We start from the raw sequence: 223,470 nt of genomic DNA on the forward strand, positions 1-223,470 counted from the left end.
AGAAAGTGATTGATCAAATGCGTAGTGAATTAGCGAAGGTGAGTCATGGATAAATTACAGGCGATCCGCGGCATCGCGTTTGATCTCGACGGCACGCTGGTGGACAGTGCGCCGGGTCTAACCTCGGCGGTTGATAACGCCCTCTACGCCATGGAGTTGCCGGTGGCGGGAGAAGAACGCGTTGTCACCTGGATCGGCAACGGCGCCGATGTCCTGATGGAGCGGGCGCTGACCTGGGCTCGTCAGGAGCGTGCGACGTTACGGGCGGCGATGGGTAAGCCTTCCGTCGACGATCATGATATTCCGCAAGACGAACAGCTGCGCATTTTGCGTAAACTGTTTGACCGCTATTACGCCGAAACGGCGGAAGAGGGTAGCTTCCTGTTCCCGGCGGTGGCCGATACGCTCGGCGCGCTGCATGCCAAAGGCCTGCCGCTGGCGCTGGTCACCAATAAGCCGACGCCGTTTGTCGCCCCGCTGCTGGACGCGCTCGATATCGCGAAATATTTTACCGTGGTGATTGGCGGCGATGACGTGCAGAATAAAAAGCCGCATCCGGAACCGCTGCTGCTGGTAGCGGAAAAGCTCTCTCTGGCTCCTGCCGAGCTGCTGTTCGTCGGCGATTCGCGCAATGATATTCAGGCGGCCAAAGCGGCAGGCTGCTGCTCTGTCGGCCTGACCTACGGTTATAACTATGGCGAACCGCTTGCGCTGAGCGAGCCGGACTATCTCTTCGACCAGTTTAATGAACTCTTACCCGCTCTCGGGTTACCGCACAGTGAAACTCAGGAATTGAAACATGACTAAGCCCATCGTTTTTAGTGGCGCACAGCCCTCAGGTGAACTGACCATTGGCAACTACATGGGTGCGCTGCGTCAGTGGGTAAACATGCAGGACGATTACCACTGCATCTATTGCATCGTGGACCAGCACGCCATTACCGTGCGTCAGGATCCGCAGCAGCTGCGCAAGGCGACGCTGGATACCCTGGCGCTGTATCTGGCCTGCGGCATCGATCCGCAAAAAAGCACCATCTTCGTTCAGTCGCACGTGCCGGAACACGCCCAGTTAGGCTGGGCGCTGAACTGCTACACCTATTTCGGCGAACTGAGCCGCATGACCCAGTTTAAAGACAAGTCCGCACGCTACGCGGAAAACATCAACGCCGGTCTGTTTGATTACCCGGTACTGATGGCCGCTGACATTCTGCTGTATCAGACCAACCAGGTTCCGGTAGGGGAAGATCAGAAACAGCACCTGGAACTGAGCCGCGATATCGCCCAGCGTTTTAACGCCATCTATGGCGATGTCTTTAAAGTGCCGGAGCCGTTTATTCCGAAGTCCGGCGCACGCGTGATGTCGCTGCTGGAGCCGACCAGGAAGATGTCCAAGTCTGACGACAACCGCAACAACGTCATCGGCCTGCTGGAAGATCCGAAATCGGTGGTCAAGAAGATCAAACGCGCGGTGACCGACTCCGACGAGCCGCCGGTGGTACGCTACGACCTGAAAGAAAAAGCGGGTGTCTCCAATCTGCTGGATATCCTCTCCGCGGTCACCGGGAAAACCATTCCTGAGCTGGAGCAGCATTTTGAAGGCAAAATGTATGGCCACCTGAAAGGCGAAGTCGCTGAAGCGGTGTCGGGCATGCTGACTGAGCTGCAGGAGCGCTATCACCGTTTCCGTAACGACGAAGCGTTTCTCAACCAGGTAATGAAAGACGGCGCAGAGAAAGCCAGCGCGCGCGCTTCTCAGACCCTGAAAGCGGTATACGAAGCGATTGGTTTTGTCGCCAGGCCGTAAGCGACGCAACAGCTAAAAAGGCGGAATATTATCCCGCCTTTTTTATGTCTGTCGTCCACGCGGGGGAGGCGAAGATTAGTGGTTCGAGAACCAGTTCAGTTTATCCCGCAGGCCGACCACGCGGCCGACGATGATCAGCGCCGGACTAGCCATCTGCTGCGCCAGGATATCCAGTTGCCCTAAGGTGCCACTGACCACTTTTTGCGACACGGCGGTGCCGTTCTCGACGATGGCGGCGGGCATATCTTCAGCCATGCCGTGAGCAATGAGCTTCTCGCGGATCGCCGGCGCCTGGTTCAGACCCATGTAGAACACCAGGGTTTGCTTCTCCACTGCCAGGTTTGCCCAGTCCAGCTCGCCGCCGGTTTTCAGGTGGCCGGTGACCAGGCGGACGCCCTGGGCGAAATCGCGGTGTGTTAACGGGATCCCCGAGTAGGCGGAGCAGCCGGAGGCGGCGGTGATGCCTGGAACAACGGAGAAGGGGATGCCCGCCTCACAAAGGGTTTCCAGCTCTTCCCCTCCGCGGCCAAAGATAAAGGGATCGCCGCCTTTCAGCCGGACCACGCGTCTGCCTTTTTGCGCTTCACGCAGCAGGATCTGGTTGATCTCCTCCTGCGGGACGCAGTGGTAGCCAGAGCGTTTGCCGACGAACACCCGGTCAGCGTCGCGACGCACCAGATTCATGATGTCGTCGGAAACCAGCCGGTCATAAACCACCACGTCGGCCTGCTGGATCTGCTGCAGACCTTTGAGCGTGAGCAGCCCGGCGTCACCGGGACCGGCGCCAACCAGGACGACCTCGCCGCGATGCTCCAACGGCTCCGTCAGCAGCTGCTCGGTGGTATCCGCCACCGCCTGCCGATCGTCATTGGCCAGCGACTGCGCCAGCCGGTCGTTCACAAACAGCTTCTCCCAAAAGCGGCGGCGTTCGCCCACGCTGGCAAACTGCTGCTTAACGCGCGCGCGCAGATGGCCGGCATAGCGGGCCAGCTGGCCGAGATGCAGGGGTAAGACTGACTCCAGCTTCTCGCGCAGCAGGCGCGCCAGCACCGGCGATGTCCCGCCCGAAGAGACGGCGACCATCAGCGGCGAGCGGTCGATGATGGACGGCATAATAAAGCTGGCCTGGCGCGGGGCATCCACCACGTTACAGAAGATACGCCGCGCTTCGGCTGCGTCGCTGACCTGCTGGTTCACCGTCTCATTATCGGTAGCGGCGATGGCCAGCCAGCAGGTGTCCAGCAGCGAGGGGATAAACTCACCCTGCACCAGGGTTAGCATCTGTGAATCGGCCCACACCTGAAACTGCGGGGTGAAGTCGAGCGCATTGACCGTGACGTTTGCGCCAGCATCCAGTAGCAGACGGGCCTTGCGTTCGGCGACATCCCCGCCGCCAACCAGTAAACAATCCCGCTGGCGCAACTGGCAGAATATGGGTAAGTGATCCACAGAATAACCTCATGAAAATAAGGGGTAGAAAATGCGTGGTCGTAGAATAGCAGCAAAGGTAATACAAAACATGCGACTTATCCCGCACTCATGCGTTGTCGGTCAGAAGTGTTGCTTATGTCTCCCCCCGTAGCCGGGGGGAGGAAGAGGACTTACGCTTTAAGCTGCACCTGGCCGTCTTTCACCCGGGCGTCGAAGCGGGCGATGGAGTGGCTGGCATCTTCCATGCACAGGCCGTCGCTCAGGCGGAAGCGCTGCTTTTTCAGCGGGCTGGCAACCCATAGCGCGCCGTCATGTTCGCCGATAATCCCGCGAGACAGCACGCTGGCGTTGAAGAACGGGTCAATGTTGCTGATGGCGAATACCCTGTCGTCCTGGTAGGGACGGAAGATCGCCACCTGCTGCTGGCCGAGCAGCGCGCAGACGCCGGTGGCCGGCAGGATGTCGTCAATTTTGCAGATGTTTACCCACTGGCTCATACGTTTTCCTCCACCAGCGTGACCGGGATGCGCTCATAGGGCGTGGCCGGGCGGTGCTGGTCACGTTCCGGCACCACCTGTACGTTCGGGTCGTGCTGGTCGCTGTTGATAAAGTGTTTGAAGCGGGTCTGCGCCGCCGGGTTGTTGACGGTTTCGGTCCACTCGCAGGCGAAGGCGGCGCGCAGGCGAGCCAGCTCCTCTTCCAGATGGTCGTTCAGGCCCAGCTTGTCATCGATGATGACGCTGCGCAGATAGTCGATGCCGCCTTCCATGTTGTCCAGCCACGGCGCGGTGCGGGTCAGCTTATCGGCGGTGCGGATGTAGAACATCATAAAGCGGTCGAGATACTTAATCAGCGTCTCGCGATCAAGGTCCGCGGCCAGCAGATCGGCGTGGCGCGGCTTCATCCCGCCATTACCGCACACGTACAGGTTCCAGCCTTTCTCGGTGGCGATGATCCCCACGTCTTTGCCCTGGGCCTCCGCACATTCGCGGGTGCAGCCGGAGACGCCGAACTTCATTTTGTGCGGGGTGCGGATGCCTTTGTAGCGGTTTTCCAGTTCCACGCCGAAGCCGACGCTGTCGCCGACCCCGTAGCGGCACCAGGTGCTACCGACGCAGGTTTTCGCCATCCGCAGCGCTTTGGCGTAGGCGTGGCCGGTTTCGAAGCCCGCTTCAATCAGCTGACGCCAGATCTCCGGCAGGTCGTCTTTCTGCGCGCCAAACAGGCCGATGCGCTGGGAGCCGGTGATTTTGGTGTACAGATTGAATTCACGCGCGATACGGCCCACGGCGACCAGCCCTTCCGGCGTGATTTCGCCGCCAGCGGAGCGCGGGATCACCGAGTAGGTGCCATCTTTCTGAATGTTGGCAAGGAAGTTGTCGTTGGTGTCCTGCAGCGGCGTGTGCTGCGGTTTGAGGATGTACTCATTCCAGCAGGAGGCCAGCAGAGAGCCGACGGTCGGCTTACAGATCTCGCAGCCATAACCCTGACCGTGTTTTTCCAGCAGTTCGTCGAAGGTTTTAATGCCTTCCACGCGGATCAGGTGGAACAGCTCCTGGCGGGAGTAAGCGAAGTGTTCGCACAGGTTGTTGTTGACCTCGATGCCCTGTTTCGCCAGTTCGGCATTGAGCACCTGCGTCACCAGAGGGATACAACCCCCGCAGCCGGTTCCGGCTTTGGTTTCCGCTTTCAGCGCCGCGACGGTGTGGCAGCCTTTGTTGATGGCGGCGATCAGGTCGCCTTTACTGACGTCAAAGCAGGAGCAGATCTGCGCGCTGTCCGGCAGTTTATCGACGCCGATCGACGGCTTGCCGCTGCCGGCGTGGGCCGGAAGGATCAGCGAATCCGGATTTTCCGGCAGCTCGATAGCGTTGAGCACCAGTTGCAGCAGATTGCCATAGTCGCTGGTGTCACCGACCAGCACCGCGCCGAGCAGCGTTTTATTGTCGGCGCTGACGATCAGGCGCTTATAAACTTCTTTGCTTTCGTCGAGATAGACGTAGCTGCGGGCGCCCGGCGTACGGCCGTGGGCATCGCCGATCCCACCCACGTCCACACCCAGCAGCTTCAGCTTGGCGCTGAGGTCGGCGCCGGTGAAGCTGTTTTCACTGCCGAGGAGATGGTCGACGGCCACCTGGGCCATTTTATAACCCGGGGCGACGAGGCCATACACGCGGTTGTTCCAGCTGGCGCATTCCCCGATGGCGTAGATGTCCGGGTCGGAGGTCTGGCAGCTATCGTTGACCATGATGCCGCCGCGCTGGGCGACCGCCAGCCCGCACTGGGTGGCCAGCTTATCGCGCGGGCGGATCCCGGTTGAGAAGACGATGAAATCGACCTGCAGCTCGCTACCGTCGGCGAAGTGCATGGTTTTACGCGCCTCGGTGCCCTGCTGGACGATCTCTTTGGTATTTTTACTGGTGTGAACTTTCACGCCCATGCTTTCAATTTTGCGCCGCAGCTGCTCGCCGCCCATCTGGTCGAGCTGCTCGGCCATCAGCATCGGCGCGAACTCGATCACGTGGGTTTCCACGCCGAGGTTTTTCAGGGCGCCTGCGGCTTCCAGGCCTAGCAGGCCACCGCCGACCACCGCGCCGCGTTTGCTGCGACGGGCGCAGGATTCAATCGCGTTAAGATCTTCAATGGTGCGATAAACGAAGCAATCCTGAGTTTCCGCGCCTTTAATCGGCGGGATCCAGGGGTATGAGCCGGTCGCCATAATCAGCTTGTCGTAGAACACGGTGCGCCCGGCGCTGGAGTGGATCACCTTCTCCTGGCGGTTGATGGTGATCGCCCGTTCGCCGACCAGCACCTTGACGCCGTGTTTCTCATAGAAACCTTCGCGCACCAGCGACAGCTCTTCTGCGGTATGGTGGGAGAAATAAGACGACAGGTGGACACGGTCGTAGGCGATACGCGGTTCTTCACAGAACACGGTAATGTCGAACTGTCCGGCAGGCGCCTTATCGAGAAGCTCTTCGATAAAGCGATGGCCAACCATGCCGTTACCGATGATAGCGATTCTGACTTTGCTCATTTTTGCCTCGATTTCTTTTCTATTACCGCCTACCTTAACGATTCAGCCATCAGGCTTATTGATGCAAATCAATGACAACTTCACCTACCACTTAATGGGTATATAATTGATTTGTCTGTATTTTTCTAAGTTATGGAAAACGCTGGCTTTTCCTTTTTGCTGATTTTGTGTACAAGAATTGGATGGGCCGCGATTGGGGTTGGGCAGAAAACTAGCCATATTGAATGGAGAAGGTGATATGACAGCAGCGCCGCTTTGGTTAATTCAGAACGTACGCCTGGCAGACCGCGACGGCCTGTGGCAAATAGCGATTGATAAGGGCCGCTTTGGCGAGATCACGCCGATGGGCGAGGCGCGCGACGAAAGCTACGAGGTGTTGAACGCTCGCGGCGGGCTGGCGATCCCGCCTTTTATTGAGCCGCATATCCACCTGGATACCACCCAGACGGCCGGCGAGCCGCACTGGAACCAGTCCGGCACCCTGTTCGAGGGGATTGAGCGCTGGGCGGAGCGAAAAGCGCTGCTCAGCCATGAGGACGTCAAAGCCCGGGCGTGGAAAACCCTGAAGTGGCAGATCGCCAATGGCGTGCAGTTTGTCCGCACTCATGTCGACGTCTCCGATCCCACATTAACGGCGCTGAAGGCGATGCTGGAGGTCAAACGGGAGGTCGCGCCATGGGTCGAGTTGCAGATAGTTGCTTTTCCACAGGAGGGGATCCTCTCTTACCCCAATGGCGAAGCGCTGCTGGAGGAGGCCCTCAAGCTGGGGGCGGATGTTGTTGGGGCCATCCCGCATTTTGAGTTCACCCGTGAATATGGGGTGGAGTCGCTGCATATCGCCTTCCGGCTGGCGCAAAAATATGATCGCCCGCTGGATATTCACTGCGATGAAATTGACGATGAACAGTCGCGCTTTGTTGAAACCGTTGCCGCGCTGGCGTTAAAGGCGGGGATAGGGGCGCGGGTGACGGCCAGCCATACCACCGCCATGCACTCCTATAATGGCGCTTATACCTCGCGCCTGTTCCGCCTGCTTAAGCTCTCCGGTATCAACTTTGTCGCCAATCCGCTGGTGAATATTCATCTGCAGGGCCGGTTTGATGACTACCCTAAGCGACGGGGGATTACCCGGGTGAAGGAGCTGATGGCGGCGGGGATCAACGTGTGCTTTGGTCATGATGACGTCTTTGACCCGTGGTACCCGCTGGGGACCGGCAATATGCTGCAGGTCCTGCATATGGGCCTGCACGTCTGCCAGCTGATGGGCTACCAGCAGATCAACGACGGTCTGAAGCTTATCACCGCCAACAGCGCCCGCACGTTTGGCCTGGAGGATTACGGCATTGTCAGCGGCAACCCGGCTAACCTGATCATTCTCCCGGCGGAGAATGGCTTTGAGGCCGTCCGCTGCCAGGTGCCTGTGCGCTGGTCAATTCGTCAGGGAAGGGTGATCGCGACCACCCAGCTGGCGCAAACCTGGATCCAGACCGACCGCGGTGGCGAGGAGCTCTCTTTTATGAGGAACAGCCCCCTTGCGGACGCAAAGGGGCCGAAGGCTTAGTGAGACGCCGCCTGAGCGTTGTTCTGGCGGTGACGGGAGACGAAGCCGAGGATAAAGCACATCACGAATACCACGGCATAGAGGCCGTTAGCGGTGTGCAGCGCGGCCAGTGGACCGCTGGCAGCCACAATCGGGCCGGTGACCACGAAAGTGAGCATGGTGCCGATGGTGCCGCAGGTGAGGATAAAGTTCACCAGCTTCGGCGAAGCGACCCGCGTCTGCTGCGAGCCGAGCGTAATGATCGAGGTGTAGATGGCGCTGGAGAAGAAGCCCAGGGTCAGAATAAACCACGGCATATGCTCCGGGGAACCATTGATAAACAGGTACATCAGCACCGTCGCGAGCCCGGCGAGGACGGTTAAGATACGCTGCAGGTCGAAGAAGCGCAGGATGAAGCTGAATGACCACATGCCGATCATGTAGGACATCCAGAAATCGCTCACCAGTTTACCGGCATCCCCGAGGCTCATGCCCAGGCTCTTCGCATATTCCGGTACCCAGGAGATAAAGCCCAGCTGACCGAGGATGTAGCACAGCGCCGCAACGGAGAGGAACAGCACGCCGATGCCCCACTTCTCTTTCACTACCGGCTGGCTGTTTTCGCTCTGCGCTTTTTTGCCCAACACCGGAAAATCACAGCCGAAAGTCAGGACGAAAATGGCGACATACACCAGACCAATACAGGCGTAGACCCAGTACCACTCGATGCTGCGCGCCAGCAGGACGGCGGCGACCATCGGGAAAATCATTCCCGCCATGCTAAAGAAGGAGTCGGTAAACAGCAGACGCGCTCCGCGCTGACGGCCTTCATACATATGGGTGATCAGGAAGGTCCCGATCGACATGGTGATCCCGCTCACCAGCCCGAGAACGAACATCGACGCGGAAAACAGCGCCAGGCTGTGGCTGAGCATCAGGCCGGCCACCGCCAGCACCATCAGAATAAAGCCAAAGCGCAGCTGAGTTTTCAGCGGCACGATTTCCATCAGCCAGGCATTGAGGAAGATAGAGATCAGAATACCGGCGTTCAGAAAGGTAAAGGTGTTGCTCATACTGGAAACGGGCAGATGGAAATAATCCGCAATGTTACCCATCACCATCCCGGTGACGATCACCAACGCGCCGGTCAGGGCGTAGGAGAAGAAGCTGATCCATGTGAGCTTAATACGGTTGCTGTTAGTCATGACTGGCCTGTGAATAGAAAGGTAAAGCGCGTTGACGCTGCGCCGGGCGGACAGATTTTATTCGTTCAGGTGATGTAATCAAATGTTTATTGTGAAAGTGGTTATCTTTTGCATGGTTTAATGTGACATGCATCACACTTTATTCGCCGCACAGGAGAACGTTTGCGCGGTTACAATTATTACAGCTAAGTAAAATTTGGTAAAAGGCTGGCCCAGGATGCAAAGGCTCTTTAGAATCAAGGCACTCGCTTTTATTCTGCTCCGTTAAGGAATTTCCATGCTCAAATCAACACTGGCGGCGATGGCTGCCGTTTTCGCCATTTCAGCGTTCTCCCCGGCCATGGCGGCAAAGGGCGATCCGCATGTGCTGCTGACCACCTCGGCAGGGAACATTGAGCTTGAGTTAAACAGTCAGAAAGCCCCGATTTCCGTGGATAACTTCCTGAAGTACGTCAACAGCGGCTTCTACAACAACACCACCTTCCACCGCGTGATCCCGGGTTTCATGGTGCAGGGCGGCGGCTTTAACGAGCAGATGCAGCAGAAACAGCCTAACCCGCCGATTAAGAATGAAGCAGACAACGGCCTGCGCAACACCCGCGGTACCATCGCGATGGCGCGTACCGCCGACCAGGATAGCGCCACCAGCCAGTTCTTCATCAACGTGGCGGATAACGCCTTCCTTGACCATGGTCAGCGCGACTTTGGCTATGCGGTGTTTGGCAAGGTAGTGAAAGGTATGGACGTCGCGGATAAGATCTCCCAGGTCCAGACCCATAACGTCGGCCCATACCAGAATGTGCCGACCAAACCGGTTGTTATCCTCTCTGCGAAAGTGCTGCCCTAATCCTTCCACGGCGCGGTGTGCTATCGCCGCGCCCGGTTGCCTCCCGGCATAACCTGAAATTGCTGCTTATACTTGTGGCACACAGGGGACGATAAGGGGGGCGACGATGCGTCCACTCACCGAAAAGCAAAAATCCCGACTCTGGGAACAGACACGCAATACCAATTTTCAGGCCAGTCGTCGCCTTGAAGGCGTGACGGTGCCGCTGGTTACGTTGACTGCCGAAGAGGCGCTGGCGCGTCTGGCGACGCTGCGGAGGGAGTATGAGCGATAAATTCGGCGATGAACGCGATCCTTACCTCTACCCGGCGCTGAATGTCCTGCGCAACCGCCTCGGCATCCGGCAGGCTAAAAATCTGCAACAGGCCGCCTTTGAGATGACGGCGTTGCGGGCGGCAACCTTGCCGCTGGGGCCGCGGGTGCGCGGCTTACCCTATCTGTGCGCGATTCATCATCAGCTGTATCAGGATCTGTTTGACTGGGCCGGCCGGTTACGTGAAGTGAACCTCTACCTGGGCGATACGCCGTTCTGCCACTTTGCCCGGATCGAGGAGGAGGGGAACGCCCTGATGCAGGCCCTTGAGCAGGAGGATTATCTCAATGGCCTGCCGCGCGAGATCTTTATTGAACGCCTGAGCTGGTTCTATGGCGAAATTAATGTGCTGCACCCTTTTCGTCTTGGCAATGGCCTGACCCAGCGCATTTTCTTTGAACAGCTGGCAATACATGCCGGCTACCTGCTTGACTGGCGTGACGTCGACCCCGCCGGCTGGAGCGCGGCCTGCCAGCAGAGCGCGATGGGCGATCCGGCTCCGCTGGTGGCGATCTTTCGCAAAGTGGTAAGCGAAGCGCGGGAATCTGAGTAGAATAGCCCGGTTTTGATTGTTCCGGAGCCGCTATGATCCTGCTTATCGATAACTATGACTCTTTCACCTGGAATCTGTATCAGTACTTCTGCGAACTGGGTGCGGAAGTACTGGTCAGGCGCAATGATGCGTTGACGCTGGAGGAGATAGCGGCGCTGGCGCCGGAGAAAATCGTGATCTCGCCAGGCCCCTGCACGCCGAATGAGGCGGGGATTTCCCTCGCGGTTATCCGCCACTATGCGGGGAAAACGCCGCTACTGGGCGTCTGTCTCGGGCACCAGGCGATAGCCCAGGCGTTTGGCGCGACCATCGTACGGGCGGCACAGGTGATGCATGGTAAAACCTCGCTTATTGAGCATAACGGCGAAGGGGTGTTTCAGGGGCTGAATAATCCCCTGACGGTGACCCGTTATCACTCGCTGGTGATTGACCCGCCGACGCTCCCGCCCGAGTTTATCGTCACCGCCCGCAGCGCCAGCGCTGAGATTATGGGGATCCGCCACCGCGCCTGGGATCTTGAGGGCGTGCAGTTTCATCCGGAAAGCATCCTCAGCGAGCAGGGCCATCAATTGCTGGAAAACTTTCTGAAGCGGTGATTTTCAGTTGCCATTGACTGATTTTTTATGCATATTTTGTGATTATATTTTCATGATTACATCTGCATAACGAAGAGGGATGGGCAAGACATGGCAACTGAACAACCGGCAATCACCCGCGCCACATTCGATGAAGTTATTTTGCCGATTTATGCACCAGCAGAATTCATCCCGGTGAAAGGGAAAGGCAGCCGCGTCTGGGATCAGCAGGGCAAAGAGTATGTTGATTTTGCCGGCGGTATCGCGGTGACGGCGCTCGGCCATTGCCACCCGGCGCTGGTGGCGGCGCTCCACGAGCAGGGCGAAACGCTGTGGCACACCAGCAACGTCTTTACCAATGAGCCAGCGCTGCGTCTGGGACGTAAACTTGTCGAGGCCACCTTCGCCGAGCGCGTGGTGTTTATGAACTCCGGTACGGAAGCCAATGAAACGGCCTTTAAGCTGGCGCGTCACTATGCGGTGACCCGCCATAGCCCGTATAAAACCAAAATCATTGCCTTCCATAATGCCTTCCATGGCCGCTCCCTGTTTACCGTTTCCGTCGGTGGGCAGCCGAAGTACTCCGATGGTTTCGGCCCGAAACCGGCGGATATTGTCCATATTCCCTTCAACGACCTGCAGGCGGTAAAAGCGGTGATGGATGACCACACTTGCGCAGTGGTGGTGGAGCCGATTCAGGGCGAAGGCGGCGTGACGGCAGCGACGCCGGCCTTCCTGCAGGGGCTGCGTGAGCTGTGCGATCAGCACCAGGCGCTGTTAGTCTTTGATGAAGTGCAGTGCGGTATGGGGCGTACCGGATCGCTGTTCGCCTATATGCATTACGGTGTGACGCCGGATATTCTGACCAGCGCCAAAGCGCTCGGCGGCGGCTTCCCGGTCAGCGCCATGCTGACCACCCATGAGATCGCCAGCGCCTTCCATGCGGGTTCCCATGGCTCAACCTACGGCGGCAACCCGCTGGCCTGCGCGGTCGCCAACGCCGCCTTCGATCTAATCAATACCCCGGCGGTGCTGGATGGCGTGAGCGCGAAGCGCGAACTGTTCGTCAAACACCTGCAGCAGCTGGATGCTGAATTTGATCTGTTCAGTGATATTCGCGGGATGGGCCTGCTGATTGGCGCCGAACTCAAGCCGCAGCACAAGGGCCGCGCGCGTGATTTCCTCTATGCCGCTGCGCAAGCCGGCGTCATGGTGCTCAACGCCGGGCCGGACGTGATGCGTTTTGTTCCCTCGCTGATCATCGACGAGCAGGATATTGCCGAGGGGATGGCGCGTTTTGCCCAGGCAGTGGCAAAGGTGATTAACGGCTGATTTTCCGCAGCCAGATGCCATGATGCGGCCGCTGACGCCATGCTACTGACGATATGGTATGCATGGTGTTCAGATGGCCCAGAATGCGTTGCAGGTGCTGCTCCAGGGTACTTAACGGACCGTTCGGCACCTCTGTTTCCGGCGACTCCAGAATATTGGCATCCCCTGCGCTGCCGGGACCATCGCTGTCCAGCCGCTGCTGGCAGCGTTGCAAGGCAATCTCACAAGATTCGAGATAGCGCTGGGCAAGATCCGGGGTGAGCATCGTATGCTCCCGGGCCAGGGTGGTCATAGCGTTGATGTGTTCGACGATAAACTGACTGTGCGTCACCCACAGCTTCATATCTTCCAGGTAGTGGGTATTAAAACCGGGCTCCTGCATCGCCTGATTCAGGGAGTTGTAGAGCGCGTTATGCGCCTGGTTGACGCGCATGCGTTGATAGGCCAGCGCGGGGGCTTTTGGATCGGCGCTGAGGATCAGGCGAATCGCCTGCTGGTCGGCCTCCAGCGCATCGTGGGCGTTTTTTTTCAGCAGGCCGCTCTGCCACTGCGGCCACAGCCAGACCATCCCGCCGAAGGCGATCAGGCAGCCGATAAGCGTGTCGATAAGCCGGGCGACAATAAACTGTTCGCCGTTGAGCGTCAGCAGTTGCAGGGTATACACCGCCGTCACCGTAAAGCCTACCATCGCCCAGCCATAGTGTTTACGGATGATCAGATAGCTGAGCAGGGTAATCAGCAGCATGCCACTCAGGGTATAGCTCTCCGGAACGTGAAAGTGCAAGGTTAGCCCGGCGATGACCAGGCCGGCGAGCGTTCCCGCCGCCCGGTGAACAATTCGCACCCGCGTGGCGCCGTAGCCGTTTTGCGTGACGAAGAGCACCGTCATCAGGATCCAGTAGGGCTTCGGCAAATGCAGGGCGTTGCCCATCAGGCTGGCGACGCTCAGCATGACGCTGATGCGCGCGGCATTGCGCAGTGCGGGTGATTTCAGCGACAGATAGTTCTTTAGCGCGGGAAACAGCGGTAAACGACGCTCTTTGTCGGCCATCAGATCCCGGGCATACAGGGGGCGCTGGGTATGCAGCACCCGGGCGATACGGCTAAAGTGCCAGGCGCAGAACTGACCGACCGGGTTGTCCGGATGCTGGCGGGCGATCTTTTCCAGAGCCTCAATCTGTTTATCCATCTGAAAACGCTGCGGAAAGCGATGATAGAGAATATCATCCGCCAGCACGCGCAGGCGGGCAGCGACGGTTTGCGCATTCCAGCGGATCACCGCTTCGGCATGGCTGCGTTCCACCAGCTTTTGTACCTCTTCTGGCTGATGCAGGCTAACCGAAATATGTTCCTGTAGATCCAGCCCAACCTGGAACGCCCGCAGCAGACGCTTGTGGTCGTTGCGTTGGTTGGCGGCCAGCATATGCATCTGCTGATAGCACTGGGTAATCAGGTCGACTACCTTCTGCTGGCGGGTGAGCAGCGGCGGCAGGGCGGTCGACGGATCGGTATGCTGGGTCAACAGACTGTATTTGGCTTCACAATAGTCAGCCAGTTCCCGGTAAAGCAGGCTGAGCGACTCCCGCAGCGGCTGTTCGCGCCACAGCCAGAACCAGAGCCAGTTAAACACGCCGTACCACAGCGTACCGAAAGCGTAGATCAGCAGTGGTTCCCAGATGGGCATATTGCCCGCCAGGCTCAGGGTAAAGATAGCGGCGATCAGCGACGCGGGCAGCAGGCGCGCGTGCAGCGAACTGATCTCCGCGGTGACGCCGAGCAATAGCGCCAGGCCGCTGAGAATAAGCGGCAGGGGAATGGCCTGAGCGAGCAGCAACTGCACCACCAGACTGCATCCGGCAAACAGACAGCCGCCGATAATCAGACGTTTGAAAAAGCGCTTATGTGGGGTATCAAGACCGGCAATGTTGCAGCAGGCGGGCACTAAGGAAAACAACAGCCCCTGCTGGAGATGGCCGAGCAGAAGACCGATGGCCACAGGCAGACACAGCACCAGCGTTTGCCGCAGTGCATAGTTGACTTCCGGGTGGTAAATCAGCCTGCGCCACATGAGGGAAAAACAAGAACGGCGTACTGCAGGAGCAATACGCCGCTTAGCAACTTAACGGGTGCCGTAGACGACGATAGTTTTACCGTGTGCGGAAATCAGGTTCTGATCTTCCAGCATTTTCAAAATACGGCCAACCGTTTCACGAGAGCAGCCGACGATCTGACCAATTTCCTGACGGGTAATTTTAATTTGCATACCGTCCGGGTGGGTCATGGCATCGGGTTGCTTCGCCAGGTTCAGCAGCGTCTGGGCGATACGGCCCGTCACGTCGAGGAAGGCGAGGTTGCCCACTTTCTCAGACGTGACCTGCAGACGGCGAGCCATTTGCGAAGAGAGGCGCATCAGAATGTCCGGGTTAACCTGGATCAGCTGACGGAATTTCTTATAAGAGATTTCGGCCACTTCACATGCGGTTTTCGCCCGTACCCAGGCGCTACGCTCCTGACCCTCTTCAAACAGGCCTAATTCACCGATGAAATCGCCCTGGTTGAGGTAGGAGAGGATCATCTCTTTACCTTCTTCATCCTTGATGAGTACAGCCACGGAGCCTTTAACGATGTAGTACAGCGTTTCTGCTTTTTCACCCTGGTGGATCAGCGTGCTCTTTGATGGGTACTTATGAATGTGGCAATGAGACAAGAACCATTCAAGGGTAGGGTCTGTTTGCGGTTTGCCAAGCACCATGCGCGGTTATCCTCTGTTATAAGCTATCTCCGGGCGCCGACACTACACGGCGTCCGGGCATGCAATCGTATTGTTTCCCTATACCTGGGAAGCTGGCTGATGATTTTTCGACAGCCCGTAATGTGAACTCCTCTGCATACATGCAGTACATCAATGTAATACTGTAGCATCCAGACTGTTTTAGCATAGCTTTCGCCGCATGTCTCCTGGTGTCTCGCTTCAGCATGACGCAGGTCGCCTTCCGTTGCGAGAATTGTTATGTGCGCGTAATCTGACAGGAAAATTGCGATACTGGAGTTAAATTTTATGCAAGCGCGTGTGAAATGGGTTGAAGGGTTAACCTTTATCGGGGAGTCCGCGTCAGGACACCAGATTCTGATGGATGGCAACTCCGGGGATAAGGCACCCAGCCCGATGGAGATGGTGCTGATGGCGGCGGGCGGTTGCAGTGCGATCGATGTGGTTTCTATTCTGCAAAAAGGTCGCCATGAGGTGACCAACTGCGAAGTGAAGCTGACGTCGGAGCGCCGCGAAGAGGCGCCGCGTCTGTTTACGCATATTAATCTGCACTTTATCGTCACCGGTAAGGCGCTGAAAGATGCCGCGGTCTCCCGGGCGGTGGATCTGTCGGCAGAGAAATACTGCTCGGTGGCGCTGATGCTGGAAAAAGCGGTGAAGATCACCCACTCCTATGAAGTGATCGAGGCGTAGTCTTCGCCTGCCGTTGTGAAGCATCTCAACCCCGGCCTGGCCGGGGTTTTTTCTGTTAGCCGATCTTGCGGCCTTCCATCAGGCGCTCGACCAGCGGCGTCATGATAAGCTCCATCGCCAGCCCCATTTTACCGCCCGGCACCACCAGCGTGTTCATGTGCGAGATAAACGACCCCTGCAGCATCGCCAGCAGCCAGGGGAAGTCGATATTCTGCAGGTTACGGAAATGGATCACCACAAAGCTCTCGTCCAGCGAGGGAATAGTTTTCGCGGCAAACGGGTTGGAAGTGTCTACCGTCGGCACGCGCTGAAAGTTGATATGGGTGCGGGAAAATTGCGGGGTAATGAAGTTGATGTAGTCTTCCATCGAGCGGACGACTGAGTCCATCACCGCCTCCCGGGAGTGGCCGCGCTCGCTGGTGTCGCGAATAAGCTTTTGGATCCACTCGAGGTTAACGATAGGCACTACGCCGACCAGCAGGTCGACATGGCTGGCGACATCATGATGCGGCGTGACAACCCCGCCGTGCAGCCCCTCATAGAACAGTACGTCTGTCGGCTCCGGCAGCGGCTGCCAGGGGGTGAAAGTCCCTGGCACCTGATTCCACGGTACGGCTTCGTCATAGGTATGCAGGTATTTCCGCGACTGGCCTTTTCCGTGGCGGCCATAGTCGATAAAGGTCTGCTCCAGCAGGCCAAAGTCGTTCGCCTCCGGGCCAAAGTAGCTGATATGTTTGCCCTGATCCCGCGCCTTGCGGATCGCCATGTCCATTTCCGGGCGGGTGTAGCGATGAAAGCTATCGCCTTCCACCTCCGCGGCGTGCAGGTTTAGCTGCGCGAAGATTTTGCGAAAGGCAAGGCTGGTGGTGGTAGTGCCCGCGCCGCTGGAGCCCGTGACGGCGATCACCGGATGTTTGGCAGACATAACAACTCCCTGGTTAAACGATGTAGTGGCGTCGCCTTAGCCGTTAAACAGCGCGCGCGGCATAATATTGACCGTCTCATGCAGTTCCGACCACACAAGGACCGCCTCTCCGCGTTTCAACTGCTGTTTTACATCGGCGACTTTATCGGCAAGTGAACGTTCATGTTCACCATAATCGGTGCCTTCACGTAACACAAAGCTTTCAATCAGGTTATCCAGCGTTTCGGGATCCAGATCCTGCCAGGGAATAATCATACGGCGACCTCCAGCCAACGGTTTAACCAGTCCGGGATGCGTCTTTCCAGCCACATCTCCGGCTTACGCAGGGTGCCGCCGACGAAACCAACGTGGCCGCCTTGCTCAGTTAATTGATACTCAACGTTCGCCGGCAGTTGCTCCTGCGGCGGTATGGAGTGGTGATCCATAAATGGATCGTCTTTCGCGTGAATGATGAGCGTTGGCTTAGTGATATCGCTGAGCCGCGGCATGGCGCTGCATTGCCGGTAATAATCCAGCGCATCGGCGAAACCATGGATTTTGGCGGTGATCATATCGTCAAATTCCCGGATGCGGCGCATCCCTTTAAGCTGGCGTAAATCGACAGGCAGTGAGCCAGGATACGCTTTCAGCTTGCGTGAGGCATTGGCTTTTAACAGATTGAGCAGATAGCGCTGATAAACCCGCGAGAAGCCCTTATCCATATGATAGCTGCAGGCTTCCAGCATAAAAGGCGCGGAGACGATCACCGCCGCATCCAGCGGGCAGCGGTCGCCTTCTTCTGCCAGCAGGCAGCCCAGCATATTGCCGCCTAGTGAATAGCCGACGGCCGCAGTCGGCGCGGGACCAAACTCGCGCTGTAGCCAGTGCAGAAACCAGGTGCCATCTTCTGTTTCGCCGGAGTGATAGATGCGGTTATTGCGGTTAGGTTCGCCGCTGCAGCCGCGGAAATGCATAACCACGCCCAGCCAGTCGCGCTGCATCGCCGCGTGGATCAGACCATGGGCGTACGGGCTGTGCAGGCTTCCTTCGAGACCATGAAAGACGACGAGGCGCGGCTTATGGCGCGCCTGATGCGGGTCTTCGCTCCAGGCCAGATCGACAAAATCGCCGTCCGGCAGCTCAAGGCGCTGCCAGTGCGGGGTAAAGCGCAATTTACGGCGGATCAGCCGCGGCAGCATGGTTTGCAGATGACGATTGCCCACGCCGCGCATCGGATGGAACTCACGCGAATCGTTTTCGGGGGGCGTCATGTCTGTGGGGATGATTTCAACCATAGCACCAGAACAATTAATAAACGTGATGATGACTATACCGCGCAGGGCGCACAGGGGTTAGCCAATATGTGGTCTTGTGGCCAGCGACGCCAGGTTACAGCAAAAACAAATCATTGATGTCACTGATGGCAGGCCATGGAGAGGGCAGAAACCCACCCTGCCAGCGGCATCGTACGCGCAGGCAGGATGAGGAAGTCAATATTAGCCTTCCTGAAGCATCTGCTCCAGCTGCTCCTGGGCCTCCAGCCAGGCCATTTCACACTCCTCCAGCCCGGACTTCGCGCTGGCCTGCTGCTGCAGGCATTCGGTTAGTTCGGCTTTACGTGAGGCGTCATAAAGCTCACTGTCGCCAAGTTTTTCTTCCGCACTGGCCAACTGCGCGTTGAGCTTGTCCATCTCTTTTTCCAGACGGGCGATCTCTTTGCGCAGCGGTTGGGTCTGGCTGCGCAGTTCCGCTTCCCGACGCTTCTGGTCCTTGCGCGCCTGCGCGCTGTTGCCGCTCTCTTTTGGCGCGTCGCTGCTCTGTGATTCCTGTTTTTGCGAGTCGCTGAGCCACTGCTGATAATCTTCCAGATCGCCGTCGAACGGCTCGACTTTACCGTCATGAACGAGGTACAGATCGTCGGTGGTGGAACGGATCAGGTGACGATCGTGCGACACGACAACCAGCGCCCCTTCAAAGTCGATCAGCGCTTCGGTTAAGGCCTGACGCATATCGAGGTCAAGGTGGTTGGTCGGTTCATCGAGCAGCAGCAGGTTAGGGCGCTGCCAGACGATCAGGGCCAGTACCAGGCGCGCTTTTTCTCCACCAGAGAAGCGGCGGGTCTCTTCGCTGACCTTATCGCCCTGGAAACCAAAGCCGCCCAGATAATCACGCAGTTTCTGCTCCAGTTCCTGCGGGGCCAGGCGCGCCAGGTGCTGCAGCGGCGACTCATCGGCACGCAGGAACTCCAGTTGATGCTGGGCGAAGTAGCCGAGCTTGATACCTTTTGCGAGACCGATCTCGCCGCTCACCGGCTGGAGTTCACCCGCCAGCAGCTTAATCAGAGTCGACTTCCCGGCGCCGTTGCGGCCCAGCAGGCCGATGCGCGAGCCCGGCACCAGATTGAGCTTGATGGAGTCGAGGATAATACGCTCGCCGTAACCGGCGCTGACTTTCTCCATTTTCAGTAACGGGTTAGGCAGACTCTCCGGCTGGCGGAAGCTGAAGTGGAACGGGTTATCCACGTGCGCCGGGGCGATAAGCTCCATCCGTTCGAGCATTTTGATACGGCTTTGCGCCTGCTTGGCCTTGGTGGCCTTAGCGCGGAAGCGGTCGATATAGCTTTGCAGATGCGCAACGCGCTGCTGCTGGCTTTCGTACATCGCCTGCTGCTGAGAGAGACGGGTAGCGCGCTGCACTTCGAACGAGCTGTAGTTACCGGTGTACTCAAACATCGTCTGCTGTTCGATATGGATAATTTTGTCGACGATAGGATCGAGAAAATCGCGATCGTGGGAGATCAGGATCAGCGTCCCTGTGTAACCCTTAAGCCATTTTTCGAGCCAGATGACGGCATCGAGGTCGAGGTGGTTAGTCGGTTCATCGAGCAGCAGCAGATCGGAGCGGCAAATCAGCGCCTGGGCGAGGTTAAGGCGCATACGCCAGCCGCCGGAAAAATCGCTGACCGGCCGCTCCAGCTGTTCGTTGCTGAATCCCAGACCGTGCAGCAGGCTGGCAGCGCGCGAACGGATGGTCCAGGCGTCGATGGCGTCCAGCTTGCCGTGGACCGTGGCGATGGCATGGCCGTCGTTGCGCTCATTTGCCTGCTGGAGCGCGGCTTCCAGCTGGCGGTATTCACGATCGCCATCAATAACATAATCGATAGCCGGCTGAGGCAGCGCCGGGGTTTCCTGATTCACCCATGCCAGCTGCCAGCTGCCTGGAAAGGTCATACTGCCGCCGTCAGCGCTTATCTCGTTTTTCAAAAGCGATAGCAGCGTCGATTTCCCGCAGCCGTTTTTCCCCACCAGACCGACCTTTTGGCCAGGGTTGATGGTAGCGGTGGCGTTGTCCAGCAGGACGCGTACGCCGCGACGAATTTGTAACGAGGAGAAAACAATCATAAGGCGCCGTATGTTCAGACTATGTTAATTTGTCATTATGATAATGTAGTGTGGAAGCGAATCGCTTCACCGGGCCGCCATGGTAGCCCAAAACGAAGACGATACACAAAGTCATTCTGGCGGTGTCAGAACACCGGGGCTGCGCAGGCCGCCAGAAGACCTACGGGAGGGGAATGATGTCTCAGACAGCGAAAGTGTTGCTGCTGTATGCCCACCCAGAATCTCATGATTCCGTGGCCAACCGGGTTTTATTAGAGCCGGCCTTACAGTTGCCGAACGTCACCGTGCACGATCTTTACGCGCACTATCCGGATTTTTTTATCGATATCGCTCATGAACAGGACCTGCTGCGCCAGCATGAGGTGATTGTTTTCCAGCATCCTTTATATACCTGGAGCTGTCCGGCGCTGCTCAAGGAGTGGTTGGATCGTGTGTTAAGCCGCGGCTTCGCCAGCGGTGCCGGAGGAAACGAACTGGCGGGAAAGTACTGGCGTAGTGTGATCACCACCGGCGAACCTGAGAGCGCCTACCGTCGCGATGCCAATCGCTATCCGATGAACGATATTTTACGTCCTTTTGAACTGACCGCCGGCATGTGCCGTATGCACTGGATGAGCCCCATTATTGTCTACTGGGCACGGCGGCAACAGCCAGAGGAATTGCGTAGCCGCGCTCGGGCCTACCGGGACTGGCTGGCCAATCCCCTTACCGCCGGAGGTATACATGGCGGGATCTGATTTGCTGCTGGCGGGCGTTCTTTTTTTGTTCGCCGCCGTTATTGCCGTACCTCTGGCCTCAAGATTGGGTATTGGCGCGGTGCTGGGCTATCTGCTGGCCGGGATTGCGATTGGCCCGTGGGGACTTGGGTTTATCAGCGATGTGGATGAAATTCTCCATTTCTCTGAGCTCGGCGTAGTGTTTCTGATGTTTATCATCGGCCTGGAGCTTAATCCGGCCAAGCTATGGCGGCTGCGAAGCTCTATCTTCGGCGTTGGCGCGGCGCAGGTGATGCTCAGCGCGGCGATCCTCGGTGGATTGCTGATGACGACCGGGTTTTCATGGCAGGCGGCGGTGGTCGGCGGGATCGGCCTGGCGATGTCTTCCACCGCCATGGCGCTGCAGCTGATGCGTGAGAAGGGAATGAGCCGCAGCGAATCGGGGCAGTTAGGCTTTTCGGTCCTGCTGTTTCAGGATCTGGCGGTGATCCCGGCGCTGGCGCTGGTTCCCCTGCTGGCCGGTTCCGCGGATGAGCATGTTAACTGGCTGACGGTCGGTATGAAGGTCCTGGCCTTTGCCGGGATGCTGATTGGCGGACGCTATCTGCTGCGGCCGGTGTTCCGTTTCATCGCCAGCTCAGGGGTCAGGGAAGTGTTTACTGCCGCCACGCTACTGCTGGTCCTTGGGTCGGCGCTGTTTATGGAGGCGCTGGGGTTGTCGATGGCGCTTGGTACCTTTATCGCCGGCGTGCTGCTGGCGGAAAGCGAGTATCGCCACGAACTGGAAATCGCTATCGATCCGTTCAAGGGGCTGCTGCTTGGGCTGTTCTTTATCTCCGTCGGCATGGCGCTGAACCTTGGCGTGCTGTATACCCATCTGCTGTGGGTGGCGGTGAGTGTGGCGGTGCTGGTGGCGGTAAAAATGCTGGTGCTCTATCTGCTGGCCCGTCTCTATGGCCTGCGAAGTTCAGAGCGGATGCAGTTTGCGGGCGTATTAAGCCAGGGCGGTGAGTTCGCGTTTGTCCTCTTTTCGCTGCCCGCCTCTCAGCGGTTGTTCCAGCATGACCAGATGGCGCTGCTGCTGGTGGCGGTGACGTTGTCGATGATGACGACGCCGCTGCTGATGAAGGGGATAGATAAGCTATTGTCGCGACGGCTGAATCCGGCAGATGATACCGATGAGGCGCCGTGGGTGGAGGATGACAAGCCGCAGGTGATTATTGTCGGGTTTGGTCGCTTTGGTCAGGTTATCGGTCGCCTGCTGATGGCCAATAAGATGCGTATTACAGTGCTGGAGCGGGACATCAGCGCGGTGAATCTGATGCGAAACTATGGCTACAAAGTCTATTTTGGCGACGCTACCCAGCTGGAGCTGCTGCGCTCGGCGGGAGCGGAAGAGGCGCAGTCGATCGTCATCACCTGTAATGAGCCGGAAGACACCATGCGGCTGGTGGAAATGTGTCAACAACACTTTCCACATCTGCATATTCTGGCCCGCGCACGCGGTCGCGTTGAGGCGCATGAGCTGCTGCAGGCCGGTGTGACGCAGTTTTCTCGTGAAACCTTCTCCAGTGCACTGGAACTGGGGCGCAAAGCGCTCATCACCCTGGGGATGCATCCTCACCAGGCCCAGCGCGCGCAACTGCACTTCCGACGGCTCGATATGCGAATGCTGCGCGAGTTAATGCCAGTGCATACTGATACGGTACAGGTATCTCGCGTGCGGGAAGCCCGACGCGAACTGGAAGAGATTTTTCAGCGTGAAATGCAGAAAGAAAGTCGGCAGCTGGACGGCTGGGACGAGTTTGAATAAAGGTAAATCATATGGCAGTGCGTAAACGTTTTATTGCCGGGGCGAAATGTCCGGCGTGCCAGGCGCAGGATTCGCTGGCGATGTGGCGTGAGAATAATGTCGATGTCGTTGAATGCGTTAAGTGTGGTCACCAAATGCGTGAGGCGGATAAAGAGGCCCGCGAGCATGTACGCAAAGAGGAGCAGGTGATTGGCATTTTTCATCCCGACTAGCGTTATCCGTCGGCTTTTTTTAAGCTAGAGGGTACACGGCTGCAGAATTCCGCTACAATCTGCGCCACTATTCTTCCCATCTCAGGAGATATCATGAAAGTAGCAAAAGACCTGGTGGTCAGCCTGGCCTATCAGGTACGTACAGAAGACGGTGTGTTGGTTGATGAGTCTCCGGTAAGCGCGCCGCTGGATTACCTGCACGGTCACGGCTCCCTGATTTCCGGCCTGGAAAACGCGCTGGATGGCCACGAAGTGGGCGACAAATTTGACGTAGCTGTCGGCGCTAACGACGCTTACGGCCAGTATGACGAAAACCTGGTGCAGCGTGTACCGAAAGACGTCTTTATGGGCGTTGATGAACTGCAGGTTGGTATGCGCTTCCTGGCGGAAACCGATCAGGGTCCAGTACCGGTAGAAATCACTGAAGTTGAAGACGACCACGTTGTGGTTGATGGCAACCACATGCTGGCTGGCCAGAACCTGAAGTTCAATGTGGAAGTTGTCGCTATTCGTGAAGCAACGGCTGAAGAGCTGGAGCATGGTCACGTGCATGGCGCTCATGGCCACGATCACGATCATGACCATGGTCATGACGGTTGCTGCGGCGGCCACGGCCACGATCATGGTCACGACCATGAACACGGCAAAGGTGGTTGCGGTAACGGCGGTTGCGGTTGCCACTAATGGCGTCGCGTTCGCGCGGATAGCCAAAAAAAGCGGGGAAACCCGCTTTTTTTACGTCTCAATAATGGGGAGGCGGCGTCTCTTCTGCCTGAGAGGCGATATGGGACGGTTGGGTCGCCTTCAGTTTCTCGATCATCAGACGCATATGCTCCCGCATCTTCGCCATCTCTATCTCGTGGGCGGTCACGGTTTTATTGAGGTCTTCGATGGTGATTTCCTGAAACGCCAGCCGGCTTTCCAGCTCTGCAAGGCGCGTTTCTAATGTGCTATCGTGCATGGGTAACCTCTTTAGTCTGATCCTGCGAGCGGATTCTACTTAAGTTTCTCTTTTCGCGCAGCATCGCTGCGTCTGACAGGAAACTTATTCATACAAAAATAGTCCTAAAAGAGGCGATATTCAGGAACGTCCGTATGTAGATTTTAACGGCAACGTTCTATAGTACGTTTTTTGCTTTTTACGATAACCCTGGGGTGAGAGGCCCCGGCCCTGGAGAAATGGATGAAATCACTGTTTAAAGTAACGCTGCTGGCGACCACAATGGCCGTCGCCCTGAATGCACCGCTGACCTTTGCTGCAGATGCGGCGGCGAAGGCAGCCCCAGCGGCTGAGAGTAAATCGGCATTTAAAAATGACGATCAGAAATCCGCCTATGCACTGGGCGCGTCTCTCGGGCGTTACATGGAAAACTCCCTGAAAGAACAAGAAAAGCTGGGCATTAAGCTGGACAAAGCCCAGTTGATCGCCGGCGTACAGGACGCGTTTGCCGATAAGAGCAAGCTGTCCGACCAGGAGATCGAACAGACTCTGCAGGCCTTTGAAACGCGCGTGAAGACCGCGGCTCAGCAGAAAATGGAAAAAGACGCGACTGAGAACGAAGCCAAAGGCAAAACCTTCCGCGATAGCTTTGCTAAAGAGAAGGGCGTGAAAACCTCGAAAACTGGCCTGCTGTATAAAGTCGAGAAAGAAGGCACTGGTGATGCGCCGAAAGACAGCGACACCGTGGTGGTTAACTACAAAGGCACCCTGATCGACGGTAAAGAGTTTGATAACTCTTATACCCGCGGTGAGCCGCTCTCTTTCCGCCTGGACGGCGTGATCCCGGGCTGGACGGAAGGCCTGAAGAACATCAAGAAAGGCGGTAAAATCAAGCTGGTCATTCCACCGGATCTGGCTTACGGCAAAACCGGCGTTCCGGGGATCCCGGCCAACTCTACGCTGGTCTTTGACGTAGAACTGCTGGATATCAAACCGGCGCCTAAGGCGGATGCACAGCCGGAAGCCGCTGGCGACGCGAAAGCCGCAGACGCGAATGCTGACGCTAAGAAGTAATCGGGTTCAGGCCGCCGTCTCGTCAGAGGCGGCGGCTTTTTTATTGAGCGCAGATATAATTAAAACTGGAAAGATCCTCAGGCGCTGTATTACTTTAGATAGCTTAATAATGATGATGAGCCTGCCCTGACAATAACGACAGGCTCCTGAAAAGGAGTGCTTTTTTTCATGTCCAGGTCGCTTTTAACCAACGAAACCAGCGAGCTTGACCTGCTGGATCAACGTCCCTTTGACCAGACCGATTTCGATATTCTTAAATCTTATGAAGCGGTGGTGGACGGGTTGGCGATGCTCATCGGTTCGCACTGTGAAATCGTGCTGCATTCTTTGCAGGATCTTAAATGCTCTGCCATCCGTATCGCCAATGGTGAACATACCGGCCGCCAAATCGGTTCACCGATTACCGATCTTGCGCTGCGCATGCTGCACGATATGACGGGCGCCGATAGCAGCGTTTCCAAATGCTACTTCACCCGCGCCAAAAGCGGCGTACTGATGAAGTCGGTGACGATAGCCATTCGCAATCGCGATCATCGGGTGATCGGTCTGCTGTGCATCAACATGAATCTGGATGTGCCTTTTTCACAGATCATGAGCACCTTTATTCCGCCAGAAACGCCGGAGGTCAACTCACCGGTGAACTTTGCTTCCTCGGTTGACGATCTGGTCGCGCAGACGCTGGAATTCACCATTGAAGAGGTGAACGCCGATCGCAGCGTGTCTAATAATGCGAAAAACCGCCAAATCGTGCTGAATCTCTACGAAAAAGGGATCTTCGATATCAAAGACGCCATTAACCAGGTGGCCGATCGTCTGAATATCTCCAAGCATACCGTCTACCTCTATATCCGCCAGTTCAAGAGCGGCGATTTCCAGGGGCTGGATAAGTAATGCGTTTTGCCCTCACGGTGACTGGCCCTGCCTATGGGACCCAGCAGGCGAGCAGCGCCTGGCAGTTTGCCCAGGCCGTATTGCAGGAAGGTCATGAACTGGCATGCGTTTTTTTCTATCGCGAAGGCGTGCTCAACGCTAACCAACTGACGGCGCCCGCCAGCGATGAGTTCGATCTGGTGCGCGCGTGGCAATCATTGCACGATGAACAAGGTGTGGCACTACACATCTGCGTGGCGGCTGCCTTGCGTCGAGGCGTAACGGACGAGCGTGAGGCGCAACAGCTCGCGCTGGCCAGCCACAATTTGCAACCCGGCTTCACGCTGAGCGGGCTCGGCGCGCTGGCGGAAGCCGCGCTCACTTGCGATCGGATGGTGCAGTTCTGATGAAACGTGTGGCTTTTATTTTTTCCTCCGCGCCGCACGGCAGCGCCGCCGGCAGGGAAGGGCTCGATGCCTTATTAGCAACCTCCGCGCTCACCGACGAGATTGGCGTGTTCTTTGTAGGCGACGGCGTTTTTCAACTGCTGCCCGATCAACGGCCGGGTGCAGTGCTGGCTCGCGACTACATAGCCACCTTTAAACTGCTGTCACTGTATGATATCGATCAGTGCTGGCTGTGTGCCGACTCCGCGCGGGAGCGCGGTCTGGACCCCGCTACTCCGTGGGTGGTGGATGTCGAATGCCTGGCGCCGGATGCCCTGCGCGCCCGTCTGCATGAATTTGATGTGATTTTGCGTTTCTGAGGTCCCCATGCTCCATACGCTCAGTGTTTCTCCCTGGCATGCCGATATCGCAGCAATGCTTCGCGTGATGGATCACGGTGACGATCTGTTATTGCTGTCTGATGGCGTCACGGCGGCCATCGCCGGTGGTCGCTTCCTTGAGATCCTGCAATCCGCCCCCATAACCCTCTATGTGCTGCAAGACGACGTTGACGCCCGCGGGCTGGCTGGTCAAATTGCGGACAGTGTCGGTAGGGTTAGCTATACTGATTTCGTCAGACTCACGGTAAAACATGCCGGTCAGCTGGCCTGGTGATGGCGGGATCGTTGTATATTTCTTGACACCTTTTCGGCACCGCCCTAAAATTCTGCGTCCTCATATTATATGAGGCGATTTATTACGTGTTTACGAAGCAAAAGCTAAAACCAGGAGCTATTTAATGGCAACAATTAACCAGCTGGTACGCAAACCACGCGCACGCAAAGTTGCAAAGAGCAACGTGCCTGCGCTGGAAGCCTGCCCGCAGAAACGTGGCGTATGTACTCGCGTATATACCACCACTCCTAAGAAACCGAACTCCGCACTGCGTAAAGTTTGCCGTGTGCGTCTGACTAACGGTTTCGAAGTCACCTCCTACATCGGTGGTGAAGGTCACAACCTGCAGGAGCACTCCGTGATCCTGATCCGTGGCGGTCGTGTTAAAGACCTTCCGGGTGTTCGTTACCACACCGTTCGTGGTGCGCTTGACTGCTCCGGCGTTAAAGACCGTAAGCAGGCTCGCTCCAAGTACGGCGTGAAGCGTCCTAAGGCTTAATGGTTCTCCGTTAAGTAAGGCCAAACTGATTTACCTTAATGTCATACTAAACTCTTAGAGTTTTGGACAATCCTGAATTAACAACGGAGTATTTCCATGCCACGTCGTCGCGTCATTGGTCAGCGTAAAATTCTGCCGGATCCGAAGTTCGGATCAGAACTGCTGGCTAAATTTGTCAATATCCTGATGGTAGATGGTAAAAAATCTACTGCAGAAGCAATCGTATACAGCGCGCTGGAGACCCTGGCTCAGCGCTCTGGTAAAAATGAACTGGAAGCTTTCGAAGTCGCTCTCGACAACGTGCGCCCGACTGTAGAAGTTAAGTCTCGCCGCGTTGGTGGTTCTACTTATCAGGTTCCAGTTGAAGTTCGTCCGGTTCGTCGTAATGCTCTGGCAATGCGTTGGATCGTTGAAGCTGCTCGTAAACGCGGTGATAAATCCATGGCTCTGCGCTTGGCGAACGAACTCACTGATGCTGCAGACAACAAAGGTACTGCAGTTAAGAAACGTGAAGACGTTCACCGTATGGCCGAAGCCAACAAGGCGTTCGCACACTACCGTTGGTAATCCCTTCGGAGTCATAGTCACCAGGCGGGCGCTTCAGATGAGTCGCCCGCTCTGGATAACTTAACTGAACGCCTAAAGAAATAAACGAGGAATCAAATGGCTCGTACAACACCCATCGCACGCTACCGTAACATCGGTATCAGTGCGCACATCGACGCCGGTAAAACCACTACTACCGAACGTATTCTGTTCTACACCGGTGTAAACCACAAAATCGGTGAAGTTCATGACGGCGCCGCTACCATGGACTGGATGGAGCAGGAGCAGGAACGTGGTATCACCATCACTTCCGCTGCGACTACTGCATTCTGGTCTGGTATGGCTAAGCAGTATGAACCGCACCGTGTAAACATCATCGACACCCCGGGGCACGTTGACTTCACTATCGAAGTAGAACGTTCCATGCGTGTTCTTGATGGTGCGGTAATGGTTTACTGCGCAGTTGGTGGTGTTCAGCCACAGTCTGAAACCGTATGGCGTCAGGCAAACAAATATAAAGTTCCGCGCATTGCGTTCGTTAACAAAATGGACCGCATGGGTGCGAACTTCCTGAAAGTTGTTGGTCAGATCAAAACCCGTCTGGGCGCGAACCCGGTTCCGCTGCAGCTGGCGATTGGTGCTGAAGAAGGTTTCACCGGTGTTGTTGACCTGGTGAAAATGAAAGCCATCAACTGGAACGATGCAGACCAGGGCGTTACCTTCGAATACGAAGATATCCCGGCTGACATGCAGGACCTGGCTGACGAATGGCACCAGAACCTGATCGAGTCCGCTGCGGAAGCTTCCGAAGAGCTGATGGAGAAATACCTGGGTGGTGAAGAACTGACTGAAGAAGAGATCAAAAAAGCTCTGCGTCAGCGTGTTCTGAACAACGAAATCATCCTGGTAACCTGCGGTTCTGCGTTCAAGAACAAAGGTGTTCAGGCGATGCTGGATGCGGTAATTGATTACCTGCCATCCCCGGTTGATGTTCCGGCAATCAACGGTATTCTGGACGACGGTAAAGATACCCCGGCTGAGCGTCACGCAAGCGACGAAGAGCCGTTCTCTGCACTGGCGTTCAAAATCGCTACCGACCCGTTTGTTGGTAACCTGACCTTCTTCCGTGTGTACTCCGGTGTGGTTAACTCTGGTGATACCGTACTGAACTCCGTGAAAGCTGCACGTGAGCGTTTCGGTCGTATCGTACAGATGCACGCTAACAAACGTGAAGAGATCAAAGAAGTTCGCGCGGGCGACATCGCTGCTGCTATCGGTCTGAAAGACGTAACCACTGGTGACACCCTGTGTGACCCGGATGCGCCGATCATTCTGGAGCGTATGGAATTCCCTGAGCCGGTAATCTCCATCGCCGTTGAGCCGAAAACCAAAGCTGACCAGGAAAAAATGGGTCTGGCTCTGGGTCGTCTGGCTAAAGAAGACCCGTCATTCCGCGTATGGACTGACGAAGAGTCTAACCAGACCATCATCGCCGGTATGGGTGAGCTGCACCTCGACATCATCGTTGACCGTATGAAGCGTGAATTCAACGTTGAAGCGAACGTCGGTAAACCTCAGGTTGCTTACCGTGAAGCGATTCGCGCGAAAGTTACCGATATCGAAGGTAAACACGCCAAGCAGTCTGGTGGTCGTGGTCAGTACGGTCACGTTGTGATCGACATGTACCCGCTGGAGCCGGGCTCTAACCCGAAAGGTTACGAGTTCATCAACGACATCAAAGGTGGTGTAATTCCTGGCGAATACATCCCGGCCGTTGATAAAGGCATCCAGGAACAGCTGAAAGCTGGTCCGCTGGCAGGTTACCCGGTAGTTGATATGGGTATCCGTCTGCACTTCGGTTCTTACCACGACGTTGACTCCTCTGAGCTGGCGTTTAAACTGGCTGCGTCTATTGCCTTTAAAGAAGGCTTTAAGAAAGCAAAACCAGTTCTGCTTGAGCCGATCATGAAGGTTGAAGTAGAAACTCCGGAAGAGAACACGGGTGATGTTATCGGTGACTTGAGCCGTCGTCGCGGTATGCTGCGCGGTCAGGAATCCGAAGTAACCGGCGTTAAGATCCACGCTGAAGTACCGCTGTCCGAAATGTTCGGTTATGCAACTCAGCTGCGTTCTCTGACCAAAGGTCGTGCATCATACACCATGGAATTCCTGAAGTATGATGATGCGCCGAACAACGTTGCTCAGGCCGTTATTGAAGCCCGTGGTAAATAATCCACAGGATTAAAACCTAAGTCCCGTGCTCTCTCCGAAGGGGAGAGCACTATAGTAAGGAATATAGCCGTGTCTAAAGAAAAATTTGAACGTACAAAACCGCACGTCAACGTTGGTACTATCGGCCACGTTGACCATGGTAAAACTACCCTGACTGCTGCCATCACTACCGTTCTGGCTAAAACCTACGGTGGTTCTGCTCGTGCATTCGACCAGATCGATAACGCACCGGAAGAAAAAGCTCGTGGTATCACCATCAACACCTCTCACGTTGAATATGACACCCCGACTCGCCACTACGCGCACGTAGACTGCCCGGGCCACGCCGACTATGTTAAAAACATGATCACCGGTGCTGCGCAGATGGACGGCGCGATCCTGGTTGTTGCTGCGACTGACGGCCCGATGCCGCAGACTCGTGAGCACATCCTGCTGGGTCGTCAGGTAGGCGTTCCGTACATCATCGTGTTCCTGAACAAATGCGACATGGTTGATGACGAAGAGCTGCTGGAACTGGTTGAGATGGAAGTTCGTGAACTGCTGTCTCAGTACGATTTCCCGGGCGACGACACTCCGATCGTTCGTGGTTCTGCTCTGAAAGCGCTGGAAGGCGACGCAGAGTGGGAAGCGAAAATCATCGAACTGGCTGGCCACCTGGATACCTATATCCCGGAACCAGAGCGTGCGATTGACAAGCCGTTCCTGCTGCCGATCGAAGACGTATTCTCCATCTCCGGTCGTGGTACCGTTGTTACCGGTCGTGTAGAGCGCGGTATCATCAAAGTCGGTGAAGAAGTTGAAATCGTTGGTATCAAAGACACCGCGAAAACCACCTGTACTGGCGTTGAAATGTTCCGCAAACTGCTGGACGAAGGCCGTGCTGGTGAGAACGTTGGTGTTCTGCTGCGTGGTATCAAACGTGAAGAAATCGAACGTGGTCAGGTACTGGCTAAGCCGGGCAGCATCAAGCCGCACACCAAGTTCGAATCTGAAGTGTACATCCTGTCCAAAGACGAAGGCGGCCGTCATACTCCGTTCTTCAAAGGCTACCGTCCGCAGTTCTACTTCCGTACTACTGACGTGACTGGCACCATCGAACTGCCGGAAGGCGTAGAGATGGTTATGCCGGGCGACAACATCAAAATGGTTGTTACCCTGATCCACCCGATCGCGATGGACGACGGTCTGCGTTTCGCAATCCGTGAAGGCGGCCGTACCGTTGGCGCGGGCGTTGTAGCTAAAGTTCTGGGCTAATTCGTTAGCTTCGAATAAAAAGGGCGCTTCGGCGCCCTTTTTGCTGCGCGCAGTTCCGCGAAATAACGTGTACAACACACCATTCATAACGTGCGCTGCGGCGGATAATGCGCAAATGGTCTATTGTAATCATAACTATTCTCATTTAATATTTGTGCATAAATTGAACGGGAGTTTATATGTACGTTTGTTTGTGCAATGGCGTTAGCGATAAAAAAATTCGCCAGGTTGTTCGCCAGTTTCAACCGCAATCTTTTCAGCAATTACGTAAGTTTGTTCCCGTTGGAAATCAATGCGGTAAGTGTGTTCGAGCTGCACGTGAAGTGATGGAAGATGAATTAACCACCATGCCGGAATTCAAAGAAATCGCCTGAAGTCCGCGCTTCTCTTTTGACATCCCTATAGGCCGGACTACGCTTCAATAAGTGGAAGCGGAGGGACTATATAATGAAAGGTGATGTCAAAATCATAAGTTATCTCAATAAATTATTGGGAAATGAGCTGGTCGCAATCAATCAGTACTTTCTCCATGCGAGAATGTTCAAAAACTGGGGTCTGATGCGCCTCAACGATATTGAGTACCACGAATCAATTGATGAAATGAAGCACGCCGATAAGTACATCGAGCGTATTCTTTTCCTCGAAGGCATTCCTAATCTGCAGGATCTCGGCAAACTTGGCATCGGTGAAGATGTGGAAGAGATGCTGCAGTCAGATTTACGCCTGGAGCTGGAAGGCGCGCAAAACCTGCGTGAAGCGATCGCCTATGCCGACAGCGTACATGACTATGTCAGCCGCGATATGATGATTGAGATCCTGGCGGATGAAGAAGGCCATATCGACTGGCTGGAAACCGAACTCGATCTCATTGGCAAAATTGGCCTGCAAAATTACCTGCAGTCGCAGATCAAAGTGTCAGATTAGCCAGCGTTTGCCACCCGCACCAGAAACCTGCTGCCGCCAGAAATGGCCCAAATGGCAGCGGGTTATTCTTTTCCCATTTTCTGTTGCCGCCGCACCTGGCGGACAGTCCCAATATCACCCACGTCATGCCAGCGAGCAATGACGCTACCAGCACCAGCTGCGGCAGCATTCGCCAGCCATGCCAGGCCCCAAGGGCGGCGAGATATTTTATATCGCCATAGCCTAATCCTTCATGCCCACGGACCCTGCGGTATAGCCAATAAAGGGCGGCAAACGAGAGATAGCCGGCTAGTGCTCCCCAGACAGCCTCGTTGAGCTGATGCGGCGCCAGACAGAGATAAAAAAGCAAGCCGCTCCATAGCAGGGGACAGGTGAAACGGTCTGGCAGCAAGCCGTAACGCAGGTCCTGCTGACATAATGCTAGCGTCAATCCGCTATAGCACAGTAAGAAGGGGAGGGCGGCGAGCATAGGTTACCCCGTGATGAGCAATGAACATGGCCTCACTATGCTTATCGGCTCGGCGCAGGGCAAAATGCAATTTTCGAGAGTGGATGGCGCTTTGCGGATTTATTGGCAGCGTTACGGCGCTTGCACAGCGCACTATCGCGAAGACGCGCAAATCCCGGTGATGATTTTCTAAACAGCGCTTGCGTCGTGCCAGAATTTGCGTATAATGCGCGGGCCTGTCAAAGTTGACAGCCGGTTCGATATGAACCCTGATAGTGCTTTTTGCTATCAAACAATGTCCCCAATCGGGGGACTATGTAAGAACGGTTACACTCTCCCATCAATCGTAATGGGTATGAGGAGTAATCATTTCGTCTATAAAATAATTGGAGCTCTGGTCTCATGCAGAACCAAAGAATCCGTATCCGCCTTAAAGCGTTTGATCATCGTCTGATCGATCAATCAACCGCGGAAATCGTCGAGACTGCTAAGCGCACTGGTGCGCAAGTCCGTGGTCCGATCCCGCTGCCGACCCGCAAAGAGCGCTTTACCGTTCTGATCTCCCCGCACGTCAACAAAGACGCGCGTGATCAGTACGAGATTCGCACTCACAAGCGTCTGGTTGACATCGTTGAGCCAACTGAAAAAACCGTTGATGCTCTGATGCGTCTGGATCTGGCTGCCGGTGTAGACGTGCAGATCAGCCTGGGTTAATCAGGTCATCGAGCGATTGAGAGGTTGAAACAATGATTGGTTTAGTCGGTAAAAAAGTGGGCATGACCCGCATCTTCACTGAAGATGGCGTATCTATCCCAGTAACCGTAATCGAAGTTGAAGCAAACCGCGTTACTCAGGTTAAAGACCTGGCTAACGATGGCTACCGCGCAATCCAGGTTACCACCGGTGCTAAAAAAGCTAACCGTGTAACCAAGCCGGAAGCGGGTCACTTCGCTAAAGCTGGCGTTGAAGCTGGCCGTGGTCTGTGGGAATTCCGTCTTGCTGACGGCGAAGAATTCACCGTAGGTCAGAACATTAGCGTTGAACTGTTTGCTGACGTTAAAAAAGTTGACGTAACCGGTACCTCTAAAGGTAAAGGTTTTGCTGGTACCGTTAAGCGCTGGAACTTCCGTACCCAGGACGCTACTCACGGTAACTCCTTGTCTCACCGCGTTCCGGGTTCTATCGGTCAGAACCAGACTCCGGGCAAAGTGTTCAAAGGCAAGAAAATGGCAGGTCAGCTGGGTAATGAGCGTGTAACCGTTCAGAGCCTGGACGTAGTACGTGTTGACGCTGAGCGCAACCTGCTGCTGGTTAAAGGTGCTGTCCCGGGTGCTACCGGTAGCGACCTGATCGTTAAACCAGCTGTGAAGGCGTGAGGAGATAGCAATGGAATTAGTATTGAAAGACGCGCAGAGCGCGCTGACTGTTTCCGAAACTACCTTCGGTCGTGATTTCAACGAAGCGCTGGTTCACCAGGTTGTTGTTGCTTATGCAGCTGGTGCGCGTCAGGGCACTCGTGCTCAGAAGACTCGTGCTGAAATCACTGGCTCCGGTAAAAAACCGTGGCGCCAGAAAGGTACCGGCCGTGCGCGTTCTGGTTCTATCAAGAGCCCGATCTGGCGTTCCGGTGGCGTGACCTTCGCTGCTCGTCCGCAGGACCACAGTCAAAAAGTTAACAAGAAGATGTACCGCGGCGCGCTGAAAAGCATTCTGTCCGAACTGGTACGTCAGGATCGTCTGATCGTTGTCGAGAAGTTCTCTGTTGAAGCGCCGAAAACTAAGCTGCTGGCACAGAAACTGAAAGACATGGCTCTGGAAGATGTGCTGATCATCACCGGTGAGCTGGACGAGAACCTGTTCCTGGCCGCACGTAACCTGCACAAGGTTGACGTACGTGATGCGAACGGTATCGACCCGGTTAGCCTGATCGCCTTCGACAAAGTCGTAATGACTGCTGATGCTGTTAAGCAAGTTGAGGAGATGCTGGCATGATTCGTGAAGAACGTCTGCTGAAGGTGCTGCGCGCACCGCACGTTTCTGAAAAAGCGTCTACTGCGATGGAAAAAACAAACACCATCGTTCTCAAAGTTGCTAAAGACGCGACCAAAGCAGAAATCAAAGCTGCTGTGCAGAAACTGTTTGAAGTCGAAGTCGAAGTCGTTAACACCCTGGTTGTTAAAGGGAAAGTTAAACGTCACGGACAGCGTATCGGTCGTCGTAGCGACTGGAAAAAAGCTTACGTCACCCTGAAGGAAGGCCAGAATCTGGACTTCGTTGGCGGCGCTGAGTAAGTCGGAGGAGTAATACAATGGCAGTTGTTAAATGTAAACCGACATCTCCGGGTCGTCGCCACGTCGTTAAAGTGGTTAACCCAGAGCTGCACAAGGGCAAACCTTTTGCTCCGTTGCTGGAAAAAAACAGCAAATCCGGTGGTCGTAACAACAATGGCCGTATCACCACCCGTCATATCGGTGGTGGCCACAAGCAGGCTTACCGTATTGTTGACTTCAAACGCAACAAAGATGGTATCCCGGCAGTTGTTGAACGTCTTGAGTACGATCCGAACCGCTCCGCGAACATCGCGCTGGTTCTGTACAAAGACGGCGAGCGCCGTTACATCCTGGCCCCGAAAGGCCTGAAAGCTGGTGACCAGATTCAGTCTGGCGTTGATGCTGCAATCAAAGCAGGCAACACCCTGCCGATGCGCAATATCCCGGTTGGTTCTACCGTTCATAACGTAGAAATGAAACCAGGTAAAGGCGGTCAGCTGGCACGTTCCGCTGGTACTTACGTTCAGATCGTTGCTCGTGATGGTGCTTATGTCACCCTGCGTCTGCGTTCTGGTGAAATGCGTAAAGTCGAAGCAGACTGCCGCGCTACTCTGGGCGAAGTTGGCAATGCTGAGCATATGCTGCGCGTTCTGGGTAAAGCAGGTGCTGCACGCTGGCGTGGTGTTCGTCCTACCGTTCGCGGTACTGCGATGAACCCAGTAGACCACCCACATGGTGGTGGTGAAGGTCGTAACTTTGGTAAGCACCCGGTATCCCCGTGGGGCCTGCAGACCAAAGGTAAGAAGACCCGCAGCAACAAGCGTACTGATAAATTCATCGTACGTCGCCGTAGCAAATAATTTTAGAGGATAAGCCATGCCACGTTCTCTCAAGAAAGGTCCTTTTATTGACCTGCACTTGCTGAAGAAGGTAGAGAAAGCGGTGGAAAGCGGAGACAAGAAGCCCCTGCGCACTTGGTCCCGTCGTTCAACGATCTTTCCTAACATGATCGGTTTGACCATCGCTGTCCATAATGGTCGTCAGCACGTTCCAGTCTTTGTTTCCGACGAAATGGTTGGTCACAAACTGGGTGAATTCGCACCGACTCGTACTTATCGCGGCCACGCTGCTGATAAAAAAGCGAAGAAGAAATAAGGTAGGAGGAAGAGATGGAAACTTTAGCTCAACATCGCCATGCTCGTTCTTCTGCTCAGAAGGTTCGCCTCGTAGCTGACCTGATTCGCGGTAAGAAAGTGTCGCAGGCCCTGGATATTCTGACCTACACCAACAAAAAAGCTGCTGTACTGGTCAAGAAGGTACTGGAATCTGCCATTGCTAACGCTGAACACAACGATGGCGCTGACATTGATGATCTGAAAGTTGCGAAAATTTTCGTAGACGAAGGCCCGAGCATGAAGCGCATTATGCCGCGTGCTAAAGGTCGTGCAGATCGCATCCTGAAGCGCACCAGCCACATCACTGTGGTTGTGTCCGATCGCTGAGACTCTGGAGACTAGCAATGGGTCAGAAAGTACATCCTAATGGTATTCGCCTGGGTATTGTCAAACCATGGAACTCTACCTGGTTCGCGAACACCAAAGAATTCGCTGACAACCTGGACAGCGATTTTAAAGTACGTCAGTTCCTGACAAAAGAACTGGCTAAAGCGTCTGTATCTCGAATCGTTATCGAGCGTCCGGCTAAGAGCATCCGTGTGACCATTCACACTGCTCGCCCGGGTATCGTTATCGGTAAGAAAGGCGAAGACGTAGAAAAACTGCGCAAGGTCGTAGCGGATATCGCTGGCGTACCTGCACAGATCAATATTGCCGAAGTTCGTAAGCCTGAACTGGACGCTAAATTGGTTGCTGACAGCATCACTTCTCAGCTGGAACGTCGCGTTATGTTCCGTCGTGCGATGAAGCGTGCTGTACAGAACGCAATGCGTCTGGGCGCTAAAGGTATCAAAGTTGAAGTTAGCGGCCGTCTGGGCGGCGCGGAAATCGCACGTACCGAATGGTACCGTGAAGGTCGCGTACCGCTGCACACTCTGCGTGCTGACATCGACTACAACACCTCTGAAGCGCACACCACTTACGGTGTAATCGGCGTTAAGGTATGGATCTTCAAAGGTGAGATCCTGGGTGGTATGGCTGCTGTTGAACAACCGGAACCGGCTGCTCAACCTAAAAAGCAGCAGCGTAAAGGCCGTAAATAAGGAGCGTCGCTGATGTTACAACCAAAGCGTACAAAATTCCGTAAAGTGCACAAAGGCCGCAACCGTGGTCTGGCGCAGGGTACGGATGTTAGCTTCGGCACTTTCGGTCTGAAAGCTGTTGGCCGTGGTCGTCTGACTGCCCGTCAGATCGAAGCAGCACGTCGTGCTATGACCCGTGCAGTTAAGCGTCAAGGTAAGATCTGGATCCGTGTATTCCCGGACAAACCGATCACCGAGAAGCCGCTGGAAGTTCGTATGGGTAAAGGTAAAGGTAACGTGGAGTACTGGGTTGCCTTGATTCAGCCGGGTAAAGTCCTGTATGAAATGGACGGTGTACCGGAAGAGCTGGCCCGTGAAGCATTCGGCCTGGCAGCAGCGAAACTGCCGATCAAAACCACCTTTGTAACTAAGACGGTGATGTAATGAAAGCAAAAGAGCTGCGTGAAAAAAGCGTTGAAGAGCTGAACGCTGAGCTGCTGAACCTGCTGCGTGAGCAGTTCAACCTGCGTATGCAGGCTGCAAGTGGCCAGCTGCAACAGACTCATCTGCTGAAGCAAGTGCGTCGTGATGTTGCACGCGTTAAGACTTTACTGACTCAGAAGGCGGGTGCGTAATGACCGATAAAATCCGTACTCTGCAAGGTCGCGTAGTTAGCGACAAAATGGAGAAATCCATTGTTGTTGCTATCGAACGTATGGTGAAACACCCGGTATACGGCAAATTCATCAAACGTACGACCAAACTGCACGTACATGACGAGAACAACGAATGCGGTATCGGTGACGTGGTTGAAATCCGCGAATGCCGTCCGCTGTCCAAGACTAAGTCCTGGACGCTGGTTCGCGTTGTAGAGAAAGCGGTTCTGTAATAGAGTACGCATTCTCGATACGGATAAACGGCTCAGCGATGAGCCGTTTATTTTTTCTACCCATATCTGGTTTGTGGTGTTATAATGCCGCGCCCTCGATATGGGGCTTTTTAACGACCCTAATTTTCGGGTCTCAGTAGTAGTTGACATTAGCGGAGCACTAAAATGATCCAAGAACAGACTATGCTGAACGTCGCCGACAACTCCGGTGCACGTCGCGTAATGTGTATCAAGGTTCTGGGTGGCTCGCACCGTCGCTACGCAGGCGTAGGCGACATCATCAAGATCACCATCAAGGAAGCAATTCCGCGTGGTAAGGTCAAAAAAGGTGATGTGCTGAAGGCGGTAGTGGTGCGCACCAAGAAGGGTGTTCGTCGCCCGGACGGTTCTGTCATTCGCTTCGATGGTAATGCATGCGTTATTCTGAACAATAACAGCGAGCAGCCTATCGGTACGCGTATTTTTGGGCCGGTAACTCGTGAACTTCGTACCGAGAAGTTCATGAAAATTATCTCTCTGGCACCAGAAGTACTCTAAGGAGCGAATCATGGCAGCTAAAATCCGTCGTGATGACGAAGTTATCGTGTTAACCGGTAAAGATAAAGGTAAACGCGGTAAAGTAAAAAATGTCCTGTCTTCCGGCAAGGTCATTGTTGAAGGTATCAACCTGGTTAAGAAACATCAGAAGCCGGTTCCGGCCCTGAACCAACCAGGCGGCATCGTAGAGAAAGAAGCAGCTATTCAGATCTCTAACCTTGCTATCTTCAACGCGGCAACCGGCAAGGCTGACCGTGTAGGCTTTAGATTCGAAGACGGCAAAAAAGTCCGTTTCTTCAAGTCTAACAGCGAAACTATCAAGTAATTTGGAGTAGTACGATGGCGAAACTGCATGATTACTACAAAGACGAAGTAGTCGCTAAACTCATGACTGAGTTTAACTACAATTCTGTCATGCAAGTCCCTCGGGTCGAGAAGATCACCCTGAACATGGGTGTTGGTGAAGCGATCGCTGACAAGAAACTGCTGGATAACGCAGCAGCTGACCTGACAGCAATCTCCGGTCAAAAACCGCTGATCACCAAAGCACGCAAATCAGTTGCAGGCTTCAAAATCCGTCAGGGCTATCCGATCGGCTGTAAAGTAACTCTGCGCGGCGAGCGCATGTGGGAGTTCTTTGAGCGCCTGATCACTATTGCTGTACCGCGTATCCGTGACTTCCGTGGCTTGTCCGCTAAGTCTTTCGACGGCCGTGGTAACTACAGCATGGGTGTCCGTGAGCAGATCATCTTCCCAGAAATCGACTACGATAAAGTCGACCGCGTTCGTGGTTTGGATATTACCATTACCACTACTGCGAAATCTGATGAAGAAGGCCGCGCTCTGCTGGCTGCCTTTGACTTCCCGTTCCGCAAGTAAGGTAGGGTTACTTAATGGCTAAGCAATCAATGAAAGCACGCGAAGTAAAGCGCGTGGCTTTAGCTGATAAATTCTTCGCTAAACGCGCTGAACTGAAAGCTATCATCTCTGATGTGAACGCAACCGACGAAGATCGTTGGAACGCTGTTCTCAAGCTGCAGACTCTGCCGCGTGATTCCAGCCCGTCTCGTCAGCGTAATCGCTGCCGTCAAACAGGTCGTCCGCATGGTTTCCTGCGGAAGTTCGGGTTGAGCCGTATTAAGGTCCGTGAAGCCGCTATGCGCGGTGAAATCCCGGGTCTGAAAAAGGCTAGCTGGTAATTGTCACCAATTGAATCACGGGAGTAAAGACAGATGAGCATGCAAGATCCGATCGCGGATATGCTGACCCGTATCCGTAACGGTCAGGCCGCGAATAAAGCTGCGGTCACCATGCCTTCCTCCAAGCTGAAAGTGGCAATTGCCAACGTGCTGAAGGAAGAAGGCTTTATTGAAGATTTTAAAGTTGAAGGCGACATCAAGCCGGAACTGGAACTGACTCTTAAGTATTTCCAGGGTAAAGCTGTTGTAGAAAGCATTCAGCGTGTCAGCCGCCCAGGTCTGCGCATCTACAAACGTAAAGATGAGCTGCCGAAAGTTATGGCGGGTCTGGGTATCGCAGTTGTTTCTACCTCTAAAGGTGTTATGACTGATCGTGCAGCGCGCCAGGCTGGTCTTGGTGGCGAAATTATCTGCTACGTAGCCTAATCGGAGGAAAAAATGTCTCGTGTTGCTAAAGCACCGGTCGTTGTTCCTGCCGGCGTTGATGTTAAAGTCAACGGTCAGGTTATTACGATCAAAGGTAAAAATGGCGAGCTGACTCGTACTCTCAACGATGCTGTTGAAGTTAAACATGCAGATAATGCTCTGACCTTCGGTCCGCGTGATGGTTACGTAGACGGATGGGCTCAGGCTGGTACCGCGCGTGCCCTGCTGAACTCAATGGTTATCGGTGTTACCGAAGGCTTCACTAAAAAGCTTCAGCTGGTTGGTGTAGGCTATCGTGCAGCGGTTAAAGGGGATGTAGTAAACCTGGCTTTAGGTTTCTCTCATCCTGTTGAACATAAGCTGCCGGCCGGTATCACTGCAGAATGTCCGACTCAAACTGAAATCGTGCTGAAAGGCGCTGATAAGCAGGTGATCGGCCAGGTTGCAGCAGATCTGCGCGCCTACCGTCGTCCTGAGCCTTATAAAGGCAAGGGTGTTCGTTACGCCGACGAAGTCGTGCGTACCAAAGAGGCTAAGAAGAAGTAAGGTAACACTATGGATAAGAAATCTGCTCGTATCCGTCGTGCGACCCGCGCACGCCGCAAGCTCCAGGAGCTGGGTGCAACTCGCCTGGTGGTACATCGTACCCCGCGTCATATTTACGCACAGGTAATTGCTCCGAATGGTTCTGAAGTTCTGGTAGCTGCTTCTACTGTAGAAAAAGCTATCTCTGAACAACTGAAGTACACCGGTAACAAAGACGCGGCTGCAGCTGTGGGTAAAGCTGTTGCTGAACGCGCTCTGGAAAAAGGCATCAAAGATGTTTCCTTTGACCGTTCCGGGTTCCAATATCATGGTCGTGTCCAGGCACTGGCAGATGCTGCCCGTGAAGCTGGCCTTCAGTTCTAAGGTAGAGGTGTAAGATGGCTCACATCGAAAAACAAGCTGGCGAACTGCAGGAAAAGCTGATCGCGGTAAACCGCGTATCTAAAACCGTTAAAGGTGGTCGTATTTTCTCCTTCACAGCTCTGACTGTAGTTGGTGATGGTAACGGTCGCGTTGGTTTTGGTTACGGTAAAGCGCGTGAAGTTCCAGCAGCGATCCAGAAAGCGATGGAAAAAGCCCGTCGCAACATGATTAACGTCGCGCTGAACAACGGCACCCTGCAACACCCGGTTAAAGGTGTTCACACGGGTTCTCGTGTATTCATGCAGCCAGCTTCCGAAGGTACCGGTATCATCGCCGGTGGTGCAATGCGCGCCGTTCTGGAAGTTGCTGGGGTTCATAACGTTCTGGCTAAAGCATACGGTTCCACCAACCCGATCAACGTGGTTCGTGCAACTATTGATGGCCTGGAAAATATGAATTCTCCAGAAATGGTCGCTGCCAAGCGTGGTAAATCCGTTGAAGAAATTCTGGGGAAATAAACCATGGCAAAGACTATTAAAATTACTCAAACCCGCAGTGCAATCGGTCGTCTGCCGAAACACAAGGCAACACTGCTTGGCCTGGGTCTGCGTCGTATTGGTCACACCGTAGAGCGCGAGGATACTCCTGCTGTTCGTGGTATGGTCAACGCGGTTTCCTTCATGGTTAAAGTTGAGGAGTAAGAGATGCGTTTAAATACTCTGTCTCCGGCCGAAGGCTCCAAAAAGGCGGGTAAACGCCTGGGTCGTGGTATCGGTTCTGGCCTCGGTAAAACCGGTGGTCGTGGTCACAAAGGTCAGAAGTCTCGTTCTGGCGGTGGCGTACGTCGCGGTTTCGAGGGTGGTCAGATGCCTCTGTACCGTCGTCTGCCGAAATTCGGCTTCACTTCTCGTAAAGCGATGATCACCGCAGAGATCCGTCTCTCCGATCTGGCTCACGTAGAAGGCGATGTAGTAGACCTGAACGCGCTGAAAGCGGCAAACATTATCGGTGTCCAGATCGAGTTCGCGAAAGTGATCCTGTCTGGTGAGGTAACTCGTCCGGTAACTGTTCGTGGCCTGCGTGTGACTAAAGGTGCTCGTGCTGCTATCGAAGCTGCTGGCGGTAAAATTGAGGAATAAGTAGCAGATGGCTAAACAACCGGGATTAGATTTTCAAAGTGCCAAAGGTGGCCTTGGCGAACTGAAACGCAGACTTCTGTTTGTGGTCGGTGCGCTGATAGTGTTCCGTATTGGCTCTTTTATTCCGATCCCTGGTATTGATGCCGCTGTACTTGCCAAACTGCTTGAGCAACAGCGAGGCACCATCATTGAAATGTTCAACATGTTCTCTGGTGGTGCTCTCAGCCGTGCTTCTATCTTTGCACTGGGGATTATGCCGTATATCTCGGCATCTATCATCGTGCAGCTGCTGACGGTGGTTTACCAACCGCTGGCAGAGCTGAAGAAAGAAGGGGAGTCTGGTCGTCGTAAGATCAGCCAGTACACCCGCTACGGTACTCTGGTGCTGGCGATATTCCAGTCGATCGGTATTGCTACCGGTCTGCCGAATATGCCTGGTATGCAGGGCCTGGTGATTAATCCAGGCTTTGCGTTCTATTTCACCGCTGTTGTAAGTCTGGTCACAGGGACTATGTTCCTGATGTGGCTCGGCGAACAGATCACTGAACGCGGTATCGGTAACGGTATCTCGATCCTGATCTTCGCCGGGATCGTTGCGGGACTCCCGCCGGCCATCGCCCATACTATCGAGCAAGCGCGTCAAGGCGACCTGCACTTCCTCCTGTTGCTGTTGGTTGCAGTATTAGTATTTGCAGTGACCTTCTTTGTTGTATTCGTTGAACGTGGTCAACGCCGCATTGTGGTAAACTACGCGAAACGGCAGCAGGGTCGTCGTGTCTATGCTGCACAGAGCACACATTTACCGCTGAAAGTGAATATGGCGGGGGTAATCCCGGCAATCTTCGCTTCCAGTATTATACTGTTCCCGGCAACCATCACGTCATGGTTCGGGGGTGGTACTGGTTGGAACTGGCTGACAACAATTTCGCTGTATTTGCAGCCTGGGCAACCGCTTTATGTGTTACTCTATGCGTCTGCAATCATCTTCTTCTGTTTCTTCTACACGGCGTTGGTTTTCAACCCGCGTGAAACAGCAGATAACCTGAAGAAGTCCGGTGCATTTGTACCAGGAATTCGTCCGGGAGAGCAAACGGCGAAGTATATCGATAAAGTGATGACTCGCCTGACTCTGGTTGGTGCGTTGTATATTACTTTTATCTGCCTGATCCCGGAGTTCATGCGTGACGCGATGAAAGTGCCGTTCTACTTCGGTGGGACATCGCTGCTTATCGTTGTTGTCGTGATTATGGACTTTATGGCTCAAGTGCAAACTCTGATGATGTCCAGTCAGTATGAGTCTGCATTGAAGAAGGCGAACCTGAAAGGCTACGGCCGTTAAAACTGGTCGCCCGAGAAGTTACGGAGAGTAAAAATGAAAGTTCGTGCTTCCGTCAAGAAATTATGCCGTAACTGCAAAATCGTTAAGCGTGATGGCGTCATCCGTGTGATTTGCAGTGCCGAGCCGAAGCATAAACAGCGCCAAGGCTGATTTATTCGCATATTTTTCTTGCAAAGTTGGATTGAGCTGGCTAGATTAGCCAGCCAATCTTTTGTATGTCTGTACGTTTCCATTTGAGTATCCTGAAAACGGGCTTTTCAGCATGGTACGTACATATTAAATAGTAGGAGTGCATAGTGGCCCGTATAGCAGGCATTAACATTCCTGATCACAAACATACCGTAATCGCTTTAACCGCTATTTTCGGTATCGGCAAAACCCGTTCTAAAGCTATCTGCGCTGAAACGGGCATCGCTGAAAATGTTAAGATCAGTGAGCTGTCTGAAGAACAAATTGATATTCTGCGTGAAGCAGTAGGTAAATTTGTCGTTGAAGGTGATCTGCGCCGTGAAATCACCCTGAGCATCAAGCGTCTGATGGACCTTGGTTGCTACCGTGGTTTACGCCATCGTCGTGGTCTTCCGGTTCGCGGTCAGCGTACCAAGACCAACGCACGTACCCGTAAGGGTCCGCGTAAACCGATCAAGAAATAATCGGGGTGATTGAATAATGGCAAAGGCACCAGTTCGTGCACGTAAGCGTGTAAGAAAACAAGTCTCTGATGGCGTGGCTCATATCCATGCTTCTTTTAACAACACCATCGTTACTATCACTGATCGTCAGGGTAACGCACTGGGTTGGGCAACAGCCGGTGGTTCCGGTTTCCGTGGTTCTCGCAAATCCACTCCGTTTGCAGCTCAGGTTGCAGCAGAGCGTTGCGCAGAAGCCGTAAAAGAATACGGCATCAAGAATCTGGAAGTTATGGTCAAAGGTCCGGGTCCGGGTCGCGAATCTACCATTCGTGCACTGAACGCCGCTGGTTTCCGCATCACTAATATTACTGATGTGACTCCGATCCCTCATAACGGTTGTCGTCCGCCGAAAAAACGTCGCGTATAACGCTACGTTTTCCAGGTTAGTTGGAGAAAGAAAATGGCAAGATATTTGGGTCCTAAGCTCAAGCTGAGCCGTCGTGAGGGCACCGACTTATTCCTTAAGTCTGGCGTTCGCGCGATCGATACCAAGTGTAAAATTGAACAAGCTCCTGGCCAGCACGGTGCGCGTAAACCGCGTCTGTCTGACTATGGTGTGCAGTTGCGTGAAAAGCAAAAAGTTCGCCGTATGTACGGTGTGCTGGAGCGTCAGTTCCGTAACTACTATAAAGAAGCAGCACGTCTGAAAGGCAACACCGGTGAAAACCTGTTGGCTCTGCTGGAAGGTCGTCTGGACAACGTTGTATACCGTATGGGCTTCGGCGCCACTCGTGCTGAAGCACGCCAGCTGGTTAGCCACAAAGCGATTATGGTAAACGGTCGTGTTGTTAACATCGCTTCTTATCAGGTTAAAGCGAATGACGTTGTCAGCATTCGTGAGAAAGCGAAAAAGCAATCTCGCGTGAAAGCCGCTCTGGAGCTGGCTGAGCAGCGTGAAAAGCCAACCTGGCTGGAAGTTGATGCTGGCAAGATGGAAGGTACGTTCAAGCGTCAGCCGGAGCGTTCTGATCTGTCTGCGGACATTAACGAACACCTGATCGTCGAGCTTTACTCCAAGTAAAGCTTAGTACCAAAGAGAGGACACAATGCAGGGTTCTGTGACAGAGTTTCTAAAACCGCGCCTGGTCGATATCGAGCAAGTGAGTTCGACGCACGCCAAGGTGACCCTTGAGCCTTTAGAGCGTGGCTTCGGCCATACTCTGGGTAACGCACTGCGCCGTATTCTGCTCTCATCGATGCCGGGTTGCGCGGTGACCGAGGTTGAGATTGATGGTGTACTGCACGAGTACAGCACCAAAGAAGGCGTTCAGGAAGACATCCTTGAAATCCTGCTCAACCTGAAAGGGCTGGCGGTGAGAGTTCAGGGTAAAGATGAAGTCATCCTTACTTTGAATAAATCTGGCATTGGCCCTGTGACTGCAGCCGACATTACCCACGACGGTGATGTCGAAATCGTCAAGCCGCAGCACGTGATTTGCCACCTGACTGATGAGAACGCTGCTATTAGCATGCGTATCAAAGTTCAGCGCGGTCGCGGTTATGTGCCGGCTTCTGCCCGAATTCATTCGGAAGAAGATGAGCGCCCAATCGGCCGTCTGCTGGTCGACGCCTGCTACAGCCCTGTAGAGCGTATTGCCTACAATGTTGAAGCTGCGCGTGTAGAACAGCGTACCGACCTGGACAAGCTGGTCATCGAAATGGAAACCAACGGCACAATCGATCCTGAAGAGGCGATTCGTCGTGCGGCAACCATTCTGGCTGAACAACTGGAAGCTTTTGTTGACTTACGTGATGTACGTCAGCCAGAAGTGAAAGAAGAGAAACCAGAGTTCGATCCGATCCTGCTGCGCCCTGTTGACGATCTGGAATTGACTGTCCGCTCTGCTAACTGCCTCAAGGCAGAAGCTATCCACTATATCGGTGATCTGGTACAGCGTACCGAGGTTGAGTTGCTGAAAACGCCGAACCTGGGTAAAAAATCTCTTACTGAGATTAAAGACGTGCTGGCTTCCCGTGGACTGTCTCTGGGCATGCGCCTGGAAAACTGGCCACCAGCAAGCATTGCTGACGAGTAACCGGATCACAGGTTAAGGTTTTACTGAGAAGGATAAGGTCATGCGCCATCGTAAGAGTGGTCGTCAACTGAACCGCAACAGCAGCCATCGCCAGGCTATGTTCCGTAACATGGCAGGTTCGCTGGTTCGTCATGAAATCATCAAGACGACCCTGCCGAAAGCGAAAGAACTGCGTCGCGTAGTTGAGCCGCTGATTACTCTTGCCAAGACTGATAGCGTTGCTAATCGTCGTCTGGCATTCGCCCGCACTCGTGATAACGAGATCGTGGCAAAACTGTTTAACGAGCTGGGCCCGCGTTTCGCGAGCCGCGCCGGTGGTTACACTCGCATTCTGAAGTGTGGCTTCCGTGCAGGCGACAACGCGCCGATGGCATACATCGAGCTGGTTGATCGTGCTGAGCCGAAAGCAGAAGCTGCTGCAGAGTAATCTGTAGTAACGTAAAAAAACCCGCCCCGGCGGGTTTTTTTATATCTACCGCATCCCCACTTCACTACACTATCTGTACTCTTTTTGTTCATCCCCCGGAGCCGTAGAATGTGGTTACTGGATCAGTGGGCGGAACGCCATATCCTCGATGCCCAAACTAAAGGTGAGTTCGATAACTTACCCGGCAGCGGCGAACCGCTGACTCTCGATGACGATTCGCATGTGCCGGCGGAGCTGCGGGCAGGTTATCGCCTTCTGAAGAATGCTGGATGCCTTCCCCCGGAGCTGGAGCAGCGAAGAGAAGCGGTGGCACTGGCTGATTTACTGAAGGGCGTCCGCCAGGACGATCCTCGTCATGCTGAACTGAGCAAACGGCTTGCCTTGCTCGAACTGAAGCTTCGTCAGGCTGGTCTGAGTACCGACTTTTTACGCGGTGAGTATGCCGAGGCTTTGCTACAAAGAATGAACCAGGAGTAAATATGTATCGTATTGGTGAGCTGGCTAAGCTGGCTGACGTCACGCCAGATACCATCCGTTATTATGAGAAACAGCAAATGATGGATCATGACGTGCGCACCGAGGGAGGATTTCGTCTTTACTCGGATAACGATCTTCAGCGGCTACGCTTTATTCGCTATGCCCGTCAGCTGGGCTTCACTCTGGAAGCGATCCGCGAATTATTGTCGATCCGTATCGATCCGGAGCACCATACCTGCCAGGAATCGAAAGGGATCGTTCAGGCGCGATTAAGCGAAGTCGAGGCGCGGATCAAAGAGTTGCAGACGATGCGTCGCTCTCTGCAGCGGCTTAATGATGCCTGCTGTGGGACTGCGCACAGTAGTGTTTATTGTTCGATCCTTGAGGCCCTTGAACAAGGCGCCAGCAATGGCGGTACGGGACGTTGATTTTTTCATCGCGCGGATCTACACTCGCGCGGAATTCACACATGCACTGGAGTTTATATGAGTCGCTATCAGCATACTAAAGGGCAAATTAAAGATAACGCCATTGAGGCACTTCTCCACGATCCGTTATTCAGGCAGCGTGTAGAGAAAAACAAGAAAGGGAAAGGAAGCTATCAACGTAAAGATAAACATGCAGGAAGGATTGACCGGGAGGCCAGTGGCAAGCAAGCGAATCGCTTTTTTACCACTGGCCTTCTGCTTTCGGTGCTGATTAAGAACGGTTGTTTTGCTCTTTCAGCAGATCGCGAATTTCGCTCAGCAGGACTTCTTCTTTAGAAGGAGCTGGCGGCGCCGCCGGAGCCTCTTCTTTCTTACGATTTAACTTATTCATCAGTTTAATCGCCATGAAGATGGCAAACGCGACGATGATGAAATCGAAAACGTTCTGAATGAATACCCCATAATGCATCACGACAGCCGGGACATCGCCCTGGGCATCACGTAGCGTGACGGCAAACTGTTTAAAATCGATCCCGCCAATCAACAGGCCGAGTGGTGGCATAATAATATCTGCGACCAGCGATGAAACAATTTTACCGAATGCTGCACCGATGATCACACCCACTGCCAAATCGACAACGTTCCCGCGCATCGCGAATTCGCGAAACTCTTTTAAAAAACTCATTTTATTCTCCTTGTGCCAGCTGACGTTGTAAGTTTAACAAATGTATTTTCATTTGCCATTCCCAGTAGATAGTTACCGCAAAATATTAACCTTTGAATAATAAGGGATAATAAAAAGGCGCCTGTTCGGCGCCCTGGGAATTACAGGAAGAAAGGACTTGGCTGGAACAGCCTTTCTACATCGGAAATAAACTTCTTATCGGTCAAAAACATGATCACATGATCGCCCTGCTCGATCCGCAGATTATTATTCGCGATCATTACGTCGTTGCCCCGCACAACGGCGCCGATGATCGTACCTGGCGGCAGCTTGATCTCATCGATCGAACGCCCGACCACCCGGGAGGTGCTCTCATCACCGTGCGCCACGGCCTCAATCGCTTCGGCAACACCGCGGCGAAGGGAGGAGACGCCGACAATATCGGCTTTACGAACATGGCTGAGGAGTGCGGAAATTGTGGCCTGTTGAGGTGATATCGCGATATCAATGACACTGCCCTGGACCAGATCCACGTAGGCTCTGCGCTGGATCAGCACCATCACTTTTTTCGCGCCCATTCGCTTTGCCAGCATCGCCGACATAATGTTTGCTTCATCGTCGTTAGTGACGGCAATAAACAGGTCCACCTGGTCAATATGCTCTTCAGCCAGCAGCTCCTGGTCCGATGCATCACCGTAGAAGACGATTGTATGCTGCAGCTTTTCCGCAAGCTCAGCGGCTCGCTGCTGATTACGTTCGATAAGCTTGACGCTGTAATCTTTTTCCAGCTTATGGGCCAGACCCGCGCCAATATTGCCCCCGCCGACCAGCATAATACGCTTATACGGCTTTTCCAGTCGCTGCAGTTCGCTCATGACCGCGCGAATATGCTGCGAGGCGGCAATAAAGAATACTTCATCGCCGGCTTCCACAATCGTCGAACCCTGTGGGCGAATAGGACGATCGTGGCGGAAAATAGCGGCCACACGCGTATCGATATGCGGCATATGCTCCCGCATGGTGGACAACGCATTCCCTACCAGCGGACCACCGTAATAGGCTTTTACTACGGCGAGGCTGACTTTCCCTTCGGCGAAGTTCACGACCTGCAGCGCGCCGGGATATTCGATCAGCCGGTGAATATTGTCGATGACCAGCTGTTCCGGAGCGATTAAGTGATCGATAGGCACCGCTTCAGAATTGAAGAGCTTATCCGCATCACGAACGTAATCTGGCGCACGAATACGCGCAATACGGTTTGGGGTATTGAATAATGAGTAGGCGACCTGACAGGCCACCATATTGGTTTCATCCGAACTGGTGACCGCTACCAGCATATCGGCATCATCGGCCCCCGCCTCGCGCAGTACGCGAGGGTGAGAGCCATGTCCCTGGACGACACGCAGGTCGAACTTATCCTGCAGGCTGCGCAGACGGTCGCCATTGGTATCAACCAGCGTAATATCATTGTTCTCGCCGACAAGGTTTTCCGCCAGCGTGCCGCCGACCTGGCCGGCGCCCAGAATAATAATCTTCATCTGCAGTGACCCATTAATTCCGACGTTTGATTAGCTTAGCGTAAAAGAAGCCATCACCTTCTTCCGGGCCCGGCAGATTTTGCTGCCCGGGGCTCGCCGGCGTACCGGTTGCATGAAGTTCAGCATCCGGGGTTCGTGCGAGGAAGGCGGAAATTTGCTGACTATTCTCTTCCGGCAGAATAGAACAGGTAGCGTAAACCAGCGTACCGCCTGGTTTCAGGTGCTCCCAGGTGGCATTCAGGATCTCGGCCTGCAGCTGGGTTAACTCGGCGATATCCCGATCCCGGCGCAGCCATTTGATATCCGGATGGCGGCGAATGACGCCGGTGGCGGAGCAGGGGGCATCCAGCAGAATACGATCGAACTGTTCGTTGCCACACCACTGCTCAGGGAAGCGACCATCGCCCTGTTTGACTTCGGCTTTCATGCCCAGCCGTTTCAGGTTGTCATAGACGCGTGACAGACGCTGTTCATCAATATCCACCGCCATGACCTGAGCCTGCGGGGCAACCTCCAGAATATGCGTCGTCTTGCCGCCCGGTGCGGCGCAAAGATCGAGAATGCGTTCGCCATTTTCCGGCAGCAGGTAGCGCATACAGCCCTGGGCCGAGGCATCCTGGACGGTGACCCAGCCTTCGGCAAAACCTGGCAACGCATGGACTGGGGCAGGGGTGGCCAGACGCACGGCGTCGGGATAGTCAGGATGGGTGAAGCCCTCTAAGCCGGCCTCTTTAAGCAGAGCAAGCCATTCATCCCGGGAATGATGGTTGCGGTTAACGCGCAGCCACATCGGCGGGCGCTGGTTGTTCGCATCGACGATCTCCTGCCACTGCTGCGGCCAGGCCTGCTGCAGGCGTTTCAGCAGCCATTTGGGATGAAGATAGCGGTTTTCATGCTCAGCAAATTCGACTAATAACGCTTCCTGCTGGCGCTGGAACTGGCGTAGCACGCCGTTGATCAGCCCTTTAAGCTGCGGGCGTTTAATGGCCACCGCGCCTTCTACCGTTTCCGCCAGTGCGGCATGCGGAGGAATACGGGTATAGAGCAACTGATAAAGCCCAACCATGATCAGAAAATGCACGGTGCGCTGTTTGCCGGTCATCGGACGCGCCATCAGCTTGTTGATAAGCCACTCAAGCTGACTGAGCGTACGCAATACGCCAAAGCACAGCTCCTGCAACAGCGCTTTGTCTTTATCGCTGACTTTCTGCTGCAGAGGGGGCAGAACGTTGCTCAAAGACTGACCTTGTTCTACCACTTGCTCGATAGCCTGGGCGGCCAGACTGCGTAAGTTTATTTTGTTTTTCATAAGCGCAAAAATAAAAATGCCCGGCTAACCCGGGCTTTTAAAGAGACAACCGTCAGGCGAGACGGGTACCAGGGATGAACCACTCCCGGCGGGAATTGAGTAAGTCCTGCGAGCTCATCGCTTTTTTACCCGCTGGCTGTAGTGATTCCAGACTGAGGATCCCATCACCCGTGGCGACCTGAATACCCTGCTTGGTTGCTGCCACTATTGTTCCCGGCTCGGCGTGCGTGGCTTCGGCAATAACCGATGCCCGCCAGACTTTGACTGGCTGCCCGTCAATCTCCAGCCAGCTCATTGGCCAAGGATTAAACGCCCGGATGCAACGTTCCAGCTGTGCAGCGGAAAGCGACCAGTCGATGCGGGCCTCTTCTTTACTCAGCTTCTCGGCATAACTGACGAGTGACTCGTCCTGGACTTCAGGCTGTGCCGTTCCGTTTGCCAGTTGCGCTAAGGTTGTCAGCAGTCCCTGTGGGCCGAGGCCGGCCAGCTTATCGTACAGGCTGCCGCTGGTATCCTCAGCGGTAATGGGGCAGGAAAGCTTATACAGCATGTCACCCGTATCAAGGCCGACGTCCATCTGCATGATGGTCACGCCGGTTTCGCTATCGCCCGCCCACAGCGAACGCTGGATCGGCGCGGCGCCACGCCAGCGCGGCAGCAGGGAGCCATGAACGTTGATGCAGCCCAGACGCGGCATCTCAAGCACCGCTTTTGGCAGGATCAGACCATACGCCACCACCACCATGATATCGGCGCCTAAATCGGCGACGAGCTGTTGGTTCTCCTGCGGACGAAGAGACGATGGCTGGAATACGGGGACGTCATGGGCTTCAGCCAGCACTTTTACCGGGCTCGGCATCAATTTTTTGCCGCGTCCCGCGGGACGGTCTGGCTGAGTAAACACGCCAACGATCTGATGTTCAGACGACAACAACGCGTCAAGATGACGCGCTGCAAAATCGGGGGTGCCGGCGAAAATGATACGTAGTGAATGTGACACGGTATTCCTTGTTATCAGGCACGGGAACGTAAACGATCCAGTTTCTCAACCTTCTGACGAATGCGCTGTTGTTTGAGCGGTGACAGATAGTCAATAAACAGTTTGCCAACCAGGTGATCCATTTCATGCTGGATACAGATCGCCAGCAGGCCATCGGCCTCCAGCTCAAACGGCTTACCGTCGCGATCCAGCGCACGGATCTTCACTTTTTCCGCACGGGGTACCAGAGCACGCTGTTCCGGAATGGACAAGCAGCCTTCTTCAATACCGGTTTCGCCGTCTTTTTCCAGCAGCTCCGGGTTGATTAACACCAGCCGCTCTTCACGATTTTCCGACACATCGATCACGATGATGCGCTGATGGATATCGACCTGGGTTGCGGCCAGACCGATGCCTTCCTCGGCGTACATGGTGTCGAACATATCATCGACGATACGCTGAATTTCCGCATTCACTTCTTTGACCGGCTCGGCGACTTTGCGAAGGCGCTCGTCCGGAATATGTAACACTTGCAAAACTGCCATAAAGTTCCAGAGTCGTATTCAGGAGTTGATAAGATTATTAGCTCTATTCTAGACAAAACCCCCTGCAATTGACAGTCTCACTGTCCAATCGCAAAGATTGTCAATGCCGCTTATGGCAGGGGGTAAGGATGACGCCCGACGAGATTTGGCTGCGGCTGATGAAGGTCAGTAATTTGTATGGCGACAGGATGCTGGATATTGCGCAGCGGTTATGCGCAGCCGCTTTCGTGGATAGTGAAGTGCTATATGCCGTTGGGATGACCGCGGCGCAGGTGAAGCCATTTTTACGGTTTGACGAGCGGGAGCTTGACGAGACGCAGCGCTGGCTGGAACACCCGGATCATCATCTGTTACGGGCTGACGATCCGCGCTATCCCTTGCGGCTAAGGGCTATCGCTGATTACCCCGGCGCGTTGCTGGTCAGTGGCGACCCCGCCCTGCTTCACAGCGCGCAGCTTGCCGTTATTGGCAGCCGTTTGCACTCCTGGTATGGCGCCCGCTGGGGAAAACTGTTCAGCGAAACGCTGGCGCGTAGAGGGATCACCATCACCAGTGGGCTGGCGTTAGGCATTGATGGCGTTGCGCACCGCGGCGCGCTGGCCGCGGAGGGGAAAACCATCGCGGTGCTGGGCAACGGGCTGGAACAGGTTTATCCGCGGCGCCATGCAAACCTCGCCCAACAGATCATCGACAATGGCGGTACGCTGGTCTCTGAATTTCCACTCATTACGCCGCCGCTTCCCGCTCATTTTCCCCGACGTAACCGTATTATCAGCGGCTTAAGTTTGGGCGTGCTGGTGATTGAGGCGGCGTTGCGAAGCGGATCGCTGGTCACCGTCCGTTGCGCCCTGGAGCAGGGAAGAGATGTGTTCGCCCTGCCAGGCCCGATTGGTAATCCGGGATCTGAAGGTCCGCACTGGTTAATCAAGCAAGGCGCGGTACCGGTGACCTCGCCAGAGGATATCGTGGAGTACTGGCAAAACGAGCTGGCCTGGCTTACTGATACGTCTGATTCGATAAATAATTGCGCCGATCAGCCGTCTGTAGCATTGCCATTTCCGGAGCTCCTGGCTAACGTAGGAGATGAGGTAACACCTGTTGACGTTGTCGCTGAACGTGCCGGCCAATCTGTGCCAGTAACCGTAGCTCAGCTACTTGAACTGGAGTTAGCAGGCTGGATCGCAGCTGTACCCGGCGGCTATGTCCGATTAAGGAGGGCAAGCCATGTTCGACGTACTCATGTATTTGTTTGAAACTTACATCCATAACGAAGCAGAAATGCGCGTGGATCAGGACAAACTGACGCGGGATCTTACCGATGCGGGTTTTGAGCGGGAAGATATCTATAACGCGTTAATGTGGCTCGAGAAACTGGCTGATTATCAGGAAGGTCTCGTTGAACCCATGCAGCTCGCTTCCGACCCGCTGTCGCTTCGGGTGTATACCGAAGAGGAGTGCCAGCGTCTGGATGCCAGTTGCCGGGGATTTTTACTCTTCCTCGAGCAGATTCAGGTGTTGAACCTCGAAACGCGAGAAATGGTGATAGAGCGCGTCCTGGCGCTGGATACAGCAGAATTTGAACTGGAAGACCTGAAATGGGTCATTCTGATGGTACTGTTCAACATTCCGGGCTGTGAAAACGCCTATCAGCAAATGGAAGAATTACTCTTCGAAGTAAATGAAGGTATGCTGCATTAATCTTTTTGCAGCAACATCGAGTTGTTATGACCAAATCAGCACTGTTTTCGGTGCGTAAAAATGAGCCCTGCCCGCAGTGCGGGGCTGAACTGGTGATCCGTTCCGGGAAACATGGCCCGTTTCTCGGCTGTTCGCATTATCCGGACTGTGACTATATCCGTCCCCTGAAAAGTCAGGCGGACGGTCATATCGTTAAGGTGCTGGAGGGACAGGAGTGCCCATTTTGCGGCGCTGTCATGGTGTTACGCCAGGGGCGCTTTGGTATGTTTATCGGCTGCAGTCGCTATCCTGAATGCGAGCATACCGAGCTGATTGATAAACCCGATGAGACCGCTATCGCCTGTCCGCAATGCGGACAGGGGCATCTGGTCCAGCGTCGCTCTCGTTTCGGTAAAACCTTTCATTCCTGCGATCGCTACCCTGATTGCCAGTTCGTTATCAATTTTAAACCGGTAGCGGGCGAATGCCCTGAATGCCATTACCCGCTGTTAATTGAAAAGAAGACGGCGCAGGGGCTCAGACGCTTCTGTGCCAGTAAACAATGTGGAAAGCCGATCCCGGCGGAATAAATCAGTGAACAATAACCTGCCCTCAGAAACCGTCGCCCATGCCGTGGCGGTACTGAAAAATGAACATGTCATCGCCTACCCCACAGAAGCCGTTTTTGGCGTTGGCTGCGATCCAGACAGCGAAACGGCCGTCATGCGTCTGCTGGAGCTGAAGCAGCGTCCTGTTGACAAGGGATTGATCCTTATCGCCGCCAGCTTTGAGCAGTTGAAGCCTTATGTTGATGATTCACGGTTAAGTGACTCGCAGCGGGACGCTATCTTTTCCTGCTGGCCGGGACCGGTGACGTTTGTATTCCCGGCGCGTCCTGAAACGCCGCGCTGGCTGACGGGGCGTTTTGATTCGCTGGCCGTACGCGTGACCAACCATCCGCTGGTGATTGAATTGTGCGAAGCTTACGGGAAACCGCTGGTCTCGACGAGCGCCAATCTCACCGGGCAACCACCGTGTCGTACCACCGCAGAGGTTCATGCTCAGTTTGGTGACAGCTTCCCGGTTGTGGATGGCGCCACGGGTGGACGGCAAAATCCATCTGAAATCCGTGATGCCCTGACGGGTAAACTGTTCCGCCAGGGGTGAACCATGGAAACCTATGCCGTTTTTGGTAATCCGATCGCGCACAGCAAGTCGCCTTCTATTCATCAGCTGTTTGCCCGCCAGTTAGGGATTACTCATCCTTATGGACGTGTGCTGGCGCCACTGGACGATTTTGTCTCTTCTCTGAATCAGTTCTTTGCAGAAGGAGGAAAGGGGGCCAACGTCACCGTTCCTTTTAAAGAGGAAGCTTTTGCGCGCGCGGACGAGCTGACAGAACGCGCTGCGCTGGCGGGAGCAGTAAACACCCTGAAACGCCTGGAAGATGGCCGTTTACTGGGGGACAACACCGACGGTATTGGCCTCCTGAGCGATCTGGAACGCCTGGGGTTCATTAAGCCGCGCCAGCGGATCCTGCTGGTAGGTGCTGGTGGCGCATCACGCGGGGTTCTTTTGCCGCTTCTGTCGCTGGGATGTGCCGTCACGATCGTGAATCGAACCTATTCTCGTGCCCATGAGTTAGCCACTCTCTTCGCCCATACCGGTAGCGTCAGCGCAAGAGAGATGGATACCTTATCCGGGGAAACATTCGATCTGATCATCAATGCGACGTCCAGTGGAATAGACGGTGATGTACCGGCTATCCCGGCATCTGTTGTCCACGCTGACGTGTATTGCTATGACATGTTTTACCAGAAAGGGCCAACACCGTTTCTTCACTGGTGCCAGCAGTATGGCGCAGTCCACTGTGCTGATGGGCTGGGAATGCTGGTGGCGCAAGCCGCCCATGCTGTTCTGCTATGGCACGGCGTCCTGCCGGCTATCGCTCCGGTCATCGAAACGCTGCAGCAGGAACTGAATGCATGAATCAGGCGATTCAGTTTCCTGACCGGGAATCATGGGATGCCGAACGGCAGGGTGTGGTTTTTCCTGTGCTGGTCAATGGGATGCAATTAACCTGCGCAATTTCAGGACAGAGCCTGCAGCAGCGTTTTGGTGCAGAGGGGCCAGCGCAGTGGCTGGCCGCCTTCCAGGAACATCGTTGGGATCTAGAGGAAGAGGTGGAAGCATTGATCCGCGATGGTCAGGAAGATGCTCAGGGCTGGATCTGGTTATCCTGATCCAGGTATTCATTTTTCCATTTCACATAGTTATTTGCTGAATACTTCAGTCCTTCCCGTTCCGTCTCCGTCAGGGGGCGGATCTGTTTGACCGGATTGCCAAAGTAAAGGTAGCCGCTTTCCAGTTGTTTGTTCTGCGGTACCAAACTGCCTGCACCAATCATGACGTCATCGCCAACGACGACACCATCTAATAAGATCGAACCCATACCAACCAGCACGCGGTTGCCGATAGTGCAGCCGTGCAGCATCACTTTATGACCAACAGTTACATCCTCACCAATGATCAGCGGATTTCCCTCCGGCTTATAAGAGGACTTATGGGTCACATGGAGAACGCTACCGTCCTGAATATTGCTGCGTTGACCTATCGATACATAGTTGACGTCGCCGCGAATGGCCACCAGAGGCCAGACGCTGACATCATCGGCAATTCTGACATCACCGATGACAACGCTGGATGCGTCAATCATGACGCGAAGACCGATTTGTGGGAAAAATGCTTTATAGGGGCGCAGCTGAGCAGACATATAGACCTCAAAATACCGGAATGTAAGAAGACTTTGGTGGCTTTTATCTCCCTGTGCAACCCCTGAAAACGGTGAAAATTGAGCAAATCGTGCAATTACGCGACGAAAAGGGTGAAAAATCACCATTCAGAAAAAAAGATCGAAAAAAGGCTTGTGCAAAAAAATGGGATCCCTATAATGCGCTCCCACTGACACGGCAGATGTGAATCACTTCACACAAACAGCCGGTTCGGTTGAAGAGAAAAATCCTGAAATTCAGGGTTGACTCTGAAAGAGGAAAGCGTAATATACGCCACCTCGCGACAGAGCGCTAAAGCGCGTCGCAACTGCTCTTTAACAATTTATCAGACAATCTGTGTGGGCACTCAAAGTGACATGGATTCTTAACGTCCTCGGACGAAAAATGAATACCAAGTCTCTGAGTGAACATACGTAATTCATTACGAAGTTTAATTCACGAGCATCAAACTTAAATTGAAGAGTTTGATCATGGCTCAGATTGAACGCTGGCGGCAGGCCTAACACATGCAAGTCGAGCGGTAGCACAGAGAGCTTGCTCTCGGGTGACGAGCGGCGGACGGGTGAGTAATGTCTGGGAAACTGCCTGATGGAGGGGGATAACTACTGGAAACGGTAGCTAATACCGCATAACGTCGCAAGACCAAAGTGGGGGACCTTCGGGCCTCATGCCATCAGATGTGCCCAGATGGGATTAGCTGGTAGGTGGGGTAACGGCTCACCTAGGCGACGATCCCTAGCTGGTCTGAGAGGATGACCAGCCACACTGGAACTGAGACACGGTCCAGACTCCTACGGGAGGCAGCAGTGGGGAATATTGCACAATGGGCGCAAGCCTGATGCAGCCATGCCGCGTGTGTGAAGAAGGCCTTCGGGTTGTAAAGCACTTTCAGCGGGGAGGAAGGCGGTGAGGTTAATAACCTCACCGATTGACGTTACCCGCAGAAGAAGCACCGGCTAACTCCGTGCCAGCAGCCGCGGTAATACGGAGGGTGCAAGCGTTAATCGGAATTACTGGGCGTAAAGCGCACGCAGGCGGTCTGTCAAGTCGGATGTGAAATCCCCGGGCTCAACCTGGGAACTGCATTCGAAACTGGCAGGCTAGAGTCTTGTAGAGGGGGGTAGAATTCCAGGTGTAGCGGTGAAATGCGTAGAGATCTGGAGGAATACCGGTGGCGAAGGCGGCCCCCTGGACAAAGACTGACGCTCAGGTGCGAAAGCGTGGGGAGCAAACAGGATTAGATACCCTGGTAGTCCACGCTGTAAACGATGTCGATTTGGAGGTTGTGCCCTTGAGGCGTGGCTTCCGGAGCTAACGCGTTAAATCGACCGCCTGGGGAGTACGGCCGCAAGGTTAAAACTCAAATGAATTGACGGGGGCCCGCACAAGCGGTGGAGCATGTGGTTTAATTCGATGCAACGCGAAGAACCTTACCTGGTCTTGACATCCACAGAACTTTCCAGAGATGGATTGGTGCCTTCGGGAACTGTGAGACAGGTGCTGCATGGCTGTCGTCAGCTCGTGTTGTGAAATGTTGGGTTAAGTCCCGCAACGAGCGCAACCCTTATCCTTTGTTGCCAGCGGTCCGGCCGGGAACTCAAAGGAGACTGCCAGTGATAAACTGGAGGAAGGTGGGGATGACGTCAAGTCATCATGGCCCTTACGACCAGGGCTACACACGTGCTACAATGGCATATACAAAGAGAAGCGACCTCGCGAGAGCAAGCGGACCTCATAAAGTATGTCGTAGTCCGGATTGGAGTCTGCAACTCGACTCCATGAAGTCGGAATCGCTAGTAATCGTAGATCAGAATGCTACGGTGAATACGTTCCCGGGCCTTGTACACACCGCCCGTCACACCATGGGAGTGGGTTGCAAAAGAAGTAGGTAGCTTAACCTTCGGGAGGGCGCTTACCACTTTGTGATTCATGACTGGGGTGAAGTCGTAACAAGGTAACCGTAGGGGAACCTGCGGTTGGATCACCTCCTTACCTTAAAGAACCTGCCTTTGTAGTGTCCACACAGATTGTTTGATAAATGATAAATTTCAAAATGTACTGCGAAGTGCATTGTGAAATTTTGCTCTTTAAAAATCTGGATCAAGCTGAAAATTGAAACGACACACAGCTAATGTGTGTTCGAGTCTCTCAAATTTTCGCGACACGATGATGTTTTACGAAACATCTTCGGGTTGTGAGGTTAAGCGACTAAGCGTACACGGTGGATGCCCTGGCAGTCAGAGGCGATGAAGGACGTGCTAATCTGCGAAAAGCGTCGGTAAGGTGATATGAACCGTTATAGCCGGCGATGTCCGAATGGGGAAACCCAGTGCAATTCGTTGCACTATCGTTAACTGAATACATAGGTTAACGAGGCGAACCGGGGGAACTGAAACATCTAAGTACCCCGAGGAAAAGAAATCAACCGAGATTCCCCCAGTAGCGGCGAGCGAACGGGGAGCAGCCCAGAGTCTGAATCAGCTTGTGTGTTAGTGGAACGGTCTGGAAAGTCCGACGGTACAGGGTGATAGTCCCGTACACCAAAATGCACAGGTTGTGAACTCGAAGAGTAGGGCGGGACACGTGGTATCCTGTCTGAATATGGGGGGACCATCCTCCAAGGCTAAATACTCCTGACTGACCGATAGTGAACCAGTACCGTGAGGGAAAGGCGAAAAGAACCCCGGCGAGGGGAGTGAAAAAGAACCTGAAACCGTGTACGTACAAGCAGTGGGAGCACCTTCGGGTGTGACTGCGTACCTTTTGTATAATGGGTCAGCGACTTATATTCTGTAGCAAGGTTAACCGTATAGGGGAGCCGCAGGGAAACCGAGTCTTAACTGGGCGTTAAGTTGCAGGGTATAGACCCGAAACCCGGTGATCTAGCCATGGGCAGGTTGAAGGTTGGGTAACACTAACTGGAGGACCGAACCGACTAATGTTGAAAAATTAGCGGATGACTTGTGGCTGGGGGTGAAAGGCCAATCAAACCGGGAGATAGCTGGTTCTCCCCGAAAGCTATTTAGGTAGCGCCTCGTGAATTCATCTTCGGGGGTAGAGCACTGTTTCGGCTAGGGGGTCATCCCGACTTACCAACCCGATGCAAACTACGAATACCGAAGAATGTTATCACGGGAGACACACGGCGGGTGCTAACGTCCGTCGTGAAGAGGGAAACAACCCAGACCGCCAGCTAAGGTCCCAAAGTCATGGTTAAGTGGGAAACGATGTGGGAAGGCACAGACAGCCAGGATGTTGGCTTAGAAGCAGCCATCATTTAAAGAAAGCGTAATAGCTCACTGGTCGAGTCGGCCTGCGCGGAAGATGTAACGGGGCTAAACCATGCACCGAAGCTGCGGCAGCGACGCTTATGCGTTGTTGGGTAGGGGAGCGTTCTGTAAGCCTGCGAAGGTGGCCTGTGAGGGCTGCTGGAGGTATCAGAAGTGCGAATGCTGACATAAGTAACGATAAAGCGGGTGAAAAGCCCGCTCGCCGGAAGACCAAGGGTTCCTGTCCAACGTTAATCGGGGCAGGGTGAGTCGACCCCTAAGGCGAGGCCGAAAGGCGTAGTCGATGGGAAACAGGTTAATATTCCTGTACTTGGTGTTACTGCGAAGGGGGGACGGAGAAGGCTATGTTAGCCGGGCGACGGTTGTCCCGGTTTAAGCATGTAGGCGGAGGTTCCAGGTAAATCCGGTACCTTTTAACGCTGAGATGTGATGACGAGGCACTACGGTGCTGAAGTAACAAATGCCCTGCTTCCAGGAAAAGCCTCTAAGCATCAGGTAACATCAAATCGTACCCCAAACCGACACAGGTGGTCAGGTAGAGAATACCAAGGCGCTTGAGAGAACTCGGGTGAAGGAACTAGGCAAAATGGTGCCGTAACTTCGGGAGAAGGCACGCTGGTGTGTAGGTGAAGTCCCTGCGGATGGAGCTGAGACCAGTCGAAGATACCAGCTGGCTGCAACTGTTTATTAAAAACACAGCACTGTGCAAACACGAAAGTGGACGTATACGGTGTGACGCCTGCCCGGTGCCGGAAGGTTAATTGATGGGGTTATCCGTAAGGAGAAGCTCTTGATCGAAGCCCCGGTAAACGGCGGCCGTAACTATAACGGTCCTAAGGTAGCGAAATTCCTTGTCGGGTAAGTTCCGACCTGCACGAATGGCGTAATGATGGCCAGGCTGTCTCCACCCGAGACTCAGTGAAATTGAACTCGCTGTGAAGATGCAGTGTACCCGCGGCAAGACGGAAAGACCCCGTGAACCTTTACTATAGCTTGACACTGAACATTGAGCCTTGATGTGTAGGATAGGTGGGAGGCTTTGAAGCGTGGACGCCAGTCTGCGTGGAGCCAACCTTGAAATACCACCCTTTAATGTTTGATGTTCTAACGTAGGCCCCTAATCGGGGTTGCGGACAGTGTCTGGTGGGTAGTTTGACTGGGGCGGTCTCCTCCCAAAGAGTAACGGAGGAGCACGAAGGTTAGCTAATCCTGGTCGGACATCAGGAGGTTAGTGCAATGGCATAAGCTAGCTTGACTGCGAGCGTGACGGCGCGAGCAGGTGCGAAAGCAGGTCATAGTGATCCGGTGGTTCTGAATGGAAGGGCCATCGCTCAACGGATAAAAGGTACTCCGGGGATAACAGGCTGATACCGCCCAAGAGTTCATATCGACGGCGGTGTTTGGCACCTCGATGTCGGCTCATCACATCCTGGGGCTGAAGTAGGTCCCAAGGGTATGGCTGTTCGCCATTTAAAGTGGTACGCGAGCTGGGTTTAGAACGTCGTGAGACAGTTCGGTCCCTATCTGCCGTGGGCGCTGGAGAATTGAGGGGGGCTGCTCCTAGTACGAGAGGACCGGAGTGGACGCATCACTGGTGTTCGGGTTGTCATGCCAATGGCACTGCCCGGTAGCTAAATGCGGAAGAGATAAGTGCTGAAAGCATCTAAGCACGAAACTTGCCCCGAGATGAGTTCTCCCTGAGACTTTAAGTCTCCTGAAGGAACGTTGAAGACGACGACGTTGATAGGCCGGGTGTGTAAGCGCAGCGATGCGTTGAGCTAACCGGTACTAATGAACCGTGAGGCTTAACCTTACAACGCCGAAGCTGTTTTGGCGGATTTGAGAGAAGATTTTTAGCGTGATACAGATTAATCGATGCGTCCGCAGGACGTGTTGAAAACAGAATTTGCCTGGCGGCACTAGCGCGGTGGTCCCACCTGACCCCATGCCGAACTCAGAAGTGAAACGCCGTAGCGCCGATGGTAGTGTGGGGTCTCCCCATGTGAGAGTAGGGAACTGCCAGGCATCAAATTTAGCGTGCTGATATGGCTCAGTTGGTAGAGCGCACCCTTGGTAAGGGTGAGGTCCCCAGTTCGACTCTGGGTATCAGCACCACTTTTTAGGTTAAAGTTCGGCACGTTGTAAAGAATTTGCCTGGCGACAATAGCGCGGCGGTCCCACCTGACCCCATGCCGAACTCAGAAGTGAAACGTCGTAGCGCCGATGGTAGTGTGGGGTCTCCCCATGTGAGAGTAGGGAATCGCCAGGCATCAAATAAAGCAAAAGGCCCAGTCGAAAGACTGGGCCTTTTGCTTTTGTTATATCTGTTGTTTGCCGATGAGCGCTCTCCGGAGCAGGACAAATCCGCCGGGAGCGGATTTGAACGTTGCGCAGCAACGGCCGGAGGGTAGCGGGCAGGACGCCCGCCATCATTCCCAGGCATCAAATAAAACGAAAGGCTCAGTCGGAAGACCGGGCTTTATTGTTTTTTGCGGCCAGACGCGCCGCCAGCTCCCCCGGTGGCGCTGCGCTTACCGGGGCTACAGACCCCGTAGCCCGGAAAAGGTGCGCAGCACCGCCTCTGGGGAAAGCAGCGGTCATATCAACGTAAATGAAAGGCCCAGTCGTGTGACTGGGCCTTTTGTCTTTCTGGCGACTGAGCCGAAGAGAACGCCTCCAGGCTGAGCATTTGTGGAGCGGAGTTGCTAACGAGTCAGCGCGACGATCCCTAACGTGAGGCCGGCTACCGCGGCGGCCCCCCGGCGATCGCACCTGCGGTGTCCCAGTTGTCTTCTGTTGTGCCTTTCATACAGGTATTGGTGTGGACTAAGCGGCCTTGCGAGTCATAAACCGGCACGCAAGGAGAGTCATGGGCACAGCCTGCCAGCAGAGAGGCCAGCAGCGCCACGATTAAATACTTTTTCATGATATTACCTCTGGATAATCCGCAGGGTTGTACTGAGAGCCAGTGCAGAACGGAATGGCTTATTTTATCACCGCGGATTGTCCGGCCCGGATGCCGAAATCATCTCAATTTATGAGCCGCGTAAATATCGTGAAGATAAGCCCGGGAATATGCAGAAAAGATGGAGAGAAAGATTGTGATTCAGCGATGCTGCGTGCGATGGCGGTTGCCAGACTGCGGGGGAGTTTAGTTTAGCTGGCGACCAATATTCCATGCAAAAAAAAGCGCCCGGAGGGGGCGCCTTCAAGACATAGCCGAATTATTCAGCGTGCCGGGTAAAGCGTCGCCTAACGACCACGAAGAACACCGGAACAAAGAAGATCGCCAGCAGTGTCGCGGTAAGCATCCCGCCCATCACGCCGGTGCCCACTGCATTCTGAGCCCCGCTACCGGCACCATGGCTAATCACCAGCGGCATAACCCCGAGGATAAAAGCCAGAGATGTCATAAGAATAGGGCGCAGGCGCATCCGCGATGCCTCCAGCGTAGCCTCAATGATCCCTTTCCCTTCTTTCTCCATCAGATCCTTGGCGAACTCAACGATCAGGATCGCATTCTTTGCCGACAAACCGATCGTAGTCAAAAGACCGACCTGGAAGTAAACGTCATTATTCAGCCCACGCAGCGTGGCCGCTAACAGCGCGCCAATGACCCCCAGCGGAACCACTAACATGACTGAGAAGGGGATCGACCAGCTCTCATACAGCGCTGCCAGGCACAGGAAGACGACGATCAATGAGATGGCATAAAGTGCAGGCGCCTGGTTGCCGGAGAGCCGTTCCTGGTAAGACATCCCGGTCCAGTCGTAACCGATGCCGCTCGGCAGTTTACTGGCCAGTTGTTCCATCAGGGCCATGGCTTCCCCGGTACTTTTTCCTGGCGAGGCTTCACCGAGGATCTCCATGGACGGCAAGCCGTTGTAGCGCTCCAGACGCGGCGAGCCATAGATCCAGCGTGAAGTGACAAAGGCGGAGAACGGAACCATTTCGCCGTTGGCGCTACGAACGTACATGTTGTTAATGTCGCTCGGCAGCATACGGAAATGGGCATCAGCCTGGACGTACACTTTTTTCACGCGGCCGCGGTCGATAAAGTCATTGACATAGTACCCCCCCAGCGCCGCAGATATCGTTTCATTGATATCGGAGAGGGATACGCCCAGCGCCTGCGCTTTTTCCTGATCGACATCCAGTTTGAACTGCGGCGTATCTTCCAGCCCATTGGGCCGTACCCGGACCAGCTGATCCGGATGCTGTTTCACCATACCGAGCAGTTGGTTTCGCGCCTGGGTCAGGGCGGTATGGCCAAGTCCACCCTGGTCGATCAGCTCAAAGTCGAAGCCGGTGGCGGTACCCAGCTCAATAATGGCCGGCATGTTGAACGGGAAAACCATGGCGTCTTTTATCTGGCTGAAGGCCACGGTGGCTCGTTTAATAATCGACTCCACGTTGTTTTCATCACCGCTACGCGCTTCCCAGGGTTTCAGGCTGACAAACGCCATGCCGGAGTTTTGCCCCTGGCCGCTGAAGCTGAAGCCGTTAACGGTAAAGACGCTTTCAACATTGGCCTTCTCGTTATGCAGATAGTAGTCGGTTACGGTATCCAGCACCTTCTGCGTGCGCTCCTGGGTCGCGCCGGAAGGCAGCTGGATCATGGTCAGGAAGACGCCTTGATCCTCGTCGGGCAGAAAGGACGTGGGCAAACGCATGAACAACACGGCCATCCCCACGACTATCACCAGGTAGATCACCAGATAACGGCCTGTTCCACGCAGAATGCCGCTAACGCTGTTGGTATAGTGATTGACGCTCTGGTCAAAGCGGGCGTTAAACCAGCCGAAAAATCCTTTTTTCTCATGGTGTTCGGCTGAGGCTGGCTTCAACAACGTGGCGCAGAGCGCCGGCGTCAGTACCAGCGCAACCAGCACGGAGAGCGCCATGGCGGAGACGATAGTGATCGAAAACTGACGATAAATCGCGCCAGTCGAGCCGCCGAAAAAGGCCATCGGGACGAATACCGCAGAGAGCACCATGGCGATACCCACCAGCGCCCCCTGGATCTGCGACATCGACTTTTCTGTCGCTTCTTTTGGCGAGAGCTTCTCCTCAACCATTACACGTTCGACGTTTTCCACCACCACGATGGCGTCATCGACCAACAGGCCTATCGCCAGCACCATGCCAAACATCGTCAGGGTGTTGATGGAGTAGCCAAACATCGACAGTACCGCAAAGGTACCCAACAGCACGACAGGAACGGCAATCGTCGGAATGAGCGTTGCGCGCATGTTCTGCAGAAACAGATACATGACAAGAAAGACGAGGATAATTGCCTCAAAGAGCGTTTTAACCACTTCGTGGATGGAGATTTTGACGAAAGGGGTCGTATCGTACGGATAGACAACCTTCATCCCCTGAGGGAAGTAGGGCTGTAGCTCGGCCAGCTTCGCTTTAATCGCGGTGGCAGTATCCAGCGCGTTGGCGCCGGTCGCAAGCTTAATACCCAGACCAGAGGCGGGTTTACCGTTAATTCTCGCGACGACGTTGTAGTTTTCTCCCCCCAGCTCAATGCGGGCGACGTCTTTCAGATGGACGACCGAACCATCGGCATTGACCCGGAGTGTAACCTTGCCAAACTCCTGCGGATCTTTAAGCCGCGTCTGAGCGATGATCGACGCGTTCAGTTGCTGACCTTTCAGCGCCGGCGTACCGCCCAACTGACCCGCGGCGATCTGATCGTTCTGAACCTTCAGCGCATTGATGACGTCGACCGGCGTGAGGTTGTATTTATTCAGCAAATTGCCGTCCAGCCAGACGCGCATGGCGTACTGCGCGCCGAACAGCTGCACATCGCCCACGCCGTTGAGGCGGCTGATAGGGTCTTTCACGTTGGAGGCGACATAGTCAGAGATATCGTCCTGGGTGGTGGCCGGATTATCAGAGATAAAGCCAGCAACCAGCAGGAAGCTGCTGCTGGATTTTTCGACGCTAATCCCTTGCTGCTGTACTTCCTGAGGCAGCAGCGGCGTAGCCAACTGCAGTTTGTTTTGCACCTGCACCTGGGCGATATCCGGATCGGTGCCGGACTTAAAGGTGAGCGTAATGGTTACCGAGCCAGCGGAGTCGCTGGTTGACGACATATACATCAGGTTGTCGATACCGTTCATATTCTGTTCGATAACCTGAGTGACCGTATCCTGCACGGTTTGGGCATCCGCACCCGGGTAGGTGGCGGAGATCGCCACCGCAGGGGGCGCAATCGTCGGATACTGCGCTATCGGTAGCTGCAGGATGGCCAGGCCGCCGGCAATCATCATAATGATGGCCAGCACCCAGGCGAAGACCGGTCGATGGATAAAAAACTTAGACATGGCTGAGTATCCTTATTGTGCGGCCGGTGCCGCACGCTCCGCTTCCGCTTTGACGGTGACGCCTGGACGGACTTTCTGTAAGCCGCTGACAATCACTTTATCGCCCGGCTTCAGCCCGCTGGTGATGAGCCATTTATCGCCAACGGCCTGAGTCGCGACCACTTCCCGGGTTTCAACCTGGTTTTTGTCATTCACCAACATCACGGAGGCATCGCCCCGCGGCGTGCGGGTCACTCCCTGCTGCGGCACCAGGATGGCCTGCGGATCGACACCTTCGTCTATGCGAGCGCGGACGAACATCCCCGGCAGCAGGGCATGCTGCGGGTTAGGGAAGATAGCGCGTAGCGTGATAGAGCCCGTGCTTTCATCGACAGTGACGTCAGAGAACTGCAGCGACCCTTTAAGCGGATAGGCCTGGCCGTTCTCCATCACCAGCTCAACGCTTTTTGTATCACCGCCGCGCTGCAGGCTTTCCTGCTTAAGGCGCATAAAGTCATTGCTGGACTCCGTCACGTCGACATAGATGGGGTCGAGCTGCTGGACGGTGGCCAGGGCATCCGACTGACCGTTGGTGACCAGCGCGCCCTCGGTGACGCTCGATTTGCCGATGCGCCCGCTTATGGGGGAGGTCACTTTGGTGTAGGCCAGGTTGATACGGGCGGTGTCTACGGCGGCTTTGGTGGCGATGACGTCGGCGTCGGCCTGGCGTGCAGTGGCCACCGCCTGATCGTATTCCTGCTGGCTGATATATTTGGTACCCAGCAGTGGAACGTAGCGTTTCACCGTCAAATGGGCGATGGCGGCTGCGGCTTCGGCCTTGGCCTCATCGCCTTTCGCGCTGTTCCAGGCGGCTTGATAGGTTGCCGGATCGATCTGATAAAGCGACTGACCTGCTTCGACATCACTTCCTTCAACAAAGTTACGCTTCAGGATGATACCGCTCACCTGGGGGCGGACTTCCGCCACGCGAAAAGCAGAAGTGCGGCCTGGCAGTTCGGTGGTGACCGACAACGGTGCACTGTTCACGACATGGACCGTCACCTGCGGCGCCTGTGCATGGGGTTGCGGATTGCCCGAATTATCGCAGCCGGTAAGCAACAAGGCAGAGATAATTAAACCGGATAAAAGTGTCACTCTGGCGTGAGTTGTCATTGCGGTTCCTTATAGATTACGTGCCAAATTCGGCGGCGAATCTGTGAAAGAAAGAGGGAATCAAAAAGCAGTTTGCCATCCTACAAATAAACGCCATTGGATGTAAGAGATACTTATTTTTAAGCAATCAGCAAGGCACGCAAAAACAAAAAAATGGCCGATCTGTTTTTACTATTTATCTTAATTGTAAAACATAATAAACAGACATTGTTTTAATGAATGAGTTGGCTATTAATATTCATTAGGGTGATTCGTTGGTTTTCTACATCAGAATTAGCTTGTCTGCATTTTTGCTAAATAATATTGTGCACCGAATGTTAGATTAAGGGATCTTCAGAAAAATCTATATTGCCTGTTAATCGGGAACTGAGATCTTATATGGCGAGAAAAACCAAAGAGGAGGCGCTGCGCACGCGGCAGCTCCTGATTGAGTCCGCGATCCAGCAGTTCGCCCTGCGGGGGGTGACCAATACGACCCTGACGGATATCGCTGATGCGGCGGGGGTGACTCGCGGTGCCGTATACTGGCATTTTGCCAGTAAGACCGAGTTGTTTAATGAGATGTGGCAGCAGCAGCCGCCGCTCAGGGATTTGATTCAGCAAAACCTGGCGACAAGGAATGAGCAGGAGCCCTTAAAAGATTTGCGCCAGCGATTTATTGCCGGCCTGCGCTATATTGCTGAGAATCCTCGCCAGCGTGCCCTGATGCAAATCCTTTATCAACGCTGTGAGTTTGCCAGCGATATGTTATCGGAGAGCGAAATTCGCCAACGCATTGGATTTAACTATTCCGTTATTGGCGGCATTCTGCAGCGCTGTGTGCGTAACAATATATTGCCAGCCGAAACAAATATCGACGTGATATTAATTGTTTTACATAGCGCCTTTTCCGGCTTGATTAAAAACTGGCTGCTTGAACCGCAACGCTTCGATCTGTATCAGCAGGCACCTGCGCTGGTGGATAATATTATGGCGGTGGTCTGTGCTGCTCGTTTATCGCAGGAGCCTGTACTGCGGGTAGTGAATCAGTAATGTGTTCTGTCGGCGCAGATAATAAAAAAGGCGCTTCCCCATGCCGAAGAGCGCCTTTTATATCAAGCAAGCAACTGACTAGTATCAGTTCATGCCGTATTTTTTCAGTTTTTTACGCAGTGTACCGCGGTTGATACCCATCATCAGGGCTGCGCGGGTCTGGTTACCACGGGTGTATTGCATCACCATGTCCAACAGGGGCTGTTCAACTTCAGCCAGTACCAGCTCATACAGGTCATTCACATCCTGACCGTTCAGTTGAGCAAAATAGTTCTTCAGTGCCTGTTTAACCGAGTCACGCAGGGGTTTTTGAGTTACCTGATCCTGAGAGTTAACGGTAGAAACGGTCAGTACGTCAGAATTTACGCGTTGTTCGAACATAGTTCTGTCAGCTCTTTATTTCTATTACGCAAAATTTTCGAAGTATGCCTCCAACGCCTCCAGCTGTTCGCTGGCATCCTCAATGGCGTTGAATGTGCGCCGAAACTGGTCATCTGGAGCATGTTCCTGAAGATACCAGGAGACGTGTTTACGCGCGATTCGGTACCCTTTTGCCTGACCGTAAAAGTCATGCAATTCCCGAACGTGCGCACAAAGCAAGCGCTTAACCTCTGCCAGTGGCAGCGGGGGCAGCAGCTCTCCAGTGTCCAGATAATGCTGGATTTCCCGAAAGATCCAGGGTCTTCCCTGAGCTGCACGGCCTATCATCAGGGCATCAGCCCCTGTATAGTCGAGCACAGCTCTGGCTTTAAGCGGGTCAGTAATGTCACCATTCGCGATAATCGGAATGGAAACTTTCTGCTTAACTGCCCGAATACTGTCGTACTCAGCGTCTCCGTTAAACAAGCAGGCGCGGGTGCGTCCGTGAATAGTCAGAGCCTGAATGCCACACTCTTCGGCCAGTTGGGCAATCTCTACGCAGTTACGGTGTTCCGGTTCCCAACCGGTGCGAATCTTGAGAGTCACAGGAACGTCCACCGCGTTGACGACCGCCGTCAGGATTGACTTCACCTGCTCGGGGTACTGCAAGAGGGCTGAACCTGCAAGCTTGCGATTCACCTTTTTCGCCGGGCATCCCATATTGATATCTATAATCTGGGCGCCACTTTCCACGTTAATCCGCGCGGCTGCAGCCATCTCTTCCGGTACGCTACCGGCGATTTGCACGGTACGAATACCGGGCTCATCAATATGCACCATCCGTAAACGGGACTTGTCGCTCTCCCACACCTGTGGATTAGAGGACATCATCTCGGAAACGGTTAAACCCGCTCCCATCTCATAGCACAGCGTCCGGAATGGTCTGTCAGTAATGCCAGCCATGGGCGCTGCGATCAGGCGATTTCTGAGCTGGTGGTGTCCGATGCGCATGAGTTAAGAAATGACCATACTGTGACTGCAAGGCGGCGTATATTACGCATTTTTTGCACGAGATGAAAGGCCAAACTTTGAGCAATCCTCTGTTGCAGATCAATGAATCCGGGACTAGCGTAAAAGCGATGAATAAATACTTATATTAATCATTACTTTAATTGATGATGGGTAATTTGTGTCCATTTATAAAATCGTAAAACTTCTCGATTTTTCTTAGATAAACTCGCTGCCTGACGGCATAAAACGCTGTTTTTGTAGCCAAAAAAGTACTCTGTAGTGCGATCTGCCTCTCATTTCCAGGCATTATTTGGTGGCTACTGGAAACAAAAATGCGGCCCGCAGGCCGCATTGTGCTTAGTTTTTCCGGCCGGTGATCCGGCACCACTCCTCTTTCTCCACCACCGGGTCGAGGGTGAAGAGCGGGGCGTAGGCTTCGCAGACGCTTTCCGCCTGGCTTGCCAGAATGCCGGAAAGGCCCAGCAGGCCGCCTGTAACCGGCAGGACGCTGATTAATGGGGCCAGCTCACGTAACGGGCCCGCGAGGATGTTTGCGACCACGACATCGGCTTTCATGGCTTCTGGCTGATCCTGCGGCAGATACAGTTCAAGACGCTCGGAGACGCCGTTACGCTGGGCGTTATCACGGCTGGCCTGGATGGCCTGTGGGTCGATATCAATCCCGATCGCTTTAGCGGCACCCAGTTTCAGGGCGGCGATCGCAAGGATGCCGGAACCGCAGCCAAAATCGATAACGGTTTTGCCCTGCAGGTCGAGGCCGTCGAGCCACTGCAGACACATGGCGGTAGTGGGATGAGTGCCGGTACCAAAAGCCAGTCCCGGATCAAGCATCACGTTGACCGCGTTCTCATCGGGGACATCGCGCCAGCTCGGACAAATCCACAGGCGCTCACCGAAACGCATCGGGTGGAAGTTATCCATCCACTCGCGCTCCCAGTCTTTATCTTCCAGCTGTTCAATTTTATGCGCAAAGCCGGCGCCGAGCAGCGGATGCTGCTCCAGTTGGGCAACGACCGCTTTCATATCGGTTTCGGCATCGAACAGGCCGATCACGTCGGTATCGCCCCACAGCCGGGTTTCCCCGGGCAACGGCTCAAATACCGGCGTATCGTGCGTATCCTGGAAGGTGATGGAGACCGATCCGGCCTCCATCAGCGCATCGCTAAGATCTTCTGCGTTCGCGCCGGTAGTATTTAGTTTCAGTTGGATCCATGGCATAGCAAAACTCTTTATTTATCAGTAGTCATCACAGGGGCTGGCGGGACGGGTTGGCCGAAACGGTTCCCGACGACAAAAGCCAACAAACTTAGCAGTAGCGAGGGCACGATAGGATGGAAGCCCAGGAACTGAATATGAAACGTCGCGAGCACGGCATACAGCACGCCGCCCACCAACATCGCGCTGAGCGCCCCGGCAGCGTTTGCCCGCTCCCAGTAAAGGCCCAGCACCAACGGCCATAAAAACACCGCTTCCAGGCCGCCGAAGGCCAGCAGATTGAGCCAGATAATCATTTCCGGCGGCCGCCAGGCGGCCAGCATCATTAATATACCCAGCACTAAGGTGGCGATCGTTGAGATCCGCTTGAGCTTCTGCTCATTGCGTTTTTTTGTTGGCTGCGCGCTGAGCCACAGATCTTTAATGATCGTAGCCGATGCCTGCAGTAAATGGGCGTTCACGTTCGACATAATCGCGGCCATCGGCGCGGCTAAAAACAGTCCTGCAGCCCACGGCGGCAGCACCTGGACCATCAACGTGGGGATCACCAGATCGGGCACGGTGAGGCCCGGCAGGACGGCGCGGCCAAGAGCGCCGGCGAGATGCATGCCGAACATCAGAATCGCCACGACGATCGTGCCAATGACAATCCCGCGGTGCACGGCTTTGCTGTCTTTATAGGAGATACAGCGTACGGCGGTATGCGGCAGGCCGATAACGCCGAAGCAAACCAGCACCCAGAACGAGGTCATAAAGGTGGGGGACAGGATATCATCCGCACCGTGCGGCGACACCAGCTGTGGGTCGATCCGCTGCAGTGTGTCCACCGCCTGATGCAGGCCGCCGGCAGCATGGACGACACCAACCAGCAGGACGATCGTCCCGATCAACATCACCATTCCCTGCATCGTATCGTTGAGTACGCTGGCGCGGAAGCCGCCGAAAGCGGTATACAGCGCGATGGTGATCCCAAAGATCAGCAGACCGGTTTCGTACTTGATCCCGGCAGCGGTTTCCAGCAGGCGCGCGCCGCCAATAAACTGCACCGCGATGGCCCCGACAAAGGCCACCAACAGGCTGACGCTGGCAATCCATACCACTGCGCGGCTTTGGTAGCGCGCCTGCAGCATATCGTTAAGGGTAATAGCATTGTAGCGTCGCGCCAGGATCGCGAACTTCTTGCCGAGGATCCCGAGAGAGAGCCAGATCGTCGGTACCTGGATCATCGCCAGCAGTACCCAACCCAGCCCATATTTATAGGCGGCGCCGGGGCCGCCGATAAACGAGCTGGCGCTAATATAGGTGGCGGTGAGGGTCATGGCTAATACAAACCCCCCCATCGATCGACTGCCGAGGAAATACTCGCTAAGGAAGTTCCCGGTACTGCGTTTACGCATCGCGTAAATCGACAGCCCGAAGACCACAAACAGGTAAGCGATCAGCACCACGATAATCTCAAGCTGCATCGTTATCCTCCAGGGAGATATCACGGAAGATAAAGCGCACCATCGCCCAGCACAGCAGTATAAACAGCAGCGGCACCAGCAGGCAGGCCATTTCAAACCAGTGCGGCAGGCCGGTAAAACCGATACTGACGCCCGGCAGATAGGCCGCCGCCAGCCAGGCGGCAAGATAGAGAAGGGTCAGCCACAGCGCCCAGCGCGCTTCTTTATGGGCCTGAACAAAGCGTTTGTCCATTTTTTGTCCCTTGAGGATGAAGAAAGCGGGGATTGTACCGCATGGAAAAGTCGAGGGGAGAGAAAAAGAAAAAAGGCCGGATTAACCGGCCTTTTGCAGCAAATACAGGATTATTTTTCCTGCAGTCCGAGCTTTTTCTCCAGGTAGTGGATGTTAGTGCCACCATGCTGGAAGTTCTCGTCGCTCATAATGCGCATCTGCAGATCGACGTTGGTTTTGATGCCATCGATGATCAGCTCCTGCAGCGCATTCTTCATGCGGGCAATCGCCACGTCACGGCTTTCGCCGTAGCAGATCAGTTTACCGATCATGGAGTCATAGTACGGCGGTACGGTGTAACCGGCGTAAATATGAGACTCCCAGCGCACGCCAAAACCGCCCGGCGCGTGGAAGCGGGTAATTTTACCCGGGCTCGGCAGGAAGGTGTTCGGGTCTTCGGCGTTGATACGGCATTCCACCGCATGGCCTCTGACGACCACTTCATCCTGCTTGATGGACAGCGGCTGGCCAGCTGCAATACGCAGCTGCTCTTTGATCAGGTCAACGCCGGTGATCATTTCGGTAACCGGGTGTTCTACCTGAATACGGGTGTTCATTTCAATGAAGTAGAACTCGCCGTTTTCGAACAGGAACTCGAAGGTGCCCGCTCCGCGGTAGCCGATATCCACACAGGCTTTCGCGCAACGTTCGCCGATGTAGCGACGCAGTTCCGGGGTGATGCCCGGCGCCGGCGCTTCCTCGACCACTTTCTGGTGGCGACGCTGCATGGAGCAGTCACGCTCTGCCAGATAGATAGCGTTACCCTGACCGTCCGCCAGTACCTGGATCTCGATGTGGCGAGGATTTTCCAGGTATTTCTCCATGTAGACCATGTCGTTATTGAAAGCCGCTTTCGCTTCCGCTTTGGTCATGGAGATAGACTGCGCCAGTTCGGCGTCGCTACGCACAACGCGCATACCGCGACCGCCGCCGCCGCCGGAGGCCTTGATGATCACCGGATAGCCAATGCGTTTGGCATGGGCGCGGTTAGCGTCCATATCGTCGGTCAGCGGGCCGTCAGAACCTGGAACGGTCGGGACGCCGGCTTTCTTCATCGCGGTGATTGCGGACACTTTGTCGCCCATCAGGCGGATAGTGTCGGCTTTCGGACCGATGAAGATAAAGCCGGAGCGCTCAACCTGCTCGGCAAAGTTGGCGTTCTCGGAGAGGAAACCATAACCCGGGTGAATCGCTATCGCGCCGGTGATTTCCGCCGCACTGATGATAGCCGGGATGTTGAGATAGCTTTTTACGGACGGAGCCGGGCCAATACAGACCGTCTCATCCGCTAACAATACGTGTTTTAGATCGCGATCCGCGGTGGAGTGCACAGCGACGGTCTTGATGCCCAGTTCTTTACAGGCACGCAGGATGCGCAATGCGATCTCGCCACGGTTAGCGATGACAATTTTATCCAGCATGTTCGCCTCGTTACTCGATAACTACCAGCGGCTCGTCGAATTCTACCGGTTGGCCGCTTTCGATCAGAATGGCTTTCACCACGCCGGCTTTGTCGGCTTCGATCTGGTTCATCATTTTCATCGCTTCGACGATGCACAGGGTGTCGCCCACGTTAACTTTCTGGCCAACTTCCACAAACGCTTTCGCGTCCGGGCTTGGCGTACGATAGAAAGTACCAACCATCGGGGAACGTACGATGTGACCACTGATTTCCGCTTTTGCCGGCGCTTCAGCTGCAGCAGCTGGTGCGGCAGCCGCGGCGGCAGGCGCCTGAGGCTGCATCATCGGCGCAGCATAAGCCTGCTGCATAACCGGATAGCTTGCGACCGGTGCAGAGCGGCTGATGCGAACAGACTCTTCGCCTTCAGAAATTTCCAGTTCGGAGATACCTGATTCTTCAACCAGCTCGATCAGTTTTTTAATCTTACGAATATCCATGAGTGGGTTCCGTACTCTTTGTTTAGTGTGATTGTGACAGGCGTTTTACCGCCGTCTGTAAAGCGTATGAATAGCCGTCCGCCCCCAGTCCGCAAATGACGCCAGCGGCGACATCTGACAGGTATGAGTGCTGGCGGAAGGGTTCGCGTGCATGCACGTTGCTCAAGTGAATCTCGATAAACGGGATGTTCACGGCAAGCAACGCGTCACGGATTGCTACGCTGGTATGCGCGAACGCGGCCGGATTAATCAGGATATAGTCCACGTTGTCTTTAGCCTGATGAATTCGGTCGATTAACGCATACTCCGCGTTGGACTGCAGGTGATCCAGGCTCACATTCAGCGCCGCCGCCTCAGATGTCAAACGGTTAACAATTTCAGCCAGCGAGAGGGTGCCATACTTATCAGGCTCTCGGGTACCGAGCATGTTAATGTTTGGACCATTCAAAAGCAAAATGTGAAACTTGTCAGCCATCGTGTGGCGATCTCCTGCCATCTTCGGGTAAAAAACAACATATACCTTCAATGCGCCCTTGTCACCTTTTCAGGGTCAGAAAACCCCGTCAGGAAAACCAAAGTCGCACATTATAACGATTTCGTAGCAATTGGCAGCTAAATACTGGTCTTATCAGGGAAGATTATCAACCGCTATCGTAAAAAGAGTCGCGGTTGATAAAAGATCTGCGGGAAACTGCACATTACCGGATTCAGCGCCACCACTGGCGGAACTTCTTATAACGGCATGCCAAAAGCACCACCGCCAGCAGGGCATAAATGATGGGCTGCGGCGAGACGATCTTCACTGACCACAGGTAGTGAATCGGCGCGAGGATCGCCACCAGATAGACGAAATTGTGCAAAAGTTGCCAACGACGGCCCAGTTTTCGCTGCATCGCCTGCGTCGAAGTCGCCGCCAGCGCCAGCAGGATCACCCAGCAGATCATGCCTAACGTCAGATAGGGGCGATTGATAATCTCCGAGCCCAGCAGCGCCAGATTGTTAATGCCCAGCTCCAGCAAGGTGTAGCTGGTCAGGTGCAGCGTCGCCCAGGCAAAACACCATAAACCTAACAGGCGGCGAATGCGAATCAATAATGGCTGCTTCGCATAGCGCGCCAGCGGGGCGACCAGCAGAGTCGCCAGCAGAAATTTAAGCGCCATCCTGCCGGTAAAGTGCTGGATATCCTTGGCCGGATCGGCGCTAAAGTAGCCCTGATGCCCGGCCCAGAACAACCAGACCAGCGGTAAAAACCCCGCCAGGTGGAGGAAGACTTTCAACCACGCGATCTGTTTGACGGTGAAACGCACTAGAAGTTCTCCCGCAAGTTCATGCCACGATACAGTGAGGCCACCTCGTCGGCATAGCCGTTAAACAGCAACGTCGGCTGACGTTTCACATCGAGCACACCGCCTGAGCCGATGAACCGCTCGCTGGCCTGCGACCAGCGGGGATGATCGACATGGGGATTAACGTTGGCAAAGAAGCCGTATTCGTCCGGCGCCGCCAGATTCCAGGTGGTCGGCGGCTGCTCGCGCGTCAGCTCAATGCTGACGATGGATTTAATGCCTTTAAAACCGTACTTCCACGGCACGGTCAGGCGGATCGGCGCGCCGTTCTGCGGCGGCAGCGCTTTGCCATACACGCCGACGGTAAGCAGCGTCAAGGGGTGCATGGCTTCGTCAAGTCGCAACCCTTCCACGTAAGGATAAGCAAGTCCCCCGCCGATAAAACGATCTTTCTGCCCGGGCATTTGATCCGGGGCGTAAAGGGTTTTGAAGGCGACATAGCGTGCGTTGCTGGTGGGTTCCACCAGCGCCAACAGTTTATGCAGCGGGAAACCGACCCAGGGAACGACCATCGACCAGGCCTCCACGCAGCGCATACGGTAAATGCGCTCCTCCAGCGGAAAGCGTTTGGTCAGATCGTCATGGTCAAGGGTCAGCGGCTTCGCCACTTCACCGCCGATGGTCAGTGTCCAGGGATCGGTGCGCAGGCTACCTGCGTTCGCCGCCGGGTCGGCTTTATCGAGGCCGAATTCATAAAAGTTATTGTAACCGGCGACCTTATCTTCCGGGGTGAGCGTCAGATTAGCCTGCCACTCGGCGGGTTTAGCAAAGTCCAGGGCCTTGCCCGCCGGGGCCGGCGGGCGGTCATTTCCTTTAAACCAGTCCAGCAGATCGGCCTGCGCGGCGGCGGGAAGCGAAAGCGCCGTCGCGCTGATACCCAGCATTTTCAGCACCTGGCGCCGCTTGAGCATAAAAACGGATTCGGCCGTGACGTCGGCTTCCGTCAGTTTTTTTCTTTTCATGGTGTCCTCCGTCATGCGTTTCCCTAAGCATGACGGAGACGACGATTTATCGCGAATATGTCACGAAAAATTGCAGATTAGGATGAGGAGCCGCCGCCGAAGCAGAGGCGCGGTCGTCCAGGAATCATCGGAAAGTGGCGCAAGACGTTTCCTTTACCGCGCATGACCCGGCATCTTTAGCAGGGAAAAGAGGGCGGCAAGCAGGCCAAACGGTAAACCGGTAATAATTTGCGTCGCTGGCGCGGGTTTGCCATCCTGCGTCTAAAATTAAAGCGCTTCTGGCGCAGGCCGCAGGCGGGCAATGATTGGCAAATTTTTTCTGCCGACTATACTCGCTATCGGCATACTTTCGCCGATAATACGCATTCCATTGCCAGACTCGCCATCTTTGATAGTATGCGTCGCGCTTTAAAAGGTTAATGCTAGCGGCAAGGCGCGCGCCAGCACGGGAGCCTGATGGTTCATCGGGCAGTCATTCACTCGCGGAGTTAACACAGGGATGCGATTAACGACGAAGTTCTCAGCCTTTATCACGCTGCTAACTAGCCTGACCATCTTTGTCACGCTGATTGGCGCTTCGCTGAGTTTTTATAACGGCATTGAGAACAAGGTCGAAAACCGGGTTCAGGCGGTGGCGACCATGCTGGATAACCGGCTCATCACCACCTCTTTTGATCAGCTTGAGCCGCAGCTGGATGAGCTGATGACGCCGATCGAGATCGTGCATATCGATTTCATGCTTAACGGCAAACCACTCTACAGCCACTCCCGAACCGACAGCTACCGCCCGCTTGGCAGCCATGAGCAATTCCGTGAGATCACGGTCCCGTCGCTTAAACACCCCGGTATCACTCTGCATCTGGTCTACGTTGACCCAATGGTGAACTATTTCCGCTCGCTGTCGATCACGGCCCCGCTGTCGATCTCCATCGGCTTTATGGTGGTGATTATTTTCTTCGCCGTCCGCTGGATCCGCCGCCAGCTGGCTGGTCAGGAGCTGCTTGAGCTGCGTTCCACGCGCATCCTGAGCGGCGAGCGCGGGCCGCAGGTGCGCGGATCGGTCTATGAATGGCCAGCCAGCACCAGCAGCGCGCTGGATATGCTGCTGTCGGAGCTGCAATTCGCCAGCGATCAGCGCAGCCGTATGGATACGCTGATTCGCTCCTATGCGGCACAGGATTCTAAAACGGGCCTGAATAACCGCCTGTTCTTTGATAATCAGCTGGCCACGCTGCTGGAAGACCAGGAGAAAGTGGGCGCCTACGGCATCGTCATGATGATCCGTCTGCCGGAGTTCGATCTGCTACGGGACAACTGGGGACGGGCGGCCGCCGAAGAGCATTACTTCACGCTTATCAACCTGCTCTCTACCTTTATTATGCGTTATCCCGGCGCGCTACTGGCGCGCTATCACCGTAGCGACTTCGCCGTGCTGCTGCCGCACCGCACGTTAAAAGAGGCAGATAGTATCGCCGGGCTGTTGCTGAAGGCCATGGACGCACTGCCGCCGACGCGCATTCTCGATCGCGACGATATGATGCATATCGGGATCTGTGCTTTCCGCAGCGGGCAATCGACAGCGCAGGTGATGGAGCACGCGGAAGCGGCAACGCGCAACGCGGTGCTGCAGGGTAGCAATAGTTGGTCGGTTTACGATGACACCCTTCCTGAGAAAGGCCGCGGCAACGTTCGCTGGCGGACGCTGATCGAACAGATGCTGAGCCGCGGGGGACCGCGGTTGTACCAAAAACCTGCCGTTACCCGCGATGGCCGGGTGCATCACCGTGAACTGATGTCGCGGATGTACGACGGTAAAGAAGAGGTGATCGCCGCCGAGTACATGCCGATGGTGCTGCAGTTTGGTCTGGCGGAGGAGTATGACCGCCTGCAGGTGACGCGCCTGCTGCCATTTTTAGGCTTCTGGCCTGAGGAAAACCTGGCGTTACAGCTGTCGGTGGAGTCGCTGATCCGTCCCCGTTTTCAGCGCTGGCTGCGCGATGCCTTAATGCAGTGTGAAAAATCGCAGCGTCAGCGGATTATTTTTGAACTTGCGGAGGCAGATGTTTGTCAATATATCGGCCGTCTGCAGCCGGTTATGCGGTTGGTTAACGCCCTGGGCGTTCGGGTGGCGGTCGTTCAGGCGGGACTAACCCTGGTGGGAACCAGCTGGATCAAGCAGCTGGATGCGGAGTTGATCAAACTGCATCCTGGGCTGGCGCGCAACATTGAAAAGCGCAGTGAGAACCAGCTGCTGGTGCAAAGTCTGGTGGAAGCCTGCAAAGGCATGCCTATGCAAGTTTTTGCGACGGGCGTACGCAGCCGCAGCGAGTGGTTAGTGCTGTCCCAATGCGGTGTCACAGGCGGTCAGGGGGAATTTTTTGCGGCCTCACAGCCACTTGACACAAATGTGAAAAAATATTCGCAAAGATACTCGGTTTGATCTGCCGTTTAGCGTGATTTCACGTAGAATAACGCGCGCCATGGTGAAGGGGGTGTGCTTGTCTACTCGCCGGATCATCGCAATGTAAATGCCAGTGACCCTCCTTTGACAGGTTACAAATTCAGGCGTGGAGCGCTGCTGAAGATTTCAGCAATGAACGGAGTCGGAAAAATTTGTAACAAAGGAAATGAACTGCACTAATTTTCACCGCAGCAGGTGATTTTTGCGCCTTGTCGCTGCTGCGTGTGGTTGGTAAAGTAAGCGGATTTTGTTTTCCGCCCCAGCTTTCAGGATTATCCCTTAGTATGTTAAAAAAATTTCGTGGCATGTTTTCCAATGACCTGTCCATTGACCTGGGTACCGCGAATACCCTTATTTACGTAAAAGGACAAGGCATCGTATTGAATGAGCCTTCCGTGGTGGCCATTCGTCAGGATCGTGCCGGATCGCCGAAAAGCGTCGCCGCCGTAGGTCATGAAGCGAAGCAGATGCTCGGCCGTACCCCGGGTAATATCGCGGCGATTCGCCCGATGAAGGACGGCGTCATCGCTGACTTCTTCGTGACGGAAAAGATGCTGCAGCACTTTATCAAACAAGTGCACAGCAACAGCTTTATGCGCCCGAGCCCGCGCGTGCTGGTGTGCGTACCGGTTGGCGCCACCCAGGTTGAGCGTCGTGCGATCCGTGAATCCGCGCAGGGCGCTGGCGCTCGTGAAGTCTTCCTGATCGAAGAGCCGATGGCGGCAGCGATTGGCGCAGGCTTACCGGTTTCTGAAGCGACCGGTTCTATGGTTGTCGATATCGGCGGCGGTACTACCGAAGTCGCGGTTATTTCCCTGAACGGCGTGGTCTACTCTTCTTCCGTGCGTATCGGCGGCGACCGTTTCGACGAAGCCGTGATTAATTACGTGCGTCGTAACTACGGCTCCCTGATCGGTGAAGCGACCGCTGAGCGTATCAAACACGAAATCGGTTCGGCTTACCCGGGCGATGAAGTGCGTGAAATCGAAGTTCGCGGCCGTAACCTGGCGGAAGGCGTACCACGCGGCTTTACCCTGAATTCCAACGAAATTCTTGAAGCGCTGCAGGAGCCGCTGACCGGCATCGTGAGTGCGGTCATGGTTGCTCTGGAGCAGTGCCCGCCGGAACTGGCTTCTGATATCTCCGAGCGCGGGATGGTTCTTACCGGCGGTGGTGCGCTGCTGCGCAACCTGGACCGTCTGTTAATGGAAGAAACCGGTATTCCAGTCGTGGTTGCTGAAGATCCGCTGACCTGCGTAGCGCGTGGCGGCGGCAAGGCGCTGGAAATGATCGACATGCACGGCGGCGACCTGTTTAGCGAAGAGTAGTCAGCCTGAAGGTCTGGGGTGGCTTAGCGGCTGCCCCTGGTCTTTACTGACACGAGAATACGCATAGCCTATGAAGCCAATTTTTAGCCGTGGCCCCTCGCTACAGATTCGCCTTATTCTGGCGGTGCTGGTGGCGCTTGGCGTCATTATCGCCGACAGCCGCCTGGGTACGTTCAGTCAAATCAGAACGTACATGGATACAGCCGTCAGCCCTTTCTACTTTGTCTCTAATGGTCCCCGGGAACTCCTCGACAGCGTATCGCAAACGCTGGCGACCCGCGATCAGCTCGAACTGGAAAACCGCGCGCTGCGTCAGGAACTGTTGCTGAAAAACAGCGATCTGCTGATGCTGGGCCAGTACAAGCAAGAGAACGCGCGTCTGCGTGAACTGCTTGGCTCGCCGCTGCGCCAGGACGAACAAAAAATGGTGACGCAGGTCATCTCAACGGTCAACGACCCCTACAGCGATCAGGTGGTTATTGATAAGGGCAGCGTGAACGGTGTTTACGAAGGCCAGCCGGTTATCAGCGATAAAGGCGTAGTGGGGCAGGTCGTGGCCGTGGCGAAAATGACCAGCCGGGTGCTGCTGATCTGCGATGCCACCCATGCGCTGCCGATCCAGGTCCTGCGTAACGACATTCGCGTGATTGCCGCCGGTAACGGCTGTACTGACGATCTCCAGCTTGAGCATCTGCCGGCGAATACCGATATTCGCGTCGGCGATGTGCTGGTGACCTCTGGTCTCGGTGGCCGCTTCCCGGAAGGGTATCCGGTCGGGGTGGTCTCCTCGGTGAAGCTGGACACTCAGCGCGCCTACACCGTGATTCAGGCGCGTCCGACGGCCGGGCTGCAGCGCTTGCGCTATCTGCTGCTGCTGTGGGGCGCCGATCGCAATGGCGCCAACCCGATGACCCCGGAAGAGGTCCATCGCGTGGCTAACGAGCGCCTGATGCAGATGATGCCGCAGGTGCTGCCTGCGCCGGATGCCATGGGGCCGCAGATGCCGGCGCCAGCCACCGGGCTGACGCCATCGCAGCCGTCTCTGCCTGCAGGGGGGCAATAGTGGCAAGTTATCGTAGCCAGGGACGCTGGGTTATCTGGCTCTCGTTTCTTATCGCGCTATTGCTGCAAATTATGCCCTGGCCGGCGGACATCAGCGTTTTCCGGCCCAACTGGGTATTATTGATCCTGCTGTACTGGATCCTCGCCCTGCCGCACCGGGTGAACGTGGGGACGGGCTTCGTGATGGGGGCTATTCTTGATCTCATTAGCGGCTCGACGCTGGGCGTTCGCGCCCTGTCCTTAAGCATTATCGCCTATCTGGTCGCGCTGAAATATCAGCTGTTCCGTAACCTGGCGCTGTGGCAACAAGCGCTGGTGGTCATGCTGTTATCCCTGGCCGTGGATATCATTGTTTTCTGGGCAGAGTTTTTAGTGATCAACGTCTCTTTCCGTCCGGAAGTATTCTGGAGTAGTGTAGTAAACGGTGTCCTCTGGCCATGGCTCTTCCTGCTGATGCGCAAAGTGCGTCAGCAATTTGCAGTGCAATAAGGTTGATATGACAACTCTGTATCTTGCTTCAGGTTCCCCGCGTCGGCAGGAACTGCTGACTCAGCTTGGTCTCACTTTCGAGCGTCTGGTTCCCGGTATTGAGGAACAGCGCCAGCCGCAGGAGAGCGCCGAGCACTATGTTGTCCGCCTGGCGCGCGAAAAAGCGCAGGCCGGGGTGGCGATGGCATCGCGCGATTTGCCGGTGCTGGGGGCGGATACGATTGTCATTCTTAACGGCGAAGTGCTGGAGAAACCGCGCGACGCTGAACACGCTGCAGCAATGCTGCGTCTGCTTTCCGGCCAAACGCATCAGGTCATGACGGCGGTGGCGCTGGCAGATACGCAGCAGACGCTGGACTGTCTGGTGGTCACGGACGTGACCTTCCGGCTGCTTAGCGAGCAGGATATCGCCGAATATGTGGCCAGCGGCGAGCCTTTAGATAAAGCAGGTGCATACGGTATTCAAGGGTTGGGTGGTTGCTTCGTCAGGAAGATTAATGGCAGCTATCACGCCGTAGTCGGCTTACCGCTGGTGGAAACGTATGAGTTGCTCAGTAACTTTAACTCACTGCGTAAAGAAAAGGGATAAAGATGACGGCTGAATTATTAGTTAACGTAACGCCATCCGAAACGCGCGTCGCGTATATCGATGGCGGTATTCTGCAGGAAATCCATATTGAGCGTGAAGCGCGACGCGGAATAGTAGGCAATATCTACAAAGGTCGTGTTAGCCGAGTGCTGCCGGGAATGCAGGCGGCTTTTGTAGATATTGGTCTCGATAAGGCGGCGTTCCTCCACGCCTCCGATATCATGCCGCATACCGAATGTGTCGCTGGTGAGGAGCAAAAGCAGTTTACCGTACGCGATATTTCGGAGCTGGTGCGCCAGGGCCAGGACCTGATGGTCCAGGTGGTCAAAGATCCGCTGGGCACCAAAGGCGCGCGTCTGACCACGGATATCACCCTGCCTTCCCGTTATCTGGTGTTTATGCCAGGCGCCTCCCATGTGGGAGTATCCCAACGCATTGAAAGCGAAGCCGAGCGTGAGCGGTTGAAGAAGGTTGTCGCAGATTACTGCGACGAGCAGGGCGGATTTATCATTCGCACCGCTGCGGAAGGGGTTCACGAGCAGGAAATGGCCGCCGATGCCGCCTATCTGAAGCGCGTCTGGACCAAGGTGATGGAGCGCAAAAAGCGCAATCAGACCCGTTATCAGCTGTACGGCGAGCTGGCTCTGGCTCAGCGCGTGCTGCGTGATTTTGCCGATGCGCATCTCGACCGTATTCGCGTCGACTCTCGCCTGACCTACGAGGCGTTACTTGAGTTCACCGCTGAATATATCCCGGAAATGACCAGCAAGCTGGAACACTACAGCGGCCGCCAGCCGATTTTCGATCTCTTTGATGTGGAGAACGAAATTCAGCGCGCGCTGGAGCGTAAGGTTGAGCTGAAGTCCGGGGGCTACCTGATCATCGACCAGACCGAGGCGATGACTACCATTGATATCAATACCGGGGCGTTTGTCGGGCACCGGAATCTTGACGATACTATCTTCAATACCAATATCGAAGCCACCCAGGCGATAGCCCGCCAGCTACGTTTGCGTAACCTCGGCGGCATTATCATCATTGATTTCATTGACATGAACAATGAAGACCATCGGCGACGGGTACTGCACTCCTTAGAGCAGGCGCTGAGTAAAGATCGGGTGAAAACCAGCATCAACGGTTTCTCTCAACTGGGGCTGGTGGAGATGACCCGCAAGCGGACGCGTGAAAGCGTGGAGCATGTGCTGTGCAACGAGTGCCCGACCTGCCACGGACGCGGAACGGTAAAGTCGGTTGAAACGGTATGCTATGAGATTATGCGTGAGATCGTCCGCGTGCATCATGCTTATGATTCCGATCGCTTCCTGGTCTATGCTTCCCCTGCGGTGGCGGAAACCCTGAAAGGGGAAGAGTCGCACGCGCTGGCGGAAGTGGAAATCTTTGTCGGCAAGCAGGTCAAGGTACAAATTGAGCCGCTCTATAATCAAGAGCAGTTCGATGTGGTTATGATGTAAGACACCGCGTCATTGTGCGGCTGACAAGGAGAGAGGCGTGAGGCGACTGCCCGGGATTTTATTGCTCACCGTGGCAACATTGATTGTTATCGTCGCGCTGCTGGTGAGTGGCTTGCGTCTCGTGTTGCCGCAGCTTGACGCCTGGCGTCCGCAGCTGCTGGAGAAGATTTCCACACTTACCGGCACGCCGGTGGATGCCTCGCAGATCACCGCCAGCTGGCAAAATTTTGGTCCGACGTTAGATGTCCGTGATATTCAGGTCGGGCTGAAAGACGGCGGCAAAATGGCGGTGAAGCGCGTGACCCTGGCGCTGGACGTCTGGCAGAGTTTGCTGCATATGCGCTGGCAGTTCCGCGATCTTACCTTCTGGCAGCTGCAGGTTCATACCAACACCCCTATTCAGACCAATGACGGCGGCGAAAGCCTGAAAACCGACCGCATCAGCGATCTCTTTTTACGTCAGTTCGACCACTTTACCCTGCGCGACAGCCATCTGAGCTTCCTGACCATTTCCGGTCAGCGGGCGGAGCTGGCAGTCCCGCAGCTGACCTGGCTTAACGGCAGGAACCGTCACCGCGCCGAGGGGCAGCTTAGCCTCTCCAGTCTCACCGGCCAGCATGGCGTGATGCAGGTGCGGATGGATCTCCGCGATGAGGATGGCCTGCTGAATAAAGGGCGAGTCTGGCTACAGGCTGACGATATTGACGTCAAACCGTGGCTCGGCCGCTGGATGCAGGACAATATCGCTCTGAAGAGCGCCCGCTTCAGCCTTGAAGGTTGGATGACCATTGAAAAAGGCGATGTGGCCAGCGGTGACGTATGGCTGAAAAAAGGGGGCGCCAGCTGGCAGGGGGATGACGAGGTGCATCACCTGTCAGTGGATAACCTGACGGCGCATCTCTCCCATGACAAGCAGAGCTGGGGCTTCTACATTCCCGATACGCGGATCGCTATCGACGATAAACCCTGGCCAAGCGGCGCGCTGGCGATGGCCTGGATCCCGGCGCAGGACGTCGGTGGCGACGACCATCAGCGTAGCGATGAATTACGCATTCGTGCCAGCAACTTAACCCTCAGCGGCCTCAGCGGATTACAGCCCTTCGCCGATAAGCTGGCGCCTTCCCTGGGCGAGCTCTGGCGCACCACGCAGCCCAGCGGCAAAATCAACCTGCTGGCGCTCGATATTCCCCTGCAGGCGACGGAGAAAACGCGCTTTCAGGCGCAGTGGAGCGATCTGGCATGGAAGCAGTGGAAACTCCTGCCGGGAGCGGAACACTTTTCCGGCAGTCTGAATGGCAGCGTTGAGCACGGGGAACTGCGCGCCCGCATGACGCAGGCGCTGATGCCTTATACCGGTGTTTTCCGCGCCCCGCTGGAGATCGCCGCTGGCGAAGCCACCCTCAGCTGGGTGAAAAACGACAAAGGGTTTATGCTTGATGGCCGCGATATTGACGTGCAGGCGACGGGTGTCCGCGCCCGCGGCGGCTTCCGCTATCTGCAACCGCAGGGAGATGATCCCTGGCTGGGCATTCTGGCGGGCATCAGCACCAATGATGGTGGCCAGGCATGGCGTTACTTCCCGGAAAACCTGATGGGCAAGGCGCTGGTGGACTATCTCAGCGGCGCGATTAAAGCCGGACAGGCTCGCGATGCGACGCTGGTGTATGGCGGCAATCCGCATCTTTTCCCTTACCCGCATAATGAAGGGCAGTTCCAGGTTTATGTCCCGCTGAAGAACGCCACTTTTGCCTTCCAGCCGGACTGGCCGGCGCTGACCGGGCTGAACATCGACCTCAACTTCATCAATAACGGGTTGTGGATGCGGGCGGATAAAGCGATGCTCGGCAATGTCACCGCCAGCAATCTCGATGCCGCGATCCCGGACTATACCGCTGAAAAGCTGTTGATTGATGCCGATATCAAAGGCCCGGGCAAAGAGGTGGGACCTTATTTCAACACCACGCCGCTGAAAGAGACCCTGGGAGCGGCGCTGGATTCCCTGCAGCTGGACGGGGATGTGAGCGCTCGCTTACATCTTAACATCCCTTTAGATGGCGAAATGACCACCGCGAAAGGCGATGTGCGTCTGCAGAATAACAGTCTGTTTATCAAGCCGTTAGACACCACTCTGCAAAACCTGAGCGGGAATTTCAGCTTCGTGAATGGCGATCTCAATAGCGAAACGTTGAGCGCGACCTGGTTTCATCAGCCGCTGAATCTCAATTTTTCCACCCGGGAGGGCGAAAAAGCGTTTCTGGTGGACGTCGGGATGAACGCCAACTGGCAGCCATCGCATACCGGGTTGCTGCCAAAAGCCGTCAACGAGTCGCTGAGCGGCAGCGTGCCGTGGGAGGGCAAGGTCGCTATCGAACTGCCGTACCATGGTAACGCCAGCTATAAGGTTGATATCAACGGCGACCTCAAGAATGTGAGCAGTCACTTACCTTCGCCGGTCAATAAGCCCGCTGGAGAGCCGATGCCGATCAAAATTAACGTCGCCGGCGGTTTGAGCAGCTTCGACCTGACCGGCTCCGTCGGCGCGAAGAATCATATCAACAGCCGCTGGTTGCTGAACCATAAGCTGACGTTGGATCGGGCAATCCTTACTTCGGACAGCAAGGGGCTCTCTCCGCTGCCTGACCAGCCTGGGGTTGAACTCAATTTGCCACCGATGGATGGCGCTCAATGGCTGGCGCTCTTTCAAAACGGGGCGGCGAATGAAGTCAGCAGCACCATACTCTTTCCCCAGCGCATTGTGCTGCGTACGCCGTCGCTGGCGCTTGCCGGTCAACAGTGGAACAACGTCAGTCTGATGTCGCAGCCGGTCGCCGGCGGCTCGCAGGTCGAGGCGCAGGGGCGTGAAATCAACGCTACCCTGACGATGCGCGACAATGCGCCCTGGCTGGCGAATGTGCGTTATCTCTATTTCAACCCGACCAGCGCCAATGGCCAGACCGGTGAGAAGAACGCTGCCCCGCAGGCAGAGACGCGGCTGGATTTCCACGGCTGGCCCGATCTGCAGCTGCGCTGTGCGGAATGCTGGCTGTGGGGGCAAAAATATGGCCGTATCGACGGCGATGTGGCGATTAAGGGCGATACCTTAACGCTCTCCAATGGTCTGGTGGATACCGGGTTTGGCCGACTGACGACCGATGGCGTCTGGGTCAGCGCGCCGGCTGGTGTACGCACGTCGCTGAAAGGCAAACTGCATGGCAATAAAACGGATGAGTTTGCCAGTTTCTTCGGCGTTTCCACGCCGGTGAAGGATTCGCCGTTTGACATCGACTATGATCTGCACTGGCGCGCGCCGCCCTGGTCGCCCGATGTCGCATCGCTCAATGGGATCATTAAAAGCCACCTCGGCAAGGGACAGTTTACCGACCTGAGTACCGGACACGCTGGCCAACTGCTGCGTTTGCTGAGCGTTGATGCCCTGCTGCGTAAGCTGCGCTTCGACTTTAGCGATACCTTCAGCGAGGGCTTTTACTTCGACTCGATTAACAGTACGGCATGGATCAAGGATGGCGTGCTGCATACCGACGATACGCTGGTGGATGGCCTGGAAGCGGATATTGCCATGAAAGGTTCGGTCGATTTGGTGCGTCGCCGGCTGGATCTGCAGGCGGTGGTGGCGCCGGAGATCTCTGCGACCGTCGGCGTGGCGGCGGCTTTTGCCGTCAACCCTATCGTCGGCGCGGCGGTGTTTGCCGCCAGCAAGGTGCTGGGCCCGCTGTGGAACAAAGTCTCGATTCTGCGCTATCGCATTACTGGTCCGATTGACCAGCCGCAGATCAATGAGGTGCTGCGCCAGGCGCGTAGCAACAAAAAGCAATGATTTGACGATTGCCGGGAATTGCCGCAATCTCAATAGATCGCCTTCTGTATTTCCGCCTGTCAGGCGGCAACAAACGAGTAGCATAACGATGAGTCTGAACCTGGTAAGTGAACAATTACTGTCGGCAAATGGCCTGAATCATCAGGATCTGTTTGCCATTCTTGGTCAACTGACCGAGCGCCGCCTCGATTACGGCGATCTCTATTTTCAGTCGAGCTATCACGAATCCTGGGTTCTGGAAGACAGCATCATTAAAGATGGGTCGTACAACATTGACCAGGGCGTAGGCGTGCGCGCCGTCAGCGGCGAAAAAACGGGCTTTGCCTATGCGGACCAGATTAGCAAGCTGGCGCTGGAGCAGAGCGCCCAGGCGGCGCGGACGATTGTGCGTGATACCGGTAATGGCAAAGTGCAGACCCTGGGAGCCGTTGAGTACAGCCCTTTGTACACCAGCATCGACCCGCTGCAGAGCATGAGTCGGGAAGAGAAGCTGGATATTCTGCGCCGGGTGGACAAAGTCGCCCGGGCGGCGGACAAGCGCGTGCAGGAAGTTTCGGCCAGCCTGAGCGGCGTTTATGAGCTGATTCTGGTGGCCGCCACCGACGGCACCCTCGCCGCGGACGTTCGCCCGCTGGTGCGCCTTTCGGTCAGCGTGCTGGTGGAAGAGGATGGCAAGCGTGAGCGCGGCAGCAGCGGCGGCGGTGGACGCTTTGGCTATGACTATTTCCTCGCCTCCCAGGAGGGCGACGTGCGGGCTGATGCCTGGGCGAAAGAAGCCGTGCGCATGGCGCTGGTGAACCTTTCGGCAGTCGCCGCCCCGGCGGGGATGCTGCCGGTGGTGCTCGGCGCCGGCTGGCCTGGCGTCCTGCTGCACGAAGCGGTCGGCCATGGGCTGGAAGGTGATTTCAACCGTCGCGGCACCTCGGTCTTTAGCGGCCATATGGGGGAATTAGTTGCCTCTGAGCTGTGTACTGTGGTGGATGACGGCACCATCGTCGATCGTCGCGGGTCGGTCGCCATCGATGACGAAGGCACGCCGGGGCAATACAACGTGCTGATCGAAAACGGCATCCTGAAAGGCTATATGCAGGATAAGCTCAATGCGCGTCTGATGGGCGTCGCGCCGACCGGTAACGGCCGTCGCGAGTCGTATGCTCATCTGCCGATGCCGCGTATGACCAATACCTATATGCTGGCGGGCCAGTCGACGCCGCAGGAGATTATCGAGTCGGTCGATTACGGTATCTTCGCGCCTAACTTTGGCGGCGGGCAGGTGGATATCACCTCTGGTAAGTTTGTCTTCTCTACCTCCGAAGCCTATCTGATCGAAAAAGGGAAGGTCACGAAGGCGGTGAAAGGGGCCACGCTGATCGGCTCCGGGATTGAAACCATGCAGCAGATTTCGATGGTAGGGAATGACCTGCGGCTGGATAACGGCGTTGGCGTTTGTGGCAAAGAGGGCCAGAGCGTGCCGGTGGGCGTCGGCCAGCCGACCCTGAAGGTCGATAATCTTACCGTCGGCGGTACCGCCTGATCCTGACCAGGTTCCCGGCGCTGCCGGGAACCGCTTCACCGGGCGATCCCGCGCCCGTGCATGCCTTGATAGATCTTCGCCACGTCGACAAAATACTCTGTCAGATAGTTGATACAGACCTGCACTTTCAGCGGCAGTTTATCCTTTTCCGTATACAGCGCGTAGACCGGCCGTGGATCGGACTGATAGCTGGGCAGCAGGATCTCAAGCTCGCCGCGGTTGATCTCTTCGATCGCCCACATCAATGGTACATAAGCGATACCCACCCCGGCTGTCAGCCAGCGTATCAGCGTCATGGGATCGTTGGTCACAAAGCGCCCCTGCGGGATCAGGCGGGTTGAGATCCCTTCCGGGGCGATAATTTCAAATTCGTTATCCGGACGTACGCTATATTCGAGCCATGAATGGCTGGCGAGGTCGGCCGGTTTCTCCGGATTGCCTGCCTGCGCCAGATAGCTTTTGGCGGCGCATAATACCATCGGCATTGAGCCCAGGCGGCGGGAAAAAAGGCTGGAATCCTGCAGGGCCCCCACGCGGATCACCACGTCAAGGCCGTCGGCGATCAGGTCAGGGGCTGGTATGCCAGTGACCAGATTGACGGAGAGTCCGGGGTATTCTTTCAGCATTTCCGCCGTTATGCGCGCCAGAACATTTTGTGCCATAGTTGAAGAGCAACCGATGCGCAGCGTCCCGATGGGGGTGTTATTAAATGCGTATAATTGCTCATGGACATCCTGCGCTTCAAACAGCATCCTACGGCAGCCCTGGTAATAGATTTTACCTGCTTCAGTTAAGCCAAGGCTGCGGGTGCTGCGGTTGAGCAGCTTTACCTGCAGCTCATCTTCCAGTTTGGCGACGGTCTGACTGATCGAAGAAACGCTCATCTGAAGCTGGCGGGCCGCCGCGGTGAATGAACCTAATTCGACCACTTTGGCGAAAACGGACATGCGTTTTAATCGTTCCATTATTCACTCTGGCTTAAAAGTGATTTAGATCACACATTGTAGATAATGCGGCAATCGTTACGTTAATATATTGTTAGCTACATAATAAACGCATCTGCTCACTACCTGTACGCTTCTTATTCAAGGTCATCATGAGTCTGTTTCCTGTCATCGTGATTTTCGGCTTATCGTTTCCGCCGATCTTCTTCGAGTTGCTTTTGTCGCTGGCCATCTTTTGGCTGGTGCATCGACTGCTGGTTCCGACCGGCATTTACGATTTTGTCTGGCACCCTGCACTGTTTAATACGGCGCTATATTGCTGCCTTTTTTATTTGATATCGCGCTTGTTCGTTTGAGGTTGATGTGAAAACACTAACAAGAAATATCCTCCGTACCGCTATTACCGTGATACTGGTCATTTTGGCTTTCGTGGCGATTTTCCGCGCCTGGGTCTATTACACCGCTTCGCCGTGGACGCGGGATGCGCGCTTTAGCGCTGACATTGTGGCGATTGCCCCTGACGTCTCCGGGCTGATTTCCCAGGTAAACGTCAAGGATAACCAACTGGTTAAGAAAGACCAGGTATTGTTCGTTATTGACCAACCTCGTTACCAAAAAGCGCTGGCGGAGGCGGAAGCCGATGTCGCTTACTACCAGACCTTAGCGCAGGAGAAGCGCGTTGAAGCGGGTCGGCGTAATAAGCTGGGCATACAGGCGATGTCGCGGGAAGAGATAGACCAGGCGAACAACGTGCTGCAAACCGTTGAGCATCAGTTGGCGAAAGCGGTAGCCAGCCGCGATCTGGCCAGGCTGGACCTCGAGCGCACAGAAATTCGCGCCCCCGCGGATGGCTGGGTGACCAACCTTAACGTCTATACCGGGGAGTTTATTACCCGTGGCTCCACGGCGGTGGCGCTAGTGAAAGAGAATACGTTTTACGTCATGGCTTATCTGGAAGAGACCAAGCTGGAAGGCGTCCGCCCTGGCTACCGGGCGGAGATTACCCCACTTGGCAGCAGCAAAACCATTAAAGGGACAGTGGACAGTATCGCTGCAGGGGTGACCAACGCCAGCAGCAGCAGCGACTCGAAAGGGATGGCCTCGGTCGACTCCAACCTTGAGTGGGTGCGTCTGGCGCAGCGTGTGCCGGTGCGTATTCGCCTCGACCAGCAGCAGGGCAATCTGTGGCCATCGGGCACCACGGCGACGGTGGTGATCACCGGTAAAGAAGACCGCGATACCAGCCGGGCCAACTTCTTCCAGAAACTGGCTATGCGCCTGCGCGAATTCGGTTAATCGCTATGGGGACATATACCATTGCTCCCCGGCATCTCCGCTTTGCCATTAAGCTTGCATGCGCGGTGGTGCTGGCGCTGTTCGTCGGTTTCCATTTTCAGCTCGAAACACCGCGCTGGGCAGTACTGACGGCAGCGATCGTCGCCGCCGGGCCGGCCTTTGCTGCCGGCGGCGAACCTTACTCGGGCGCAATCCGCTATCGTGGGATGTTGCGAATTGCCGGGACCTTTATTGGCTGTATTGCGGCGCTGATTATCATCATCCTGATGATCCGTGCGCCTCTGCTGATGATGCTGGTTTGCTGCCTGTGGGCCGGGTTTTGTACCTGGATTTCGTCGCTGGTTAAGGTCGAGAACTCCTATGCCTGGGGACTGGCCGGGTACACTGCGCTGATTATCATTATCACCATCCATACCAATCCGATGCTGGCGCCGCAGTTTGCTGTCGAACGCTGTAGCGAAATTGTCATCGGTATTGTCAGCGCTATCGTCGCCGACCTGCTGTTCTCTCCACGTTCGATTAAAAAAGAGATCGACCTTGAGCTGGATAACCTGCTGATTGCGCAATATAAGCTGATGCAGTTATGCGTCGCCCACGGTGAAAAAGAGGAAGTGGATCAGGCGTGGGGCGCGCTGGTGCGTCGCACCACGGCGCTGGAAGGTATGCGCAGTAATCTGATCATGGAATCCTCTCGCTGGGCGAAGGCGAATCAGCGCCTGAAGGCGATCAATACCCTTTCATTAACGCTTATCACCCAGGCTTGCGAGACCTACCTGATTCAGAACTCGCGCCCGGAAATGGTGACGGATGACTACCGTGAGCTGTTCGCCGAGCCGGTGGAGACAGTGCAGGACGTCCACCAGCAGCTGAAGCGTATGCGCCGTTTTCTGACCTGGAAAGGCGAGCATAATACGCCCGTCACCATCTACAGCTGGGTGGGTGCCGCTACGCGCTACTTATTGCTTAAGCGTGGCGTGGTGGGTAACACCAAAATCAGTCGCATTGAAGATAGTGTGCTGCGCGGCGAAGCGGTGGTCAAAGTGGAATCTGCTGAGCGCCACCATGCGATGGTGAACTTCTGGCGTACCTCCGTCTCCTGTATCCTCGGGACGCTGTTCTGGTTGTGGACAGGCTGGACCTCAGGCAGCGGCGCGATGGTGATGATTGCCGTCGTTACCGCGCTGGCGATGCGCCTGCCTAACCCCCGAATGGTGGCGATGGACTTCCTTTATGGCACCCTGGCGGCGTTACCGCTGGGTACCCTGTACTTCCTGGTGATCATGCCGGCGACGCAGCAGAGCATGCTGCTGCTTTGCATCAGCCTGGCGGCGATGGCGTTCTTTATCGGTATCGAAGTGCAGAAAAGGCGTCTCGGATCGCTGGGAGCGCTGGCGAGCACCATTAACATTCTGGTGCTGGATAACCCGATGCAGTTTCAGTTCAGTCAGTTCCTTGACAGTGCGCTGGGGCAGATCGTCGGCTGTTTCCTTGCCCTGATGGTCATTCTCATTGTCAGGGATAATTCTCGGGCCAGAACCGGTCGGGTGCTGTTGAATCAGTTTGTCTCTGCGGCGGTCTCTTCGCTGACAACGAACTCGGCGCGTCGTAAAGAGAACCATCTGCCCGCGCTCTATCAGCAGTTGTTTTTATTGCTCAATAAGTTCCCCGGCGATGTCGCCCGCTTCCGTCTGGCATTGACGTTGATTATTGCCCATCAGCGCCTGCGTGATGCGCCCGTGCCGGTGAACGACGATCTGTCGGCCTTCCATCGACAGCTGCGACGTACCGCAGATCATGTGATCTCCGCCGGGAGTGATGATAAGCGTCGGCGCTACTTTACCCAGCTGCTGGCTGAGCTTGATGTCTATCAGGAGAAGTTGCGGGTCTGGGAGGCTTCGCCGCAGGTGACCGAGCCCGTGCGGCGGCTGGTTGAGATGTTGCACAAGTACCAGCATGTGCTGACCAGCAGTTAACCCCTAAACCGACGCCCAGGCGTCGGTTTTTTTATCGCTATACTTAACGGCGACAGGAAGAGAAGCGGGAGGGGCTGCCATGACCACCTATACGTTTGATTTTGACGAAATCGCCGAACAACAGGATTTCTACCGGGAGTTTTCCCGAACCTTTGAGCTGGCTCAGGATAAGGTCAACAACCTGGATTCACTGTGGGACGCGGTGACTGGTGGGCTGCTGCCATTGCCGCTGGATATTGAGTTTATTCATTTAAACGACAAGCAGCGTCGGCGCTTCGGCGCGCTGATTTTATTATTTGATGAAGCAGAAGAGGAGCTGGAGGGGGAGTTGCGCTTTAACGCCCGGCATGGCTAAACGTTCATTTCTAATCTGTTGAATATTGGTGAAGGCTTCCCTCCAGAGGTTGCGCGCCTCGCCGACCGTGACGGACGTGTTTCTGAACCAGGGGAGCGCATTGAGACATCGCTGTTCCGGACGGGGCCGGCGATGAAGCAAAAAAAAGCCCCGGCAGGCGGGGGCAAGTCGTCGAAATAAGACGACGAGGGTTTATTTGTACAGCTCAGCGGTGGCGTGCCAGCTATCGCCGGTACGTGCTTCAATAATACGGTAGCTGCTGGCGCCTTCTTTCTCGGCTTTAGCGGCCAGCTCCTGACGCATGTCCATTGGCGCACTACCTACCTGGGATACGGAGATGGTGCCCATGGACTGCAGGTTTTGTGCTTGTTCAGCGTTAACTTGCTGAACGGCCGCGCTTGCGCCGAAAGAGAGAACGGAAGCCAGGCCAAGGGATGCGATGATCATTGCGCGTTTCATAATCTTTACTCCAGTCTTTGTTTTGCCGCGGCGGGGGATGTATGCGCCCAGGCCGCGGTAGAGAATCTGTGTCGGGTTAGTCGTTGACGAACTACAACTTATTTATAAAGCTCAGCGGTGGCATGCCAGTGGTCGCCAGTGCGGGCTTCGATAATGCGATAAGAAGAAGCCCCTTCTTCCTGCGCTTTCTTGTTCAGCATTTCATGCATATCCATCGGGGAAGAGGCTACCGCGCCGACGGAAACTGTGCCAATGGCCTCGCGGCCCTGGGCTTGCTCGCTGTTGATAACGTCAGCGGCAAAAGCGCCAAACGACACGACGGACAGGATGCTGAGTGCTGCTACAGTGGTTTTGATTTTCATGATGTTCACCTCGTCGAATCTTTTTGTTGAGGTCTTTGTTTCGTGACCCTCATCACAAAACCAAGTATACACTAATCACAAAAAATATTAATACCATGCTAATTGTTTTGCGCGTTAATAGTTACAATGAATTGCGCTTTTTATAACCTATAAGAATTAAAAATGACAACTTATCCGCAGTGATAAGATTTATTTCTAATAAAATCATAAAGGTATGCGAATTTGATCTTTTGTGCGTTTTAGGCGTTTCCCTTAAGTAAAAGAACGTATAGACGCGTTAAATCACACAAAATGTTAAATAATTGTTGGATTGAGGGGCGTGAGAGAGAAAGAAAGGGGAGTCGCCCTCTGACGATTGCCAGAGGGGAATACTCAGAGTTCCTGTTCGAACAGGACCAGGATGGCGTCGTGCAGATCTTTCACCGTAAAGCCGCGCGCAGGGGTGGTGAAGATGGTGTCATCCCCGGCGATGCTGCCGAGAATACCTTCCGCCTTGCCCAGCGAGTCGAGAAGACGGGCAATCAGCTGCGCCGCGCCGGGGCTGGTGTGAATCACCACGACGGCATCGTTATAGTCGATATCCAGCACCAGATTTTTCAGCGGGCTGGAGGTGGTCGGCACGCCAAGCTCAGCAGGCAGGCAATAGACCATTTCCATTTTGGCGTTACGGGTACGAACCGCGCCAAATTTGGTGAGCATGCGGGAGACCTTCGATTGGTTGATATTCTCGAAGCCTTCTTCCTGCAGCGCCTGGACGATCTCTCCCTGCGAGCTGAATTTCTCTTCTTTAAGCAGCGCTTTAAACGCTTTAACCAGTTCTTCTTGTTTTGCCGAACTTCGCATAAGTCACCCAGATTATGGTGGTAAAAACAACATCATTATGCATAACCGTGAATTTTTATGCAAATAATCCGCAACGGGATAGGTCAATAATGTTATGAAGGGGGCATATTTTAGCAAAAAAACCATATAAGGAACATGTTCACATCACAACGCTTAAAGCCATGTAAAAGTAAATGAAATGTTATTGAGTTGGTGTTGTTTTGCGCAACTGGCTGGGTGTATTGTAACCAACAGTCGATCCGGTACTTCGCTTTGCTGGATGGTCAGTCAGGAAGCATAAAGTGCGCCGCTGTTCTATTGCTACGCACAATAATGCATTCTTCAGCCATAATCATTGTAATTGTTCATCTTGTGAATTAAGGTCCAGGCGACGGAATAACGAAAGACTAAATTAACCATAATAAGGAGTTTAGGATGAAAGTTGCAGTCCTTGGCGCCGCCGGTGGTATCGGCCAGGCGCTTGCCCTACTACTTAAGACCCAACTGCCTTCAGGTTCAGAGCTCTCGTTGTACGACATCGCTCCGGTTACGCCGGGCGTGGCGGTAGATCTAAGTCATATCCCCACAGATGTAAAAATTAAAGGATTTTCCGGTGAAGATGCTACCCCGGCGCTGGAAGGCGCTGATGTGGTGCTGATCTCCGCGGGCGTAGCGCGTAAGCCCGGCATGGATCGTTCCGACCTGTTTAATGTGAATGCCGGCATCGTTAAGAACCTGGTGCAGCAGATTGCCAAAACCTGCCCACAGGCCTGCATCGGTGTTATCACCAACCCGGTGAATACCACCGTGGCTATCGCCGCCGAAGTGCTGAAAAAAGCCGGCGTGTACGATAAAAACAAGCTGTTCGGCGTCACCACGCTGGACATTATCCGCTCCAATACCTTTGTCGCTGAGCTGAAAGGTAAATCGGCAACCGAGGTGGAAGTCCCGGTCATTGGTGGTCACTCCGGCGTCACCATTCTGCCATTATTGTCGCAGATCCCGGGCGTCAGCTTCAGCGATCAGGAAGTGGCCGATCTGACTAAACGCATTCAAAATGCCGGTACCGAAGTCGTGGAAGCGAAAGCGGGCGGTGGGTCGGCGACGTTGTCGATGGGTCAGGCGGCTGCGCGCTTTGGTCTCTCTCTGGTTCGCGCGATGCAGGGAGAGAAAGGTGTGGTGGAGTGCGCCTACGTGGAAGGCGACGGCCACTATGCGCGTTTCTTCTCCCAGCCGCTGCTGCTGGGAAAAAACGGCGTGGAAGAGCGACAGTCTATCGGCAAACTCAGCGCCTTTGAGCAGCAGGCGCTGGAAGGCATGCTGGACACCCTGAAGAAAGATATCGCGCTCGGCGAAGACTTCGTCAACAAGTAACCTCGCACGTGCAAAAAAGCCGGAACCGTTGTTCCGGCTTTTTATTGCCTCACTTTTCGCCTCCATGCGCCAGCGGTCGGGCAAATCTGCTAAAATCCCCCGCGTTTTAAGCCACCAGCCATGAGGACAGCGTGAAAAAGATCGAAAGAAAACAGACCCGGGACCAAATCGCGCAGATGATTCGTTATCAGATCCTCTCCGGCGCCATGAAACCCGGGGAGGAACTGACTCAGGAGAACATCGCGGAACAATTGGGACTTTCACGTATGCCGGTTAGGGAAGCGCTACAGTCCCTTGAACAGGAAGGATTTCTGGTGCGCTTGCCTAACCGACATATGCAGGTCTCCACGCTGGCCGTCGAGGATGTGAGCCATATTTTTCGCGTTATCGCGGTGATGGCTGCTGAACTGTTTGCCCTCGTGCCGGCAAATCAGGGGGAATTACTTCGCGCGCGCGCGCAGGAGCTGGCGCGTGCTGGCGATAATGCCGGTGAACTGGCGTTTCATCAGTTGCTGATTTCCTATCTTGATAACCGCTATCTGGCAAAGGCGTATCAGCAATTTTTGGACGGTTATATTTCCTATGTCATTCTGTACCTGAAAGAGGATGGCCAGGAGTCGGCGCAGATCCTGAACGAACTGGCGAGCGCCATTGGCCATGGCGAAGGCGAAAAAATTGCTCAGGCAACACAGCGTTATTTCCTTATGCTTGCGGAGATAATGCGTCAACATATGAAGGATTGGGAAAGTGCAGAAGCCTAAATTAGGGAAAATTAAGCTTCTTTCCGCGAAGGAGCAGGTGGCGGCGGTTTTGCGTAAAGCGATCCTTTCGCGGGATTTAGTGGAAGGGCAGGAAATTACCCTTGAAGGGATTGCCAAAATGGTTGGCGTTTCCAGCATGCCGGTACGTGAAGCGTTTCAGATTTTAGCCGCCGATGGTCTGATTCAAGTGCGGCCGAATAAAGGTGCGGTGGTGCTGGGGATTAATGAGCAGACTATCCGCGAGCATTACGAAATTCGCGCTGTACTGGAAAGTGAAGCGGTGGCGAAAGCTTCTCGTCCAGGGACCGATATTTCACGCATCGCTCAGGTTCACTATGCCGCAGAGAAGGCGCTGGCAGACAATAATTCTGCTGAATATTCCGACCTGAACCAGGCCTTCCACATGGAGATCTGGAACGCGGCGGGAAATGAAAAAATGAAGATGCTGCTCTGCAACATGTGGAACGGACTGTCGATGGGGCACAAGGTGACCGAAGAAGAGTACGCCGTCATTTCCCTCCGTGAACATAAAGCGATCTTACAAGCGCTTGAGCAGCATAACGAAGCGCTGGCCCGTCAGCGAATGCATGAGCATATCATCCGCTCGATGGAGAATATGCTCACGCGTTACCTGCCCGATCCTGCTCCCTGACCGGATCGATCGCCAGCGAATAGCTGGCGTTTGTTATATTTATCAACGTTATTAATTCCTCAACGTGACGATCTGCGCAGGATCTTGATGTAGATCTCATTGCGCGATCATTCCACAAAAACGCATTGACTTACTTTTTGCATGGGAATAATTTCTCCCTCGTCAATATTGGATACAATATCATATATCATTGATAGGAAGAATTATAAGTATGGAACCGATTACCATCACCCTATGTTTGCTGGTGTTCGCTATCGTCATGTTCGTCTGGGAGAAAGTGCCGCTGGCAGTGACTTCCATGGTGGTTTGTGTGGCGTTAGTGGTCACTGGCGTATTGGATCTGAAGCAGGCCTTTGCCGGTTTTATCGACAGCAATGTCATTCTTTTTGTCGCCATGTTCGTCGTCGGCGGGGCGTTATTTGAAACCGGGATGGCCAATAAAGTCGGCGGGGTGATCACTCACTTCGCCAAAACCGAAAAACAGCTGATTTTCACCATCATGGTGGTGGTCGGCGTGATGTCGGGCTTTCTTTCCAACACCGGTACGGCGGCGGTGCTGATCCCGGTCGTCATTGGCGTGGCCGCCAAATCGGGGTTTTCCCGCTCGCGTCTGCTGATGCCGCTGGTGTTTGCTGCCGCGTTGGGCGGCAACCTGTCGCTGATTGGCGCCCCGGGCAACCTGATCGCGCAATCGGCCTTACAGAACATCGGCAGCGGCTTCGGTTTCTTTGAGTATGCGAAAGTGGGTCTACCGATGCTGGTCTGCGGCATCCTCTATTTCCTGACCATCGGCTATAAGTTTTTGCCCAATAATCCAAACAGCGGGGAAGTGGGCAGCGTCGGCGAACAGCGGGATTACAGCCACGTTCCACGCTGGAAGCAGATCCTGTCCCTGGTGGTGTTGATCGCCACGATCCTCGGCATGATTTTCGAAAAACAGACCGGCATTAGCCTGGCGGTGGCCGGCTGTATCGGTGCCCTGGTGCTGGTGGTTACCGGGGTGCTGACGGAAAAGCAAGCTTACAAAGCTATTGATTCACAGACTATTTTTATTTTCGGCGGCACCCTGGCGCTGGCAAAGGCGCTGGAAATGACCGGGGCGGGCAAGCTGGTGGCTGACCAGGTTATCGGTCTGCTGGGCAACAACTCCTCGCCGTTCATGCTGCTGGTGGTGGTCTTTGCCCTCTCCGTGGTGATGACCAACTTTATGTCCAATACCGCCACCGTCGCGCTGTTGGTGCCGGTGAGCCTGTCGATTGCCGCCGGTATGGGCGCCGATCCGCGTGCGGTGCTGATGGCGACGGTGATTGGAAGCTCCTGCGCCTATGCGACGCCGATCGGGATGCCCGCCAATATGATGGTGCTGTCGGCCGGGGGCTATAAGTTCGTCGATTACGCCAAATCCGGCATCCCTCTGATTATCGTTTCCACCATTGTCAGCCTGATCCTGCTGCCAATCCTTTTCCCTTTTCATCCGTAACTTACGGACGCTGTTCTGACTAAGGAGCCTTTATGAGCAAAAGCGAACAGATATCCCGCATGACCGACATCATGGCCAGATTTGTGGGATATACCGGCAAAGTATTGCCTGATGACGTCACGGCAAAACTAAAAGAGTTGCATAAGAAAGAGACCAGCCAGCTGGCGGACGTCATCTTTACCACCATGATTGAAAACCAGCGTCTGGCGAAAGAGCTGGATCGTCCCTCCTGCCAGGATACCGGCGTGATCCAGTTTCTGGTGGAGTGCGGCGCCAACTTTCCGCTGATCGGCGAACTGGAAGCGCTGCTGCGCGAATCGGTGATCAAAGCCACCGTCGACTCCCCGCTGCGTCATAACAGCGTCGAGACCTTTGATGAATACAACACCGGCAAAAACGTTGGCAAAGGGACACCCACCGTTTTCTGGGAGATCGTCCCGGATTCCGATCAGTGCAGCATCTACACCTATATGGCTGGCGGCGGCTGCTCGCTGCCGGGTAAAGCGATGGTGTTAATGCCTGGCGCTGGCTATGAAGGGGTGACCCGCTTTGTGCTGGATGTGATGACCAGCTATGGCCTGAACGCCTGTCCACCATTGCTGGTTGGCGTTGGGGTGGCAACGTCGGTGGAAACCGCGGCGCTGCTGTCGAAGAAAGCGCTGATGCGCCCGATTGGCTCGCACAATGATAACGAACGGGCGGCATCGCTGGAAAAAATGCTCGAAGACGGCATCAACAAAATCGGTCTGGGCCCGCAGGGGATGTCCGGCAATACCTCCGTGATGGGCGTCAATATCGAAAATACCGCACGCCATCCTTCCACCATTGGCGTGGCGGTCAACGTCGGCTGCTGGTCGCACCGCAAAGGACATATCGTTTTCGATAAAGACCTGAACTACACCATTACGTCTCACACAGGAGTGGCATTCTGATGGCTAAAAAAATACTCACTACGCCCATTAAAGATGAAGATTTAGCTGATATTAAAGCGGGCGATATCATTTATCTCAACGGCCATATTGTGACCTGTCGCGATGTGGCTCATCGTCGCTTAATTGAGGGCGGGCGTGAATTACCGGTCAATGTTGCCGGTGGCGCGATATTGCATGCCGGGCCGATTGTGCGACCGATTAAAGGTTCGGAAGATAAATTTGAAATGGTCTCCGTTGGGCCGACCACCAGTATGCGCATGGAGAAATTTGAAAAAGAGTTTATTGCCAGGACTGGCGTGAAATTAATCGTTGGTAAAGGCGGTATGGGGAAGGGAACTGAAGAGGGTTGCGCCGAGCATAAAGCCTTGCACTGCGTGTTCCCGGCCGGCTGCGCGGTCGTCGCCGCGGTCTGCGTGGAAGAAATCGAAGATGCGCAGTGGCGTGATTTAGGGATGCCGGAAACCTTATGGGTATGTCGGGTGAAAGAGTTCGGGCCGTTAATTGTCTCAATCGATACCCACGGCAATAACCTGTTTGAGCAGAATAAAGTGATCTTTAATCAGCGCAAAGACATTGTCGCCGATGAAATCTGCAAACATGTGAGCTTCATTAAATAACCCCGATTGAATATATAGCGCAGTAATGGCAGCGGCAGCTGACTGCTAAACAGAGGCTTCTGACCAGGCGGTCCGGGGAAATCCACTCGGCTAACGCGGTCTGCTGTTAGCCATTATTGCGCCCCCTCCCAAAGGCTATTTTATGACTAACAATGCCGTCCTGTTAGGCGAAGGCTTCACCCTGATGTTTCTCGGCATGGGCTTTGTGCTGGTGTTCCTGCTGCTGCTCATCTTTGCCATCCGGGGAATGTCCCTCGCCGTCAACCGCCTGTTTCCCGAGCCGCCTGCCGCCCCCAAACCGGCCCCGGCCGCGCCCGCCGACGACTTCGCCCGCTTAAAGCCGGCGATTGTCGCCGCCATTCACCACCATCGCCGTCTTCACCCTTAATTCACGGAGGAATTTATGACCGTTGCCATTACCGATGTCGTCCTGCGCGACGCCCACCAGTCCCTGTTCGCCACCCGTCTGCGTCTCGACGATATGCTCCCCATCGCCGCTCAGTTGGATGACGTCGGCTACCGCTCGCTGGAGTGCTGGGGCGGCGCCACCTTTGACGCCTGCATCCGCTTCCTCGGCGAGGACCCGTGGGTCCGCCTGCGCGAGCTGAAAAAGGCGATGCCGAAGACCCCGCTGCAGATGCTGCTCCGCGGCCAGAACCTGCTCGGCTACCGCCACTACGCCGATGACGTGGTGGAGCGCTTCGTGGAGCGCGCCGTCAAAAACGGCATGGACGTCTTCCGCGTCTTCGACGCCATGAACGACCCGCGCAACATGCAGGCCGCCCTGCAGGCGGTCCGCCGCCACGGCGCCCACGCCCAGGGTACGCTTTCGTACACCACCAGCCCGGCGCACACCCTGCAGACCTGGCTCGACCTCACCGAACAGCTGCTGGAGACCGGCGTTGACTCCGTCGCCATCAAGGACATGTCCGGCATTCTGACGCCGGGGGCCGCCTTTGAGCTGGTCAGCGAAATCAAGAAGCGCTACGACGTCACCCTGCACCTGCACTGCCATGCCACCACCGGGATGGCGGAGATGGCGCTGCTGAAGGCCATTGAAGCCGGGGTCGACGGCGTGGATACGGCGATTTCGTCCATGAGCGCCACCTACGGCCACCCGGCCACCGAGGCGCTGGTCGCCACCCTCGCCGGCACGCAATATGACACCGGGCTGGATATCCACAAGCTGGAGAGCATCGCCGCGTACTTCCGCGAGGTGCGTAAGAAGTACCACGCCTTCGAAGGCCAGCTGAAGGGCACCGACAGCCGTATCCTCGTCGCCCAGGTCCCGGGCGGGATGCTCACCAACCTCGAAAGCCAGCTGAAGCAGCAGAATGCCGCGGACAAACTCGACCTGGTGCTGGCGGAAATCCCCCGCGTGCGCGAGGACCTCGGCTTCATCCCGCTGGTCACCCCGACCTCGCAGATTGTCGGCACCCAGGCGGTGCTCAACGTCCTGACCGGCGAGCGCTACAAAACCATCGCGAAGGAGACCGCCGGTATCCTGAAGGGTGAGTACGGCCGCACCCCGGCGCCGGTGAACGCCGCCCTGCAGGCGCGGGTGCTTGACGGCGCTGACCCGGTGACCTGCCGCCCGGCCGACCTGCTGAAGCCGGAGCTGGCGCAGCTGGAAGCCGACGTCAGACGCCAGGCGCAGGAGAAAGGCATCACCCTTGCCGAAAACGCCATCGACGACGTGCTCACCGTGGCCCTGTTCCCGCAGCCCGGCCTGAAGTTCCTCGAAAACCGCCACAACCCGGCGGCCTTTGAGCCCGTGCCGCAGGTGGAAGCCGCGCAGCCGCTGGCAAAAGCAGAAAAACCAGCCGCCTCCGGCGTCTACACCGTCGAAGTGGAAGGCAAAGCCTTTGTGGTCAAAGTCAGCGACGGCGGCGACGTCAGCCAGCTCAGCGCCGCGCCGGTGGCCGCTGCGCCTGCTGCCGCCCCGGCCCCGGCTGGCGCCGGCACCCCGGTGACCGCCCCGCTGGCGGGCACTATCTGGAAGGTGCTGGCCGCGGAAGGCCAGACGGTGGCCGAAGGCGAGGTGCTGCTGATTCTGGAAGCCATGAAGATGGAGACCGAAATCCGCGCCGCGCAGGCCGGGACCGTGCGCGGTATCGCGGTGAAAGCCGGCGACGCGGTGGCGGTCGGCGACACTCTGCTGCAGCTGGCGTAAGGACGAGGAGCGGAAATGGAAAGTCTGAACGCCCTGATTCAGGGCATGGGGCTGATGCACCTGGGGGCCGGCCAGGCGGTGATGCTGCTGGTCAGCCTGCTGCTGCTGTGGCTGGCGATTGCGAAGAAGTTCGAGCCGTTACTGCTGCTGCCGATTGGCTTCGGCGGCCTGCTCTCCAATATCCCGGAGGCCGGGCTGGCGCTCACCGCCCTGGAGAGCCTGCTGGCCCACCACGACCCGGCGCAGCTGGCGGTGATTGCCGCGAAGCTCCACTGCACGCCGGACGTCCACGCCATTAAGGAGGCGCTGGCGCTGGCCCTGCCGTCGGTGCAGGGGCAGATGGAGAGCCTCGCGGTGGACATGGGCTACTCCGCCGGGGTGCTGGCCATCTTCTATAAGGTGGCGATTGGCTCAGGCATTGCGCCGCTGGTCATCTTTATGGGCGTTGGGGCAATGACCGATTTCGGCCCGCTGCTGGCCAACCCGCGCACCCTGCTGCTGGGGGCGGCGGCGCAGTTCGGGATCTTCGCCACCGTCCTCGGGGCGCTGACGCTGAACTACTTCGGCATCATCAGCTTCACCCTGCCGCAGGCGGCGGCCATCGGCATCATCGGCGGCGCCGACGGCCCGACGGCGATTTACCTGTCGGGCAAGCTGGCGCCGGAGCTGCTGGGGGCCATCGCGGTGGCGGCGTACTCCTATATGGCGCTGGTGCCGCTGATCCAGCCGCCGATCATGAAGGCGCTGACCACGGATAAGGAGCGGAAGATCCGCATGGTGCAGCTGCGCACGGTGAGTAAGCGGGAGAAGATCCTGTTCCCGGCGGTGCTGTTACTGCTGGTGGCGCTCCTGCTGCCGGACGCCGCGCCGCTGCTGGGGATGTTCTGCTTCGGCAACCTGATGCGCGAGAGCGGCGTGGTGGAGCGGCTGAGCGATACGGTGCAGAACGCGCTGATCAACATCGTGACCATCTTCCTCGGACTGTCGGTGGGGGCCAAGCTGGTGGCGGACAAGTTCCTGCAGCCGCAGACGCTGGGGATCCTGGTGCTGGGGGTGATCGCCTTCTGCGTGGGCACCGCGGCCGGGGTGCTGATGGCGAAGCTGATGAACGTGTTCAGCCGGCACAAAATCAACCCGCTGATCGGCTCGGCGGGGGTGTCGGCGGTGCCGATGGCGGCGCGGGTGTCGAACAAAGTGGGTCTGGAAGCGGACGGGCAGAACTTCCTGCTGATGCACGCCATGGGCCCGAATGTGGCCGGGGTGATCGGCTCGGCGATCGCCGCCGGGGTGATGCTCAAGTACGTGCTGGCGATGTAGGCCAGCCTGTTCCCGCGGCTGGCATACCGGCCGCGGAGATTTCTCATAAGGAGACGGTGATGAATGAAGCCATAGCATGCTGTCCGGAAAACCGGACATCAACACGGGAGGCGGTGGTTGACGCCATGCTGGCGTCAGGCGATGAACTTGCACAACTGCAGCCGGCGCTGAACCTGCTTTCGCCCCCGCTGAACGCCACGCCTGGTGAAGCGCTGCTGGCCAGCTGTTATGAGGCCGGCGCTGACCATAACGCTGACGAGGCGACACGGGCGGTGATCGCCTTACCGGCGGCGGTCGTGCGCTCTGCGACGCCCTCGCTGCAGCGCAGCGGTCTGCTGTGCATGGCGGCCGGGGCGCTCAGCGCCCGGCAACTTCCGCTGACGCACAACCGGCTGTGCGACGTGGCGGGGCAGTTCGCCCGCGCTATTCCTGAAGGCGATGAAGAGGCGGGCAGTGGATTTTATACTGTGCGCAGCGTGTCCCTGCCCGTTTACCGGCGGCTGCGGCGGGATAACCATTCTCACAGCGTCTGTCTGCAGCAGGCGCTGCTGCATTTGCTGGCCTGGAAGAGTGAGTCGCCCTGGGCGCGGCAGCAGGCGCAGCGCCTGCTCTGGCAGGGTGGCGTGCTGGGTGAGAAGGGGGAATTTGCGCTACTGACGCTGGATGATGAGCTTCGCGAGCGACAGATAGTCTGGCCCGGGCTGAGATCGCTGCTGGCGGTGACCGGGTTTCTGGTCAGATTCCCGGCCGGTCCGGTATTTAGCGATTAACGTGGCTCCCCAAACGGGGAGCCGTTTAGTTGGTGGCCGGGTATTCCTGAACGGCGATATGGAGCGTAATTTTCTTATCATCACGCATGATGACTACCGGAATTTCCGATCCCGGGCGGATCTCGGCCACCTGATCCATCGTCTCCAGTGCAGAAACTGCAGGTTTGTCATTCACGGAGATGATCACGTCGTTGGCGCGGATCCCGGCTTGTGCTGCGGGGCCATCAGGCGCCACATCGTTAACCACGATCCCCTGGATCTGATCGATCCCGCCGCCCTGCGCGTGCAGCGGGGCGATCTCCCGGCCGCTAATGCCGATATAGCCGCGGATCACCCGGCCATCCCGGATCAGCTTATCCATAATTTTGGTCGCTAACTGGAACGGGATCGCAAAGCCAATGCCTTCCGGCGTTTCGCCGTCATTGCTTTTGTCAAAGGAGAGGGTGTTAATCCCCATCAGCTCGCCGAGGGAGTTCACCAGGGCCCCACCCGAGTTACCGTGGTTAATCGAGGCGTCAGTTTGCAGGAAGTTCTGGCGGCCGGTCGGGTTGAGGCCAATGCGCCCTGTGGCGCTGATGATCCCCTGAGTGATGGTCTGCCCCAGGTTATAGGGGTTGCCAATCGCCAGGACGACATCGCCAATATGCGGCGTGCGTTTCGGGTTGATCGGGATCACCGGCAGCCCGCCGGTGGCGTTGATCTTCAGCACGGCGAGGTCAGTCAGGGTGTCGGATCCGACCAGCAGCGCTTCGAAGACGCGGCCGTCCTGCAGTGCGACAATGATCTGATCGGCATCATTGATAACATGCTTGTTGGTCAGGATATAGCCGCGCTGATCCATGATCACCCCGGAGCCAAGCGTCAGCTGATTATGGCTGGTGCTGTTCAGGGCGCGGTTATAGACGTTCACCACGGCGGGCGCCGCGCGGCGTACGGCGGCGTTATAGCTCACAGGGGAGTCGTCTGCCGTATCGTTTTGGGTGGTCGGCGTCAGCTGCCACTGGCGCAGCGATGGCATCAGGGCCAGCAGCAGTCCCCCGACAATCAAACCGATGAGTATCGAACGTAATAACTTTCCAGGCATGATGCAAATATCGTTAATGAATGGTCAGACGCAGCATAGCATGAGTTGTCCGGACATCGCACATGGCGGCGATGTCCGGGAAGACAATCAGCGTAGCAGCAGATAGATGCTTTCGTTGCCGCGGATCACATTCAGGGCGATGACCGGCGGTTTGCCTTCAAGCACTTTGCGCAGTTCGGCAATCGAATGAATACGTTCCCGGTTAAGGCCAATGATAATGTCATCCTTATGCAGGCCGACCTGGGCGGCGGCGCTGCCTTTATCGACATTATCGATCACCACGCCTTTGGTACCGTCCTTCATCTGACCATCGCTGAACGAGGCTCCCTGCAGGGCAGGGATAATCAGCTCGGCGCTGGCGGTGGAGGAGGTGCTCTTATCCAGCGTCACTTCGACATCGACCGGTTTTCCGTCGCGCAGCAGGCCAAGTTTGACCTTGGTCCCCGGTTCGGTGGTGGCGATGCGCGAGCGCAGTTCGGCAAAACTGTTCAGCGGCTTGCCGTTCAGACTGACAATGACGTCGCCGGATTTGATCCCTGCTTTGGCGGAACCGGAGTTTGGTAACACTTCACTGACGAAGGCGCCGCGCTGAACGTCGAGATTCATCGCCTTGGCGATATCGGCGCTCATTTCCATGCCTTTAATGCCCAGCAGGCCGCGCTTGATTTCGCCAAACTGAATGAGCTGGTCGGCGAGGGTTTTCGCCATGTTGCTTGGAATGGCGAAGCCGATACCGATGCTACCGCCGCCCGGCGCCAGGATCGCGGTGTTGATCCCGATAAGCTCGCCGTTGAGGTTCAACAGCGCGCCGCCGGAGTTACCGCGGTTAATCGAGGCATCGGTCTGGATGAAATTCTCCAGCCCTTCCAAGTTCAGGCCGCTGCGGCCAAGGGCAGAGATAATGCCGGAGGTGGCGGTCTGGCCAAGGCCGAACGGGTTGCCGACGGCGACGGCGAAGTCGCCGACGCGGAGTTTATCGGAGTCAGCAATGGCGATTTGCGTCAGGTTCGCCGGCTTGATCAGCTGCAGCAGAGCGATATCGCTCTGTTCATCGCTGCCGACCAGTTTGGCATCAAATTCACGGCCATCGTTCAGCTGGACGCTGATCTTCTGCGCCTGATTGATGACGTGATTATTGGTTAGCACGTAGCCTTTCGCTGCGTCGATGATGACGCCGGAGCCGAGCCCTTCAAACGGCTGCGCCTGCTCCTGCGGGGCGTTATCACCAAAATATTTCTTCAGCTCTTCCGGCATATTGAGCGTCGGCGAGGCGGTGCCTTCCACCTGCACGCTGACCACCGCTGGCAGGACCTTTTCCAGCATCGGCGCCAGGCTCGGTAACGCGCCCTGGCCGGGCACCTGAGTCGGTAAGGATGCTGCTGCCGGAGGCAGGGCCGACAACGATAACCCAATGCTTAACGCTAACGCACTCAACAGCAAAGTCTGTTTCTTCATTAGATGCTGGCTCTCGTAACCTGAGGTGTATGGAAAAACGTCCTGAATAACCTGATGTTATTGAATTTTTGCACAGGTAACAATGTGGGTACTGGTTTAAATTGTAGCCGGGAAGTGGGGGAAGGAGCGGGCGCGGTGGGCGCGCCCGGAGATATTTTATCAGACGCGATCAGTTAATCGCGTTTTGCGCCACCGCGCAGTAAACCGGATGCGCCTTCAGAGTAGTCGCGCGGCATCTGGACCGGCGCCTGATCGTTGCTGGCTTCAGACTCTTCCAGACGGTTGCGGAACGGGTTGGCGTCTGCCATAGAGTCCGGCAGCAGGTTGTTAGAGCTTTTCGCCATATGCTGATACAGCTGACGATAGTCATGCGCCATGTTATCCAGCAACTCGGCGCTGCGCGCGAAGTGGCTGACCAGCTCTTCACGGTATTCTTCAAGCTCGGCTTTATTCTTTTCCAGTTCGAACTGCAGCGCCTGCTGCTGGCGCAGTTTGCGGTTGCCGAAACGCATGGCGACGGCACCAATAATGATACCGACGACTAACCCAATTAGCGCGTATTCCCAGGTCATGAACATCTCCCGTTGTTTTGTGGTTCCGTAGGGTGGCTCTTAGGCTCTCCGCCTGCGCCCGATAGTGCCACTATAACCGCTAATTCCACAGAAGTGGAATCCTGGCGTATCATCGCGTAGTGTAGAACGGCCTTTTTTTCGTCAATCGTGAGCTTCGGCATTACGGTTTTCAAGGAATAACAATTAGATCATGCAAAGCCTGTCTCCAACATCGCGTTACCTTTTAGCCCTGAAAGAGGGCAGCCATCAACCCGACGACGTCCAGCAAGAAGCGGTGAGCCGCCTTGATACCATTTACCAGGAACTGCAGACTCAGCCCGCGCCCGTCGCGTCAGGCGGCGGTTTGCGCGCGAAATTCGGCAAACTGCTGGGTAAGCGCGAACCGGCTGCCGAGGCGGCGCCTGTCCGCGGCCTGTATATGTGGGGCGGCGTGGGGCGGGGAAAAACCTGGCTGATGGACCTGTTTTACCAGAGCCTGCCGGGCGAGCGTAAGCAGCGCCTGCATTTCCATCGCTTCATGCTGCGCGTGCACGAAGAGCTGACCACCCTGCAGGGACATAGCGACCCGCTGGAGATTGTCGCCGACCGTTTCAAGGCGGAAACGGATGTGCTCTGTTTTGACGAGTTTTTCGTCTCTGATATTACCGATGCCATGCTGTTAGGCGGGTTGATGAAAGCCCTGTTTGCCCGCGGCATCACCCTGGTCGCCACTTCCAATATTCCGCCGGATGAGCTCTATCGCAATGGCCTGCAACGGGCCCGTTTTCTGCCGGCGATCGACGCCATCAAGCAGCATTGCGATATTATGAACGTCGATGCCGGCATCGATTATCGTCTGCGTACGCTGACGCAGGCGCACCTGTGGCTGTCGCCACTGAACAGCGAAACCCGCGAACAGATGGATAAACTGTGGCTGGCGCTGGCCGGGGCGCCGCGCGCTGCTGCCGGGCCGACGCTGGAGATCAATCACCGTGAGCTGCCCACGCTTGGCGTCGAAAACCAGACGCTGGCGGCGTCGTTCGCCACGCTGTGTGTGGATGCCCGTAGCCAGCATGACTATATTGCCCTCTCCCGTCTGTTCCACACCGTGATGCTGCTCGATGTGCCGGTGATGACCGCGCAGCTGGAGAGCGAAGCGCGGCGCTTTATCGCCCTGGTGGATGAGTTCTATGAGCGCCACGTGAAGCTGGTGGTCAGCGCCGCGGTGCCGCTGTACGACATTTATCAGGGAGAGCGGCTGAAGTTTGAGTTCCAGCGCTGTCTGTCGCGTCTGCAGGAGATGCAGAGCGAAGAGTATCTCAAGCGTCCGCATATGCCCTGACAGGGCGCTTTTTCCCGACGGATTGAGAGCCGGAAGGCCACCCCGGGGCCTGCCTGAAAAATCTCATAAAGGGGTCGATCTTTGACCCCGACTTCTCTATAATCTTGCGACCCCACGTTACGAGAAGGTTTTTTTCCCGAAACTTTCTATGCGCCGGCATAGGCTATTCGAAGGGGTAGGTTTGCTGGACAATGTCGTGTGAACCTCAACTGACTAAACGTTTGGGTGTTCACCAACGTGTAACTTATTATTTGGGTAAGCTTTTAATGAAAACTTTTACAGCTAAACCAGAAACCGTAAAACGCGACTGGTATGTTGTTGACGCGACCGGTAAAACTCTGGGCCGTCTGGCTACTGAACTGGCTCGTCGCCTGCGCGGTAAGCATAAAGCGGAATACACTCCGCACGTTGATACCGGTGATTACATCATCGTTCTGAACGCAGAAAAAGTTGCTGTAACCGGCAACAAGCGCGAAGACAAAATGTACTACCACCACACCGGCCACATCGGTGGTATCAAAGAAGCGACCTTTGAAGAGATGATTGCCCGCCGTCCTGAGCGTGTGATTGAAATCGCGGTTAAAGGCATGCTGCCAAAAGGCCCGCTGGGTCGTGCTATGTACCGTAAACTGAAAGTTTACGCGGGTAACGAGCACAACCACGCGGCACAGCAACCGCAAGTTCTTGACATCTAATCGGGATTATAGGCAATGGCTGAAAATCAATACTACGGCACTGGTCGCCGCAAAAGTTCCGCAGCTCGCGTATTCATCAAACCGGGCAACGGTAAAATCGTTATCAACCAGCGTTCTCTGGAACAGTACTTCGGTCGCGAAACTGCCCGCATGGTAGTTCGTCAGCCGCTGGAACTGGTCGACATGGTTGAGAAACTGGATCTGTACATCACTGTTAAAGGTGGTGGTATCTCTGGTCAGGCTGGTGCGATCCGTCACGGTATCACCCGCGCTCTGATGGAGTACGATGAGTCCCTGCGTGGCGAACTGCGTAAAGCAGGCTTCGTTACTCGTGACGCTCGTCAGGTTGAACGTAAGAAAGTCGGTCTGCGTAAAGCACGTCGTCGTCCGCAGTTCTCCAAACGTTAATTGTCTTCTGCTCACGCAGAACAATTTGCGAAAAAACCCGCTCCGGCGGGTTTTTTTATGGATAAAACGGCTGTTATCCACAATCATGCCGCCGGTTTTCGCCACTTTTTCAGCATTTCCAGAATCCCCTCACCACAACGTCTTCAAAATCTGGTAAACTATCATCCAATTTTCTGCCCAAATGCTGGTGATTGTTCATTTTTTGTTTTATTCGTGAACGAAGGTGACATCGCGCTACTGGGGTTTTTACATCTGGCCGGTCATGAGTGACTGGCAGCAGTACAAAATTCTGAATATACCTGGAGGTTTTCATGGCTGTCGCTGCCAACAAACGTTCGGTAATGACGCTGTTTTCTGGTCCTACTGACATCTATAGCCATCAGGTCCGCATTGTGCTGGCTGAGAAGGGTGTCAGTTTTGAGATAGAGCACGTGGAGAAGGACAACCCACCTCAGGATCTGATTGACCTCAACCCGAATCAAAGCGTACCGACGCTGGTGGATCGTGAGCTCACTCTGTGGGAATCTCGCATCATTATGGAGTATCTGGATGAGCGTTTCCCGCATCCGCCGTTAATGCCGGTTTATCCGGTGGCGCGTGGAGAAAGCCGCCTGTATATGCAACGTATCGAGAAGGACTGGTATTCGCTGATGAACACCATCCAGAGCGGTACCGCAGCGCAAGCTGATGCTGCGCGTAAGCAGCTGCGTGAAGAACTGCTGGCCATCGCGCCGGTCTTCACCCAGAAACCTTACTTCCTGAGCGACGAGTTCAGCCTGGTGGATTGCTACCTGGCGCCGCTGCTGTGGCGTTTGCCGGTTCTCGGTGTGGAACTGGTTGGCGCAGGCGCGAAAGAGCTCAAAGGCTACATGACTCGCGTATTTGAGCGTGATTCCTTCCTCGCTTCTTTAACTGAAGCCGAGCGTGAAATGCGCCTCGGTCGGGGCTAAATAATGGATGTATCACAGCTGACGCCGCGTCGCCCGTATCTGTTACGGGCGTTTTATGAGTGGCTGCTGGATAACCAGCTGACGCCGCACCTGGTGGTGGATGTCACTCTGCCGGGCGTGCTCGTACCGATGGAGTACGCGCGCGACGGACAAATCGTTCTCAATATTGCCCCGCGTGCGGTCGGCAATCTGGAGCTGGCGAATGACGAGGTGCGTTTTAACGCGCGCTTTGGCGGCGTGCCGCGTAACGTGTCTGTTCCGCTGGCTGCGGTACTCGCCATCTATGCCCGTGAGAACGGCGCCGGCACGATGTTTGAACCGGAAGCGGCCTATGACGAAGATGTCAGCAGCCTCAACGATGATGACGTCGCGCCTGAGAGTGAAAGCGAAACGGTGATGTCGGTGATCGATGGCGATAAGCCGGATAATCACGACGACGATCCTGACGACACGCCGCCGCCGCGCGGTGGTCGCCCGGCGCTCCGCGTTGTGAAGTAACGCCTGACAGGCCCTCCGGGGCCTGTTTTTTTTCCTGCCTGCTTTGTTAACCCCGCCACACACGACGCGCCCCTGCGGCTGGTACTGTTATTGCCACACTTATCTTTCAGGGAGCAGTCATGTCTTTACTTGCACAACTGGATCGGCGTATTCGCTATTACGGTGGGTTAATTGTCTCCTGTCAGCCGGTGCCGGGCAGCCCGCTGGATAACCCCGCCATCGTCGCGGCGATGGCGCTGGCGGCGGAACAGGCGGGGGCGGTGGCGCTGCGCATAGAAGGTCTGGCCAACCTGCAGGCCGTTCGTCCGTTAGTGACGGTGCCTGTTATCGCGCTGATTAAGCGCGATCTGCATGATAGCCCGGTGCGTATTACGCCGTGGCTTGAGGATGTGAATGCCCTGGCGCAGGCGGGGGCCGATATCATTGCGGTTGACGGCACGCGGCGCCAGCGTCCGGCCTCTGTCGCATCGTTGTTGGCGGCAATTCACCGCCAGGGGAAAAACGCGATGGCAGATTGTTCCTCTCTCGACGATGCCCTGGAATGCTGGCAGTTGGGCTTCGATATGGTTGGCACTACTCTCTCCGGCTATACCGCAGAGGAGACACCGGACGAACCGGACCTGGCGCTGGTGAAAAGCCTGAGCGCCGCGGGCTGCCGAGTGGTCGCAGAGGGGCGCTACAATACGCCTGCGCAGGCGGCTGAAGCGATGCGCTGCGGCGCGTGGGCGGTGACCGTCGGCTCGGCGATCACCCGCTTAGAGCATATCTGCGGCTGGTATAATACGGCGCTGAAAGCGGCGGTTTGCCCGGCGAATGAGCAATAAAAAAACCCGATGGCGTTAACCATCGGGCTTTTATGCGCTGAGGCTCAGAGTCTAATCAGACTTCAAGGTAGTTGAGGATCCCGTCCGCCGCTTTACGGCCTTCGGCAATCGCGGTGACCACCAGGTCAGAACCGCGAACGATATCGCCACCGGCGAAGATTTTCGGGTTGCTGGTCTGGAACGCGTTGTCGCTGCCTTCCGGCGCGATGATGCGGCCCTGAGAGTCCAGCTCGACGCTGTGCTTCGCCAGCCACTCCATGCTGTGCGGACGGAAGCCAAAGGCCATTACCACCGCATCAGCCGGCACCACGTGTTCAGAACCAGCGACGATCTCCGCGCGACGGCGGCCTTTCGCGTCCGGCTGGCCCATCTCGGTGCGCGCCATCTTCACGCCGCACACTTTGCCATTGGCATTCACTTCCACGCCCAGCGGCTGGACGTTGAACTGGAACTCAACGCCTTCTTCACGCGCGTTTTTCACTTCGCGTTTTGAACCGGGCATGTTCTCTTCGTCACGACGATAGGCACAGATCACGTGCGCCGCATTCTGACGAATGGAGGTTCGCACGCAGTCCATCGCGGTGTCGCCACCGCCGAGCACGACCACGCGTTTGCCTTCCATGCTGACGTAGGGCTCATCAGCTGTTTCGCCAAAGCCCATGATCTGCTTGGTGTTAGCGATCAGGAACGGCAGCGCGTCGTAGACGCCCGGGGCGTCTTCGTTGTCCAGTCCACCGCGCATCGACTGATAGGTCCCGACGCCGAGGAACACGGCATCGTACTCTTTTAGCAGGTCGTCGAGCTGTACGTCGCGACCCACTTCGGTATTGAGTTTGAACTCAATGCCCATGCCGGTGAAGATTTCACGGCGGCGGGTCATCACCTCTTTTTCCAGCTTGAACGCCGGGATACCGAAGGTCAGCAGGCCGCCGATTTCCGGATGGCGGTCAAACACCACCGCCTTGACGCCGTTGCGGGTCAGCACGTCGGCACAAGCGAGGCCCGCCGGGCCAGCGCCGATAATAGCGACGGTTTTACCGGTCGGCTTCACGCCGGAGAGATCCGGACGCCAGCCCATTTCGAACGCTTTGTCATTGATATAGCGTTCGATGTTGCCGATGGTCACCGCGCCGAACTCATCGTTCAGCGTACAGGAGCCTTCACACAGGCGGTCCTGCGGGCAAACGCGCCCGCAGACTTCTGGCAGGGTGTTGGTCTGATGCGACAGCTCAGCCGCCTCAAAAATACGCCCCTCGTTGGCCAGCTTCAGCCAGTTCGGGATGTAGTTATGCACCGGGCATTTCCATTCACAGTACGGGTTGCCGCAGGAGAGGCAGCGATCTGCCTGCGCCTTGGCCTGGCCTTCTGAAAACGGCTCGTAAATTTCCACAAACTCAATTTTACGGATCTTCAGCGGTTTCTTTGGCGGATCAACGCGCTGCAGGTCGATAAATTGATAAACGTTCTGACTCATCTTAACCCCTTACTGCGCCTGCACCCGCAGCTCAGCTGCGGAACGACTACGGTGACCCAACAGTGCTTTAACATCGCTGGACTTCGGTTTAACCAGCGCAAACTTCGCGGAGAAGGCCGGCCAGTTGGCGAGGATCTCTTCGCCACGTTGCGAACCGGTAAGCTGCACATGTTCGGTGATTAAACCGCGCAGGTGCTCTTCATGGATAGCCAGAGAATCAACGTCCAGCACTTCCACCAGTTCCGGGTTCACGCGTTTACGGAAGTCGCCATCTTCATCCAGGACATAAGCAAAGCCGCCGGTCATCCCTGCGCCAAAGTTGACGCCGGTTTTACCGAGCACGCAGACGATGCCGCCGGTCATATATTCACAGCCGTTGTCACCGATGCCTTCCACCACGGTAATGGCGCCGGAGTTACGCACGGCGAAACGCTCGCCTGCGCGGCCTGCGGCGTACAGACGACCACCGGTCGCGCCGTACAGGCAGGTGTTGCCGATAATGCTGGCTTCATGGCTGCGGAACGCAGAGCCGACCGGAGGACGAATGGCCAGCAGACCGCCCGCCATGCCTTTCCCGACATAGTCGTTGGCATCGCCGGTCAGATGCAGCTCTACGCCACCGGCGTTCCACACGCCGAAGCTCTGGCCTGCGGTGCCGCTAAAGTGGGCGACGATCGGATCCCCGGCCAGTCCCTGGTCACCATGGGTCTGGGCAATATACCCGGACAGCGAGGCCCCCACGGAGCGGTCGGTATTGCGGATATCGAACCAGAACGTTTTGCTCTGCTTTTCATCCACGTACGGTTTCGCCTGCTGCAGCAGCTGCGCGTTGAGTACACCGTTATCGAACGGTGGGTTGTTCTCGGTGCAGTACAGCGCTTTCCCCGGATGCGGCTCTGCGGTCTCCAGCAGTTTACCCAGATCCAGTTTCTGCTGTTTGGCAGTAAACCCATCCAGCTCTTTGAGCAGATCGGTGCGGCCAATCAGATCCACCAGACGCTTGACGCCCAGCTGGGCCATCAGCTCGCGGGTCTCACGGGCGATAAATTCAAAGTAGTTGGTCACTTTGAACGGCAGACCGTGATAGTGGTTCTTACGCAGTTTGTCATCCTGAGTCGCCACGCCGGTCGCGCAGTTATTCAGGTGGCAAATACGCAGGTATTTACAGCCCAGCGCGACCATCGGGCCGGTTCCGAAACCGAAGCTCTCTGCGCCAAGGATCGCCGCTTTGATGATATCGAGGCCGGTTTTCAGGCCACCGTCCACCTGCAGACGGATCTTGTGACGCAGACCGTTAGCGACCAGCGCCTGCTGGGTTTCCACCAGGCCAAGCTCCCACGGACAGCCGGCATATTTCACCGACGAGAGCGGGCTCGCCCCGGTACCGCCGTCGTAGCCGGCGATGGTGATCAGGTCGGCATAGGCTTTGGCCACGCCGGTGGCGATGGTGCCAACGCCCGGTTCAGAAACCAGTTTGACCGAAATCATCGCTTTCGGGTTGACCTGCTTGAGGTCGAAAATCAGCTGCGCCAAATCCTCGATAGAGTAGATATCGTGGTGCGGCGGCGGGGAAATCAGCGTCACGCCCGGTACGGAATAGCGCAGTTTGGCGATATATGGGGTGACTTTATCACCCGGCAACTGACCGCCTTCACCCGGTTTCGCCCCCTGGGCGACTTTGATCTGGATGACGTCGGCATTGACCAGATAGGCTGGCGTGACGCCGAAGCGGCCGGACGCGACCTGCTTGATGCGCGACACTTTATTGGTGCCGTAGCGCGCCGGGTCTTCACCGCCTTCACCGGAGTTAGAGAAACCGCCGATGCTGTTCATCGCTTCCGCCAGCGATTCGTGTGCTTCCGGGCTCAGCGCGCCGATCGACATCGCCGCGGTATCGAAGCGTTTGAACAGCTCTTTCGCCGGTTCTACGTCGTCGATACTGATTGCGTCTTCGCCTGGATTGAGCGCCAGCAGATCGCGCAGCGTGGCCGCCGGACGTTCGTTAACCAGTTTCGCGTATTGTTGATAGTCGCTGTATTCGCCGCTCTGCACGGCCTTCTGCAGGGTCTGAACCACGTCCGGGTTGTAGGCGTGATATTCACCGCCGTGCACGAACTTCAGCAGGCCGCCCTGAGCCAGTGGCTTACGTGCCAGCCAGGCGCGTTTCGACAGATTCAGCAGATCCTGCTGGAAATCATCGAAGCCGGCGCCGCCGATGCGGCTGACCACGCCCTGGAAGCAGAGATCGGAAACCTCGCGATGCAGACCGACGGCTTCGAACAGCTTCGAGCAGCGGTAGGACGCGATGGTGGAGATCCCCATCTTCGACATGATTTTGTACAGACCTTTGTTGATACCGTTGCGATAGTTCAGCATCACCGCACGGTAGGCTTTATCGATAGCTTTGCTGTCGACCAGCTTCGCCAGCGTTTCATAGGCGAGGTACGGATAAATAGCGGTCGCGCCGAAGCCGAGCAGGACCGCAAAGTGATGCGGATCGCGGGCACTGGCGGTTTCAACGATGATGTTGGCATCGCAGCGCAGACTTTTATCGACCAGACGGGTCTGGATCGCGCCAACGGCCATCGGCGCCGGTACCGGCAGACGGTCTTTGGCGATGTTGCGGTCGGACAGCACCAGCAGCACGGTACCCTCGCGCACCATTTGCTCTGCTTTGTCACACAGGGCTTTCACCGTCTCGCTGAGCGAGGCCTCTGCCGGGTTAAACGTGATGTCGAGGACGTCGGCACGATAGTGCTCTTCTTCCATCGTCGTCAGCTGTTTGAAATCGGAGTACAGCAGGATCGGCGATTTGAAGCTCAGGCGATGGGCCTGGCCTTCCGCTTCGCAGAAGACGTTCATTTCGCGACCGATGCTGGTGGCCAGCGACATGACGTGCGCTTCACGCAGCGGATCGATAGGCGGGTTAGTCACCTGGGCGAACTGCTGACGGAAGTAATCGTAGATAATGCGCGGCTGGCTGGAGAGCACGGCGAAAGGCGTGTCATCGCCCATCGAACCGACTGCTTCCTGGCCATTTTCGCCGAGCACGCGCAGGACGGAGTCCAGCTCTTCCGCGCTGTAGTTAAACTGTTTCTGGTAGCTGGCGAGCGTGTCGTCATCCAGTTGGCGGCTGCCGACTTCTTCTTCCGGCAGATCTTCGAACGGCACCAGGCGACGAACGTTTTTCTCCATCCACTCTTTGTACGGGTGGCGGCTCTTCAGATCGTCATCGGTTTCCGCCGAGTGCAGAATGCGTCCGGCGCGGGTATCGATAACCATCAGCTCGCCTGGGCCCACGCGGCCTTTCTCGACCACTTCGTCCGGCTGGTAGTCCCAGATACCGACTTCAGAGGCGCAGGTGATGAGCTTATCTTTGGTAATGACGTAGCGCGCCGGGCGCAGGCCATTACGATCGAGGTTACAGGCAGCGTAGCGGCCATCGGACATGACGATGCCCGCCGGGCCGTCCCACGGCTCCATATGCATGGAGTTAAAGTCGAAGAACGAACGCAGCTCCGGATCCATATCCGGGTTGTTCTGCCAGGCTGGCGGCACCAGCAGGCGCATGGCGCGCACGATATCCATCCCGCCGGCCAGCAGCAGCTCCAGCATGTTGTCCATTGAACTGGAGTCAGAGCCGGTTTCGTTAACGAACGGCGCGGCGTCATGCAGATCCGGGATCAGCGGGGTCTGGAACTTATAGGTACGGGCGCGGGCCCACTGGCGGTTGCCGGTGATGGTGTTGATTTCACCGTTGTGCGCCAGGTAACGGAACGGCTGCGCCAGCGGCCAGCGCGGCACGGTGTTGGTGGAGAAGCGCTGGTGGAACAGGCAGATAGCCGACTCCAGGCGCAGGTCCGCGAGGTCCAGGTAGAAGCGCGGCAAATCCGCCGGCATACACAGACCTTTATAGATGTTGACCAGGTTGGACAGGCTACAAACGTAGAAATCTTTGTCTTCCTGCAGGCGTTTTTCAATGCGACGACGCGCAATAAACAGACGGCGCTCCATATCGCGCGGGCGCCAGCCAGCCGGGGCGTTCACAAAGATTTGCTCAATACGGGGCAGCGAGGAGAGGGCGATTTCACCGAGGACGCCTTCGTTGGTCGGCACATCGCGCCAGCCGACAATCGACAGGGTCTCAAGCTGAAGTTCTTCTTCAACGATGCGGCGCGCCGCTTTAGCCAGCTCAGGATCTTTATTCAGGAACAGCATCCCAACGGCGTAGTTTTTGGCTAAACGCCAGCCGCGCTCTTCAGCAACGATGCGGAAGAAACGATCGGGTTTTTGCAGCAGCAGACCGCAACCGTCGCCGGTTTTACCATCGGCAAGGATTGCGCCACGGTGCTGCATGCGGGCCAGTGCGTGTATCGCGGTTCGCACTACCTTGTGGCTAGGTTCGCCTTCTATGTGGGCGATCAGGCCGAAACCACAGTTATCCCTCTCAAGGGATTTGTCGTACAACATATCAGTGAACCTCCCCAGGCTCTGCGGACACCCTCCGATACCGATTGCGCACAGGCACAGAAAGAGTATGGCGACGGGGTTTGCACCTCGCATTCGCCCTCTTTAAATCCTTTTCGCATCGGTACACAAGTTTGAGGACTTGCTGTTAAGAGGGAATCTCAATTACTGCATAAATATGATGAGCAGAGTGCTCATCCAGAAAGCTTCCAGCGGATTCCCAACTTATCGGGAATCCACACTTACGTCAAATGGCAATCTTATTAATACAAAAATGTGCTATACAGGTGTTAACTTGTTGTTTTAAAAATAAATAGTGCCATTTTTCGTGCTATGAATACGCCTCAGGAAGGTCAGGCTAGTGTGATCTGTCTCACTGTGCACGCGGCTTTGCATTACCGTTATGCGCTGAAATGCATGTCATCATTAGCATATTTGACTGCCATATATTTTCTAAATGGATATTAATACTGTTTTTTACCGTGAAGAAGATTAGGGCTATCCGCAGGTGAAATATAAGGAAAACTCATCACCGCAGAGGTGAATGAAATTGCAGTAATCATGATTGTTTATGCAATGAGGGTAGCCGCCGCGCTGACGATTGATCCAGGTCATCGCCGTCGGTGACAAAAAGTGGCAGGCTTGGCCCCCTTTGTTGAGGCCGGTCTATCAGATTATGCAGTTACAGAAATTAGTCAATATGTTTGGTGGGGATCTTATGCGCCGCTATGGCGAAAAGGTCCATAAGCTGACGCTGCACGGCGGTTTTAGCTGCCCGAACCGCGACGGCACGCTGGGCCGCGGCGGTTGCACTTTCTGTAATGTGGCTTCCTTTGCCGATGAGGCGCAGCAGCATCGCTCCATCGCCGAACAGCTCGCTCATCAGGCGCAGCTCGTCAACCGGGCAAAGCGCTATCTGGCCTATTTCCAGGCCTATACCAGCACCTTCGCTGAAGTGCAGGTGCTCCGCTCGATGTATCGTCAGGCCATCAGCCAGGCGAATATTGTCGGCCTCTGCGTCGGCACCCGCCCGGACTGCGTGCCGGAGGCAGTCCTCGATCTGCTGAGTGAATATCATGAGCAAGGATATGAGGTATGGCTGGAGCTGGGACTGCAAACCGCGCACGATAAAACCCTGCATCGGATTAACCGTGGGCATGATTTCGCTTGCTACCAGCGTACTGCGCGTCTGGCGCGAGCGCGAGGGCTGAAGGTCTGCGTACATCTGATCGTCGGCCTGCCCGGAGAGACCCAGGGCCATTGCCTGGAGACGCTGGAGCGGGTGGTGGCGACCGGCGTGGACGGCATCAAGCTGCACCCGCTGCACATTGTCAAAGGCAGTATTATGGCCAAAGCGTGGCAGGCCGGGCGTCTCAATGGCATTGAGCTGGAGGCGTATACCGTGACCGCCGGGGAGATGATTCGCCATACGCCGCCGGAGGTGATCTATCACCGGATATCGGCCAGCGCCCGTCGACCCACGCTATTGGCGCCGCTGTGGTGCGAAAATCGCTGGACCGGAATGGTTGAACTGGATCGCTATCTGAATGAGCAGGGCGCTCAGGGCTCGGCGCTAGGCCGCAGCTGGGCTGTGCCCCTGGCGGAGAAGTAGAAGCAGACGATGTCCGGGCCAAGGCCGGACATCGCTCTTCAGCCATTTATGCCTGACTGGCTTTCATCGTCATCCGCGGGGTTTTAATCACCAGCAGCACCAGCACGGCGCCAAGCGCGGCGATAGTGCCGGCGAGAATAAAGGCGCTGTCGAATTTGCCGGTGGACTGCACGATATAGCCCGTGACAATCGGCCCCACGATGCCGGAGACGCTGCCGATAAGATGGATAAAGCCGCTGGCGCCGCCGACGCGGGATTTATGCACCACGTCCTGAATAATCGCCCAGTAGATCGCCCCGGTCACATAGAGGAAAAAGATGGAGACCGACATCAGCAGAACGGCAGGAACGACGCTGCTAACGGTACCGGCGAGCCCCACGCAGAGCGCGGCCATTAGCAGGCATACCACCAGCACGATTTTGCGCGACAGCAGCAGCCTTCCGGTAAGGTTAAATATTTTATCGGATATATAACCCCCCAGCGCCAGACCGACAAAACCGACGATCCACGGGATCATGGTGGTGAGACTCATCTGTTTAATATCCAGATGGTGCTGCTGGACCAGATAGGACGGAAACCAGCTGAGAAAGAAAAACAGAATATAGTTGTAGCAGAAGAAGGCAAATGCCGTCACCAGAATAATAGGCTGCTTGAGATAATAACCCAGTGAGTGGGCCGTTTGATTTTCTACGGTTTCCAGGGCGTCCTCCTCTTGCTTCATTTTATTAATGAGCATGAGCTCTTCCTGACTGACATGCTTATGTTTGTCAGGCGAGTTGGCGGCAATAAAAAACCACACGACCATCCACACAATACCGATGGCGAAAATAATCATAAACGCGGGACGCCAGCCGAAAGCCAGGGCCAGATAACCGACGATAGGTCCGGCGACCGCGCCGCCCAGCGGAGAGCCGGCGCTGAGGAACCCCACTGCGGTTGCTGCTTGCTTTTTAGGAAACCAGCCGTTAATCATCTTGTTCGCTGAGGCGCAAATCGGGCCCTCTGCCATCCCGAAGAGCACGCGGAGCACCAGCATGGAATAAAAGCCGGTGGCAACCGCGGTTAAGCCGCAAAACAGCGACCATAACCCAACCGCCAGGCCCATCACCAATGTGGCGCCAAATTTATCGACGGCGAGGCCGCCAATAAAATTAAAGACCGCGTAGCCGAAGAAAAAGCTGCCGAAAATCATACCAAATTGTTCAGCGTTAAGTGCAAGGTCCTTTTCAATCATCGGCACCGTAATGGATAACGCCACCCGGTCCAGATAATTTATCATATACACTAAAAATAATAACAGGACGATAATCCAGCGAATATTTTTTCCCATGATAACACCATGCTCATTATATGATTTATATCAGGCGCGGCGGATCTACAGATATCCGTCGGCCGTTATTTAAAAATAATGTCGGCTTAGCCTAATTGCAGCAGCACTTTGCAGCAGGTCTTCCGATCGTTGGCGAAAATCTCCATGGCTTCTTTCACCTGCTCCAGCGGCATACAGTGGGTGATTAACGCCTCAGGATGGATAAGGCCTTTTTCCATCCAGTCGATGACCAGCGGAAAGCGCCCGCTGTTCAGCCGCGAGGAGAAAATGGAGATCTCTTTACTGGTGATGCTTTGCTGGGTCAGCGTGGACGCCTCGCCGGAGAAACCGAGTATGCCGATGCGGGCTGCAGGGGAGGCGAGGAGGATTGCCTCCTGCAGAATGGCTGGGTGGCAGGCGGCATCAATGACCAGCGTGGGGGCTATCTGCCGCTGCGCCAGCTGATCCGCCAGCGGCTGATGGGTGTTATCGAGCGTCAGATCGGCGCCGTTGTCCCGTGCCATCTGTAGACGTTCGGCAATGCGGTCCACGACGATCACCTGCTTAACGCCATACACCCCCTTCAGCGCCTGGATCACCGTCAGGCCCATTGGGCCAGCGCCGTAAACCAGGGCGATATCCTGCGGCGTGGGCTGCAGCTGGGCGGTAATATTTGCCGCAATAGTAAAAGGCTCAACCATTGTCGCCTGACGATCGCTGATAGCCTCCGGAATGCGCCAGGCATTTTTGGCCGGCACGCAGGCATAGTCGCTGAATCCCCCATCGCGGTGCACCCCGATGACCTGGAGCTGCGCGCAAACATTCGGCCGACCAACCGAGCAGGGATAACAATGGCCGCAGCTGACCACCGGATCGACCGCGACGCGTTCGCCAATACGCGCCGGAGAGACCTGCTCGCCGACGGCATCGACAATGCCGAAGAATTCATGACCAATAACGCGGGGATATTTCGCGAAGGGGTTGTGGCCCTGATAGATGTGTACATCGGAACCGCAGATCCCGGCAAAGGCGATTTTCACCCGTACTTCATGGCTGCCCGGAACGGGAACCGGACGTGATGCAATGTTCAGTTGGCCTGGCTCTTTGACGATGACGCTTCTCATTTCTGTTCCTTCCATTGTCTGTTTCGCGAACGAATTTCGCCTGTTTTTATTACCATACAAGTATGCATTTGATCATAAATAGCTCTGGATCACATTTGGAAGAGGTCGTCAGAAAAAGCCAGACTATTATTAATCTATTGAAATAAATTGAAAAAAAATATGAATGCGCCGGGATGGGCTTGCCCGGTGCAGGAATGTGATCGTTATCACGACAGGAAAGGGCAATTCGATTATGATTACTGGTATGGTAGTAGGGTAAAAACACAAATTATGAAGCAGGTGATAACGATGCAGATGACAATGCGCTGGTTTGGGCCAGAGGAAGACAAGGTTTCATTAGAGCATATACGACAGGTGCCCGGCGTGGAGGGGGTCGTCGGCGCGCTCTATGACGTCGCGGTGGGTGAGGTATGGCCAGTCGATAAAATTGAGCGTCTGGTCAGCCAGGCCCATGCCGCGGGCCTGAAAATGGAGGTGATAGAGAGCGTCAACATTCATGATGACATTAAAATCGGCCTTCCTTCCCGTGACCGCTATATTGCCAACTATCAGCAGACCATTCGCCACCTTGCCCGCTTCGGCGTCAAAGTTATCTGTTATAACTTCATGCCGGTTTTTGACTGGATGAAGACGGATATGAACTACGTCCTGCCGGATGGTTCGTTGACGATGGCTTTTGAGAAGAAAGATATCGATAAACGGCTGGAAGACGTAGTGAAAGAGGTACTGGAGAACTCAAACGGCTTCGCCTTGCCGGGCTGGGAGCCAGAAAGGCTGGCGGAGGTGCAGACCCTGTTTGCCAAATATAGCGCGGTGGATGACCACAAGCTGCGGGAGAACCTGGTCTATTTTCTGCGGGCGGTGATCCCGGTCTGTGAAGAGGTCGGGGTGAAAATGGCGATCCATCCGGACGATCCGCCGTACTCCATTTTTGGCCTGCCGCGGGTGGTCAAAAACCGCGACGATCTGGACTGGATCTGCCGGGCCGTCGATTCGCCCGCCAACGGCATCACGCTCTGCACCGGCTCGATTGCCGAAGATCCGGATAACGATGTGTACGCCATCCTGGCCGAGTTTACCCGGCGCAAACGGATCCACTTTGCCCACGTCCGCAATATTAAGCTGATACGGGATAAAGATTTTTACGAGTGCGCCCATCCGTCAGAGTACGGTTCCCTGGATATGTACAAGGTGATGCAAGCGCTGTATGACAACGGGTTCGACGGCTATATTCGCCCGGATCATGGCCGTTTTATCTGGGGAGAGACCGGACGGCCAGGCTATGGCTTGTACGACCGCGCTCTCGGCGTGACCTACCTGAAGGGGCTCTGGGAGGCGTTAAGCAAGCGCTAACCGTTCTCCTGACCTTGCCTCTTTTTAGCGGCTGGTTCGCCTTGGCGACCAGCCGTCATATCAGCGCCTTCCCGCATTTTTTGCACAACTTACAGCGCATTGCTCAGAATTGAGTATTATTGTGCGGAGTTGTCGTGAAGGAATCCTCTATGAAGCAAATTCGTATGCTGGCGCAGTATTATGTCGACCTGATGATGAAGCTGGGTCTGGTCCGCTTTTCGATGCTGTTGGCTCTTGCGCTGGTGGTGCTGGCCATTGTGGTACAGATGGCGGTCACCATGGTGCTGCATGGCCAGGTAGAAAGTATCGACGTTATCCGCTCTATCTTCTTTGGTCTGTTGATTACCCCCTGGGCGGTCTACTTTCTCTCGGTGGTGGTGGAGCAACTCGAAGAATCTCGCCAGCGTCTTTCGCGGCTGGTGGACAAGCTGGAGGAGATGCGCGAGCGCGATCTGAAGCTGAACGTGCAGCTGAAAGATAACATCGCGCAGTTGAATCAGGAGATAGGCGAACGTGAAAAAGCAGAAGCCGAGCGCGAGACCACTCTCGAGCAGTTGAAGATCGAGATGAAAGAGCGTGAAGAGACGCAGATCCAACTCGAACAGCAATCCTCCTTTCTGCGCTCTTTCCTTGATGCTTCCCCGGACCTGGTCTTCTATCGCAATGAAGATAAGGAGTTTTCAGGCTGTAACCGGGCGATGGAGCTGTTGACCGGCAAAAGTGAGAAACAGCTGATCCATCTCAAACCGCAGGACGTCTATAGCGAAGAGGCCGCAGAAAAGGTGCTGGAAACCGACGAGAAGGTGTTCCGCCACAATGTATCGCTGACCTATGAGCAGTGGCTGGACTATCCCGATGGCCGCAAAGCGTGCTTCGAAATCCGCAAGGTCCCGTACTACGATCGCGTCGGTAAGCGTCGCGGCCTGATGGGCTTCGGGCGCGATATCACCGAACGAAAACGCTATCAGGATGCCCTCGAGCGCGCCAGCCGGGATAAAACTACCTTTATCTCGACCATCAGCCATGAGCTGCGTACCCCGCTAAACGGGATCGTCGGGCTGAGCCGTATTTTGCTGGATACCGAACTGACCAGCGAGCAGGAGAAATACCTGAAAACCATCCATGTCTCGGCGGTGACGCTGGGGAATATCTTCAATGATATTATCGACATGGATAAAATGGAGCGCCGTAAGGTACAGCTCGATAACCAGCCGGTGGACTTCACCAGCTTCCTTGCCGACCTTGAAAACCTCTCCGGTCTGCAGGCCCAGCAGAAGGGCCTGCGCTTTGTGCTGGAGCCGAGCCTGCCGCTACCGCATAAAGTGATCACCGACGGTACGCGTTTGCGCCAGATCCTGTGGAACCTTATCAGCAACGCCGTGAAGTTTACCCCCCAGGGCGGCGGGGTGAATGTCCGCGTGCGCTATGACGAAGGCGATATCCTGCACTTCGAAGTGGAAGACTCCGGAATTGGTATTCCTGAAGCGGAACAGGACAAAATTTTCGCCATGTATTACCAGGTCAAAGACAGCCACGGCGGCAAACCAGCCACCGGAACCGGCATTGGTCTCGCCGTCTCGCGTCGCCTGGCGCGCAATATGGGCGGCGATATCAGCGTAACCAGCCAGCCGGGTAAAGGGGCGACCTTTACGCTCACCGTCCATGCGCCTGCCATTGCGGAAGAAGTGGAAGATACGTTGGCGGAAGACGACATGCCATTACCCGCGCTTAACGTGCTGCTGGTGGAAGACATTGAGCTCAACGTCATTGTGGCCCGTTCGGTGCTGGAAAAGCTGGGCAACAGCGTGGATGTCGCCATGACCGGGAAAGCCGCGCTGGAGATGTTTGAGCCAGGCGAGTACGACCTGGTGTTGCTGGATATTCAATTGCCGGATATGACGGGGCTGGATATCTCTCGCCAGCTAAAACAGAACTTTGCCGCGGATGAGCTGCCGCCGCTGGTGGCCCTGACCGCCAACGTACTGAAGAATAAGAAAGAGTATCTCGACGCCGGGATGGACGATGTGCTGAGCAAGCCGTTGTCGGTGCCAGCGCTCACGGCCATGATCAAGAAATTCTGGGATGCGCCGGAAGAGGAAGCGCAGGAAGCGCCGGCGGCCGATCTGCATAAAGCCGACGCGGTGCTGGATACCGATATGCTGGAGCAATATATCGAACTGGTGGGACCGAAGCTTATCAACGATGGCCTCGCGGTGTTTGAGAAGATGATGCCGGGCTATATGTCTGTCCTCGAGTCCAATCTCACCGCCCGCGATCAAAAAGGGATTGTCGAAGAGGGGCATAAGATCAAAGGGGCGGCGGGTTCTATTGGTCTGCGCCACATCCAGCAGCTGGGGCAGCAGATCCAGACGCCGGATCTGCCAGCCTGGTCTGATAATGTCGCTGAATGGGTTGAAGAGATGAAATCTGAGTGGCAAAACGACGTGGCGGTACTGAAGGCGTGGGTGGCGAAGGCCGGGAAAAAATGACCCCGGACAGACCGGGGTGCGCGAATACTGCGCCAACACCAGGGAACTGGTGGTTGAGCCAGTGTTATTTGAGTGATGTTGTTACGTGGCGCAACCTGAGAAGTGGATTGCTCGCTCATTAAGATAGCAAAGCTTAACTAATTTGTTACATGAATCAGTAAAATATGTGAAGCATAGCGAGTAAATCGACATTTTTGACTGGTTTCAGCGAGTTGCATGGAGGAGCGAAAGCGATGAAAAAAATTGGTGTGGTACTGAGCGGCTGCGGCGTGTACGACGGCAGTGAAATTCATGAAGCGGTGATTACCCTGCTGGCGATCGCGCGCAACGGCGCGCAGGCGGTGTGCTTTGCACCCGATAAACCGCAGCGCGACGTCATCAACCATCTGACGGGGGAACCGCTGACGGAGCAACGCAATGTGCTGGTGGAAGCGGCGCGAATTGCCCGCGGCGACATCTTACCGCTGACGCAGGCGCGTGCGGAGACGCTGGACGCGCTGATCGTCCCCGGCGGCTTCGGCGCGGCGAAAAATTTAAGCAGCTTCGCCGCCGAGGGCAGCGAATGTCAGGTGGACCGCGATCTGCAGGCTCTGGCACTGGCGATGCATCAGGCCGGCAAACCGCTGGGTTTCATGTGCATTGCCCCGGCGCTGCTGCCGAAGATTTTTGCGTTTCCGCTGCGCATAACCATCGGGACCGATCTCGATACTGCCGATGTGGTCGAAGAGATGGGGGCGGAGCACGTGCCTTGTCCGGTCGACGACATCGTGGTGGATGAAGAGAACAAAGTGGTCACCACCCCGGCGTATATGCTGGCAGAGAATATTGCTCAAGCCGCCACCGGGATCGAAAAGCTGGTCGCCCGCGTGCTGGCGCTGAGCGCATGAGGCTCCGCGTTGCGCCCTTTGCGCTGCTAAAACGACTGGCGCTGCGTCTGCTGCTGATCGCCGCCGTCTTATGGGGCGGGGGGATCGCGCTGTTTAGCGTGCTGCCGGTGCCGTTTTCGGCGGTGATGCTTGAGCGGCAGGTGAGCGCCTGGCTCTCCGGAGATGTCCACTATCTGGCGCACTCTGATTGGGTCGGCATGGATGAGATCTCTCCGTGGATGGGGCTGGCGGTGATTGCCGCCGAAGATCAAAAGTTCCCGGAACATTGGGGGTTCGACGTATCGGCGATAGAAAAAGCGCTGGCGCACAATGAGCGTCATGATACCCGCATCCGCGGCGCGTCAACGCTGTCGCAGCAGACGGCGAAAAACCTGTTTTTATGGGATGGCCGCAGCTGGTTGCGTAAGGGGCTGGAAGCCGGGCTGACGGTCGGTATAGAAACCGTCTGGAGTAAAAAGCGGATCCTGACCGTCTACCTGAATATTGCCGAGTTTGGCGATGGGATATTTGGTGTGGAAGCGGCCGCGCAGCGCTATTTTCATAAGCCTGCCAGCCAGCTGACGCCGGGGGAAGCGGCTCTGCTGGCCGCGGTGCTGCCAAATCCGATCCGCTATCGCGCTGACGCGCCTTCGGGCTATGTGCGCAGCCGCCAGGCTTGGATCTTACGCCAGATGCGACAGCTGGGCGGGGAAGGGTTTATGCGCGAGCATAAGCTGTATTAGCGCGTGAATCCGGCGCCGGGGCTGGCACTGTCGCCAGTCGGCCGTCGCCGGGAAGCGTGACGCTTAGTCTTCATCAAATCCGGCATTAAAAAGAGCAATCACCGCGGCGAGCGCCTCAACTTCCTGCGGACCGCTGGCTTCCACCTCTATCTGCCGCCCTTTCGCGGAGTCCAGCATCAGCAGGGCAATCACGCTGTTTGCTTCCGCCTCCGTGCCTTCATCGTTGCGCAGCAGTACTTCGGCATCGAAATTCTGCATCAGCTCAAACAGTTTCATCGCCGGGCGGGCGTGCATGCCCAGCTTATTGGTGATTTCAACGGTCTGCTTTACGGTCATGATTTACGTTTTTCCAGCGTCCGATGACGAGACTGTACGTTCTTGCCGCGGGAGCGGAAGTAGTCAGCCAGTTGTTCAGCAATATAAACCGAACGATGTTTACCGCCGGTGCAGCCAATGGCCACCGTCAGATAGCTGCGATTGTTGGTCTCCAGCATCGGTAACCATAGCTCAAGATAGCTCCGGGTCTGGTAAATAAAGTTGTGCACTTCAGTGTGCCGGTCAAGGAAGGCGGCCACCGGTTTATCCAGACCGGTCATTGGACGCAGTTTCGGATCCCAGTGCGGGTTTGGCAGAAAGCGCACGTCAAAGACGTAATCAGCATCGATCGGAATACCGTGCTTGAAGCCGAAGGATTCGAAGACCATCGTCAGTTCGCGCTCGCGTTTGCCTAACAAGCGAGTACGCAGCATTTCCGCCAGCTCATGCACCGACATTTCGGACGTATCGACGATCAGATCCGCACGGGAGCGCAGTGGCTCCAGCAAGTCGCTCTCTTCGTCGATGGCGCTTTCGAGCGACAGGTTCTTGCTGGAGAGCGGGTGTAAGCGACGAGTATCGCTGTAACGGCGGATCAGGGTATTACGATCGGCATCAAGGAACAGCAATTGCGGAGAAAAGCATTCCGGCAGGTTCTGCATCGCCTGTTCAAAGATTTCCGGTGATTCCGGCATGTTACGCACGTCGATGCTGACGGCCGCGGAGATATTGCGGTCAGCCAGCGACCGCGCCAGATCGGGCAGCAGCACGACCGGCAGGTTATCCACGCAGTAAAAGCCCATATCTTCCAGCGCTCGCAGAGCGACGGATTTCCCCGAGCCCGAGCGGCCGCTGACGATCATCAGTACCATGTACCGTTTCTCCTCAGTACGATAAAGGATAAGGTGCGACTGCCGTTATGCGTCATCGCTGCTTCCTGCTTCGGTGATGATCTCATACAACTCTTCATCGCTCTGCGCCGCGCGCAGGCGACGGCAAATCGCTTTGTCCGCCAGCCGTTTGGCCACCAGGGAGAGCGTATGCAGGTGAGTCTTTGTCTGGTCGGCTGGCACCAGCAGCGCGAACAGCAGGTCGACAGGCTGATTGTCGATCGCGTCGAAGGCGATGGGGGTTTCCAGCTGGACAAAAACGCCGACAGCGCGCAGCGTATCCTCTTCCAGTTTACCGTGAGGAATGGCGATACCATTGCCAATCCCGGTACTGCCCATTTTTTCGCGGGTGAGGATCGCTTCGAACACCACCTGCGGCGGCAAACTTAACTGTTTGGCGGCCAGTTCGCTAATGATTTCCAGAGCACGCTTCTTGCTCTGACAGTGAACCTGGCTACGGGTACATTCCTGGTTCAGGACGTTGCTCAGTTGTAGAGCCGAATCGTTGTTCATCATAATTTCACCTGAGCGCCCCCGCGCCCGCCGCCGATGTTAAACCACGACGGACGCAGGGGGGCCCGGACAATTAGTGTTGTTTTAGTTTATCTTTGTGCTTCGTTAACTGCCTTGCCAGCTTGTCGATAAGACCATCGACAGCTGCATACATATCCTGCCCTTCCGCACTGGCATGGATTTCGCCACCGTTGACATGCAGATTCGCGTCCGCAATTTGCGTCACTTTCTCTACTTTTAACACAATATAGACCTGATTGATCCGGTCGAAAAATTGCTCCAGTTTGCTGAACTTCGCCGTGACGAAGTCGCGCATCGCGGGGGTGATCTCGACGTTGTGTCCTGTAATGTTGAGCTGCATAGTGTCTTCCTTATCGGTTGTGTCAGACCAGTTGTTTACGCTGGTTTGACGGCGGAATGGATAAAGACTCTCTGTACTTCGCGACAGTGCGGCGCGCGACCATGATACCCTGCTCGGACAGCATGGAGGTGAGCTTACTGTCGCTCAACGGCTTCGCGGGGTTTTCCGCGGCGATTAACTTCTTCACCAACGCGCGAATGGCCGTCGACGAGGCTTCGCCGCCGCCTTCGGTATTCACATGGCTGGAGAAGAAATACTTCAGTTCAAAAATACCGCGCGGACTGTGCAGATATTTTTGCGTGGTGACACGGGAAATGGTGGATTCATGCATCTCGACAGCCTGGGCGATATCGGCCAGCACCATCGGCTTCATATACTCTTCACCCTGTTCGAAAAAAGCCTGCTGCTGTTCAACGATGCAGCGGCTGACGCGCAGCAGCGTATCGTTGCGGCTTTCGAGACTTTTGATTAGCCAGCGGGCTTCCTGCAGATTGCTGCGAATGAACTGGCCGTCGGCGTCATTGCGGGCGCTGTTGCCCATTGCCGCATATTGCTGATTAATCTTCAGCCGGGGAATGCTGTCGGCGTTGAGCTCCACGGTCCAGCGGCCGCTGACTTTGCGGACCAGTACGTCGGGAATGACATATTCCGGTTCACTGGTATGAATGGACTGGCCAGGGCGGGGATCCAGCGACTGGATCAGATTCACCGCCTCTTTCAGCACCTCTTCTTTCAGGCGCGTTACTCGCATCAGGGTGCGGAAATCGTGGTTAGCCAGCAGATCGAGATGGTCGCTGATAATCAACCGGGCCTCTTCCAGCCACGGCGTCTCTTTAGCGAATTGCGACAGCTGGATCAGCAGGCAGTCGCGCAGATCTTTCGCCGCGACGCCAACCGGATCAAAACGCTGGATGCGCTTCAGAACGGCCTCCACCTCTTCCAGGCCGATTTCGTCATCGCCAATGCTGTCGACGATGTCTTCAATCTGAATGGTGAGATAGCCCGTATCGTCGACGGCGTCGACGATGGAGGTGGCAATGGCGCGGTCGGTGTCGGTGAAGGGCGTCAGCTCGACCTGCCACATCAGATAATCCTGCAGCGTCTGAGTGGTTTCGCCTTGATAGACGGGCAGCTCGTCGTCCTGATAATCCACGCCGTTGCCTGACGGCGTACCGGCGGTATAGATTTCATCCCAGCTGGCATCGAGAGGGAGCTCGTCCGGCATCTCTTTTTGCTCAAGCGCATCGACGGTATCGAGGGACTCGCGGTCCTCCACTTCTTTCGCCTCTACCTCGTCGTGAAGATCGGTTTGCTCAAGCAATGGGTTACTTTCCAGCGCTTGCTGGAGCTCTTGCTGGAGTTCTAACGTGGACAACTGCAGCAAACGAATAGCCTGCTGCAGTTGCGGCGTCATGGCAAGCTGTTGGCTAAGCCTTAATTGCAAACCTTGCTTCATGTTCAGGGTAAATATCTCCGGCTAAAACGTCTGTAACCTCTACCCTATCAGAGTCTGAAGTCTTCCCCAAGATACACGCGCTTAACCTGCTCATCTTCGAGGATCTGCTGCGGCGTACCATGAGCAATAAGGTGTCCCTGACTGACAATATACGCCCGTTCGCAGACGGCGAGGGTCTCTCTGACGTTATGGTCGGTGATCAGTACGCCGAGGCCGCTGTCGCGCAGGTGCTCAATGATGCGTTTGATATCGATAACGGAGATGGGGTCAACACCGGCAAAGGGTTCATCCAGAAGGATAAATTTCGGGTTCGCCGCCAGCGCGCGCGCGATTTCGACACGGCGGCGTTCACCACCGGAGAGCGCCTGACCGAGGCTGTCGCGCAGGTGCTCAATATGAAACTCTTCCATCAGCTCTTTAGCGCGATCTTCCCGCTGTTCGCTGGTTAAATCGTCACGGATCTGCAGGACCGCCATCAGGTTGTCATAGACGCTCAGACGACGAAAAATAGAGGCTTCCTGCGGCAGATAGCCGATGCCCCGGCGCGCGCGCGCGTGCAGCGGTAGCAGACTGATGTCTTCGTCATCGATAATAATATTGCCCGCGTCGCGCGGCACAATGCCGACCACCATGTAGAAGGTGGTGGTTTTACCGGCGCCGTTCGGGCCGAGCAAGCCGACAATCTCTCCGGAGTTAACGGTGAGACTGACATCTTCCACCACGCGGCGGCCTTTATAAGCTTTGGCGAGATTCTTCGCAGTTAAGGTTGCCATAACGAATTAGTTACTCTTCTTTTGCTGATTGCCGCTTTTATCCTGCAGCTCAGACGGCACCAGAACGGTGGTGACGCGTCGACCTTTGTCGCTGAAGGCCTGCATTTTTTGCTCTTTCACCAGATAGGTGATCTTATCGCCCTTGATATTGCTGTCGAGCTGCTCAAGGTAAGCATTGCCGGTCAGCACGACGTAATCATTCTGCAGCTCGTAGCGCATTTTCGACGCCCGGCCTTTTACCGGCTTGCCGTTATCCTGCATCTGGTAGAAGGTGGCCGGGTTACCGAAGCCTTCGATCACCTCTTTACCTTTCTCATTGCCCGGACGGGTGACCACCACTTTATCAGCGTTAATTTTGATCGTCCCCTGGGTGACGACCACGTTACCGGTGAAAGTGACGACGTTGCCCTGCATATCCAGTGACTGCTGATCGGACTCGATATGGATCGGCTGATCGGTATCTCCCGTCTTGGCCAGGGCCGGCAGGCTGGCGGCCAGTAAAGCGCCGGCGAGCGCAATCTTAAGGCTGAGTTTGTTTGTTCTGAATTTCATAAGAGGTTCTCACCTTTTCAATCAGCTCGGCATTTTTGCTGCGAAGGTTTCCACGCATTTTCAGGCCGCTGGAATTAAATGTGGTGCCGTATAACGTCACCATGTCATCGGAGGTAACGTCCTGTGTGACCAGATTTATCTGGGCGTTATCCGTCGTAATTTTGCGCAGTTGAGAGTCAGGCGCGAGCGCATTCACCTCAACGTGCCCGTAAAGATAGAGCATACGGTCATTCGTCAGCTTCGCTTTATCTGCCCTGATTGACCAGGTTGGCACCTTATTGGTATCAAAGGTGGTCATCACCGGCTTGGTAAACCAGGAAACCTCCTGATCGGAAAAGTATTCCACATGCTCGGCAATCAGCCGATAGCTCAGGGCGCCTTCCGGGCTGTACACGACGGTGTCGGTATGTTCGCTTTTATACGTCGGGTCGTTGGGATTGACCTCCGGCTGGGCCGTGTCGTCCGTATTCGCCAGATTCAGGCCGATGAGGATCAGCGCGAGCAGCGACAGTAAAATGATAACCCAACGTCTGGTTTTACTCATATTGATTGCCCTTTGGCCTCATCCAACTTGCCCTGCGCCAATAGTAACAAATCGCAGACTTCGCGTACCGCGCCGCGTCCGCCGTTAATGCGCGTGACATAATTCGCCCGCGGCAGCAGCAGCGGATGCGCATCGGCGACGGCGACGCTTAAACCCACTTCCGCCATCACCGGCCAGTCGATCAGATCGTCGCCGATATACGCCACTTCATCCGGACGAACCGCCAGTTTGCTGACTAATTCGCGAAACGCCAACAGCTTATCCGACTGACCTTGATAGAGATGCGTAATGCCCAGCGTCTGGCAGCGGTCTTCTACCAGTTTAGCTTTTCTCCCGGTAATAATCGCCACTTCGATGCCGGAGGTCAGCGCGCAGCGGATACCATAGCCATCGCGGACGTTGAACGCTTTCAGCTCCTCGCCGTGATTACCCATATAGATAAGTCCGTCGGATAATACACCGTCAACATCGAGGATCAGTAGACGGATCTTAGCCGCGCGATCGAGAAACGCCTGGCTTACCGGCCCATAGCATGTCGCTAACTGAGCATCAGCATTATTCATTATTTTTTCCTTACTTACACTACGCCCGCGCGCAGGAGATCGTGCATATGTACCACACCTAGCAGGTGGTCGCCATCGGCAACCAGCACGCAGGTGATATGACGGGATTGCATCAGGTTTAGCGCATCTACCGCCAGGGTGCCGGGACGGATGCGGATCCCTCCCCGGGTCATGACATCGGCAATGCTGGCATTACGCATATCGACGCCGGTATCAAAGACCCGGCGCAGGTCACCATCGGTGAAGATCCCGATGATGTTCATATCGTCATCGCAAACGGCGGTCATGCCTAAATTTTTACGCGTGATTTCCAGCAGCGCATCGCGCAGGGTGGCCTGCAGGCCGACGTGCGGGATTTCATCACCGGTATGCATAATATCATTGACGCGCAGCAACAGCTTACGACCGAGTGCGCCGCCAGGATGAGACAGGGCGAAATCTTCGGCGGTAAAGCCACGGGCTTCCAGCAGAGCGACGGCGAGGGCATCACCCATCACCAGCGCCGCGGTGGTGCTGGAGGTGGGCGCCAGCCCTAACGGGCAGGCCTCTTTGGGCACTTTCACGCACAGATGGATATCCGCTGCGCGCGCCATGCTGCTCTCAGGCCGGCTGGTGATGCAGATAAGCTTCACCTGCTGGCGCTTCAGGACCGGGATCAGCGCCAGAATTTCATTCGATTCGCCGGAATTCGACAGCGCAATCACCACATCCTGTGGAGTGACCATTCCTAAATCGCCGTGCGCCGCTTCGCCGGGGTGGACAAAAAAAGCCGAGGTGCCGGTACTGGCGAACGTCGCCGCCATTTTGCGGCCGATGTGGCCGGATTTGCCCATCCCCATCACCACGACTTTGCCGCCGCAGCGGAAAATCGTTTCGCAAGCATGGGTAAAGTCTTCATTTATATATTGATCGAGCTGGGCCAGACCTTCGCGTTCAATTTCCAGCACCTGACGGCCTGCCTGTTGAAAGTCAAAATCCGTGGGCAAATCTATTTGCGACATGATGTTATCCCGAGTCATTCAACGAAGAGCGGCGCTGTCCAGAACAGCATCGCCAACCAAACCACAAAGCCGCCGACCAGCAGTGCGCCAACCAGCCGTCCCGGCTGCTGCTGGCGGCGCCAGCACAGCACCGCGAAGATCAGGCTGACCAGCAGCATCACGCCATAATCGCGAGTGAAGGCTTCGCTCGCAAAGCTCCCCGGCGCGATCAGCGCCGGTAAACCCAGCACCAGCGCAATATTGAGGATATTGGCGCCGATGATATTGCCGATAGCAATGTCATCTTCCCCTTTCCGCGCCCCGGCGATAGCGGTGGCCAGCTCTGGCAGGCTGGTACCTATCGCCACCACCGTCAGACCGACGGTCAGCTCGCTAATGGCAAAAAAGTTTGCCAATACCGTGGTGTTATCCACCACCATACGGGTAGCCATGGGCATGACAATCATCGCGACCCCTAACCAGAGCAGAGCGACCGGCAGCGATCCTTCACGCGGCAGCTCCGCCAGCTGTTCGCGAGTCAGGCTATCGCTGCCCTGGCGCTCCGCCAGACGGGCGATTTTGATGGTAAACAGCAGCCACAGAAGCGCTAACGCCAGTAAAAACAGCCCGTCGAGACGGGACAGCTGTCCATCGTAGAGCACCAGCCCGGCCAGCACACTGACCAGCAACATTAGCGGTAATTCGCGGCGCAGAATATCAGAATGCACGGTAAATGGCCTGAGTAAGGCGGCGAGTCCGAGGATCAGAAGAATATTGGTAATGTTGGAGCCGAGCGCGGTGCCGACCGCCAGATCGATCTGCCCATGCAGCGAGGCCGTGGTGGAAACCATGATCTCGGGCAGGCTGGTGCCGATACTCACCACCGTCATACCGATGATCAGCGGCGGGATCCCCAACATACGACACAGGATGGAAGCGGCATAGACCAGACGATCGGCGCTGTAGACAACCAGCAGTAAACCAATAATTAACAGAGCCGTCGCTAAGAGCATCTAAAGTCCTTTCTTCAGGTATAATCGTCGCCTCGCTGGGTTATCCCTACGCAGCGTAACGAATTCTTAATTTTGACTTTATGTGTGCCAAAAGTAAAACAAATGCCAGCTTTCGCTAACCTGTGCAGGTAAGATTCTGTAAAAATGTTGTGATTGTGGCGCAAGAAAGGGCCATGCTTGCCCGTCAGGTGTTTAGTAAGGATGATTTTATGAGCCAAACTCAGGCGAATTTAGTTGAAGTACGCGGTATCCGCTTTTCACGCGGCGATCGTGTGATCTTCGACGACATCTCGCTGTCGGTGCCGCGCGGTAAAATTACTGCGATCATGGGACCTTCGGGGATCGGCAAGACTACCCTGTTACGCCTGATCGGCGGGCAGATCCCGCCGGACAGGGGAGAGATCCTGTTTGATGGCGAGAACGTGCCGCAGATGACGCGATCGCGTCTTTATACGGTGCGTAAGCGGATGAGCATGCTGTTCCAGTCTGGCGCGCTGTTCACCGATCTCAATGTCTTTGATAACGTTGCCTATCCGCTGCGCGAGCATACGCAGCTGCCGCCTGCGCTGCTGCATACGACGGTGATGATGAAGCTGGAAGCGGTGGGGTTGCGTGGGGCGGCGAAGTTAATGCCCTCCGAGCTTTCCGGCGGGATGGCGCGCCGCGCCGCCCTGGCGAGAGCGATTGCCCTTGAGCCGGATCTGATTATGTTCGACGAACCGTTTGTCGGGCAGGATCCCATCACCATGGGCGTGCTGGTGAAGCTGATTTCTGAACTCAACAACACGTTGGGTGTCACTTGCATCGTGGTTTCGCACGATGTGCCTGAGGTGCTTAGCATTGCGGACTACGCGTATATCGTGGCGGATAAAAAGATTGTCGCCCACGGTAGCGCCCAGTCGCTGCGGGAGAATACCGATCCTCGGGTTCGTCAGTTTATTGATGGTATTGCCGACGGCCCGGTGCCGTTCCGTTATCCGGCTGGCGACTATCACCATGATTTATTAGGCATAGGGAGTTGAGCGACTCATGCTGTTTAATGCGCTGGCCGCGCTAGGACATCGCGGGATTAAAACCACCGCGACGTTTGGACGCGCCGGATTAATGCTTTTCAACGCCGTTGTGGGCAAACCAGAGTTTCGCAAGCACGCGCCGCTGCTGGTTCGTCAGCTCTATAACGTTGGCGTTCTGTCGATGCTGATTATCATTGTATCGGGCTTGTTTATCGGTATGGTGCTCGGGCTGCAGGGGTATCTGGTCTTAACCACCTACAGCGCAGAGACCAGTCTTGGCATGCTGGTGGCGCTGTCGCTGCTGCGCGAGCTGGGGCCGGTGGTCGCTGCGCTGCTGTTTGCCGGGCGCGCCGGATCGGCGCTGACCGCCGAGATTGGCCTGATGCGGGCCACGGAGCAGCTCTCGAGTATGGAGATGATGGCGGTGGACCCGCTGCGTCGCGTGATTTCTCCACGCTTCTGGGCTGGCGTCATTTCGCTGCCGCTGTTGACGATTATCTTTGTCGCGGTAGGGATCTGGGGTGGTGCGCTGGTAGGCGTAAGCTGGAAAGGCATTGACGGTGGTTTTTTCTGGACCGCGATGCAAAATGCCGTCGACTGGCGAATGGACCTGGTGAACTGCCTGATTAAGAGTCTGGTATTCGCCATTACGGTAACCTGGATTGCGTTATTTAACGGTTATGACGCTATCCCCACTTCCGCCGGGATTAGCCGGGCGACAACACGCACCGTGGTGCATGCGTCGCTGGCGGTTCTGGGGCTGGATTTTGTGCTGACTGCGCTGATGTTTGGGAATTGAGTTCATGCAAACGAAAAAAAATGAAATCTGGGTAGGGGTGTTCTTACTGGTGGCGCTGCTGGCGGCGCTGTTTGTCTGCCTGAAGGCGGCGAACGTCACCTCGCTACGTACTGAGCCGACTTACCGCCTTTACGCGACCTTCGATAACATCGGCGGCCTGAAGGCGCGTTCGCCGGTACGCATCGGCGGTGTGGTTGTGGGACGGGTAGCGGACATCACTCTCGACCCGAAAACCTATCTGCCACGCGTGGAGCTCGATATCGATGAGCGCTACAACCATATCCCGGATACCAGTTCGTTGGCGATCCGCACCTCGGGTCTGCTGGGCGAACAGTATCTGGCGCTGAACGTCGGTTTTGAAGACCCGGACCTTGGGACGACTATCCTTAAAGACGGCGGTACTATCCAGGACACCAAGTCCGCCATGGTGCTGGAAGATCTGATTGGTCAGTTCCTTTATAACAGCAAGGGCGGCGACAATCAGAATTCTGGCAATGATAAGGCCGAGGCAGAAGGTCATACTGACGCGACGCCGGCAGCCGGCACGACGCATTAATTTCAGGAGAAACACGATATGTTTAAACGCTTACTCATGGTCGCCATGCTGGTGATTGCCCCGCTGACCGCTGTCCAGGCGGCAGACCAGTCCAACCCGTATAAGCTGATGAATGAAGCGGCGCAGAAAACCTTCGATCGCCTGAAGAATGAACAGCCGAAGATCAAAGCCAACCCTAACTATCTGCGCGACATCGTCGACCAGGAGCTGTTGCCGTATGTGCAGGTGAAATATGCTGGCGCGCTGGTGCTGGGCCGCTATTACAAAGAAGCGACCCCCGCGCAGCGTGAGGCCTACTTTGCCGCCTTCCGTGAATATCTGAAGCAGGCCTACGGCCAGGCGCTGGCGATGTACCACGGGCAGACTTACCAGATTGCGCCGGAGCAGCCGCTGGGCAGCGCAACCATCGTTCCGATCCGCGTCACTATCATCGACCCGAACGGTCGTCCGCCGGTGCGTCTGGACTTCCAGTGGCGTAAAAATACCCAGACCGGTAACTGGCAGGCCTACGATATGATCGCCGAAGGCGTCAGTATGATCACTACCAAACAGAATGAGTGGAGCGATCTGCTGCGCACCAAGGGCGTTGACGGCCTGACCGCGCAGCTGAAAGCGATCTCCGCTCAGCCGATCACGCTGGAACAGAAAAAATAATGACCGGGCAGCTGAGCTGGACTCGCGAGGGCGAGACGCTGGCGCTGCACGGAGAGCTGGACCAGGATCTGCTGGTCCCGCTCTGGGAAGCACGCGCCAGGGCGACGGAGGGGGCGACGATCATCGATCTCAGCCAGACTACGCGCGTGGACACGGCGGGCCTGGCGCTGTTAGTGCATTTTGTGGCACTGATCCGCCGTCAGGGGCGGGAAGCGCAGCTGATCGCGAAGAGCGAAAATCTGCAAACGCTGATCGGTCTTTACAACCTGCCTGTCGATATGATCCCATAATCTTTTCAGTGCCTTAGCGTTGAAGCTATTCCGAAAGCCCCGGCAATCTTTTCGTCGGGGCTTTTTGCTTGTTTAAGACCGCGCCACTTTCCTCTAAGATGTTGGGCTGTTTTCACTATCAGATAAATTTGAGCCCATGGAAAATCATGAAATTCAGACCGTGCTGATGAACGCACTCCCCCTCCAGGAAGTCCACGTCTCTGGCGATGGCAGCCACTTTCAGGTTATTGCTGTGGGTGAGATGTTCGATGGCATGAGTCGGGTTAAAAAGCAGCAGAGCGTCTACGCGCCGCTGATGGAATATATTGCTGACAACCGTATCCATGCGCTGTCGATCAAGGCCTTCACTCCGCAGGAGTGGGCGCGAGACCGCAAACTAAATGGCTTCTAAGCTGTGGGGGGTCCCCTGCAGCGTATGTGAATTTTTAATAGAGAACAGAATCAATGGATAAATTCCGTGTTCAGGGGCCGACTCGCCTTCAGGGCGAAGTCACCATTTCTGGTGCAAAGAACGCCGCCCTGCCAATCCTCTTTTCCGCGCTGCTTGCCGAAGAGCCGGTAGAGATCCAGAACGTACCTAAGCTGAAAGATATCGATACCACCATGAAGCTGCTGAGCCAGCTGGGCGCGAAGGTTGAGCGCAATGGTTCAGTATGGATTGACGCCGGTCCGGTTGATGTATTCTGTGCTCCGTACGACCTGGTGAAAACCATGCGTGCCTCCATCTGGGCGCTGGGCCCGCTGGTGGCGCGTTTTGGTCAGGGACAAGTTTCTCTGCCAGGCGGCTGCGCCATCGGCGCGCGTCCGGTCGACCTGCACATTAGCGGTCTGGAACAGCTGGGCGCCGAGATCAAACTGGAAGAAGGTTATGTCAAAGCCTCGGTCAACGGTCGCCTGAAAGGCGCGCATATCGTGATGGATAAGGTGAGCGTCGGCGCTACCGTAACTATCATGAGCGCAGCGACCCTCGCGGAGGGGACGACGATTATCGAAAACGCCGCGCGCGAGCCGGAAATTGTCGATACCGCCAACTTCCTTAACGCGCTGGGCGCGAAAATCAAAGGCCAGGGCACCGATCGCATTACCATCGAAGGCGTGCAGCGTCTGGGTGGCGGCGTATACCGTGTACTGCCGGACCGTATCGAAACTGGCACCTTCCTGGTGGCCGCGGCGATTTCCGGCGGCAAGATCCTCTGCCGTAACGCGCAGCCGGATACTCTGGATGCCGTTCTGGCGAAACTGCGTGACGCCGGGGCTGACATCGAAACGGGAGAAGACTGGATTAGCCTCGATATGCACGGCAACCGTCCGAAAGCGGTCAACGTGCGTACCGCGCCGCACCCGGGCTTCCCGACCGATATGCAGGCCCAGTTCACGCTGCTTAACCTGGTGGCGGAAGGGACCGGCGTGATCACCGAAACGATCTTTGAAAACCGCTTCATGCACATTCCGGAACTGATCCGTATGGGCGCGCACGCGGAGATCGAGAGCAATACCGCTATCTGTCACGGCGTGAAGCAGCTTTCGGGCGCGCAGGTGATGGCGACCGATTTGCGTGCGTCGGCGAGCCTCGTGCTGGCAGGCTGCATCGCTGAAGGGACCACCATCGTTGATCGCATCTACCACATCGATCGTGGCTATGAGCGTATCGAGGATAAACTGCAGGCGTTGGGTGCCAATATTCAGCGCGTGAAGGGCGAGTAACCGTGTCCTGACAGGGCCCCGGGGCGTTGGTTCGGGACCCTGTCGATTATCACATCACCTGTCTGTCTTCTTTTGACGCATCATCTGCGTTCTGTCGATAAACTCATGAGTCACCGGGTCGTGGTAGCGTGACGGCCAGATGACCCACGGCTGCGTTTCCAGCGCCGTGGCGATAATCAACTCGCCTTTCGGCCAGGGGCGGGTCAGGGCGTTCGCCAGCGTTGAAGAACTCAGGCCGTGCCGTCGCGACTCTGCCGCCAGCGATGTTCCCCGTTTACGTAACCCAGCAACAATATCGGCGGGATGCCAGTCGATGAACTTATCCATAAATTCTCCTGGTGTTAAAGGTCCAGATCGTCCACATGGGCGATGGGGACACTATACCCGCGTACTATGTAGGGTTCTAACAAGTTCTGTTAAGGCGCCAGAATATTCAGAATCTATCAAGATATTCGGAAGTTTAGGGAAAGAAGTGGCATTTTACTGGAACTTTCCCGCGCATCGCGCGGGAAAGGAGGGGGGATTAATGATCGCGCTGGACCGCAATATGTGCCAGTCCAATCAAAGCTTCGCGCCACGGTGTGTCCGGGAGGATCTGCAGGGCTGCAATCGCTTTATCGGCTTCTTCTTCAGCACGCTTCTGCGTCCACTCCAGCGAACCGCAGGTGGCCATGGTTTCCAGAACAGCATCCAGCAGATGGCGACCATTGCCCTGCTCGATCGCCCCGCGGATCATCGCCGCCTGATCGGGGGTGCCATGATGCATAGCATGCAGCAGCGGTAGCGTCGGTTTGCCTTCGTTCAGGTCATCACCGACGTTTTTACCGAGTCGTTCTCCGTCGGAGCTGTAGTCGAGTAAATCGTCGATCAGCTGGAAAGCGGTGCCGAGATAGCGACCATAATCCTGCAATGCGCGCTCTTCTTCCGCGGAGCAGTCGGCCAGCATTCCCGCACACTGCGAGGCCGCCTCAAACAGGCGCGCCGTCTTGCTGTAGATGACGCGCATATAGTTCTCTTCCGTGATATCCGGATCGTTGACGTTCATCAACTGCAGCACTTCGCCTTCGGCAATGACGTTCACCGCCTCCGACATGACCTCGAGGATCTTCAGTGAGCCTAGCTGGGTCATCATCTGGAAGGCGCGGGTATAGATGAAATCGCCAACCAGCACGCTGGCGGCATTGCCGAACGCCGCATTGGCCGTGGCTTTGCCGCGACGCATGTCAGACTCATCGACGACGTCGTCATGCAGTAGCGTGGCGGTATGAATAAATTCAATCAGCGCAGCAATAGTGACATGCGCGCTCCCTTGATAGCCCACCGCGCGCGCGGCAAGCACAGCAATCATCGGGCGAATGCGTTTGCCGCCGCCGCTGACGATGTAATAGCCTAACTGATTGATAAGCTGAACATCGGAGTTGAGTTGCTCAAGAATCGTCGCATTGACACCCGCCATATCTTGCGCGGTTAACTCATTGATTTTTTCTAAATTCATCGCAAAAGCCGGGCCAAATGTCCTGTTACCATGAATCCAGGTGGGATCACAGAAGGATTAAGACAGAATTAAAAGAAGATATGATTGTACTGAAAAATTGCCGTAGATAAACGTTGTCGTGAAAGTTGTGTTTTTTTTCTGCATTGATCGCTAATCGCTCTTGTCAAAGGCTCGCGTTTTGCGTAATATTCGCGCCCTATTGTGAATATTTATAGCGCACTCTGAATCACATAAAGAGGTGCGCGGAAGCGGAGTTTTATATGTACGCGGTTTTCCAAAGTGGTGGTAAACAACACCGAGTAAGCGAAGGTCAGACCGTTCGCCTGGAAAAGCTGGACATCGCAACTGGCGAAGCTGTTGAATTCGCTGAAGTGCTGATGATCGCAAACGGTGAAGAAATCAAGATCGGCGTTCCTTTCGTTGAGGGCGGCGTAATCAAAGCTGAAGTTGTTGCTCACGGTCGTGGCGAGAAAGTTAAAATCGTTAAGTTTCGTCGTCGTAAACACTATCGTAAGCAGCAGGGCCATCGTCAGTGGTTCACTGATGTGAAAATCACTGGCATCAGCGCCTAAGACCTGAGGAGTAGATTTAAATGGCACATAAAAAGGCTGGCGGCTCGACTCGTAACGGTCGCGATTCAGAAGCTAAACGTCTGGGCGTAAAACGTTTCGGCGGTGAAGCAGTTCTGGCAGGTAGCATCATCGTTCGTCAACGTGGTACCAAATTCCACGCTGGCACCAACGTTGGTTGCGGCCGTGACCACACTCTGTTCGCTTTGACTGACGGTAAAGTCAAGTTCGAAGTTAAAGGCCCGAAAAACCGTAAATTCATCAGCATCGTTGCTGAATAAGTTTTTCGCGTCCCGGTAACGGATGAAAGCCCCGCAACACGTTGCGGGGCTTTTTACATTCGTCTACTGGAAAATTTTGCAGGGAAACAGGCATGAAGCAGCAGGCTGGGATTGGCATTATTCTGGCGCTTACCACCGCGATGTGTTGGGGAGCGTTGCCGATTGCGATGAAACAGGTTCTTGAGGTGATGGAGCCGCCTACGGTGGTGTTTTATCGCTTCCTGATGGCCAGCATTGGGCTTGGCGCGATCCTCGCGATCAAAGGCAAACTGCCGCCGCTGCGAATTTTTCGCAAGCCGCGCTGGCTGGTTTTGTTAGCCATTGCCACCGGTGGCCTGTTCGGTAACTTCATTCTGTTCAGTTCTTCCCTGCAATATCTCAGCCCCACTGCTTCTCAGGTCATCGGCCAGCTATCGCCGGTGGGCATGATGGTGGCAAGCGTCGTGATTCTGAAAGAGCGCATGCGCGGTACCCAGGTGGTGGGCGCGTTGATGTTGCTCAGCGGGCTGGTGATGTTTTTCAACACCAGCCTGATTGAAATCTTTACCCGCCTGACGGATTACACATGGGGGGTAATTTTCGGCGTTGCTGCTGCAACGGTGTGGGTAAGCTATGGCGTCGCGCAAAAGGTGTTATTGCGCCGTCTGGCATCACAGCAGATACTATTTTTGCTGTACACTTTATGTACGATTGCATTACTGCCGCTCGCTAAGCCCGGGGTGATATCCCAGCTAAGCGACTGGCAACTGGCATGCCTGATTTTTTGCGGGCTAAATACCCTGGTCGGCTACGGGGCGCTGGCGGAAGCCATGGCGCGCTGGCAGGCGGCGCAGGTCAGCGCGTTAATCACCTTGACGCCACTGTTTACGCTACTGTTTTCTGATTTATTATCAATGGCCTGGCCCGATGTTTTCGCCAGACCGATGTTAAACCTGATTGGTTATCTCGGTGCGTTTGTCGTGGTTGCGGGCGCGATGTATTCCGCCATCGGCCATCGTCTTTGGGGGCGTTGGCGTAAGCGAGAGGCGGTAGTACCGCTGCCCCGCTCAGGCGAATGATTTACGGAGAGTAAAATGAAGTTTGTAGATGAAGCAACGATCCTGGTCGTAGCAGGTGACGGCGGCAATGGTTGCGTAAGCTTCCGCCGCGAAAAGTATATTCCGAAAGGCGGTCCGGACGGCGGCGATGGCGGTGACGGCGGCGATGTCTGGCTGGAAGCGGACGAGAACCTGAACACCCTGATCGACTACCGTTTTGAAAAATCGTTCCGCGCCGAACGCGGGCAGAATGGCCAGAGCCGCGACTGTACCGGTAAGCGTGGTAAAGACGTGACGGTGAAAGTGCCGGTCGGGACTCGGGTTATCGACCAGGGAACCGGCGAGACCATGGGCGACATGACCAAACACGGTCAGCGTCTGATGGTGGCGAAAGGTGGCTGGCACGGTCTGGGCAACACCCGTTTCAAATCATCCGTTAACCGCACTCCGCGTCAGAAGACCATGGGTACCCCGGGTGATAAACGCGACCTGCAGCTGGAGCTGATGCTGCTGGCCGATGTCGGGATGCTGGGGATGCCGAACGCCGGCAAATCCACCTTCATCCGCGCGGTCTCCGCCGCCAAGCCGAAAGTGGCTGACTATCCGTTTACCACCCTGGTGCCGAGCCTGGGCGTGGTGCGTATGGACAACGAGAAGAGCTTCGTGGTCGCCGATATCCCGGGGCTGATTGAAGGCGCAGCGGAAGGTGCAGGCCTTGGTATCCGCTTCCTCAAGCACCTTGAGCGCTGCCGTGTGCTGCTGCATCTCATCGACATCGAGCCTATCGATGGTTCCGATCCGGTTGAGAATGCCCGCATTATCATTGGCGAGCTGGAGAAATACAGCGAGAAGCTGGCCTCCAAGCCACGCTGGTTAGTCTTTAACAAGATTGACCTGATGGACAAAGCGGAAGCCGAAGCCAAAGCGAAGGCGATTGCCGAAGCGCTGGGTTGGGAAGATAAATTCTACCTGATCTCAGCGGCCAGCCAGCAGGGCGTGAAAGAGCTGTGCTGGGACGTGATGACCTTTATCATCGAAAACCCGATCGTGCATGTGGAAGAAGAGCAGAAGCCGGAGAAAGTCGAGTTCATGTGGGACGACTATCACCGTCAGCAGCTTGAAGAAGCCGAAGTCGAAGTGGAAGATGACGAAGACTGGGATGACGACTGGGACGAAGACGACGAAGAAGGCGTCGAATTCATCTACAAACGCTAATCCTGACTTCGCTGGATCAAAAAGGGCCGCATCTGATGCGGCCCTTTTGTTTTAGTTGTTCTGGTACAAATCTTTATACAAGCGGCTTTCAAAGCGGACCAGCGGGATGCGGCGATTACGCTGGTCGGCGGGTTCCACGGCGTAACCGGAGAGATATTGCACGAAGGCCACCTTTTGTCCGCTGGCGGTAGTGATAAAGCCTGCAAGGTTATAAACCCCCTGCAACGAACCTGTTTTCGCCGAGACTTTGCCATCCACGCCCGCCTGGTGGAGACCGGCGCGGTATTGCAGCGACCCGTCGTGGCCCGCCAGCGGCAGCATGGAGATGAAGTTGAGCTCGGTATCGTGCTGGGCGATATACTGCAGCACCTGCATCATGGTCGCCGGGGCGATCAGGTTGTGGCGCGACAAGCCAGAGCCGTCGGCGATGATCGTATTGCCGAGATCGACCCCAGCCTGTTGACGCAGGATCTGGCGTACGGCATCGGATCCTGCCCGCCAGGTGCCTGGTACGCCGAAGCGGGCGTGGCCGATGGTACGAAAGACGGTGTCGGCAATCATGTTATCTGACTTCTTCAGCATGATCCGCAGCAGATCGTGCAGTGGAGCCGACTGGGTGGTGGCTAATACCGTTCCGGGGTCATTGGCCAGCGTCTGGCGCAGCAGCGTGCCGCTATAGGTGATCCCCGCCTGGGTCAGCTCCGCTTTGAGGATCGCCCCGGCGTAGCTGGCGCCATCCTGAATGGCGAAGGCCAGCGGCAGCGGCTCGCTACGCTGCGGCAGGCAGCCAGTGAGGGTATAGCGATTGAGATCGCCTGGCACTACGTCGAGCTCGCAGTACTGTGCTTCTGCTGAGCCGCGCGCCAGCGTTCGCACCTGGCTGAACATGGTGACCGGATAATAGGACGCAACGCGAATGAAGGCGAGATCGCCCGGTTTCTGCGCGCTATACAGCGAGACAGAGAAGCAGTTACGGTCGACAATTGCGGCCGCCGGCGGGGCGCTGAAGCACTGCGTCAGGTCGTTCCACGGCCAGCCCGGCGCTTTGTCATGGCTGGCGAAGACCGAGGTATCGATGAGCACATTGCCTTCGATACGCTGCACGCCAGCTTTTTTCAGCGTCGCCACCATATTGCGAATATCCTGCCGTTTGAGCGTCGGATCGCCGCCGAAGCGCGCAATCAGATCGCCTTTCAGCACGCCGCCGTCAAGTGAGCCTTTGGTTTCCAGCGTGGTGGTAAAGCGGAAATCGGGCCCCAGCTGCAGCAGAGCCGCCAGCGCGGTGATAACCTTTTGCGTACTGGCCGGGAGCGCCATTTGCTGGCTGTGATAGTCGATTTCCGGCGTCGATGCGCCGACCTTTTGCGCCATAAAGGCAAGGTTCGCACCGGCGGGAAGCTGGTTGATGTACTCGTCAATATTCGCCGCCTGAGCGCTAAGCGCTATACCGGCAGTCAATCCGATGATAAATCTGGGAAATCGCATAATCTCGCGCTAACAACCTGAAGCCAGGCCGTCATACTACGGTGCAACGCCCAGTAAAGTAAACGATGACCCATAATGAACTTCGGGGTAAAATACCTATCAAATGAAAAATTGCTGCTGACCTGGGGAGTGTTTCCCGGGTCGGTTTCTTTTTGCTCGTGTCCTGCCTGTGGGCAGGGCAGGTGGCGGGGCGGAGCTCTCCGTTCCCTGAAGGAATGATAAAGAGGTATAACTAATGCAAGCGATTCCGATGACCTTACGTGGCGCTGAGAAACTGCGCGAAGAACTGGATTATCTGAAGTCTGTGCGTCGTCCTGAAATCATTGCCGCTATTGCTGACGCTCGTGAACACGGCGATCTGAAAGAGAATGCTGAGTATCATGCTGCGCGTGAGCAGCAGGGCTTCTGCGAAGGGCGTATCAAAGATATTGAAGCGAAGCTGTCCAATGCCCAGGTGATCGATATCACCAAAATGCCGAACAATGGCCGGGTAATTTTTGGCTCAACCGTCAGCGTGCTCAACCTCGATACCGATGAGGAACAGACCTACCGCATCGTGGGTGATGATGAAGCTGATTTTAAGCAGAATCTGATCTCCGTGAACTCGCCGATCGCCCGTGGTCTGATCGGCAAAGAGCAGGATGACGTCGTGACTATCCGTACCCCGGGTGGTGAAGTGGAATACGAAATTACTAAGGTTGAATACCTGTAAGGCGTATTTCCCGCTACGATGTTTATAGATTGTAAAGAAAGGAAAAAGGCCGCATAGCGGCCTTTTATCAACGTCAGGAGCATGGCATTTTGCTCGCCTGGCCGCAGAAATCCCTCGTTTTACACAAAGTTGTGTCGAGATTCAGGATATTCTTAGCGTGGCAGCGAGATCTTACGCTCTGGCGTTGGGCGGTACAGAACCAGCGTTTTACCGATGACCTGTACGTTACAGGCGCCGGTTTCACGTACGATGGCTTCCACGATCAAGGCTTTAGTTTCGCGATCTTCTGAGGCGATCTTCACCTTGATGAGCTCATGGTGCCCTAACGCTTGTTCGATCTCGGCCAGTACCCCTTCGGTCAAACCATTATTGCCAAGCATAACTACCGGCTTGAGCGGATGTGCCAGACCTTTCAGGTGCTGTTTTTGTTTAGTACTCAGATTCATCGTGTTTTTTTGCTTACGTTGGGATTGAAAACGGGTCATTCTACCGCCATCTCCCATATATCGCCAAACTACCGCGTCGATTTTTACGCAGTAAAGTACGATGAACCCGAACGGGAATGTTAAATGACAGGTAAAAAGCGTTCTGCCAGCTCAAGCCGCTGGCTTCAGGAACACTTTAGCGATAAATATGTTCAACAGGCACAGAAAAAGGGGTTACGTTCCCGTGCCTGGTTTAAACTTGATGAAATACAGCAAAGTGACAAAATTTTTAAGCCGGGGATGACGATAGTCGATCTCGGTGCTGCTCCCGGTGGCTGGTCGCAGTATGCGGTCACGCAGATCGGCAACAGCGGCCGCATCATCGCTTGCGATCTTTTACCAATGGATCCAATCGTTGGTGTGGACTTCCTTCAGGGCGATTTTCGTGATGAATTAGTCCTGAAAGCGTTACTTGAGCGAGTGGGCGACAGTAAAGTCCAAGTTGTCATGTCCGATATGGCGCCGAATATGTGCGGAACACCGGCGGTGGATATTCCCCGGGCTATGTATCTGGTAGAACTGGCGCTTGAAATGTCTCGTGATGTATTAGCGCCAGGTGGTAGTTTTGTAGTGAAGGTGTTCCAGGGCGAAGGCTTCGATGAGTATCTTCGAGAAATTCGCTCCCTGTTTACGAAGGTCAAAGTTCGTAAACCGGACTCTTCCCGCGCTCGTTCGCGTGAAGTGTATATTGTAGCGACCGGGCGTAAACCATAACCGGCAGATTTCAAACGAAAGTTTGAAAGAAACTGGATATAGAGTATCCTGACGCTGTTTTTAACACAGTTGTAATAAGAGGTTAATCCCTTGAGTGACATGGCGAAAAACCTAATACTCTGGCTGGTCATTGCCGTTGTGCTGATGTCAGTATTCCAGAGCTTTGGGCCCAGCGAGTCGAATGGCCGCAAGGTGGATTATTCTACCTTCCTGCAAGAGGTCAATCAGGACCAGGTTCGCGAAGCGCGTATCAACGGACGTGAGATCAACGTTACCAAGAAAGATAGTAACCGTTACACGACTTACATTCCGGTTAACGATCCGAAGCTGCTCGATAACCTGTTGACTAAAAACGTCAAAGTTATTGGCGAACCACCAGAAGAGCCAAGCCTGCTGGCTTCCATCTTCATCTCCTGGTTCCCAATGCTGCTGTTGATCGGCGTCTGGATCTTCTTTATGCGGCAAATGCAGGGCGGTGGCGGGAAGGGCGCGATGTCCTTCGGCAAAAGCAAAGCCCGTATGCTGACGGAAGACCAGATCAAAACCACTTTTGCCGACGTTGCCGGGTGTGACGAAGCGAAAGAGGAAGTCGGTGAGCTGGTGGAATACCTGCGTGAGCCGAGCCGCTTCCAGAAACTGGGCGGTAAGATCCCGAAAGGCGTCCTGATGGTCGGCCCTCCGGGTACCGGTAAAACGCTGCTGGCGAAAGCGATCGCTGGCGAAGCAAAAGTACCGTTCTTCACAATTTCCGGTTCTGATTTCGTCGAAATGTTCGTCGGTGTCGGTGCATCTCGTGTGCGTGACATGTTCGAGCAGGCTAAGAAAGCAGCGCCTTGCATCATCTTCATCGATGAAATCGACGCCGTCGGCCGCCAGCGTGGCGCGGGTCTTGGCGGTGGTCACGATGAACGTGAGCAGACCCTGAACCAGATGCTGGTTGAAATGGACGGCTTCGAAGGTAACGAAGGTATTATCGTTATCGCGGCGACTAACCGTCCGGACGTTCTGGACCCCGCGCTGCTGCGTCCAGGCCGCTTCGACCGTCAGGTTGTCGTTGGTCTGCCGGATGTTCGCGGTCGTGAACAGATCCTGAAAGTGCATATGCGTCGCGTACCGCTGGCGCCGGATATCGACGCGGCGATCATTGCGCGCGGTACCCCTGGCTTCTCTGGTGCGGACCTGGCGAACCTGGTCAACGAAGCGGCGCTGTTTGCTGCTCGCGGCAACAAACGTGTTGTTTCGATGGTTGAGTTCGAAAAAGCGAAAGACAAAATCATGATGGGTGCGGAACGTCGCTCCATGGTGATGACGGAAGCGCAGAAAGAATCGACCGCTTACCACGAAGCAGGCCACGCCATTATCGGCCGTCTGGTTCCGGAACACGATCCAGTCCATAAAGTGACGATTATCCCGCGCGGTCGTGCGCTGGGTGTGACCTTCTTCCTGCCGGAAGGCGATGCGATCAGCGCCAGCCGTCAGAAACTGGAAAGTCAGATCTCCACCCTGTACGGCGGTCGTCTGGCGGAAGAGATTATCTACGGTCCGGAACATGTTTCTACCGGCGCGTCCAACGACATTAAAGTGGCGACGAACCTGGCGCGTAACATGGTGACCCAGTGGGGCTTCTCCGACAAACTCGGTCCGCTGCTGTATGCGGAAGAAGAAGGCGAAGTCTTCCTCGGCCGTAGCGTAGCGAAAGCGAAGCATATGTCCGATGAAACCGCGCGTATCATCGACCAGGAAGTGAAATCGCTGATCGAGCGTAACTACGGTCGTGCTCGCCAACTGCTGAACGACAACATGGATATCCTGCACGCGATGAAAGATGCGCTCATGAAATATGAGACTATCGATGCGCCGCAGATTGACGACCTGATGGCTCGTCGCGATGTTCGTCCGCCGGCGGGTTGGGAAGAACCGGGTTCTTCGAATAACTCTGACAACAATGGCACGCCTCGTGCGCCGCGTCCGGTTGATGAACCGCGTACGCCGAACCCGGGCAACACCATGTCAGAGCAGCTGGGCGACAAGTAAGCTACCGCTGTTGATGTCTTGTTTTAACCTTAAAAACCCCGGGGCGCCCGCTCCGGGGTTTTTCTTTTTTTAACCTCTTCAGTCTCAGGGATTTTGTGATGAAACTTGTAGCCCAGGGCTCAACCCTCGATCTCTCTCATCCGCATGTGATGGGCATTCTTAATGTGACGCCCGACTCTTTCTCCGATGGCGGCGCTCACAACTCGCTGGTTGAGGCGGTGAAGCATGCCAATCTGATGATTAACGCAGGGGCGACCATCATTGATATCGGCGGTGAATCCACGCGGCCAGGGGCGGCTGAGGTGAGCGTAGAAGAGGAACTCGCGCGGGTGATCCCGGTTGTCGAAGCGATCGCTCAGCGCTTTGAAGTGTGGATCTCGGTGGATACGTCCAAACCGGAGGTTATCCGCGAATCGGCCCGGGCCGGGGCGCATATCATTAACGATATTCGTTCGCTGACCGAACCTGGCGCGCTGCAGGCCGCTGCGGAAACCGGGCTGCCGGTGTGTCTGATGCATATGCAGGGTCAGCCGAAAACCATGCAGGAGGCGCCGAAATATGAGGATGTCTTCGCCGATGTCGAGCGCTTTTTTGCAGAACATATTGTGCGCTGCGAGCAGGCGGGGATCGCAAAAGAAAAATTGCTGCTCGACCCGGGATTCGGTTTCGGTAAAAATCTCTCCCATAATTATCAACTGCTGGCCAGGCTGGGTGAATTTCACCACTTTGGGCTGCCTCTGCTGGTCGGTATGTCGCGTAAGTCGATGGTAGGTCAGTTGCTGAACGTCGGGCCGTCGGAACGGCTGAACGGCAGCCTGGCGTGTGCCGTCATTGCAGCAATGCAGGGCGCGCAGATAATCCGCGTCCATGATGTCAAAGAAACGGTAGAAGCGCTGCGCGTGGTGGAAGCCACCCTCGCCGCTAAGGGAAAAAAACGTTATGAGTAACCGCAAGTATTTTGGCACCGATGGTATTCGTGGCCGCGTCGGCGATGCGCCGATCACTCCGGAATTTGTGCTTAAGCTGGGCTGGGCGGCGGGGAAAGTGTTAGCGCGCCACGGCTCGCGTAAAATTATCATCGGCAAGGATACCCGTATTTCGGGCTATATGCTGGAGTCCGCGCTGGAAGCTGGGCTGGCGGCCGCGGGGCTCTCTGCGTCGTTCACCGGGCCAATGCCGACACCGGCCATCGCCTACCTGACGCGCGCATTCCGCGCCGAGGCGGGGATCGTTATTTCAGCTTCACATAACCCTTTCTACGACAACGGTATTAAATTCTTCTCCATTGAGGGCACCAAGCTGCCGGATGATGTGGAAGAGGCGATTGAAGCCGAAATGGAGAAAGAACTCACCTGCGTGGATTCGGCAGAGCTGGGCAAAGCCAGCCGTATCGTTGATGCCGCCGGGCGCTACATTGAATTTTGTAAAGGCACCTTTCCCAACGAACTGAGCCTCGGCACGCTGAAAGTGGTGGTGGATTGCGCGCACGGTGCGACCTATCACATTGCCCCCAATGTCTTCCGCGAGCTGGGCGCTCAGGTTATCGCGATGGGCTGCGAGCCTGATGGCCTCAACATCAACGAAGAGGTCGGCGCCACCGACGTGCGTGCGCTGCAGGCGCGCGTGCTGGCGGAGAAAGCCGATCTGGGTATTGCCTACGACGGCGATGGCGATCGGGTGATCATGGTTGACCATGAAGGCAATAAAGTCGATGGCGACCAGATCCTCTACATCATCGCCCGGGAAGGGCTGCGTCAGGGGCAGCTGCGCGGCGGCGCCGTGGGCACGCTGATGAGTAATATGGGACTGGAGCTGGCGCTCAAGCAGTTAGGCATCCCGTTTGCCCGCGCGAAGGTCGGTGACCGTTATGTACTGGAGATGCTGCAGGAAAAAGGCTGGCGCATTGGTGCGGAAAACTCAGGCCATGTGATCCTGCTGGATAAAACCACCACCGGCGATGGCATCGTCGCCAGTCTGCAGGTGGTCGCGGCGATGGTACGTAACCATATGAGTCTGCATGACCTTTGCAGTGGCATGAAGATGTTCCCTCAGTTACTGGTGAATGTGCGTTTTACTGAAGGCAGCGGTAACCCACTGGAGAACGAGCATGTCAAAGCGGTGACCGCAGAAGTGGAAGCAGCGTTAGGGAAACGCGGCCGTGTCCTGCTGCGTAAATCCGGAACGGAGCCGCTGATCCGCGTCATGGTGGAAGGCGAGCATGAAGATCAGGTGCACGAGTTTGCGCATCGCATCGCCGAAGCGGTAAAAAGCGTCTAAGCTTGCCGGCTAAGTGGTTAAAAAGGCGGCGCTTGCCGCCTTTTTTATGATCGAATACCGGCTTTTTGCTGTTTTTTTCTGCAGTTGATACAATGTGTCGAAATTGCCCTTGCGAAGGTCATTCGCTTTGGTTAGTATTCACACCCGCTTCAGTGGGAAACGTTAAAACGTCCCGCTTTATTGGTCGAAGCACTTGGTATGCGGCAAATCCGCAAGGAACAGGTTGATTATGTACGAAGCTCTTTTGGTTGTTTTCCTTATTGTAGCGATTGGCCTTGTTGGTCTGGTTATGCTGCAGCAAGGTAAAGGCGCTGATATGGGAGCCTCCTTCGGTGCAGGCGCTTCCGGCACACTGTTTGGGTCCAGCGGTTCTGGCAACTTCATGACCCGTATGACCGGTATCCTGGCTGCGCTGTTCTTCATCATCAGTCTGGCGCTGGGTAACATCAACAGCAACAAGACCAGTAAAGGAAGTGAGTGGGATAACCTGAGTGCACCGAAAACGGAGCAAACTCAGCCAACTGCGCCGGCTCAGCCGACCAGCGACATCCCGCACTAAGTATTCTGTACCGAGGTGGTGGAATTGGTAGACACGCTACCTTGAGGTGGTAGTGCCCTAACGGGCTTGTGGGTTCGAGTCCCATCCTCGGTACCAATATTCCAGAAAAAAGACGCTGAAAAGCGTCTTTTTTTGTTTTTGTCCCCTCCGGCCATTTAATTATAAACATCTCTTTGCTGGTTCCCTTCTTTTACTGTCGTTAAAGTCGCCTCGTCAAATTAACAGAGGTGAAGTGACATAATGAACAAGATCGGGTTGCTTATCGTCGCCGGTGTGCTCGGTTTAGCAGGGTGCAGTTCAACATCGCCCTCCCAAACGGTGGAGACGATTAATGCGCTAACGGTACCGGTATCGCACAGTGAGCCTGGGGCGACAGCGAATAATGCCCAGGCGGTGACGCGCTATTTCCAGGACAATACGGCGCTGATTGGTCGCCTTAACCATTCGTTGAAAAATCATTATTTGCAGGATGTGGAGCGCCGCGATGTGTTTGACAGACATAGTGAGGCGTACCAGGTGTATGGCGCCCTGACCCGTCTGGAGCAGATGGCGTCCATGAATGATGTTTACCGTAAAGAGAATAATGTTGCCGGTCTGCAGGAGATCAACCGCGTGCTGAAAAGCGTGCCGTTGGCCAGCTGAGAGAAGACAGGGACTGCCGGACAGCAATCCCTGTGTAAGGATTAAAAGCGGAAGTTAACCCCGGCATAGACCCCGTCGGCAAGGGTGTTGTCACGATTGCCATCTTTCCCCGCCATATCGATATAACGATAGCCTGCTTCGATATTCAGAGACGGGAGTACGTTAATACGTAATCCGGCATTGGCCTCCACATAATCATCGACGCCGCTGGACATTGAGTCCGGCGAATAATACCCCTCACCGAAGAGCGTGAAGTACTGGCCGAGGGGCAGCTCCGCGCCGCCGCCAGCGGCGATGGCGTAGCCTTCATCACCATCTTTGGGATTCAGATAGACGCCTTTACCGCCCAGCGTCATCAGAAAAGGTCCAAGGTTAAAGTTGTAGCCCATTCCCAGCCCTACGCTGTCCCCGTCATTGTCGCTGTGAGCCCACTGGGTATTGAACGTCATACCCGGTTCCCCGGCGCCAAAGCTGGCGGACAGATTGGTGAACTCGGCACCGGCTTCACCATGCAGGTTAACGGATGCGCAGACGGCGCTGCTGGCCCCCAGGGCGATCATCACGGCAAACAATTTTGGAGCAATCGACTTCATTGTTGAATTCCTTCAGATAAAAAAAAGCCCGATACGGGCGTTCGGGCAAAATTAACGGGTTCTTGGATCTCATCGTTATGGTCGCTGCAGACGGCAGGCGAGGGGGTCAACTCCCGCTACCGCTGCTCACGCCTGGCCGATTTCCGGGGCATATCCTGAGCCGGTGCAGGCCCGGCGGTTAACGCCGTGAGTGGTTGCCTGCTGGTCGAGCCCAGGGACATGTTGTCCGCCGGTAAATTCAGGTGCTCAGCATAAAATTTTTCTTTTTTTACCGTTAGCGTTTATTAATTTAAATTTAAACATTTTCAACATTGAGGCGAGTAACAACAAATAAAGGTGACTGACGCGGTCAAAATTTTTCAGGAAGTGAGGTGATGCTTTGCAAATAACCGCCGCGGGCGAAAGCAATATAACCGCCTTTCTTTAATGCTGACAAGACATTGAGAATACTGCTGCGCGACAGGTGGGTCCTGTCCTGAATATATTCAAGAATAGACACGCGCAGTCGGGTCTCTGCGGTTAATAGCATCATTTCCAGCAGATGGTTACGGATCACTGAATAGGTTCGCTGTTGCAGGACCAGATCGTCACGATATACCAGGTAAGAAGTATGATAGGCCAGCAGGCTGGTCACCTCCTCCCACAGGTTATGCTGACGAAAGAGCGCGGAAGCCAGGTCATAGTCGATGCGTAGCAGTTCGGAAGAGACTTCCGCTCGCAGGCTATGGCTGCGGCTGGGCTGTAGCATTTCCGCCACGCCGAAAAGGTGGGGCTCATAGACGGTCACCATCAATAGCTTGTCGGAATTCCGAATAATCGATAGCTCGCCTTTTTTAAAAATAAAGAGCTGGGTTTTGCCTTTATATTCCCAGGTGAGTCTTTTTCTGGCGATCGCGTTAACGGGCGTCGCGTGTGGCTCAAGCACATCGATCAGTCGGTCAATGGCCTTTTGCGGCCTGATCGGCGGTTTAATATTCATGATGTTTATCACCAGATATGAATTAATCAATTGAGGCTATTATAATCAACAATTTTGCTGACCGGGCGATAAGGAAAAAATGCCTCTTTTCAATTTTTCTGGCGCTGACAGGGAACAAAAAATAAAAAGCCGGCGGAGGGCCGCCGGCGGGGAGCAAACATCGTCAGGCGATTATTTGCCTTTGTTTTCCAGATTCTCAACCTGCGGTAAACCGGTTGCCGAGGAGGCGCTCAGCAGGCCTGACTGGGCATAGCCGAACAGCTTCTCGCGGGTATCGGTAATATCCAGATTACGCATGGTCAGCTGACCGATACGGTCTTCGGCGGTAAACATGGAATCGCCTTTTTCCATGGTCAGACGCTCTGCTTTATAGGTCAGGTTGTCTGAAACGGTATTGAGGATCGAGTAGTCGTTACCGCGACGCAGCTCAAGGGTAACTTCGCCGGTGATCTGGCTCGCGACCCAGCGCTGCAGAGAATCACGCAGCATCAGCGCCTGGGAATCGAACCAGCGTCCCTGATACAGCAGGCGGCCCAGCTGACGACCGTGGGCATGGTATTGCTCGATTGTGTCTTCGTTATGGATACCGGTCAGCAGACGCTCGTAGGCGATATGCAGCAGCGCCATCCCGGGGGCTTCATAAATACCGCGGCTTTTCGCTTCGATAATGCGGTTTTCAATCTGATCGCTCATCCCCAGACCGTGGCGGCCGCCGATGCGGTTGGCTTCCAGCATCATCTCGACGTCATCAGCGAAGGTTTTGCCATTCAGCGCCACCGGATGGCCTTGCTCAAAGCGTACGGTTACCTCTTCCGCAGGGATCTTCACGTTTTCGTCCCAGAACTTCACGCCCATAATCGGGTTGACGATTTTCACGCTGGAATTGAGGAATTCGAGGTCTTTCGCTTCGTGGGTGGCACCGAGCATGTTGGAGTCGGTGGAATAGGCTTTTTCAACCGACATCTTGTAGTCAAAGCCGCAGGCGATCATAAATTCGGACATTTCGTGACGGCCGCCGAGCTCATCGATGAAATCACTGTCCAGCCACGGCTTGTAAATCTGCAGTTCAGCATTGGTCAGCAGGCCGTAACGATAGAAACGTTCGATATCGTTGCCTTTATAGGTGCTGCCATCGCCCCAGATGTTGACGCCATCTTCTTTCATTGCCGCCACCAGCATGGTGCCGGTGACCGCGCGGCCCAGCGGCGTGGTGTTGAAGTAGGTCAACCCACCGGTGGTGTTATGGAAAGCGCCACACTGAATCGCCGCGATCCCTTCTGCGACCAGCTGTTTGCGGCAGTCGATCAGACGGGCACCTTCAGCGCCATACTCTTTCGCGCGGCGCGGAATAGCATCGTAGTCGTCTTCGTCCGGTTGACCCAGGTTAGCGGTATATGCATAAGGCACGGCGCCTTTTTTGCGCATCCATAACAGCGCGGCGCTGGTATCCAGTCCACCAGAGAAAGCGATACCAATACGTTGACCAACCGGGAGATGCTTGAGAATCGTCGTCATAAAATAAAACCCTGCTCGATAGACTGTGGTGAGTTCGACTCAACAACCTTAACTGCATTTTTATGCATTAATTGTGAGTATTCATTTAACCATCTTTTACTGGCGACAGGAAGGGCTTCATCATCTTTTTGCTAAAAAAGCCTGAAATACCAGCATAAACGGCAATCGGGGGCGATAAAAAGCATGTTGACAAAATATACTAATTGCCGATACAATTCACCCCGATTTTATGTCCCGTCTTCGGTACCAAATCCCAGCAGTATTTGCGTCTTTTGCTCAATAAGAGTAAAATATGCCACGTTTCAGGCGCGGGGTGGAGCAGCCTGGTAGCTCGTCGGGCTCATAACCCGAAGGTCGTCGGTTCAAATCCGGCCCCCGCAACCACTTTCCCATTAAGTACTTTTTCAAATATACTGTGAGGACTAAGTGTCCTTCGTAGCCGAATTTGAAAGAATTCTTGCGGAAGGTGTTCCAGATCGCCATGGCGATCTCAGGGTTCAGTTATCTAAAGCCCCGATTTATCGGGGTTTTTTGTTATCTGACTTCAGAATAACTGGGCTATACGCCCTTTTTTTATGTCTTGGGGGTGGGTTTGTCCACATTAGAGCAAAAATTGACAGAGATGCTCACAGCGCCGGTTGAAGCGCTTGGCTTTGAGCTGGTCGGCATCGAATTTATTCGCGGTCGCACATCCACACTGCGCATCTATATTGATAGTGAAGATGGCATCAACGTTGATGATTGTGCTGATGTGAGCCACCAGGTAAGCGCCGTCATGGATGTTGAAGACCCGATCACTGTCGCTTACAACCTGGAAGTCTCTTCGCCTGGTCTCGACCGTCCGATGTTCACCGCCGAACACTACCAACGTTTCACTGGCGAAGAAGTTGCGCTGGTGCTGCGCATGGCGGTTCAGAACCGTCGCAAATGGCAGGGCATTATCAAAGCGGTAGACGGTGAAATGATCACGGTAACCGTCGAAGGCAAAGATGAAGTGTTCGCGCTGAGTAACATCCAGAAGGCGAACCTGGTTCCCCACTTTTAACAGTCTGGATTGAGGTGAAAGGCCCCGATGAACAAAGAAATTTTGGCTGTTGTTGAAGCCGTTTCCAACGAAAAAGCGCTGCCGCGCGAGAAAATTTTCGAAGCGCTGGAAAGCGCGCTGGCAACGGCCACCAAGAAAAAATACGAACAAGAGATCGACGTTCGCGTAGAAATCGACCGTAAGAGCGGCGATTTCGACACCTTCCGTCGCTGGCTGGTTGTTGAAGAGGTGACTCAGCCGACGCGCGAGATCACGCTGGAAGCAGCGCGTTACGAAGATGAAAGCATGAACGTCGGCGACTATGTCGAAGATCAGATTGAATCTGTTACCTTCGACCGTATCACCACGCAGACCGCTAAACAGGTTATCGTGCAGAAAGTCCGCGAAGCCGAGCGCGCGATGGTGGTCGATCAGTTCCGCGAGCACGAAGGTGAGATCATCACCGGCGTGGTGAAAAAAGTGAACCGCGACAACATCACCCTGGATCTGGGCAACAACGCTGAAGCCGTGATCCTGCGTGAAGATATGCTGCCGCGTGAAAACTTCCGTCCGGGCGACCGCATCCGCGGCGTACTGTACGCTGTCCGTCCGGAAGCGCGTGGCGCCCAGCTGTTCGTGACCCGTTCCAAACCTGAGATGCTGATCGAATTGTTCCGCATTGAAGTGCCGGAAATCGGTGAAGAAGTGCTGGAGATCAAAGCGGCGGCTCGCGATCCGGGCTCTCGTGCCAAAATCGCGGTGAAAACCAACGACAAGCGCATCGACCCGGTTGGCGCTTGCGTCGGTATGCGCGGTGCGCGCGTGCAGGCCGTCTCTACTGAGCTGGGCGGCGAACGCATCGATATCGTCCTGTGGGATGATAACCCGGCGCAGTTCGTGATCAACGCCATGGCGCCGGCAGACGTCGCGTCTATCGTGGTGGATGAAGATAAACACACCATGGATATCGCGGTAGAAGCGGGCAACCTGGCGCAGGCGATTGGCCGTAACGGTCAGAACGTTCGTCTGGCTTCGCAGCTCAGCGGCTGGGAACTCAACGTGATGACCGTTGACGACCTGCAGGCTAAGCACCAGGCGGAAGCGCATGCCGCTATCGATACCTTCACCAAATATCTCGATATTGATGAAGATTTCGCGACAGTGCTGGTTGAAGAAGGCTTCTCCTCGCTGGAAGAGCTGGCCTATGTGCCGATGAAAGAACTGCTGGAAATCGACGGTCTGGATGAAGCCACCGTTGAAGCACTTCGTGAGCGTGCGAAAAACGCACTGACTACGCTGGCGCTGGCTCAGGAAGAAAGCCTGGGAGATAACAAACCTGCCGATGATCTGTTGAATCTGGAAGGTCTGGATCGTGCCCTGGCATTCAAACTGGCTGCCCGTGGTGTTTGTACGCTGGAAGATCTCGCCGAGCAGGGCGTTGATGACCTGGCTGATATCGAAGGGATGACCGACGAGAAAGCTGGCGAGCTCATCATGGCCGCTCGCAACATTTGTTGGTTCGGCGACGAAGCGTAATAAACTGTAGCAGGAAGGAACAGCATGACAGATGTGACTATTAAAGCGCTGGCCTCAGAGATTCAGACCTCTGTGGATCGCCTGATACAGCAATTTGCTGACGCAGGCATCCGCAAATCGGCTGATGATTCTGTGACCGCGCAAGAGAAACAAACTTTGTTGACGCACCTGAACCGTGAACACGGCTCGGCGCCCGACAAGCTGACGTTGCAGCGTAAAACACGCAGCACGTTGAATATTCCAGGTACCGGTGGAAAGAGTAAATCGGTACAAATCGAAGTCCGCAAGAAACGCACCTTTGTGAAACGCGATCCGCAAGAGGCTGAACGTCTGGCCGCGGAAGAGCAGGCGCAGCGTGAAGCGGAAGAGCAGGCCCGTCGTGAAGCTGAAGAAGCAGCGAAACGCGAGGCGCAATTAAAAGCTGAACGTGAGGCCGCAGAACAAGCTAAACGTGAAGTCGCTGATAAAGCGAAACGTGAAGCTGCGGAAAAAGACAAAGTGAGCAATCAACATACCGACGAAATGACCAAAACCGCCCAGGCTGAAAAGATCCGCCGTGAGAACGAAGCCGCGGAACTGAAGCGCAAATCGGAAGAAGAAGCACGCCGCAAACTTGAAGAAGAAGCGCGCCGTGTAGCGGAAGAAGCACGCCGTATGGCAGAAGAAAACGAAAAAAATTGGTCTGAAACCTCAGACAGCCCGGAAGATAGCAGCGACTATCACGTCACTACTTCACAGCATGCTCGTCAGGCTGAAGATGATAACGATCGTGAAGTTGAAGGCGGTCGCGGCCGTAGCCGTAGCAGCAAAGCGGCGCGTCCGGCGAAGAAAGGCAACAAACACGCTGAATCTAAAGCTGATCGTGAAGAAGCCCGTGCGGCCGTTCGCGGCGGTAAAGGCGGTAAGCACCGTAAAGGTTCCGCTCTGCAGCAGGGCTTCCAGAAGCCGGTGCAGGCCGTTAACCGTGACGTTATCATCGGCGAAACCATCACCGTTGGTGAACTGGCTAACAAGATGGCGGTGAAAGGTTCTCAGGTCATCAAAGCGATGATGAAACTGGGCGCCATGGCGACCATTAACCAGGTCATCGACCAGGAAACCGCGCAGCTGGTTGCCGAAGAGATGGGCCACAAAGTTATCCTGCGTCGTGAAAACGAACTGGAAGAAGCGGTAATGAGCGACCGTGACACCGGCGCTGCGGCTGAACCGCGCGCACCGGTCGTGACCATCATGGGTCACGTTGACCACGGTAAAACCTCGCTGCTGGACTATATTCGTTCTACTAAGGTTGCCTCCGGCGAAGCGGGTGGTATTACCCAGCACATCGGTGCTTACCACGTAGAAACCGACAACGGCATGATCACCTTCCTGGACACCCCGGGCCACGCCGCGTTTACCTCCATGCGTGCTCGTGGCGCGCAGGCGACGGATATCGTGGTTCTGGTGGTGGCGGCAGACGACGGCGTGATGCCGCAGACCATCGAAGCTATCCAGCACGCTAAAGCGGCGCAGGTACCGGTGGTGGTTGCGGTGAACAAAATCGATAAGCCAGAAGCTGATCCGGATCGCGTGAAGAATGAACTGTCCCAGTACGGCATCCTGCCGGAAGAGTGGGGCGGCGAGAGCCAGTTCGTCCACGTTTCCGCGAAAGCCGGTACCGGCATCGACGACCTGCTGGACGCGATTCTGCTGCAGGCTGAAGTTCTCGAACTGAAAGCTGTACGTAACGGTATGGCGAGCGGCGCGGTCATCGAGTCCTTCCTCGATAAAGGTCGTGGCCCGGTGGCTACCGTTCTGGTTCGCGAAGGTACTCTGCATAAGGGCGATATTGTCCTGTGTGGCTTTGAATATGGCCGCGTGCGTGCGATGCGTGACGAACTGGGTCGCGAAGTGCTGGAAGCGGGTCCGTCCATTCCGGTGGAAATCCTCGGTCTGTCCGGTGTGCCGGCTGCGGGTGATGAAGTGACTGTGGTTCGTGACGAGAAAAAAGCGCGTGAAGTGGCACTGTATCGTCAGGGCAAATTCCGTGAAGTTAAGCTCGCGCGTCAGCAGAAATCTAAGCTGGAAAACATGTTCGCTAACATGACCGAAGGCGAAGTTCACGAAGTGAACATCGTGCTGAAAGCGGACGTACAGGGTTCTGTCGAAGCGATTTCCGATTCCTTACTGAAACTGTCTACCGACGAAGTGAAAGTGAAGATCATCGGTTCCGGCGTAGGTGGTATCACCGAAACCGACGCGACCCTGGCAGCAGCATCCAACGCGATTCTGGTTGGCTTCAACGTTCGTGCCGATGCCTCTGCGCGTAAAGTTATCGAAGCGGAAAGCCTGGATCTGCGTTATTACTCCGTCATCTATAACCTGATCGACGAAGTGAAAGCGGCGATGAGCGGCATGCTGTCTCCGGAACTGAAACAGCAGATCATCGGTCTGGCTGAAGTGCGTGATGTGTTCAAATCGCCGAAATTCGGCGCCATCGCGGGCTGTATGGTTACCGAAGGGACGATCAAACGTCACAACCCAATCCGCGTCCTGCGCGACAACGTGGTTATCTATGAAGGCGAGCTGGAATCCCTGCGCCGCTTCAAAGATGACGTTAACGAAGTCCGTAACGGCATGGAATGTGGTATCGGTGTGAAGAACTACAACGACGTTCGCGTTGGCGATATGATCGAAGTGTTCGAAATCATCGAAATCCAGCGTAGCATCGATTAATCATTTGATGGCTAAGCAGCCGGGGAAGCGAAGCGCCACCCGGCAATCATTTTAAAAAGGGGCTTTTGGCCCCTTTTTTGTCTTTATTCTGGAGAACTTATTATGGCGAAAGAATTTGGTCGCCCGCAGCGTGTGGCCCAGGAGATGCAAAAAGAGATTGCCATCATCCTGCAACGTGAAATCAAAGATCCGCGTCTGGGTATGATGACCACCGTTTCCGGTGTGGAAATGTCCCGTGACCTGGCCTATGCCAAGGTGTATGTCACCTTCCTCAACGACAAAGATGAAGCCGCGGTGAAAGCGGGCATCAAAGCGCTGCAGGAAGCTTCTGGTTTTATCCGCTCCCTGCTGGGTAAAGCGATGCGTCTGCGTATCGTGCCGGAACTGACTTTCTTCTACGACAACTCGCTGGTGGAAGGGATGCGTATGTCCAACCTGGTCACCAGCGTGGTGAAACACGACGATGAACGTCGTGTGAACCCGGACGACAGCAAGGAGGACTGATGAGTCGTCCTCGTCGTCGCGGCCGCGACGTGCACGGCGTATTGTTGCTGGACAAGCCTCAGGGCGCTTCCAGCAACGATGTGCTGCAGAAAGTAAAGCGTATTTATAACGCCAACCGCGCTGGCCACACCGGCGCGCTGGATCCGCTGGCGACCGGTATGCTGCCAGTGTGTCTTGGCGAAGCGACCAAGTTTTCCCAGTATCTGCTGGACTCCGATAAGCGTTATCGCGTGATCGCCAAACTGGGCCAGCGCACGGATACCTCCGATGCCGACGGTCAGGTGGTGGAAGAGCGTCCGCTAACCTTTAGCGACGAGCAGCTGGCGGCGGCGCTGGATAGTTTCCGCGGCGAGACGCAGCAGGTACCGTCGATGTACTCGGCGCTGAAGTATCAGGGCAAGAAGCTGTACGAGTATGCTCGTCAGGGCATTGAGGTCCCGCGTGAAGCCCGGCCGATTACGGTCTATGAGCTGCTGTTTATTCGCCATGAAGGCGATGAACTGGAGCTGGAGATCCACTGCTCGAAAGGCACCTACATCCGGACGATTATCGATGATTTAGGTGAAAAGCTCGGCTGCGGCGCGCACGTGATTTTCCTGCGTCGCCTGGCGGTGAGCAAATACCCGGTTGAGCGGATGGTGACCCTCGAGCAGCTGCAGGCGCTGGTCGATCAGGCGGCAGCGCAGGATATTCCTGCCGCGCAGCTGCTTGATCCGCTGCTGATGCCGATGGACAGCCCGGCATCGGACTATCCGCTGGTGGCGATTCCGGAGACCTCCGCGGTTTACTTTAAAAACGGTAACCCGGTTCGTCAGTCAGGCGCGCCGCTTAACGGGCTGGTGCGGGTGATGGAAAACGAATCCGGCAAGTTTCTCGGCATGGGCGAAATTGACGATGAAGGCCGCGTGGCGCCGCGTCGTCTGGTGGTGGAATACCCGGCGTAAGCGCTTTTCTTGCGATAAAAGCCTGCTACGAGTAGAATATCGCCGCTTAACGTCCGCTAAAGTGTTTTAACATTTTCGGGCGTTGCATCAGGGGTCGCTGAATTAGAGATCGGCACCCTTTCTTTCTTTTAATTTTTGGAGTTCTAAAATGTCTCTAAGCGTTGAAGCTAAAGCAAAAATCGTTTCTGAGTTTGGTCGTGGCGAAAACGACAGCGGTTCTACCGAAGTTCAGGTTGCACTGCTGACTGCACAGATCAACCACCTGCAGGGCCACTTTGCAGAGCACAAAAAAGATCACCACAGCCGTCGTGGTCTGCTGCGCATGGTTTCTCAGCGTCGTAAACTGCTCGACTACCTGAAACGTAAAGATGTTGCACGTTACGCTGCGCTGATCGAGCGTCTGGGTCTGCGTCGCTAATTCTGCGAGTTTCAGAAAAAGGGGCCTGACGGCCCCTTTTTTCGACCGGGCGGCAGCAATTCATTCAAAACTCATGTATTGTTGCTAGTAATGATCTTCATGCAGAGGTTCGCGCGGCTAATGAGAGGCTTCATCCGCAGGGGCGGGTAAAGGTTGTCATTAGTCGCGAGGATGCAGAGGATCGGGTCAATAGACGCTATATCTTTGATATGGCGTGATTTATAGATAAAAAGGATAGAATTTTGCTTAATCCGATCGTTCGTAAATTCCAGTACGGCCAGCATACCGTAACCCTGGAAACCGGCATGATGGCGCGCCAGGCAACGGCCGCTGTGATGGTTAGCATGGATGACACCGCGGTATTCGTGACCGTTGTGGGTCAGAAAAAAGCGAAGCCAGGCCAGGACTTTTTCCCGCTGACTGTTAACTACCAGGAGCGTACTTACGCTGCCGGTAAAATCCCGGGTGGTTTCTTCCGTCGTGAAGGCCGTCCAAGCGAAGGCGAAACCCTGATCGCGCGTCTGATTGACCGCCCGGTTCGCCCGCTGTTCCCGGAAGGCTTCGTTAACGAAGTTCAGGTTATCGCCACCGTCGTTTCCGTTAACCCGCAGGTTAACCCGGATATCGTCGCGATGATCGGCGCTTCCGCTGCGCTGTCCCTGTCTGGTATTCCGTTCAATGGCCCAATCGGCGCCGCGCGCGTGGGTTACATCAACGACCAGTACGTACTGAACCCAACCCAGGAAGAACTGAAGTCCAGCAAACTGGATCTGGTGGTTGCCGGTACTGAAGCGGCCGTGCTGATGGTTGAATCCGAGGCTGAACTGCTGAGCGAAGACCAGATGCTGGGCGCGGTGGTCTTCGGCCACGAGCAGCAGCAGATTGTTATTCAGAACATCAACGACCTGGTGAAAGAAGCCGGTAAACCGCGTTGGGACTGGCAGCCGGAAGCCGTCAACGAAGCGCTGAACGCGCGCGTGGCTGCGCTGGCTGAATCCCGCCTGAGCGATGCTTACCGTATCACCGACAAACAAGAGCGTTACGCTCAGGTTGACGTGATCAAATCTGAAACCATCGCCACGCTGGTAGCAGAAGATGAAACCCTGGACGCTAACGAGCTGGGTGAAATCCTGCACGCCATCGAGAAAAACGTGGTTCGTAGCCGCGTACTGGCAGGCGAGCCGCGTATCGATGGCCGCGAAAAAGACATGATCCGTGGTCTGGACGTTCGTACCGGCGTACTGCCGCGTACTCATGGTTCCGCACTGTTCACCCGTGGCGAAACGCAGGCGCTGGTTACCGCGACTCTGGGTACCGCACGCGACGCGCAGAACATCGACGAACTGATGGGCGAGCGCACCGACTCCTTCCTGTTCCACTACAACTTCCCTCCGTACTCCGTAGGCGAAACTGGCATGGTGGGTTCTCCGAAGCGTCGTGAAATCGGTCACGGTCGTCTGGCTAAGCGCGGCGTATTGGCCGTGATGCCGACTATCGACGAATTCCCGTACACCGTTCGCGTGGTGTCTGAAATCACCGAATCCAACGGTTCTTCTTCCATGGCCTCCGTCTGTGGCGCCTCTCTGGCGCTGATGGATGCGGGTGTGCCGGTGAAAGCCGCCGTTGCGGGTATCGCAATGGGTCTGGTGAAAGAAGGCGACAACTTCGTCGTTCTGTCTGACATCCTGGGTGACGAAGACCACCTTGGCGATATGGACTTCAAAGTTGCGGGTTCCCGCGACGGTATCTCTGCGCTGCAGATGGATATCAAAATTGAAGGTATCACCAAAGAAATCATGCAGGTTGCTCTGAACCAGGCTAAAGGTGCGCGTCTGCACATCCTGGGCGTGATGGAGCAGGCGATTAACGCGCCGCGCGGCGATATCTCTGAATTCGCACCGCGTATCCACACCATCAAGATCAACCCGGACAAGATCAAAGACGTTATCGGTAAAGGCGGTTCTGTTATCCGTGCCCTGACCGAAGAAACCGGCACCACCATCGAAATCGAAGATGACGGTACCGTGAAGATCGCAGCGACCGACGGCGATAAAGCACAGCATGCTATCCGTCGTATCGAAGAGATCACCGCTGAGATCGAAGTTGGCCGCATCTACAATGGTAAAGTGACCCGTATCGTTGACTTTGGCGCGTTCGTTGCCATCGGCGGCGGTAAAGAAGGTCTGGTTCACATCTCGCAGATCGCTGATAAGCGCGTTGAGAAAGTGACTGACTACCTGCAGATGGGTCAGGAAGTGCCGGTTAAGGTTCTGGAAGTTGACCGCCAGGGCCGTGTTCGTCTGAGCATCAAAGAAGCAACTGAACAGACTCCGTCTGCCGCAGCGCCGGAAGCTCCGGTCGCCGAGCAGGGCGAGTAAGGTTGCCGTTAGCCCTCCGCTTTTGCGGAGGGCGTTTTACGGGCAGGACGCCTCGTTTGCAGCCGGGGAACAGGACGTTCATCCAATCGTTGTCTTCGGGAGTGGGAAATGAAGCCTTTTTTGCGCTGGTGTTTCGTGGCGACAGCTCTCACGCTGGCAGGATGCAGTAGCACCGCCTGGCGTAAGGACGCCGTCCTCGCAGTACCATTGCAACCGACTTTACAGCAAGAAGTGATTCTGGCACGCATGGAACAAATTCTTGCCAGTCGGGCTTTATCCGATGACGAACGCGCACAGCTTTTATATGAGCGCGGAGTGTTGTATGATAGTCTCGGTTTGAGGGCATTAGCGCGAAATGATTTTTCACAAGCGCTGGCAATCCGACCCGATATGCCTGAAGTATTCAATTACTTAGGCATTTACTTAACGCAGGCAGGCAATTTTGATGCTGCCTATGAAGCGTTTGATTCTGTACTTGAGCTTGATCCAACTTACAACTACGCGCACTTGAACCGCGGTATCGCCCTGTATTACGGCGGCCGGGCTAAGTTAGCGCAAGATGATCTGCTGGCGTTTTATCAAGACGATCCCAATGATCCTTTCCGTAGCCTGTGGCTTTATATCGCCGAGCGTAAACTCGACGAGAAGCGGGCGCTTGAAGCACTCAGAGAGCGCTTAAACAAGTCGGACAAAGAGCAATGGGGATGGAACATTGTCGAGTTCTACCTTGGCGACATTAGCGAAAAAGAGCTGATGACTCGTCTGAAGGCAGACGCAACGGATAACACCTCGCTCGCTGAGCATCTCAGTGAAACCAACTTCTATTTAGGTAAGTACTACCTAAGTCTGGGGGACAAGGACAGCGCTACGGCACTGTTCAAACTGGCGGTCGCTAACAACGTACATAACTACGTTGAGCACCGATACGCATTGTTGGAATTATCGCTCTTGGGCCAGGAGCAAGATGACCTGGCAGAATCGGACCAGCAATAGCTGACGAACACATCAGCCCATAGTTTTTTGCTTGCCATCACCTTTGCGGGTGAGGGCGTTGTTGTTCGTTAATACACCTACTTTGAGCCGGTTCACACTTTTCAATGAAAATTACCGTAAATTTTCACGATGAGTTATGTAGACTGGCCGCCATTAATTTTGAGGCACACGTACTACATGGCTGAATTCGAAACCACTTTTGCAGATCTGGGCCTGAAGGCTCCCATCCTTGAAGCGCTTAACGATCTGGGTTACGAAAAACCATCTCCGATCCAGGCTGAGTGCATTCCGCATCTGCTGGACGGCCGCGATGTTCTGGGTATGGCCCAGACCGGTAGCGGTAAAACCGCAGCGTTCTCTTTACCGCTGCTGAACAACATTGATCCTGAGCTGAGAGCACCACAGATTCTGGTGCTGGCGCCGACCCGCGAACTGGCGGTACAGGTTGCTGAAGCAATGACGGAATTCTCTAAACATATGCGCGGCGTAAACGTGGTTGCCCTGTACGGCGGCCAGCGTTATGACGTGCAGCTGCGCGCTCTGCGTCAGGGTCCGCAGATCGTTGTCGGTACCCCAGGTCGTCTGCTGGACCACCTGAAGCGCGGCACGCTGGATCTCTCTAAACTGAGCGGTCTGGTACTGGACGAAGCCGATGAAATGCTGCGCATGGGCTTTATCGAAGACGTAGAAACCATTATGGCGCAGATCCCGGAAGGTCATCAGACCGCGCTGTTCTCTGCCACCATGCCGGAAGCGATTCGTCGCATTACCCGCCGCTTTATGAAAGAGCCGCAGGAAGTGCGCATTCAGTCCAGCGTCACCACGCGCCCGGACATCAGCCAGAGCTACTGGACGGCCTACGGCATGCGTAAAAACGAAGCGCTGGTGCGCTTCCTGGAAGCGGAAGACTTTGATGCGGCGATTATCTTCGTGCGTACCAAAAACGCGACCCTGGAAGTGGCTGAAGCGCTGGAGCGTAGCGGCTATAACAGCGCCGCGCTGAACGGCGATATGAACCAGGCGCTGCGTGAGCAGACGCTGGAGCGTCTGAAAGACGGTCGTCTGGACATTCTGATCGCTACCGACGTTGCGGCCCGTGGTCTGGACGTTGAGCGTATCAGCCTGGTTGTTAACTATGACATCCCGATGGATTCCGAGTCTTACGTTCACCGTATCGGCCGTACCGGTCGTGCGGGTCGTGCTGGCCGCGCCCTGCTGTTCGTTGAGAACCGCGAGCGTCGCCTGCTGCGTAACATCGAACGTACGATGAAACTGACGATCCCTGAAGTAGAACTGCCAAACGCAGAACTGCTGGGCAAACGTCGCCTGGAAAAATTCGCGGCTAAAGTTCAGCAGCAGCTGGAAAGCAGCGATCTGGACCAGTACCGTGCGCTGCTGGCGAAAATCCAGCCGACGGCGGAAGGCGAAGAGCTGGACGTGGAAACGCTGGCCGCCGCGCTGCTGAAAATGGCCCAGGGCGAACGTTCTCTGATCGTCCCGCCGGATGCGCCGATGCGTCCTAAGCGTGAGTTCCGCGATCGTGATGACCGTTTCGAGCGTCGTGGCGACCGTAATGACCGCGGCCCGCGTGGCGATCGTGAAGATCGTCCGAAGCGTGAGCGTCGTGATGTTGGCGAGATGGAACTGTACCGCATTGAAGTAGGCCGTGATGACGGCGTTGAAGTTCGTCATATCGTTGGCGCGATCGCTAACGAAGGCGATATCAGCAGCCGTTACATCGGTAACATCAAGCTGTTCGGTTCTCACTCCACCATCGAACTGCCGAAAGGTATGCCGGGCGAAGTACTGCAGCACTTTACTCGCACCCGCATCCTGAACAAACCGATGAACATGCAGCTGATGGGCGATGCGCAGCCGCGCACTGAACGTCGTGGCGGCGGTGAACGTCGTGAAGGCGGTCGTGGTTTCGGCGGTGAGCGTCGTGAAGGCGGCCGTAGCTTCGGTGGCGAACGTCGTGAAGGCGGTCGTGGTGATGGTCGTCGTTTCAGCGGCGAACGTCGTGAAGGCCGTGCGCCGCGTCGTGACGATGCAGCTGCGCCGCGCCGTGATGACTCCGCTGGTCGTCGTCGTTTCGGTGGCGATGCGTAATTAGCGCAACACGCTAGCGTAAAGTAAATAATACAGCCCCGATCGCCATGATTGGGGCTTTTTTTATTCCTTTTGTACTCGTGTACTGGTACAGTGCGTCGCACCCACTGTGGGAAAGTTCTTTTGACTGGAGATTTCGGTAAATGGCGACACTAACCACTACAACCACCCGGCCGTCCCTGTTTGGCGGCGTGGTGATTATCGGCGGCACGATTATTGGCGCGGGCATGTTCTCGCTGCCGGTGGTGATGTCCGGCGCGTGGTTCTTCTGGTCGCTGGCGGCGCTGGTTTTTACCTGGTTCTGCATGTTGCACTCCGGTCTGATGATCCTGGAAGCCAACCTCAACTACCGGATTGGCTCCAGTTTCGACACCATCACCAAAGACCTGCTCGGCAAGGGCTGGAACCTGGTGAACGGCGTGTCGATCGCCTTTGTGCTGTATATCCTGACTTACGCCTATATTTCGGCGAGCGGTTCGATCCTGCACCATACCTTCAGTGAAATGTCGCTGAACGTACCGGCGCGCGCGGCGGGCTTCGGCTTTGCGCTTCTGGTGGCATTTATTGTCTGGATGAGCACCAAAGCGGTGAGCCGCATGACGGCTATCGTGCTCGGCGCCAAGGTCATCACCTTCTTCCTGACCTTCGGCAGCCTGCTGGGACACGTCGAACCGACGACGCTGTTTAACGTCGCGGAGAAGAATGCCTCCTATGCGCCCTACCTGCTGATGACGCTGCCGTTCTGCCTGGCCTCGTTTGGCTATCACGGTAACGTGCCGAGCCTGATGAAATATTATGGTAAGGATCCGCGCACCATTACCCGCTGTCTGATTTACGGTACGCTGCTGGCGCTGGGTCTGTACGTGGTCTGGCTGCTGGTGACGATGGGCAATATCCCGCGTCCGCAGTTTATCGATATTGCGCAGAAGGGCGGTAACATTGATGTACTGGTACAGGCCCTGAGCGGCGTACTGAATAACCGCGGCCTGGATCTGCTGCTGGTAGTGTTCTCCAACTTTGCTGTCGCGAGTTCGTTCCTCGGCGTGACGCTGGGTCTGTTCGACTATCTGGCGGATCTGTTTGGCTTTGACGATAGCGCGATGGGGCGCTTTAAAACCGCGCTGTTGACCTTTATCCCGCCGATGCTCGGTGGGCTGGTGAAACCAGATGGTTTCCTTTACGCCATCGGCTATGCCGGCCTGGCGGCGACGGTATGGGCGGCCATTGTGCCGGCGCTGCTGGCCCGCGCTTCGCGTAAACGCTTCGGCAGCCCACAGTTCCGCGTGTGGGGCGGAAAAGCGATGATTGTGCTGATCCTGCTCTTTGGTCTCGGCAACGCGGTGGTGCACTTCCTGTCGAGCTTTAATCTGCTGCCGGTTTATCAGTAAGGTTAATGCCCGGTGGCATAACATCCACCGGGCTGACGTTTGTGTTACCCCAACAGCTCCTCTTTCACCTGCATCGCCAAATCAAACGAATGCAGGCGAGCCTGATGGTCGAAGATCTGGCCGTTGACCATGATTTCATCCGCCTCGGTTTCGCGCAGAATGGACTCTAAGCCGTGGCGGACTTTCGTTTTATCGCCGACCAGCGACATGCTTAACGCCTGCTGCACGCCATACTGCTCGGACGCTGACCACAGCTGATGCATATTTTCCACCGGCGGCGGCAGCTGTCCGGTTTCGCCGCGCCGCAGCTTAACGAACGCCTGCTGCATAGAGGTAAAGAGGAACTCCGCATCGCGGTTGCTGTCGGCGGCGATAATATTGATACACACCATCGCGTACGGTTTTTCCAGCCGCGCCGAAGGTTTGAAATTGCTGCGATACAGATGCAGCGCCTGGAACAGCATATCCGGCGCGAAATGCGAGGCGAAAGCAAACGGCAGGCCGAGCTGCGCCGCCAGCTGGGCGCTGTACAGGCTTGAGCCCAGCAGCCACACCGGAATTCGTTCGCCATAGCCGGGAACCGGACGCACGTGCGGGTTCGGATCGCGGGCGTCAAACCAGTCCACCAGTTCCGCCACGTCGCGCGGGAAGTTATCGACATCGCCGCTCATATGGCGGCGCAGGGCGCGCATGGTCGGCTGATCGCTGCCTGGCGCGCGGCCAAGGCCGAGATCGATACGCCCGGGATAAAGGGTATTCAGGGTGCCGAACTGCTCGGCGATCACCAGCGGTGAGTGGTTGGGCAGCATCACCCCGCCGGAACCGAGATGCAGAGTGGTGGTATTGGCGGCGAGATAGCCTATCAGCACTGAGGTCGCCGCGCTGGCAATGCCGACCATATTATGGTGCTCCGCCAGCCAGTAGCGGTGATAGCCGCGCGATTCGGCCAGCCTGGCGAGATCCAGAGAGTGGGTAAAGGCTTCTTTGGCAGAAGATCCTTGCGGGATCGGCGCCAGGTCGAGCACCGAGAACGGAACAGATTTGTCAGTCATAAAGGCTCACTTTGCTACAGCATCGTCATCAGATTGAAGGTCTTCTTCCAGCCTGGCGCATCCTGGACGCGCCAGCCAGAAAAGCTGCATCTTTAATAATGCATTAAAATCTGAGCACTGTTGTTAACAAAGTGAGCGGTTTATCAGGCTTGCAGCACCAGACCGGGCAGCCGTTTCCAGTAGCCGTTGCAATCACTATTGCTGGTAAGATCCAGTGGCGCAGCACCGTTTTCGTTGGCGCGGAAGGCCTCTAGCATAGCGAAGGTTTCGTTGCCCATCGGCGACAGGCGCACCATATCCACCAGGCCGTGCATCGAGGTTAACTCGTTGCCAAGGTTATAGACGTAGCCGCTCATCGTCTGGATACCGTTGAGCACGAACACCTGCTGGTTCTCCTGCGACAGCATGCTGCGTCCGGTCGGGTACTTGATGCAGCAGGTTTCGCATTCGTCCTTTGGCCGGTCTTCCGAGCGGGCGGTAAAGCAGCGCGCGGAATAGGCCAGCGGCAGATGGCCGTAGCTCAGCACTTCCACTTCAAACTGGTTGCGAATACCCAGCTCTTCGCACTGGGTCAGTAAATTTGCCAGCCAGTCGCGGGAAAGCTCTACCGGCATGCACCAACGCATCATGCCTTGTTTGAGCAGCAGGCGCAGAGTGACGGCGTTATAGCAGTTCAGCGCATGCCCGGCAACGAACGGCAGCTTGCGTTCGGCGCAGAGGTTCACCACGCCAAGGTCGCTGGCCTCAATCAGGAACTCGCCGTTAGCGACATAGCGCTTCAGTTCGCCCAGTTCGGAAGAGGCCTGCACCAGCGCGAGGGTAGACAGCACCACCTGTTTGCCGCTACCGGCCAGCGCTTTTGCCATCTCGATCCAGTCGCCAACTTTGGTGGCGCGGCGTTTGCTGCACACGGCTTCGCCGAGATAAATGGTGTCGGCGCTGCTGTTTGCCGCCTGCTGGTAAAAATCTTCCAGCGTCTCTTTTGGCCAGTAGTACAGCACCGGCCCTAATGAATATTTCATGTTTCTCACTGCCATTTACGGTGATAGGCGCCAAGGGTGGTTTGCGTCCCTTCGGACATCGAACCAAGGGTTTCCATCCAGGCGGATTGCGGCACAAAATTCTGCGGATCGGCTTTGCAGCGGTCGATCGCCTGGCGCCAGACTTTCGCCACCTGGGTGACGTACGCCGGGCTGCGCTGACGGCCTTCGATTTTCACCGAGGCGATATTGGCGGCCATCAGCTCCGGCAACAGCTCCAGGGTGTTTAGGCTGGTGGGTTCTTCCAGTGCGTGATAGCGCTCGCCATCGACCAGATAGCGGCCTTTGCACAGCGTCGGATAGCCTGCGTTTTCGCCATCCTGATAGCGGTCGATCAGCACCTCATTAAGGCGAGATTCCAGCCCCTGCGGCGTTTGCTGCCAACGCACGAAGCGGGCAGGTGAACAGGCGCCGACGGTATTCGGCGATTCGCCGGTCAGGTAGGAAGAGAGATAGCAGCGGCCTTCCGCCATGATGCACAGGCTACCGAAGGCGAAGACTTCCAGCGGCACCGGCGTGGCACGGGCCAACTGCTTCACCTGGTGAATAGATAACACTCGTGGTAGTACGACGCGTGCCACGTCAAAGTTGCGATGATAGAAGCGAATGGCCTCTTCATTGGTGGCGGAAGCCTGCACCGAAACGTGACGCTCAATGTGTGGATAACGCTCCGCGGCATACTCCAGCATGGCGATATCGGCCAGGATCAGCGCATCGGCGCCCAGCTGGGCGGCCATGTCCACCGCGCGCTGCCAGCGGGCGTAGCCGTCGGGATGGGCGAAGGTGTTGATCGCAATATGTAGCTTACGACGGTGCTGATGCACAAAGCTGACGGCTTCCTGCAGTTTCTTTTCGGTGAAATTAAGGCCGGCAAAGTGGCGGGCGTTGGTGTCATCTTTCAGCCCGATATAGACGGCATCGGCGCCGTTTTCGATGGCCGCCTTAAGCGCCGGAAGGTTACCGGCTGGGCAGAGCAGCTCCATAATTTTTCCTGAAAAATGCGGCCCGTCAGGGACGCTGAATGGTTAACGAGCAGGGATTTTAGTTAACCTTCTGGTGACAATTTTTGATTTGAGGCAGTTAAAAGTGTATTGGTGGCGCCAATAACTGGCGGCCGTCATCGCGTTTTTGTTGATTTACGCCGCTATGTTGTTTATGTGATATGGCACAATAGCGGAACAATTGCATTCATGGAGTAAAGCTTGTGTTGGATAAACTGCGTTCCCGGCTGGTCCACTTTGGCCCGTCTTTACTGAGCGTGCCGGTTAAGCTGGCGCCTTTTGCCCTCAAGCGCCAGGTGCTGGAGCAGGTGCTAAGCTGGCAGTTCCGTCAGGCGCTGGCAGAGGGAGAACTGGCGTTTCTCGAGGGGCGCTGGTTAAGTATTCATGTGCGTGACATCGGTCTGCTGTGGTATACCTCGGTAGTCGATGGTCGCCTGGTGGTCAGCCAGCAGGCCGACGCCGACGTCAGCTTCAGCGCCGACGCCAGCGATCTGTTAATGATTGCCGCGCGCAAGCAGGATCCGGATACGCTATTCTTCCAGCGTCGTCTGGTGATTGAAGGCGATACGGAGCTGGGGCTGTACGTAAAAAATTTGATGGACGCCATTGAGCTCGAGCAGATGCCAAAAGCGCTGCGCGTGATGTTGCTGCAACTGGCGGATTTTGTCGAAGCTGGACTGAAGAGCCCGCAGAAACCTGAACAGACATCGGTAGGTGAGGCATGCTGATTCGAGTGGAGATTGGGATTGATGCACCGGGAATCGACGCGCTGCTGCGTCGTACCTTCGGCCGCGATGCCGAAGCGCAGCTGGTGCACGATCTGCGTGAAGATGGACTGATCACGCTGGGGGTGGTGGCAACGGATGATGAAGGCCAGGTGATCGGCTACGTTGCCTTCAGCCCGGTTGCAGTGGAAGGTGAAGAGCTGCAGTGGGTCGGTCTGGCGCCGTTGGCGGTGGATGAACACTATCGTGGACAGGGCATTGGCCGGCAACTGGTCTATGAAGGGCTGGATTCGCTGAATGAGTTCGGCTATGCCGCGGTGGTGACGCTGGGCGACCCGGATTTATACCGTCGCTTCGGCTTTGAGCCGGCCGCGCGCTTCGATCTCCGCTGCCGCTGGCCGGACAGCGCGGAGGCGTTCCAGGTTCACCGTCTGGCGGATGACGCTCTCGAAGGCGTCCACGGCCAGGTAGAATACAGCGACCATTTTAATCGCCTTTGAGCCTCGCCAGCAGGGTATCGAAGGCATCCTCTCCGGCAACGAGGCGCTCTTTTTCGCGCTTCGTTAGCTGCTTAACGCGGTATTCCAGTCGCAACGCAAGTGAGTGTTCACCAACCTCGTGGCTAAAGGCCAGCAGCAGGTCGCCTTTACCGCGCAACGCCTTCGCGCCTTTTCCCGCCTGATGCTGGCGAAAGCGGCGCGGCACATCGGTGGTGATGCCGGTATAAAGGCGATTGTCCGCGGTTCGAATGAGATACAGAAACCAGCACACGGTCACAAAGTCACTATGGTAAGGTGTGTGCACCATAGCATAATGGAGAAGAAAGATGGAAACCCTTGCTGCCATTGGTCGCTGGCTGAGTAAGCAGCACGTCGTCACCTGGTGCGTCTCCCGCGACGACGAGCTGTGGTGTGCGAATGCCTTTTACGTCTATGACCCGGATACCGTGGCCTTTTATCTGCTCAGCGATGAGCACACCCGCCACGGTCAGATGACCGGCGAACGGGCGAAAGTGGCCGGTACGGTTAATGGCCAGCCAAAAACCGTGGCCCTGATCCGCGGCGTGCAGTTCAAAGGCGAGATCCGTCGTCTGAGCGGTGACGAAGAGGCGCGGATGCGCCAGCGCTACGTCAAGCGCTTTCCAGTGGCCCGCATGCTGTCGGCGCCGGTATGGGAGATTCGTCCGGACGAAATCAAGTTTACCGATAACACGCTGGGCTTCGGGAAAAAGTTACACTGGCGGCGTGATGCCGGCGCCGAGCAGGCGTAGCGCTTCGCGATTGAAGGCCGGCAGATCGTCCGGCGTTCTGCTGGTGACCAGCTGTTCGTTATCGACCACCACCTCCTGGTCGTAAAACTCGCCCCCGGCGTTTTTCATATCCACCACGATAGGCTTCACCGCCGTGAGCTTACGCCCGCGGATCACATCGGCGCTGATCAGCAGCTGTGGGCCATGGCAGATGGCAAACACCGGCTTCCCGCCGTTGACGAAATCGCGGGTAAAGGTGACGAAGCGTTCATCCCCGCGCAGCTGATCAGGGGAATAGCCCCCGGGCAGCAGCAAGGCATCAAATTCGCCCGGTGTGACGTCATCAATGGCTCTGTCGATGGCCACCTCCGCTTCTCCCTGTTTACCCTTCACCGTCTTGCCAGCCTGCTTTTCGATCGTGACGACCTGATGCCCGGCGAGCTTGAACGCGTCGGCGGGAGAGGTAAATTCAGAATCTTCAAAGTCGTCGGTAATGAGCACGGCTATCTTTTTACTCATGCTTCCTCCGCTATCTGGATGGTCAATGAGGTAATTCCATGATGATGGTGGATACTTACCTTGTAAGGTATTAAGCCTGGAACATGAGCCCGAAAGTGCAAGGCGGAGAATTCTGTAAAGGAGAATCAATGAGTCAGGTATTATTAACCGGTGCGACCGGGTTAGTTGGCGGTCACTTACTCCGGCTGCTGCAGAATGAGCCGAGCATCAGCACCATCGCCGCGCCGACGCGTCGCCCTCTGGCGCCGGCGGAAGGTGTCTTTAATCCCCACGATCCCCAGCTGACCGATGCCCTGGCGCAGGTAGTCGACCCGGTCGATATCGTCTTCTGTTGCCTGGGGACGACGCGTCGGGAAGCGGGAAGCAAAGAGGCCTTTGTCCATGCTGACTACACGCTGGTGGTTGATACCGCGCTGACCGGCAAACGACTTGGTGCGCAACATATGCTGGTGGTTAGCGCGATGGGCGCCAATGCCCACTCGCCGTTTTTCTACAATCGGGTGAAGGGGGAAATGGAGGCGGCGTTGATTGAACAGGCCTGGCCGCGGCTGACCATCGCCCGGCCGTCGATGCTGTCAGGCGAGCGGGAAAAAAAACGGGCCAATGAGACTTTCCTCGAACCGCTGTTCCGGCTGCTGCCAGGAAACTGGAAAGCGATTCCGGCCCGTGACGTGGCGATTGCCCTGCTGGCGGAGGCGCTGTCGCCCTCCCAGGAAGGCGTGCAAATTCTGACGTCATCCCAGCTGCGGGAGCGCGCCGCGCAGCAGGCTGAATAGCGTTTTGCAAACGCAAATATCCGGCGTACTATTCACGGCTTCAATTCATATCCACATTTCTTGCTGGGGAATGCTATGACTGGTCAGTCTTCATCTCAGGCGGCGTCACCGTTTCAATGGTGGAAACCCGCGCTTTTCTTTCTCGTCGTGATTGTCGGCCTGTGGTTCGTCAAATGGCAGCCCTATTACGGGAAAGCCTTCACCGCCGCGGAAACCCACAGTATCGGTAAATCCATTCTCGCCCAGGCCGACGCCAATCCGCTGAAAGCCGCGTGGGACTATGCGATGGTTTACTTCCTCGCCGTCTGGAAAGCGGCAGTGCTCGGCGTGCTGCTCGGGTCTCTGATTCAGGTGCTCATCCCGCGCGATTGGCTGCTGCGCACCCTGGGACAATCGCGTTTTCAGGGCACGCTGCTGGGGGCGATTTTTTCACTGCCTGGCATGATGTGCACCTGCTGCGCCGCGCCGGTCGCGGCCGGCATGCGTAAACAACAGGTGTCGATGGGCGGGGCGCTGGCGTTCTGGATGGGTAACCCGCTGCTCAACCCGGCGACACTGGTGTTTATGGGCTTTGTCCTGGGCTGGCAGTTTGCGCTGGTTCGCCTGGTCGCTGGCCTGGCGACGGTGCTGATTGTTGCGACCCTGGTGCAGAAATGGGTGAAAGAGGCGGCGACGCAGCCGGTAGCGGTGCCTGCTGCACCGTCTGAAGCGGCCAGAGACAGCTTCTTTAGCCGCTGGCTGCGGGCGCTGTGGACCCTGTTCTGGAACACGATCCCGGTTTATATCCTCGCGGTACTGGTGCTGGGAGCGGCGCGGGTCTGGCTGTTCCCGCACGCCGATGGCGCGGTGGATAACACGTTGTTCTGGGTCATCGCGATGGCGATCGCCGGCTGCCTGTTTGTGATCCCTACCGCGGCGGAAATTCCGATTGTGCAGACGATGATGCTGGCTGGCATGGGGACAGCGCCCGCGCTGGCGCTGCTCATCACTCTGCCGGCGGTGAGCGTGCCGTCGCTGATTATGCTGCGCAAAGCCTTCCCCGCCAAAGCGCTGTGGCTGACGGGCGGACTGGTGGCGCTGTGCGGGGCGATTGTCGGTGCGCTGGCGCTGGTGTAGTTTGCCGTAAACGTATGGATAGCCGGATTGGCTGCCGGGCGGCGGCTACGCCTTACCCGGCACACAACGGACAGGGGACGGTAGCCCGGCTAAGCGCAGCGCCAGCCGGGAGACTGCAGGTTTATTTGATGTAGGTAAAGGCGGTAGTCACCCGGGACACGCCGCTCACCCGGCTGGCAATATCCGCGGCAGCCCGGCCTTCGCGCTCGGTCACCAGCCCCATCAGGAAGACTTCGCTGTTTTCCGTGGTCACCTTCACGTTCGAGGATTTGACCTGATCGGTGCTCAGCAGCTGCGAACGCACCTTGGTGGTAATCCAGGTATCAGACGAGGCGGTCCCTAAACCAATCGGCTGGCCCTGGCGCACTTCATTAAACACTTCCGTGGTCCCTTCCACGCCCATGGCGATTTGCTTGGCGCGGGCGGAGAGGTCCGGCGTCGGCGACTGGCCGGTCAGCAGGACTTTGCCCTGATAAGCCGTGACGTTGATGCGGGCCTGTTTCTTAATCTGTTCATCTTTCGACAAGGCGCTATTGACGCGCAGTTCCAGGGTGCTGTCATCGACCTGGGTTCCCACCGTACGCGGGTCCGTTGCGGCTTTAGTGCCGACAGCTGCCGTTCCGACTACCGCGGCGGCAACGCAGCCCTGCAGCAATAGTGCAGAAAGCAGGATGGCGAGGGGCGAGAGAGCCTTCATGTGTTCTCCTTAATCGTCCTGGTGTGGAAAAAGGGTGTTATCTATCAAATCGCACAGACAGTTGACGGTTAGCATATGCATCTCCTGAATACGCGCGCTGCGATGCGAGGGGATGCGGATTTCGACATCCTGCTGACCTAAGAGGCCAGCCAGCTCACCGCCGTCATAGCCGGTTAACGCGACGATAGTCATGTCGCGAGTCACGGCGGCTTCCACCGCTTTGACGATATCCCGGCTGTTACCGCGCGTAGAGATCGCCAGCAGCACATCGCCGGCGTGTCCCAGAGCGCGCACCTGCTTGGCGTAGATCTCGTCATGCAGGCGATCGTTGGCGATGGCGGTTAAGACCACATTATCGGTATTAAGTGCAATGGCGGGTAAACCAGGGCGTTCCGTTTCAAAACGATTAATCATGCTGGCAGCAAAATGCTGTGCGTTGGCGGCGGAGGTGCCATTACCACAACAGAGGATTTTGTTGCCGTTGAGCAGGGACTGCACGAGCGTCATCGCCGCCCGGGAGATGGCGTCCGGGAGTGCTTCCGCTGCGGCAATTTGGGTTTGAATGCTTTCGGTAAAGCAGGCTTTGATTCTGTCGAGCACGGGATCCCTTACTTCTGGTATTACGCTATTCGCCAAAGGCGTTTTTTAGCCATTGGATGTCGTTTCCGGTGAAGGCTACCACATCGAAACGGCAATCCACAGTCTCAAAGCTCCCATTCTGTCGGCAGAGCCACAAACGGGCGGCTTTAAGCAGTCGTTGTTGTTTTTGCGGGGTGACGCTGGCCGCCGCGTCACCGTACCGGGCGCTACGGCGGTAGCGCACCTCGACAAAAACGGTGACGGCGCCGTCGCGCATGATGAGGTCAATTTCGCCGCCACGCTCGCGGGCATTGGCGGCGATAAAACGCAGGCCCTGGCCTTCCAGCCAGCGGCGAGCCTGGTTTTCCCAGGCATCGCCAGTCTGTTTGCTTAGCTGGCCGGAACGATTTTTCCCTGCTGGTACTTGAGCCATGACAGTTTCCTGTTAATCACGCAGTCCTGGGTGGCCGTCAGATCGCCGGTATTGCCGTTCAGCTCGAAGCCCGGCGTTTGGCGCATTTGCGTGAAGTGGTTCGCCAGTGACCAGGCGTCAGCTCCCATGGCATACAGGCGCGCCAGCGAGTAGTCATTACGTACAGCGGACAGCGCCTGCTGCATCAGCGCCGGGTTGCTGCCGGCCAGCATCGGGATCTCACTATACTGCAGCCCTTCCATCTCCAGACGGAAATCCGGCCCTGCGGTGCCCTGGGCGCTGCGCGAGCTGGCGTACAGGGTGACATTGTTTTGACTGCCGTTGCGCATGGCGATCATTGGTTTGATATAGGCAATCTGTTCCGGGGTGGCGAGGATATAGGCGGCGTCCACGCTACCGCCGCTGCTCACCGGCATCTCATCCGCACTGCCGAGGGAACTGTTCTGGGCCGAAGGCAGGGTGGAGACCGGGGTGCCGGTCAGCGCAATGCCCCCTCCGCCGTTGACGCCGGCGCGCAGCTCGGCCGTGGATCCAAAACGCTGCTGCAGGACGCTGGCGCCGCCCAGCTTCAGCCATTCGTCGGCAAACGCGCTAACCACGCGATCGCCCAGCGCACCGCGCGGAACCAGCAGCAGTGGCGTCTGCTTGCCCTGTTGGTGGATATGTCGGGCCGCGTCACGCGCTTCGTCTTCCGGGGAAAGCGCGAAATAGCAGAGGTTAGCGCGGCTTTCGACTTTCTCCGGCTGGTTGAGGGCCAGTACATTGAGCGGCGTGTTGCTCTTAATCACATCATCTACGTTCTCTTTCAGCAGCGGCCCGACGACTAAAGTGGCGCCATCCTGCTGAGCCTGGGCAAGCAACTGACTGATGGGCTGGCTGGTGGTGTCGTAAATTTTCAGTTCCGCAGAGGGATTGGCGGCGCTGGCGACTGCGGGCTGAGGCTGTGCGGTCGGGGCGGTGACCGGCTGAGTGACCGGGGAAGCGGTGGTCTGCGGCGTGGCGGACGCTGCCGGCGCCTGGGCTGTAGGTTCCGCGGCAGGCGCCGCCTGGTCTTGTGCCGGGGCTTGCACCGGTTCAGCGCGGCTTCCGGTGGCGGTTAGATCGCTGACTTCTGCCTGCGACGGACTCACTACATCATCATTACCGGAGACATTCGCCGCCTGGGCAACCTGCGCGGGAACCGCGCTACCCGTCACCGACGGCGCACCATTTTTGGCGGCTTCAAAGCCCTGCTGGATAGTGCGGCCGAAGATCGACGCCTGACCGTTCAGCGGCAGAAAAAGCGCAATCTTGTTGGTGGACGCGGGCTTATAGTTTTGCATGTTCACCAGCGCCGTTGGCAGCATTTTGGCGCCCGGATTTTGCGGATAGCGCGTCTGCCAGTCTTTAACGCCTGCTTTCAGCAGCGTCGGATCGTTGCGGTTGTCAAACCACATCCGCTGCAGATCCAGCCAGCCCTGGAGGGTATTTTCATCGGCGTTGATCACCAGCGCATTGGCCTGGTCCTGGGGCATCGAGGTGAGCGCTTGCCACGTCGCATCAATATTTTTCTGACGCTGTTTCGCGTCGCTCAGCAGCGGCTGCTGGGCGATTAAGGCGCGCAGCAGGGTCAGCGATGGTTTGCCCTGGCTGGCATCGATTTGCGCCTGCCAGTAGCGCGCCTGCTGGGGTTGATCCAGGCTTGTCGGGTCGAGCTTTGCCAGCAGAGTACGAGCGCCCTGATAGTCGTTTTGCGCCAGCTTCATTTCCACCGCCAGCAGCGACTGTTCACGGGCCTGGGTGCTGTTCAGGTTCGACGGCAGCTGGTTGTACAGGTCGATGGCCTGCTGCTTCTTCCCTTCCTGCAGCAGTGCACGAATGGCGAGTAATTGCCAGTTGGTCTTGCTATCATTCGTGCTTTGCTGCATCTGCTGTAGGTAGAAACTGGAGTTGGCCTGCGATGTACCCTGCATAAACGCCGTGCTTTGATCCTGCGTGTGGGTGCCGCAGCCAGCAAAAAGAAGCGTCGCCAGCAATACGGGCAGACAGCGCGCGGGCTTAGAACGAAGAAATGTTGACGGTACCATAAGTGTCCAGTGATATTTTTTTGGCTCAATGCTCAATATTAAATCGGCAATACGGACGAGACAATGAAACAACACGAATCAGCGGATAATTCTCAGGGGCAGCTCTATATTGTGCCCACTCCGATAGGGAATCTGTCTGATATCACGCAGCGCGCACTGGAAGTGTTGCAAGCTGTTGATTTAATTGCTGCGGAAGATACCCGCCACACCGGTTTGCTGCTGCAACATTTTGCGATTAACGCCCGCTTATTTGCGCTTCACGACCATAACGAGCAGCAAAAGGCGGAAACACTTCTCGCTAAACTGAAAGAAGGGCAAAACATCGCGCTGGTCTCCGATGCCGGCACGCCGCTGATTAACGACCCTGGCTATCATCTGGTGCGCACCTGCCGCGAAGCGAATATTCGCGTGGTGCCGCTGCCGGGTCCCTGTGCGGCCATCGCCGCCCTGAGCGCCGCCGGTCTGCCTTCCGACCGTTTCTGCTATGAAGGCTTCCTGCCGGCGAAATCGAAATGCCGTCGCGATACCCTGAAGGCGCTGGAAGAAGAACCGCGCACTCTCATCTTCTATGAGTCAACGCACCGTCTGGTGGAGAGTCTGGAAGATATCTGCGCGGTACTGGGAGAATCCCGCTACGTGGTGCTGGCCCGCGAGCTGACCAAAACCTGGGAATCGATCCACGGCGCGCCGATCGGCGAGCTGGTGGCGTGGGTGAAGGAAGACGAAAACCGCCGCAAAGGCGAGATGGTGTTGATTGTCGAAGGCTTTAAGGCCCAGGAAGAGGCGCTGCCGGCGGCCGCGCTGCGTACCCTGGCGCTGCTGCAAGCGGAGCTGCCGCTGAAGAAAGCCGCCGCGCTGGCCGCGGAGATCCACGGCGTGAAGAAAAATGCGTTGTATAAGTACGCCCTGGAGCAGCAGGGGGAGTAAGCGATGAGCCGTTACCAACCGCCGTTTAGCATCACACCCACGGTCCTCAACCTTGTCGTTGAGATTGGGGAATTGCTTGGGCATTGGTCGGCGAAACGTGGACAAACATCGCCGTTGCTGCGTAAAGAAAACCGCATTCGTACTATTCAGGCGTCACTCGCGATTGAACATAATAGCCTGAGCATGGAACAGGTAACGGCGCTGCTGGAAGGCAAACGGGTTCTCGCGCCGGCTAAGGATATTCAGGAAGTGAGAAATGCCATTCGTGCTTATGAATTAATGCCCGGATGGCATGCGGCAAATATTAGGGATCTTCTGACGGCGCATAAAACGCTGATGACAGGGCTGGTTGATCGTCCTGGCGCTTTACGTGGCGGAAACGTCGGCATTTATCGCGGTACGCAGGTGGTACATATGGCTCCACCTGCTGCTCAAGTCCCAAGATTGATCGCTGATTTACTCAGCTGGCTGGAACACACCGAGCTTCATCCTTTGATTGCCAGTTCAGTTTTCCACTATGAGTTTGAGTTCATTCACCCTTTCGCTGATGGCAATGGTCGGATGGGGCGTTTATGGCAGACGTTGATTCTAAGCCAGTGGCGTCAGGAATTGGCCTGGCTGCCCGTTGAAACGCTGATCCACCATCAGCAAGAACGTTATTACGACATTTTAGGTGTTTGTGACAAAACCAGTGATTGCACGCTATTCGTGACCTGGATGTTGCAAAATATCCTGGCGGCGCTGAAAGAAGGTCTGGAGACTTCATTCGTCGTGTCGGAAGAAATGTCGGAAGAAATGTCGGAAGAAATGTCGGAAGAAATGTCGGAAGAAATCGACGTTAAAGTAGTTCCACCGGAAAACGCAATTTTGCGTTTGCTAACCGGAAACCCGGAATTGACGGCGAGAGCGCTGGCGGAGATCTTGGGGATATCAGCACGTACGGTTGAGCGCCATCTGCAAGGGCTACAGGCGAAAGGGAGATTGATTCGCATAGGCGCTAAAAAAGGTGGAAGCTGGCTGGTTAAGTAGAACCAGCCGCCATGGTGTTCCACTCAGCGTGCAATCACACTATCTTCAGTTCCACCTTCTTGCTGCTTAACGCTGCGCGGTCATTTTCACTGATACCGTCATCGGTGATTACGCAGTCTATCTTTTCCATCGGCAGTACCTGGTTAAAGCCCCGGCGATTAAATTTACTGGCGTCGAGCACGGCGATAACCTGATGTGCGGCGGCGGCCATCACGCTGCTGATGGAGTAGCCTTCATTAAAGGTGGTGATGCCGTTGGTGGCGTCGATACCGTCGGCGCCGACAAACATCAAATCGGCGCAGATTCCCTGCAGAGAACGTTCGGCAATCGTCCCGTGCATGGAGTGCGTTTTATGCCGCACGGTGCCGCCGCAAACCACCAGGGTGATATCTTTATTTTCCGCCAGGGTAAACGCGGCGGGCAGGCTGTTGGTGATAACGGTGATATTGGTCATCCGCACCAGTGCCTCGGCAATCAGCAGGGTGGTGCTGCCGCTATCGAGGATCACCGTCATACCTTCACGGATCATGGCTACCGCGGCCTGGGCGATGCGCTTTTTGGGATCGCTGGCAAGCTGATAGCGGTCTTCCAGCACCACTTCCTGATTCTCTGCGTCGGTCAGGTCGCTGCCCGCGCGGGCGGCGCCGCCGTGAAAGCGGGTTAACAGCCCTTTTTCTTCCAGTAAGCGAAGATCGGCACGGATCGTTACCTCAGAGATGCCAAAGAGATTCGAAAGGTCTAGAACCAATACGCTGCCCTGCGTATTCACCATATCGACAATTTTGTTCCTTCTTTCAAATGAGTTCATCTTGATTTGCCTGATAATTAACTCATCTCAGTGTAATCGAAGGATAACGAAAGTTGAACGATAATTTTCGAAAGGTTACATGAGCCAGCCCTCAGGGCTGGCTCATGCAGTCAGGAGAGTTTGAGCAGGATTTTACCCTGCATCGGTGCGCCGTTTAGCGCCTGAACTTCACGCGCAAAGCTCTCCGCGTCACCGCGGTGGGCTATTAGCGGTGCCAGCTGCAGGCGTTTTTCTGTCAGCAGGCGGGTGGCCGTTTGCCACTCTTCTCCTGGCCACGGACCAGAGTAATTCATCCAGCTACCGACAATATTCAACTCTTTACGCAGGATCTGCCCGAAGGTGGCGGCCGGGAGGGTTAAATCGTGATGAAGCGTGCCGACCAGCGCCAACTGCGCCCGCGGACCGGCGGCCTCAATCGCCAGCGTGACGGTCTGCGGCGTGCCGGCGGTCTCAAGGACTAACTGGTCGAACTGAATGGCTTCCAGCGCCTGCTGAATCGCCTGGCCGCTCATTTCGCGGCTGTTGAACACTCGGGTCGCGCCAAGGGCTTTGGCCAGCTCCAGTTTCTGCGGATTGATATCGATCGCCGTGACGCTGTTGGCGCCCAGTTCGCGGGCGCACTGTAATGCCAGCAGGCCAATGGTGCCCGCACCGATAATAATCACGTTTTTACCTTCGCAACCCTGTGCCAGGTGGAAGGCGTGGAGGCCAACGGTTATCGGCTCGATAAACGCGCCGTCATCAATCGGCATCTGATCCGGCAGGCGGAACAGGTTGGCGCGCTTCACCACCACATATTCGGCGTTGCCACCTTCGCTGCGTGAGCCGACAAACTGATATTGTTTACATAAAGAGAAATACTCGCGCTGGCACTGCGGACACTGAAAGCAGGGCAGCAGTGGCACGCAGGCGACGGCATCGCCGGGCTGCAGATCAGTTACCGCCGCGCCGTAGGATTCCACATAGCCGCTGAATTCGTGCCCCAGCGTAATAGGGTAGTAATGCGCGCCTTTGGCGAAAATGCGCGGGATGTCGGAGCCGCATAATCCGGAACTGACCACTTTGACCAGGACATCGTGTTCCGTTTGCAGCGTAGGGATAGGGCGTTCTTCAACGCCGACGTTCCCCTCAGCATGGATTACCACTGATTTCATAACATTCTCCAGCTATAAGATTCAGGGGAGCGACCGCTCCCCTTTTAGATCAAGACATGCCCGTACTTTGTTGTGGGGCAGCGCTTTTTTCTGCTTTTTCCACCGCGATGAAGCGACGGGCACGACGCCAGGTCAGCAGAACGCCAGTCAGATAGATAATGCCGATGACCGCGAAGCCCACCACGTTCTGCCAGGTAAAGAGCTGGATCAGCAGCCAGGTAATCGGTGAACCGCCCTGGTCCATTGAGGCCACCATACCGCCGGCTTTCAGGGCCCCGGCGTTTGCCGCCAGCTGGGTGTGCAGGCCTATGGTCTGGGTGGCGATCCATAGGGTGATACCCATAATGATGATCCCGGAAATCAATGTGCGGAACAGGTTCCCTTGATGTACCGCGACTGCCATCGCCACGAAGAAGCCGATGGTGGCCAGGTCGCCAAACGGCAGGACCTGGTTGCCAGGAACCACGACGGCGATAAGAATGGTCAGCGGGATGAAGATCAGGCTGGCGGAGACCACCGAGGTATGACCGAGCAGCAGCGCCGGGTCGAGACCAATCAGAAATTCCTGGCCGCCGAATTTGGCCTGCAGACGTTTACGCGCCTGTTTGGCTATCGGTGTGAGGCCATCCATAATCGGTTTGATCACCCGTGGCATCAGCAGCATCACCGCTGCGGTTTTCACCGCAAGCTGGAGAATGCTCTTCAGGTCGTAACCCGCCAGCGCGCCAATCACAAGGCCCATGACGAAGCCAACGGTAACCGGTTCACCGAAGGGACCGAAGCGTTTCTGGATATCATCGGCGCTAAAGTGAATACGGTTAAGACCGGGGATCTTGTCGATGATGGTATCGACAAGCACGGCAACCGGCCCTAAATACGCCGAACTGCCGTGCGGGATCGCAATACCCTCGAGGCCAAAGAAATCGCGGGTATCTTTGGCAAACCAGTCGCCCAGCTTATACACAAAGGCGGCATGCACTACCACGCCGAGAATACCTATCCAGTACGATCCGGTAGCGATATGCAGCATCGCGCCGGTAAAGGTCATATGCCAGATGTTCCAGATATCGACATTCACTACGCGGGTCATACGGGTAACCAGCATCACGATATTAACCACGATGGCCACCGGGATCGCCACCAGGGCGATTTGCGACGCCCAGGTCATCGGTGATGAACCCGGCCAACCGATATCGATCACGTGAAGATTAATCTGGAAATGCTCCGCCATCGCCTTTGCCGCCGGGCCGATGGAGTCGAGCATCAGGCCAATGACCAGGCCGATACCGACGAAACCGATCCCGATATGCAGACCAGATTTGAAACAATCCCCGAGCTTCATCCCCAGTAACTTGGAGAAAATAATGATCACGATCGGCAGCATCACCGTCGGACCGAGATCGAGGATATAACGCATGATTTCGCTAAACATGGCGTTTACTCCGCGAGGATGCCGAGGATTTTCTGTTGTAAGGCTTCAATGCCGACGCCCGAAACGAATGGCATGCCGTGTACCACCGGAATGTCGCCAAAGGTCCGCTCCACGCGCGCGGTGGTGCAGATCAGGTCCGCCCCGTCCATGTAGGTTTCGATTTCATTGACCCGGCACTGCACCAAATCCAGTTCAATATTGTGGTCTGCACACAGCTCTTTAATCTCTTCAGCCGCCATCGTGGAGGTGGCGACGGCACCGCCGCAGGCGACGATAACTTTACGTTTCATAGGGTACCCCTTTTATTATCAGTATCTTATGAAGCCACGGCGTTAAGCTCAGGCTCAAGGATAAATTGCTGGAACCGCACCGGCAGCTGATCGTCGGAAGCGGCGAGCAGTGCCTCCAGCGTGTGCGGATTTTGTAGCTCACTAAATAACCGGCGCAGTAGCTTCAGCTGTGCCGCCGGGTTTTCAACAATCAGCGCGATGATGAGCGAAACGTCGATTTCGCCGTCGTCATCAGCCCGCTGAAAAGGAACCGGCGCATCCGGACGAATCAGGTAAATGGCCGGCGATTTGGCGTGGACGGCTTCACAGTGCGGGATAGCGACAGCATGCTGCTCCAGGGCGATGCCGGTGGGAAAAGTCGCTTCGCGTTCGAGCAGGGCGGCGGGATAGCTGTCGTGTACGACGCCTCGCGCCAGCATCTCTGCGCCAATGTGTTCCAGCGCCTGCTGGCTGGAACTGAAATGAATGCCGGTACGAACAAACAGTTGACTCATATATCCTCTTAACTTCAGGCGATTTCAGAAGAACAGCCGTAGCGGTAGGCACGCAGAACATCCTGGATTTTGTCGAGGATCAGCGCGTGCGGCTCGGCGTTCAGTGCATTCAGCGACAGTCGTTCAAACTGCACCGGCATATACTGGCTGATAAGCCCCAGCGGCAGCTTAGCGTCGGTCAGATTAGCGATAAGTTTCTCAACGCTCTGGCGAATACGCGGATGCGGCCAGTAATAACGGATACGGTCGGAAAGACTGAAGTGGATATCGACCATCGCCTGGCTCCAGGTGGGGCGATAGTATTTTTTCCAGTAGCCGGGTTCGTTAAGCATCACTTCGTCGATCACCTCCATCACGCGACTGCGAGACTCCGGGGCGATCAGCTCATTTTCCATTTGGGCGAGGGCAAAGATGGCTTCACGCAGGGCAAAGGTGAGCGCCGGGCCGACTTTCAGGATGGCGAAGTGGTCGCGAACCAGCGCGCGATAAGCCTGGCGAGTTTGGTAGTCGGTGGAGTGCGCTTCGTAGACCATCGGGGTACTTTCGATCCAGGCGGAAAGCGCTTTCGCTTCCTGCGGCTGGTAATGAATGATTTGCGTATGGTCGAACTCCACCCCAGGCTGCACGACGATAGCGATAACTCGCTCCAGCGCAGCCTCGAGTCCCAGCTTACGGAAAGCAGCCTCATGGGTTTCGAGTGTCGCCGCGGCATCCTGCGCCCGGGTGACATGTACGCTGCCGATGGTGCAGGCCTCGCCGCCGGGCACCGGAACTTCGGTCCCGATGACGTAGGTCAGGTGGCGCTTTTGCTCAGCGCTGGCGGTCTCTTCGGCAGCCTGACACAGGCGAGCGGCGCGCTCAGCAACCACACCAGGATCCAAAGGCACCGGATCGTCAGCACAGGACATTGACGCATCGAGATGGATTTTGCTAAAGCCGGCCGCGACGTAGGCCTTGATGAGGTCGACAGATTTTTCCATCGCCACGGCGGCCGGTTCGTCTTGCCAACAGTTCGGGCCCAGATGATCGCCGCCAAGAATAATACGTTCAGCCGGGAAACCGACGGTACGGGCGATGTTGTAGACGAAGTCACGGAAATCGGCCGGCTGCATGCCGGTGTAGCCGCCAAACTGATTCACCTGGTTGGATGTCGCTTCGATCAGCACCTTGTTGTTAGTCGACAGATCGAAACGTAACGCCGCTTCGATAACCAGCGGATGCGCTGAACAAACTGAACAGATGCCGATGTGTTCGCCGGACTTATGGCGAGAGATAATGTCTTTCATTTACAACCTCCGTTTTCTTTCGAATATATTCGTTATGTTTTGTTTTGGTCGCAAATGGCTTTGTTTTGAATTGTGGTCTGCATCGATAAATAGTCGTGTAACGCAGTGAAAGGTATCGTCTTTCAAGACAAAAACGCCCTGGTCAGAAAGACAGGGCGTTTTTAATTTGTTGAAAATTAACTAAATAGTCGGGAAAGCCAACTACGTTTCGTTTTGACGGCTTCCTGAGTGGCCTGCTGCGGCTGGGCGGCGATTTCGCCGAGACCGGCGTTAAAAGCGTCGCCAATGGCTTTTAACGCCTGCTGCGCATCGTTGCCGCTGGCCATAAAGTGCAGACGATGACCCTGTTTGGCGCCCAGTGATACGACGCGCATCAGATTTTTGGCATCAACAATGGCGGAGCGCGTATCAAGGTTTTCGACCTGGATTTGCGATCGCCACTGCTTGACGGCTTTCACCAGCACCGCACTGGGGCGGGCATGAAGACCGTGCGGATTGCGCAGGGTAAAGGTGGCCTCTTCGTCAAAGTGCGGCGCGGGTTGTGGTTCTTCGCCTGCTGGCAGAGGGATATCACCAGCGAGAATTTCCAGCACCGCCTGGGGGGTATCGGCGCGCGTAAGCGCGTCAGGCACCCGATCATCGCCCAGGGCATGGGTGAGTTGGCGCAAAATATCGAGATGCTCGTTGTCCTGAGCCGCGATACCGACAATCAGATAGGCGGTTTGCTCCTCACCCCAGTCAACCCCCTGCGGACAAGCCAGCACCTTAACACCCGTTTTGAGCACTGCGTCGCGACTGTGCGGCGTGCCGTGGGGAATAGCGATGCCGTTGCCCAGATAGGTGCTGATTTGCCCCTCGCGCTCGCGCATGCCTTGTAGATAGGCTGCTTGCGTATGTCCGGCCTCAGTCAGGGCTGCAACGACACGTTGTAGCGCCTCGTCTTTCGTTTTGACCTGACGATCGAAACCAATATCGGCAGAAGTCAGTTGCATAGCTTGCTCCTTATTTCATGGCGCCAGCAAGGGCTGTCGCTTTGTCAGTGCGTTTCTGCCATAGCCGCCAGCATCCCAGCATAAGTGCCCCGCAGGCGGAACCGGCGAGAATGCACAGCACCCACATCAACGGTTTACTGACCAGCGGCAGGATTAAGAAGCCGCCGTGCGGTGCCGGAACCTGAATATGCAGGCTGTAGCTGAGTACCGCAGAAATTGATGAGGCGATCATCATCATCGGGATCACCCGCAGCGGATCCTTGGCGGCAAAGGGAATCGCACCTTCGGTAATGTGTGTGCAGCCGAGGATATAGTTGACCATCCCGGCGGCGCGTTCCTCCTCGCTAAAGCCTTTCGGAAAGAACGTGGTCGCCAGAGCGATGACCAGCGGCGGCGTGATGCAGGCGGCAGACACACCGGCCATAAAGAAATAGTTACCTTGCCCCAGCAGCAGCGTACCGGTGACATAGGCCGCTTTGTTGACCGGCCCGCCGAAGTCGAAGGAGCACATTGCGCCGACCACGATCCCCAGCAGGATGGGGTTGGCTTCCTGCAGAGAGCTGAGCCAGTTCATCATGCCATTGTTGATCGCTGCCACTGGCTGGCCGAGCAGGACCATCATCACGCCAATCACCAGGACGCCGATCAGCGGCATAATGAAGATCGACTTCAGCCCTTCGTACTGGCGCGGCAGACCGTCGAGCAGATGACGGATCAGCAGCATAAAATACCCGGCGGCAAAACCGGCGATGATCCCACCGAGGAACCCGGCGCCGGTGGCGTTCGCCAGCAGGCCGCCGACAAAACCGGCGACCATGCCCGGGCGGCCAGATATCGACCAGGCAATGTAGGCGGTAAACACCGGCACCATGATCGAGAACGCCTGCTGACCGACTTTCATCAGGGTGGCGGCAACCACGTTATACTGCGGTGAATTCGGATCGGCGGAGTAGATGCCCCACAGAAAAGAAACGGCGATTAAGATCCCGCCGGCGACAACGAACGGCAGCATGTTGGAAACACCGCTCATCAGATGTTTGTAAATCTGTCGGCCGAACGATTCTCGCTCATATTTCTCGGCGAGATCCGTCGTCGCGGAGTGTCCCTGGCGACGCTGCGCCTGACCGTTAACAACTTTATTAATTAATTCCGCCGGATGGTGAATGGCTTCTTTAACCGGCACCTCAATAACCGGTAAGCCATTAAAACGTTCGGCATTAACATCTTTATCGGCAGCGATAATCACACCATAAATATCCGTCAGGTCTTCCGGCGTAATGGCATTTTCTACGCCGGAAGCGCCATTGGTTTCGACTTTTATTTCAACGTTTAATTTTTTCGCTGCGGTTTTTAAGGCCTCTTCAGCCATAAATGTATGAGCAATACCTGTAGGGCAGCCGGTAACGGCAATAATTTTTTTCATAATCGGACCTTTATAATTGGACGATCTGAAGTTGTTGTAATAATTCTTGCGTACGGTTTAATTTGCCAAGCCCGGCGGAGGCGGCAACATCGGCGCCGGTGGCGCTGGCCAGCGCCAGCGCCTGAGGAATATCGCCTGCGTTAAGCCATCGGCTGAGGAACGCGCCCAGCGCGGCATCGCCGGCGCAGGCCGAGCTGACCAGTTCGATTTTCGGTGCCGAGCAGAACCACAGTTGCTCGCCGTTCGAAAAATAGAGCCCTTGTGCGCCAAGGGTCAGCAGAACATTGCGAGCCCCAAGCTGGTGGAGCGTTTGCATTGCTTCGCGTACCCGCTGGGGGCTGCTGACATCCAGACCAAAGATCTCGTTCAGCTCGTCGTCATTGGGTTTAATCAATAGCGGATGCCACTCCAAAAGCTGGCGCAGCACCGGGTGGCTGATATCTAAGATGACTTCACACCCTTTTTGCTGACATAGCACCAGAATCTCGCTATAGAACCGGCTCTCTATTCCCGGTGGCAGACTGCCGCTGATAACTAAATAATCACCAGGCGTGACGCACTGTAAATGATGAAGAATTTGTTCTTTCCCTTCATCGTTAATCCGCGCGCCGGGATTTACCAGTTTATATTCATCTCTGCCGTCGTTAATAAAGATATTAATACGGGTGGGTTCAGCGACCCATGCCGGCGTGACGTTAATATGTTGTTTGCGTAGTTCCTCAACGATATAGCGGCCGGTAAAACCGCCGAATATGCCCATAACATGGGTTGGCTGCTGGTAATGATGTAATACCAGCGAGACGTTAACCCCTTTACCATTCGGGCAATATTCCGTCTGCCGGGTGCGGTTGACTGCCGCCGGCTGGAGCGGATCGCAAAAGATATTCATATCAATCGCGGTGTTCAGTGTCAGGGTGTGGATCACGACAAGGCTCCTTCGATCCGCTGATTACAGTTGTCCTTCGCAGCCACAGACGTGAATGACTTTGCGAACGACCTCTTTCATTGCCGCTTTCGCCGGTTTCATATAGTGACGAGGATCGTTGGCGCCCGGATTTTCCAGGAAGTAGGCTTTCAGTGCATCCGAGAAGGCGATTTTAAGTTCGGTGGCGACGTTGACTTTGCATACGCCCAGAGAAATGGCGTGGCGAATATCACTATCCGGCAGGCCGGAAGCGCCGTGCAGAACCAGTGGAACATCAACGCAGTCGCGAATAGCCGCCAGGCGCTCAAAATCAAGCTTCGGTTCGGCGGTGTAAAGACCGTGAGCGGTACCGATGGCGACGGCCAGCGAATCAATACCGGTACGAGCGACAAATTCACGGGCCTGTTCGGGGTTGGTATAGAGCGCATCTTTAGCATCGACCACCAGATCGTCTTCGACTCCGCCCAGACGGCCCAGCTCGGCTTCTACGCTGGCATCATAGCGGTGGCTCAACTCCACCACGCTTTTTACCAGTGCCACATTTTCCTCGAACGGTGAGTGAGAGCCATCGATCATGACCGAGCGGATCCCTGCCTGGACTTTGCGCGTGATATCAGCCAGATCCTCGTGATGATCGAGGTGCAGGGCGAGCGGGAGATCCCACTTTTTCGCCAGATCGCGGGCGATCGCCACCACGTTGCCGGTGCCGGCATAGCTGTAGGTACCGGGCGTGCCGGCAAGGATCAAGGGAGAGCGTAATTCAGCCGCCGTTTCAACGACGACCTGCATGGTTTCGAGGTTATGGATATTGAAAGCCGGCACGGCATAACCCTGTCGTTGAGCTTTTAACAGCATGTTTTTACTGGAAATGATGTACATTTTAGTCCTCTTTTCAATTTGTAAGTTATTTACATTAAATAACCTTCAATTTGAAAGTAATGTAACGATCGTCTCGACTTTTAGGTGTGATCCACCGCACACAATGATGAATTGATTTTTAAAATGAAAGTTAATAATATTTTTAATGTTTCTTTTTTAAAGTTTTAGCAGGGAAGTGCTTTCTTTGTAACTATATGATTAATATTAATTAATTTATTTATGGCAAGATGGAAGTTCAGCCGCAGTTTGACATTACGATAGGGAAATTTAAAAATGAAAGTTATTCTAGGAGAAAATAATAAGGCATAAACCGTGGCAAAACCGTCAACCAGCCTGCTGAAAAGGCGCTTGGACATCGCAGAGATCGTTCGTAAGAACGGCGAGATCAAAGTCGACGATCTGGCCGAAATGCTGGCTGTTTCCGGAGTGACAATCCGTAACGATCTCAACTACCTCGAGCAGCAGGGCTACTTAAAACGCTCCTTCGGCGGGGCGATTTATACCGCCCAGGCTGGCGCGCCGGTTGCGGTGATGCGGGAAGCACCAGCCGTCAGGGATAAAGCGCTGGAGACGGAAATGGCTCGCCAGGTGGCGGCGCAGATAGAAGATGGCGAAACGCTATTTTTAGGCCAAGGTTCCATTTTGCGTAAAGTGATCCCCTTTCTGGCCAACAGAGAAGAACTTTGCCTGCTGTTAAACGATCTGGGCCATGTCGCGCTGGCGCAGGAGTTTTTAAATGGGGAAACCGTTCTGCTTGGTGGGGTGCTGTCCGGGCAGGGGCGGATTGTGGAGGGCGATCTGGCGCTGAAAGCGTTAGGTCATTACCGGCCATCACATGCGCTGATTGCGGTGGATCATATTGCCGAAGACGGTACGCTGAGCGTGCGTAACGAGGCCACAGCACATCTACTGAATGAGGCTGTGGCGCAGAGCGAAAGAGTTATCGCGATTGTTGCGTCCAGACCGGTCTACGGTGAGAAACGTTATGCTGTCGGTGAATTGCAACAGATCAGCAGCGTGGTGACCCCGCAGGTCGTCGCGGCAGAGTACCATGCCTGCTTCCTCGCTGCGGGTTTGACCAACAGCTATACCAACAATGAATGCCTGACATGGCTCAACACGGCTTTGCATAAGACAAACCAGGAGCGGTGATGAACGTAACCATTTGCACCATCGGCGAACTGCTGGTGGAGTTTCTCGCCAAGGAAGAGAATCAGGGTTTTTCCCGCCCCGGTGAATTTTGGGGGCCCTATCCCAGCGGGGCGCCGGCAATCTTTGCCGATCAGGTGGCAAAGCTGGGTTTTGGCTCTGTGTTGTTTAGCTGCGTGGGCAACGACGCATTTGGCGAGATGAATATTGCGCGTCTGGAGAAAGATGGCGTTAACGTCAACGGTATCGCCATGCTGCAGAAAGCGACCACCGGTAGCGCCTTCGTCAGCTATCGTAGCCAGGCGCAGCGCGATTTTATTTTTAATATGCCTAACAGCGCCTGCGGTTTGCTGACTGCCGACCACATTGATGAGGCGCTGCTAAATCAGTGTCAGCATTTTCATATTATGGGATCGTCGCTGTTCTCGTTCCGTATTATCGATGCGATGCGTAAAGCGATTGAAAACATTAAAGGCCGCAACGGTACGGTGTCGTTCGACCCAAACATTCGCAAAGAGATGCTGAACATTCCCGAGATGTCGCAGGCGTTTGAATACATTCTCGATTACACCGATATTTTCCTGCCGAGCGACGGTGAGCTGGATTATTTTGGCCTCAATCCGGAGCGCAATGAGCAGATCCTGGTTGATAAGCTATTGAAACGCGGCGTGAAGCATGTGGTGATTAAACGTGGGCCGCGTGGCGCCAGCTACTTTAGCGCCAACGAGACACACCATGTCGCCGGCTTCAACGTGCCGGTGGTGGATCCGACTGGTGCCGGGGATTGCTTTGGCGCCACCTTTGTCAGCCTGTTCCTCAATGGCGCCACGCCGCAGGAGGCGCTGAGATGGGCAAACGCCAGCGGCTCGTTGGCGATTAGCCAACGCGGCCCCATGGAAGGCACCTCGACGCAGGCGCAGATCCGCGCTTTCCTTGCCGCACAGCATCCGTAACCAACAAGCCCGGATAAATCCGGGCTAAAAGTAGTTAAATTCTCACGCTCTCGATCAGGTCACCGGCGCCGGGTTAAACACCGCCAGCTGGTTGTGCAGGCCCCATTGATCGGAGAAAGTTTTCTTGCGTCCGCTGGCGACGTCGAGAATAAATTCGAACAGCTTCCGCCCGACATCCTCAATCGTCTCTTCGCCAGTGGCGATGGTCCCGGCGTTAATGTCCATTAAATCATACCAGCGGTTGGCCAGCTCGGTACGGGTCGCCATTTTTATTACGGGTACCGCCATCAGGCCATACGGCGTGCCGCGACCGGTGGTGAACACCTGCACGGTAATGCCAGAGGCGACCTGCTGGGTGCCGCAGACAAAATCGCTGGCGGGGGTAGCGGCATAAATCAGGCCGCGTTTGGTCGGGCGCTGGCCTGGAGAGAGCACCTCGACGATGGCGCTTTTCCCTGATTTAGCAATAGAACCCAGCGCTTTTTCCACCACGTTAGCCAGGCCGCCTTTTTTGTTGCCGGGGGAGGGGTTGGCGCTGCGGTCGGTTTTGCCCATGTCGAGATAGTTATCGTACCAGGCCATCTCTTCCAGCAGGCGTTTGCCCACCTCTTCGTTAATCGCCCGCGGGGTTAACAGATGGATGGCGTCGCGGACTTCGGTCACTTCCGAGAACATCACCGTCGCGCCGCAGCGCACCAGCAGGTCGGATGCATAACCCACCGCCGGGTTGGCGGTCACACCGGAGAAGGCGTCGCTGCCGCCGCACTGCATGCCGACCACCAGCTCTGAAGCCGGACAGGTTTCCCGCTGGCGCTGGTTCAGTTTCGCCAGGTGGCACTCGGCGACCTGCAGAATGTCATCGACCATCGATTTAAAACCAACATGCTTTTCATCCTGCAGGCTGACGATGCTGGCGCTGTCCACCGGGATACTTTTGACGTCTTCCGTGCCCTGCAGCAGGCGTTCCGGCTGCAGCTTTTCACAGCCGAGGCCAATGACCATCACCTCACCGCCGAAATTCGGGTTGAGGGCGATATTGTGGATAGTGCGAATTGGCACTACCGCCGCCGGTGCATTAATCGCCACGCCGCAACCGTAGAGGTGGTTCAGGCCTACCACGCCGTCGACGTTGGGGTATTTCGGCAGCAGGTCGCGTTCAATGATTTTCACCACATAATCAACCACGCCCGCAACACAGTGCACGCTGGTGGTGATGCCCAGCAGGTTCTTGGTGCCCACGCAGCCATCGGCATTGCGGTACCCTTCAAAGGTATAGCCTTCCAGCGGCGGTAGGGGTTCAGGCACTTTGGTCGCCAGCGGCAGGCTGTTCAACGGCGGGGCGGTGGGCAGTTCCACCAGCGATTCGTCAATCCAGCTTCCCTGTGGGATGTCGCGCACGGCGAAGCCAATTACTTCTCCGTAGCGGATGATTTCACCGCGGGCAGGGATATCCACCAGGGCTACTTTATGACCCTGTGGGATGTGTTCGACGAGCGTCAGGCCGTCCGGGAAACGTGTTCCGGCGGTCAATCCCCGATCGTTAACAATAATCGCCACGTTATCTGTCGGGTCAACTTTAATATAAAACGCGGTTGGCGATTGTTGTCGAATTGCAATGTCAGCCATTGTCCAGTCATCTCCAAACAGGTGCTAAAAAAAGAATGAAATGGTCATTCTGGTGCTGTAGAAAAGAATAATGAAATAAAGAATGTCAGGAGTAATGGCTTTAAAATGTGATCTGTGTCACCCCTCTTGGCGACAACGCTCACGCACCGACAGGCAATCATGAGAACTGTGGATTAGCGCCCATGACTTGTGGCATTTGCCTAACTAAAGCGTCAGATAAGACATTTATATTGTGATTATGCATGGTGTCTGGCGATGGCAGGCTGATTATACTGTGTCATGTTTTTGAGGTAGCCGATAGGCAATAAGAGAGCGTTGATATCGTCTATTTAACAAATAAAGAACCCGATTAAAAAAATAATAAAAGGTGTTCTGTGTTTGATGAATATCTTCATGATCCTGGATGGGATGAGAAACAAGGAATACCAACTCGCTATTTTATTCTGCTGATTATATTTATGGTTCGCGAGATTAAACGCCTGGAATTGCAGAAGTAAGCAACGATTAACGCAAGGTAAACATCATGGATAACGCAATTTTCCCGAACAAATTTAAGGCCGCGCTGGCGGCTCATCAGGTGCAGATTGGCTGCTGGTGCGCGCTGGCTAACCCGATCAGCACTGAGGTGCTGGGTCTGGCCGGTTTCGACTGGCTGGTGCTGGATGCGGAACACGCGCCGAACGACGTGACCACGCTTATCCCACAGCTGATGGCGCTGAAGGGCAGCTCCAGCGCGCAGGTAGTCCGTGTGCCGACCAATGAGCCGATCATCATCAAGCGCATGCTGGACATCGGCTTCTATAACTTCCTGGTGCCGTTTGTCGAGACGGCTGAACAGGCGGCGCAGGCGGTGTCTTCGACCCGTTATCCGCCGGAAGGGATCCGCGGGGTTTCCGTTTCCCACCGCGGCAATATGTTTGGCACCGTGGCGGACTACTTCGCCCAGTCCAACAAGAACATTTCCATTCTGGTGCAGATTGAGAGCCAGACCGGGGTGGACAACGTCGAGGCGATTGCCGCGACCGACGGCGTCGACGGCCTGTTCGTCGGCCCGAGCGACCTGGCCGCGGCCTTAGGTCATCTGGGCAATGCCGCCCATCCTGAGGTACAGCGCGCCATCCAGCATATCTTCGCCAGCGCGAAGAAACACGGTAAGCCAAGTGGCATTCTGGCGCCGGTTGAAGCCGATGCGCGCCGCTATCTGGAATGGGGCGCGACTTTCGTCGCCGTCGGCAGCGATCTGGGCGTCTTCCGCTCAGCAACGCAGAAACTTGCTGATGCGTTTAAAAAATAATCACCAGGATGAAGAGAGAGAACATTATGACAATCAAAGTGGGTTTTATCGGTCTTGGCATTATGGGTAAACCGATGAGCAAAAATTTGCTGAAAGCAGGTTATTCGCTGGTGGTGTCCGACCGTAACCCGGAAGCGATTGCCGACGTGATTGCCGCGGGTGCTGAGACCGCGACGACGCCGAAGGCGATTGCCGAACAGTGCGACGTCATTATCACCATGCTGCCAAACTCTCCGCATGTGAAAGAGGTGGCGCTGGGTGAAAACGGCATTATCGAAGGGGCAAAGCCGGGCACCGTGGTGATTGATATGAGCTCTATCGCGCCGCTGGCGAGCCGGGAAATCAGCGAAGCGCTGAAAGCCAAGGGTATTGATATGCTGGATGCGCCGGTGAGCGGCGGCGAACCAAAAGCCATCGACGGCACCCTGTCGGTGATGGTCGGCGGCGATAAGGCGATCTTTGATAAATACTACGATCTGATGAAAGCGATGGCGGGCTCCGTGGTGCATACCGGCGACATCGGCGCGGGCAACGTCACCAAACTGGCTAACCAGGTGATTGTCGCCCTGAACATCGCGGCGATGTCTGAAGCGCTGACTCTGGCGACCAAAGCTGGCGTCAATCCGGATCTGGTATATCAGGCGATCCGTGGCGGCCTGGCGGGCAGTACCGTGCTGGATGCCAAAGCGCCGATGGTGATGGATCGTAACTTCAAGCCGGGATTCCGTATCGACCTGCATATTAAAGATCTGGCGAACGCCCTGGATACGTCCCATGGCGTGGGCGCTCAGCTACCGCTGACGGCGGCGGTAATGGAGATGATGCAGGCGCTGCGTGCGGACGGTCTGGGCACCGCGGACCATAGCGCGCTGGCGTGCTATTACGAAAAACTGGCGAAAGTGGAAGTCACTCGCTAACAAGAAGGGCGCACCACGCGCCCTGTTATTCTTGCCTTGCGCGGCACGGTCAGGCTACAAACTTATGAAAATCGTCATTGCCCCAGACTCTTACAAAGAAAGCCTGTCTGCCGCCGAGGTAGCTCAGGCGATAGAAAAAGGATTCCGTGAAATTTTCCCCGACGCGCAGTATGTTTCCATGCCCGTCGCCGACGGCGGCGAGGGAACGGTGGAGGCGATGATTGCCGCGACGCAGGGAACGGAACATTCCGCATGGGTGACTGGCCCGCTGGGCGAGAAAGTGGAGGCCTGCTGGGGCATGTCCGGCGATGGCGTCACTGCGTTTATTGAGATGGCGGCGGCCAGCGGCCTGGGACTCGTTCCGCCCGAAAAACGCAACCCTCTCATCACCACTTCACGCGGTACCGGCGAGCTGATATTACAGGCGCTGGAACATGGCGCGAAACGGATCATTATCGGTATCGGCGGCAGTGCGACCAACGACGGTGGAGCGGGCATGATGCAGGCGCTAGGCGCCCGCCTTTGTGACGCCGAGGGGCAGGAGATCGGCCATGGCGGCGGTAGCCTGAGCCGTCTGAGCCGGATCGATCTTTCCGCCATCGATCCACGCTTACGTGACAGGATGATCCACGTGGCCTGTGACGTCACTAACCCGCTGGTGGGCGAGCGCGGCGCGTCGCGGATCTTTGGCCCGCAGAAAGGGGCGACCGAGGCGATGATCGTTGAGCTGGATCGTAATCTGGCGCACTTCGCCGACGTCATTAAGGCGTCGCTGCAGGTGGACGTTAAGCCGATCCCCGGGGCGGGGGCGGCCGGCGGCATGGGCGCGGCGCTGATGGCTTTTCTTAATGCGGAACTGCGTAGCGGGATTGAGATCGTTACCGAGGCGCTGAAGCTGGAAGAGCAGATCCATGACTGCTCGCTGGTGGTCACCGGAGAAGGGCGGATCGATAGCCAGTCTATTCACGGTAAGGTGCCGGTGGGGATAGCCCGGGTGGCGAAAAAATACCGTAAGCCGGTGATCGGTATTGCTGGCAGCCTGACCCACGACGTTGGCGTGGTTCACCAGCACGGTATCGATGCGGTTTTCAGCGTGTTAACCACAGTTTCGACGCTGGAAGAGGCATTTCGCGGGGCGTTTGATAACATTTACCGAGCGTCGCGCAATATCGCCGCCACCCTGCAGGTTGGGATGACGACAGAAGGATGACAACGGGCGGTAAACCCTCTATACTGCGCGCCGAAGCTGACCAGACAGTCGCCGCTTCGTCGTCGTCCTCCTTCGGGGGGAGACGGGCGGAGGGGAGGAAAGTCCGGGCTCCATAGGGCAAGGTGCCAGGTAACGCCTGGGGGGTGTCACAGCCCACGACCAGTGCAACAGAGAGCAAACCGCCGATGGCCCGCGTAAGCGGGATCAGGTAAGGGTGAAAGGGTGCGGTAAGAGCGCACCGCGCGGCTGGTAACAGTCCGCGGCACGGTAAACTCCACCCGGAGCAAGGCCAAATAGGGGTTCATAAGGTACGGCCCGTACTGAACCCGGGTAGGCTGCTTGAGCCAGTGAGCGATTGCTGGCCTAGATGAATGACTGTCCACGACAGAACCCGGCTTATCGGTCAGTTTCACCTCTTTATGCAAAAACCCCGCTCCGGCGGGGTTTTTGCTATTCGAATACCGGAAGCAGGATGAATGACTGTCCACGACGCTATACCAAAAGAACGCGGCTTATCGGTCAGTTTCACCTTTTTTATGTCAAAACCCCGCTCCGGCGGGGTTTTTGCTATCTGAATCCGTGACTCGGATGAATAACTGTCCACGACGCTATACCAAAAGAACGCGGCTTATCGGTCAGTTTCACCTTTTTATGCAAAAACCCCGCTCCGGCGGGGTTTTTGCTATTCGAATAGCGGGGACAGGATGAATGACTGTCCACGACGCTATACCAAAAGAACGCGGCTTATCGGTCAGTTTCACCTTTTTATGTCAAAACCCCGCTCCGGCGGGGTTTTTGCTATCTGAATCCGTGACTCGGATGAATAACTGTCCACGACGCTATACCAGAAGAACGCGGCTTATCGGTCAGTTTCACCTCTTTATGCAAAAACCCCGCTCCGGCGGGGTTTTTGCTATTCGAATAGCGGGGACAGGATGAATGACTGTCCACGACGCTATACCAAAAGAACGCGGCTTATCGGTCAGTTTCACCTTTTTATGTCAAAACCCCGCTCCGGCGGGGTTTTTGCTATCTGAATCCGTGACTCGGATGAATAACTGTCCACGACGCTATACCAAAAGAACGCGGCTTATCGGTCAGTTTCACCTTTTACGCTAAAACCCTGCTCCGGCGGGGTTTTGACTATTCGGATAGCGGGAACAGGATGAATGACTGTCCACGACGCTATACCAAAAGAACGCGGCTTATCGGTCAGTTACCGTTATTTAACCACCTTAGGATTCTGTAGCGTCGGGATCGTGGAATCTTGCACCTGATGAACCTGACCGACGATCGTGGCGATGCTGCCGTTGCTTAACGCCTCAACGTCTGCGCTGTTATGTGAGCCAAAATTGAAGGTCAGACGCTTATCCGTTTTATTCTGCTCATCTCGCATGGTCACGGTAAAATAGTAGCTGCCGGCGATACCGCTCATTCGGCGAATGTCGACAATCACGCCGCGTACCTTGACCCATTTGCCCAGATAATCGCTGCTGGCCTTCGCCGGGTTGAGGGTAAACGGCTGCAGGAACTGGGCGACTGAATACGTCTGCATCGAAGCGACGGCGTCATCTCCCGGTTGAAATAATTTGTCTCCCGCGGAATAAAAGGCTTTAGAAGCCAGGCCGCAGCCGCTTAACAGCGAGATGACAAAAACCAGCGGTAATACGCGAGTGCGTAATAACATAATTATCTCCTTATATATTTTAAAAATGATATCCCTGCTTTTATGTATGACATCTTTCTCGCTAATTAAATAAAGCAACCGTGGCTGCTGTCAATTAATTTCCGTGATAAGCGCTAAAGTCATTTTTTACAAATGTGGTATTCTTCATGTGAATTTATTTGGTGATAATGTTTGAATTTCTTATGTATTGAATAGTTTGTGATCAGGTGCACGCTGTGAATAATCTTTAGGTATTATTTTTTACATTTATTCACTACCAACTGTAAAATAATAAACCGCTATTTCAGACACTTTCACTTCAGGATAAAACAATGAAATTAATGACCCGTATTGCGTTTGCAGCCCTTCTGACTACCGGTTTCTCTCTGTCTGCGCAAGCCGCGGACGTGCAGGCGGCGCCAGCGCCGGCGCAGGACCCTATTGTCCAGCACTTAAAACTCACCAGCGATCAGGTTGCGAAAATTAAAAGCCTGCATCAGCAACTGGAAAATAATGTTCAACAGATTTCGCAGCAAGACATTAAAGATGGCGCCCTGATTAACGTGATTGATTCCGGAAAATGGGATGAAAAGGCGGTCAAGGATCAGCTGGCTGCCTTCAGTAAGATCGATCAGCAGGTGCGTTATTACCGCGTGAAGTATTATTTCGATGTGAATCAGGTCCTGACGCCGGAGCAGCGTACCCAGGTGAAAAAAGATCTTGCCGACGCGCTGAGCGAATAATGCCATCGGCCCCTTTCGGGGCCGATATTATCTTCAGGCTATAAACGAAAATCGAATCATTGATATTGCCTTTTCAGGCGAGACTTTCTTCATCCCGCAGACGAATCTCCGCTTCGACAACAATGGCTTCCAGTTCGCTCAGCATCTCATCATAACCAAAGCTGACGACGCCGGCGGTTTCCGGCTGCGTCGGGGCTGATGGCGTCGGGGACGCCTTTTTTCTGTTTTTCTTTTTACTCACTGACAGACTCCATCCCTTCCGTTGTTACACCGGTAAATCTATCAGCAAAGCGCGCAGCGGCGTATCGGCGACGAGGGTAATGTTAGCTTCGTCACGAATAAATGCGCCGTCACCACAGGTGAGAGCCTGTTTTTGTTGTTCCTGCGCGACGGCATGGACGGTGCCGTGAATCGACTGTAGATAAGCCCGTGGACCATGTAGCTGCACGCTAATCTGCTCTCCTTTCTCCAGTGCGATATGGTAGACCCAGGCCTGCTGGCGAAGCTGGAGACTGCCGTTCTCTCCCTCCGGCGAGGCCAGCAGCTGCAGCGGTGCGCTCACCACTTCGGTTTTCTGCTGTAGCGGGTTTTCCCGCTGCGGGCAAGCGTCGAGCCACAGCTGCATTCGCGTTAACGACTGCTCTTTGCTCAGATTATGCTCGCTATAGCTCACGCCAGGCTGGGTGGCGATAAGCAGCGCTTCACCGGCTTTGGCCTGCACGTGGTTGCCGTCGCTGTCGCGATATTCCGCTTCGCCTTCCAGAATCAGGTTCAGGATATCGACTTTTGGGTACGTCCTGGCCTGGAAGGAAGCGCCGGGCGCCAGCACTTCCTGGTTGAGGACGCGCAAGGACGCGAAGCCCAGTAATTTCGGGTCGAAGTAGTGGCCAAAGGAGAAGGTGTAGCGGGCCTGCAGCCAGCCGAAGTCTGCTTGTCCGCATTGTTTGGCTGTTCGGGTAGTAATCATGTTCTTGACCTCTCTTTACACTAAATCAATGGTAAAGGTATGGACGCTGTATTGTTAGCCAGATATTCTGCCCGGTATGTTCAAATTTCCTGAATGAGAAAGCGATGGCCAAAGAGAGAGCATTAACGCTGGAAGCGTTGCGCGTGATGGATGCGATCGACCGTCGTGGGAGCTTTGCTGCCGCGGCTGATGAGCTGGGACGCGTGCCTTCCGCCCTGAGCTATACCATGCAAAAACTGGAAGAGGAGCTGGACGTGGTGCTGTTTGACCGCTCAGGTCATCGCACGAAGTTCACCAACGTTGGACGGATGCTCCTGGAACGCGGGCGCGTGCTGCTCGAAGCGGCGGATAAACTCACCACCGATGCGGAAGCGTTGTCGCGCGGTTGGGAAACCCACCTGACGATCGTCACCGAAGCGCTGGTGCCCACCCCGGATCTGTTTCCGCTAATTGAAAAACTGGCGACCAAATCTAATACGCAGTTGTCGATTATCACCGAGGTGCTGGCCGGCGCCTGGGAGCGGCTGGAGCAGGGGCGGGCGGATATTGTTGTCGCGCCGGATATGCATTTTCGTTCCTCCTCGGAGATTAACTCGCGCAAACTCTATTCGGTGCTCAGTGTGTACGTCGCGGCGCCGGATCACCCGATCCACCACGAGCCGGAACCGCTCTCGGAAGTGACCCGCGTGAAATACCGCGGCGTCGCAGTAGCGGATACCGCACGCGAGCGGCCCGTCCTTACCGTTCAGCTGCTGGATAAACAGCCGCGCTTAACGGTGAGCACCATTGAAGATAAGCGCCAGGCCCTGTTGGCCGGGCTAGGCGTGGCGACCATGCCCTATCCGCTGGTGGAGAAGGATATTGCCGAAGGACGCTTGCGGGTTGTCAGCCCGGAATACACCAATGAAATTGACATAATCATGGCCTGGCGACGGGACAGTATGGGCGAAGCGAAGTCCTGGTGTCTGCGCGAAATCCCTAAGCTGTTTGCGGGACGCTAGTCGAGAAGACGCTCCTCCCGCTAGCGGGAGGAGCGGGAAGATTAATAGGAGAAGGGTTTCGGATCGGGTCCGAAGCGATTGTTGCCTTCGGTGCCGCGCTGGCAGTTAAAGATCAGGATCACCAGCCAGCCGATGACCGGGATCAACAGCAGCAGCAGCCACCAGGCTGAGCGGTCGGTGTCATGCAGACGCCGAAACTGCACCGCCCACCACGGTAAAAAGACCAGTACGCCATAGATGGTCGTCAGAATGCCTTCGCCGCCCGCCCGCTGCCAGCCCAGCATTTTATCGATGATGCTCAATACGCCGGTCAGGATGAGGTTGACCAGAATAAACATCCAGTACTCTTTGCGCCGCGCACGGCCGCCAAATCCTATATAGTTTTTTAATGCCTTGAGATACCAGTCCATTTCTACGCCTCAATTAACCGTCAATCACTTGTTTTTTAAGCGATCGCAATAAGAATAGACGTGAATGAATGGTGGGTAAATATCTGTTTTCTGAATTATTGGGCGCCATCACTGGCGCCCGAAAGATCAACGGAAGCGCTGATCGCGGCCGTGGGGTTCGTTGAGATCCTGTTGCGGTCCAATGGAGATAATGCCGGTTGGATTAATGGTTTTATGGCTGCGGTAATAGTGGTGGCGGATATGCGGAATACTCACCGTCTCCGCGATGCCGGGCATCTGGTAGATGTCGCGCAGAAAACCGTACAGGTTGAGATAATCGCTAATGCGCCGTTTGTCGCATTTAAAATGCGTCACATATACCGGGTCGAACCGTACCAGCGTCGTCCACAGGCGAATATCGGCTTCCGTCAGCTGATTTCCCGTCAGGTAACGATGCTGACCGAGGATCTGCTCCAGCCGCTCCAGTGAAGTAAAGACCGCCTCGACCGCTTCGTCGTAAGCCTGCTGGCTGGTGGCAAAGCCGGCCTTATACACGCCGTTGTTGACGTTGTCGTAGATCCAGCCGTTCAGTTCATCGATTTTTTCCCGCAGCGCCGGCGGATAGTAATCCCCGGCTCTGGCGCCCAGACCATCGAAGGCGGTATTAAACATGCGGATGATTTCTGCCGACTCATTGCTGACGATGGTCTGCTGTTTTTTGTCCCACAATACCGGGACCGTGACGCGACCGGTATAGTGCGGGTCAGCCTGCAGATAGAGCTGATAGAGGAACTGATGATGATAGAGCTGGTCGCCGGTAGCACCAGGGAAATCATCGGCGAAGGTCCAGCCGTTTTCCAGCATCAGCGGATTGACCACGGAGACGGATATAAAGGGTTCCAGTCCTTTCAGCTTGCGCAGAATTAACGTGCGGTGCGCCCACGGGCAGGCTAAAGAAACATACAGATGATAACGGTCTTTTTCCGCGGCAAAGCCACCTTCGCCCGCAGGCCCCGGCGCGCCATCGGCCGTGAGCCAGTTACGGAAGGCCGAAACGGAACGCTTGAATCGTCCTCCGGTGGATTTGGTGTCATACCAGGTATCTTGCCAGACGCCGTCGACTAATTGTCCCATTACTTCCTCCTGCAGATAGCAAAAGCGAGGAGATATCCCCTCGCTTTTTTTAGATTTTTACTCAGTATAGTGCGCTTACCACTTTTTATTCAGTACGCGGTCGATGCTGAATGCGCCCGGTCCGGTAATGGCCAGCAGCAGATAACCGCCAGCAATGGTCAGGTTTTTCATGAACATCAGCGAGTTCACGCCTTCCGCAAAGTTGCTGTGGAACAGGAACGCGGTCAGCAGCGTAAAGCCTGCGGTGAACAACGCGGTGGTACGGGTCAGGAAACCGAACAGAATCGCCAGACCGCCGCCGAATTCAAGGAGAATGGTCAACGGCAGCAGTGCTCCCGGCACGCCCATGGCTTCCATATACTGCTGGGTTCCGGCGTAACCAGTGATTTTGCCCCATCCTGCAGTGATAAACAGAATCGGCATCAGAATACGCGCTACCAGTACACCAACATCTTCTAATTTTTTCATTTCTTACTCCAGAAAACCCAAAGGGCGGCAGTTTTGTTTTTTAGCGCAATCCCGCGTGGTTACACGGTGTTGCTGTCGATGGAGAGGATAGTAACGAGGCGGAGAGGGAATTGTTAGCAAGGAAAACTGTAGATCTTCTTCAAAGTTTCTGAGCAATAAGTGCGGTGAGGAGAAATTTTCTGGCGACGAGGGGAACTACCCGTCCCGATATCGGGTGGCTGAGCGGAATGAATTGAGATCTGAGGGGGGCTAACCGCGGGTTGCGGCGAAGGCCCCGGCTGCCGCGAACGGCGTATTGTATCGGACGGGGAAATGGCAGAGCGGGGCGCCGGGATAAGCGCCCGCGCTCCGGGCTGCTAGTGTGTTGACGACTGGCGCAGGATCCCGCGGACCATCCGCCAGGTGCTCCACAGTCCGAGACCGCGTTTGGTCCAGCGCATCAAAAAGTGCGGGTGTCGTATGGACCAGACGGCCATCAAACCGCTGCCAACCATCAGCCACGAACGTAAACTCAGCAGCGTATGCCAGCCGCGATCGAGGGGCGCTGTCGCCTCCAGCCAGTGGCGACGACAGGCGCTAAGCTCCAGTCGTTGCTGCTGGATCTGGCGCAGCAGCAGCGCCTTTTGCCGTTCACGCTCCTGTCGGCCATTCACGGTTTATCGTCCTCCAGAAGGGCACGGTCGTTCTCCAGCTCTTTACGCGTCAGGCGCAGCAGCGTGGAGCGGCGCGCCTTACGTAGGGTAAGGATACCCACGATCGCGGCGGCGAGGAGCAGAACGACGGTGGTGGCGATCATGACGTGCAGGCGGTACTGGGCGTCAACGGCCCAGATAACCAGCACCAGCAGACTCATGAGGCCAAACGCGGCAAACAGCAGCGTCAGTCCGGTCATGATCAGCAGCTGGAAGAGGTTGGCTTTCTCCTCCTCCAGCTCCACGACGACCAGGCGCAGCCGTGTTTCCACCATTTCGGCCAGCAGCGTGACGATACGCTGGCCAATGGAGAACACGCGCTGGCCTGGCCCCTGCGTGTGTTGAGTATTCGCCATAATCAGCGACGCGACAGCAGGACACCCAGCACCAGCCCGACGGCGGCACCAATCCCGACTCCTGTCCACGGATTTTCGCGAACATAATCATCCGCCCGCGCGGCGGTCTCGCGCGTTTGACGCAAAATCGCATCGCTGGTTTCACCCAGGCGGGCACGACTCTCTTTTAGCGCGCTCTCTGCTTTACTACGCAGTTTACCAATCTCTTCTTTCGACTTGTCCGCTGAGGAATTCAGAACTTCCTCCAGGGTATCCGCCAGCGTTTTCAGTTCTGCACGAAGGTCGTCAGTCACATTCTCTTTAGCCATGTCGTTCTCCTGTAGCGTGGTCCGTGTTGCGAAAGTTAACTGTTATTAGTAGTCCCGAGACTCCAGCGTTTTTAACTCCTGTTGCGCTTCATTGAGTTTATGCTGGCGTTTGTTGATTTTGTCCGCATCGCCTTTCTTCCGGGCTTCCTGCAGATCGCGCTGACGTTCAGCGATCTCTTCCCGCTGTTTGGCAATTTTTTGCTGATGATCGGCTTTGAGTTTACTGTCGCTGCAGTTTTCCCGTACCTGACGTAGCGCGGTATTTAGCCCATCAATGCGACTTTGATTATGATGCTTTTCGGCATAGCTGATCTCTCGTTGAATATCCTGCTCTTTTTCCTGGCAGGGAGAGGCTGCTATGGCGCTGGCGCTAAGTGAAGTCAGGGCCAGAAGCAGAGCGATGCGGTGTTTCATGGATAGTACCTTCCATTGTCTGAGGGTATACCCGGAGGATATACCCGTTCCCGATGGTGAACGGGAATGCGTTGATTCCCGCAGGTTTAAGCATAGTAACAAATGCAGGAAACCACCAGACTGCGTAAAAAACGCAGTACGGCGGTAGTTTACCCGAGCCGGTGAGGCGCGTCGCGCAGACGGGATAACCAGGCGGTGGCCGAGTTATCGTCCTCCAGCAGGGCAATAATATAACCATGTGGCAGAGCGCGACCGAGAACCTCTTTCGCCGCCGCGCCCTGGGCGGTGGAGTCGAACTTAATCAGCAGGCCATCTTTTTGCGGCGTAATGCTCTTAAAGCGGATACCGTTGGCGTCGAGATGATGCCAGACGGAGAAGCCGTCCGGCATGCTGACGCCCTGGCCAACCGGACGGATCGCCAGCGTGGCCTCCTGCTGCTGCACTGCCAGCCAGAGCCAGAACAGCGCGCAGAGCACAAGAGAGCCACCCAGCAGCCAGCTCAGCTGGCGCAGGGAGGGGCGTTTAATGACCATCATTAGCCCCGGCTTCTGTATTTTTTCTTCCACAGCACCACCAGCGAGCCGATCAGTCCGAAGACCAGCAGCGCGACCGGAAGGAGCATCAGGCAGGACATCAGCTGATCTTCATACTTGAGGAATACCGGGGTTTTGCCCAGCAGATAGCCCAGCGAGGTCAGGATGAGCACCCACAGCAGGCCGCTCATCCAGTTAAAGAACTGAAAGCGAGCGTTATTGAGGCCTGAAAGGCCGGCAATCGTCGGCAACAGCGTACGCACGAAGGCGATAAAGCGGCCGATCAGCAGCGCGGAGAGCCCATGCTTATGAAACAGGTGATGCGCGCGTTGATGATAGTGAGAGGGCAGATGCGACAGCCAGTTTTGCACGATCCGCGTATTGCCCAGCCAGCGCCCCTGAATGTAGCTCAGCCAGCAGCCGAGGCTGGCGGCGGCGGTAAGCAGCAGCAAGGTTTCCGGAAAGCCCATCGCCCCTTTGGCGATCAGCACGCCCACGAGCACAAGCAGACTATCCCCCGGTAAAAACGCGGCAGGCAGTAACCCGTTCTCAAGGAACAAAATCATAAACAAGACAAAATACAGCATGCCAATCATGGAGGGATTCGCGAGCGTTTCGTAATCCTGAGCCCACAAGGCATTCAATAACTGGGTTAAAAGTTCCATTCACGATTCCTGGTACATCGGTTAACGGCACGTCTGAGCGCGTGGCATGTTGGGCGACAAGATTTTTATGAGATTTTGGTCGCTGCTTAGGCGCTCTGAACGCTTCCCTGTATAAGACTGAAGTAAGTAAACACTTACCCCCAGAACGGCAAAATGCATCTAATTGTAACAAATCAGCTGACTTTACGTCAGAGAAATTGCAAGGTGTTGCTCGTTGATTTTGCTGATTGCGGCGGTGGGAGGCGAGAGGATTTACACAGGCTGACACTATATATGTTTTACTTACTCCAGCCGGCCTGGGGGGCAGGCGCGCAGGGGCCGCGCGCCGTCAGGATAAGCGCTTATTTCGCGCTGTTGGCCGCCGTATCGAGATGAACTACCGGATTATCGGCAAATAAGTAGCGATCGGCATTAAATTCAAAGTCATCGCTGGTTTCGTTAAACAGCATTTGCTTGGTATTTTCCAGATGCTGCCACATCGCCAGCTTGGCGGCGTTGGGATCTTTACGCAGCAGGGCTTTCAGGATCTGATCGTGATCGTCGCACCAGTTATCGACCGTGCGCAGGTCGATATGCTCATGCAGCTTTTTCCAGTACGGGTTATGCACGCGCTGGGTCCACATTTTTTCCACGATCGCCGCCAGCGCACTGTTCTGCGTGGCCAGCGCCACCTGGACGTGGAACTGGAGATCCCACTCGGAGTCGCGGAAACACTTCTCGTTGCGCGCTTTCTCCTGAATCTCCATCAGCTTCATGATGTCCTGTTTGGTCACCTGAGTCGCCGCGAATTCAGCAATATTGCTTTCAATTAGCTGCCGCGCCTGCAGGAGTTCAAAAGGGCCATAGTTGGCGAATTCAAGGCTTTCATCGGCCACCTGCTGGTACTTGGGATGGTTGGAGATGACATGAATACCCGACCCTTTGCGGACTTCGACATACCCTTCCACTTCCAGCATGATAATGGCTTCACGAACCACGGTGCGGCTGACGTTTTTTTCATCGGCGATAAAGCGCTCGGCGGGCAGCTTATCCCCTACAAGGTAGACACCTTGTTCGATGCGCGTCTTCAGCTCAGCGGCAAGCTGCTGATACAGACGGCGTGGTTCAATGATTTCCATATTCGCTCCCGCAAGATGGCGACAATATTCGATTTGTTATACCACTTTTACACGCTTTCCACCACTGGCAGGCATGAAAAAGCCGCCTGAGAAGGCGGCTCGATAAGCGGTCATATCAGCACATGATCTAACTCTGCGTGGCGGGTTTGCGGCTGCTAAGCGGCGTCGAGTCATCGTCAGCCGGTTTGTTTTTCAGCACCGTCCAGATAACCAACGCGCCCAGCAGGTCAAAGACGGCCAGTACCGCAAACAGCGGGCTGAAGCCGATGGTGTCTGCCAGCGCGCCGACAACCAGGGCGAACATGGTGCTCGCCAGCCAGGCGGCCATCCCGGTCAGACCGTTGGCGGTAGCGACTTCGTTACGGCCAAAGACGTCGGAAGAGAGGGTGATCAGCGCCCCGGACAGCGCCTGGTGAGCGAACCCGCCGATGCACAGCAGGGCAATCGCCACGTACGGGCTGGTGAACAGGCCGATCATCCCCGGGCCAATCATCAGCAGGGCGCCCATGGTGACCACCATTTTACGCGACACGATCAGGTTGACGCCAAACCAGCGCTGGAACAGCGGCGGCAGGTAACCGCCCACGATGCAGCCGAGGTCGGCGAACAGCATCGGCATCCAGGCGAACATCGCGATCTCTTTCAGGTTAAAGCCGTAAACCTTAAACATGAACAGCGGGATCCAGGCGTTAAAGGTCCCCCAGGCCGGCTCGGCGAGGAAGCGCGGCAGGGCGATACCCCAGAACTGACGGTTGCGCAGGATCTGCCACGGCGACATTTTCTTCGCGTTATTGGTCTGATGCTGAGACTCCTGACCGCCAATGATGTAGTCGCGTTCTTCGTCAGATAATTTTTTCTGGTCGCGCGGGTGTTTGTAGAAGATAAGCCAGGCGATGGCCCAGGCGAAGCTCAATACCCCGGAGATGATGAACGCCATCTGCCAGCTGTGCATGACAATCGCCCACACCACCAACGGCGGCGCGATCATGGCGCCAATAGAGGAACCGACGTTGAAGTAGCCCACCGCGATAGAGCGCTCTTTTGCCGGGAACCATTCAGAACTGGCTTTCAGCCCGGCAGGGATCATCGCGGCTTCCGCTGCGCCGACTGCGCCGCGAGCCAGCGCCAGGCCGCCCCAGCTGCCTGCCAGCGCGGTTGAGCCGCAGAATATCGCCCAGGCGATAGCAAAGAAGGCATAGCCGATTTTGGTCCCGAGAATATCAAGTACGTAACCCGCGACAGGCTGCATGACGGTGTAGGCAGCGGAATAGGCTGCAATGATATAGGAGTACTGTTGAGTCGAGATGTGTAACTCTTCCATCAGCGTCGGCGCGGCCGCCGCCACGGTGTTACGGGTCAGGTAGCCCAGCACGGTGCCTAGCGTCACCAGCGCAATCATGTACCAACGTAACCCTTTAATTTTACGCATGTAAACCTCATCGTCTGTTATCTTTCCGCATCAGGTGCGGCCTTTCCTGACGGCAATACGCGGTCGGGAAAGCGAAACGGAGGGTTCAGGAGGGGGGATCCCCCTCTGGCCCGAACCTTACCATCAGTTGTTATGTTGAAAGTCGGTGTCCATTCCGTATAAGCCGATGCCATAAACACCGGTAATGCATTCCGTCGGTTTATATGTTGCGACGGCAGAAAGATAACTTGTCATACAACTTTAAAAGTTGAGTGCTGTCACAAAAGTGGGAAAGTTAGTGTGGTCTTTAGCCCTTACCGGGAAAGCCAGAGATGGCGCGCCCTGCCGGGGTATTTTCCAATGAGACGGTCGTTTTTTTATCGACGTTTATTGATCTAACTCACGAAAAACAGCTCGGTCTGTAGAAATTGGTGTGATAACTTTGTCAGCATTGTAGTCAATCATCTGAAAGGCTCCCGCTACGGAGCGAAGAGGACACGCGAATGACACCGTTTATGACTGAAGATTTTCTACTCGATACCGAATTTGCTCGCCGTCTGTACCACGATTACGCCAAAGATCAGCCGATTTTCGACTACCATTGCCACCTTCCGCCGCAGCAGGTTGCCGAAAACTATCGCTTCAAAAATCTGTATGACATCTGGCTGAAAGGCGATCACTACAAATGGCGCGCAATGCGCACTAACGGCGTACCGGAGCGTCTGTGTACCGGTGATGCGTCCGATCGCGAGAAATTTGACGCCTGGGCGGCAACGGTGCCGCACACTATTGGCAACCCGTTATACCACTGGACCCATTTAGAGCTGCGTCGCCCTTTTGGTATTACAGGTAAGCTGTTGTCTCCATCCACCGCCGATGAGATCTGGGACCAGTGCAATGATTTACTGGCTCAGGACGCCTTCTCCGCCCGCGGGATCATGAAGCAGATGAATGTGAAGATGGTCGGTACCACCGACGATCCGATTGATTCTCTCGAGCACCATGCGGTTGTCGCCAAAGATACCTCCTTTGATATCAAAGTGCTGCCGAGCTGGCGCCCGGATAAAGCATTCAACATTGAACAGGCGACCTTTAATGACTACATGGCGAGGCTGGGTGAGGTGTCCGATACCGATATTCGCCGTTTTGCGGACCTGCAAAGCGCTCTGACCAAACGTCTGGACCACTTTGCCGCACACGGCTGCAAGGTCTCCGACCACGCGCTGGACGTGGTGCTGTTTGCGGAAGCGACCGACGCCGAGCTGGACGCCATTCTGGCGCGCCGTCTGGCTGGCGAGCCCCTCAGCGAACACGAAGTGGCGCAGTTCAAAACCGCGGTGCTGGTGTTCCTCGGCGCAGAATATGCCCGTCGCGGTTGGGTACAGCAGTACCATATCGGTGCGCTGCGTAACAACAACCTGCGTCAGTTCAAACTGTTAGGCCCGGATGTGGGCTTCGATTCGATCAACGATCGCCCGATGGCGGAAGAGCTGTCTAAGCTGCTGAGCAAGCAGAACGAAGAAAACCTGCTGCCGAAAACCATTCTCTACTGCCTGAACCCGCGCGATAACGAAGTGCTGGGCACCATGATCGGTAACTTCCAGGGTGAAGGCATGCCAGGCAAGATGCAGTTCGGCTCCGGCTGGTGGTTCAACGATCAGAAAGACGGCATGGAGCGGCAGATGACCCAGCTGGCGCAGCTCGGCCTGCTGAGCCGCTTCGTCGGGATGCTGACCGACAGCCGCAGCTTCCTCTCCTACACGCGCCACGAATACTTCCGCCGCATTCTGTGCCAGATGATCGGCCGCTGGGTGGCTGCCGGCGAAGCGCCTGCGGATATCGCGCTGCTGGGCGAGATGGTGAAAAACATTTGCTTTAACAATGCGCGTGACTATTTCGCCATTGAACTGAACTAAGGCCAGAGGTCGGTTGATATGCAATACATTAAAATCCATTCGCAGGATAACGTCGCGGTCGCGCTGGCGGATATCGCTGCCGGTAGTGTGGTGACGATTGATAAGGATTCGGTCACCCTCGGCCAGGATATCGTTCGCGGCCACAAGTTTGCACTGCGCGCTATCGCGAAAGGGGAAAACGTCGTTAAGTACGGGTTGCCGATTGGCCATGCGCTGGCGGATATCGCGCCGGGCGAGCATGTTCATGCGCACAATACGCGCACCAATCTCAGCGACCTTGACGCGTATCGCTATCAACCGGACCGGGTTGCCCAACCGCCACAGCCTGCGGATCGCGAAGTGCAGATTTATCGTCGCGCCAACGGTGACGTCGGCGTGCGCAATGAGCTGTGGATCCTGCCGACCGTCGGCTGCGTCAACGCGATGGCCAGACAAATGCAGAACCGTTTCCTGAAAGAGACGTATGGCGCTGAGGATATCGATGGGGTGCATCTCTTCAGCCACACCTATGGCTGCTCGCAGCTTGGGGATGACCACATCAACACTCGCACCATGCTGCAAAATATGGTTCGTCACCCGAACGCCGGGGCGGTACTGGTGGTTGGCCTTGGCTGTGAAAACAACCAGGTGGATGCCTTTCGCGAAACGCTGGGCGAGTTTGACCCGCAGCGTGTGCACTTTATGGTTTGCCAGCACCAGGACGATGAAGTGGAAGCGGGGGTTGCGCATCTGCATCAGCTGTATGAAGTGATGCGTCAGGATAAACGCCAGCCGGGTAAATTGAGCGAGCTGAAGTTTGGTCTCGAGTGCGGGGGATCGGACGGCCTGTCGGGCATTACCGCTAACCCGATGCTGGGCCGCTTCTCAGACTATGTGATCGCCAACGGCGGCACCACCGTGCTGACCGAAGTGCCGGAGATGTTCGGTGCTGAACAGCTGCTGATGAGTCACTGCCGTGACGAAGCGACCTTCGACAAGCTGGTGACCATGGTCAATGACTTTAAGCAGTACTTTATCGCACACGACCAGCCTATTTACGAAAACCCTTCCCCGGGTAACAAAGCCGGGGGGATCACCACCCTGGAAGATAAGTCGCTGGGCTGTACTCAGAAAGCGGGTTCCAGCCAGGTGGTGGATGTCCTGCGCTACGGCGAGCGCCTGAAGGTTCATGGTCTGAATTTGCTGAGCGCGCCGGGCAACGACGCGGTCGCCACCAGCGCGCTGGCCGGCGCCGGCTGTCATATGGTGTTGTTTAGCACCGGACGCGGCACGCCGTACGGCGGCTTTGTGCCGACGGTGAAGATCGCCACCAACAGCGAACTGGCGGCGAAGAAAAAGCACTGGATCGACTTTGATGCCGGGCAGCTGATCCATGGCAAAGCGATGCCGCAGCTGCTGGAGGAGTTTGTGGATGCCATTGTGGCTTTCGCTAACGGTAAACCGACCTGTAATGAACAGAATGACTTCCGCGAACTGGCCATCTTTAAAAGCGGTGTTACCCTGTAAAGGTGTATTCACATTGGCGCCCAGGGGCGTAGAACGTGTATCGGCCTGATAGCGTAACGCCATCGGGCTCGTAACAGCGGCGTTTCAGCCAGTGAAGCGCCGTTTGTTTTTTTCAGTCAGGGAGCTTTCATGACCGCGTATTGGCTGGCCCAGGGGGTCGGCGTCATCGCCTTTCTTATCGGCATTACCACCTTTATCAACCGCGATGAACGCCGTTTCAGGCTACAGCTGGCGGTCTATAGCGCTATTATCGGCGTTCATTTTTTCCTGATGGGCGCCGGGTCGGCCGGAATGAGCGCCGGGCTCAATGCGCTACGTACGGTCATTTCCTTACGCACCCGTAGCCTGTGGGTGATGACCGTCTTTATCCTCCTGACGCTGATCCTCGGCCTGGGCAAACTGCAGCATGCCATGGAGCTGCTGCCGATCATTGGCACCGTCGCCAGCACCTGGGCGCTGTTTCGTTGCAAAGGGCTGACCGTCCGCTGCGTGATGTGGTGCTCCACCGCCTGCTGGGTCACGCATAATCTGTGGTTGGGTTCGATTGGTGGGACGCTGATTGAAGGCAGTTTTCTGATCGTCAACGGGCTGAATATCATTCGCTTCCGCCGGATGCAAAAGCGCGGTATCGATCCGTTTAAGGTTGAAAACGCAGTCCAGGAAGAGAGCCCCTCCGCCCGATAGCGGAGGGGAAAGGCATTAGCTGCGCAGGGCGTTTTTCGCCAGCTGGTCATCTTCTGCTATGCAGGCCGCGGCGGTAAACAGGGCGTCGGTTGAGGAGTTGAGCGCCGTTTCGCAGGAATCCTGCAGCACGCCGATAATAAAGCCGACGGCAACCACCTGCATCGCCACATCGTTCGGGATCCCAAACATATTACAGGCCAGCGGGATCAGCAGCAGCGAACCGCCCGCCACGCCGGAGGCGCCGCAGGCGCACAGCGAAGCGACCACGCTCAGCAGCAGCGCCGTCGGCAGATCCACCGGAATATTCAGCGTATGCACCGCCGCCAGCGTCAGCACGGTGATCGTGATCGCCGCGCCCGCCATATTGATGGTCGCCCCCAGTGGAATGGAGACCGAATAGGTATCGCGATCCAGATTCAGCTTTTCACACAGCGCCATATTCACCGGAATATTGGCGGCGGAGCTGCGGGTGAAGAACGCGTAGACGCCGCTTTCGCGCAGGCAGGTCAGCACCAGCGGATAGGGGTTACGGCGGATTTTCCAGAACACCAGCAGCGGGTTAATCACCAGCGCTACCAGCAGCATACAGCCGACCAGCACCAGCAGTAGCTGGGCGTAGCCCCACAGGGTCTCGAAACCGGTGGTCGCCAGGGTGGAAGAGACCAGACCGAAGATCCCCAGCGGTGCAAAACGGATCACCACTTTGACGATGAAGGTCACCGCATGGGAGACATCGTTGATCAGGTTTTTGGTGGTGTCGTTACCGTGACGCAGGGCGAAGCCCAGCCCCACCGCCCACACCAGAATGCCGATATAGTTGGCGTTCAGCAGGGCGTCGATCGGGTTAGATACCATGCTCATCAGCAGGCCGCGCAGCACTTCGACAATCCCCGACGGCGGCGTGATGCTGTCGGCGGCGGTGGTTAAATGCAGAGTCGACGGAAAGACAAAACTAAACAACACCGCGGTCAGCGCCGCGCTGAAGGTGCCCAGCAGATAGAGAAACAGAATGGGGCGAATACTGGTTTTTTGTCCGTGCTGATGGTTAGCGATGGAGGCCATCACCAGCATCAATACCAGCACCGGCGCCACCGCCTTTAACGCGCCGACGAACAGGGTCCCCAGCAGGCCAACAGCGATAGCCGCTGGCTTAGAGACCAGCGCCAGCAGCACGCCAAGCACCAGACCGATTAAAATTTGTTTCACCAGGCTGCCTTGCGCCAGGCGTGAGATCCACCCCGATGGGGGAGTGCGTGTGGTCATAATTCATTCCTTCCAGTGATGTAGCAAGCCATCCCAGCCACGTATTATTTGTTACGTTTATGTCAGGATGTAAGTAGATGTTTGCATAGTCGAGTATACGGAAAGAATGGCGGGCTGGAAGCGTAAAATGCTGTGATTTTAATCTGGATCTTATTTTTTAACTATGTAGTAACATAACTGTGACATGAGCAGAGATTGCCGTCGGCGATGGCCGACGGCGCGTTGTGCAGATTACTCAGGCAGTTTGCGCTGCTTGTCGTGTTGCTTGTTGACCCAGGCGTTAATCAGCAGCGTGACGGCCAGGATGCCTCCTACTACGCCCAGCGAGATGGCGACCGGGATATGGTAGAAGTCGACGATCAGCATCTTCACGCCAATAAACACCAGGATCACCGACAGACCGTATTTGAGCATCGAGAAGCGCTCGGCGACCCCCGCCAGCAGGAAGTACATCGCGCGCAGGCCGAGAATGGCGAACAGGTTTGAGGTCAGGACGATAAACGGATCGGTGGTGACCGCGAAGATCGCCGGGATACTGTCGACGGCGAAAATCACATCGCTCAGTTCCACCAGGATCAGCACCAGCAGCAGCGGCGTGGCGAACAGCACCCCGTTTTTACGGGTGAAGAAGCGCTCGCTCTCGATTTTATCCGTCATTCGCAGATGGCTGCGGATCCAGCGCACCAGTGGTTTATCGCCGATGCCGGAGTCATCTTCTTTCGCCAGCGCCATCTTCACGCCGGTAAACAGCAGGAAGGCGCCGAAGACGTACAGCAGCCAGTCAAACTGGGAAATCAGCCAGCTGCCGGCGAAGATCATGATGGTACGCAGAACAATCGCGCCCAGCACGCCATACACCAGTACCCGGCGCTGCAGAGCAGGCGGTACGGCGAAATAGCTGAACAGCATCAACCAGACGAAGACGTTATCGACCGCCAGCGCTTTCTCAATCAGATAACCGGTGAGGAAGGCTAAGGCCTGCGGGTCAGCGACGGCCCGGCCCTGGGTTTGTACCAGATACCACCAGAAGGCGGCGTTGAACAGCAGAGAAAGCGTGACCCAAAGGATTGACCAGCCCGCGGCCTGCTTCATGGTCATGCTATGCGAACCGCGTCGTCCCTGAAGCAGCAGGTCGATTGCCAACATGATCGCGACGACGACAGCGAATCCACCCCATAGCAACGGCGTGCCGACAGTATTCATTTGATATTCCTTACATAAAAACAAAACGGCTGACGTCGGAAGACGGCAGCCGCTGCGCTTTTATGCATAGACCTCGCCTTCCGGCAAGGTCTCACTTACAACAACCAAAGTACATCGCGATGGGCTTTGGTTATTGCCCGGCGACCGGATGCGGTATTGCACGCATCGTAATGACGATCAACCGGCAAGGAAGTTACTCCCCTTTGCACGTAACAAAATATGTCACAGGGCGGTTTTCGTCAATGGCGGCCGGTCCGGCCTTTACACTCTTTTACGCCAGCGGCTGCGTATCGGCCGGGAAGATCACTCCGGTCTGGCGACGAATTTCGCTCGACAGTTTTGCCGTAATACGGCTCACGGTCAGACCCGGGTGATTGACATCCTGTGTCTCCACCAGGCGCGCAAAGGTCTCCGCCTCATACAGCATAGTATTAATGTGCTGGGGCTGCGTCAGGTCCTGGGCTTTGCCGCCGCGCGGCACAAACGCCAGCTTCTGGCATTCGGAGATTTTTTCGATCACTAATGTGCCGTCTTCGCCCTGGATTTCACTGGGGATCGCGGAATCGCTAACTTTGGAGTGATGCAGCGTCACGTCGAAGTCGCCATAGCTCAGCACCACGGTGCCCTGGGCGTCTACGCCGCTGTCCAGCAGGCTGGCGGTGGCAAGAACGGCCCGCGGTTCGCCCCATAACGCCACAGCGGACGCCAGGCAATAGAAGCCGATATCCATAATCGAACCGTTAGAGAACGCCGGGTTAAAGGTGTTGGGGTTTTCGCCGTCAAGGTAGCGCTGATAGCGCGAGGAGTACTGACAGTAGTTGATGAAGGCTTTGCGCAGTTTGCCCGCTTTAGGAAGCGTCTCTTTCAGTAGCAGAAAGTTAGGCAGACTGGCGGTTTTAAAGGCTTCAAACAGCACAACGTTATTTTCTTTCGCCAGCGCTATCGCCGCCTCGACTTCCTGCAGGTTCGATGCCAGCGGCTTTTCGCAAATGACGTGCTTTTTGTGGCTCAGGAACAGCCGGGTCTGCGGGAAGTGCAGCGAGTTCGGGCTGGCAATATAGACCGCGTCAACGTCAGGGCTCTGTGCCAGTTCATCGAGCGAGGTAAACAGATGCTCGACCGGATAGTCATTGGCGAAGGCTTGCGCCTGTTCGAGGCTGCGGGAGTAGATGGCGGTAAGTTTATATTTGCCGGTTTCATGGGCGGCATCGACAAACTGCTTGGTGATCCAGTTTGTGCCAACAACTGCGAAACGTATCATAAACGTTGACGAACTCCATTAAAGGGAACCTGT

241 protein-coding genes, 3 tRNA genes, 4 rRNA genes, 1 other RNA gene and 1 pseudogene (1 of these 250 only partly in view) are annotated in these 223,470 nt (G+C 55.7%); 153 read left to right on the forward strand and 97 right to left on the reverse strand.

The genetic code is table 11. The features are described from left to right. The 3 genes in view from rpe to trpS are tightly spaced (each overlapping or abutting the next) and all read left to right on the forward strand, a layout consistent with a single transcriptional unit that may run on beyond the window. On the forward strand, positions 1-53 hold the 3' portion of the coding sequence (rpe, locus tag SP68_RS01770; protein ID WP_004202179.1) for a ribulose-phosphate 3-epimerase. 625 nt of this gene lie to the left of the window's left edge; only the last 53 of its 678 coding nucleotides appear in the window; the start codon falls outside the window, past its left edge; it ends in the stop codon at positions 51-53. Continuing rightward, positions 46-807, forward strand: a complete 762-nt coding sequence (gene gph, locus SP68_RS01775) for a phosphoglycolate phosphatase (protein ID WP_022065525.1) — start codon at positions 46-48, stop codon at positions 805-807. Before rpe ends, gph begins: the two co-directional genes overlap by 8 nt. Next, the gene (gene trpS, locus SP68_RS01780) at positions 800-1,804 is read left to right on the forward strand and encodes a tryptophan--tRNA ligase (RefSeq protein WP_008807022.1); all 1,005 of its coding nucleotides are present in this window, start codon (positions 800-802) and stop codon (positions 1,802-1,804) included. The genes gph and trpS overlap by 8 nt, the downstream gene beginning before the upstream one ends. A 75-nt stretch (positions 1,805-1,879) precedes the next feature. On the opposite strand, the gene cysG is transcribed toward trpS, so the two are convergent. The 3 genes from cysG to nirB all read right to left on the reverse strand — a co-directional run bounded on the left by cysG (position 1,880) and on the right by nirB (position 6,272). Then, a complete protein-coding gene (gene cysG / locus SP68_RS01785; RefSeq protein WP_012540419.1) occupies positions 1,880-3,253 on the reverse strand; it encodes a siroheme synthase CysG in 1,374 nt (457 codons plus the stop codon). Between the two features lie 152 nt (positions 3,254-3,405). Continuing rightward, the gene (gene nirD / locus SP68_RS01790; protein WP_022065526.1) at positions 3,406-3,732 is read right to left on the reverse strand and encodes a nitrite reductase small subunit NirD; all 327 of its coding nucleotides are present in this window, start codon (positions 3,730-3,732) and stop codon (positions 3,406-3,408) included. Next, positions 3,729-6,272, reverse strand: a complete 2,544-nt coding sequence (gene nirB, locus SP68_RS01795; RefSeq protein ID WP_040968921.1) for a nitrite reductase large subunit NirB — start codon at positions 6,270-6,272, stop codon at positions 3,729-3,731. Before nirB ends, nirD begins: the two co-directional genes overlap by 4 nt. A gap of 238 nt (positions 6,273-6,510) precedes the next feature. Here nirB and SP68_RS01800 point away from each other — a divergent pair, with 238 nt between their 5' ends. Further along, positions 6,511-7,833: a cytosine deaminase gene (locus tag SP68_RS01800; RefSeq protein ID WP_012540421.1), complete on the forward strand. Its 1,323-nt coding sequence runs from the start codon at positions 6,511-6,513 to the stop codon at positions 7,831-7,833. Here SP68_RS01800 and tsgA read toward each other — a convergent pair. Beyond that, a complete protein-coding gene (tsgA, locus tag SP68_RS01805) occupies positions 7,830-9,017 on the reverse strand; it encodes an MFS transporter TsgA (RefSeq protein ID WP_002920240.1) in 1,188 nt (395 codons plus the stop codon). The two genes, SP68_RS01800 and tsgA, sit on opposite strands and share 4 nt — an antisense overlap. 277 nt (positions 9,018-9,294) lie before the next feature. Between tsgA and ppiA the strand changes: the two genes are divergently transcribed. The 5 genes from ppiA to argD all read left to right on the forward strand — a co-directional run bounded on the left by ppiA (position 9,295) and on the right by argD (position 12,637). Then, positions 9,295-9,864 carry a peptidylprolyl isomerase A gene (gene ppiA, locus SP68_RS01810; protein WP_002920238.1) on the forward strand — a complete coding sequence of 190 codons (570 nt, stop codon included), beginning with the start codon at positions 9,295-9,297 and terminating at the stop codon, positions 9,862-9,864. A gap of 106 nt (positions 9,865-9,970) precedes the next feature. Further along, on the forward strand, positions 9,971-10,138 hold the full coding sequence (locus tag SP68_RS01815) for a YhfG family protein (RefSeq protein ID WP_012540423.1): 168 nt from the start codon (positions 9,971-9,973) through the stop codon (positions 10,136-10,138). Beyond that, complete coding sequence (locus SP68_RS01820; RefSeq protein WP_012540424.1) at positions 10,128-10,730, forward strand: putative adenosine monophosphate-protein transferase Fic; 603 nt, start codon at positions 10,128-10,130, stop codon at positions 10,728-10,730. Before SP68_RS01815 ends, SP68_RS01820 begins: the two co-directional genes overlap by 11 nt. Before the next feature lie 32 nt (positions 10,731-10,762). Then, entirely contained in the window at positions 10,763-11,326 is a 564-nt protein-coding gene (gene pabA, locus SP68_RS01825) for an aminodeoxychorismate synthase component 2 (RefSeq protein ID WP_012540425.1), read from the forward strand. 90 nt (positions 11,327-11,416) lie between these two features. Next, a complete protein-coding gene (argD, locus tag SP68_RS01830) occupies positions 11,417-12,637 on the forward strand; it encodes a bifunctional acetylornithine/succinyldiaminopimelate transaminase (protein WP_040968920.1) in 1,221 nt (406 codons plus the stop codon). Here argD and SP68_RS01835 read toward each other — a convergent pair. Together SP68_RS01835 and crp are read right to left on the reverse strand one after the other, a co-directional pair. Further along, entirely contained in the window at positions 12,627-14,705 is a 2,079-nt protein-coding gene (locus SP68_RS01835; RefSeq protein WP_012540426.1) for a YccS/YhfK family putative transporter, read from the reverse strand. The two genes, argD and SP68_RS01835, sit on opposite strands and share 11 nt — an antisense overlap. 51 nt (positions 14,706-14,756) lie before the next feature. After that, positions 14,757-15,389 carry a cAMP-activated global transcriptional regulator CRP gene (crp, locus tag SP68_RS01840; protein ID WP_000242758.1) on the reverse strand — a complete coding sequence of 211 codons (633 nt, stop codon included), beginning with the start codon at positions 15,387-15,389 and terminating at the stop codon, positions 14,757-14,759. A gap of 306 nt (positions 15,390-15,695) precedes the next feature. On the opposite strand from crp, the gene SP68_RS01845 reads away from it, so the two are divergent. Further along, complete coding sequence (locus SP68_RS01845) at positions 15,696-16,100, forward strand: OsmC family protein (protein ID WP_004202200.1); 405 nt, start codon at positions 15,696-15,698, stop codon at positions 16,098-16,100. A 55-nt stretch (positions 16,101-16,155) separates the two neighbouring features. Here SP68_RS01845 and SP68_RS01850 read toward each other — a convergent pair whose 3' ends face one another. The 4 genes from SP68_RS01850 to SP68_RS01865 all read right to left on the reverse strand — a co-directional run bounded on the left by SP68_RS01850 (position 16,156) and on the right by SP68_RS01865 (position 20,405). Beyond that, entirely contained in the window at positions 16,156-17,025 is an 870-nt protein-coding gene (locus SP68_RS01850) for a phosphoribulokinase (RefSeq protein ID WP_032740264.1), read from the reverse strand. A gap of 36 nt (positions 17,026-17,061) precedes the next feature. Beyond that, positions 17,062-17,280: a YheU family protein gene (locus SP68_RS01855; RefSeq protein ID WP_002920151.1), complete on the reverse strand. Its 219-nt coding sequence runs from the start codon at positions 17,278-17,280 to the stop codon at positions 17,062-17,064. Then, positions 17,277-18,236, reverse strand: a complete 960-nt coding sequence (locus SP68_RS01860) for a hydrolase (RefSeq protein WP_232692637.1) — start codon at positions 18,234-18,236, stop codon at positions 17,277-17,279. The genes SP68_RS01855 and SP68_RS01860 overlap by 4 nt, the downstream gene beginning before the upstream one ends. Before the next feature lie 264 nt (positions 18,237-18,500). Beyond that, positions 18,501-20,405: an ABC transporter ATP-binding protein gene (locus SP68_RS01865; RefSeq protein ID WP_008807036.1), complete on the reverse strand. Its 1,905-nt coding sequence runs from the start codon at positions 20,403-20,405 to the stop codon at positions 18,501-18,503. Positions 20,406-20,578: 173 nt separating this feature from the next. Between SP68_RS01865 and kefG the strand changes: the two genes are divergently transcribed. The 4 genes from kefG to slyD all read left to right on the forward strand — a co-directional run bounded on the left by kefG (position 20,579) and on the right by slyD (position 23,830). Next, positions 20,579-21,142 carry a glutathione-regulated potassium-efflux system ancillary protein KefG gene (gene kefG, locus SP68_RS01870; RefSeq protein WP_008807037.1) on the forward strand — a complete coding sequence of 188 codons (564 nt, stop codon included), beginning with the start codon at positions 20,579-20,581 and terminating at the stop codon, positions 21,140-21,142. After that, positions 21,129-22,934 (forward strand): glutathione-regulated potassium-efflux system protein KefB, encoded by a 1,806-nt coding sequence (kefB, locus tag SP68_RS01875; RefSeq protein WP_008807038.1) that lies wholly within the window; start codon positions 21,129-21,131, stop codon positions 22,932-22,934. Before kefG ends, kefB begins: the two co-directional genes overlap by 14 nt. Before the next feature lie 11 nt (positions 22,935-22,945). Further along, entirely contained in the window at positions 22,946-23,146 is a 201-nt protein-coding gene (locus SP68_RS01880) for a YheV family putative zinc ribbon protein (protein ID WP_002920143.1), read from the forward strand. A 93-nt stretch (positions 23,147-23,239) separates the two neighbouring features. Next, the gene (gene slyD, locus SP68_RS01885; RefSeq protein ID WP_008807039.1) at positions 23,240-23,830 is read left to right on the forward strand and encodes a peptidylprolyl isomerase; all 591 of its coding nucleotides are present in this window, start codon (positions 23,240-23,242) and stop codon (positions 23,828-23,830) included. Between the two features lie 58 nt (positions 23,831-23,888). Here slyD and SP68_RS01890 read toward each other — a convergent pair whose 3' ends face one another. Next, complete coding sequence (locus SP68_RS01890; protein ID WP_002920136.1) at positions 23,889-24,107, reverse strand: protein SlyX; 219 nt, start codon at positions 24,105-24,107, stop codon at positions 23,889-23,891. A gap of 222 nt (positions 24,108-24,329) precedes the next feature. On the opposite strand from SP68_RS01890, the gene fkpA reads away from it, so the two are divergent. The 11 genes from fkpA (at position 24,330) to bfr (ending at position 32,546) form a co-directional block, all read left to right on the forward strand. Next, positions 24,330-25,160, forward strand: a complete 831-nt coding sequence (gene fkpA, locus SP68_RS01895; protein WP_012540430.1) for an FKBP-type peptidyl-prolyl cis-trans isomerase — start codon at positions 24,330-24,332, stop codon at positions 25,158-25,160. A gap of 168 nt (positions 25,161-25,328) precedes the next feature. Continuing rightward, positions 25,329-26,051 (forward strand): helix-turn-helix transcriptional regulator, encoded by a 723-nt coding sequence (locus SP68_RS01900; RefSeq protein ID WP_002920130.1) that lies wholly within the window; start codon positions 25,329-25,331, stop codon positions 26,049-26,051. Further along, positions 26,051-26,437 (forward strand): sulfurtransferase complex subunit TusD, encoded by a 387-nt coding sequence (gene tusD / locus SP68_RS01905; protein ID WP_008807041.1) that lies wholly within the window; start codon positions 26,051-26,053, stop codon positions 26,435-26,437. The genes SP68_RS01900 and tusD overlap by 1 nt, the downstream gene beginning before the upstream one ends. Further along, positions 26,437-26,796 carry a sulfurtransferase complex subunit TusC gene (gene tusC, locus SP68_RS01910; protein ID WP_012540431.1) on the forward strand — a complete coding sequence of 120 codons (360 nt, stop codon included), beginning with the start codon at positions 26,437-26,439 and terminating at the stop codon, positions 26,794-26,796. The genes tusD and tusC overlap by 1 nt, the downstream gene beginning before the upstream one ends. A 7-nt stretch (positions 26,797-26,803) precedes the next feature. Continuing rightward, positions 26,804-27,091 carry a sulfurtransferase complex subunit TusB gene (gene tusB, locus SP68_RS01915; protein ID WP_008807043.1) on the forward strand — a complete coding sequence of 96 codons (288 nt, stop codon included), beginning with the start codon at positions 26,804-26,806 and terminating at the stop codon, positions 27,089-27,091. Positions 27,092-27,215: 124 nt separating this feature from the next. Next, positions 27,216-27,590, forward strand: coding sequence for a 30S ribosomal protein S12 (rpsL, locus tag SP68_RS01920; protein ID WP_002920115.1), 375 nt, complete (start codon positions 27,216-27,218; stop codon positions 27,588-27,590). Positions 27,591-27,686: 96 nt separating this feature from the next. Then, positions 27,687-28,157 (forward strand): 30S ribosomal protein S7, encoded by a 471-nt coding sequence (gene rpsG, locus SP68_RS01925; protein ID WP_008807044.1) that lies wholly within the window; start codon positions 27,687-27,689, stop codon positions 28,155-28,157. 96 nt (positions 28,158-28,253) lie between these two features. After that, positions 28,254-30,368 carry an elongation factor G gene (gene fusA / locus SP68_RS01930; RefSeq protein WP_008807045.1) on the forward strand — a complete coding sequence of 705 codons (2,115 nt, stop codon included), beginning with the start codon at positions 28,254-28,256 and terminating at the stop codon, positions 30,366-30,368. Between the two features lie 69 nt (positions 30,369-30,437). After that, positions 30,438-31,622, forward strand: coding sequence for an elongation factor Tu (tuf, locus tag SP68_RS01935; RefSeq protein WP_012540432.1), 1,185 nt, complete (start codon positions 30,438-30,440; stop codon positions 31,620-31,622). 179 nt (positions 31,623-31,801) lie between these two features. After that, the gene (bfd, locus tag SP68_RS25890; RefSeq protein ID WP_004152415.1) at positions 31,802-31,996 is read left to right on the forward strand and encodes a bacterioferritin-associated ferredoxin; all 195 of its coding nucleotides are present in this window, start codon (positions 31,802-31,804) and stop codon (positions 31,994-31,996) included. 73 nt (positions 31,997-32,069) lie between these two features. After that, positions 32,070-32,546, forward strand: a complete 477-nt coding sequence (gene bfr / locus SP68_RS01940) for a bacterioferritin (RefSeq protein WP_004206792.1) — start codon at positions 32,070-32,072, stop codon at positions 32,544-32,546. On the opposite strand, the gene SP68_RS01945 is transcribed toward bfr, so the two are convergent. Beyond that, positions 32,530-33,015 carry a prepilin peptidase gene (locus SP68_RS01945; protein WP_008807047.1) on the reverse strand — a complete coding sequence of 162 codons (486 nt, stop codon included), beginning with the start codon at positions 33,013-33,015 and terminating at the stop codon, positions 32,530-32,532. The two genes, bfr and SP68_RS01945, sit on opposite strands and share 17 nt — an antisense overlap. 13 nt (positions 33,016-33,028) lie before the next feature. On the opposite strand from SP68_RS01945, the gene SP68_RS28065 reads away from it, so the two are divergent. From SP68_RS28065 to SP68_RS25905, 32 genes are all read left to right on the forward strand, one after another. Next, a complete protein-coding gene (locus SP68_RS28065; RefSeq protein WP_153242722.1) occupies positions 33,029-33,187 on the forward strand; it encodes a hypothetical protein in 159 nt (52 codons plus the stop codon). Positions 33,188-33,396: 209 nt separating this feature from the next. Beyond that, positions 33,397-33,708, forward strand: a complete 312-nt coding sequence (gene rpsJ, locus SP68_RS01950; RefSeq protein WP_001181005.1) for a 30S ribosomal protein S10 — start codon at positions 33,397-33,399, stop codon at positions 33,706-33,708. Between the two features lie 32 nt (positions 33,709-33,740). Beyond that, positions 33,741-34,370 carry a 50S ribosomal protein L3 gene (gene rplC / locus SP68_RS01955; RefSeq protein WP_002919796.1) on the forward strand — a complete coding sequence of 210 codons (630 nt, stop codon included), beginning with the start codon at positions 33,741-33,743 and terminating at the stop codon, positions 34,368-34,370. Between the two features lie 10 nt (positions 34,371-34,380). Next, on the forward strand, positions 34,381-34,986 hold the full coding sequence (rplD, locus tag SP68_RS01960; RefSeq protein WP_002919794.1) for a 50S ribosomal protein L4: 606 nt from the start codon (positions 34,381-34,383) through the stop codon (positions 34,984-34,986). Then, entirely contained in the window at positions 34,983-35,285 is a 303-nt protein-coding gene (gene rplW / locus SP68_RS01965) for a 50S ribosomal protein L23 (RefSeq protein WP_000617546.1), read from the forward strand. Before rplD ends, rplW begins: the two co-directional genes overlap by 4 nt. 17 nt (positions 35,286-35,302) lie before the next feature. Further along, on the forward strand, positions 35,303-36,124 hold the full coding sequence (rplB, locus tag SP68_RS01970; protein WP_002919786.1) for a 50S ribosomal protein L2: 822 nt from the start codon (positions 35,303-35,305) through the stop codon (positions 36,122-36,124). Between the two features lie 16 nt (positions 36,125-36,140). Further along, positions 36,141-36,419, forward strand: coding sequence for a 30S ribosomal protein S19 (gene rpsS, locus SP68_RS01975; protein ID WP_001138115.1), 279 nt, complete (start codon positions 36,141-36,143; stop codon positions 36,417-36,419). A 14-nt stretch (positions 36,420-36,433) separates the two neighbouring features. After that, positions 36,434-36,766 (forward strand): 50S ribosomal protein L22, encoded by a 333-nt coding sequence (rplV, locus tag SP68_RS01980; protein ID WP_002919773.1) that lies wholly within the window; start codon positions 36,434-36,436, stop codon positions 36,764-36,766. 17 nt (positions 36,767-36,783) lie between these two features. Then, on the forward strand, positions 36,784-37,482 hold the full coding sequence (rpsC, locus tag SP68_RS01985; protein ID WP_002919766.1) for a 30S ribosomal protein S3: 699 nt from the start codon (positions 36,784-36,786) through the stop codon (positions 37,480-37,482). A gap of 12 nt (positions 37,483-37,494) precedes the next feature. Next, positions 37,495-37,905 carry a 50S ribosomal protein L16 gene (gene rplP, locus SP68_RS01990; protein WP_002919759.1) on the forward strand — a complete coding sequence of 137 codons (411 nt, stop codon included), beginning with the start codon at positions 37,495-37,497 and terminating at the stop codon, positions 37,903-37,905. Further along, positions 37,905-38,096, forward strand: a complete 192-nt coding sequence (gene rpmC / locus SP68_RS01995; protein WP_002919754.1) for a 50S ribosomal protein L29 — start codon at positions 37,905-37,907, stop codon at positions 38,094-38,096. The genes rplP and rpmC overlap by 1 nt, the downstream gene beginning before the upstream one ends. Next, positions 38,096-38,350 carry a 30S ribosomal protein S17 gene (gene rpsQ, locus SP68_RS02000; RefSeq protein WP_004106347.1) on the forward strand — a complete coding sequence of 85 codons (255 nt, stop codon included), beginning with the start codon at positions 38,096-38,098 and terminating at the stop codon, positions 38,348-38,350. The genes rpmC and rpsQ overlap by 1 nt, the downstream gene beginning before the upstream one ends. Before the next feature lie 165 nt (positions 38,351-38,515). After that, the gene (gene rplN / locus SP68_RS02005) at positions 38,516-38,887 is read left to right on the forward strand and encodes a 50S ribosomal protein L14 (protein ID WP_002919748.1); all 372 of its coding nucleotides are present in this window, start codon (positions 38,516-38,518) and stop codon (positions 38,885-38,887) included. A 10-nt stretch (positions 38,888-38,897) separates the two neighbouring features. Further along, positions 38,898-39,212, forward strand: coding sequence for a 50S ribosomal protein L24 (gene rplX, locus SP68_RS02010; RefSeq protein WP_003031122.1), 315 nt, complete (start codon positions 38,898-38,900; stop codon positions 39,210-39,212). A 14-nt stretch (positions 39,213-39,226) separates the two neighbouring features. Further along, positions 39,227-39,766 carry a 50S ribosomal protein L5 gene (gene rplE, locus SP68_RS02015; protein WP_003031123.1) on the forward strand — a complete coding sequence of 180 codons (540 nt, stop codon included), beginning with the start codon at positions 39,227-39,229 and terminating at the stop codon, positions 39,764-39,766. A gap of 14 nt (positions 39,767-39,780) precedes the next feature. Beyond that, on the forward strand, positions 39,781-40,086 hold the full coding sequence (gene rpsN, locus SP68_RS02020; protein WP_002919667.1) for a 30S ribosomal protein S14: 306 nt from the start codon (positions 39,781-39,783) through the stop codon (positions 40,084-40,086). Positions 40,087-40,119: 33 nt separating this feature from the next. Next, positions 40,120-40,512, forward strand: coding sequence for a 30S ribosomal protein S8 (gene rpsH, locus SP68_RS02025; RefSeq protein WP_008807048.1), 393 nt, complete (start codon positions 40,120-40,122; stop codon positions 40,510-40,512). A 12-nt stretch (positions 40,513-40,524) separates the two neighbouring features. Beyond that, positions 40,525-41,058, forward strand: a complete 534-nt coding sequence (gene rplF, locus SP68_RS02030; RefSeq protein ID WP_008807049.1) for a 50S ribosomal protein L6 — start codon at positions 40,525-40,527, stop codon at positions 41,056-41,058. A gap of 9 nt (positions 41,059-41,067) precedes the next feature. After that, positions 41,068-41,421 (forward strand): 50S ribosomal protein L18, encoded by a 354-nt coding sequence (rplR, locus tag SP68_RS02035; protein ID WP_006817270.1) that lies wholly within the window; start codon positions 41,068-41,070, stop codon positions 41,419-41,421. Between the two features lie 14 nt (positions 41,422-41,435). Next, positions 41,436-41,939, forward strand: coding sequence for a 30S ribosomal protein S5 (rpsE, locus tag SP68_RS02040; RefSeq protein WP_000940121.1), 504 nt, complete (start codon positions 41,436-41,438; stop codon positions 41,937-41,939). Between the two features lie 3 nt (positions 41,940-41,942). After that, positions 41,943-42,122: a 50S ribosomal protein L30 gene (gene rpmD / locus SP68_RS25895; protein ID WP_001140434.1), complete on the forward strand. Its 180-nt coding sequence runs from the start codon at positions 41,943-41,945 to the stop codon at positions 42,120-42,122. 3 nt (positions 42,123-42,125) lie between these two features. Further along, positions 42,126-42,560 (forward strand): 50S ribosomal protein L15, encoded by a 435-nt coding sequence (rplO, locus tag SP68_RS02045; RefSeq protein ID WP_002919516.1) that lies wholly within the window; start codon positions 42,126-42,128, stop codon positions 42,558-42,560. A 7-nt stretch (positions 42,561-42,567) separates the two neighbouring features. Continuing rightward, entirely contained in the window at positions 42,568-43,899 is a 1,332-nt protein-coding gene (secY, locus tag SP68_RS02050) for a preprotein translocase subunit SecY (protein ID WP_008807050.1), read from the forward strand. 33 nt (positions 43,900-43,932) lie between these two features. Beyond that, positions 43,933-44,049 (forward strand): 50S ribosomal protein L36, encoded by a 117-nt coding sequence (gene rpmJ, locus SP68_RS25900; protein ID WP_000868187.1) that lies wholly within the window; start codon positions 43,933-43,935, stop codon positions 44,047-44,049. A gap of 146 nt (positions 44,050-44,195) precedes the next feature. Further along, the gene (rpsM, locus tag SP68_RS02055) at positions 44,196-44,552 is read left to right on the forward strand and encodes a 30S ribosomal protein S13 (protein WP_002919259.1); all 357 of its coding nucleotides are present in this window, start codon (positions 44,196-44,198) and stop codon (positions 44,550-44,552) included. A gap of 16 nt (positions 44,553-44,568) precedes the next feature. Next, the gene (gene rpsK / locus SP68_RS02060) at positions 44,569-44,958 is read left to right on the forward strand and encodes a 30S ribosomal protein S11 (RefSeq protein WP_004388621.1); all 390 of its coding nucleotides are present in this window, start codon (positions 44,569-44,571) and stop codon (positions 44,956-44,958) included. A gap of 33 nt (positions 44,959-44,991) precedes the next feature. Then, complete coding sequence (rpsD, locus tag SP68_RS02065) at positions 44,992-45,612, forward strand: 30S ribosomal protein S4 (RefSeq protein WP_002919224.1); 621 nt, start codon at positions 44,992-44,994, stop codon at positions 45,610-45,612. 25 nt (positions 45,613-45,637) lie between these two features. Then, positions 45,638-46,627: a DNA-directed RNA polymerase subunit alpha gene (locus tag SP68_RS02070; RefSeq protein ID WP_002919219.1), complete on the forward strand. Its 990-nt coding sequence runs from the start codon at positions 45,638-45,640 to the stop codon at positions 46,625-46,627. Positions 46,628-46,667: 40 nt separating this feature from the next. Then, complete coding sequence (gene rplQ / locus SP68_RS02075) at positions 46,668-47,054, forward strand: 50S ribosomal protein L17 (protein WP_002919206.1); 387 nt, start codon at positions 46,668-46,670, stop codon at positions 47,052-47,054. 108 nt (positions 47,055-47,162) lie between these two features. After that, positions 47,163-47,531 (forward strand): DnaJ family domain-containing protein, encoded by a 369-nt coding sequence (locus tag SP68_RS02080; RefSeq protein ID WP_008807052.1) that lies wholly within the window; start codon positions 47,163-47,165, stop codon positions 47,529-47,531. A gap of 2 nt (positions 47,532-47,533) precedes the next feature. After that, entirely contained in the window at positions 47,534-47,959 is a 426-nt protein-coding gene (gene zntR / locus SP68_RS02085) for a Zn(2+)-responsive transcriptional regulator (protein ID WP_008807053.1), read from the forward strand. 57 nt (positions 47,960-48,016) lie between these two features. Further along, the gene (locus tag SP68_RS25905; RefSeq protein ID WP_008807054.1) at positions 48,017-48,295 is read left to right on the forward strand and encodes an alternative ribosome-rescue factor A; all 279 of its coding nucleotides are present in this window, start codon (positions 48,017-48,019) and stop codon (positions 48,293-48,295) included. Here the strand turns inward: SP68_RS25905 and mscL are convergent. From mscL to def, 5 genes are all read right to left on the reverse strand, one after another. After that, the gene (mscL, locus tag SP68_RS02090; RefSeq protein ID WP_004145325.1) at positions 48,231-48,644 is read right to left on the reverse strand and encodes a large-conductance mechanosensitive channel protein MscL; all 414 of its coding nucleotides are present in this window, start codon (positions 48,642-48,644) and stop codon (positions 48,231-48,233) included. The two genes, SP68_RS25905 and mscL, sit on opposite strands and share 65 nt — an antisense overlap. A gap of 140 nt (positions 48,645-48,784) precedes the next feature. Beyond that, positions 48,785-50,161, reverse strand: coding sequence for a Trk system potassium transporter TrkA (gene trkA, locus SP68_RS02095; RefSeq protein WP_008807055.1), 1,377 nt, complete (start codon positions 50,159-50,161; stop codon positions 48,785-48,787). A 13-nt stretch (positions 50,162-50,174) separates the two neighbouring features. Continuing rightward, positions 50,175-51,470, reverse strand: a complete 1,296-nt coding sequence (gene rsmB / locus SP68_RS02100; protein WP_040968910.1) for a 16S rRNA (cytosine(967)-C(5))-methyltransferase RsmB — start codon at positions 51,468-51,470, stop codon at positions 50,175-50,177. Positions 51,471-51,522: 52 nt separating this feature from the next. After that, entirely contained in the window at positions 51,523-52,470 is a 948-nt protein-coding gene (fmt, locus tag SP68_RS02105) for a methionyl-tRNA formyltransferase (protein ID WP_008807057.1), read from the reverse strand. 14 nt (positions 52,471-52,484) lie between these two features. Then, positions 52,485-52,994: a peptide deformylase gene (gene def / locus SP68_RS02110; RefSeq protein WP_008807058.1), complete on the reverse strand. Its 510-nt coding sequence runs from the start codon at positions 52,992-52,994 to the stop codon at positions 52,485-52,487. A gap of 128 nt (positions 52,995-53,122) precedes the next feature. Here def and dprA point away from each other — a divergent pair, with 128 nt between their 5' ends. The 6 genes from dprA to SP68_RS02140 are packed head-to-tail and all read left to right on the forward strand — an operon-like array spanning position 53,123 to position 56,914. Continuing rightward, positions 53,123-54,247, forward strand: a complete 1,125-nt coding sequence (gene dprA, locus SP68_RS02115) for a DNA-protecting protein DprA (protein ID WP_040968909.1) — start codon at positions 53,123-53,125, stop codon at positions 54,245-54,247. Then, on the forward strand, positions 54,219-54,692 hold the full coding sequence (gene smg, locus SP68_RS02120) for a DUF494 family protein Smg (protein ID WP_008807060.1): 474 nt from the start codon (positions 54,219-54,221) through the stop codon (positions 54,690-54,692). Before dprA ends, smg begins: the two co-directional genes overlap by 29 nt. Before the next feature lie 26 nt (positions 54,693-54,718). Further along, complete coding sequence (locus tag SP68_RS02125) at positions 54,719-55,261, forward strand: DNA topoisomerase family protein (protein ID WP_040968908.1); 543 nt, start codon at positions 54,719-54,721, stop codon at positions 55,259-55,261. A 4-nt stretch (positions 55,262-55,265) separates the two neighbouring features. Beyond that, complete coding sequence (gene tsaC, locus SP68_RS02130) at positions 55,266-55,838, forward strand: L-threonylcarbamoyladenylate synthase type 1 TsaC (protein WP_008807062.1); 573 nt, start codon at positions 55,266-55,268, stop codon at positions 55,836-55,838. Positions 55,839-55,841: 3 nt separating this feature from the next. Further along, positions 55,842-56,660 carry a shikimate dehydrogenase gene (gene aroE / locus SP68_RS02135; protein ID WP_008807063.1) on the forward strand — a complete coding sequence of 273 codons (819 nt, stop codon included), beginning with the start codon at positions 55,842-55,844 and terminating at the stop codon, positions 56,658-56,660. Continuing rightward, on the forward strand, positions 56,657-56,914 hold the full coding sequence (locus SP68_RS02140; protein WP_008807064.1) for a DUF1488 family protein: 258 nt from the start codon (positions 56,657-56,659) through the stop codon (positions 56,912-56,914). Before aroE ends, SP68_RS02140 begins: the two co-directional genes overlap by 4 nt. Here the strand turns inward: SP68_RS02140 and SP68_RS02145 are convergent. After that, entirely contained in the window at positions 56,890-57,444 is a 555-nt protein-coding gene (locus SP68_RS02145; RefSeq protein ID WP_008807065.1) for a gamma carbonic anhydrase family protein, read from the reverse strand. The genes SP68_RS02140 and SP68_RS02145 overlap by 25 nt on opposite strands. A gap of 471 nt (positions 57,445-57,915) precedes the next feature. On the opposite strand from SP68_RS02145, the gene SP68_RS02150 reads away from it, so the two are divergent. The 5 genes from SP68_RS02150 (at position 57,916) to rrf (SP68_RS02170) (ending at position 63,022) form a co-directional block, all read left to right on the forward strand. After that, positions 57,916-59,455 (forward strand): 16S ribosomal RNA (locus tag SP68_RS02150). 206 nt (positions 59,456-59,661) lie between these two features. Beyond that, positions 59,662-62,566 (forward strand): 23S ribosomal RNA (locus SP68_RS02155). Between the two features lie 96 nt (positions 62,567-62,662). Further along, positions 62,663-62,778: ribosomal RNA gene (gene rrf / locus SP68_RS02160) — 5S ribosomal RNA — on the forward strand. A 14-nt stretch (positions 62,779-62,792) separates the two neighbouring features. Beyond that, positions 62,793-62,868: transfer RNA gene (locus SP68_RS02165), tRNA-Thr, on the forward strand. Between the two features lie 38 nt (positions 62,869-62,906). Then, positions 62,907-63,022 (forward strand): 5S ribosomal RNA (rrf, locus tag SP68_RS02170). The 16S, 23S and 5S rRNA genes sit together here with 1 tRNA gene alongside, the layout of an rRNA operon. A 436-nt stretch (positions 63,023-63,458) precedes the next feature. Here the strand turns inward: rrf (SP68_RS02170) and SP68_RS02175 are convergent. The 3 genes and pseudogenes from SP68_RS02175 to SP68_RS02185 all read right to left on the reverse strand — a co-directional run bounded on the left by SP68_RS02175 (position 63,459) and on the right by SP68_RS02185 (position 68,240). Further along, a pseudogene (locus SP68_RS02175) lies at positions 63,459-63,679 on the reverse strand (hypothetical protein). 298 nt (positions 63,680-63,977) lie between these two features. Further along, positions 63,978-67,088, reverse strand: a complete 3,111-nt coding sequence (locus SP68_RS02180; protein WP_008806703.1) for an efflux RND transporter permease subunit — start codon at positions 67,086-67,088, stop codon at positions 63,978-63,980. Positions 67,089-67,100: 12 nt separating this feature from the next. Next, entirely contained in the window at positions 67,101-68,240 is a 1,140-nt protein-coding gene (locus SP68_RS02185; protein ID WP_008806702.1) for an efflux RND transporter periplasmic adaptor subunit, read from the reverse strand. A gap of 378 nt (positions 68,241-68,618) precedes the next feature. Between SP68_RS02185 and envR the strand changes: the two genes are divergently transcribed. Beyond that, positions 68,619-69,272, forward strand: coding sequence for an acrEF/envCD operon transcriptional regulator (envR, locus tag SP68_RS02190; RefSeq protein WP_008806701.1), 654 nt, complete (start codon positions 68,619-68,621; stop codon positions 69,270-69,272). Between the two features lie 84 nt (positions 69,273-69,356). Here envR and fis read toward each other — a convergent pair whose 3' ends face one another. The 10 genes from fis to msrP form a co-directional block, all read right to left on the reverse strand. Next, positions 69,357-69,653: a DNA-binding transcriptional regulator Fis gene (gene fis, locus SP68_RS02195; protein ID WP_000462905.1), complete on the reverse strand. Its 297-nt coding sequence runs from the start codon at positions 69,651-69,653 to the stop codon at positions 69,357-69,359. Between the two features lie 24 nt (positions 69,654-69,677). After that, entirely contained in the window at positions 69,678-70,643 is a 966-nt protein-coding gene (gene dusB / locus SP68_RS02200; RefSeq protein WP_008806700.1) for a tRNA dihydrouridine synthase DusB, read from the reverse strand. Between the two features lie 357 nt (positions 70,644-71,000). Further along, the gene (gene prmA / locus SP68_RS02205; RefSeq protein ID WP_008806699.1) at positions 71,001-71,882 is read right to left on the reverse strand and encodes a 50S ribosomal protein L11 methyltransferase; all 882 of its coding nucleotides are present in this window, start codon (positions 71,880-71,882) and stop codon (positions 71,001-71,003) included. Between the two features lie 11 nt (positions 71,883-71,893). Then, the gene (panF, locus tag SP68_RS02210; protein WP_012540444.1) at positions 71,894-73,345 is read right to left on the reverse strand and encodes a sodium/pantothenate symporter; all 1,452 of its coding nucleotides are present in this window, start codon (positions 73,343-73,345) and stop codon (positions 71,894-71,896) included. After that, entirely contained in the window at positions 73,335-73,577 is a 243-nt protein-coding gene (locus SP68_RS02215) for a YhdT family protein (RefSeq protein ID WP_012540445.1), read from the reverse strand. Before SP68_RS02215 ends, panF begins: the two co-directional genes overlap by 11 nt. 110 nt (positions 73,578-73,687) lie before the next feature. Then, entirely contained in the window at positions 73,688-75,037 is a 1,350-nt protein-coding gene (gene accC, locus SP68_RS02220; protein WP_008806697.1) for an acetyl-CoA carboxylase biotin carboxylase subunit, read from the reverse strand. Positions 75,038-75,047: 10 nt separating this feature from the next. After that, positions 75,048-75,515, reverse strand: a complete 468-nt coding sequence (gene accB / locus SP68_RS02225) for an acetyl-CoA carboxylase biotin carboxyl carrier protein (RefSeq protein ID WP_008806696.1) — start codon at positions 75,513-75,515, stop codon at positions 75,048-75,050. A gap of 22 nt (positions 75,516-75,537) precedes the next feature. After that, complete coding sequence (gene aroQ, locus SP68_RS02230) at positions 75,538-75,990, reverse strand: type II 3-dehydroquinate dehydratase (protein WP_012540446.1); 453 nt, start codon at positions 75,988-75,990, stop codon at positions 75,538-75,540. 232 nt (positions 75,991-76,222) lie between these two features. Then, the gene (msrQ, locus tag SP68_RS02235) at positions 76,223-76,822 is read right to left on the reverse strand and encodes a protein-methionine-sulfoxide reductase heme-binding subunit MsrQ (protein WP_012540447.1); all 600 of its coding nucleotides are present in this window, start codon (positions 76,820-76,822) and stop codon (positions 76,223-76,225) included. After that, positions 76,822-77,823, reverse strand: coding sequence for a protein-methionine-sulfoxide reductase catalytic subunit MsrP (msrP, locus tag SP68_RS02240; protein WP_012540448.1), 1,002 nt, complete (start codon positions 77,821-77,823; stop codon positions 76,822-76,824). Before msrP ends, msrQ begins: the two co-directional genes overlap by 1 nt. 228 nt (positions 77,824-78,051) lie before the next feature. Here msrP and SP68_RS02245 point away from each other — a divergent pair, with 228 nt between their 5' ends. From SP68_RS02245 to tldD, 9 genes are all read left to right on the forward strand, one after another. Beyond that, positions 78,052-78,243, forward strand: a complete 192-nt coding sequence (locus SP68_RS02245; protein WP_032691257.1) for a hypothetical protein — start codon at positions 78,052-78,054, stop codon at positions 78,241-78,243. 79 nt (positions 78,244-78,322) lie between these two features. Further along, positions 78,323-80,263: an RNase E specificity factor CsrD gene (gene csrD, locus SP68_RS02250; RefSeq protein WP_008806692.1), complete on the forward strand. Its 1,941-nt coding sequence runs from the start codon at positions 78,323-78,325 to the stop codon at positions 80,261-80,263. A 305-nt stretch (positions 80,264-80,568) separates the two neighbouring features. Next, positions 80,569-81,612 carry a rod shape-determining protein MreB gene (mreB, locus tag SP68_RS02255; protein WP_002918653.1) on the forward strand — a complete coding sequence of 348 codons (1,044 nt, stop codon included), beginning with the start codon at positions 80,569-80,571 and terminating at the stop codon, positions 81,610-81,612. A gap of 70 nt (positions 81,613-81,682) precedes the next feature. Further along, a complete protein-coding gene (gene mreC, locus SP68_RS02260) occupies positions 81,683-82,675 on the forward strand; it encodes a rod shape-determining protein MreC (RefSeq protein WP_008806690.1) in 993 nt (330 codons plus the stop codon). Then, a complete protein-coding gene (gene mreD, locus SP68_RS02265; protein ID WP_008806689.1) occupies positions 82,675-83,163 on the forward strand; it encodes a rod shape-determining protein MreD in 489 nt (162 codons plus the stop codon). Before mreC ends, mreD begins: the two co-directional genes overlap by 1 nt. Positions 83,164-83,170: 7 nt before the next feature. Then, positions 83,171-83,752: a Maf family protein gene (locus tag SP68_RS02270; protein WP_008806688.1), complete on the forward strand. Its 582-nt coding sequence runs from the start codon at positions 83,171-83,173 to the stop codon at positions 83,750-83,752. Positions 83,753-83,754: 2 nt separating this feature from the next. Then, the gene (gene rng / locus SP68_RS02275) at positions 83,755-85,224 is read left to right on the forward strand and encodes a ribonuclease G (protein ID WP_008806687.1); all 1,470 of its coding nucleotides are present in this window, start codon (positions 83,755-83,757) and stop codon (positions 85,222-85,224) included. Between the two features lie 37 nt (positions 85,225-85,261). Further along, positions 85,262-89,059: an AsmA2 domain-containing protein YhdP gene (yhdP, locus tag SP68_RS02280; RefSeq protein WP_008806686.1), complete on the forward strand. Its 3,798-nt coding sequence runs from the start codon at positions 85,262-85,264 to the stop codon at positions 89,057-89,059. 88 nt (positions 89,060-89,147) lie between these two features. Continuing rightward, complete coding sequence (gene tldD / locus SP68_RS02285; protein WP_008806685.1) at positions 89,148-90,593, forward strand: metalloprotease TldD; 1,446 nt, start codon at positions 89,148-89,150, stop codon at positions 90,591-90,593. A 35-nt stretch (positions 90,594-90,628) separates the two neighbouring features. Here the strand turns inward: tldD and aaeR are convergent, their stop codons facing one another. Continuing rightward, positions 90,629-91,558 carry an HTH-type transcriptional activator AaeR gene (aaeR, locus tag SP68_RS02290; protein WP_008806684.1) on the reverse strand — a complete coding sequence of 310 codons (930 nt, stop codon included), beginning with the start codon at positions 91,556-91,558 and terminating at the stop codon, positions 90,629-90,631. 131 nt (positions 91,559-91,689) lie between these two features. Between aaeR and aaeX the strand changes: the two genes are divergently transcribed. From aaeX to SP68_RS02310, 4 genes are all read left to right on the forward strand, one after another. Then, positions 91,690-91,893: a p-hydroxybenzoic acid efflux pump operon protein AaeX gene (gene aaeX, locus SP68_RS02295; RefSeq protein WP_002918640.1), complete on the forward strand. Its 204-nt coding sequence runs from the start codon at positions 91,690-91,692 to the stop codon at positions 91,891-91,893. 7 nt (positions 91,894-91,900) lie between these two features. Next, positions 91,901-92,833 carry a p-hydroxybenzoic acid efflux pump subunit AaeA gene (aaeA, locus tag SP68_RS02300; protein WP_008806683.1) on the forward strand — a complete coding sequence of 311 codons (933 nt, stop codon included), beginning with the start codon at positions 91,901-91,903 and terminating at the stop codon, positions 92,831-92,833. Positions 92,834-92,838: 5 nt separating this feature from the next. Continuing rightward, positions 92,839-94,806 (forward strand): p-hydroxybenzoic acid efflux pump subunit AaeB, encoded by a 1,968-nt coding sequence (gene aaeB / locus SP68_RS02305; RefSeq protein ID WP_008806682.1) that lies wholly within the window; start codon positions 92,839-92,841, stop codon positions 94,804-94,806. Between the two features lie 79 nt (positions 94,807-94,885). Continuing rightward, complete coding sequence (locus SP68_RS02310) at positions 94,886-95,161, forward strand: barstar family protein (protein ID WP_008806681.1); 276 nt, start codon at positions 94,886-94,888, stop codon at positions 95,159-95,161. A 192-nt stretch (positions 95,162-95,353) separates the two neighbouring features. Here the strand turns inward: SP68_RS02310 and yhcN-B are convergent, their stop codons facing one another. The 3 genes from yhcN-B to argR form a co-directional block, all read right to left on the reverse strand. Then, a complete protein-coding gene (gene yhcN-B / locus SP68_RS02315) occupies positions 95,354-95,620 on the reverse strand; it encodes a DUF1471 family stress response protein YhcN-B (protein ID WP_008806680.1) in 267 nt (88 codons plus the stop codon). Between the two features lie 98 nt (positions 95,621-95,718). Next, a complete protein-coding gene (yhcN, locus tag SP68_RS02320; protein ID WP_008806679.1) occupies positions 95,719-95,982 on the reverse strand; it encodes a peroxide/acid stress response protein YhcN in 264 nt (87 codons plus the stop codon). Between the two features lie 372 nt (positions 95,983-96,354). After that, entirely contained in the window at positions 96,355-96,825 is a 471-nt protein-coding gene (argR, locus tag SP68_RS02325) for a transcriptional regulator ArgR (protein WP_002918625.1), read from the reverse strand. Between the two features lie 414 nt (positions 96,826-97,239). Here argR and mdh point away from each other — a divergent pair, with 414 nt between their 5' ends. From mdh to SP68_RS02375, 10 genes are all read left to right on the forward strand, one after another. Further along, a complete protein-coding gene (mdh, locus tag SP68_RS02330) occupies positions 97,240-98,178 on the forward strand; it encodes a malate dehydrogenase (RefSeq protein WP_008806678.1) in 939 nt (312 codons plus the stop codon). Between the two features lie 131 nt (positions 98,179-98,309). Next, entirely contained in the window at positions 98,310-98,939 is a 630-nt protein-coding gene (locus SP68_RS02335; protein WP_008806677.1) for a GntR family transcriptional regulator, read from the forward strand. Then, the gene (locus tag SP68_RS02340) at positions 98,926-99,591 is read left to right on the forward strand and encodes a GntR family transcriptional regulator (protein WP_008806676.1); all 666 of its coding nucleotides are present in this window, start codon (positions 98,926-98,928) and stop codon (positions 99,589-99,591) included. The genes SP68_RS02335 and SP68_RS02340 overlap by 14 nt, the downstream gene beginning before the upstream one ends. 211 nt (positions 99,592-99,802) lie before the next feature. Continuing rightward, the gene (locus tag SP68_RS02345) at positions 99,803-101,071 is read left to right on the forward strand and encodes an SLC13 family permease (RefSeq protein WP_008806675.1); all 1,269 of its coding nucleotides are present in this window, start codon (positions 99,803-99,805) and stop codon (positions 101,069-101,071) included. 32 nt (positions 101,072-101,103) lie between these two features. After that, positions 101,104-102,003, forward strand: coding sequence for a L(+)-tartrate dehydratase subunit alpha (gene ttdA / locus SP68_RS02350; RefSeq protein WP_012540456.1), 900 nt, complete (start codon positions 101,104-101,106; stop codon positions 102,001-102,003). Beyond that, positions 102,003-102,620 (forward strand): L(+)-tartrate dehydratase subunit beta, encoded by a 618-nt coding sequence (ttdB, locus tag SP68_RS02355; protein ID WP_008806673.1) that lies wholly within the window; start codon positions 102,003-102,005, stop codon positions 102,618-102,620. The genes ttdA and ttdB overlap by 1 nt, the downstream gene beginning before the upstream one ends. A 142-nt stretch (positions 102,621-102,762) precedes the next feature. After that, positions 102,763-103,008 carry an oxaloacetate decarboxylase subunit gamma gene (locus tag SP68_RS02360; protein ID WP_032731325.1) on the forward strand — a complete coding sequence of 82 codons (246 nt, stop codon included), beginning with the start codon at positions 102,763-102,765 and terminating at the stop codon, positions 103,006-103,008. 15 nt (positions 103,009-103,023) lie between these two features. Next, positions 103,024-104,793 carry a sodium-extruding oxaloacetate decarboxylase subunit alpha gene (oadA, locus tag SP68_RS02365; RefSeq protein ID WP_040968905.1) on the forward strand — a complete coding sequence of 590 codons (1,770 nt, stop codon included), beginning with the start codon at positions 103,024-103,026 and terminating at the stop codon, positions 104,791-104,793. A gap of 15 nt (positions 104,794-104,808) precedes the next feature. Then, on the forward strand, positions 104,809-106,110 hold the full coding sequence (locus SP68_RS02370) for an oxalacetate decarboxylase subunit beta (RefSeq protein WP_040968904.1): 1,302 nt from the start codon (positions 104,809-104,811) through the stop codon (positions 106,108-106,110). 59 nt (positions 106,111-106,169) lie between these two features. After that, entirely contained in the window at positions 106,170-106,880 is a 711-nt protein-coding gene (locus SP68_RS02375) for a hypothetical protein (RefSeq protein ID WP_008806668.1), read from the forward strand. Positions 106,881-106,905: 25 nt separating this feature from the next. Here SP68_RS02375 and degS read toward each other — a convergent pair whose 3' ends face one another. The 3 genes from degS to zapG form a co-directional block, all read right to left on the reverse strand. Further along, entirely contained in the window at positions 106,906-107,964 is a 1,059-nt protein-coding gene (gene degS, locus SP68_RS02380) for an outer membrane-stress sensor serine endopeptidase DegS (protein WP_008806667.1), read from the reverse strand. Between the two features lie 87 nt (positions 107,965-108,051). Next, entirely contained in the window at positions 108,052-109,419 is a 1,368-nt protein-coding gene (gene degQ / locus SP68_RS02385; protein ID WP_008806666.1) for a serine endoprotease DegQ, read from the reverse strand. Positions 109,420-109,592: 173 nt separating this feature from the next. Then, the gene (gene zapG / locus SP68_RS02390) at positions 109,593-109,991 is read right to left on the reverse strand and encodes a Z-ring associated protein ZapG (RefSeq protein WP_012540461.1); all 399 of its coding nucleotides are present in this window, start codon (positions 109,989-109,991) and stop codon (positions 109,593-109,595) included. A gap of 190 nt (positions 109,992-110,181) precedes the next feature. Here zapG and zapE point away from each other — a divergent pair, with 190 nt between their 5' ends. From zapE to SP68_RS02420, 7 genes are all read left to right on the forward strand, one after another. Further along, positions 110,182-111,312, forward strand: coding sequence for a cell division protein ZapE (gene zapE / locus SP68_RS02395; protein WP_012540462.1), 1,131 nt, complete (start codon positions 110,182-110,184; stop codon positions 111,310-111,312). A 266-nt stretch (positions 111,313-111,578) separates the two neighbouring features. Then, a complete protein-coding gene (rplM, locus tag SP68_RS02400) occupies positions 111,579-112,007 on the forward strand; it encodes a 50S ribosomal protein L13 (RefSeq protein ID WP_002918559.1) in 429 nt (142 codons plus the stop codon). Positions 112,008-112,022: 15 nt separating this feature from the next. Beyond that, on the forward strand, positions 112,023-112,415 hold the full coding sequence (gene rpsI, locus SP68_RS02405) for a 30S ribosomal protein S9 (RefSeq protein ID WP_000829815.1): 393 nt from the start codon (positions 112,023-112,025) through the stop codon (positions 112,413-112,415). A gap of 57 nt (positions 112,416-112,472) precedes the next feature. Beyond that, a complete protein-coding gene (locus tag SP68_RS27660) occupies positions 112,473-112,685 on the forward strand; it encodes a hypothetical protein (protein ID WP_136047529.1) in 213 nt (70 codons plus the stop codon). Between the two features lie 41 nt (positions 112,686-112,726). Further along, the gene (gene sspA, locus SP68_RS02410) at positions 112,727-113,365 is read left to right on the forward strand and encodes a stringent starvation protein SspA (RefSeq protein ID WP_002918467.1); all 639 of its coding nucleotides are present in this window, start codon (positions 112,727-112,729) and stop codon (positions 113,363-113,365) included. Between the two features lie 3 nt (positions 113,366-113,368). Next, complete coding sequence (gene sspB, locus SP68_RS02415; protein ID WP_008806663.1) at positions 113,369-113,863, forward strand: ClpXP protease specificity-enhancing factor; 495 nt, start codon at positions 113,369-113,371, stop codon at positions 113,861-113,863. Positions 113,864-113,982: 119 nt separating this feature from the next. Next, positions 113,983-114,687: an N-acetylmannosamine-6-phosphate 2-epimerase gene (locus SP68_RS02420; RefSeq protein WP_032733862.1), complete on the forward strand. Its 705-nt coding sequence runs from the start codon at positions 113,983-113,985 to the stop codon at positions 114,685-114,687. A 55-nt stretch (positions 114,688-114,742) separates the two neighbouring features. Here the strand turns inward: SP68_RS02420 and gltD are convergent, their stop codons facing one another. Continuing rightward, the gene (gene gltD, locus SP68_RS02425) at positions 114,743-116,161 is read right to left on the reverse strand and encodes a glutamate synthase subunit GltD (protein WP_008806661.1); all 1,419 of its coding nucleotides are present in this window, start codon (positions 116,159-116,161) and stop codon (positions 114,743-114,745) included. Positions 116,162-116,170: 9 nt separating this feature from the next. After that, a complete protein-coding gene (gene gltB, locus SP68_RS02430; RefSeq protein WP_008806660.1) occupies positions 116,171-120,631 on the reverse strand; it encodes a glutamate synthase large subunit in 4,461 nt (1,486 codons plus the stop codon). A gap of 673 nt (positions 120,632-121,304) precedes the next feature. Here gltB and mnmL point away from each other — a divergent pair. Then, positions 121,305-122,240 (forward strand): tRNA modification radical SAM protein MnmL/YtqA, encoded by a 936-nt coding sequence (gene mnmL / locus SP68_RS02435; RefSeq protein ID WP_032736465.1) that lies wholly within the window; start codon positions 121,305-121,307, stop codon positions 122,238-122,240. Positions 122,241-122,286: 46 nt separating this feature from the next. On the opposite strand, the gene SP68_RS02440 is transcribed toward mnmL, so the two are convergent. Continuing rightward, complete coding sequence (locus SP68_RS02440) at positions 122,287-123,570, reverse strand: MFS transporter (RefSeq protein ID WP_008806658.1); 1,284 nt, start codon at positions 123,568-123,570, stop codon at positions 122,287-122,289. Positions 123,571-123,656: 86 nt separating this feature from the next. After that, positions 123,657-124,673: a Zn-dependent oxidoreductase gene (locus SP68_RS02445; protein ID WP_012967168.1), complete on the reverse strand. Its 1,017-nt coding sequence runs from the start codon at positions 124,671-124,673 to the stop codon at positions 123,657-123,659. A 288-nt stretch (positions 124,674-124,961) separates the two neighbouring features. On the opposite strand from SP68_RS02445, the gene uxuA reads away from it, so the two are divergent. The 4 genes from uxuA to mtgA all read left to right on the forward strand — a co-directional run bounded on the left by uxuA (position 124,962) and on the right by mtgA (position 130,124). After that, entirely contained in the window at positions 124,962-126,026 is a 1,065-nt protein-coding gene (gene uxuA, locus SP68_RS02450; RefSeq protein WP_008806656.1) for a mannonate dehydratase, read from the forward strand. 149 nt (positions 126,027-126,175) lie between these two features. Continuing rightward, on the forward strand, positions 126,176-128,515 hold the full coding sequence (arcB, locus tag SP68_RS02455) for an aerobic respiration two-component sensor histidine kinase ArcB (protein WP_012540466.1): 2,340 nt from the start codon (positions 126,176-126,178) through the stop codon (positions 128,513-128,515). A gap of 233 nt (positions 128,516-128,748) precedes the next feature. Continuing rightward, positions 128,749-129,402 (forward strand): isoprenoid biosynthesis glyoxalase ElbB, encoded by a 654-nt coding sequence (gene elbB / locus SP68_RS02460; RefSeq protein ID WP_008806654.1) that lies wholly within the window; start codon positions 128,749-128,751, stop codon positions 129,400-129,402. Continuing rightward, on the forward strand, positions 129,399-130,124 hold the full coding sequence (mtgA, locus tag SP68_RS02465) for a monofunctional biosynthetic peptidoglycan transglycosylase (protein ID WP_039102571.1): 726 nt from the start codon (positions 129,399-129,401) through the stop codon (positions 130,122-130,124). The genes elbB and mtgA overlap by 4 nt, the downstream gene beginning before the upstream one ends. A gap of 63 nt (positions 130,125-130,187) precedes the next feature. On the opposite strand, the gene npr is transcribed toward mtgA, so the two are convergent. The 11 genes from npr to SP68_RS02520 all read right to left on the reverse strand — a co-directional run bounded on the left by npr (position 130,188) and on the right by SP68_RS02520 (position 138,084). Further along, positions 130,188-130,460: a PTS phosphocarrier protein NPr gene (npr, locus tag SP68_RS02470; protein WP_002918431.1), complete on the reverse strand. Its 273-nt coding sequence runs from the start codon at positions 130,458-130,460 to the stop codon at positions 130,188-130,190. Beyond that, positions 130,457-131,311 carry an RNase adapter RapZ gene (gene rapZ, locus SP68_RS02475; RefSeq protein WP_002918428.1) on the reverse strand — a complete coding sequence of 285 codons (855 nt, stop codon included), beginning with the start codon at positions 131,309-131,311 and terminating at the stop codon, positions 130,457-130,459. Before rapZ ends, npr begins: the two co-directional genes overlap by 4 nt. 45 nt (positions 131,312-131,356) lie before the next feature. After that, the gene (ptsN, locus tag SP68_RS02480) at positions 131,357-131,845 is read right to left on the reverse strand and encodes a PTS IIA-like nitrogen regulatory protein PtsN (protein WP_004144926.1); all 489 of its coding nucleotides are present in this window, start codon (positions 131,843-131,845) and stop codon (positions 131,357-131,359) included. A gap of 70 nt (positions 131,846-131,915) precedes the next feature. Further along, complete coding sequence (hpf, locus tag SP68_RS02485) at positions 131,916-132,203, reverse strand: ribosome hibernation promoting factor (protein ID WP_004206206.1); 288 nt, start codon at positions 132,201-132,203, stop codon at positions 131,916-131,918. A gap of 22 nt (positions 132,204-132,225) precedes the next feature. Continuing rightward, complete coding sequence (rpoN, locus tag SP68_RS02490; protein WP_012540467.1) at positions 132,226-133,659, reverse strand: RNA polymerase factor sigma-54; 1,434 nt, start codon at positions 133,657-133,659, stop codon at positions 132,226-132,228. Between the two features lie 47 nt (positions 133,660-133,706). Beyond that, positions 133,707-134,432, reverse strand: coding sequence for an LPS export ABC transporter ATP-binding protein (gene lptB, locus SP68_RS02495; protein ID WP_002918417.1), 726 nt, complete (start codon positions 134,430-134,432; stop codon positions 133,707-133,709). 6 nt (positions 134,433-134,438) lie between these two features. Further along, a complete protein-coding gene (gene lptA, locus SP68_RS02500; RefSeq protein ID WP_002918415.1) occupies positions 134,439-134,984 on the reverse strand; it encodes a lipopolysaccharide ABC transporter substrate-binding protein LptA in 546 nt (181 codons plus the stop codon). Further along, positions 134,953-135,528 carry an LPS export ABC transporter periplasmic protein LptC gene (gene lptC / locus SP68_RS02505; RefSeq protein WP_008806651.1) on the reverse strand — a complete coding sequence of 192 codons (576 nt, stop codon included), beginning with the start codon at positions 135,526-135,528 and terminating at the stop codon, positions 134,953-134,955. The genes lptA and lptC overlap by 32 nt, the downstream gene beginning before the upstream one ends. Further along, positions 135,525-136,091, reverse strand: a complete 567-nt coding sequence (gene kdsC, locus SP68_RS02510; protein WP_008806650.1) for a 3-deoxy-manno-octulosonate-8-phosphatase KdsC — start codon at positions 136,089-136,091, stop codon at positions 135,525-135,527. Before kdsC ends, lptC begins: the two co-directional genes overlap by 4 nt. A gap of 14 nt (positions 136,092-136,105) precedes the next feature. Beyond that, positions 136,106-137,110 (reverse strand): arabinose-5-phosphate isomerase KdsD, encoded by a 1,005-nt coding sequence (kdsD, locus tag SP68_RS02515; protein ID WP_075206807.1) that lies wholly within the window; start codon positions 137,108-137,110, stop codon positions 136,106-136,108. Then, positions 137,107-138,084, reverse strand: coding sequence for a calcium/sodium antiporter (locus tag SP68_RS02520; RefSeq protein ID WP_008806648.1), 978 nt, complete (start codon positions 138,082-138,084; stop codon positions 137,107-137,109). Before SP68_RS02520 ends, kdsD begins: the two co-directional genes overlap by 4 nt. A 209-nt stretch (positions 138,085-138,293) precedes the next feature. Here SP68_RS02520 and mlaF point away from each other — a divergent pair, with 209 nt between their 5' ends. The 7 genes from mlaF (at position 138,294) to murA (ending at position 143,100) form a co-directional block, all read left to right on the forward strand. After that, on the forward strand, positions 138,294-139,106 hold the full coding sequence (gene mlaF, locus SP68_RS02525) for a phospholipid ABC transporter ATP-binding protein MlaF (RefSeq protein ID WP_012540470.1): 813 nt from the start codon (positions 138,294-138,296) through the stop codon (positions 139,104-139,106). 7 nt (positions 139,107-139,113) lie between these two features. Further along, on the forward strand, positions 139,114-139,896 hold the full coding sequence (gene mlaE / locus SP68_RS02530) for a lipid asymmetry maintenance ABC transporter permease subunit MlaE (RefSeq protein WP_004150949.1): 783 nt from the start codon (positions 139,114-139,116) through the stop codon (positions 139,894-139,896). A gap of 4 nt (positions 139,897-139,900) precedes the next feature. Beyond that, positions 139,901-140,452 carry an outer membrane lipid asymmetry maintenance protein MlaD gene (gene mlaD, locus SP68_RS02535; RefSeq protein WP_004206195.1) on the forward strand — a complete coding sequence of 184 codons (552 nt, stop codon included), beginning with the start codon at positions 139,901-139,903 and terminating at the stop codon, positions 140,450-140,452. A gap of 18 nt (positions 140,453-140,470) precedes the next feature. Beyond that, complete coding sequence (gene mlaC / locus SP68_RS02540) at positions 140,471-141,106, forward strand: phospholipid-binding protein MlaC (protein ID WP_002918386.1); 636 nt, start codon at positions 140,471-140,473, stop codon at positions 141,104-141,106. Further along, entirely contained in the window at positions 141,106-141,396 is a 291-nt protein-coding gene (mlaB, locus tag SP68_RS02545; protein WP_008806646.1) for a lipid asymmetry maintenance protein MlaB, read from the forward strand. Before mlaC ends, mlaB begins: the two co-directional genes overlap by 1 nt. Before the next feature lie 136 nt (positions 141,397-141,532). Then, positions 141,533-141,787 (forward strand): BolA family iron metabolism protein IbaG, encoded by a 255-nt coding sequence (ibaG, locus tag SP68_RS02550; RefSeq protein ID WP_004144910.1) that lies wholly within the window; start codon positions 141,533-141,535, stop codon positions 141,785-141,787. Between the two features lie 53 nt (positions 141,788-141,840). After that, the gene (gene murA, locus SP68_RS02555; RefSeq protein WP_008806645.1) at positions 141,841-143,100 is read left to right on the forward strand and encodes a UDP-N-acetylglucosamine 1-carboxyvinyltransferase; all 1,260 of its coding nucleotides are present in this window, start codon (positions 141,841-141,843) and stop codon (positions 143,098-143,100) included. Between the two features lie 54 nt (positions 143,101-143,154). Here murA and sfsB read toward each other — a convergent pair whose 3' ends face one another. Continuing rightward, positions 143,155-143,427 (reverse strand): DNA-binding transcriptional regulator SfsB, encoded by a 273-nt coding sequence (gene sfsB, locus SP68_RS02560; protein ID WP_008806644.1) that lies wholly within the window; start codon positions 143,425-143,427, stop codon positions 143,155-143,157. 196 nt (positions 143,428-143,623) lie between these two features. Further along, positions 143,624-144,595 carry an octaprenyl diphosphate synthase gene (gene ispB, locus SP68_RS02565; protein ID WP_008806643.1) on the reverse strand — a complete coding sequence of 324 codons (972 nt, stop codon included), beginning with the start codon at positions 144,593-144,595 and terminating at the stop codon, positions 143,624-143,626. 260 nt (positions 144,596-144,855) lie between these two features. Here ispB and rplU point away from each other — a divergent pair, with 260 nt between their 5' ends. From rplU to cgtA, 4 genes are all read left to right on the forward strand, one after another. Further along, a complete protein-coding gene (rplU, locus tag SP68_RS02570) occupies positions 144,856-145,167 on the forward strand; it encodes a 50S ribosomal protein L21 (protein ID WP_002918379.1) in 312 nt (103 codons plus the stop codon). Between the two features lie 20 nt (positions 145,168-145,187). After that, entirely contained in the window at positions 145,188-145,445 is a 258-nt protein-coding gene (gene rpmA, locus SP68_RS02575; RefSeq protein ID WP_002434222.1) for a 50S ribosomal protein L27, read from the forward strand. A gap of 92 nt (positions 145,446-145,537) precedes the next feature. Continuing rightward, the gene (locus SP68_RS02580; RefSeq protein WP_008806642.1) at positions 145,538-146,503 is read left to right on the forward strand and encodes a DMT family transporter; all 966 of its coding nucleotides are present in this window, start codon (positions 145,538-145,540) and stop codon (positions 146,501-146,503) included. 15 nt (positions 146,504-146,518) lie between these two features. Further along, a complete protein-coding gene (gene cgtA, locus SP68_RS02585; protein WP_008806641.1) occupies positions 146,519-147,697 on the forward strand; it encodes an Obg family GTPase CgtA in 1,179 nt (392 codons plus the stop codon). A 51-nt stretch (positions 147,698-147,748) separates the two neighbouring features. Here cgtA and dacB read toward each other — a convergent pair whose 3' ends face one another. Continuing rightward, complete coding sequence (dacB, locus tag SP68_RS02590) at positions 147,749-149,182, reverse strand: serine-type D-Ala-D-Ala carboxypeptidase (RefSeq protein WP_008806640.1); 1,434 nt, start codon at positions 149,180-149,182, stop codon at positions 147,749-147,751. Positions 149,183-149,417: 235 nt separating this feature from the next. Here dacB and greA point away from each other — a divergent pair, with 235 nt between their 5' ends. Continuing rightward, the gene (greA, locus tag SP68_RS02595) at positions 149,418-149,894 is read left to right on the forward strand and encodes a transcription elongation factor GreA (RefSeq protein WP_008806639.1); all 477 of its coding nucleotides are present in this window, start codon (positions 149,418-149,420) and stop codon (positions 149,892-149,894) included. Between the two features lie 152 nt (positions 149,895-150,046). Here greA and yhbY read toward each other — a convergent pair whose 3' ends face one another. Then, a complete protein-coding gene (gene yhbY / locus SP68_RS02600) occupies positions 150,047-150,340 on the reverse strand; it encodes a ribosome assembly RNA-binding protein YhbY (protein WP_002918374.1) in 294 nt (97 codons plus the stop codon). A gap of 123 nt (positions 150,341-150,463) precedes the next feature. Here yhbY and rlmE point away from each other — a divergent pair, with 123 nt between their 5' ends. From rlmE to SP68_RS28075, 7 genes are all read left to right on the forward strand, one after another. Continuing rightward, complete coding sequence (rlmE, locus tag SP68_RS02605) at positions 150,464-151,093, forward strand: 23S rRNA (uridine(2552)-2'-O)-methyltransferase RlmE (protein ID WP_008806638.1); 630 nt, start codon at positions 150,464-150,466, stop codon at positions 151,091-151,093. Positions 151,094-151,192: 99 nt separating this feature from the next. Next, entirely contained in the window at positions 151,193-153,127 is a 1,935-nt protein-coding gene (gene ftsH, locus SP68_RS02610; RefSeq protein WP_008806637.1) for an ATP-dependent zinc metalloprotease FtsH, read from the forward strand. 98 nt (positions 153,128-153,225) lie between these two features. Then, the gene (gene folP / locus SP68_RS02615) at positions 153,226-154,074 is read left to right on the forward strand and encodes a dihydropteroate synthase (protein ID WP_012540474.1); all 849 of its coding nucleotides are present in this window, start codon (positions 153,226-153,228) and stop codon (positions 154,072-154,074) included. Then, positions 154,067-155,404 carry a phosphoglucosamine mutase gene (glmM, locus tag SP68_RS02620; protein ID WP_002918370.1) on the forward strand — a complete coding sequence of 446 codons (1,338 nt, stop codon included), beginning with the start codon at positions 154,067-154,069 and terminating at the stop codon, positions 155,402-155,404. The genes folP and glmM overlap by 8 nt, the downstream gene beginning before the upstream one ends. 229 nt (positions 155,405-155,633) lie before the next feature. Further along, entirely contained in the window at positions 155,634-155,963 is a 330-nt protein-coding gene (gene secG / locus SP68_RS02625) for a preprotein translocase subunit SecG (protein WP_002918369.1), read from the forward strand. 9 nt (positions 155,964-155,972) lie between these two features. Further along, positions 155,973-156,059: transfer RNA gene (locus tag SP68_RS02630), tRNA-Leu, on the forward strand. Positions 156,060-156,356: 297 nt separating this feature from the next. Continuing rightward, positions 156,357-156,605, forward strand: coding sequence for a hypothetical protein (locus tag SP68_RS28075; protein WP_162493299.1), 249 nt, complete (start codon positions 156,357-156,359; stop codon positions 156,603-156,605). Between the two features lie 41 nt (positions 156,606-156,646). Here SP68_RS28075 and SP68_RS02640 read toward each other — a convergent pair whose 3' ends face one another. From SP68_RS02640 to argG, 3 genes are all read right to left on the reverse strand, one after another. Continuing rightward, complete coding sequence (locus SP68_RS02640) at positions 156,647-157,198, reverse strand: YfaZ family outer membrane protein (protein WP_032731310.1); 552 nt, start codon at positions 157,196-157,198, stop codon at positions 156,647-156,649. 349 nt (positions 157,199-157,547) lie between these two features. Beyond that, positions 157,548-158,177, reverse strand: a complete 630-nt coding sequence (locus tag SP68_RS02645; protein WP_012540476.1) for a winged helix-turn-helix transcriptional regulator — start codon at positions 158,175-158,177, stop codon at positions 157,548-157,550. 171 nt (positions 158,178-158,348) lie between these two features. Further along, positions 158,349-159,692, reverse strand: coding sequence for an argininosuccinate synthase (argG, locus tag SP68_RS02650; protein ID WP_008806631.1), 1,344 nt, complete (start codon positions 159,690-159,692; stop codon positions 158,349-158,351). A gap of 307 nt (positions 159,693-159,999) precedes the next feature. Here argG and SP68_RS02655 point away from each other — a divergent pair. From SP68_RS02655 to mtr, 12 genes are all read left to right on the forward strand, one after another. Then, a tRNA-Met gene (locus SP68_RS02655) sits at positions 160,000-160,076 on the forward strand. Positions 160,077-160,284: 208 nt separating this feature from the next. Beyond that, the gene (rimP, locus tag SP68_RS02660; RefSeq protein ID WP_002918364.1) at positions 160,285-160,737 is read left to right on the forward strand and encodes a ribosome maturation factor RimP; all 453 of its coding nucleotides are present in this window, start codon (positions 160,285-160,287) and stop codon (positions 160,735-160,737) included. Between the two features lie 27 nt (positions 160,738-160,764). Next, positions 160,765-162,252 (forward strand): transcription termination factor NusA, encoded by a 1,488-nt coding sequence (nusA, locus tag SP68_RS02665; protein ID WP_008806630.1) that lies wholly within the window; start codon positions 160,765-160,767, stop codon positions 162,250-162,252. A gap of 24 nt (positions 162,253-162,276) precedes the next feature. After that, on the forward strand, positions 162,277-164,967 hold the full coding sequence (infB, locus tag SP68_RS02670; protein WP_040968903.1) for a translation initiation factor IF-2: 2,691 nt from the start codon (positions 162,277-162,279) through the stop codon (positions 164,965-164,967). A 102-nt stretch (positions 164,968-165,069) separates the two neighbouring features. Next, positions 165,070-165,471 carry a 30S ribosome-binding factor RbfA gene (gene rbfA, locus SP68_RS02675; protein WP_002918248.1) on the forward strand — a complete coding sequence of 134 codons (402 nt, stop codon included), beginning with the start codon at positions 165,070-165,072 and terminating at the stop codon, positions 165,469-165,471. After that, positions 165,471-166,415, forward strand: coding sequence for a tRNA pseudouridine(55) synthase TruB (gene truB, locus SP68_RS02680; protein WP_008806628.1), 945 nt, complete (start codon positions 165,471-165,473; stop codon positions 166,413-166,415). Before rbfA ends, truB begins: the two co-directional genes overlap by 1 nt. Before the next feature lie 148 nt (positions 166,416-166,563). Next, positions 166,564-166,833: a 30S ribosomal protein S15 gene (rpsO, locus tag SP68_RS02685; protein WP_012540479.1), complete on the forward strand. Its 270-nt coding sequence runs from the start codon at positions 166,564-166,566 to the stop codon at positions 166,831-166,833. A gap of 242 nt (positions 166,834-167,075) precedes the next feature. Continuing rightward, the gene (pnp, locus tag SP68_RS02695; RefSeq protein ID WP_008806626.1) at positions 167,076-169,211 is read left to right on the forward strand and encodes a polyribonucleotide nucleotidyltransferase; all 2,136 of its coding nucleotides are present in this window, start codon (positions 167,076-167,078) and stop codon (positions 169,209-169,211) included. 108 nt (positions 169,212-169,319) lie between these two features. Further along, positions 169,320-170,204, forward strand: coding sequence for a lipoprotein NlpI (gene nlpI / locus SP68_RS02700; protein WP_002918241.1), 885 nt, complete (start codon positions 169,320-169,322; stop codon positions 170,202-170,204). 104 nt (positions 170,205-170,308) lie between these two features. Continuing rightward, on the forward strand, positions 170,309-170,389 hold the full coding sequence (yrbN, locus tag SP68_RS27665) for a protein YrbN (protein ID WP_085903200.1): 81 nt from the start codon (positions 170,309-170,311) through the stop codon (positions 170,387-170,389). After that, entirely contained in the window at positions 170,382-172,313 is a 1,932-nt protein-coding gene (gene deaD / locus SP68_RS02705; RefSeq protein WP_012540481.1) for an ATP-dependent RNA helicase DeaD, read from the forward strand. Before yrbN ends, deaD begins: the two co-directional genes overlap by 8 nt. A 143-nt stretch (positions 172,314-172,456) precedes the next feature. After that, positions 172,457-173,701 carry a tryptophan permease gene (gene mtr, locus SP68_RS02710; RefSeq protein WP_012540482.1) on the forward strand — a complete coding sequence of 415 codons (1,245 nt, stop codon included), beginning with the start codon at positions 172,457-172,459 and terminating at the stop codon, positions 173,699-173,701. Positions 173,702-173,745: 44 nt separating this feature from the next. Here mtr and SP68_RS02715 read toward each other — a convergent pair whose 3' ends face one another. From SP68_RS02715 to ubiU, 3 genes are all read right to left on the reverse strand, one after another. After that, entirely contained in the window at positions 173,746-174,753 is a 1,008-nt protein-coding gene (locus tag SP68_RS02715; protein WP_002918234.1) for a luciferase-like monooxygenase, read from the reverse strand. 143 nt (positions 174,754-174,896) lie between these two features. After that, positions 174,897-175,775, reverse strand: coding sequence for a U32 family peptidase (locus SP68_RS02720; RefSeq protein ID WP_008806623.1), 879 nt, complete (start codon positions 175,773-175,775; stop codon positions 174,897-174,899). Between the two features lie 5 nt (positions 175,776-175,780). Continuing rightward, complete coding sequence (gene ubiU, locus SP68_RS02725) at positions 175,781-176,776, reverse strand: ubiquinone anaerobic biosynthesis protein UbiU (RefSeq protein WP_004206164.1); 996 nt, start codon at positions 176,774-176,776, stop codon at positions 175,781-175,783. A gap of 221 nt (positions 176,777-176,997) precedes the next feature. Here ubiU and ubiT point away from each other — a divergent pair, with 221 nt between their 5' ends. After that, entirely contained in the window at positions 176,998-177,522 is a 525-nt protein-coding gene (gene ubiT, locus SP68_RS02730) for a ubiquinone anaerobic biosynthesis accessory factor UbiT (protein WP_016161871.1), read from the forward strand. Continuing rightward, positions 177,516-178,019: a GNAT family N-acetyltransferase gene (locus tag SP68_RS02735; protein WP_008806621.1), complete on the forward strand. Its 504-nt coding sequence runs from the start codon at positions 177,516-177,518 to the stop codon at positions 178,017-178,019. Before ubiT ends, SP68_RS02735 begins: the two co-directional genes overlap by 7 nt. Here SP68_RS02735 and SP68_RS02740 read toward each other — a convergent pair. Beyond that, positions 178,006-178,296 (reverse strand): GIY-YIG nuclease family protein, encoded by a 291-nt coding sequence (locus SP68_RS02740; RefSeq protein ID WP_032691467.1) that lies wholly within the window; start codon positions 178,294-178,296, stop codon positions 178,006-178,008. The genes SP68_RS02735 and SP68_RS02740 overlap by 14 nt on opposite strands. A gap of 49 nt (positions 178,297-178,345) precedes the next feature. Here SP68_RS02740 and SP68_RS02745 point away from each other — a divergent pair, with 49 nt between their 5' ends. Beyond that, complete coding sequence (locus SP68_RS02745) at positions 178,346-178,789, forward strand: YhbP family protein (protein ID WP_008806619.1); 444 nt, start codon at positions 178,346-178,348, stop codon at positions 178,787-178,789. On the opposite strand, the gene SP68_RS02750 is transcribed toward SP68_RS02745, so the two are convergent. Next, on the reverse strand, positions 178,751-179,287 hold the full coding sequence (locus SP68_RS02750) for a type 1 glutamine amidotransferase domain-containing protein (protein WP_040968902.1): 537 nt from the start codon (positions 179,285-179,287) through the stop codon (positions 178,751-178,753). The genes SP68_RS02745 and SP68_RS02750 overlap by 39 nt on opposite strands. Positions 179,288-179,415: 128 nt before the next feature. Between SP68_RS02750 and SP68_RS02755 the strand changes: the two genes are divergently transcribed. Next, positions 179,416-180,063, forward strand: coding sequence for an NAD(P)H-binding protein (locus tag SP68_RS02755; protein ID WP_016161870.1), 648 nt, complete (start codon positions 179,416-179,418; stop codon positions 180,061-180,063). A 75-nt stretch (positions 180,064-180,138) separates the two neighbouring features. Beyond that, positions 180,139-181,179, forward strand: a complete 1,041-nt coding sequence (locus SP68_RS02760) for a permease (RefSeq protein WP_008806616.1) — start codon at positions 180,139-180,141, stop codon at positions 181,177-181,179. Between the two features lie 121 nt (positions 181,180-181,300). Here SP68_RS02760 and dolP read toward each other — a convergent pair whose 3' ends face one another. The 4 genes from dolP to SP68_RS02780 are packed head-to-tail and all read right to left on the reverse strand — an operon-like array spanning position 181,301 to position 184,954. After that, positions 181,301-181,876 (reverse strand): division/outer membrane stress-associated lipid-binding lipoprotein, encoded by a 576-nt coding sequence (dolP, locus tag SP68_RS02765; RefSeq protein WP_008806615.1) that lies wholly within the window; start codon positions 181,874-181,876, stop codon positions 181,301-181,303. Positions 181,877-181,885: 9 nt separating this feature from the next. Then, positions 181,886-182,476, reverse strand: coding sequence for a DnaA initiator-associating protein DiaA (gene diaA, locus SP68_RS02770; RefSeq protein ID WP_002918211.1), 591 nt, complete (start codon positions 182,474-182,476; stop codon positions 181,886-181,888). A 25-nt stretch (positions 182,477-182,501) separates the two neighbouring features. After that, entirely contained in the window at positions 182,502-182,888 is a 387-nt protein-coding gene (locus SP68_RS02775) for a YraN family protein (protein ID WP_008806614.1), read from the reverse strand. Continuing rightward, entirely contained in the window at positions 182,846-184,954 is a 2,109-nt protein-coding gene (locus SP68_RS02780) for a penicillin-binding protein activator (RefSeq protein ID WP_022066331.1), read from the reverse strand. The genes SP68_RS02775 and SP68_RS02780 overlap by 43 nt, the downstream gene beginning before the upstream one ends. Before the next feature lie 63 nt (positions 184,955-185,017). Here SP68_RS02780 and rsmI point away from each other — a divergent pair, with 63 nt between their 5' ends. Together rsmI and SP68_RS02790 are read left to right on the forward strand one after the other, a co-directional pair. Then, complete coding sequence (gene rsmI / locus SP68_RS02785) at positions 185,018-185,881, forward strand: 16S rRNA (cytidine(1402)-2'-O)-methyltransferase (protein ID WP_040968901.1); 864 nt, start codon at positions 185,018-185,020, stop codon at positions 185,879-185,881. 114 nt (positions 185,882-185,995) lie between these two features. Beyond that, positions 185,996-186,910 (forward strand): Fic family protein, encoded by a 915-nt coding sequence (locus SP68_RS02790; protein ID WP_162499999.1) that lies wholly within the window; start codon positions 185,996-185,998, stop codon positions 186,908-186,910. Positions 186,911-186,944: 34 nt separating this feature from the next. Here SP68_RS02790 and SP68_RS02795 read toward each other — a convergent pair whose 3' ends face one another. From SP68_RS02795 to SP68_RS02840, 10 genes are all read right to left on the reverse strand, one after another. Continuing rightward, the gene (locus SP68_RS02795; protein WP_008806611.1) at positions 186,945-187,718 is read right to left on the reverse strand and encodes a DeoR/GlpR family DNA-binding transcription regulator; all 774 of its coding nucleotides are present in this window, start codon (positions 187,716-187,718) and stop codon (positions 186,945-186,947) included. A gap of 110 nt (positions 187,719-187,828) precedes the next feature. After that, entirely contained in the window at positions 187,829-188,872 is a 1,044-nt protein-coding gene (gatD, locus tag SP68_RS02800; RefSeq protein WP_022066329.1) for a galactitol-1-phosphate 5-dehydrogenase, read from the reverse strand. Positions 188,873-188,921: 49 nt separating this feature from the next. Then, complete coding sequence (locus SP68_RS02805) at positions 188,922-190,304, reverse strand: galactitol-specific PTS transporter subunit IIC (protein ID WP_022066328.1); 1,383 nt, start codon at positions 190,302-190,304, stop codon at positions 188,922-188,924. Between the two features lie 5 nt (positions 190,305-190,309). Then, complete coding sequence (gene gatB / locus SP68_RS02810; protein ID WP_002918119.1) at positions 190,310-190,594, reverse strand: PTS galactitol transporter subunit IIB; 285 nt, start codon at positions 190,592-190,594, stop codon at positions 190,310-190,312. Positions 190,595-190,620: 26 nt separating this feature from the next. After that, positions 190,621-191,088, reverse strand: coding sequence for a PTS galactitol transporter subunit IIA (gene gatA / locus SP68_RS02815; RefSeq protein WP_008806608.1), 468 nt, complete (start codon positions 191,086-191,088; stop codon positions 190,621-190,623). 14 nt (positions 191,089-191,102) lie between these two features. Beyond that, the gene (gene gatZ / locus SP68_RS02820) at positions 191,103-192,374 is read right to left on the reverse strand and encodes a tagatose-bisphosphate aldolase subunit GatZ (protein ID WP_022066327.1); all 1,272 of its coding nucleotides are present in this window, start codon (positions 192,372-192,374) and stop codon (positions 191,103-191,105) included. A gap of 176 nt (positions 192,375-192,550) precedes the next feature. After that, entirely contained in the window at positions 192,551-193,366 is an 816-nt protein-coding gene (locus tag SP68_RS02825; protein WP_008806606.1) for an HPr family phosphocarrier protein, read from the reverse strand. A 10-nt stretch (positions 193,367-193,376) separates the two neighbouring features. Further along, positions 193,377-194,789, reverse strand: coding sequence for a PTS fructose transporter subunit IIC (locus tag SP68_RS02830; RefSeq protein ID WP_008806605.1), 1,413 nt, complete (start codon positions 194,787-194,789; stop codon positions 193,377-193,379). A 10-nt stretch (positions 194,790-194,799) separates the two neighbouring features. Then, the gene (gene pfkB / locus SP68_RS02835) at positions 194,800-195,714 is read right to left on the reverse strand and encodes a 1-phosphofructokinase (RefSeq protein ID WP_008806604.1); all 915 of its coding nucleotides are present in this window, start codon (positions 195,712-195,714) and stop codon (positions 194,800-194,802) included. Positions 195,715-195,738: 24 nt separating this feature from the next. Then, positions 195,739-196,593, reverse strand: a complete 855-nt coding sequence (locus SP68_RS02840) for a tagatose bisphosphate family class II aldolase (protein ID WP_022066326.1) — start codon at positions 196,591-196,593, stop codon at positions 195,739-195,741. Positions 196,594-196,941: 348 nt separating this feature from the next. Here SP68_RS02840 and SP68_RS02845 point away from each other — a divergent pair, with 348 nt between their 5' ends. Together SP68_RS02845 and SP68_RS02850 are read left to right on the forward strand one after the other, a co-directional pair. Beyond that, positions 196,942-197,745 (forward strand): DeoR/GlpR family DNA-binding transcription regulator, encoded by an 804-nt coding sequence (locus tag SP68_RS02845; RefSeq protein ID WP_008806602.1) that lies wholly within the window; start codon positions 196,942-196,944, stop codon positions 197,743-197,745. Continuing rightward, a complete protein-coding gene (locus SP68_RS02850) occupies positions 197,745-198,695 on the forward strand; it encodes a sugar kinase (RefSeq protein WP_012967182.1) in 951 nt (316 codons plus the stop codon). The genes SP68_RS02845 and SP68_RS02850 overlap by 1 nt, the downstream gene beginning before the upstream one ends. 54 nt (positions 198,696-198,749) lie before the next feature. On the opposite strand, the gene garD is transcribed toward SP68_RS02850, so the two are convergent. Beyond that, positions 198,750-200,321: a galactarate dehydratase gene (gene garD, locus SP68_RS02855; RefSeq protein ID WP_032731299.1), complete on the reverse strand. Its 1,572-nt coding sequence runs from the start codon at positions 200,319-200,321 to the stop codon at positions 198,750-198,752. A 523-nt stretch (positions 200,322-200,844) separates the two neighbouring features. Between garD and garL the strand changes: the two genes are divergently transcribed. From garL to rnpB, 4 genes are all read left to right on the forward strand, one after another. Beyond that, positions 200,845-201,615 (forward strand): 2-dehydro-3-deoxyglucarate aldolase, encoded by a 771-nt coding sequence (garL, locus tag SP68_RS02860; RefSeq protein WP_016161867.1) that lies wholly within the window; start codon positions 200,845-200,847, stop codon positions 201,613-201,615. A gap of 26 nt (positions 201,616-201,641) precedes the next feature. Further along, complete coding sequence (gene garR, locus SP68_RS02865; RefSeq protein WP_012540492.1) at positions 201,642-202,532, forward strand: 2-hydroxy-3-oxopropionate reductase; 891 nt, start codon at positions 201,642-201,644, stop codon at positions 202,530-202,532. Positions 202,533-202,596: 64 nt separating this feature from the next. Next, positions 202,597-203,742, forward strand: a complete 1,146-nt coding sequence (garK, locus tag SP68_RS02870) for a glycerate 2-kinase (RefSeq protein ID WP_023323313.1) — start codon at positions 202,597-202,599, stop codon at positions 203,740-203,742. Between the two features lie 32 nt (positions 203,743-203,774). Further along, an RNA gene (gene rnpB / locus SP68_RS02875) (RNase P RNA component class A) lies at positions 203,775-204,157 on the forward strand. Between the two features lie 807 nt (positions 204,158-204,964). Here the strand turns inward: rnpB and SP68_RS02880 are convergent. After that, complete coding sequence (locus tag SP68_RS02880) at positions 204,965-205,429, reverse strand: OB-fold putative lipoprotein (protein ID WP_008806594.1); 465 nt, start codon at positions 205,427-205,429, stop codon at positions 204,965-204,967. A gap of 311 nt (positions 205,430-205,740) precedes the next feature. Between SP68_RS02880 and SP68_RS02885 the strand changes: the two genes are divergently transcribed. Further along, positions 205,741-206,151: a Spy/CpxP family protein refolding chaperone gene (locus tag SP68_RS02885; RefSeq protein ID WP_008806593.1), complete on the forward strand. Its 411-nt coding sequence runs from the start codon at positions 205,741-205,743 to the stop codon at positions 206,149-206,151. A 73-nt stretch (positions 206,152-206,224) separates the two neighbouring features. Here the strand turns inward: SP68_RS02885 and SP68_RS28085 are convergent, their stop codons facing one another. Both SP68_RS28085 and SP68_RS02890 read right to left on the reverse strand, forming a co-directional pair. Beyond that, on the reverse strand, positions 206,225-206,392 hold the full coding sequence (locus SP68_RS28085) for a hypothetical protein (RefSeq protein WP_008806592.1): 168 nt from the start codon (positions 206,390-206,392) through the stop codon (positions 206,225-206,227). Between the two features lie 24 nt (positions 206,393-206,416). Further along, positions 206,417-207,118 carry a pirin family protein gene (locus SP68_RS02890; protein ID WP_008806591.1) on the reverse strand — a complete coding sequence of 234 codons (702 nt, stop codon included), beginning with the start codon at positions 207,116-207,118 and terminating at the stop codon, positions 206,417-206,419. A 104-nt stretch (positions 207,119-207,222) separates the two neighbouring features. Between SP68_RS02890 and SP68_RS02895 the strand changes: the two genes are divergently transcribed. Next, positions 207,223-208,119: a LysR family transcriptional regulator gene (locus tag SP68_RS02895; protein ID WP_016161865.1), complete on the forward strand. Its 897-nt coding sequence runs from the start codon at positions 207,223-207,225 to the stop codon at positions 208,117-208,119. Positions 208,120-208,160: 41 nt separating this feature from the next. Here the strand turns inward: SP68_RS02895 and SP68_RS02900 are convergent, their stop codons facing one another. The 11 genes from SP68_RS02900 to SP68_RS02950 form a co-directional block, all read right to left on the reverse strand. After that, positions 208,161-208,529, reverse strand: coding sequence for a DUF805 domain-containing protein (locus SP68_RS02900; protein ID WP_008806590.1), 369 nt, complete (start codon positions 208,527-208,529; stop codon positions 208,161-208,163). A gap of 126 nt (positions 208,530-208,655) precedes the next feature. Then, entirely contained in the window at positions 208,656-209,642 is a 987-nt protein-coding gene (locus tag SP68_RS02905) for a glutathione S-transferase family protein (RefSeq protein ID WP_008806589.1), read from the reverse strand. A gap of 75 nt (positions 209,643-209,717) precedes the next feature. Beyond that, the gene (locus SP68_RS02910; protein ID WP_002917920.1) at positions 209,718-210,110 is read right to left on the reverse strand and encodes a DoxX family protein; all 393 of its coding nucleotides are present in this window, start codon (positions 210,108-210,110) and stop codon (positions 209,718-209,720) included. Between the two features lie 356 nt (positions 210,111-210,466). Continuing rightward, a complete protein-coding gene (locus tag SP68_RS02915; protein WP_008806588.1) occupies positions 210,467-210,763 on the reverse strand; it encodes a YqjK-like family protein in 297 nt (98 codons plus the stop codon). After that, entirely contained in the window at positions 210,760-211,158 is a 399-nt protein-coding gene (locus tag SP68_RS02920) for a phage holin family protein (RefSeq protein WP_008806587.1), read from the reverse strand. Before SP68_RS02920 ends, SP68_RS02915 begins: the two co-directional genes overlap by 4 nt. Positions 211,159-211,160: 2 nt before the next feature. Further along, positions 211,161-211,466 (reverse strand): ElaB/YgaM/YqjD family protein, encoded by a 306-nt coding sequence (locus tag SP68_RS02925; protein ID WP_008806586.1) that lies wholly within the window; start codon positions 211,464-211,466, stop codon positions 211,161-211,163. 45 nt (positions 211,467-211,511) lie between these two features. Then, positions 211,512-211,880 (reverse strand): DUF1090 domain-containing protein, encoded by a 369-nt coding sequence (locus tag SP68_RS02930; protein WP_008806585.1) that lies wholly within the window; start codon positions 211,878-211,880, stop codon positions 211,512-211,514. A 149-nt stretch (positions 211,881-212,029) separates the two neighbouring features. Beyond that, entirely contained in the window at positions 212,030-212,407 is a 378-nt protein-coding gene (gene mzrA / locus SP68_RS02935; RefSeq protein WP_162493301.1) for an EnvZ/OmpR regulon moderator MzrA, read from the reverse strand. An 8-nt stretch (positions 212,408-212,415) separates the two neighbouring features. After that, complete coding sequence (gene yqjA, locus SP68_RS02940; RefSeq protein ID WP_004206121.1) at positions 212,416-213,078, reverse strand: DedA family general envelope maintenance protein YqjA; 663 nt, start codon at positions 213,076-213,078, stop codon at positions 212,416-212,418. Between the two features lie 341 nt (positions 213,079-213,419). After that, positions 213,420-214,196 carry a transcriptional regulator ExuR gene (gene exuR, locus SP68_RS02945; protein WP_012967188.1) on the reverse strand — a complete coding sequence of 259 codons (777 nt, stop codon included), beginning with the start codon at positions 214,194-214,196 and terminating at the stop codon, positions 213,420-213,422. 127 nt (positions 214,197-214,323) lie between these two features. Further along, on the reverse strand, positions 214,324-215,625 hold the full coding sequence (locus tag SP68_RS02950) for an MFS transporter (RefSeq protein ID WP_008806582.1): 1,302 nt from the start codon (positions 215,623-215,625) through the stop codon (positions 214,324-214,326). 482 nt (positions 215,626-216,107) lie between these two features. Here SP68_RS02950 and uxaC point away from each other — a divergent pair, with 482 nt between their 5' ends. The 3 genes from uxaC (at position 216,108) to SP68_RS02965 (ending at position 219,710) form a co-directional block, all read left to right on the forward strand. Then, positions 216,108-217,520, forward strand: a complete 1,413-nt coding sequence (gene uxaC, locus SP68_RS02955) for a glucuronate isomerase (RefSeq protein ID WP_022066321.1) — start codon at positions 216,108-216,110, stop codon at positions 217,518-217,520. Positions 217,521-217,538: 18 nt separating this feature from the next. Further along, positions 217,539-219,026: a UxaA family hydrolase gene (locus SP68_RS02960; RefSeq protein ID WP_008806580.1), complete on the forward strand. Its 1,488-nt coding sequence runs from the start codon at positions 217,539-217,541 to the stop codon at positions 219,024-219,026. 129 nt (positions 219,027-219,155) lie between these two features. Further along, positions 219,156-219,710, forward strand: a complete 555-nt coding sequence (locus tag SP68_RS02965; RefSeq protein ID WP_008806579.1) for a YgjV family protein — start codon at positions 219,156-219,158, stop codon at positions 219,708-219,710. A 15-nt stretch (positions 219,711-219,725) separates the two neighbouring features. Here the strand turns inward: SP68_RS02965 and sstT are convergent, their stop codons facing one another. The 3 genes from sstT to SP68_RS02980 form a co-directional block, all read right to left on the reverse strand. After that, a complete protein-coding gene (sstT, locus tag SP68_RS02970; protein WP_012540498.1) occupies positions 219,726-220,973 on the reverse strand; it encodes a serine/threonine transporter SstT in 1,248 nt (415 codons plus the stop codon). A gap of 231 nt (positions 220,974-221,204) precedes the next feature. After that, positions 221,205-222,176, reverse strand: coding sequence for a TerC family protein (locus SP68_RS02975; protein WP_008806577.1), 972 nt, complete (start codon positions 222,174-222,176; stop codon positions 221,205-221,207). A gap of 271 nt (positions 222,177-222,447) precedes the next feature. Next, positions 222,448-223,437, reverse strand: coding sequence for a Gfo/Idh/MocA family protein (locus SP68_RS02980; protein WP_012967191.1), 990 nt, complete (start codon positions 223,435-223,437; stop codon positions 222,448-222,450). Positions 223,438-223,470 lie beyond the last annotated feature (33 nt).

Source organism: Klebsiella variicola (assembly GCF_000828055.2).
Taxonomy (GTDB): Bacteria; Pseudomonadota; Gammaproteobacteria; order Enterobacterales; family Enterobacteriaceae; genus Klebsiella; species Klebsiella variicola.

What these genes read in the sequence shown, in the direction of transcription:
- rplR (WP_006817270.1), top strand. Translation starts at nt 41,068, where the DNA reads ATGGATAAGAAATCTGCTCGTATCCGTCGTGCGACCCGCGCACGCCGC.
- fis (WP_000462905.1), bottom strand. Translation starts at nt 69,653, where the DNA reads ATGTTCGAACAACGCGTAAATTCTGACGTACTGACCGTTTCTACCGTT.
- aroE (WP_008807063.1), top strand. Translation starts at nt 55,842, where the DNA reads ATGGAAACCTATGCCGTTTTTGGTAATCCGATCGCGCACAGCAAGTCG.
- rplQ (WP_002919206.1), top strand. Translation starts at nt 46,668, where the DNA reads ATGCGCCATCGTAAGAGTGGTCGTCAACTGAACCGCAACAGCAGCCAT.
- SP68_RS02900 (WP_008806590.1), bottom strand. Translation starts at nt 208,529, where the DNA reads ATGGACTGGTATCTCAAGGCATTAAAAAACTATATAGGATTTGGCGGC.
- rplF (WP_008807049.1), top strand. Translation starts at nt 40,525, where the DNA reads ATGTCTCGTGTTGCTAAAGCACCGGTCGTTGTTCCTGCCGGCGTTGAT.
- SP68_RS01945 (WP_008807047.1), bottom strand. Translation starts at nt 33,015, where the DNA reads ATGCTCGCCGCCCTCCCCTTCTTACTGTGCTATAGCGGATTGACGCTA.
- SP68_RS02885 (WP_008806593.1), top strand. Translation starts at nt 205,741, where the DNA reads ATGAAATTAATGACCCGTATTGCGTTTGCAGCCCTTCTGACTACCGGT.
- garR (WP_012540492.1), top strand. Translation starts at nt 201,642, where the DNA reads ATGACAATCAAAGTGGGTTTTATCGGTCTTGGCATTATGGGTAAACCG.
- garK (WP_023323313.1), top strand. Translation starts at nt 202,597, where the DNA reads ATGAAAATCGTCATTGCCCCAGACTCTTACAAAGAAAGCCTGTCTGCC.
- SP68_RS02370 (WP_040968904.1), top strand. Translation starts at nt 104,809, where the DNA reads ATGGAAAGTCTGAACGCCCTGATTCAGGGCATGGGGCTGATGCACCTG.
- SP68_RS02125 (WP_040968908.1), top strand. Translation starts at nt 54,719, where the DNA reads ATGACCAAATCAGCACTGTTTTCGGTGCGTAAAAATGAGCCCTGCCCG.
- SP68_RS02980 (WP_012967191.1), bottom strand. Translation starts at nt 223,437, where the DNA reads ATGATACGTTTCGCAGTTGTTGGCACAAACTGGATCACCAAGCAGTTT.
- truB (WP_008806628.1), top strand. Translation starts at nt 165,471, where the DNA reads ATGAGTCGTCCTCGTCGTCGCGGCCGCGACGTGCACGGCGTATTGTTG.
- dusB (WP_008806700.1), bottom strand. Translation starts at nt 70,643, where the DNA reads ATGCGCATCGGACACCACCAGCTCAGAAATCGCCTGATCGCAGCGCCC.
- infB (WP_040968903.1), top strand. Translation starts at nt 162,277, where the DNA reads ATGACAGATGTGACTATTAAAGCGCTGGCCTCAGAGATTCAGACCTCT.
- degQ (WP_008806666.1), bottom strand. Translation starts at nt 109,419, where the DNA reads ATGAAGAAACAGACTTTGCTGTTGAGTGCGTTAGCGTTAAGCATTGGG.
- dolP (WP_008806615.1), bottom strand. Translation starts at nt 181,876, where the DNA reads ATGAAGGCTCTCTCGCCCCTCGCCATCCTGCTTTCTGCACTATTGCTG.
- ppiA (WP_002920238.1), top strand. Translation starts at nt 9,295, where the DNA reads ATGCTCAAATCAACACTGGCGGCGATGGCTGCCGTTTTCGCCATTTCA.
- kefB (WP_008807038.1), top strand. Translation starts at nt 21,129, where the DNA reads ATGGCGGGATCTGATTTGCTGCTGGCGGGCGTTCTTTTTTTGTTCGCC.
- SP68_RS01880 (WP_002920143.1), top strand. Translation starts at nt 22,946, where the DNA reads ATGGCAGTGCGTAAACGTTTTATTGCCGGGGCGAAATGTCCGGCGTGC.
- yqjA (WP_004206121.1), bottom strand. Translation starts at nt 213,078, where the DNA reads ATGGAACTTTTAACCCAGTTATTGAATGCCTTGTGGGCTCAGGATTAC.
- zapG (WP_012540461.1), bottom strand. Translation starts at nt 109,991, where the DNA reads ATGACCTGGGAATACGCGCTAATTGGGTTAGTCGTCGGTATCATTATT.
- SP68_RS02640 (WP_032731310.1), bottom strand. Translation starts at nt 157,198, where the DNA reads ATGAAGTCGATTGCTCCAAAATTGTTTGCCGTGATGATCGCCCTGGGG.
- lptC (WP_008806651.1), bottom strand. Translation starts at nt 135,528, where the DNA reads ATGAGTAAAACCAGACGTTGGGTTATCATTTTACTGTCGCTGCTCGCG.
- sfsB (WP_008806644.1), bottom strand. Translation starts at nt 143,427, where the DNA reads ATGGATAAGTTCATCGACTGGCATCCCGCCGATATTGTTGCTGGGTTA.
- SP68_RS02925 (WP_008806586.1), bottom strand. Translation starts at nt 211,466, where the DNA reads ATGGCTAAAGAGAATGTGACTGACGACCTTCGTGCAGAACTGAAAACG.
- rpmJ (WP_000868187.1), top strand. Translation starts at nt 43,933, where the DNA reads ATGAAAGTTCGTGCTTCCGTCAAGAAATTATGCCGTAACTGCAAAATC.
- sspA (WP_002918467.1), top strand. Translation starts at nt 112,727, where the DNA reads ATGGCTGTCGCTGCCAACAAACGTTCGGTAATGACGCTGTTTTCTGGT.
- nlpI (WP_002918241.1), top strand. Translation starts at nt 169,320, where the DNA reads ATGAAGCCTTTTTTGCGCTGGTGTTTCGTGGCGACAGCTCTCACGCTG.
- rpmA (WP_002434222.1), top strand. Translation starts at nt 145,188, where the DNA reads ATGGCACATAAAAAGGCTGGCGGCTCGACTCGTAACGGTCGCGATTCA.
- SP68_RS25905 (WP_008807054.1), top strand. Translation starts at nt 48,017, where the DNA reads ATGAGTCGCTATCAGCATACTAAAGGGCAAATTAAAGATAACGCCATT.
- rsmI (WP_040968901.1), top strand. Translation starts at nt 185,018, where the DNA reads ATGAAACAACACGAATCAGCGGATAATTCTCAGGGGCAGCTCTATATT.
- glmM (WP_002918370.1), top strand. Translation starts at nt 154,067, where the DNA reads ATGAGTAACCGCAAGTATTTTGGCACCGATGGTATTCGTGGCCGCGTC.
- SP68_RS02080 (WP_008807052.1), top strand. Translation starts at nt 47,163, where the DNA reads ATGTGGTTACTGGATCAGTGGGCGGAACGCCATATCCTCGATGCCCAA.
- gph (WP_022065525.1), top strand. Translation starts at nt 46, where the DNA reads ATGGATAAATTACAGGCGATCCGCGGCATCGCGTTTGATCTCGACGGC.
- yhcN (WP_008806679.1), bottom strand. Translation starts at nt 95,982, where the DNA reads ATGAAAATCAAAACCACTGTAGCAGCACTCAGCATCCTGTCCGTCGTG.
- kefG (WP_008807037.1), top strand. Translation starts at nt 20,579, where the DNA reads ATGATGTCTCAGACAGCGAAAGTGTTGCTGCTGTATGCCCACCCAGAA.
- greA (WP_008806639.1), top strand. Translation starts at nt 149,418, where the DNA reads ATGCAAGCGATTCCGATGACCTTACGTGGCGCTGAGAAACTGCGCGAA.
- ispB (WP_008806643.1), bottom strand. Translation starts at nt 144,595, where the DNA reads ATGAATTTAGAAAAAATCAATGAGTTAACCGCGCAAGATATGGCGGGT.
- accB (WP_008806696.1), bottom strand. Translation starts at nt 75,515, where the DNA reads ATGGATATTCGTAAGATTAAAAAACTGATCGAGCTGGTTGAAGAATCA.
- gatB (WP_002918119.1), bottom strand. Translation starts at nt 190,594, where the DNA reads ATGAAACGTAAAGTTATCGTCGCCTGCGGCGGTGCCGTCGCCACCTCC.
- mdh (WP_008806678.1), top strand. Translation starts at nt 97,240, where the DNA reads ATGAAAGTTGCAGTCCTTGGCGCCGCCGGTGGTATCGGCCAGGCGCTT.
- gatD (WP_022066329.1), bottom strand. Translation starts at nt 188,872, where the DNA reads ATGAAATCAGTGGTAATCCATGCTGAGGGGAACGTCGGCGTTGAAGAA.
- SP68_RS02750 (WP_040968902.1), bottom strand. Translation starts at nt 179,287, where the DNA reads ATGAGTAAAAAGATAGCCGTGCTCATTACCGACGACTTTGAAGATTCT.
- nirB (WP_040968921.1), bottom strand. Translation starts at nt 6,272, where the DNA reads ATGAGCAAAGTCAGAATCGCTATCATCGGTAACGGCATGGTTGGCCAT.
- SP68_RS02840 (WP_022066326.1), bottom strand. Translation starts at nt 196,593, where the DNA reads ATGTACATCATTTCCAGTAAAAACATGCTGTTAAAAGCTCAACGACAG.
- bfd (WP_004152415.1), top strand. Translation starts at nt 31,802, where the DNA reads ATGTACGTTTGTTTGTGCAATGGCGTTAGCGATAAAAAAATTCGCCAG.
- SP68_RS02920 (WP_008806587.1), bottom strand. Translation starts at nt 211,158, where the DNA reads ATGGCGAATACTCAACACACGCAGGGGCCAGGCCAGCGCGTGTTCTCC.
- yrbN (WP_085903200.1), top strand. Translation starts at nt 170,309, where the DNA reads ATGAAAATTACCGTAAATTTTCACGATGAGTTATGTAGACTGGCCGCC.
- pabA (WP_012540425.1), top strand. Translation starts at nt 10,763, where the DNA reads ATGATCCTGCTTATCGATAACTATGACTCTTTCACCTGGAATCTGTAT.
- rpsG (WP_008807044.1), top strand. Translation starts at nt 27,687, where the DNA reads ATGCCACGTCGTCGCGTCATTGGTCAGCGTAAAATTCTGCCGGATCCG.
- SP68_RS01890 (WP_002920136.1), bottom strand. Translation starts at nt 24,107, where the DNA reads ATGCACGATAGCACATTAGAAACGCGCCTTGCAGAGCTGGAAAGCCGG.
- SP68_RS02880 (WP_008806594.1), bottom strand. Translation starts at nt 205,429, where the DNA reads ATGTTATTACGCACTCGCGTATTACCGCTGGTTTTTGTCATCTCGCTG.
- mlaE (WP_004150949.1), top strand. Translation starts at nt 139,114, where the DNA reads ATGCTGTTTAATGCGCTGGCCGCGCTAGGACATCGCGGGATTAAAACC.
- mtr (WP_012540482.1), top strand. Translation starts at nt 172,457, where the DNA reads ATGGCGACACTAACCACTACAACCACCCGGCCGTCCCTGTTTGGCGGC.
- secG (WP_002918369.1), top strand. Translation starts at nt 155,634, where the DNA reads ATGTACGAAGCTCTTTTGGTTGTTTTCCTTATTGTAGCGATTGGCCTT.
- SP68_RS02310 (WP_008806681.1), top strand. Translation starts at nt 94,886, where the DNA reads ATGACCACCTATACGTTTGATTTTGACGAAATCGCCGAACAACAGGAT.
- crp (WP_000242758.1), bottom strand. Translation starts at nt 15,389, where the DNA reads ATGGTGCTTGGCAAACCGCAAACAGACCCTACCCTTGAATGGTTCTTG.
- tldD (WP_008806685.1), top strand. Translation starts at nt 89,148, where the DNA reads ATGAGTCTGAACCTGGTAAGTGAACAATTACTGTCGGCAAATGGCCTG.
- SP68_RS01855 (WP_002920151.1), bottom strand. Translation starts at nt 17,280, where the DNA reads ATGATTATTCCCTGGCAGGATCTGGATCCCGAAACGCTGGATAACCTG.
- yhcN-B (WP_008806680.1), bottom strand. Translation starts at nt 95,620, where the DNA reads ATGAAACGCGCAATGATCATCGCATCCCTTGGCCTGGCTTCCGTTCTC.
- SP68_RS02375 (WP_008806668.1), top strand. Translation starts at nt 106,170, where the DNA reads ATGAATGAAGCCATAGCATGCTGTCCGGAAAACCGGACATCAACACGG.
- rpmD (WP_001140434.1), top strand. Translation starts at nt 41,943, where the DNA reads ATGGCAAAGACTATTAAAATTACTCAAACCCGCAGTGCAATCGGTCGT.
- murA (WP_008806645.1), top strand. Translation starts at nt 141,841, where the DNA reads ATGGATAAATTCCGTGTTCAGGGGCCGACTCGCCTTCAGGGCGAAGTC.
- rpsS (WP_001138115.1), top strand. Translation starts at nt 36,141, where the DNA reads ATGCCACGTTCTCTCAAGAAAGGTCCTTTTATTGACCTGCACTTGCTG.
- mlaF (WP_012540470.1), top strand. Translation starts at nt 138,294, where the DNA reads ATGAGCCAAACTCAGGCGAATTTAGTTGAAGTACGCGGTATCCGCTTT.
- gltD (WP_008806661.1), bottom strand. Translation starts at nt 116,161, where the DNA reads ATGAGTCAGAACGTTTATCAATTTATCGACCTGCAGCGCGTTGATCCG.
- SP68_RS02910 (WP_002917920.1), bottom strand. Translation starts at nt 210,110, where the DNA reads ATGAAAAAATTAGAAGATGTTGGTGTACTGGTAGCGCGTATTCTGATG.
- rplX (WP_003031122.1), top strand. Translation starts at nt 38,898, where the DNA reads ATGGCAGCTAAAATCCGTCGTGATGACGAAGTTATCGTGTTAACCGGT.
- mtgA (WP_039102571.1), top strand. Translation starts at nt 129,399, where the DNA reads ATGAGGCTCCGCGTTGCGCCCTTTGCGCTGCTAAAACGACTGGCGCTG.
- SP68_RS02420 (WP_032733862.1), top strand. Translation starts at nt 113,983, where the DNA reads ATGTCTTTACTTGCACAACTGGATCGGCGTATTCGCTATTACGGTGGG.
- bfr (WP_004206792.1), top strand. Translation starts at nt 32,070, where the DNA reads ATGAAAGGTGATGTCAAAATCATAAGTTATCTCAATAAATTATTGGGA.
- rplM (WP_002918559.1), top strand. Translation starts at nt 111,579, where the DNA reads ATGAAAACTTTTACAGCTAAACCAGAAACCGTAAAACGCGACTGGTAT.
- rng (WP_008806687.1), top strand. Translation starts at nt 83,755, where the DNA reads ATGACGGCTGAATTATTAGTTAACGTAACGCCATCCGAAACGCGCGTC.
- rpsC (WP_002919766.1), top strand. Translation starts at nt 36,784, where the DNA reads ATGGGTCAGAAAGTACATCCTAATGGTATTCGCCTGGGTATTGTCAAA.
- SP68_RS02805 (WP_022066328.1), bottom strand. Translation starts at nt 190,304, where the DNA reads ATGTTTAGCGAAATCATGCGTTATATCCTCGATCTCGGTCCGACGGTG.
- SP68_RS02960 (WP_008806580.1), top strand. Translation starts at nt 217,539, where the DNA reads ATGCAATACATTAAAATCCATTCGCAGGATAACGTCGCGGTCGCGCTG.
- rpsO (WP_012540479.1), top strand. Translation starts at nt 166,564, where the DNA reads ATGTCTCTAAGCGTTGAAGCTAAAGCAAAAATCGTTTCTGAGTTTGGT.
- rplP (WP_002919759.1), top strand. Translation starts at nt 37,495, where the DNA reads ATGTTACAACCAAAGCGTACAAAATTCCGTAAAGTGCACAAAGGCCGC.
- gltB (WP_008806660.1), bottom strand. Translation starts at nt 120,631, where the DNA reads ATGTTGTACGACAAATCCCTTGAGAGGGATAACTGTGGTTTCGGCCTG.
- SP68_RS02850 (WP_012967182.1), top strand. Translation starts at nt 197,745, where the DNA reads ATGAACGTAACCATTTGCACCATCGGCGAACTGCTGGTGGAGTTTCTC.
- SP68_RS02780 (WP_022066331.1), bottom strand. Translation starts at nt 184,954, where the DNA reads ATGGTACCGTCAACATTTCTTCGTTCTAAGCCCGCGCGCTGTCTGCCC.
- SP68_RS02760 (WP_008806616.1), top strand. Translation starts at nt 180,139, where the DNA reads ATGACTGGTCAGTCTTCATCTCAGGCGGCGTCACCGTTTCAATGGTGG.
- aaeB (WP_008806682.1), top strand. Translation starts at nt 92,839, where the DNA reads ATGGGGACATATACCATTGCTCCCCGGCATCTCCGCTTTGCCATTAAG.
- SP68_RS02890 (WP_008806591.1), bottom strand. Translation starts at nt 207,118, where the DNA reads ATGATTACTACCCGAACAGCCAAACAATGCGGACAAGCAGACTTCGGC.
- degS (WP_008806667.1), bottom strand. Translation starts at nt 107,964, where the DNA reads ATGCCTGGAAAGTTATTACGTTCGATACTCATCGGTTTGATTGTCGGG.
- garL (WP_016161867.1), top strand. Translation starts at nt 200,845, where the DNA reads ATGGATAACGCAATTTTCCCGAACAAATTTAAGGCCGCGCTGGCGGCT.
- rpmC (WP_002919754.1), top strand. Translation starts at nt 37,905, where the DNA reads ATGAAAGCAAAAGAGCTGCGTGAAAAAAGCGTTGAAGAGCTGAACGCT.
- SP68_RS02270 (WP_008806688.1), top strand. Translation starts at nt 83,171, where the DNA reads ATGACAACTCTGTATCTTGCTTCAGGTTCCCCGCGTCGGCAGGAACTG.
- garD (WP_032731299.1), bottom strand. Translation starts at nt 200,321, where the DNA reads ATGGCTGACATTGCAATTCGACAACAATCGCCAACCGCGTTTTATATT.
- kdsC (WP_008806650.1), bottom strand. Translation starts at nt 136,091, where the DNA reads ATGAATAATGCTGATGCTCAGTTAGCGACATGCTATGGGCCGGTAAGC.
- rpsL (WP_002920115.1), top strand. Translation starts at nt 27,216, where the DNA reads ATGGCAACAATTAACCAGCTGGTACGCAAACCACGCGCACGCAAAGTT.
- rplN (WP_002919748.1), top strand. Translation starts at nt 38,516, where the DNA reads ATGATCCAAGAACAGACTATGCTGAACGTCGCCGACAACTCCGGTGCA.
- SP68_RS02795 (WP_008806611.1), bottom strand. Translation starts at nt 187,718, where the DNA reads ATGAACTCATTTGAAAGAAGGAACAAAATTGTCGATATGGTGAATACG.
- nusA (WP_008806630.1), top strand. Translation starts at nt 160,765, where the DNA reads ATGAACAAAGAAATTTTGGCTGTTGTTGAAGCCGTTTCCAACGAAAAA.
- hpf (WP_004206206.1), bottom strand. Translation starts at nt 132,203, where the DNA reads ATGCAGCTCAACATTACAGGACACAACGTCGAGATCACCCCCGCGATG.
- rplW (WP_000617546.1), top strand. Translation starts at nt 34,983, where the DNA reads ATGATTCGTGAAGAACGTCTGCTGAAGGTGCTGCGCGCACCGCACGTT.
- rpsK (WP_004388621.1), top strand. Translation starts at nt 44,569, where the DNA reads ATGGCAAAGGCACCAGTTCGTGCACGTAAGCGTGTAAGAAAACAAGTC.
- SP68_RS02965 (WP_008806579.1), top strand. Translation starts at nt 219,156, where the DNA reads ATGACCGCGTATTGGCTGGCCCAGGGGGTCGGCGTCATCGCCTTTCTT.
- prmA (WP_008806699.1), bottom strand. Translation starts at nt 71,882, where the DNA reads ATGCCATGGATCCAACTGAAACTAAATACTACCGGCGCGAACGCAGAA.
- aaeX (WP_002918640.1), top strand. Translation starts at nt 91,690, where the DNA reads ATGAGTCTGTTTCCTGTCATCGTGATTTTCGGCTTATCGTTTCCGCCG.
- SP68_RS02745 (WP_008806619.1), top strand. Translation starts at nt 178,346, where the DNA reads ATGGAAACCCTTGCTGCCATTGGTCGCTGGCTGAGTAAGCAGCACGTC.
- gatA (WP_008806608.1), bottom strand. Translation starts at nt 191,088, where the DNA reads ATGAGTCAACTGTTTGTTCGTACCGGCATTCATTTCAGTTCCAGCCAG.
- SP68_RS01800 (WP_012540421.1), top strand. Translation starts at nt 6,511, where the DNA reads ATGACAGCAGCGCCGCTTTGGTTAATTCAGAACGTACGCCTGGCAGAC.
- SP68_RS01815 (WP_012540423.1), top strand. Translation starts at nt 9,971, where the DNA reads ATGCGTCCACTCACCGAAAAGCAAAAATCCCGACTCTGGGAACAGACA.
- rpsD (WP_002919224.1), top strand. Translation starts at nt 44,992, where the DNA reads ATGGCAAGATATTTGGGTCCTAAGCTCAAGCTGAGCCGTCGTGAGGGC.
- uxuA (WP_008806656.1), top strand. Translation starts at nt 124,962, where the DNA reads ATGCAGATGACAATGCGCTGGTTTGGGCCAGAGGAAGACAAGGTTTCA.
- SP68_RS01850 (WP_032740264.1), bottom strand. Translation starts at nt 17,025, where the DNA reads ATGTCTGCCAAACATCCGGTGATCGCCGTCACGGGCTCCAGCGGCGCG.
- def (WP_008807058.1), bottom strand. Translation starts at nt 52,994, where the DNA reads ATGGCAGTTTTGCAAGTGTTACATATTCCGGACGAGCGCCTTCGCAAA.
- rplC (WP_002919796.1), top strand. Translation starts at nt 33,741, where the DNA reads ATGATTGGTTTAGTCGGTAAAAAAGTGGGCATGACCCGCATCTTCACT.
- msrP (WP_012540448.1), bottom strand. Translation starts at nt 77,823, where the DNA reads ATGAAAAGAAAAAAACTGACGGAAGCCGACGTCACGGCCGAATCCGTT.
- SP68_RS27660 (WP_136047529.1), top strand. Translation starts at nt 112,473, where the DNA reads ATGGATAAAACGGCTGTTATCCACAATCATGCCGCCGGTTTTCGCCAC.
- SP68_RS01865 (WP_008807036.1), bottom strand. Translation starts at nt 20,405, where the DNA reads ATGATTGTTTTCTCCTCGTTACAAATTCGTCGCGGCGTACGCGTCCTG.
- SP68_RS01900 (WP_002920130.1), top strand. Translation starts at nt 25,329, where the DNA reads ATGTCCAGGTCGCTTTTAACCAACGAAACCAGCGAGCTTGACCTGCTG.
- SP68_RS02215 (WP_012540445.1), bottom strand. Translation starts at nt 73,577, where the DNA reads ATGGACAAACGCTTTGTTCAGGCCCATAAAGAAGCGCGCTGGGCGCTG.
- csrD (WP_008806692.1), top strand. Translation starts at nt 78,323, where the DNA reads ATGCGATTAACGACGAAGTTCTCAGCCTTTATCACGCTGCTAACTAGC.
- panF (WP_012540444.1), bottom strand. Translation starts at nt 73,345, where the DNA reads ATGCAGCTTGAGATTATCGTGGTGCTGATCGCTTACCTGTTTGTGGTC.
- trkA (WP_008807055.1), bottom strand. Translation starts at nt 50,161, where the DNA reads ATGAAGATTATTATTCTGGGCGCCGGCCAGGTCGGCGGCACGCTGGCG.
- SP68_RS02345 (WP_008806675.1), top strand. Translation starts at nt 99,803, where the DNA reads ATGGAACCGATTACCATCACCCTATGTTTGCTGGTGTTCGCTATCGTC.
- rpsH (WP_008807048.1), top strand. Translation starts at nt 40,120, where the DNA reads ATGAGCATGCAAGATCCGATCGCGGATATGCTGACCCGTATCCGTAAC.
- accC (WP_008806697.1), bottom strand. Translation starts at nt 75,037, where the DNA reads ATGCTGGATAAAATTGTCATCGCTAACCGTGGCGAGATCGCATTGCGC.
- SP68_RS02930 (WP_008806585.1), bottom strand. Translation starts at nt 211,880, where the DNA reads ATGAAACACCGCATCGCTCTGCTTCTGGCCCTGACTTCACTTAGCGCC.
- kdsD (WP_075206807.1), bottom strand. Translation starts at nt 137,110, where the DNA reads ATGACTCGGGATAACATCATGTCGCAAATAGATTTGCCCACGGATTTT.
- rpsN (WP_002919667.1), top strand. Translation starts at nt 39,781, where the DNA reads ATGGCTAAGCAATCAATGAAAGCACGCGAAGTAAAGCGCGTGGCTTTA.
- SP68_RS02580 (WP_008806642.1), top strand. Translation starts at nt 145,538, where the DNA reads ATGAAGCAGCAGGCTGGGATTGGCATTATTCTGGCGCTTACCACCGCG.
- oadA (WP_040968905.1), top strand. Translation starts at nt 103,024, where the DNA reads ATGACCGTTGCCATTACCGATGTCGTCCTGCGCGACGCCCACCAGTCC.
- SP68_RS02975 (WP_008806577.1), bottom strand. Translation starts at nt 222,176, where the DNA reads ATGAATACTGTCGGCACGCCGTTGCTATGGGGTGGATTCGCTGTCGTC.
- cgtA (WP_008806641.1), top strand. Translation starts at nt 146,519, where the DNA reads ATGAAGTTTGTAGATGAAGCAACGATCCTGGTCGTAGCAGGTGACGGC.
- exuR (WP_012967188.1), bottom strand. Translation starts at nt 214,196, where the DNA reads ATGGAAATCATTGAACCACGCCGTCTGTATCAGCAGCTTGCCGCTGAG.
- rpsE (WP_000940121.1), top strand. Translation starts at nt 41,436, where the DNA reads ATGGCTCACATCGAAAAACAAGCTGGCGAACTGCAGGAAAAGCTGATC.
- sspB (WP_008806663.1), top strand. Translation starts at nt 113,369, where the DNA reads ATGGATGTATCACAGCTGACGCCGCGTCGCCCGTATCTGTTACGGGCG.
- SP68_RS02950 (WP_008806582.1), bottom strand. Translation starts at nt 215,625, where the DNA reads ATGCGTAAAATTAAAGGGTTACGTTGGTACATGATTGCGCTGGTGACG.
- SP68_RS02445 (WP_012967168.1), bottom strand. Translation starts at nt 124,673, where the DNA reads ATGAGAAGCGTCATCGTCAAAGAGCCAGGCCAACTGAACATTGCATCA.
- SP68_RS02070 (WP_002919219.1), top strand. Translation starts at nt 45,638, where the DNA reads ATGCAGGGTTCTGTGACAGAGTTTCTAAAACCGCGCCTGGTCGATATC.
- SP68_RS02185 (WP_008806702.1), bottom strand. Translation starts at nt 68,240, where the DNA reads ATGACAACTCACGCCAGAGTGACACTTTTATCCGGTTTAATTATCTCT.
- elbB (WP_008806654.1), top strand. Translation starts at nt 128,749, where the DNA reads ATGAAAAAAATTGGTGTGGTACTGAGCGGCTGCGGCGTGTACGACGGC.
- SP68_RS02755 (WP_016161870.1), top strand. Translation starts at nt 179,416, where the DNA reads ATGAGTCAGGTATTATTAACCGGTGCGACCGGGTTAGTTGGCGGTCAC.
- argR (WP_002918625.1), bottom strand. Translation starts at nt 96,825, where the DNA reads ATGCGAAGTTCGGCAAAACAAGAAGAACTGGTTAAAGCGTTTAAAGCG.
- rplU (WP_002918379.1), top strand. Translation starts at nt 144,856, where the DNA reads ATGTACGCGGTTTTCCAAAGTGGTGGTAAACAACACCGAGTAAGCGAA.
- SP68_RS02145 (WP_008807065.1), bottom strand. Translation starts at nt 57,444, where the DNA reads ATGTCTGCTCAGCTGCGCCCCTATAAAGCATTTTTCCCACAAATCGGT.
- ttdA (WP_012540456.1), top strand. Translation starts at nt 101,104, where the DNA reads ATGAGCAAAAGCGAACAGATATCCCGCATGACCGACATCATGGCCAGA.
- fusA (WP_008807045.1), top strand. Translation starts at nt 28,254, where the DNA reads ATGGCTCGTACAACACCCATCGCACGCTACCGTAACATCGGTATCAGT.
- uxaC (WP_022066321.1), top strand. Translation starts at nt 216,108, where the DNA reads ATGACACCGTTTATGACTGAAGATTTTCTACTCGATACCGAATTTGCT.
- yhbY (WP_002918374.1), bottom strand. Translation starts at nt 150,340, where the DNA reads ATGAATCTGAGTACTAAACAAAAACAGCACCTGAAAGGTCTGGCACAT.
- argD (WP_040968920.1), top strand. Translation starts at nt 11,417, where the DNA reads ATGGCAACTGAACAACCGGCAATCACCCGCGCCACATTCGATGAAGTT.
- npr (WP_002918431.1), bottom strand. Translation starts at nt 130,460, where the DNA reads ATGACCGTAAAGCAGACCGTTGAAATCACCAATAAGCTGGGCATGCAC.
- SP68_RS01835 (WP_012540426.1), bottom strand. Translation starts at nt 14,705, where the DNA reads ATGTGGCGCAGGCTGATTTACCACCCGGAAGTCAACTATGCACTGCGG.
- SP68_RS01845 (WP_004202200.1), top strand. Translation starts at nt 15,696, where the DNA reads ATGCAAGCGCGTGTGAAATGGGTTGAAGGGTTAACCTTTATCGGGGAG.
- argG (WP_008806631.1), bottom strand. Translation starts at nt 159,692, where the DNA reads ATGACGACGATTCTCAAGCATCTCCCGGTTGGTCAACGTATTGGTATC.
- ibaG (WP_004144910.1), top strand. Translation starts at nt 141,533, where the DNA reads ATGGAAAATCATGAAATTCAGACCGTGCTGATGAACGCACTCCCCCTC.
- rpsJ (WP_001181005.1), top strand. Translation starts at nt 33,397, where the DNA reads ATGCAGAACCAAAGAATCCGTATCCGCCTTAAAGCGTTTGATCATCGT.
- secY (WP_008807050.1), top strand. Translation starts at nt 42,568, where the DNA reads ATGGCTAAACAACCGGGATTAGATTTTCAAAGTGCCAAAGGTGGCCTT.
- gatZ (WP_022066327.1), bottom strand. Translation starts at nt 192,374, where the DNA reads ATGAAAGACATTATCTCTCGCCATAAGTCCGGCGAACACATCGGCATC.
- SP68_RS02905 (WP_008806589.1), bottom strand. Translation starts at nt 209,642, where the DNA reads ATGGGACAATTAGTCGACGGCGTCTGGCAAGATACCTGGTATGACACC.
- SP68_RS02775 (WP_008806614.1), bottom strand. Translation starts at nt 182,888, where the DNA reads ATGGCTCAAGTACCAGCAGGGAAAAATCGTTCCGGCCAGCTAAGCAAA.
- SP68_RS02895 (WP_016161865.1), top strand. Translation starts at nt 207,223, where the DNA reads ATGGCCAAAGAGAGAGCATTAACGCTGGAAGCGTTGCGCGTGATGGAT.
- mreB (WP_002918653.1), top strand. Translation starts at nt 80,569, where the DNA reads ATGTTAAAAAAATTTCGTGGCATGTTTTCCAATGACCTGTCCATTGAC.
- mscL (WP_004145325.1), bottom strand. Translation starts at nt 48,644, where the DNA reads ATGAGTTTTTTAAAAGAGTTTCGCGAATTCGCGATGCGCGGGAACGTT.
- tsgA (WP_002920240.1), bottom strand. Translation starts at nt 9,017, where the DNA reads ATGACTAACAGCAACCGTATTAAGCTCACATGGATCAGCTTCTTCTCC.
- lptA (WP_002918415.1), bottom strand. Translation starts at nt 134,984, where the DNA reads ATGAAATTCAGAACAAACAAACTCAGCCTTAAGATTGCGCTCGCCGGC.
- fkpA (WP_012540430.1), top strand. Translation starts at nt 24,330, where the DNA reads ATGAAATCACTGTTTAAAGTAACGCTGCTGGCGACCACAATGGCCGTC.
- SP68_RS02180 (WP_008806703.1), bottom strand. Translation starts at nt 67,088, where the DNA reads ATGTCTAAGTTTTTTATCCATCGACCGGTCTTCGCCTGGGTGCTGGCC.
- rapZ (WP_002918428.1), bottom strand. Translation starts at nt 131,311, where the DNA reads ATGGTACTGATGATCGTCAGCGGCCGCTCGGGCTCGGGGAAATCCGTC.
- mlaC (WP_002918386.1), top strand. Translation starts at nt 140,471, where the DNA reads ATGTTTAAACGCTTACTCATGGTCGCCATGCTGGTGATTGCCCCGCTG.
- ptsN (WP_004144926.1), bottom strand. Translation starts at nt 131,845, where the DNA reads ATGATGAACAACGATTCGGCTCTACAACTGAGCAACGTCCTGAACCAG.
- rsmB (WP_040968910.1), bottom strand. Translation starts at nt 51,470, where the DNA reads ATGAAAAACAAAATAAACTTACGCAGTCTGGCCGCCCAGGCTATCGAG.
- folP (WP_012540474.1), top strand. Translation starts at nt 153,226, where the DNA reads ATGAAACTTGTAGCCCAGGGCTCAACCCTCGATCTCTCTCATCCGCAT.
- ftsH (WP_008806637.1), top strand. Translation starts at nt 151,193, where the DNA reads ATGGCGAAAAACCTAATACTCTGGCTGGTCATTGCCGTTGTGCTGATG.
- dacB (WP_008806640.1), bottom strand. Translation starts at nt 149,182, where the DNA reads ATGCGATTTCCCAGATTTATCATCGGATTGACTGCCGGTATAGCGCTT.
- smg (WP_008807060.1), top strand. Translation starts at nt 54,219, where the DNA reads ATGTTCGACGTACTCATGTATTTGTTTGAAACTTACATCCATAACGAA.
- mreC (WP_008806690.1), top strand. Translation starts at nt 81,683, where the DNA reads ATGAAGCCAATTTTTAGCCGTGGCCCCTCGCTACAGATTCGCCTTATT.
- trpS (WP_008807022.1), top strand. Translation starts at nt 800, where the DNA reads ATGACTAAGCCCATCGTTTTTAGTGGCGCACAGCCCTCAGGTGAACTG.
- mlaB (WP_008806646.1), top strand. Translation starts at nt 141,106, where the DNA reads ATGACCGGGCAGCTGAGCTGGACTCGCGAGGGCGAGACGCTGGCGCTG.
- rplV (WP_002919773.1), top strand. Translation starts at nt 36,434, where the DNA reads ATGGAAACTTTAGCTCAACATCGCCATGCTCGTTCTTCTGCTCAGAAG.
- ttdB (WP_008806673.1), top strand. Translation starts at nt 102,003, where the DNA reads ATGGCTAAAAAAATACTCACTACGCCCATTAAAGATGAAGATTTAGCT.
- dprA (WP_040968909.1), top strand. Translation starts at nt 53,123, where the DNA reads ATGACGCCCGACGAGATTTGGCTGCGGCTGATGAAGGTCAGTAATTTG.
- rpsI (WP_000829815.1), top strand. Translation starts at nt 112,023, where the DNA reads ATGGCTGAAAATCAATACTACGGCACTGGTCGCCGCAAAAGTTCCGCA.
- SP68_RS02825 (WP_008806606.1), bottom strand. Translation starts at nt 193,366, where the DNA reads ATGCAACTGACTTCTGCCGATATTGGTTTCGATCGTCAGGTCAAAACG.
- deaD (WP_012540481.1), top strand. Translation starts at nt 170,382, where the DNA reads ATGGCTGAATTCGAAACCACTTTTGCAGATCTGGGCCTGAAGGCTCCC.
- nirD (WP_022065526.1), bottom strand. Translation starts at nt 3,732, where the DNA reads ATGAGCCAGTGGGTAAACATCTGCAAAATTGACGACATCCTGCCGGCC.
- rplD (WP_002919794.1), top strand. Translation starts at nt 34,381, where the DNA reads ATGGAATTAGTATTGAAAGACGCGCAGAGCGCGCTGACTGTTTCCGAA.
- tusB (WP_008807043.1), top strand. Translation starts at nt 26,804, where the DNA reads ATGCTCCATACGCTCAGTGTTTCTCCCTGGCATGCCGATATCGCAGCA.
- SP68_RS02440 (WP_008806658.1), bottom strand. Translation starts at nt 123,570, where the DNA reads ATGGGAAAAAATATTCGCTGGATTATCGTCCTGTTATTATTTTTAGTG.
- rplO (WP_002919516.1), top strand. Translation starts at nt 42,126, where the DNA reads ATGCGTTTAAATACTCTGTCTCCGGCCGAAGGCTCCAAAAAGGCGGGT.
- aroQ (WP_012540446.1), bottom strand. Translation starts at nt 75,990, where the DNA reads ATGGCTGACAAGTTTCACATTTTGCTTTTGAATGGTCCAAACATTAAC.
- aaeR (WP_008806684.1), bottom strand. Translation starts at nt 91,558, where the DNA reads ATGGAACGATTAAAACGCATGTCCGTTTTCGCCAAAGTGGTCGAATTA.
- rpsQ (WP_004106347.1), top strand. Translation starts at nt 38,096, where the DNA reads ATGACCGATAAAATCCGTACTCTGCAAGGTCGCGTAGTTAGCGACAAA.
- SP68_RS02830 (WP_008806605.1), bottom strand. Translation starts at nt 194,789, where the DNA reads ATGAAAAAAATTATTGCCGTTACCGGCTGCCCTACAGGTATTGCTCAT.
- rbfA (WP_002918248.1), top strand. Translation starts at nt 165,070, where the DNA reads ATGGCGAAAGAATTTGGTCGCCCGCAGCGTGTGGCCCAGGAGATGCAA.
- SP68_RS02735 (WP_008806621.1), top strand. Translation starts at nt 177,516, where the DNA reads ATGCTGATTCGAGTGGAGATTGGGATTGATGCACCGGGAATCGACGCG.
- SP68_RS02520 (WP_008806648.1), bottom strand. Translation starts at nt 138,084, where the DNA reads ATGCTCTTAGCGACGGCTCTGTTAATTATTGGTTTACTGCTGGTTGTC.
- zntR (WP_008807053.1), top strand. Translation starts at nt 47,534, where the DNA reads ATGTATCGTATTGGTGAGCTGGCTAAGCTGGCTGACGTCACGCCAGAT.
- rplB (WP_002919786.1), top strand. Translation starts at nt 35,303, where the DNA reads ATGGCAGTTGTTAAATGTAAACCGACATCTCCGGGTCGTCGCCACGTC.
- lptB (WP_002918417.1), bottom strand. Translation starts at nt 134,432, where the DNA reads ATGGCAACCTTAACTGCGAAGAATCTCGCCAAAGCTTATAAAGGCCGC.
- zapE (WP_012540462.1), top strand. Translation starts at nt 110,182, where the DNA reads ATGCAAAGCCTGTCTCCAACATCGCGTTACCTTTTAGCCCTGAAAGAG.
- tusC (WP_012540431.1), top strand. Translation starts at nt 26,437, where the DNA reads ATGAAACGTGTGGCTTTTATTTTTTCCTCCGCGCCGCACGGCAGCGCC.
- rplE (WP_003031123.1), top strand. Translation starts at nt 39,227, where the DNA reads ATGGCGAAACTGCATGATTACTACAAAGACGAAGTAGTCGCTAAACTC.
- SP68_RS01820 (WP_012540424.1), top strand. Translation starts at nt 10,128, where the DNA reads ATGAGCGATAAATTCGGCGATGAACGCGATCCTTACCTCTACCCGGCG.
- sstT (WP_012540498.1), bottom strand. Translation starts at nt 220,973, where the DNA reads ATGACCACACGCACTCCCCCATCGGGGTGGATCTCACGCCTGGCGCAA.
- tusD (WP_008807041.1), top strand. Translation starts at nt 26,051, where the DNA reads ATGCGTTTTGCCCTCACGGTGACTGGCCCTGCCTATGGGACCCAGCAG.
- SP68_RS02720 (WP_008806623.1), bottom strand. Translation starts at nt 175,775, where the DNA reads ATGAAATATTCATTAGGGCCGGTGCTGTACTACTGGCCAAAAGAGACG.
- SP68_RS02645 (WP_012540476.1), bottom strand. Translation starts at nt 158,177, where the DNA reads ATGAATATTAAACCGCCGATCAGGCCGCAAAAGGCCATTGACCGACTG.
- ubiU (WP_004206164.1), bottom strand. Translation starts at nt 176,776, where the DNA reads ATGGAGCTGCTCTGCCCAGCCGGTAACCTTCCGGCGCTTAAGGCGGCC.
- SP68_RS02715 (WP_002918234.1), bottom strand. Translation starts at nt 174,753, where the DNA reads ATGACTGACAAATCTGTTCCGTTCTCGGTGCTCGACCTGGCGCCGATC.
- mlaD (WP_004206195.1), top strand. Translation starts at nt 139,901, where the DNA reads ATGCAAACGAAAAAAAATGAAATCTGGGTAGGGGTGTTCTTACTGGTG.
- mnmL (WP_032736465.1), top strand. Translation starts at nt 121,305, where the DNA reads ATGCAGTTACAGAAATTAGTCAATATGTTTGGTGGGGATCTTATGCGC.
- envR (WP_008806701.1), top strand. Translation starts at nt 68,619, where the DNA reads ATGGCGAGAAAAACCAAAGAGGAGGCGCTGCGCACGCGGCAGCTCCTG.
- arcB (WP_012540466.1), top strand. Translation starts at nt 126,176, where the DNA reads ATGAAGCAAATTCGTATGCTGGCGCAGTATTATGTCGACCTGATGATG.
- rpoN (WP_012540467.1), bottom strand. Translation starts at nt 133,659, where the DNA reads ATGAAGCAAGGTTTGCAATTAAGGCTTAGCCAACAGCTTGCCATGACG.
- SP68_RS01860 (WP_232692637.1), bottom strand. Translation starts at nt 18,236, where the DNA reads ATGCGCGGCGTGGGCAATCGTCATCTGCAAACCATGCTGCCGCGGCTG.
- slyD (WP_008807039.1), top strand. Translation starts at nt 23,240, where the DNA reads ATGAAAGTAGCAAAAGACCTGGTGGTCAGCCTGGCCTATCAGGTACGT.
- SP68_RS02360 (WP_032731325.1), top strand. Translation starts at nt 102,763, where the DNA reads ATGACTAACAATGCCGTCCTGTTAGGCGAAGGCTTCACCCTGATGTTT.
- SP68_RS28065 (WP_153242722.1), top strand. Translation starts at nt 33,029, where the DNA reads ATGAGCAATGAACATGGCCTCACTATGCTTATCGGCTCGGCGCAGGGC.
- SP68_RS02140 (WP_008807064.1), top strand. Translation starts at nt 56,657, where the DNA reads ATGAATCAGGCGATTCAGTTTCCTGACCGGGAATCATGGGATGCCGAA.
- rlmE (WP_008806638.1), top strand. Translation starts at nt 150,464, where the DNA reads ATGACAGGTAAAAAGCGTTCTGCCAGCTCAAGCCGCTGGCTTCAGGAA.